The sequence below is a fragment of the Weissella paramesenteroides ATCC 33313 genome, from assembly GCF_000160575.1.
Taxonomy (GTDB): Bacteria; Bacillota; Bacilli; order Lactobacillales; family Lactobacillaceae; genus Weissella; species Weissella paramesenteroides.
This window is the reverse complement of the sequence record NZ_GG697132.1, coordinates 1-230,686: the sequence shown is the minus strand read 5'-3', so window position 1 is coordinate 230,686 and position 230,686 is coordinate 1. Positions and strand designations below refer to the sequence as shown.

General features: G+C 38.1%; 191 protein-coding genes, 5 tRNA genes, 5 pseudogenes and 2 riboswitches. Of the genes and pseudogenes, 169 read left to right on the top strand and 32 right to left on the bottom strand.

Translation table 11 applies throughout. The features are described 5' to 3' along the window. The first annotated feature begins 423 nt into the window (after positions 1-423). From HMPREF0877_RS10450 to HMPREF0877_RS07940, 6 genes are all read left to right on the top strand, one after another. The gene (locus HMPREF0877_RS10450; protein ID WP_002828825.1) at positions 424-549 is read left to right on the top strand and encodes a hypothetical protein; all 126 of its coding nucleotides are present in this window, start codon (positions 424-426) and stop codon (positions 547-549) included. A gap of 114 nt (positions 550-663) precedes the next feature. After that, positions 664-1,743 carry a glycosyltransferase family 4 protein gene (locus HMPREF0877_RS07960; RefSeq protein WP_002828824.1) on the top strand — a complete coding sequence of 360 codons (1,080 nt, stop codon included), beginning with the start codon at positions 664-666 and terminating at the stop codon, positions 1,741-1,743. 11 nt (positions 1,744-1,754) lie between these two features. Beyond that, positions 1,755-2,957 carry an EpsG family protein gene (locus tag HMPREF0877_RS07955; RefSeq protein WP_002828823.1) on the top strand — a complete coding sequence of 401 codons (1,203 nt, stop codon included), beginning with the start codon at positions 1,755-1,757 and terminating at the stop codon, positions 2,955-2,957. 15 nt (positions 2,958-2,972) lie between these two features. Further along, positions 2,973-4,016: a glycosyltransferase family 2 protein gene (locus HMPREF0877_RS07950; protein ID WP_002828822.1), complete on the top strand. Its 1,044-nt coding sequence runs from the start codon at positions 2,973-2,975 to the stop codon at positions 4,014-4,016. Positions 4,017-4,089: 73 nt separating this feature from the next. Beyond that, complete coding sequence (locus tag HMPREF0877_RS07945; RefSeq protein WP_040761018.1) at positions 4,090-5,187, top strand: polysaccharide pyruvyl transferase family protein; 1,098 nt, start codon at positions 4,090-4,092, stop codon at positions 5,185-5,187. After that, complete coding sequence (locus HMPREF0877_RS07940; RefSeq protein ID WP_002828820.1) at positions 5,180-6,586, top strand: lipopolysaccharide biosynthesis protein; 1,407 nt, start codon at positions 5,180-5,182, stop codon at positions 6,584-6,586. Before HMPREF0877_RS07945 ends, HMPREF0877_RS07940 begins: the two co-directional genes overlap by 8 nt. A gap of 162 nt (positions 6,587-6,748) precedes the next feature. On the opposite strand, the pseudogene HMPREF0877_RS10400 reads toward HMPREF0877_RS07940, so the two are convergent. Then, positions 6,749-7,538, bottom strand: a pseudogene (locus tag HMPREF0877_RS10400) (ISL3 family transposase). A gap of 890 nt (positions 7,539-8,428) precedes the next feature. Here HMPREF0877_RS10400 and HMPREF0877_RS07930 point away from each other — a divergent pair. Beyond that, on the top strand, positions 8,429-9,067 hold the full coding sequence (locus HMPREF0877_RS07930; protein WP_002828817.1) for an IS110 family transposase: 639 nt from the start codon (positions 8,429-8,431) through the stop codon (positions 9,065-9,067). Between the two features lie 15 nt (positions 9,068-9,082). Here HMPREF0877_RS07930 and HMPREF0877_RS07925 read toward each other — a convergent pair whose 3' ends face one another. Next, the gene (locus tag HMPREF0877_RS07925) at positions 9,083-10,000 is read right to left on the bottom strand and encodes an IS3 family transposase (RefSeq protein ID WP_242649015.1); all 918 of its coding nucleotides are present in this window, start codon (positions 9,998-10,000) and stop codon (positions 9,083-9,085) included. Further along, positions 9,946-10,485 carry a helix-turn-helix domain-containing protein gene (locus HMPREF0877_RS07920; RefSeq protein WP_002828815.1) on the bottom strand — a complete coding sequence of 180 codons (540 nt, stop codon included), beginning with the start codon at positions 10,483-10,485 and terminating at the stop codon, positions 9,946-9,948. Before HMPREF0877_RS07920 ends, HMPREF0877_RS07925 begins: the two co-directional genes overlap by 55 nt. 133 nt (positions 10,486-10,618) lie before the next feature. On the opposite strand from HMPREF0877_RS07920, the gene HMPREF0877_RS07915 reads away from it, so the two are divergent. The 7 genes from HMPREF0877_RS07915 to HMPREF0877_RS07890 all read left to right on the top strand — a co-directional run bounded on the left by HMPREF0877_RS07915 (position 10,619) and on the right by HMPREF0877_RS07890 (position 17,599). Beyond that, on the top strand, positions 10,619-11,449 hold the full coding sequence (locus HMPREF0877_RS07915) for a class A sortase (RefSeq protein ID WP_002828814.1): 831 nt from the start codon (positions 10,619-10,621) through the stop codon (positions 11,447-11,449). Between the two features lie 122 nt (positions 11,450-11,571). Continuing rightward, positions 11,572-12,078, top strand: coding sequence for a type 1 glutamine amidotransferase domain-containing protein (locus HMPREF0877_RS07910; RefSeq protein WP_040761016.1), 507 nt, complete (start codon positions 11,572-11,574; stop codon positions 12,076-12,078). 105 nt (positions 12,079-12,183) lie between these two features. After that, positions 12,184-12,312, top strand: coding sequence for a hypothetical protein (locus HMPREF0877_RS10445; RefSeq protein ID WP_002828812.1), 129 nt, complete (start codon positions 12,184-12,186; stop codon positions 12,310-12,312). 499 nt (positions 12,313-12,811) lie between these two features. Further along, positions 12,812-14,323: a glycerol kinase GlpK gene (gene glpK, locus HMPREF0877_RS07905; protein ID WP_040761015.1), complete on the top strand. Its 1,512-nt coding sequence runs from the start codon at positions 12,812-12,814 to the stop codon at positions 14,321-14,323. Continuing rightward, the gene (locus tag HMPREF0877_RS07900) at positions 14,323-16,134 is read left to right on the top strand and encodes an FAD-dependent oxidoreductase (RefSeq protein WP_002828808.1); all 1,812 of its coding nucleotides are present in this window, start codon (positions 14,323-14,325) and stop codon (positions 16,132-16,134) included. Before glpK (HMPREF0877_RS07905) ends, HMPREF0877_RS07900 begins: the two co-directional genes overlap by 1 nt. After that, positions 16,134-16,907, top strand: coding sequence for a triose-phosphate isomerase (gene tpiA, locus HMPREF0877_RS07895; protein ID WP_002828807.1), 774 nt, complete (start codon positions 16,134-16,136; stop codon positions 16,905-16,907). The genes HMPREF0877_RS07900 and tpiA overlap by 1 nt, the downstream gene beginning before the upstream one ends. A gap of 5 nt (positions 16,908-16,912) precedes the next feature. Further along, positions 16,913-17,599 carry an MIP/aquaporin family protein gene (locus HMPREF0877_RS07890; RefSeq protein WP_002828806.1) on the top strand — a complete coding sequence of 229 codons (687 nt, stop codon included), beginning with the start codon at positions 16,913-16,915 and terminating at the stop codon, positions 17,597-17,599. Positions 17,600-18,018: 419 nt separating this feature from the next. On the opposite strand, the gene HMPREF0877_RS07885 is transcribed toward HMPREF0877_RS07890, so the two are convergent. The 6 genes from HMPREF0877_RS07885 to HMPREF0877_RS07860 all read right to left on the bottom strand — a co-directional run bounded on the left by HMPREF0877_RS07885 (position 18,019) and on the right by HMPREF0877_RS07860 (position 22,053). Continuing rightward, a complete protein-coding gene (locus HMPREF0877_RS07885; protein WP_002828805.1) occupies positions 18,019-18,459 on the bottom strand; it encodes a GNAT family N-acetyltransferase in 441 nt (146 codons plus the stop codon). A 221-nt stretch (positions 18,460-18,680) separates the two neighbouring features. Continuing rightward, positions 18,681-19,094 (bottom strand): GNAT family N-acetyltransferase, encoded by a 414-nt coding sequence (locus HMPREF0877_RS07880; RefSeq protein WP_002828804.1) that lies wholly within the window; start codon positions 19,092-19,094, stop codon positions 18,681-18,683. 54 nt (positions 19,095-19,148) lie between these two features. Then, positions 19,149-19,520, bottom strand: coding sequence for a hypothetical protein (locus tag HMPREF0877_RS07875; protein WP_002828803.1), 372 nt, complete (start codon positions 19,518-19,520; stop codon positions 19,149-19,151). A gap of 263 nt (positions 19,521-19,783) precedes the next feature. Then, entirely contained in the window at positions 19,784-20,206 is a 423-nt protein-coding gene (locus HMPREF0877_RS07870) for a cytidine deaminase family protein (RefSeq protein WP_002828802.1), read from the bottom strand. A 151-nt stretch (positions 20,207-20,357) separates the two neighbouring features. Further along, on the bottom strand, positions 20,358-21,089 hold the full coding sequence (locus HMPREF0877_RS07865) for an alpha/beta hydrolase (RefSeq protein WP_002828801.1): 732 nt from the start codon (positions 21,087-21,089) through the stop codon (positions 20,358-20,360). 55 nt (positions 21,090-21,144) lie between these two features. Next, entirely contained in the window at positions 21,145-22,053 is a 909-nt protein-coding gene (locus HMPREF0877_RS07860) for an ArsR/SmtB family transcription factor (RefSeq protein ID WP_002828800.1), read from the bottom strand. Positions 22,054-22,270: 217 nt separating this feature from the next. Between HMPREF0877_RS07860 and HMPREF0877_RS07855 the strand changes: the two genes are divergently transcribed. The 9 genes from HMPREF0877_RS07855 to metK all read left to right on the top strand — a co-directional run bounded on the left by HMPREF0877_RS07855 (position 22,271) and on the right by metK (position 31,933). Then, positions 22,271-23,533, top strand: a complete 1,263-nt coding sequence (locus HMPREF0877_RS07855; RefSeq protein WP_002828799.1) for an extracellular solute-binding protein — start codon at positions 22,271-22,273, stop codon at positions 23,531-23,533. Positions 23,534-23,563: 30 nt separating this feature from the next. Beyond that, positions 23,564-24,487, top strand: a complete 924-nt coding sequence (locus HMPREF0877_RS07850) for a carbohydrate ABC transporter permease (protein ID WP_002828798.1) — start codon at positions 23,564-23,566, stop codon at positions 24,485-24,487. 20 nt (positions 24,488-24,507) lie between these two features. Next, positions 24,508-25,350 carry a carbohydrate ABC transporter permease gene (locus tag HMPREF0877_RS07845; RefSeq protein WP_040761081.1) on the top strand — a complete coding sequence of 281 codons (843 nt, stop codon included), beginning with the start codon at positions 24,508-24,510 and terminating at the stop codon, positions 25,348-25,350. A gap of 9 nt (positions 25,351-25,359) precedes the next feature. After that, on the top strand, positions 25,360-25,731 hold the full coding sequence (locus HMPREF0877_RS07840) for a hypothetical protein (protein ID WP_002828795.1): 372 nt from the start codon (positions 25,360-25,362) through the stop codon (positions 25,729-25,731). 18 nt (positions 25,732-25,749) lie between these two features. Beyond that, the gene (locus tag HMPREF0877_RS07835) at positions 25,750-27,591 is read left to right on the top strand and encodes a glycoside hydrolase family 2 protein (protein WP_002828793.1); all 1,842 of its coding nucleotides are present in this window, start codon (positions 25,750-25,752) and stop codon (positions 27,589-27,591) included. Positions 27,592-27,640: 49 nt separating this feature from the next. Beyond that, positions 27,641-28,747, top strand: coding sequence for an ABC transporter ATP-binding protein (locus HMPREF0877_RS07830; RefSeq protein ID WP_002828792.1), 1,107 nt, complete (start codon positions 27,641-27,643; stop codon positions 28,745-28,747). A 199-nt stretch (positions 28,748-28,946) separates the two neighbouring features. Next, positions 28,947-29,237, top strand: a complete 291-nt coding sequence (locus tag HMPREF0877_RS07825) for a hypothetical protein (protein ID WP_040761013.1) — start codon at positions 28,947-28,949, stop codon at positions 29,235-29,237. 42 nt (positions 29,238-29,279) lie between these two features. Further along, on the top strand, positions 29,280-30,476 hold the full coding sequence (locus HMPREF0877_RS07820) for a coiled-coil domain-containing protein (protein WP_138075720.1): 1,197 nt from the start codon (positions 29,280-29,282) through the stop codon (positions 30,474-30,476). A gap of 84 nt (positions 30,477-30,560) precedes the next feature. After that, a riboswitch (SAM riboswitch) is annotated at positions 30,561-30,648 on the top strand. A 91-nt stretch (positions 30,649-30,739) separates the two neighbouring features. After that, positions 30,740-31,933, top strand: a complete 1,194-nt coding sequence (gene metK, locus HMPREF0877_RS07815; protein WP_002828789.1) for a methionine adenosyltransferase — start codon at positions 30,740-30,742, stop codon at positions 31,931-31,933. Positions 31,934-32,009: 76 nt separating this feature from the next. Here metK and HMPREF0877_RS07810 read toward each other — a convergent pair whose 3' ends face one another. Next, entirely contained in the window at positions 32,010-32,783 is a 774-nt protein-coding gene (locus HMPREF0877_RS07810) for a sulfite exporter TauE/SafE family protein (RefSeq protein WP_002828788.1), read from the bottom strand. A gap of 123 nt (positions 32,784-32,906) precedes the next feature. Between HMPREF0877_RS07810 and HMPREF0877_RS07805 the strand changes: the two genes are divergently transcribed. The 4 genes and pseudogenes from HMPREF0877_RS07805 (at position 32,907) to HMPREF0877_RS07790 (ending at position 37,437) form a co-directional block, all read left to right on the top strand. Beyond that, positions 32,907-33,494, top strand: coding sequence for a TetR/AcrR family transcriptional regulator (locus HMPREF0877_RS07805; RefSeq protein ID WP_002828787.1), 588 nt, complete (start codon positions 32,907-32,909; stop codon positions 33,492-33,494). Between the two features lie 190 nt (positions 33,495-33,684). Further along, positions 33,685-34,206, top strand: a pseudogene (locus HMPREF0877_RS09865) (NAD(P)-dependent oxidoreductase). A 679-nt stretch (positions 34,207-34,885) separates the two neighbouring features. After that, positions 34,886-36,706 carry a pyruvate oxidase gene (spxB, locus tag HMPREF0877_RS07795; RefSeq protein WP_002828784.1) on the top strand — a complete coding sequence of 607 codons (1,821 nt, stop codon included), beginning with the start codon at positions 34,886-34,888 and terminating at the stop codon, positions 36,704-36,706. 152 nt (positions 36,707-36,858) lie between these two features. Next, positions 36,859-37,437, top strand: coding sequence for a C39 family peptidase (locus HMPREF0877_RS07790; RefSeq protein ID WP_002828783.1), 579 nt, complete (start codon positions 36,859-36,861; stop codon positions 37,435-37,437). A gap of 57 nt (positions 37,438-37,494) precedes the next feature. On the opposite strand, the gene HMPREF0877_RS07785 is transcribed toward HMPREF0877_RS07790, so the two are convergent. The 3 genes from HMPREF0877_RS07785 to HMPREF0877_RS07775 all read right to left on the bottom strand — a co-directional run bounded on the left by HMPREF0877_RS07785 (position 37,495) and on the right by HMPREF0877_RS07775 (position 40,244). Further along, entirely contained in the window at positions 37,495-38,562 is a 1,068-nt protein-coding gene (locus HMPREF0877_RS07785; protein ID WP_002828782.1) for a hypothetical protein, read from the bottom strand. Positions 38,563-38,735: 173 nt separating this feature from the next. Then, the gene (locus tag HMPREF0877_RS07780) at positions 38,736-39,617 is read right to left on the bottom strand and encodes a class II fructose-bisphosphate aldolase (RefSeq protein WP_002828781.1); all 882 of its coding nucleotides are present in this window, start codon (positions 39,615-39,617) and stop codon (positions 38,736-38,738) included. Between the two features lie 3 nt (positions 39,618-39,620). After that, positions 39,621-40,244, bottom strand: coding sequence for a 5' nucleotidase, NT5C type (locus HMPREF0877_RS07775; RefSeq protein WP_002828780.1), 624 nt, complete (start codon positions 40,242-40,244; stop codon positions 39,621-39,623). Between the two features lie 396 nt (positions 40,245-40,640). On the opposite strand from HMPREF0877_RS07775, the gene HMPREF0877_RS09860 reads away from it, so the two are divergent. The 14 genes from HMPREF0877_RS09860 (at position 40,641) to HMPREF0877_RS07705 (ending at position 57,588) form a co-directional block, all read left to right on the top strand. Beyond that, complete coding sequence (locus tag HMPREF0877_RS09860; protein WP_002828779.1) at positions 40,641-41,807, top strand: DUF4767 domain-containing protein; 1,167 nt, start codon at positions 40,641-40,643, stop codon at positions 41,805-41,807. Between the two features lie 168 nt (positions 41,808-41,975). Next, a complete protein-coding gene (locus HMPREF0877_RS07765) occupies positions 41,976-42,809 on the top strand; it encodes a VOC family protein (RefSeq protein ID WP_040761010.1) in 834 nt (277 codons plus the stop codon). 157 nt (positions 42,810-42,966) lie between these two features. Beyond that, positions 42,967-44,709: an ABC transporter ATP-binding protein gene (locus HMPREF0877_RS07760; RefSeq protein ID WP_002828777.1), complete on the top strand. Its 1,743-nt coding sequence runs from the start codon at positions 42,967-42,969 to the stop codon at positions 44,707-44,709. Position 44,710: 1 nt separating this feature from the next. After that, entirely contained in the window at positions 44,711-46,501 is a 1,791-nt protein-coding gene (locus HMPREF0877_RS07755; protein WP_002828776.1) for an ABC transporter ATP-binding protein, read from the top strand. A 191-nt stretch (positions 46,502-46,692) separates the two neighbouring features. Beyond that, positions 46,693-47,169, top strand: coding sequence for a glutathione peroxidase (locus HMPREF0877_RS07750; RefSeq protein WP_002828775.1), 477 nt, complete (start codon positions 46,693-46,695; stop codon positions 47,167-47,169). Positions 47,170-47,443: 274 nt separating this feature from the next. Then, complete coding sequence (locus tag HMPREF0877_RS07745) at positions 47,444-48,496, top strand: 2,3-butanediol dehydrogenase (protein ID WP_002828774.1); 1,053 nt, start codon at positions 47,444-47,446, stop codon at positions 48,494-48,496. A gap of 167 nt (positions 48,497-48,663) precedes the next feature. After that, positions 48,664-49,203 carry an NADPH-dependent FMN reductase gene (locus HMPREF0877_RS07740; protein ID WP_002828773.1) on the top strand — a complete coding sequence of 180 codons (540 nt, stop codon included), beginning with the start codon at positions 48,664-48,666 and terminating at the stop codon, positions 49,201-49,203. 115 nt (positions 49,204-49,318) lie between these two features. Beyond that, entirely contained in the window at positions 49,319-50,503 is a 1,185-nt protein-coding gene (locus HMPREF0877_RS07735) for an MFS transporter (RefSeq protein ID WP_040761008.1), read from the top strand. 302 nt (positions 50,504-50,805) lie between these two features. Next, the gene (locus HMPREF0877_RS07730) at positions 50,806-51,231 is read left to right on the top strand and encodes a hypothetical protein (RefSeq protein WP_040761005.1); all 426 of its coding nucleotides are present in this window, start codon (positions 50,806-50,808) and stop codon (positions 51,229-51,231) included. 64 nt (positions 51,232-51,295) lie between these two features. After that, positions 51,296-52,672, top strand: a complete 1,377-nt coding sequence (rlmD, locus tag HMPREF0877_RS07725) for a 23S rRNA (uracil(1939)-C(5))-methyltransferase RlmD (protein WP_002828770.1) — start codon at positions 51,296-51,298, stop codon at positions 52,670-52,672. Positions 52,673-52,824: 152 nt separating this feature from the next. Beyond that, positions 52,825-53,808: a LacI family DNA-binding transcriptional regulator gene (locus tag HMPREF0877_RS07720; RefSeq protein WP_002828769.1), complete on the top strand. Its 984-nt coding sequence runs from the start codon at positions 52,825-52,827 to the stop codon at positions 53,806-53,808. Between the two features lie 154 nt (positions 53,809-53,962). Further along, positions 53,963-55,237, top strand: coding sequence for an MFS transporter (locus HMPREF0877_RS07715; protein WP_040761002.1), 1,275 nt, complete (start codon positions 53,963-53,965; stop codon positions 55,235-55,237). Positions 55,238-55,255: 18 nt separating this feature from the next. Further along, positions 55,256-56,686 (top strand): glycoside hydrolase family 32 protein, encoded by a 1,431-nt coding sequence (locus HMPREF0877_RS07710; protein ID WP_002828767.1) that lies wholly within the window; start codon positions 55,256-55,258, stop codon positions 56,684-56,686. Between the two features lie 23 nt (positions 56,687-56,709). Then, positions 56,710-57,588: an ROK family protein gene (locus HMPREF0877_RS07705; RefSeq protein ID WP_002828766.1), complete on the top strand. Its 879-nt coding sequence runs from the start codon at positions 56,710-56,712 to the stop codon at positions 57,586-57,588. A 45-nt stretch (positions 57,589-57,633) separates the two neighbouring features. Here the strand turns inward: HMPREF0877_RS07705 and HMPREF0877_RS07700 are convergent, their stop codons facing one another. Together HMPREF0877_RS07700 and HMPREF0877_RS07695 are read right to left on the bottom strand one after the other, a co-directional pair. Continuing rightward, positions 57,634-58,146 carry a hypothetical protein gene (locus HMPREF0877_RS07700; protein ID WP_002828765.1) on the bottom strand — a complete coding sequence of 171 codons (513 nt, stop codon included), beginning with the start codon at positions 58,144-58,146 and terminating at the stop codon, positions 57,634-57,636. Then, entirely contained in the window at positions 58,106-58,801 is a 696-nt protein-coding gene (locus HMPREF0877_RS07695; RefSeq protein WP_002828764.1) for a phosphatase PAP2 family protein, read from the bottom strand. Before HMPREF0877_RS07695 ends, HMPREF0877_RS07700 begins: the two co-directional genes overlap by 41 nt. Before the next feature lie 155 nt (positions 58,802-58,956). Between HMPREF0877_RS07695 and leuS the strand changes: the two genes are divergently transcribed. The 5 genes from leuS to HMPREF0877_RS07670 all read left to right on the top strand — a co-directional run bounded on the left by leuS (position 58,957) and on the right by HMPREF0877_RS07670 (position 66,427). After that, positions 58,957-61,371, top strand: a complete 2,415-nt coding sequence (gene leuS / locus HMPREF0877_RS07690; protein ID WP_002828762.1) for a leucine--tRNA ligase — start codon at positions 58,957-58,959, stop codon at positions 61,369-61,371. A gap of 191 nt (positions 61,372-61,562) precedes the next feature. Next, the gene (locus HMPREF0877_RS07685; protein ID WP_002828761.1) at positions 61,563-62,633 is read left to right on the top strand and encodes a glycosyltransferase; all 1,071 of its coding nucleotides are present in this window, start codon (positions 61,563-61,565) and stop codon (positions 62,631-62,633) included. A gap of 88 nt (positions 62,634-62,721) precedes the next feature. Beyond that, a tRNA-Arg gene (locus HMPREF0877_RS07680) sits at positions 62,722-62,794 on the top strand. 26 nt (positions 62,795-62,820) lie between these two features. Continuing rightward, positions 62,821-64,824, top strand: a complete 2,004-nt coding sequence (locus tag HMPREF0877_RS07675) for a putative polysaccharide biosynthesis protein (protein ID WP_002828759.1) — start codon at positions 62,821-62,823, stop codon at positions 64,822-64,824. 337 nt (positions 64,825-65,161) lie between these two features. Further along, on the top strand, positions 65,162-66,427 hold the full coding sequence (locus HMPREF0877_RS07670; protein ID WP_002828758.1) for an aminoacyltransferase: 1,266 nt from the start codon (positions 65,162-65,164) through the stop codon (positions 66,425-66,427). Positions 66,428-66,517: 90 nt separating this feature from the next. Here HMPREF0877_RS07670 and HMPREF0877_RS07665 read toward each other — a convergent pair whose 3' ends face one another. Next, on the bottom strand, positions 66,518-67,426 hold the full coding sequence (locus tag HMPREF0877_RS07665; RefSeq protein ID WP_002828756.1) for a magnesium transporter CorA family protein: 909 nt from the start codon (positions 67,424-67,426) through the stop codon (positions 66,518-66,520). A 135-nt stretch (positions 67,427-67,561) separates the two neighbouring features. Continuing rightward, on the bottom strand, positions 67,562-67,957 hold the full coding sequence (locus HMPREF0877_RS07660) for a pyridoxamine 5'-phosphate oxidase family protein (RefSeq protein WP_002828755.1): 396 nt from the start codon (positions 67,955-67,957) through the stop codon (positions 67,562-67,564). Between the two features lie 152 nt (positions 67,958-68,109). Here HMPREF0877_RS07660 and HMPREF0877_RS10270 point away from each other — a divergent pair, with 152 nt between their 5' ends. From HMPREF0877_RS10270 to addA, 7 genes are all read left to right on the top strand, one after another. Further along, on the top strand, positions 68,110-68,247 hold the full coding sequence (locus HMPREF0877_RS10270) for a hypothetical protein (RefSeq protein ID WP_164223838.1): 138 nt from the start codon (positions 68,110-68,112) through the stop codon (positions 68,245-68,247). A gap of 189 nt (positions 68,248-68,436) precedes the next feature. Further along, positions 68,437-68,769, top strand: a complete 333-nt coding sequence (locus HMPREF0877_RS07655; RefSeq protein WP_002828753.1) for a DUF7671 family protein — start codon at positions 68,437-68,439, stop codon at positions 68,767-68,769. An 80-nt stretch (positions 68,770-68,849) separates the two neighbouring features. Beyond that, positions 68,850-70,277 (top strand): NADP-dependent phosphogluconate dehydrogenase, encoded by a 1,428-nt coding sequence (gene gndA, locus HMPREF0877_RS07650; protein WP_002828752.1) that lies wholly within the window; start codon positions 68,850-68,852, stop codon positions 70,275-70,277. A gap of 268 nt (positions 70,278-70,545) precedes the next feature. Further along, on the top strand, positions 70,546-71,880 hold the full coding sequence (locus HMPREF0877_RS07645; protein ID WP_002828751.1) for an APC family permease: 1,335 nt from the start codon (positions 70,546-70,548) through the stop codon (positions 71,878-71,880). 72 nt (positions 71,881-71,952) lie between these two features. Beyond that, entirely contained in the window at positions 71,953-73,356 is a 1,404-nt protein-coding gene (pepV, locus tag HMPREF0877_RS07640) for a dipeptidase PepV (RefSeq protein ID WP_002828750.1), read from the top strand. A gap of 187 nt (positions 73,357-73,543) precedes the next feature. Beyond that, the gene (locus HMPREF0877_RS07635; RefSeq protein ID WP_002828749.1) at positions 73,544-77,110 is read left to right on the top strand and encodes a PD-(D/E)XK nuclease family protein; all 3,567 of its coding nucleotides are present in this window, start codon (positions 73,544-73,546) and stop codon (positions 77,108-77,110) included. Next, positions 77,110-80,919: a helicase-exonuclease AddAB subunit AddA gene (gene addA / locus HMPREF0877_RS07630; protein WP_002828748.1), complete on the top strand. Its 3,810-nt coding sequence runs from the start codon at positions 77,110-77,112 to the stop codon at positions 80,917-80,919. The genes HMPREF0877_RS07635 and addA overlap by 1 nt, the downstream gene beginning before the upstream one ends. Positions 80,920-81,037: 118 nt before the next feature. Here addA and HMPREF0877_RS07625 read toward each other — a convergent pair whose 3' ends face one another. After that, positions 81,038-82,237, bottom strand: a complete 1,200-nt coding sequence (locus HMPREF0877_RS07625; RefSeq protein ID WP_040760997.1) for an MFS transporter — start codon at positions 82,235-82,237, stop codon at positions 81,038-81,040. Between the two features lie 205 nt (positions 82,238-82,442). Here HMPREF0877_RS07625 and glpK (HMPREF0877_RS07620) point away from each other — a divergent pair, with 205 nt between their 5' ends. From glpK (HMPREF0877_RS07620) to purD, 22 genes are all read left to right on the top strand, one after another. After that, complete coding sequence (glpK, locus tag HMPREF0877_RS07620) at positions 82,443-83,954, top strand: glycerol kinase GlpK (protein ID WP_002828746.1); 1,512 nt, start codon at positions 82,443-82,445, stop codon at positions 83,952-83,954. A gap of 122 nt (positions 83,955-84,076) precedes the next feature. Beyond that, positions 84,077-85,543 carry a glucose-6-phosphate dehydrogenase gene (gene zwf, locus HMPREF0877_RS07615; protein WP_002828745.1) on the top strand — a complete coding sequence of 489 codons (1,467 nt, stop codon included), beginning with the start codon at positions 84,077-84,079 and terminating at the stop codon, positions 85,541-85,543. Between the two features lie 169 nt (positions 85,544-85,712). Further along, positions 85,713-86,183, top strand: a complete 471-nt coding sequence (locus tag HMPREF0877_RS07610; RefSeq protein ID WP_002828744.1) for an 8-oxo-dGTP diphosphatase — start codon at positions 85,713-85,715, stop codon at positions 86,181-86,183. Between the two features lie 156 nt (positions 86,184-86,339). Continuing rightward, positions 86,340-87,188: a pur operon repressor gene (gene purR / locus HMPREF0877_RS07605; RefSeq protein WP_002828743.1), complete on the top strand. Its 849-nt coding sequence runs from the start codon at positions 86,340-86,342 to the stop codon at positions 87,186-87,188. Positions 87,189-87,209: 21 nt separating this feature from the next. Continuing rightward, positions 87,210-88,592 (top strand): bifunctional UDP-N-acetylglucosamine diphosphorylase/glucosamine-1-phosphate N-acetyltransferase GlmU, encoded by a 1,383-nt coding sequence (gene glmU / locus HMPREF0877_RS07600; RefSeq protein WP_002828742.1) that lies wholly within the window; start codon positions 87,210-87,212, stop codon positions 88,590-88,592. Between the two features lie 124 nt (positions 88,593-88,716). Beyond that, positions 88,717-89,703 (top strand): ribose-phosphate diphosphokinase, encoded by a 987-nt coding sequence (locus tag HMPREF0877_RS07595; RefSeq protein ID WP_040760995.1) that lies wholly within the window; start codon positions 88,717-88,719, stop codon positions 89,701-89,703. Positions 89,704-89,769: 66 nt separating this feature from the next. Continuing rightward, the gene (locus tag HMPREF0877_RS07590) at positions 89,770-90,714 is read left to right on the top strand and encodes a nucleoside hydrolase (RefSeq protein ID WP_002828740.1); all 945 of its coding nucleotides are present in this window, start codon (positions 89,770-89,772) and stop codon (positions 90,712-90,714) included. A 126-nt stretch (positions 90,715-90,840) separates the two neighbouring features. Continuing rightward, the gene (gene rpsF / locus HMPREF0877_RS07585) at positions 90,841-91,140 is read left to right on the top strand and encodes a 30S ribosomal protein S6 (RefSeq protein WP_002828739.1); all 300 of its coding nucleotides are present in this window, start codon (positions 90,841-90,843) and stop codon (positions 91,138-91,140) included. 70 nt (positions 91,141-91,210) lie between these two features. After that, positions 91,211-91,762, top strand: a complete 552-nt coding sequence (ssb, locus tag HMPREF0877_RS07580) for a single-stranded DNA-binding protein (protein ID WP_002828738.1) — start codon at positions 91,211-91,213, stop codon at positions 91,760-91,762. Positions 91,763-91,818: 56 nt separating this feature from the next. Further along, entirely contained in the window at positions 91,819-92,061 is a 243-nt protein-coding gene (gene rpsR / locus HMPREF0877_RS07575) for a 30S ribosomal protein S18 (protein ID WP_002828737.1), read from the top strand. A 99-nt stretch (positions 92,062-92,160) separates the two neighbouring features. After that, positions 92,161-92,628, top strand: a complete 468-nt coding sequence (locus HMPREF0877_RS07570) for a hypothetical protein (protein ID WP_002828736.1) — start codon at positions 92,161-92,163, stop codon at positions 92,626-92,628. A 268-nt stretch (positions 92,629-92,896) separates the two neighbouring features. Then, positions 92,897-93,388 carry a 5-(carboxyamino)imidazole ribonucleotide mutase gene (gene purE, locus HMPREF0877_RS07565; protein ID WP_002828734.1) on the top strand — a complete coding sequence of 164 codons (492 nt, stop codon included), beginning with the start codon at positions 92,897-92,899 and terminating at the stop codon, positions 93,386-93,388. Next, positions 93,381-94,502 carry a 5-(carboxyamino)imidazole ribonucleotide synthase gene (purK, locus tag HMPREF0877_RS07560; RefSeq protein WP_002828733.1) on the top strand — a complete coding sequence of 374 codons (1,122 nt, stop codon included), beginning with the start codon at positions 93,381-93,383 and terminating at the stop codon, positions 94,500-94,502. The genes purE and purK overlap by 8 nt, the downstream gene beginning before the upstream one ends. Positions 94,503-94,504: 2 nt before the next feature. Beyond that, entirely contained in the window at positions 94,505-95,242 is a 738-nt protein-coding gene (purC, locus tag HMPREF0877_RS07555) for a phosphoribosylaminoimidazolesuccinocarboxamide synthase (protein ID WP_002828732.1), read from the top strand. A gap of 1 nt (position 95,243) precedes the next feature. After that, the gene (purS, locus tag HMPREF0877_RS07550) at positions 95,244-95,507 is read left to right on the top strand and encodes a phosphoribosylformylglycinamidine synthase subunit PurS (protein ID WP_002828731.1); all 264 of its coding nucleotides are present in this window, start codon (positions 95,244-95,246) and stop codon (positions 95,505-95,507) included. Next, positions 95,504-96,190 carry a phosphoribosylformylglycinamidine synthase subunit PurQ gene (purQ, locus tag HMPREF0877_RS07545; protein WP_002828729.1) on the top strand — a complete coding sequence of 229 codons (687 nt, stop codon included), beginning with the start codon at positions 95,504-95,506 and terminating at the stop codon, positions 96,188-96,190. The genes purS and purQ overlap by 4 nt, the downstream gene beginning before the upstream one ends. After that, the gene (purL, locus tag HMPREF0877_RS07540; protein WP_002828728.1) at positions 96,183-98,417 is read left to right on the top strand and encodes a phosphoribosylformylglycinamidine synthase subunit PurL; all 2,235 of its coding nucleotides are present in this window, start codon (positions 96,183-96,185) and stop codon (positions 98,415-98,417) included. Before purQ ends, purL begins: the two co-directional genes overlap by 8 nt. After that, entirely contained in the window at positions 98,402-99,868 is a 1,467-nt protein-coding gene (gene purF / locus HMPREF0877_RS07535) for an amidophosphoribosyltransferase (RefSeq protein WP_002828727.1), read from the top strand. Before purL ends, purF begins: the two co-directional genes overlap by 16 nt. A gap of 21 nt (positions 99,869-99,889) precedes the next feature. After that, entirely contained in the window at positions 99,890-100,906 is a 1,017-nt protein-coding gene (gene purM / locus HMPREF0877_RS07530) for a phosphoribosylformylglycinamidine cyclo-ligase (protein WP_002828726.1), read from the top strand. After that, complete coding sequence (gene purN, locus HMPREF0877_RS07525) at positions 100,906-101,490, top strand: phosphoribosylglycinamide formyltransferase (RefSeq protein WP_002828725.1); 585 nt, start codon at positions 100,906-100,908, stop codon at positions 101,488-101,490. Before purM ends, purN begins: the two co-directional genes overlap by 1 nt. 2 nt (positions 101,491-101,492) lie before the next feature. Then, positions 101,493-103,022, top strand: coding sequence for a bifunctional phosphoribosylaminoimidazolecarboxamide formyltransferase/IMP cyclohydrolase (purH, locus tag HMPREF0877_RS07520; protein ID WP_002828724.1), 1,530 nt, complete (start codon positions 101,493-101,495; stop codon positions 103,020-103,022). Between the two features lie 14 nt (positions 103,023-103,036). Then, positions 103,037-104,269: a phosphoribosylamine--glycine ligase gene (gene purD, locus HMPREF0877_RS07515; protein WP_002828723.1), complete on the top strand. Its 1,233-nt coding sequence runs from the start codon at positions 103,037-103,039 to the stop codon at positions 104,267-104,269. Positions 104,270-104,464: 195 nt separating this feature from the next. Here purD and HMPREF0877_RS07510 read toward each other — a convergent pair. Both HMPREF0877_RS07510 and HMPREF0877_RS07505 read right to left on the bottom strand, forming a co-directional pair. Then, positions 104,465-104,537 (bottom strand) — tRNA-Lys (locus HMPREF0877_RS07510). A gap of 110 nt (positions 104,538-104,647) precedes the next feature. Next, positions 104,648-104,720, bottom strand: a tRNA-Lys gene (locus HMPREF0877_RS07505). Between the two features lie 134 nt (positions 104,721-104,854). Next, positions 104,855-104,957, top strand: a riboswitch (purine riboswitch). Between the two features lie 77 nt (positions 104,958-105,034). Here HMPREF0877_RS07505 and guaB point away from each other — a divergent pair. Together guaB and HMPREF0877_RS07495 are read left to right on the top strand one after the other, a co-directional pair. After that, positions 105,035-106,186, top strand: a complete 1,152-nt coding sequence (guaB, locus tag HMPREF0877_RS07500) for an IMP dehydrogenase (protein ID WP_040760992.1) — start codon at positions 105,035-105,037, stop codon at positions 106,184-106,186. Continuing rightward, positions 106,186-107,037 (top strand): IMP dehydrogenase, encoded by an 852-nt coding sequence (locus HMPREF0877_RS07495; protein WP_002828721.1) that lies wholly within the window; start codon positions 106,186-106,188, stop codon positions 107,035-107,037. Before guaB ends, HMPREF0877_RS07495 begins: the two co-directional genes overlap by 1 nt. Before the next feature lie 74 nt (positions 107,038-107,111). Here the strand turns inward: HMPREF0877_RS07495 and HMPREF0877_RS07490 are convergent. Next, a tRNA-Lys gene (locus tag HMPREF0877_RS07490) sits at positions 107,112-107,184 on the bottom strand. Between the two features lie 253 nt (positions 107,185-107,437). On the opposite strand from HMPREF0877_RS07490, the gene yycF reads away from it, so the two are divergent. The 6 genes from yycF (at position 107,438) to HMPREF0877_RS07460 (ending at position 114,579) form a co-directional block, all read left to right on the top strand. Beyond that, positions 107,438-108,142, top strand: coding sequence for a response regulator YycF (yycF, locus tag HMPREF0877_RS07485; protein WP_002828720.1), 705 nt, complete (start codon positions 107,438-107,440; stop codon positions 108,140-108,142). A gap of 77 nt (positions 108,143-108,219) precedes the next feature. Continuing rightward, positions 108,220-110,103 carry a cell wall metabolism sensor histidine kinase WalK gene (gene walK, locus HMPREF0877_RS07480; RefSeq protein ID WP_002828719.1) on the top strand — a complete coding sequence of 628 codons (1,884 nt, stop codon included), beginning with the start codon at positions 108,220-108,222 and terminating at the stop codon, positions 110,101-110,103. Further along, positions 110,066-111,418, top strand: coding sequence for a two-component system activity regulator YycH (yycH, locus tag HMPREF0877_RS07475; RefSeq protein ID WP_040760986.1), 1,353 nt, complete (start codon positions 110,066-110,068; stop codon positions 111,416-111,418). The genes walK and yycH overlap by 38 nt, the downstream gene beginning before the upstream one ends. Then, on the top strand, positions 111,419-112,240 hold the full coding sequence (yycI, locus tag HMPREF0877_RS07470) for a two-component system regulatory protein YycI (RefSeq protein ID WP_002828717.1): 822 nt from the start codon (positions 111,419-111,421) through the stop codon (positions 112,238-112,240). Positions 112,241-112,452: 212 nt separating this feature from the next. Beyond that, entirely contained in the window at positions 112,453-113,253 is an 801-nt protein-coding gene (locus HMPREF0877_RS07465; protein WP_002828716.1) for an MBL fold metallo-hydrolase, read from the top strand. Between the two features lie 108 nt (positions 113,254-113,361). Beyond that, positions 113,362-114,579, top strand: a complete 1,218-nt coding sequence (locus HMPREF0877_RS07460) for a S1C family serine protease (protein ID WP_002828715.1) — start codon at positions 113,362-113,364, stop codon at positions 114,577-114,579. A 404-nt stretch (positions 114,580-114,983) separates the two neighbouring features. Here HMPREF0877_RS07460 and HMPREF0877_RS07455 read toward each other — a convergent pair whose 3' ends face one another. Beyond that, the gene (locus tag HMPREF0877_RS07455) at positions 114,984-115,421 is read right to left on the bottom strand and encodes a YwiB family protein (protein WP_002828714.1); all 438 of its coding nucleotides are present in this window, start codon (positions 115,419-115,421) and stop codon (positions 114,984-114,986) included. Positions 115,422-115,524: 103 nt separating this feature from the next. Between HMPREF0877_RS07455 and HMPREF0877_RS07450 the strand changes: the two genes are divergently transcribed. From HMPREF0877_RS07450 to HMPREF0877_RS07400, 11 genes are all read left to right on the top strand, one after another. Further along, positions 115,525-116,901, top strand: a complete 1,377-nt coding sequence (locus tag HMPREF0877_RS07450; protein WP_002828713.1) for an HD domain-containing protein — start codon at positions 115,525-115,527, stop codon at positions 116,899-116,901. Between the two features lie 15 nt (positions 116,902-116,916). Continuing rightward, positions 116,917-117,753, top strand: a complete 837-nt coding sequence (gene yidA, locus HMPREF0877_RS07445) for a sugar-phosphatase (RefSeq protein WP_002828711.1) — start codon at positions 116,917-116,919, stop codon at positions 117,751-117,753. Positions 117,754-117,832: 79 nt separating this feature from the next. Beyond that, positions 117,833-118,426, top strand: coding sequence for a DNA-directed RNA polymerase subunit delta (rpoE, locus tag HMPREF0877_RS07440; RefSeq protein ID WP_002828710.1), 594 nt, complete (start codon positions 117,833-117,835; stop codon positions 118,424-118,426). A gap of 174 nt (positions 118,427-118,600) precedes the next feature. After that, on the top strand, positions 118,601-120,211 hold the full coding sequence (locus tag HMPREF0877_RS07435; RefSeq protein WP_040760983.1) for a CTP synthase: 1,611 nt from the start codon (positions 118,601-118,603) through the stop codon (positions 120,209-120,211). A gap of 386 nt (positions 120,212-120,597) precedes the next feature. Further along, entirely contained in the window at positions 120,598-121,860 is a 1,263-nt protein-coding gene (locus tag HMPREF0877_RS07430; RefSeq protein WP_002828708.1) for a UDP-N-acetylglucosamine 1-carboxyvinyltransferase, read from the top strand. A 291-nt stretch (positions 121,861-122,151) separates the two neighbouring features. Continuing rightward, positions 122,152-123,690, top strand: a complete 1,539-nt coding sequence (cshA, locus tag HMPREF0877_RS07425) for a degradosome RNA helicase CshA (RefSeq protein ID WP_002828707.1) — start codon at positions 122,152-122,154, stop codon at positions 123,688-123,690. Positions 123,691-123,939: 249 nt separating this feature from the next. Next, a complete protein-coding gene (gene alr / locus HMPREF0877_RS07420; RefSeq protein WP_040760980.1) occupies positions 123,940-125,460 on the top strand; it encodes an alanine racemase in 1,521 nt (506 codons plus the stop codon). Positions 125,461-125,470: 10 nt separating this feature from the next. After that, positions 125,471-125,833 carry a type II toxin-antitoxin system PemK/MazF family toxin gene (locus HMPREF0877_RS07415; RefSeq protein WP_002828705.1) on the top strand — a complete coding sequence of 121 codons (363 nt, stop codon included), beginning with the start codon at positions 125,471-125,473 and terminating at the stop codon, positions 125,831-125,833. 80 nt (positions 125,834-125,913) lie between these two features. Then, positions 125,914-128,199 carry an RNA polymerase recycling motor HelD gene (helD, locus tag HMPREF0877_RS07410; RefSeq protein ID WP_002828704.1) on the top strand — a complete coding sequence of 762 codons (2,286 nt, stop codon included), beginning with the start codon at positions 125,914-125,916 and terminating at the stop codon, positions 128,197-128,199. 109 nt (positions 128,200-128,308) lie between these two features. Next, a complete protein-coding gene (trpS, locus tag HMPREF0877_RS07405) occupies positions 128,309-129,328 on the top strand; it encodes a tryptophan--tRNA ligase (RefSeq protein ID WP_002828703.1) in 1,020 nt (339 codons plus the stop codon). 30 nt (positions 129,329-129,358) lie between these two features. Then, positions 129,359-130,288 carry a Ppx/GppA phosphatase family protein gene (locus HMPREF0877_RS07400; RefSeq protein ID WP_002828701.1) on the top strand — a complete coding sequence of 310 codons (930 nt, stop codon included), beginning with the start codon at positions 129,359-129,361 and terminating at the stop codon, positions 130,286-130,288. 883 nt (positions 130,289-131,171) lie between these two features. Here HMPREF0877_RS07400 and HMPREF0877_RS07395 read toward each other — a convergent pair. Beyond that, positions 131,172-132,227, bottom strand: coding sequence for a Gfo/Idh/MocA family oxidoreductase (locus HMPREF0877_RS07395; protein ID WP_002828700.1), 1,056 nt, complete (start codon positions 132,225-132,227; stop codon positions 131,172-131,174). A 159-nt stretch (positions 132,228-132,386) separates the two neighbouring features. Between HMPREF0877_RS07395 and HMPREF0877_RS07390 the strand changes: the two genes are divergently transcribed. From HMPREF0877_RS07390 to HMPREF0877_RS07305, 18 genes are all read left to right on the top strand, one after another. Beyond that, complete coding sequence (locus HMPREF0877_RS07390; RefSeq protein WP_040760977.1) at positions 132,387-133,232, top strand: NAD(P)H-hydrate dehydratase; 846 nt, start codon at positions 132,387-132,389, stop codon at positions 133,230-133,232. Positions 133,233-133,308: 76 nt separating this feature from the next. After that, positions 133,309-134,727, top strand: a complete 1,419-nt coding sequence (gene pepV, locus HMPREF0877_RS07385) for a dipeptidase PepV (protein ID WP_002828698.1) — start codon at positions 133,309-133,311, stop codon at positions 134,725-134,727. Positions 134,728-135,000: 273 nt separating this feature from the next. Next, positions 135,001-135,576, top strand: a complete 576-nt coding sequence (locus HMPREF0877_RS07380; protein ID WP_002828697.1) for an AAA family ATPase — start codon at positions 135,001-135,003, stop codon at positions 135,574-135,576. A gap of 6 nt (positions 135,577-135,582) precedes the next feature. Then, a complete protein-coding gene (locus HMPREF0877_RS07375; RefSeq protein WP_002828696.1) occupies positions 135,583-136,062 on the top strand; it encodes a hypothetical protein in 480 nt (159 codons plus the stop codon). Beyond that, entirely contained in the window at positions 136,062-136,859 is a 798-nt protein-coding gene (locus HMPREF0877_RS07370; protein ID WP_002828695.1) for a DUF6681 family protein, read from the top strand. The genes HMPREF0877_RS07375 and HMPREF0877_RS07370 overlap by 1 nt, the downstream gene beginning before the upstream one ends. A 176-nt stretch (positions 136,860-137,035) precedes the next feature. Further along, entirely contained in the window at positions 137,036-137,770 is a 735-nt protein-coding gene (locus HMPREF0877_RS07365; protein WP_002828694.1) for an amino acid ABC transporter ATP-binding protein, read from the top strand. Between the two features lie 11 nt (positions 137,771-137,781). Next, entirely contained in the window at positions 137,782-138,630 is an 849-nt protein-coding gene (locus HMPREF0877_RS07360) for a transporter substrate-binding domain-containing protein (RefSeq protein WP_002828693.1), read from the top strand. After that, entirely contained in the window at positions 138,627-139,280 is a 654-nt protein-coding gene (locus HMPREF0877_RS07355; RefSeq protein WP_002828692.1) for an amino acid ABC transporter permease, read from the top strand. Before HMPREF0877_RS07360 ends, HMPREF0877_RS07355 begins: the two co-directional genes overlap by 4 nt. Next, positions 139,277-139,933 carry an amino acid ABC transporter permease gene (locus HMPREF0877_RS07350; RefSeq protein WP_002828691.1) on the top strand — a complete coding sequence of 219 codons (657 nt, stop codon included), beginning with the start codon at positions 139,277-139,279 and terminating at the stop codon, positions 139,931-139,933. Before HMPREF0877_RS07355 ends, HMPREF0877_RS07350 begins: the two co-directional genes overlap by 4 nt. A gap of 280 nt (positions 139,934-140,213) precedes the next feature. Then, positions 140,214-141,830 carry a peptide ABC transporter substrate-binding protein gene (locus HMPREF0877_RS07345; RefSeq protein WP_040760975.1) on the top strand — a complete coding sequence of 539 codons (1,617 nt, stop codon included), beginning with the start codon at positions 140,214-140,216 and terminating at the stop codon, positions 141,828-141,830. A gap of 394 nt (positions 141,831-142,224) precedes the next feature. Further along, a complete protein-coding gene (locus HMPREF0877_RS07340; protein WP_040760973.1) occupies positions 142,225-143,145 on the top strand; it encodes an ABC transporter permease in 921 nt (306 codons plus the stop codon). A 14-nt stretch (positions 143,146-143,159) separates the two neighbouring features. After that, on the top strand, positions 143,160-144,191 hold the full coding sequence (locus HMPREF0877_RS07335; RefSeq protein WP_002828688.1) for an ABC transporter permease: 1,032 nt from the start codon (positions 143,160-143,162) through the stop codon (positions 144,189-144,191). A 17-nt stretch (positions 144,192-144,208) separates the two neighbouring features. Beyond that, a complete protein-coding gene (locus HMPREF0877_RS07330; RefSeq protein ID WP_040761060.1) occupies positions 144,209-145,312 on the top strand; it encodes an ABC transporter ATP-binding protein in 1,104 nt (367 codons plus the stop codon). After that, positions 145,312-146,265: an ABC transporter ATP-binding protein gene (locus HMPREF0877_RS07325; RefSeq protein WP_002828686.1), complete on the top strand. Its 954-nt coding sequence runs from the start codon at positions 145,312-145,314 to the stop codon at positions 146,263-146,265. Before HMPREF0877_RS07330 ends, HMPREF0877_RS07325 begins: the two co-directional genes overlap by 1 nt. 218 nt (positions 146,266-146,483) lie before the next feature. Continuing rightward, positions 146,484-148,478 carry a DHH family phosphoesterase gene (locus HMPREF0877_RS07320; RefSeq protein WP_002828685.1) on the top strand — a complete coding sequence of 665 codons (1,995 nt, stop codon included), beginning with the start codon at positions 146,484-146,486 and terminating at the stop codon, positions 148,476-148,478. 29 nt (positions 148,479-148,507) lie between these two features. Then, positions 148,508-148,960 carry a 50S ribosomal protein L9 gene (gene rplI, locus HMPREF0877_RS07315; protein ID WP_002828684.1) on the top strand — a complete coding sequence of 151 codons (453 nt, stop codon included), beginning with the start codon at positions 148,508-148,510 and terminating at the stop codon, positions 148,958-148,960. A gap of 190 nt (positions 148,961-149,150) precedes the next feature. Further along, positions 149,151-150,566 (top strand): replicative DNA helicase, encoded by a 1,416-nt coding sequence (dnaB, locus tag HMPREF0877_RS07310; protein WP_040760971.1) that lies wholly within the window; start codon positions 149,151-149,153, stop codon positions 150,564-150,566. Positions 150,567-150,659: 93 nt separating this feature from the next. Next, positions 150,660-151,856, top strand: a complete 1,197-nt coding sequence (locus HMPREF0877_RS07305; protein ID WP_002828682.1) for an MDR family MFS transporter — start codon at positions 150,660-150,662, stop codon at positions 151,854-151,856. 111 nt (positions 151,857-151,967) lie between these two features. On the opposite strand, the gene HMPREF0877_RS07300 is transcribed toward HMPREF0877_RS07305, so the two are convergent. Beyond that, positions 151,968-152,357 carry a YbaN family protein gene (locus tag HMPREF0877_RS07300; protein WP_002828681.1) on the bottom strand — a complete coding sequence of 130 codons (390 nt, stop codon included), beginning with the start codon at positions 152,355-152,357 and terminating at the stop codon, positions 151,968-151,970. Between the two features lie 143 nt (positions 152,358-152,500). Between HMPREF0877_RS07300 and ispE the strand changes: the two genes are divergently transcribed. The 8 genes from ispE (at position 152,501) to gpmA (ending at position 159,914) form a co-directional block, all read left to right on the top strand. Then, positions 152,501-153,358, top strand: coding sequence for a 4-(cytidine 5'-diphospho)-2-C-methyl-D-erythritol kinase (ispE, locus tag HMPREF0877_RS07295; RefSeq protein ID WP_002828680.1), 858 nt, complete (start codon positions 152,501-152,503; stop codon positions 153,356-153,358). Positions 153,359-153,537: 179 nt separating this feature from the next. Then, complete coding sequence (locus tag HMPREF0877_RS07290; RefSeq protein ID WP_040760970.1) at positions 153,538-154,593, top strand: BMP family lipoprotein; 1,056 nt, start codon at positions 153,538-153,540, stop codon at positions 154,591-154,593. 187 nt (positions 154,594-154,780) lie between these two features. After that, a complete protein-coding gene (locus HMPREF0877_RS07285) occupies positions 154,781-154,987 on the top strand; it encodes a hypothetical protein (protein WP_040760968.1) in 207 nt (68 codons plus the stop codon). A 6-nt stretch (positions 154,988-154,993) separates the two neighbouring features. Next, positions 154,994-155,290, top strand: coding sequence for a hypothetical protein (locus tag HMPREF0877_RS07280; protein WP_002828677.1), 297 nt, complete (start codon positions 154,994-154,996; stop codon positions 155,288-155,290). A gap of 277 nt (positions 155,291-155,567) precedes the next feature. Beyond that, complete coding sequence (locus HMPREF0877_RS07275; protein ID WP_002828675.1) at positions 155,568-156,779, top strand: MFS transporter; 1,212 nt, start codon at positions 155,568-155,570, stop codon at positions 156,777-156,779. Between the two features lie 452 nt (positions 156,780-157,231). After that, positions 157,232-158,044 (top strand): SseB family protein, encoded by an 813-nt coding sequence (locus HMPREF0877_RS07270; protein ID WP_002828674.1) that lies wholly within the window; start codon positions 157,232-157,234, stop codon positions 158,042-158,044. Between the two features lie 43 nt (positions 158,045-158,087). Next, positions 158,088-159,098: an NAD(P)/FAD-dependent oxidoreductase gene (locus HMPREF0877_RS07265; RefSeq protein WP_002828673.1), complete on the top strand. Its 1,011-nt coding sequence runs from the start codon at positions 158,088-158,090 to the stop codon at positions 159,096-159,098. A gap of 96 nt (positions 159,099-159,194) precedes the next feature. Beyond that, complete coding sequence (gene gpmA, locus HMPREF0877_RS07260; protein ID WP_002828672.1) at positions 159,195-159,914, top strand: 2,3-diphosphoglycerate-dependent phosphoglycerate mutase; 720 nt, start codon at positions 159,195-159,197, stop codon at positions 159,912-159,914. A gap of 155 nt (positions 159,915-160,069) precedes the next feature. On the opposite strand, the gene HMPREF0877_RS07255 is transcribed toward gpmA, so the two are convergent. After that, positions 160,070-160,453: a winged helix-turn-helix transcriptional regulator gene (locus HMPREF0877_RS07255; protein ID WP_040760965.1), complete on the bottom strand. Its 384-nt coding sequence runs from the start codon at positions 160,451-160,453 to the stop codon at positions 160,070-160,072. 108 nt (positions 160,454-160,561) lie between these two features. On the opposite strand from HMPREF0877_RS07255, the gene HMPREF0877_RS07250 reads away from it, so the two are divergent. The 5 genes from HMPREF0877_RS07250 (at position 160,562) to argH (ending at position 165,997) form a co-directional block, all read left to right on the top strand. Then, positions 160,562-161,068: a type 1 glutamine amidotransferase domain-containing protein gene (locus HMPREF0877_RS07250; RefSeq protein WP_002828670.1), complete on the top strand. Its 507-nt coding sequence runs from the start codon at positions 160,562-160,564 to the stop codon at positions 161,066-161,068. Positions 161,069-161,309: 241 nt separating this feature from the next. Further along, on the top strand, positions 161,310-162,641 hold the full coding sequence (locus HMPREF0877_RS07245) for a gluconate:H+ symporter (protein WP_002828669.1): 1,332 nt from the start codon (positions 161,310-161,312) through the stop codon (positions 162,639-162,641). A gap of 215 nt (positions 162,642-162,856) precedes the next feature. Then, positions 162,857-163,174, top strand: a complete 318-nt coding sequence (locus HMPREF0877_RS07240; RefSeq protein ID WP_002828668.1) for a SemiSWEET family transporter — start codon at positions 162,857-162,859, stop codon at positions 163,172-163,174. Between the two features lie 198 nt (positions 163,175-163,372). Further along, entirely contained in the window at positions 163,373-164,596 is a 1,224-nt protein-coding gene (locus HMPREF0877_RS07235; protein WP_002828667.1) for an argininosuccinate synthase, read from the top strand. Between the two features lie 15 nt (positions 164,597-164,611). Then, positions 164,612-165,997, top strand: coding sequence for an argininosuccinate lyase (gene argH / locus HMPREF0877_RS07230; protein WP_002828666.1), 1,386 nt, complete (start codon positions 164,612-164,614; stop codon positions 165,995-165,997). Between the two features lie 286 nt (positions 165,998-166,283). On the opposite strand, the gene HMPREF0877_RS07225 is transcribed toward argH, so the two are convergent. Continuing rightward, positions 166,284-167,246 carry an AraC family transcriptional regulator gene (locus HMPREF0877_RS07225; RefSeq protein WP_040760963.1) on the bottom strand — a complete coding sequence of 321 codons (963 nt, stop codon included), beginning with the start codon at positions 167,244-167,246 and terminating at the stop codon, positions 166,284-166,286. A 344-nt stretch (positions 167,247-167,590) separates the two neighbouring features. On the opposite strand from HMPREF0877_RS07225, the pseudogene HMPREF0877_RS07220 reads away from it, so the two are divergent. The 12 genes and pseudogenes from HMPREF0877_RS07220 to HMPREF0877_RS07165 all read left to right on the top strand — a co-directional run bounded on the left by HMPREF0877_RS07220 (position 167,591) and on the right by HMPREF0877_RS07165 (position 182,559). Then, positions 167,591-168,472, top strand: a pseudogene (locus tag HMPREF0877_RS07220) (MFS transporter). A 21-nt stretch (positions 168,473-168,493) separates the two neighbouring features. Continuing rightward, positions 168,494-170,461, top strand: a complete 1,968-nt coding sequence (locus HMPREF0877_RS07215; protein ID WP_002828662.1) for a glycoside hydrolase family 127 protein — start codon at positions 168,494-168,496, stop codon at positions 170,459-170,461. 420 nt (positions 170,462-170,881) lie between these two features. Continuing rightward, entirely contained in the window at positions 170,882-171,649 is a 768-nt protein-coding gene (locus tag HMPREF0877_RS07210) for an ABC transporter permease subunit (RefSeq protein WP_002828660.1), read from the top strand. A 109-nt stretch (positions 171,650-171,758) separates the two neighbouring features. Beyond that, positions 171,759-172,379: pseudogene (locus tag HMPREF0877_RS07205) on the top strand (ABC transporter ATP-binding protein); the annotation flags it as partial. 13 nt (positions 172,380-172,392) lie between these two features. After that, entirely contained in the window at positions 172,393-173,349 is a 957-nt protein-coding gene (locus HMPREF0877_RS07200) for an aliphatic sulfonate ABC transporter substrate-binding protein (protein WP_002828656.1), read from the top strand. A gap of 31 nt (positions 173,350-173,380) precedes the next feature. Further along, complete coding sequence (locus HMPREF0877_RS07195; protein ID WP_002828654.1) at positions 173,381-174,892, top strand: AMP-binding protein; 1,512 nt, start codon at positions 173,381-173,383, stop codon at positions 174,890-174,892. A 5-nt stretch (positions 174,893-174,897) separates the two neighbouring features. After that, entirely contained in the window at positions 174,898-176,067 is a 1,170-nt protein-coding gene (locus tag HMPREF0877_RS07190) for an acyltransferase family protein (RefSeq protein ID WP_002828653.1), read from the top strand. 214 nt (positions 176,068-176,281) lie between these two features. Next, the gene (locus tag HMPREF0877_RS07185) at positions 176,282-177,805 is read left to right on the top strand and encodes an AMP-binding protein (protein WP_002828652.1); all 1,524 of its coding nucleotides are present in this window, start codon (positions 176,282-176,284) and stop codon (positions 177,803-177,805) included. Between the two features lie 120 nt (positions 177,806-177,925). After that, complete coding sequence (locus tag HMPREF0877_RS07180; protein WP_002828651.1) at positions 177,926-179,017, top strand: Ldh family oxidoreductase; 1,092 nt, start codon at positions 177,926-177,928, stop codon at positions 179,015-179,017. 13 nt (positions 179,018-179,030) lie between these two features. Beyond that, the gene (locus HMPREF0877_RS07175; protein ID WP_040760961.1) at positions 179,031-179,975 is read left to right on the top strand and encodes a phosphoglycerate dehydrogenase; all 945 of its coding nucleotides are present in this window, start codon (positions 179,031-179,033) and stop codon (positions 179,973-179,975) included. A 106-nt stretch (positions 179,976-180,081) separates the two neighbouring features. Continuing rightward, complete coding sequence (locus HMPREF0877_RS07170; protein ID WP_002828649.1) at positions 180,082-180,996, top strand: magnesium transporter CorA family protein; 915 nt, start codon at positions 180,082-180,084, stop codon at positions 180,994-180,996. Positions 180,997-181,425: 429 nt separating this feature from the next. Beyond that, positions 181,426-182,559, top strand: a complete 1,134-nt coding sequence (locus HMPREF0877_RS07165) for a 5-methyltetrahydropteroyltriglutamate--homocysteine S-methyltransferase (protein ID WP_002828648.1) — start codon at positions 181,426-181,428, stop codon at positions 182,557-182,559. Between the two features lie 87 nt (positions 182,560-182,646). Here the strand turns inward: HMPREF0877_RS07165 and adhP are convergent, their stop codons facing one another. After that, positions 182,647-183,663, bottom strand: a complete 1,017-nt coding sequence (gene adhP / locus HMPREF0877_RS07160) for an alcohol dehydrogenase AdhP (protein WP_002828647.1) — start codon at positions 183,661-183,663, stop codon at positions 182,647-182,649. A gap of 270 nt (positions 183,664-183,933) precedes the next feature. On the opposite strand from adhP, the gene HMPREF0877_RS07155 reads away from it, so the two are divergent. The 4 genes and pseudogenes from HMPREF0877_RS07155 to HMPREF0877_RS07140 all read left to right on the top strand — a co-directional run bounded on the left by HMPREF0877_RS07155 (position 183,934) and on the right by HMPREF0877_RS07140 (position 187,686). Beyond that, positions 183,934-185,712, top strand: coding sequence for an oleate hydratase (locus tag HMPREF0877_RS07155; protein ID WP_002828645.1), 1,779 nt, complete (start codon positions 183,934-183,936; stop codon positions 185,710-185,712). A 130-nt stretch (positions 185,713-185,842) separates the two neighbouring features. After that, positions 185,843-186,487 carry a hypothetical protein gene (locus HMPREF0877_RS07150; protein ID WP_002828643.1) on the top strand — a complete coding sequence of 215 codons (645 nt, stop codon included), beginning with the start codon at positions 185,843-185,845 and terminating at the stop codon, positions 186,485-186,487. Positions 186,488-186,513: 26 nt separating this feature from the next. After that, entirely contained in the window at positions 186,514-187,194 is a 681-nt protein-coding gene (locus HMPREF0877_RS07145) for a hypothetical protein (RefSeq protein WP_002828641.1), read from the top strand. Between the two features lie 27 nt (positions 187,195-187,221). Continuing rightward, positions 187,222-187,686 (top strand): annotated as a pseudogene (locus tag HMPREF0877_RS07140) (ASCH domain-containing protein). Positions 187,687-187,800: 114 nt separating this feature from the next. Here HMPREF0877_RS07140 and HMPREF0877_RS07135 read toward each other — a convergent pair. After that, on the bottom strand, positions 187,801-188,841 hold the full coding sequence (locus HMPREF0877_RS07135) for an AI-2E family transporter (protein WP_002828637.1): 1,041 nt from the start codon (positions 188,839-188,841) through the stop codon (positions 187,801-187,803). Between the two features lie 410 nt (positions 188,842-189,251). Between HMPREF0877_RS07135 and HMPREF0877_RS07130 the strand changes: the two genes are divergently transcribed. The 6 genes from HMPREF0877_RS07130 (at position 189,252) to HMPREF0877_RS07105 (ending at position 196,528) form a co-directional block, all read left to right on the top strand. Further along, positions 189,252-190,355 carry a BMP family lipoprotein gene (locus HMPREF0877_RS07130; protein WP_002828636.1) on the top strand — a complete coding sequence of 368 codons (1,104 nt, stop codon included), beginning with the start codon at positions 189,252-189,254 and terminating at the stop codon, positions 190,353-190,355. Positions 190,356-190,671: 316 nt separating this feature from the next. Then, the gene (locus tag HMPREF0877_RS07125) at positions 190,672-191,751 is read left to right on the top strand and encodes a BMP family lipoprotein (protein WP_002828635.1); all 1,080 of its coding nucleotides are present in this window, start codon (positions 190,672-190,674) and stop codon (positions 191,749-191,751) included. Between the two features lie 215 nt (positions 191,752-191,966). Then, positions 191,967-193,517 carry an ABC transporter ATP-binding protein gene (locus HMPREF0877_RS07120; RefSeq protein ID WP_002828634.1) on the top strand — a complete coding sequence of 517 codons (1,551 nt, stop codon included), beginning with the start codon at positions 191,967-191,969 and terminating at the stop codon, positions 193,515-193,517. 4 nt (positions 193,518-193,521) lie between these two features. Then, positions 193,522-194,640 (top strand): ABC transporter permease, encoded by a 1,119-nt coding sequence (locus tag HMPREF0877_RS07115; RefSeq protein WP_002828633.1) that lies wholly within the window; start codon positions 193,522-193,524, stop codon positions 194,638-194,640. A 2-nt stretch (positions 194,641-194,642) separates the two neighbouring features. Continuing rightward, positions 194,643-195,599 (top strand): ABC transporter permease, encoded by a 957-nt coding sequence (locus HMPREF0877_RS07110; RefSeq protein WP_002828632.1) that lies wholly within the window; start codon positions 194,643-194,645, stop codon positions 195,597-195,599. Between the two features lie 119 nt (positions 195,600-195,718). Then, entirely contained in the window at positions 195,719-196,528 is an 810-nt protein-coding gene (locus HMPREF0877_RS07105; protein WP_040760958.1) for a Cof-type HAD-IIB family hydrolase, read from the top strand. A gap of 61 nt (positions 196,529-196,589) precedes the next feature. Here the strand turns inward: HMPREF0877_RS07105 and HMPREF0877_RS07100 are convergent, their stop codons facing one another. Next, a complete protein-coding gene (locus HMPREF0877_RS07100) occupies positions 196,590-197,957 on the bottom strand; it encodes a UDP-N-acetylmuramoyl-tripeptide--D-alanyl-D-alanine ligase (protein WP_002828630.1) in 1,368 nt (455 codons plus the stop codon). Between the two features lie 179 nt (positions 197,958-198,136). On the opposite strand from HMPREF0877_RS07100, the gene mreB reads away from it, so the two are divergent. The 15 genes from mreB (at position 198,137) to HMPREF0877_RS07025 (ending at position 217,183) form a co-directional block, all read left to right on the top strand. Further along, positions 198,137-199,117 (top strand): rod shape-determining protein, encoded by a 981-nt coding sequence (gene mreB / locus HMPREF0877_RS07095; protein ID WP_002828629.1) that lies wholly within the window; start codon positions 198,137-198,139, stop codon positions 199,115-199,117. An 11-nt stretch (positions 199,118-199,128) separates the two neighbouring features. After that, positions 199,129-199,338: a DUF2969 family protein gene (locus tag HMPREF0877_RS07090; protein WP_002828628.1), complete on the top strand. Its 210-nt coding sequence runs from the start codon at positions 199,129-199,131 to the stop codon at positions 199,336-199,338. Between the two features lie 34 nt (positions 199,339-199,372). Further along, the gene (locus HMPREF0877_RS07085) at positions 199,373-200,557 is read left to right on the top strand and encodes an FtsW/RodA/SpoVE family cell cycle protein (protein WP_002828627.1); all 1,185 of its coding nucleotides are present in this window, start codon (positions 199,373-199,375) and stop codon (positions 200,555-200,557) included. A 129-nt stretch (positions 200,558-200,686) separates the two neighbouring features. After that, positions 200,687-201,478: a pyrroline-5-carboxylate reductase family protein gene (locus HMPREF0877_RS07080; RefSeq protein ID WP_002828626.1), complete on the top strand. Its 792-nt coding sequence runs from the start codon at positions 200,687-200,689 to the stop codon at positions 201,476-201,478. Positions 201,479-201,553: 75 nt separating this feature from the next. Continuing rightward, positions 201,554-201,625 (top strand) — tRNA-Glu (locus tag HMPREF0877_RS07075). A gap of 239 nt (positions 201,626-201,864) precedes the next feature. Next, entirely contained in the window at positions 201,865-204,396 is a 2,532-nt protein-coding gene (locus tag HMPREF0877_RS07070; RefSeq protein ID WP_002828625.1) for a M1 family metallopeptidase, read from the top strand. A gap of 23 nt (positions 204,397-204,419) precedes the next feature. Then, entirely contained in the window at positions 204,420-205,226 is an 807-nt protein-coding gene (locus tag HMPREF0877_RS07065) for an HAD-IIB family hydrolase (protein ID WP_002828624.1), read from the top strand. A 200-nt stretch (positions 205,227-205,426) separates the two neighbouring features. Next, positions 205,427-207,415, top strand: coding sequence for an ABC transporter ATP-binding protein/permease (locus HMPREF0877_RS07060; RefSeq protein WP_002828623.1), 1,989 nt, complete (start codon positions 205,427-205,429; stop codon positions 207,413-207,415). Positions 207,416-207,604: 189 nt separating this feature from the next. Then, positions 207,605-208,780: an N-acetylglucosamine-6-phosphate deacetylase gene (gene nagA / locus HMPREF0877_RS07055; RefSeq protein ID WP_002828622.1), complete on the top strand. Its 1,176-nt coding sequence runs from the start codon at positions 207,605-207,607 to the stop codon at positions 208,778-208,780. Positions 208,781-208,785: 5 nt separating this feature from the next. Further along, positions 208,786-209,490 carry a GntR family transcriptional regulator gene (locus HMPREF0877_RS07050; protein ID WP_002828621.1) on the top strand — a complete coding sequence of 235 codons (705 nt, stop codon included), beginning with the start codon at positions 208,786-208,788 and terminating at the stop codon, positions 209,488-209,490. 255 nt (positions 209,491-209,745) lie between these two features. Then, the gene (rpsD, locus tag HMPREF0877_RS07045) at positions 209,746-210,357 is read left to right on the top strand and encodes a 30S ribosomal protein S4 (protein WP_002828620.1); all 612 of its coding nucleotides are present in this window, start codon (positions 209,746-209,748) and stop codon (positions 210,355-210,357) included. Positions 210,358-210,632: 275 nt separating this feature from the next. Next, positions 210,633-212,363, top strand: a complete 1,731-nt coding sequence (locus HMPREF0877_RS07040) for a septation ring formation regulator EzrA (RefSeq protein ID WP_002828618.1) — start codon at positions 210,633-210,635, stop codon at positions 212,361-212,363. A gap of 191 nt (positions 212,364-212,554) precedes the next feature. Continuing rightward, positions 212,555-215,125 (top strand): cation-translocating P-type ATPase, encoded by a 2,571-nt coding sequence (locus tag HMPREF0877_RS07035; protein ID WP_002828617.1) that lies wholly within the window; start codon positions 212,555-212,557, stop codon positions 215,123-215,125. A 226-nt stretch (positions 215,126-215,351) separates the two neighbouring features. Further along, entirely contained in the window at positions 215,352-216,644 is a 1,293-nt protein-coding gene (locus tag HMPREF0877_RS07030) for an adenylosuccinate synthase (protein WP_002828616.1), read from the top strand. 2 nt (positions 216,645-216,646) lie between these two features. Continuing rightward, complete coding sequence (locus tag HMPREF0877_RS07025; RefSeq protein ID WP_002828615.1) at positions 216,647-217,183, top strand: phosphoribosyltransferase; 537 nt, start codon at positions 216,647-216,649, stop codon at positions 217,181-217,183. Between the two features lie 58 nt (positions 217,184-217,241). On the opposite strand, the gene HMPREF0877_RS07020 is transcribed toward HMPREF0877_RS07025, so the two are convergent. From HMPREF0877_RS07020 to HMPREF0877_RS07010, 3 genes are all read right to left on the bottom strand, one after another. Then, on the bottom strand, positions 217,242-218,138 hold the full coding sequence (locus HMPREF0877_RS07020) for a cation diffusion facilitator family transporter (RefSeq protein ID WP_002828614.1): 897 nt from the start codon (positions 218,136-218,138) through the stop codon (positions 217,242-217,244). A gap of 1 nt (position 218,139) precedes the next feature. After that, entirely contained in the window at positions 218,140-218,415 is a 276-nt protein-coding gene (locus HMPREF0877_RS07015; RefSeq protein ID WP_002828613.1) for an ArsR/SmtB family transcription factor, read from the bottom strand. Positions 218,416-218,493: 78 nt separating this feature from the next. Then, complete coding sequence (locus tag HMPREF0877_RS07010; RefSeq protein WP_040760955.1) at positions 218,494-219,312, bottom strand: membrane protein; 819 nt, start codon at positions 219,310-219,312, stop codon at positions 218,494-218,496. Between the two features lie 137 nt (positions 219,313-219,449). Here HMPREF0877_RS07010 and HMPREF0877_RS07005 point away from each other — a divergent pair, with 137 nt between their 5' ends. The 7 genes from HMPREF0877_RS07005 to HMPREF0877_RS06975 all read left to right on the top strand — a co-directional run bounded on the left by HMPREF0877_RS07005 (position 219,450) and on the right by HMPREF0877_RS06975 (position 230,327). Next, positions 219,450-219,875, top strand: coding sequence for a GtrA family protein (locus tag HMPREF0877_RS07005; protein WP_002828611.1), 426 nt, complete (start codon positions 219,450-219,452; stop codon positions 219,873-219,875). Beyond that, entirely contained in the window at positions 219,872-220,723 is an 852-nt protein-coding gene (locus tag HMPREF0877_RS07000) for a Cof-type HAD-IIB family hydrolase (RefSeq protein ID WP_002828610.1), read from the top strand. Before HMPREF0877_RS07005 ends, HMPREF0877_RS07000 begins: the two co-directional genes overlap by 4 nt. A gap of 104 nt (positions 220,724-220,827) precedes the next feature. Then, the gene (locus HMPREF0877_RS06995; protein WP_002828609.1) at positions 220,828-221,619 is read left to right on the top strand and encodes an isoprenyl transferase; all 792 of its coding nucleotides are present in this window, start codon (positions 220,828-220,830) and stop codon (positions 221,617-221,619) included. A gap of 11 nt (positions 221,620-221,630) precedes the next feature. After that, positions 221,631-222,419 (top strand): phosphatidate cytidylyltransferase, encoded by a 789-nt coding sequence (locus tag HMPREF0877_RS06990; protein ID WP_002828608.1) that lies wholly within the window; start codon positions 221,631-221,633, stop codon positions 222,417-222,419. 133 nt (positions 222,420-222,552) lie between these two features. Next, complete coding sequence (rseP, locus tag HMPREF0877_RS06985; protein ID WP_002828607.1) at positions 222,553-223,809, top strand: RIP metalloprotease RseP; 1,257 nt, start codon at positions 222,553-222,555, stop codon at positions 223,807-223,809. Between the two features lie 120 nt (positions 223,810-223,929). Then, positions 223,930-225,642: a proline--tRNA ligase gene (locus HMPREF0877_RS06980; RefSeq protein ID WP_002828606.1), complete on the top strand. Its 1,713-nt coding sequence runs from the start codon at positions 223,930-223,932 to the stop codon at positions 225,640-225,642. A gap of 371 nt (positions 225,643-226,013) precedes the next feature. Next, positions 226,014-230,327 (top strand): PolC-type DNA polymerase III, encoded by a 4,314-nt coding sequence (locus tag HMPREF0877_RS06975; protein ID WP_002828605.1) that lies wholly within the window; start codon positions 226,014-226,016, stop codon positions 230,325-230,327. Positions 230,328-230,686 lie beyond the last annotated feature (359 nt).

Sequence of the window (230,686 nt, the reverse complement as noted above, 5' to 3'; positions counted from 1 at the left end):
CACGTCAATTACGGCATCATGGAAAAAACAGGAAACGTAGTGGATTTCTTGAACGCCCAGCTGAGGCAGATGAACGGCTGTGTATCGGCAATTGGGAACTAGATACAGTCGTTGGAAAAGACTGGCGGGGCAAGTGCTAGTTACTTTGACGGATCGTAAAACTATCTTTTTAAAAGCACATAAAGCTGTATCAAAACGAACGCAAGGTGTCATGGATGTCATCGAATATATTTTTTGTAGACTTCAAGTAATGAAATTAAAACGGTTGCCCCTGATCGTGGAAAAGAATTCAGTGTAAACCAACGAATTACAAACGATTTTAATTTTGAATTTTATTTTCCTGATCTGCATGCGCCATGGTAACGTGGAACAAATGAAAATACTAATGGCTTAGTTAGGGAATATATTCCGAAAGGAGTCGCAATGGAGAATTATTCAGATGATTACATTGAATTAATGGTAACTCAAATAAATAACCGATCACGTAAGCGCTTCGGCTGGCAATCAGCTAATGAGTATTATTTATCACGGGGGTTCCATTTGGATTGATAATTTGAGACTGAAAAAGATGGATGATGCTATTTATTGTTAATAACAGCTTATTTTAGATAACAGATGATAATTTGTTTTTAATCACTGATAAAGGATTGAGGGAAAGTATTAATGAATAATGATGGGATAAGAGTATTGTACTTGGTACGTTCTCTTAAACGTTGTGGTCCAGTTAACGTTTTATTTTATATTATAAAAAATTTGGATAGAAATATATTTAGTCCAGTAGTAATTACTTTTAAAGCGGAAGGTAGTGATTCTAGAATTGATGATTTTAAGGCACTTGGTGTTGAAATTTATAGTGAAAAGAATATGAGACAAGGCATTAAAAAAATTAAATCAATTTTGACATATAAATCTAGTAAAATTATTGTACATTCTCATGGTATATTACCAGATTTTGTAAATACCCTTTTTAATAGAAAAAATGTAGTGAATATTTCAACTATTCATAACAAGCCTATTGAGGATTATATATTAACGTTTGGAAAGATAAAAGGCAGACTTTTAGCAGAAATACATTATTTTTTATTGAGAAAGCTAAAAATTGTTTCTTGTTCTGAATCGGTAGGAAAAAGTCTAAAAGAACACACACGTTTGAGTTATGTATCTATACGAAATGGTGTGCCTTTTGACCATAAACTTGTTACTAACAGTAGGATATGTGGTAGAGAGATTAACGTCGTTTATGTAGGATCTTTATCAGAATTAAAAAATGTGGATTTTTTAATTAAAGCAGTGCTATCAGTTGTTAATAATAATGTGAATTTAACTATTGTAGGTGGCGGCCCAAAATATAAAATATTGAAAGAAAGGTATAAAGACGAACCGAAAATAATTTTTGTTGGATTTAAAAAGGATACTACTGTGTTCTTTCAAAATGCCGATGTTTTTGCTTCTTCATCGCTCTCAGAAGGACTACCTATGGCAGTGATTGAATCGTTATCGTTTGGCAAACCAGTTTTACTTTCAGATATTGAAAGCCATAAGGAAATTATGAATCAGGGACGATTCGGGAAATTATTTAAAAATAATAATATAGATAGCTTTGTACATTCTTTTCAAAAGATAATTGACTTGGTTGATAAAGAAAAAATGATACATGATAACGCACAACCAGTATTTAGTGATAAGGTAATGTCGAAAAAATATCAAGATTTATATTTAATGTTTTTAAATGAAAGTTCATAGGTGATAATTTTATGGTATTGATAATGATGTTTATATATATATTTATACCAATTCCCGCTAGCCTAGTAATTTATGCATTATCTTTTTTTTTACGAGGAAAGAAGACTTATTGGCTGCTTTTATGGTCAGTATTAACTTTTAGCTTATTAATATTACTATATATCCCTTCTGTGGAAGATGATGCATATAGATACTTTCAAGTATTAAGTCAATTACAGTCTATTTCAGGATGGCAAGATTTATCAGCACTATCAGAAACCAATCAATTAATTGAATATCAGTCTTCCAGTATAGGATTTACAGCATTAGAAATGTTTGTATCAAGAACAGCGTATTTCAATTTACTTCCGTATATTAATACTGTAATCTGTTTATTTTCGTTATTATTCCCATTCGTTGATCTTAAAGAAAGAGGGAAAATAAGTGGATTTACCGCAATATTTTTAAGTTTACCATTACCACTATTATATAATTTTTTGAATACAGCAAGTACTATGAGGTGGGCTTTAGCATGTTCGCTATTTTTCCTGATTATATATATTTTTTTTGAAAGGGTCAAAAAGCGAAGATATATTTGGCTATTTTTTATACCAATTATTTTTCATACTGGAATTATTTTGGGCGTTGCAAATGCTGTGTATGTGGCACTTATTAAAAAAATTTCAGCTTTTAAAATAATAGTTCCCGTCTTGTTTCTAATTTTTTATTTCAAAATTTCGAATAAAATTGGGACTAATTTAAGCAATAATTTATTTTCACAGATTTTAAATATGACTAACACCTACTCGACTGATTTTATGGAACGGTCTGCAAATGGTCAGTTATTTGTTTACCTTTTAAGAACATTAGCAATCTTGTCGATGATTATGGGATTAATAATATATTATGGTGTTGACAAAAAAGAAAGACGTTCTGGATTGGGAAGAATGATGTTGTTTTTTACTGTGATGCAATTAACATTAATTGGATATTCAATGATATTTAGTAGATATATTATGGTAATAGTTCCATTAGCATTAATTTATATAGCCAGATATGTGTCAGTGACTAGTATCAATATCAAAAATCTAATTTTTGCAAGTAACAGTTTAGCAATTTTAGTTGGTTGTATTGTTTGTTATGCTAATGTTAAGAGAATGGGATTTACACTTTCAGTTTTGGAATTATGTTTATCAAATTTATATCATTTACTGATAAATATCCCAATTTATTGAAAGGAGGATGGTTTTTTGTTACTTAGTGTAATAATTCCCAGTTTCAATTGTACAGAAAAATTAAGTTACATAATTGAAAGCCTTAATTATATATTAACGTGTGAGAAAGAAATTATCATTGTAGATGATGGGTCATCAAATACATCAAAAGAAATTCTCAAGAGCATTGAGAATAAAAATAGGCAAGTTAAAGTGATTTTTAATAATCATACTGGAGTGAGTATAGCTCGGAATACAGGAATAGGTATTTCAAAAGGAGATTATATAACATTTATAGATGATGATGATGAAATCTATCCGGATGCATATTCTAAAATGATACAGCAAGTGCTTCTACATCCTGAATTGGATATTGTATCAACATCAATTAACGTTTCTGAAGAACATAATATGAAAATATATAATAAACAATATGAAATAGAAAATATCATTTTAAGTAATCTTCAGATAAATACAGAAATGTTTAAAGCTGATGAATACCCCTCGGGTCCTTGTGCAAAATTCTTTAAAAGGAGATTATTATTTGATAATAAGATATTATTTCCTACAAATGTTTTTAATGGGGAAGATTTAATTTTTAACTGTTATGCTTTATTGCATTGTAAAAATGTTCAACTTTTACAAGGCAAAGTTTATAAATATTTTCAAAATAATAATTCACTTATGCATTCTTATTCCCCAAAGATGCAAGAAAACAATGTGTTATTCGCAGATGCTATACTTAAATTTCTAAACTTTATTAATGATTTTGATTATAATCAAAAAAAATTAGTTAGTGAATACTGGAAAATTAGGTTATCAATGACCAATATATTAAGACAGTACAGTATTAAAGTGAATAATAAGGATGTTTTTTTGAAAGATATTAGATTAGTTCAACGTGGGATAACAAACCCGAGTTTAATGGAGTTCCTTTCTCATAACTTTTCAAATGATCAAATAATATTTATTAAAATGATAGGAAAGTGTCCCATTGTAACCATTATTCCAATTACCAAATTTTTTAAATGGTTAAAGTATCATAAAAATAATTTTAGAAGCGCAATAGTAGAGTTATGATTCAGAAAAGTTGAGCAATCACACATTTTTTAAGTTCTTTGAATTTTATATGATGGATAAAAAAGGGGATAAGATGCGAGTATTTGTAAATGGTTATTGGCAATCAAATTTAGGAGATGATTTATTTATCTACATAACAGCCCGGAGATATCCAAAAGTTCAATTTGATATATATGCTACAGTAGATGATTTTTCTGTTTTTAAGGATGTTGATAATATACATTTAATCAAAAAAAATAATTCTATAACTAAACGTATAATTGATAAGATTAGTTATAGAATTAATCGCCCACTAAAAACATCATCATATGAACAAAGAGTTAAACTTGCAAAAAAATATTCAATATATATGGAACTAGGAGGCTCAATTTTCATATTACCTACGAATGGTTCTTTAAATATTGAGTATATGATTAGAATGATACTTGTAAATTATGTAAATAATTATTTAGTTATCGGCAGTAATTTTGGTCCATATGCTACCCAAAAACAGTTGACAGAGTATAAAAAGTTTTTTAAATCAGTAACTTCATCCTCATTTAGAGACGAATATTCATATAGGCTTTTTAAAAATTATGGAAATGTGAGTTATTCGCCAGATGTTGTGTTTAACCTTTCTGTTGAAGATAAAAAAAATGAAGATGCAATTAATTATGTTTTATTTTCAGTTATAAATACAGCTAGATTTGGCTCGAATATTGATGAATTGTATACTCAGTTTGTTTGTGAACAAATTAAAAAAGAGATACGGAATGGAAATCAAATTATAATAATGTCGTTTTGTAAAAAAGAAGGCGATACAAAAAAGGCAATAGAAATAAAAAATAATTTAATTAGCTATACTGACGATATTCAAATTATTGAACATACAAACATTCTTAAATCTTTGAAAATTATTAGTAATGCAAAAAAAGTTTTTGCTACGAGATACCATTCTATGATTTTAGGATGGGTGTTTAAGAAGCCAACGTTTGTTGTTAGTTATAGTGAAAAAACTAATAATGTAATTGATTCTTTTTATCCTCAACAGAAATATGTGGATATGTCTAAAATAAAATTAAATGAGACTATTAATTATACCCTTATGGACGATGAAACATTAAACTTTTTAAGAAAGGAAGCTGGAAAACAGTTTAGTGGATTTGAGAAGGTGATAAATATATATGAATAGGTATAAGAAGTTAATAGGCAATTCCATAGTATTTGCTATAGGGAACTTAGGAAGTAAATTGATGCAATTTATTCTCATTCCTATATATTCATATACGTTGACCACCTCACAATTTGGTAGAGCTGACTTTATTACTACCATTATTAGTTTGATTTCACCATTAATATATTTAGATATAACAGATGGAGTTTTTCGATTTACTTTAGATAAATTAGAAGATCCGAAAAAAGTTTTTTCAATAGGAATGATATTTGCAACTATTGTATCTACTTTTTCGCTTATAATTGGATTAATCATAAGCCCATTTGTTCCTGAATATCCTATTTTTGGTGCCGCATGTCTGTTAGTTGCAACTACTTTTTTTGGGTTAATTTCAAATTATGTTAGGGCAATAGGAAAGATAAAATCTTTTGCAATCGCAGGGATAATTAATACATTTGTTATGGGAATAGCAAATATTATATTTTTGGTAGTATTACATGGAGGGGTTTCTTTCTATTTAGGATCTATGACTTTGGGACAAGTAGTGGCACTTATCTATCTATTTTTCTCGGTTTCTAATTTAAAAAAAATAAAGCTGAAATATTTTGATAAAAAATTATTTTGGACGATGTGTTTGTATAGTGTTCCTTTAATTCCCAATTCTTTTGCGTGGTGGCTTAATTCTGCGTCAGATCGTTTTTTTATCCTGTTAATGTTAGGTGCAAAAGCTAATGGAATATATGCCATGGTGAATAGGTTCCCTGCTATGGTAACAACATTGATAAATATTTTTTTCCAATCATGGCAGATGACGGCAGTAGAAGAATATGATAGTAAAGATAGTAAGGAATTTATTTCTAATGTTTTTGAATATATTGTCAGTTTAATTTTTCTGTTATCATTGGTAATGATGGCGGTTCTTAGGCCTATGACTAGAGTTGTGCTGGATATAAGTTATTTTAGTGGGTGGAAGTTATTACCGATTATGCTCTTGGTGTCTATCTATACAGTTATCGCTGGATTTCTAGGAATTTTGTATACAGCAAGTAAAAACACAATGGGAGTTTTTTATAGCACAGTATTGGGTGCATTGATCAATATTGTATTGACGGTTATCTTGATTAGATGTATTGGAATATATGGAGCGGCAATAGCTAATGCAATTTCATTTTTTTGTGTGTTTTTATATAGGTATATGCATATACAGAAATTTCATAAAATTAAAATGAATGTGATGAAATTTACTATGTTACATGTTTTATTAATACTATCTTCGATAATTAACTATTATGTTAATAATGATATTATTGTGTTTAGTTTGGTGTCTATTTGTATTACTATTCAGATTTTTTTTGATCACAGAATTAAAATAATATTATGGAATGCTTTGGGGTTGATAAGGAACATTATTAAGTGATATTTTTTAACAGACATTTACGAAAATAAATAATGTCAAAAAGTGTGAAATGAACTGAACCCCGTAAGTTGGAGTAATTTCGGCTCTATGTCAAACATATTAACATTGGTTATTCGTCAAATGGTACTGATAACAGAATTATTTAATTGAATAGCTTGCACACTACGCAGCTGAATTCTTCATGAATTTGGCTGCTTTTTGTGTGTAGTTTTGTGAGTAGAAACTGTCTTTAAAAGCAATTAATATACGCAAACGGAATAGTTTGAAATTACGAAAACCGTATGCAGTACGCTTAATAGCTTTAATTTTATTATTAGCTCCTCAACGGGACCATTAGAGAACTTATAGGTAAAACTGTTTTCAATTTCTGATAGGTGATGCTTTAGGGTCAGCCGAGCCTTTTTCATAGGTTCAGGTAATTGCTGAAAACGAGGTAACTGCAGATTGACTGTAATAGTAGTTTGTAATTGCTCAAAATCTTTATGTCGAACAGCGTAAAGGATGTCTTGAAAAAAGTTGTAAGCTGCTTGTAGTTCAGGCGATAAAGCTAATAAACGATCAACGACTTCTTGATCTGTTAGGTAAGCATGATGATAGTTACGACGCTTCCGAAAGTCGATATAGTTGAGAGTCGTTTCGTCTTTTAAAAGAAGTTTCCAATATCGTTTTAATTGTCGATAAGCTCGTGTGTTCAAACCATAACTTTTCATTGTTTGAATACGAATAGCGTTTAATGCCCGATAGACTTGTGTCACAACGTGAAACCGATCAGCGATAATCTGGCAGGTGGGAATAAATCATGAATCATTTGGCGATAGGGACTGAATAGATCTGCAGTCACGGTTTTAATACCAGCTCGAGCCGAGTAAGAGTACTGTTCAAAGTAATGACGCAAGTTATTATCACCACGTTCAAGCATGATATCAAGGACTCGGTGCGTTGCGCTGTCCATCAGAATCATGCTCATACCGCTACTCTTTGCGAAGTTACCAGATTTAAAATCATCAAATGCAATATGTTGTGGTAAATAATGAAAGGTTGTTTTGTTGTAGTTGAAAAGTCCTTGTGCTTGGCGCATGACGGTATGAGGTGAAATATTATAAGCTTGCGCAATATGTTTTTGACTGACATTATCACTCAACTCCATAGCGGCTGCTTGTTTAACGTTTGCAATAATATGATCACCAGCTTTTATGTCAGTAAATTCAGCTAGTGCTGTTTGATGACATTGTGGGCAAATGTATTTTTGCTTACGAATCGCTAGTTGATTAAAGATGTTGGCTGCACGAGAAGCGATATGTTGTACTAACTTTGTGCCGTTCTTATTCATAAGGCATGCACATTGTGGACAATAATTATCGTAAGATAATTTCAAGTGCCAAACTTGTTGTCGAATCCCGCCTTTAATTCCAAGTAAAATTTTGATATGCTTATCCATAGTTAGAGGTTCTTTCTAGAGGGATTTTTTGTTAGACAGACTAGTTGCCGCTGGTCTGTTTTTTTGTTTACCATGAATTATACAGAAACAAACAAAAAAAGTACCGATGACTAATCTGAAGGATTAGCTATCCGTACCAAAAATTGTAGAACCTTAACATTAGAAGCAGAAACAGATATAACGATATCTGTTTCTGCTTCTTTAATTTTATAATTAAAGTATACAAATCTATAAGGTCGTTCACGCTAGTGGGTAGTTAACTCGAATAAGTCAAACTGGCCAGGTAAGTGTACATATAGTTAGTTTAATATGTTAGGCCGTAGAGCTTGTGTCAGGAAAATAAATGATATGTACAATATTCTTACTGATAGGTTTGTATAAATCTAAATAAGGAGGACCCAAAAATGATTAACGTGGCTCTTGATGTCAGTAAAGGACTGAGTCATTATGCTATTGTTCAGAATGATGAAATTATAGACGAAGGGGTTATTCATCATAATAAAATTAATTTTAAACAGTTCTATAATACTCTTTGTTCTTTGAATGAAAAGCCAAATGTTATTTTTGAAGCGACTGGTGTTTATTCGAAATCGCTTGAACGCTTCTTTACGGATTACAATATACCTTATAAAGTGGTTAATCCATTAGCTTTACATTTAAAGTTGCAGACCTTAAGGCAAAATAAGACAGATGTTTCTGATGCGCGTGCTTTAGCAAGTATCGCAGATGATCCGGCTTTTGCTGTGCATGTTAAGGTGGAGAATATTTATGAACAACTTAAAACTTTATCTAACAATTATTTACAAGTTATTGAGGATATTAAAGTTGTATCAAATCAAATCCGACGTGGATTAGAATTGTCATTTCCTGAAATGAACACATTATTTAATCCTATTACTTCCACTTTGGCATTAACTTTTATAAAACTCTTTCCTCATCCTGATGCTTTAATGGGTATGACTAGAACAAGATTAAAAAACCTTATTTTAAAAAGTACAAATAAAAAAATCTCGCAAAAAACGGAAGTGCCACAAAAAAGTTAGACATTTAAATAAATTTTAATTACCTAAGACCTGTTTCCGATATGCAATCGGAGGCAGGCCTTTTGTTTTCAACGAAATACGCTCATGGTTGAACCAATGGACGTATTTATCAACAATATCACTTAATTCTGCAATATTTTTAATATGTTGTTCGTTAAGACTTTCCCGTTTTAACAGATTAAAAAAGCTTTCAATGGGGGCGTTGTCCAAACAATTCCCCTTTCGCGACATACTGGGAATGAAATTCAAAGCTTTTAACTTTGCTTGATAATCCTTCTGCTGATAATGCCAGCCTTGATCTGAATGAATGATTGACTTCGTATCAGTTGGTAAGTTAGCACACAATTGGTCAATCGTTTTCATAATTAATTGCTTATCTGGATGGGCACTAATCTGTAATGCCAAAACTTCCTTAGTAGCTTCATCAGTCATCGCTGAAATATAGGCCCAATGTTGATTAGATAAACGTACTTGGGTTACATCCGTATGAATAACTGTACATGGTTGAGTTGCATTAAAAGTTTGCTTCAGAAAATTAGGTGCTTTAGTACCAATGTTGCCCTTGTACGAACTATATGAACTGGTATGCCTACGGTATATATGATTTTTAATTCCTAATATATGCATCAATTTAAGGACAGTATTAGCAGAAATTTTAACACCTTGATTTAAAAGTTGACGATGAATGCGGCGATAACCGTAGGTTTTGTGACTAGCCAGAAAAATGTTTTGAATCATATTTTGAATCTGTTGATACTTACTAGTCTTTAATAATCGTTTTTTCTCATCATAATAAGTCGCATGTTTCAAATCAAAAAATGTTAGTAGGTCATTAACTGTGCATCTATTTTTACGGTCTCCCCGGACAGAATCAACTGCTAGTGTTTTGGCTTTGTTTGAGAGAGATCCGACCGGGGTGGCAACTTTTTTAATATATCTCGTTCCATTTCTGTTCGAAATAATTGTTCTTTTAAACGTAATATTTCTTCTTCATAGGCTTGTTTTTCACTTAGTGAAAGTGCTGACTGATGTGTAGACCTTACTGGTTTCTTTTTCATTAAGCTAGGCCTTACTTTTTGACGAGGAATTAATGCAGCTAACCCACCTAGCTTAAAAGCTCTATCCCAGCTATAAACTTGTGAAGCTGAGATGTTAAAAATAGCGGCAACTTTACTAACTCCCACAGCATGAGTTTGATAGTATTCTACCACTTTCAGCTTGAAGTCTAGATCATAACGTCTTCTATGATGTTTAACTGCTAATGCTTCAAGGCCTTGTTCCTTAGCAAGATTTACCCATCCTTTAAGTGAAGCCTCATCCGACAATTTTAATTCTGTTGCGAGCTCATTTAATGAAATGTTTCCTTTAAAATAACGTTGCACGGCATTAATTTTAAAATCAGTTGTATATTTAGTCATGAAAAATACCCCATAATCGTTAGATTTTATGTCTAACAATTATGGGGCACTTCACTAATGTTACATACTGATTCACAGACTTTTTTAAACAGATGCATATAGCACAGCAAATTAAGATAGGAATCTAGTTAAAATGAGAAAAATTGATAAAATTTTTCAATATATATTATTGATTATCATTTTATGCAGCATTAGTTACATTTGCTACCAACAAAATTGGTTTGATGTTCATAATAAAATCGTGCAAGAAATACGTGCACATAAGGTCGTAATTGAAGATAATAAGAAGATGAGTTTGGTTGATCGTAATAGAATTCGACAACGCCTAATGCGTGAAACGCAAACTGATCTAAAAAAGCAAGGATTTGTTTGTATACCTGTTGTTGGTATTCTTGAACCCATTTTTAATGATGATTATTCAGAAAAAGGTTTACAAGCAGGTGCAAATTATGCAAATCGTAGCCGGGTAGATCCAACTGGTAGGCAAGTACCCGTAATGGGGGAAGGTAACTATGGGCTAGCTAGTCATAATTTTGATGATGGGTTAACGGGGTTTAGTGGTTTGCAGCAAAATTATCAAAATGATTCACCTTATCTTGTGAATGGGCAGAGACAAAAAAGTAATTGGTTGAATAATCAAGCCATTTACCTAGCTAATAGTGACGGCATTTTTGAATATCGTATTAAACAACAACGGCTGGTTAAGGCTGATGACGTGAGTGTGCTTGATCCCAGTCAAAAGGCACAGGTAACAATTATTACTTGTTTATTTCCAAGTACAGCATACCGTATTACAACAATTGGGCAGTTGAAGAAAAGCTATACGTGGGCCAAAGCACCTGATCCTATTATTAACTATTTTGATTTAACGAAACAAAAAACGAATGCTCACGTTGATTGGTACAATCCAGGTGTAGAAGAGGGGGTTAACGGTGATGCTGGTGGTACAAAGACTGTAAAATAATGAAGTTCTGTACACCTCCAACTAATTTTTTCAACACTTATAACTTAACAACAACAAAGTAAATATGTTATGGTGTGGATATGGTAGATGATAGATCTACTAACCACGGGAGGTTATTAATAATGAAAAAGAAAGTTGCAGTTCTTGTTACTGATTTTGTAGAAGATGTTGAGTATACTGATCCGGTTAAAGCAATTGAAGATGCTGGTCATGATGTGACCACAATTGGTTTTGAAAAAGGAACCGTCACAGGAAAGCATGGGACAAAGATTACCATTGACCAGGCGATTTCTGAAGTAAAGCCAGAGGACTTTGATGCATTATTCATTCCTGGCGGCTTCTCACCTGATCAACTACGTGCTGATCAGCGATTTGTTGATTTCGTCAAATATTTCTTGGCAAAGAACAAGTTAACAGCAAGTATTTGCCATGGCCCACAGCTGATGATTCAAACGGGCTTGGTTCATGGACGCACGATGACATCTTATTTGACGGTCCAGCCTGATTTGTATTATGCTGGGGCACGCATTGAAGATAAGCCGGTGGTAATCGATGGTAATTTGATTACAAGCCGTGAACCTAAGGATTTGCCAGTGTTTAACGATGCGGTTGTTGCGGCACTGGGTTAACGGCGATTAAGACGTTTTACTTTTTATTACGAATTCGTTCTGTTAGAATGACATCATAGCCTACAAGGATTGATTAGTTTTATTCACCAAGGAGGGTTTTATTTAATGACTGAAAAAGATAACAAACCAGAAGAAGTAGAAAAAGATTCTCAAGAAGAGGAATCAACCCCATTTAGTCCACAAAAGGAAGTTAAGGGTAGACCAGCACCGGCCGATTATAAAAAGGCTGATTAATGGTTAGATAATCAATTTTGAATAAAGTAATTTAAATTTTGTTCTGGAAGGAATCGTGAAAACGATTTTTTTCAGAACTTTTTTGTTGGTTGTTATAAATGAAAATAAAATAATTGGGTCAAAATTGCTCGTAATTTCAAACAATTTATTAAGAACCAGTTTGTGAAAGAAAGTTTTTTTAAATTTTATTTGTTAATGACTTTCATTATACAAATTACATAAACAGTAAAAATGTAAAACAATTTCACACGTCGGTATAATGAAAGTTCAATGGCATGCATTAGGACAATATTTTACCTGTGTAGTTATGAAATGGATTCACAAATCAGTTAATAAATTACTGTTTTGTGAACTTTTTAATGATTTAAATTGAATTAAAAATGAACATTGTGAAATTTATTGTTTCGTTGTACGCTGGATGAGTTGTTAGAAAACGCTTACACCACCAACAATCTGAAAAGTCGTCTGTGTGGTTGAGTTATCCAATGGGGGTATTAATATGCAAAAGTATGTACTATCAATTGACGAGGGGACAACAAGTACTCGTGCCGTGATTTATGACAAGCAAGGCAAGATTATTGCATCAGCACAACGTGAAATCACAATGTTCTATCCGGAACCAGGATGGGTTGAGCAAGATGCTAATGAAATCTGGATTGCTGTTCAAGCAGTGATTGCTACAGCCCTAATTCAATCAGGTATTCATCCTAATGATATTGCGGGTGTTGGGATTACTAACCAACGAGAGACAACCATTGTTTGGGATAAGGAAACTGGCTTACCAATTTACAATGCGGTGGTCTGGCAATCACGTCAAACAGCACCAATTGCTGAAAAGTTGATTGCTGATGGTTATCAAGAAATGATTCAAGAGAAAACTGGATTGATTCCAGATGCTTATTTCTCGGCAACTAAAATTCGTTTTATTTTGGATCAAGTCAGCGGTGCTCAAAGTCGAGCAGAACATGGCGAATTACTGTTTGGTACCATCGATACTTGGTTGGTATGGAAATTAACGGGTGGTAAGGTGCACATTACTGACTACACCAATGCTTCTCGTACCATGATGTTTGATATTAAGAACTTAAAATGGGATCAAGAATTATTAGACTTGTTGAACATTCCGGCAAAGATGTTACCAGAGGTTCGCCAGTCTTCAGAAGTTTATGGGACAGCTATTCCGGTCCACTTCTTTGGTGCTGAGGTACCAATTGCGGGAATTGCAGGTGATCAACAGGCATCATTGTTTGGTCAACTGGCTCTTGATAAGGGGGATGTTAAGAATACATACGGTACTGGTGCCTTCGTTGTCATGAATACGGGTGACGAAGCAAAGATTTCAAAGAATGGGCTGTTAACAACCATTGCCTACGGTATTGACGGTAAGGTAACTTATGCGCTTGAAGGTTCAGTCTTTGTTGCTGGTTCAGCATTGCAGTGGTTACGTGACGGCATGCGCGTGATTAAGCAAAGTCCAGAAAGTGAAGATATGGCCAATGCTTCGGCAGATGAAGATGAAGTTTATGTTGTACCAGCCTTTACAGGATTTGGTGCACCTTATTGGGATTCAGAGGCGCGTGGGTCAGTCTTTGGTTTGACCCGTGGCACAACTCGTGAGGATTTTGTGAAGGCAACCTTGCAATCATTGGCTTACCAAAGTCGTGATGTTGTTGATGTTATGCGCAAGGATACTGGTCTGGATATTGCTAAGTTGCACGTTGACGGTGGTGCATCGATGAATAATTACCTCATGCAATTCCAATCAGATTTGTTACAAACAGAAGTATCACGGCCTGCCAATGTTGAAACAACTGCTATGGGATCAGCATTCTTAGCCGGTTTAGCTGTTGGTTTCTGGAAAGACATTGATGAATTAAAGACGATGACCCAACAAGCAACGGCGTTTAAACCAGAGATGTCCGTAGAAGATGCGGAAGAATTGTATGAAGGATGGCAATTGGCTGTTAAAGCTACTCGGGTCTTCAAACCTAAGAAGCGAGGCACGAAGTAATGCGATTTAAGAGTAAACAACGTATCGCAGCTATTCAAAAATTAAAAGATGAAGATTTTGATGTCGTCATTATTGGTGCTGGTATTACAGGTGCTGGTATTGCGCTTCAAGCAGCTGCGTCAGGATTACGCACAGCAATTATTGATATGCAGGATTTTGCTGAAGGAACAAGTAGTCGTTCAACTAAACTGGTACATGGTGGTATTCGTTACCTAAAGACATTTGATGTTGATGTGGTTGCTGACACCGTTTCAGAACGTGCCCGCGTGCAACAGGTTGCACCACATATTCCGCGTCCATCGCATATGTTAATGCCACTTTATGATGAACCTGAAGCAACATTCACGCCGATGGGTGCTGAAATTGCCATGGAAATTTATGATAAGTTGGCCAATGTACCTGATGATAGTCCGTATGTTCATCGGTTGTTGTCAGCCGAAGAAGCCCATGATTATCTACCAATGTTAGATAATGAAGGCTTGGTTGGATTAGCAATTTACCTTGATTATCAGAATAATGATGCACGCTTAACCATTGAAAATATTAAACAAGCCGTGAGTGATGATGCTGTCGCTGTTAGTCATTTAAAAGCTACCGCAGTTGTGGCTGATGGGTCAGAAAAACGAATTAGTGTGGTAGATACTTTTACCAAGGAATTATTTGATATTAAAGGAAAAGTTGTGGTAAATGCGGCCGGTCCTTGGCATGACACGATTACAAAATTTGCGGATGAAACCACCAGCGATGCGATTCGTCCGACAAAGGGTGTGCATTTAGTTATTAATCAGGATCGTTTACCAGTGCCAAATACGGTGTACTTTGATTCTGGTTTCCATGATGGTCGCATGTTATTCGTTATTCCACGTGCCAATAAGACCTACTTTGGGACAACTGATACTGATTATACCGGGGATTATATGCATCCAAAGGTAGAAAAGGCGGATGTTGATTATCTATTAACGGCAATTAATCGTCGGTTCCCTAATGCGCATATTACCATTGATGATGTGCAAGCAAGTTGGGCTGGTTTGCGTCCATTGATCAGTGGTGTCGGTGATTATAACGGCAATACTGCTAAGAAGGTGGCATCGGATGAAAGCTTGCATACCTTAGATGAAAAGCTTGATCAGTATTTTAACCATGAAATTGAACGTCAGGTAGTAGACGAACAATTAGATCATCTGACTGGCTTTAAAAAGAGTACGTCAAGTGTTTCACGTGGTTTCCAAATTAATGTAGAGAATGGCATTGTTAATGTATCAGGTGGTAAGTTAACGGATTATCGTTTGATGGCATCAGAAACGATGACTGCATTAACAAAACTCCTTACTGACAACTTTGATAAAGCAGTGACACCGATTGATTCAACTAAATATCCAGTATCAGGTGGCCATTTTAATCCAAATGATGTTGATGGTGAACTTGCGAAGTATGCGGAAGAATTAGAAAAACATGATGTGAATGAAGTTAAAGCGATGGAGATTGCAAATTTGTATGGCTCTAATACGCCTGAAATCATTGCATACATTGAATCAGGAGTTTCAGCACCTAAACTATCTGTCGCTGAAACAAGTATGTTGCATTACGCCATAGATAAAGAATTTGTTCTACGGCCAATTGATTATTTCTTACGTCGTACGAACTATCTATTATTTAAATCAGAAGATTTAGCACGCATTGAAGAACCTGTGATTGATGAAATGGCTAAGGTATTGGATTGGTCTGATGAGACAAAGCAAGCTATGACAGCAGAATATGTACATTTACGTGATGAAGCGCAATTGAAAGTGCTAAAAGAGGAGTTAAATTAATGACGGGGAGAATTCCTTTAATTGTTGCAAACTGGAAGACCAACAAAAAAGTTGCCGAAGTTTATGATTTCTTACAAGAAATCCAAGGAAAACTGCCAGATCCTAAAAGAGTAAGGGTAGGTATTGCAGCGCAAGATATTTATTTACATGAAATGGTTAAACAGAGTCAAGAGCTGGACATACCAGTCGCTGTGATTTCTGAAAATTTGCACTGGGCTGATGAAGGTTCATATACTGGTGAAACATCACCAGCTGCCTTGGCTGATATTGGTGTGTCAGGATCGATTGTCGGTCACTATGAGCGACGTAAAATGTTTAAGGAAACCAATGGATCAGTGGGACTAAAGGTTACCGCAGCACTACGTAACGAGTTGATACCAATTGTTGCAATTGCTGAAGATACGACACGCTATAACCCGGATGACGAGGATATGGCACCGTTGACAGAGATTGCAGTGGGCTTAGCAGGTGTTGATAAACAAAGGGCGGAAAATATTGTGGTTGCTTACGAGCCAGCTTGGGCAATTGGCGCAAGTGAGACGCCATCACTAGAAGTAATCGAACACTCTGCTAGGGTTATTCGTCAGTCATTAGCTATCTTGTTTACACAAGAAGTCGCTGATAAAATTCGCATCCAATATGGTGGGTCAGTCACGCCAGAAAATTCGAAAGAAATTCTTGGCTTAGCAGATATTGATGGGTTGTTAATTGGTCGCGCATCACTAGAACCAGCTGCATTCTTGCAAATGGTTAATGATGCAATTGAGGGGTAAAAAAAGTGAAAAAGAAGATTTTTGGGGAAGTTTTTGGAACAGCATTGTTGGTGTTTTTTGGACCTGCTTTAGTCGTTATGGGTGGATATAATGACTTATTAGGACCTTCAATTGGTTGGGGTGTTTCACTAGCCGTCTTGGTTTATGCTTTTGGACCATTGTCTGGGGCACACTTTAATCCAGCTGTGACATTGATGATGTTTTTAACAAAGCAAATGAAGGCGGCTGAAGCAGTTGTCTATGTTATTGCACAATTAGTCGGTGGTCTTATTGGTGGATTGTTTTTGACTTTAACTTACAAGGCTTACCTCAAAGGGGCAGGCTTAAGCTGGTCAACAGAAGTAGCTAAGAATAATCTGAATGGTACGGTATTTCCTAATATATCTGCCGGTATGGCTTTTCTGGTCGAGGTAGTTTTGACCACAGTATTGTTAGTTGTTATCTTGGTATTAAACAATGAAAAGACGAAATCATATAACTTGCAAGCACCAATTGCAGTGGGACTAACAATTGCTATTTTGGTCTTTGCTGCGGGTAACTTAACTGGTGCATCAATGAATCCAGTGCGTTCATTATACCCAGCATTATTTGCTGGTGGGTTGCCAATGCAAGATTTGTGGGTCTACCTCACAGCACCATTTGTTGGATCAATTGTTGGGGCATTGATCGATCGTTTTATTATGAATGATTAGTGGGTTGTGTTTTGAAGTATTAGAAAAGTAGATATTTAAATATATTTTGTTAATTAAAGGCCTGTTTCTGATTTGTACTCGGAAACAGGCTTTTTAATTAGTGCGTGATTAGAATCTATAATTTAAAATTCATTAAAATATACTAATTATATAATATATAATGGGAAACATTATCATTAATAATGTACATGATGTTGAGGTGTACATATAAAGAGCGTAGGCAGTAAAGTAATCAAAAGAATGAAAAATGAGCGCCATGAAATCGTCTTCTTTAGATGCTTTTCTTTTTCTGACATAAAAGTGCCTTTTAAGGATTGGATTATTAAAAATGTGACCACATAAAAAGTTCAAAATCCCTAAGATCTAAAATATAAAATGATATATACGTTCAAAGCATGATCTAAAACAAATTGTTAGTACTAATCATTTGTACCTTTCCATAATAGTTCATATGCTACTTGCTGGGTTTCATTTTCAGTATACTTTGATTTGAATACAAAGCCATTCTGCTTATAAAATCTCACTGCCTTTTGGTTTTTTTCGTAAACCGACAAGATCAATTCATTCTTTTCTTTTTTGACTTTATCTAATAACTCTCTACCGACGCCATTATTACGTGCTTTTTTCTTTACAAAAATACCTGCAATATAACTTTTATCTAGGCCTAAAAAACCAATTATTTCACTATTTTGATAGAAAACATAAATATCGGCTTTAGGTAAGGTATTTTTAACGAAATCATAGTTATTCAACCAGTAATTTCTGGAAATAAAATTGTGAGCTTCAATATTACTATTCAACCAAATATCTAGTATTTGATCCAATTGTTGCTTATTTATCTTGGTTAATTTTTTAATCAATTTAATACTATTCCTCTCAATTAAGGTTAAAAAGTTGCCTCTTGGATTGGGTGTACTGGGTTCGAAATCTATTTCGGATATAACTAACTTTTTAACTGATCGGCAAGGTGATCTACAATCTGGTGCAGAATAGGTCTATTTTAAATAGATACTCATTGCTTGTTCCTTGATTTCTCCTAGCTTTGACTTATCTATTCTAGGATTTCCAATTGTTTTGAATCTCATTTTTTATAGAAGCATATAGCGGGCATATTATTATAAAGCACCCATAGAAAAACAGAATGGTAACCATGTTGCCTTAAGTCATTTAATGCCTGTTTTAGAAGTTGTGAACCAGCTCCTATATGTTGGTTTTCAGGATCGATATATATTGAATATACCTCACCGTAGTTCGAGAACATATCGGATCTCGATGGTCCAAAGCTACAAACACCAATTATCTTTAAATCGTTTTCTGCAATAAGGGTATTTTGCCATCTTTTTTGTGGTGACCAAGTATGTTCGTTTAATTGCGTAAGTAAATTTTGTGGCAATAAATTTTTATAAGCACTTTTCCAAGTTTTTAAATATAGCTTGGAAATTTCAGAAAAGTTTTCGCTTTTTCGACATGGCCTAATAGTTATGCTTTTAGTCATTGAAACTCACTGCATCCTCCATAAAAACACAGCTAATTTGTTTTCAGAATAATTTTATCTATTGTTTTTTGAGTCAATTAAATTCATGATCAAGCTCATCATTGCGGCTATGAAGATAGCTACGGCACCGGTAACAATGAAAGACGTATAATTAACGTAACTACCATCAAAGAACATTTCAACTGAAAGATAGGTAAATGTTACTAGAAAGGCAGCAAAAACTCTGACATACTTAGAATGAAATAACTTGGTTATTATCCAAGAAACCAAGTAGAATCCAGCAATGAAAAATACTGAATCAATGTCATTAAATATTGGACGACGTTGAATGACATTTAGCAGTATTTTAAATAGAGCCATTAAAAATGTTAAAAAGAGTAAAAAATACAAGGGATTATTTTTCAATAAATTATCAAATTTTTTCATGCATGTTCACCCTCTTTCCATGTTTTAACCTAATTACTTTGACCCTAAGTATCATAAAAAATAGCTAATTATGCAAATAATGTGTTCACGTGGGACACTGATGAGGTTTAGAAGTTTACTGGAACAGCAATTAATAAAATTTATTACAAATAAATTCCCCCATTAACTTCCGGATGGTTAATGGGGGAATTTTTATCAAGAATTGAAAAGGGCAAATACTAATTAATGCACAGACCGCCTATTATAAAACTACTTTGTAATTACTAAGCTTGACGAGATAACCCCCACCAATTTGGTATTAATTTTTCTAAAGTAGTGGTCTCTTTATTTTCGTAATCGACTAATATTTCGGTGTCTTTGTTTTTTGAATCCAGTTGCATTAGAAATTCGCGACAAGCACCGCAAGGTAGACTATTATTTTCGTCTGCAACAGGTGCCTTGTCTCTAAAAGCGATTAGTCGTTTGATATGAGTTTGACCACTGTTAGTGTACATATTAAGTGCTGCTACTCGCTCTGCGCATAAGTTACAAACACCACTACAACTTTCGATACAAAAGCCGGTAAAAATTTCACCATTTTCGGCTTCAATGGCACTAACAACATTGTGTGCGTAAATAAATGGTGTGACATCCTCTGGATGGTATTCTTTCTTTGCTGCTGTATACATTTGTTCCCATATATCCATTACGATTTCCCCGCTAAATAAAAATATTTTTCTAACAACTCAAATGATTCTTCTATAATGTTAGTTAATCATGATTTTATCATAATAAAAAATACATGGTTCCCCGTAGTATCAATACTAGGGGATTTTTTGTCTGCATAATCTTTATTAGTTAATTATTCGCTTGTAATGGTAACCAAGCAAAAACTTTTTTAATTTCATCATCCCAGAAAAACCAATCATGATCGCCAGGTGTGACTGAGTATGTTTCATTGATGTCTAATGAATTCATGAAACTTGTGAAATTATCATTGGCAACACGCATAAAATCTTGATCACCAATTGATCGATACCACTGCATTGATTGTAATTGTTCCTTTGGTGCAGTCAGTGCCAAATCTTCTAGATAGCTTTCAGGTAATTTTGGACCAAACACACGTGAAATATCAGACATAATCGGAATGATATCGCGCAAATCAACAGCAGGAGATAATGCGGCAACTGCACTAAACCACTCGGGATGACTGAAAGCCAACTTTAATGCGCCAAAACCACCCATAGAATTTCCCACCACAAAGTTTTGTTCACGTGAAGTGCTTAGCGGGAACATATGGCGTATTTCTGGCATAAATTCTTCAGTTAAATAAGTCCAATATGGTAAACCATTGGCTTCATCCATGTAAAAACTGCGATTAACATTTGGCATAATCACTGCAACTTGATATTGCATGGCAAGATTTTCAATACTTGTAAAACGTTCCCAACAGGTACCGTTTTCTCCTAGTCCATGCAGTAACCAAATGGTAGGTAAGGGTTTGTTTGGTATGACATCTGGCAAGATAACACTAGCTTTTAAGTGTTCCTGTAAAGTTGTTGAAAAACGTGTGATGTGAATTAAAGACATTATTTTTCCCCCTAAAAATAATTTAATTGTATTTAGAAATAAACGATGGTTCGTTTTATTCAGAATAGTAGACGTTCGCTTTGATATTTTGACGATGATTACCAAAGTGTTCACCGAAAAGTGTTAGACCACCATAAGTATCTTTTTCGATTGGCAAAACGGACATTTTTAAAGCTAATCGTTTGCTGTCTGATAAATGTAAATCACTGATTTTAACATCTGAAATGCTCTTACTATCAACAGAAGTATCCAGTTCGCCAATTCGAAGATGTTTAAGTAGACCATATTGACTAAATTTTTCGGGCCACCAGTCAGGTGTGTAATTTCCTTGCACATCAGAATAATTACCTGGCAATTCAGTTTCACCAACAAAGGTATCGTTGATCCAAAAGCCGATTTTAGAATGCCAATTATTATTAGATAGTGGGAATTCACTCGCCATTTCTAACTCAAATTCAATCATCTCAATTTTACCGTCCTCAGGTAGCTCGTTTGGAATAATATATTCAATTGTTCCTTGTGTGAACCACAAGATTTGTGATCGAAAGCGTTCGACAGAGAAAAACGCATTGACGTCATCCATGCTTGAAATTAGTGCGTTTTCAGAGGCTAAACCACAAGATGGCATGACTTGATTAATGGCAAAGTAGTTACCAATAGGAATGTCATAAGTTTTTTTATAATACTCTGGGAATATTTTTTGTGGAAAATGGATATTAATCTGATCAATATTCATAGTGGGGTAGCTTTTTCGATTATCAGCATCCTTCTTAAAACTAATAATGTTGGCTTTTTCTAAAATGTGTAAATTTTTAGAGATAGCCGCTTTACTGATATTCATTCTTTGGGCTAATTCTGTTGCGGTAATTGTTTCGCTCGAAATGATTTCAAGGATTTCTAGTCTAACCTCAGAATCTAAGGCTTGATACACGCGCAAAGAATTTGGACTGATATCGATGTCCATGTTATTGCCTCCGTTATAAAATCAGTTAACTTTTGCGTTAATTATTATAAAGCTGATTATCCGTCTAAAGTCGATAGTTGTCAATATAATTAACCGCTTTCAATACTGTTTCAATAGTATTGACAGCGCTTTCATAAAGCGTGATAATTCAGTCATTGGGATGGTTAATAATAATGTTAATCATTTAACAATGTAGATTTATTAAGAGGGGTTATTTATGAAAAAGGCACAAATTTTTGGGGCAACAATTGCATCATTTTGCCTATCATTTGGGCTAACAGAAGTGTTTAATCCAGTAATTCATGCAGATTCCAATAAAGAAATTGTTTTTTGGAATCCATTCACTGGGCCGGATGGTACAAGTATGCAAAAGTTAGTGAATCAATATAATAAGACGAATCCTGAGTACAAGGTGAAGAATGTTTCACTGACTGAATCAGATATGTATTCAAAGATTCCGACGATTGTTAATTCTAAGAAGGGGGTTCCCGATCTACAAATTGTTCACGTAGAGCGTATTAAGGATTATGTGCATAATGGGTTACTCGATGATTACAATCCTTACTTAGGTGATTTTTCTGATATTAATAAATCAAACTATGTACCTGAAGCATGGGAAAACGGTGCCTACCAGGGCAAAAGATATGGTGTGCCGCTAGACATACATACAACCTTCATGTATTACAACAAAAGTTTAGTCAAAAAGTATGCACCACATGCACTTGATGACAATATTGTGACTTTTGATGAAATTAAAGCGGCTGGTGAGAAGTCACAAAAAGATGGCATCACTGGTCTAGGGTTAACATGGTGGAAGCCAAGTTTCTTATCACTGTATGGGCAACTAGGTGGTGAACTAACAAAGGATGGTAAGAATCCGAATTTAGATAATAAAAAATCGCGACAGGTTATCCAATTATACAAGGGATTACATGATCAGAAGGTGACATCTCAAGATGGTCAAGATCCAATGCAATTGTTCTTAACGAACAAAGAAATCTTCTTCCCAGAAGGTATTTGGATGAATAATCAAATTAAAGAATCTGATGTCAAATATGGGGTAACGAACGCACCACAATTATCAGATGATCCTGACAAAATGGTTAACTGGTCATCAAGTCACCAATTTGTGTTATTAAAGCAACCTAAGCGTGATAAAGCAAAGACTGAAGCGACATTACAGTTTATTAGCTGGGTACGTACACATTCATTAGAGTGGGCAAAGGCTGGTCAAAATCCAGCAACATTGGCTATTACTAAGGATAAAGAATATCAAAAGATGCAACAATCATTCTTGTTGACTGATAAGACTGAGCAAAAATCATTACGGATATTTAATTATCGTTATAACGGTTACTTAGCTGATTACTTAGATCGATATGCTTATGATGCCGTCTTTGGCAAGACAAGTATTTCAAGTTATTTGAATAAGCTACAAAATACTGTACAAGACGAAGTTGATGCACAAATGGCAGATTAGTCAAAATATATTGATAGGAGTGAAACACAAATGGCAGATATTCCTTTTAAGTCGGGAAGTACTAGTACGGATCGCAAAAAGTCGCGGCGCTCTCATGGGAAAAGCCTTCCGATATTGTATTTGCTACCGCATTTAGTTATTTTCACAGTATTCTTTTTTGTCCCATTGATTTTTGGAATCTATGTTGCGTTTACGAAATGGGATTTAGTTCGCACACCTGTATTCGTTGGTTTTGATAATTTCAAAACGATATTGTTCTCAAATTCAATATTTCATGACCAATTAACGAGTGGTTTATGGCACACGATTTTGTTCGTGTTGATTTCGGTACCATTCTGTATTTTAGTACCACTGCTATTGGCGGTTGTGCTAAATACAAAACCAGCATTCGCAAAATTCTTCCAAGGGTTGTTCTACTTACCAAGTCTATTTTCAATCTCAGCGGTTGTTATTGTTTGGTCACTAATCTTCAACCCTAACTATGGTCCATTGAATACACTATTCCATTTGAACCAAGTTTGGACAGGAACACAACCCTGGGCATGGATGACGATTGTTATTTTGACTGTCTGGTGGACAATCGGTGGCAATATGATTATTTACCAAGCAGCCTTAAATGGTATTCCACAAGATTACTATGAAGCAGCAGATATTGATGGTGCCTCACGTTGGAAGAAATTTATTCACATCACGTTACCAAGTATTCGTGGACAATTGTTATTTACGATTGTGACAACAACCATTTCACAGTTTAACATTTATGGACAACCACTAATGATGACCAACGGTGGACCAAACGGATCAACGACTGTATTGATGATGAATGTGCAACAAAACGCCTTTGGATCTGGACAATCGTTAGCTGGTATCTCATCAGCTATGGCGGTCATCCTAGGTATCTGTATAACAATCGTTTCAATGGTTCAACTATTTCTTCTAAGAAATAAAGATTAATGCGGGAAGGTGAGAAAATCATGAAAAATAAGAAACAAGGGTCAGTTCAGTGGTTATCGCTCATTTTCCTAATTGTATTAGGAATTGTTTGGGTGACACCATTATTGTATGGTGTCATGTCATCATTCAAGAGTAACCTTGAAATGCAATCAGTTGGGTTTAAGTTTTTGCCCATTCACTGGATATTTACTAACTACACACGTTTACTAGAAAACACAGCTAATACACCAGTCTTTCGCTGGTTCTTAAACTCAATTGTTATTTCTGGTGGGTCAACGATTTTGGTATTAGTCGTCACATCACTTTCGGCATTTGCGTTTTCACGCTTACGCTTCCGTGGGCGCAACGCCTTGTTCATGTTCCTACTATCAACAATGATGTTCCCAGCAGTCATGAACATTATTCCACTATACAAAATTATGACAACATTGGGTTGGGCAAACACCCCATGGGCGATGATTTTTCCAGCAGCGACAGGGGTATTTAATATCTTCCTAATTCGACAATTTATGGATAACATCCCCATTGCGTATGATGAAGCCGCACGAATTGATGGTGCCAGTGATTGGCAAATCTTTAGAATTGTTATTCTGCCATTGATTAAACCAGTTTTGTTCGTGGTTGCGCTATTTACCTTTACGGGAACATGGAATGACTTCCTATGGCCATCAATTGTGTTCTCAGACATTAACAAGATGCCAATTACGCCAGGACTAAAGTTATTGCAAGGTATGTACGTTGCGGATATTCCAACCTTGATGGCAGGTGCTATTATTGCGATCATTCCAACGTTCATCCTATATTTGGTTGCACAGAAGTACTTCTTGCAATCAATGTCCTTGTCAGTAGGTGTGAAAGGATAGTAGTTAAATATGTTAGATAAGAAATGGGATAAAAGATTATTGATTATTTGTGCAGCTTGGCAATTTATCGATGGCGCAATCACGATTGTTTTAGGCTTTTTGAATATGACAAAAATGAATGACATCGATAAATTGGTACCAATTAGTTCATTTAATGGCCTGATTGGCACGATGTTCATCTTAGCTGGATTAACGAATTTATTAATTGCCTATTATTTCTTGCCACAAAAAGAAATTAACAAGTGGATCATGCCAATTCTAGTGACTGAAATTATTATTTCATACTTCTGTATGGATATTATTGCAGTCGGTACCTTGGTGCCAGCCACAATTATCATTAGTTTAAAGAAAAAAAGACAAAGTTTAGCAAATACGCAGTAAAAGAAAGCGAGAAAAAGTATGTACCGTACAGAATATCCTGAACCGCAATTTCAAAGAGAGCATTGGTTAAATTTAAATGGTACTTGGCAGTTTGCCTTTGATGACCAAGATTTAGGTGTTAAAGAAGATTGGTACCAACAACATGATTTTAACCAGACAATTGAAGTGCCATTTGCTTATCAAACGAAGTTGAGTGGTATCGACGATCAAAGTGAACATAGTGTTGTTTGGTACCAACGTCACTTTACCGTAGATGCTTCAGCTGATGAGGCAACGATCTTGCATTTTGGAGCCGTTGATTTTGAAACAGATGTTTGGGTTGATGAGCAACACATTGGTACGCATGTGGGTGGACATACTAGTTTCTCTTTTGATATCACTGACCATGTTAAGGCTGGTGAAGATCATGTCTTAACGGTTCGTGCTAAAGATCCGGTTCGTGATGAAGAGCTTACGCGCGGCAAGCAAAATTGGACAGGCGAAAGTGCTGGTATTTGGTATACCAATACTACCGGTATTTGGCAGACTGTTTGGCTAGAAATGAAGCCATTAACTAATTTGACAACAGTTAAATATGTGACGGATATCGATAAAGGCAATGTCAAAATGACTGGTGAGATTGCTAACTTTATCCCTGGTACACAAGTTGTTGCTGATATTAAATTTAAAGACCAACAATTAGCTAAAGTTGCTATTTATCCGGAAGAAAGTTCATTTGAGTTAAGTGTTAATGTGTTGGGCAAACATATTTTCCGGCAAGGATATCACAATGAAGGCTGGTTATGGTCACCAGAACATCCTAATTTGTTTACTGTTGATTTTGAAACGACAGCACCAGATGCACAAACAGACCACGTGTCATCATACTTTGGTATGCGTAAGATTCATACGTCAAAGGGGATGGTTTACTTAAACAACCGCCCTTATTACCAAAAATTAGTTTTGGACCAAGGTTATTGGCCAGATGGTTTGCTAACTGCACCAAATGATGAAGCATTCAAAAAGGATATTACGTTAGCGAAGGAAATGGGCTTTAATGGGGCAAGATTACATCAAAAAGTTGAAGACCCTCGTTTCCTATATTGGGCAGATCAACTAGGATTTATTACTTGGGGTGAATGTGCGGCAGCGCCGGTCTTCACGCCTAAGGCTGAGACGACCTTGTATCAAGAATGGTTAGAGATTATCGAAAGAGATTATAACCATCCATCAATTTTGACTTGGGTACCAGTTAATGAAAGCTGGGGTGTGCCACAGGTACACATTGATCGACAACAACAACACTTCACACAAGCTTTGTATCATATGATTCATTCATTAGATTCTACTCGACTTGTACAATCTAATGATGGTTGGGCACAAACAGAAACTGATATTTGTGCCGTTCACAATTATGCGCATGGTACGAAAGATGATTTGGAAACGTATGATTATTACACTGAAACATTAAGTTCATGGGAGAAAATCATTCGTAACCCACCAGTATGGGATATTTTCGCTGATGGTTTCACTTACAAAGGACAACCAATCCTACTCACTGAATTTGGTGGGATTGGTTACAACAAGCAAGCACCTTCAGAAGGCTGGGGTTACACCGGGGCAAAGTCTGATGAAGAGTTCGTGAGTGAGTATCAAAGAATTATGCATGCTGTCAGCCAATCGCATTGCTTGTATGGCATTGTCTATACGCAACTGGCTGATACAGAACAAGAAGTTAACGGGCTATTAACGGTTGATCACGAACCGAAAGTCAATCCAGCAATCATCAAAAAAGCAAATGACTTTTTCATTCGTTCATTTGTTGAAACGCCACAAAAGGATCAAGAAATCGTTGATATTCTAGAAGACAATTTGGACTAAGACAAAGGGTTTAATAAGAAAATATAAAGAAGGATAGGGTGACGTTCACATGGCTCAAATAGCACTGGATCACATTTATAAAAAATACGAAAATGCTTCAGATTATTCGGTGACTGATTTTAATTTGCAGATTAAGGATCGCGAATTTATTGTTTTCGTTGGTCCGTCAGGATGTGGCAAATCAACGACACTACGAATGATTGCCGGTTTGGAAGATATTTCAGAAGGTGAGTTGAAAATTGATGACAAAGTTGTTAATAATGAGTCACCAAAGGATCGTGATATTGCGATGGTATTCCAAAATTATGCCTTGTATCCACACATGACGGTATACGATAATATGGCATTCGGTCTTAAGATTCGTAAATATGATAAAGCTGAGATCGATAAGCGCGTGAAGGATGCGGCTGAAATTCTTGGACTAAGTGATTATCTAAAGCGTAAGCCAGCTGCTTTGTCTGGTGGTCAACGACAACGTGTTGCTTTGGGACGTTCAATTGTGCGTGACGCACCAATCTTCTTAATGGATGAGCCACTATCTAATTTGGATGCTAAGTTGCGTGTATCAATGCGTGCTGAAATTGCAAAGTTACATCAACGATTGAATACCACAACCATTTATGTGACTCATGATCAAACTGAAGCGATGACGATGGCTGATCGCATTGTGATTATGAAAGACGGTAAAATCCAACAAGTTGGTACACCAAAAGAAGTTTATGACAATCCAGCAAATGTATTTGTGGGTGGATTTATTGGATCACCAGCGATGAACTTCTTTAACATTACTTTGAAGGGCGATAAAATCACTGATGAAGGTGGTAATTTTGAACTCGAAGTGCCACAAGGTTGTGCCAAGGTTCTTAATGACAAGGGTTACCAAGGTAAAAAACTAATCTTTGGTATTCGTCCGGAAGATTTGCACACAGAAAATGCCTTTTTGGAAACGTTCCCTAATGCAGTTGTCTCGGCTAAAATTGTCGTTTCAGAATTGCTTGGGGCAGAGTCACAACTATATAGCAAAATTGGTAATACAGAAGTTGTTGCCAAGGTAGATGGACGCGATTTTAAAGAAACAGGATCAGAATTGAAGCTTGGCTTTGATTTGAACCGTGCTCATTTCTTTGACCCTGAAAGTGAAATGGCAGTTTATTAATTCAATAAATCATTAATCGCTTTATATAAAAGTAGCACCATGGACTCCGATTTGATTGGGAGGACATGGTGCTACTTTTTTGTAAATAAAGCAAAGCTAATTTTTTAATTTTTGTATAATTTTGTGTCATGAAAAATATTGTTTTCTGAAACGAAACAAAGTAACATTTGACTATAATTATCTGATGAAAGGTTACTTTATGAAGCTTAATAAACAACACATAACAGAAAAGAAAGAGCAAGTAGTCACTGATATAAAGAACTTTGAGAGTTTTGTAAAAAAGATTTATACCAGTGATAGTTTATTATCACGTCAGCAATTGCATAAATTGAACCAAACTAGTCAAATCATGCTAAGACCTTTGCAGTCACAATTGGATGATAAATTACCCACACAATCATTTAATTTAAGTTTAATTCGTTATAAAAATGATTTGCGGGTGCGACAATTACAGGTCGTTTTGCCAACTGGTGAAGTAACCAATATTTAAAAATTTTTAAAGCAATTGAATTTATTATTATTAGGTAAAATTTTGGAAAGCGATTTCTATCAAAATATTAAATTAACTGTTGTGTCCAACGTACAGATAGAAACAGCTGACAAAATAAAGCGAGCTAACCAGTCGTTGAAGCAACGTATTCGACAATTAACTGATGCAAAAATTCAATTAATGGAGCAATATGACTGTACCCAGGTAAAGTTGGCACAGCAGGCAAAACAATTGATTATTAGAGAAAAGCAGAATGAGAAATTACAAACAAAGATTAAACAACTTGAACAGACAATTCTGGATTGCCGATTTGAATTTGAAAAACAAAAAACAGAAATGAGTACACTTCGTGAACAAATCCGGATTAAACAGACAAAACAAAATCGTCAAAAAGTAGTCAAGCAGATTTCAAATATCAAACATGTTTGTCCAAAATTAGATGATAAATCCTTCAAAGAAGAAATTGCATCCTTAAAACAGAAATTCTCAGAGGTGCAAGCAGAATTACGTTTGTACAAGAAGCGAAGCCATCCTGATGCACCAATTAGCCGTTCAGAGAGAATTCGACAGTTAACCAGTGAATTAAATTTTGCATGTGTTGAAGATTATCACCCATTGCTTCGTCTGGTGCACAAATATAATGATTTAGTTGCGGAAGATTTGACCTTATGGCAGCAAATACAGGGTCACTTTGAAAAAATTGATGAATGCTGGCGATTTATTGATCAAAATGGGCAAGTGTATGCATTGTCTGATATATCTTTAAATGGTATTACACAAGATTCACTGACAACAGACTATTATTACTCTGCTCGACAACGTTCTGATACGGGATATGTGATGATGATTCGTCAGCTAAACAAGCGCGTCATTGATCAGCAACCGACACAGGAGGAAACTGAAACTACTAGTCCAATACTGTCCTTGAAGAAACAGGTATTGATTATCTCTTGGTGGGGTGAGACAGTTAAAAATGCCACGAAAAAGTTAAATCATTTAGGTATCGATGTCGTCTGGTTGGATCCATCAGATGTTAGTAATGATAAAATTATGCATGAAATGCAAAAAGCGCAATATGATTTTGTACTAATTGTTATGCGTGGTGCGCATCATGAAACGGTTACTGCAGCGCATCGGCTGCGACGTTCAGGTAGACAAATCAAGGTTGCAAATAACCCCGGGGCAAGCGCAATGTTTGATTATGTAAGTGGTGCACTGGGGTTAGCTGATGAATGCTAGTTAAGGACACTTACTAAAAATAACTTGCGGAATAATAAAAAAATCAGTATTATAGGTTAAGTATTAAAAAGTAAATAACTCGACATCCTATCAAGAGTCAGGGAGGGACTAGACCCCGTGAGCTGACACCAACTACCGTAACGGTGATGTGGTAATTTCTAGCAGATAGGCGCATATCGACTAAACCCCGACGTGCCGCCTATGTGTGGTCGCCGGGGTTATTTATTTTGATTTTCGTTAGCAAAGGAGATATTTAATAAATCATGTCAGAAAAGCGTTTATTTACGTCAGAATCCGTTTCAGAAGGTCACCCAGATAAGGTGTCTGATCAAATTTCAGATGCCATTTTGGATGCCGTTCTAAAAGAAGATCCACAAGCACGAACAGCCGTTGAAACATCTGTCACAACTGGATATGTTAATGTATTTGGTGAGGTATCAACGACCGCATATGTGAATATTAATGATATTGTACGTAAGACCTTGAAGCGTATTGGGTATGATGATCCCGATGCTGGTTTCTTGGCTGATGATATTCATGTGGGTATTACAATTGATGAGCAATCACCAGATATTGCCCAAGGTGTTGATTCAGCTATTGAACAACGTGAGGATGGTGGCGTTGATCCGCTTGACCAAATTGGTGCCGGTGATCAAGGTTTGATGTTTGGTTTTGCAACCAACGAAACTGATGAATATCTACCACTATCAGTTGTTTTGTCACATAAGTTAGTAAAGAAGCAAGCAGACGTTCGTCGTGCAGGTATTTTGGATTACCTATTGCCTGATGCAAAGGCACAAGTAACTGTCGAACTTGATGAAAATGATAAGCCAATTCGTATTGATACGGTTGTTTTGTCAACACAACACCGTGCATCAGTATCATTGGAGCAATTACGTCGTGATGTACGTGAGTTAATTATCAAGCCAATCCTACCTGCAGATATGGTTGATGATGAGACACGTTATTTGATTAACCCAACCGGTCGTTTTGTTATTGGTGGACCTAAGGGTGATGCTGGTATGACGGGTCGTAAGGTAATCGTTGATACATACGGTGGTTATGCACGTCATGGTGGTGGTGCTTTCTCTGGAAAGGATGCTACAAAGGTTGACCGTTCAGCTGCGTATGCAACGCGTCACATTGCCAAGAACATTGTGGCTGCTGGTTTGGCTGAAAAGGTTGAAATTCAAGTTGCCTATGCCATCGGTGTGGCAGCGCCAGTTTCAGTTAACGTCAATACATTCGGTACTGGTAAGGTATCTGATGATGATTTGGTTGCCGCTATTCGCGATTTGTTTGAATTGCGTCCAGCTGGAATTATCGAAGACTTAGATTTACGTAAGCCACGTTATGAAGCAACTGCTGCCTATGGTCACTTTGGTCGTCCAGAATTGGACTTGCCATGGGAACGTTTGGACAAGGTTGATGAATTGAAGGCATATTTCAATAAATAAATGATGATAAAAAAGAGCTGTGAAAATTGATTTCACAGCTCCTTTTTTTAGAGTAAGTCATTCATGGCAGGTATCATTATTTAAATAGTAATGCGAGTCCCATTATCAAATTTCCTAAAATAAGCAAAGCATCGACAATCTGATTGTTTTGTGATTTTGATTGTTTAGCGATACTAATTTTGAGCAAATTTGCACCTAAAATGGCGCCTACGATAGCGCTACCAGCAAGTATACTAGCGAGTAGCCAATCAACAGAGCCACTTGTTGCTCTTGCAATAAAACCGACCAACGAAATACCAGATAAAACAAATACTGATGTGCCAACAGTTTGAAATGTTGTGCAACCAAGAAGTGTTAAACCAGCAATAATTGTTGTTGTACCACTCGTGCCAACTAATCCGGATAATAAGCCGCTGATAATACCAAAAAAGCTGGTTTGACAAAAGGTGTATTTGTTACTGTGGTAGACTGATTTAACAAGTTTGACAGGTTGCCTTTTTTTAATTATCATCAAGACGGTTAGCAAGATGATGATACTACCGATTAAGCGGTTGTAGTGATTTGTGGGGATATCATTAGAAAAGTATGATCCAATTAATGCACCGATAGTGCCCCAACCAATCATGATCCAGCCAATTTTAAAATTTATGTTACCTGATTTAGCATGTAAACCACTACTAATGGCTGCTACTGGGAACATAGTTGCTAATGAAGTAGCTGTTGCAACAACGGGAGAGACATTAAAACCTAAAGTTAGGATACTAACATAGAGTGCCCCAGCGCCACCTCCTGTGATAACAGTGAATCCTCCCATGATTACACCAGCGATAACTAAATATAAAAATGACATATTTTAATTTCCTATCCTTATATAATTTATATTGTACTTAAAATTATAAAAAGATATTAATTAGAAACAACCAACAATGTGCACTGTTTTGTTGGGAGACGTGAAATCAGAAAGAGTCGTGTGATGGTTAATATAGTGAAAAAACAAATGATGAATTACAAAATTATGCAGGCTTTTTGGACGCTATATCAACAAAAAAACCTACAACAAATTAGCGTACGTGAGATCATTGAGCAAGTACCATGTAATCGTAGTACTTTTTATGCACATTTTACTGATATATATGATTTGTTGAATCAGTTTGAAAATCACCTACTACCAAAATCTTCACAACCTAGCGTACAGAAGATGATAATAAGTGATAATATTCAGGTATCTATTGAACAATGTCGCTGGCTCTATAGTCAGTATAAAAATTATTATGAAGTATTATTGGAAAATAAACATAATACAACTTTTCGGCCAAAACTCATCGATTTCTGTAGTGAAATTATCAAAAGGCATTTGAATTATCCTTTAGATAAGGAGGATTTTGATATTGATTTACTAGTAGAAATTACAGCTAATACAATTTTAACGACACTTATTTTTTATATGAAGAGAACGGATCGACCAAAGGCAACGGCAATTGTAAATTTAATAACAGAAATTCTTAATAATGGTATCTCTGAACAATTACAATGGCGGTTATCATTAAAAAATCAAACATAGTTTGAAACTTGCTTCAGTTTTTAAAGTATGAAGGCGTCAATCTACCGAGTTCAAATAGGTGGTTTGATGTCTTTTTCTGTTCAGAATAACTAATCCCTTCCAAGCACTTGTAAAATGATCAGTATTAGTTTTAATGTTAAAATAATTTAAAAAGTATACAACATATTAGCAAAAAGGGTAAGTGAATTTAATGCAAATTACAGTTTTTGGCGCAAGTAGTAAAACTGGTAGTCAAGTTATTCAGCAGGCTTTGAATCGTGGCTATCAGGTGGTTGCTTATGTCAGAGAAGCAGCAAAATTGACTTTGACTGACTAAAATTTAAAAGTTGTTGAAGGACAGTTAGATGATTTAAACATGGTTAAACAGGCAATTTCAGGCAGTCAAGCCGTTGTAAGTGCCTTGGGTCCCACAGGCAAGCCGGAGAGTGATCAACAAATCAGTTTGGGAATCGCAAATATTTTGACGGCGCTAAAAGAATTTGGTATCAAACGCTTTGTGGCGTTATCAACAACTAGTGCACAGGATGCGCTTGATATTGATAGCACAAAATTTAAATTAAGACGGACAATGATTCGTAAAGGTAATGAATCAATTGTTAAATATACGGAGTTAGTTCGTCAATCTGACTGTGATTGGACGCTACTTAGAATTGCATCGCTATTAACTGATAAACCTTTAAATAAAAAGCGTGCATGTTGGGTATTTGGGTAAGGATAAATTACAGTTTAAACTATCGCGAGCCAACCTAGCTTGGTACATGTTAGAATAATTAAATAGTACAGAATTTGTACGTCAGGCACCCGCAATTAGTGACTAAATTCAAGTGGCGATGTAGATAATAAATGCTAGTAAAAAGCACCAGGCTAACAGTTGAAGTGCTAAAAAAAGTTAGGCATTTAAATAAATCTTTATAACTCAAGACCTGTTTTCAATATGTAACTGGAACAGGTCTTTTGTTTTGGGGTAAATTTCACTAATTAGTGATTATATACTTTGGACAATTTTACATAACTTCAGAGATTGTGAAAAATTTAACGGCGAGTTTCATGAACATTATTTTAAAAATATTTGAATGTTTTGTGAAAATGTTCATTAATTATTAGCCATAAATTTATGAAATAAATTTGAAGATAAAAAGGAATTTTTTTATAAATTAAACATTTTTTCTAACATAGTAATATAATACAAACTAATTATAATATATTGTATATAGTTATAAATAGTTTACAATAATGTTTAATTTGAAAGAATATCTGTATATGCTTTTATATTATATTGATTTATTTTATAAAAACTAGCTTGACATTATACTACTACTTAAAATATAATTTTATTTGGTAAAAGTAAGAAAGCGTTTCCAAAACGCAAACATGTAGGGAGATATGTTGAAATGTCAGAGAACAAAACAACTGCTGGTTTAGCAGCTTTGAAGGTTATGGAAGGTTGGGGTGTTCACACTGTATACGGTGTGCCATCCGGAACATTGAGTGGATTCATGGATGCGATGGGAAATCCTGAAAACAACATCAAGTTCTTGCAAGTTAAGCACGAAGAAGTTGGTGCCATGGCCGCAGTTATGCAATGGAAGTTTGGCGGTAAAATCGGTGTTACTGTTGGATCAGGTGGACCTGGTGCAACTCACTTGATCAACGGTTTGTACGATGCAGCAATGGATAACGTTCCTGTATTGGCAATCTTGGGTTCAAAGCCAGTTCGTGAATTGAACATGGACTCATTCCAAGAATTGAACCAAAACCCAATGTATGAAAACATTGCGGTTTATAACCGTCGTGTTGCTACTGCAGAGCAACTACCTCACTTGGTTGATGATGCAATCCGTACTGCAATCGCTAAGCATGGTGTAGCAGTTCTTGAAGTTCCTGCTGACTTTGGATTTGCAGAATTAGATGCAGATTCAATCTATTCAACACCTTTGTATTCTTCAGGACTAAAGTTCAAGAACTACAAGTCAGCACCAGTTGATGCAGCAGATATTGACGAAGCTGTAGAACTATTGAACCAAGCAAAGCGTCCAGTTATTTATGCTGGTGTTGGTACTATGGGACATGGTCCAGCCGTTCAAGAATTGGCTCGTAAGATCAAGGCACCTGTTATTACAACAGGAAAGAACTTTGAGACTTTCGATTGGGACTTCGAAGCTTTGACTGGATCAACATTCCGTGTTGGTTGGAAGCCAGCTAACGAATCTGTTCTTGAAGCAGATACTGTCTTGTTCGTTGGAACAAACTTCCCGTTCTCAGAAGTTGAAGGTACATTCCGTAACGTTGAAAAGTTCATCCAAATTGATAACAACCCAGCTATGCTAGGTAAGCGTCACCAAACTGACGTTGCTATCCTTGGTGATGCTGGTGAAGCAATTGATGCCATCCTTGCAAAGGTTGCACCTGTTGAAGAATCAGCTTGGTGGAATGCTAACATTAAGAACGTTCAAAACTGGCGTGATTACATGAACAAACTTGAGCAAAAGACTGAAGGTGATCTTCAAGCTTACCAAGTTTACAATGCTATTAACAAGTACGCTGCAGAAGATGCAATCTTCTCAACTGATGTTGGTAACGTTACTCAAATGTCAATCCGTCACTTGCACATGACACCAAAGAACATGTGGCGTACTTCACCATTGTTTGCCACAATGGGTATTGGTTTGCCAGGTGGTATCGGTGCCAAGAACACTTACCCAGATCGTCAAGTTTGGAACTTGATGGGTGATGGTGCCTTCTCAATGACTTACCCAGATGTTGTGACAAACGTTCGCTACAACATGCCAGTTATCAACGTTGTGTTCACAAACACTGAGTATGGTTTCATCAAGAACAAGTATGAGGATACTAATACTTACAACTTCGGTGTTGACTTTACTGACGTTGATTACGCTAAGATCGGTGAGGCACAAGGTGCTGTTGGTTTGACGGTTAGCCGTATCGAAGATATCGATCGCGTTATGAAGGAAGCTGTTGATTACTACAACCAAGGTCGTGTTGTTGTTATCGATGCTAAGATCACTAAGGATCGTCCAATTCCTGTTGAGACATTGAAGCTTGATACTAACTTGTACAGCGAAGATGTTGTTAAGTCTTACAAGGAAAAGTACGAAGCTGAAGAGCTTGTACCATTCCGCGAGTTCCTTGAAGCTGAAGGTCTAACTTCAAAGTACATCAAAGAAGACAACGGTAACAAGTTTAGCTTCTAATTAAATGAATGCAAAAAGTACCATTAGCGCTATGCTGATGGTACTTTTTTTCTGGCGTAGAATTCATTAGTCTTTTTATAGTTAATAAAATTATGAGCGGAGTATAATAAATTTATTGATATAAAAATAAATTTAGCCAATGAAGTGGCTGAATGGATAGCTGGGTAGAAAATTTGGAAAATCTAATGAAAAGCTATGGCATGGCTGTCAGGGAACAGTTAAAAGCACAAGGATTAAATGATGACTTAATTTTGCAGACTGATGAACGGTGGGCTAATGAAATTTATGGCTGGGGAACCGATGCAACGGTTGGTAACAACGCATGCGCCATTGCTTCATTAGCAATGATTAATGCTTATTGGCAACATACACCATTAACGATTAATCAAGTGCTTAATTGGGCGGGGAATGACTATTTTACAGATTCCGGCACCTTATGGTCTATTTTTCCTGCTTTTGCAGAAAAGTATGGTTATAAGTATAAGGATCTTGGGACAAACGTTGCGGATGCATTACCATACCTAAAAAACAACGTGCCAGTGCTCATTTCTGTGAAACCTGGTCGATTTACAACAGTTGGTCACATCATGGTTCTAACGCACGCAGATGACGAATATATTCGGTTACTGGACCCTAATGATAATGAAAACAAGAATCACGCATTAACCTCCTTTTCAAAGGAAGTGATTCAAAAGGAATTACGGCATATTTGGGTGTTTATAGGGGAATGAAAAAACTTGTGCAGTTGTGAAAAATAGCTGCACAAGTTTTTTTAGAATGCTCATGTTTTAAAACTTTATCTCTGAAACATACGTTAGCTTCCTATGATAATCTAACTCAATGAAATCGGTTGGTTGCACATGACCAGGTTCTTTATCAAAGTAGGTCGCATCGGCAATTTGCAACATGGTATAAACAAATTGTGAGCAAAACATGATGTTACGACGCATCGAATGTTTTGTGACTAGGCCCAGTATGTTATAGGCGCTACCCGTCTGATTGATTTGTTTAATGGTATCAATGACTTTTCGTTTTTGAGTAACTGACACTGGGAGACGATAAATTAACACTGATGCATCAGCTTTTTTATGGAAAGCATGAATCATTTCAGGATTTAAGCCAGGCGGATAGACACGTTCACCACCATTGTAGCTAATGATAGTTGTTAAATCGGCATCAAAGCTAAGTGAAGCGTGATTAAATTGTTTTTGCGTGAATAAACCAATTAGTTCACTGGCAGCACTACCGGTGTTTGAAATGACGATGTAGAGACCAGGGTCAGTTAGAGATTGTTCAGCCTTTTGAAAATAATCATTATCTAAAGAGCCATTATTTACATAGCGGATGGCACTATGCCGATTTAAATCACTAAAAATTTCTTGGAGATTATGCATTGATAGTGTATGACGGAATTTACCAAATGTATTTACTGCTTGGTAAATACGTTTTTGATGATGCTTCATCTGTGAAAAAGTAATTGTGCTTACTTCTTCAACAGAAGGTAAATAAAAAGATGTATTTTTTGTGTAAATAACAACATCTTCCAGTAAAAATGGCAATGGTAATGTTGCTGCTGCAATAAAGTGCAGTAGCAGTTGATGCGTTCCTTGATTTGAGAAAACAACACTAATATAAAAAACAAGCTGCAGAATTAGTGTAATGGTGTAACTAATAAATAGGATGATTTTCAAACCGAGTGAATAGGGCACCATCGTAAATAGTTTAATCACTAGGAATACGAAAATAAAAATGGCAGTGAGAATAAATAAAGGTAGTGTACCGAATAGTATGATTATCAACAGTAGGCAGGTCGTTATAACCCAAAGGAATCGTTGATAATTAAAAATGTTATTCATAGAGATTGGTTGTCCTTTTAATTTGGTGTGATGCCTGAAACTGACTAAACAATATACTACCTTAGCTAGTCGTAAAGTAGTAGATTTAATTATGTTGATCCGCAAAAAAACAAGCTATCTTACTGGCAAACTTTTAGTCAGTGATAGCTTGTTTTTTGCTAGTATTTTATTGACTAAGCGTGGTTAGCGCTGCCGAACACAGCAATACGATCTACTAGAGCATTCTCAATGGCTTTTACACCAGGTGCAAGTAACTTACGTGGGTCGTAGTTCTTACCTTCCAAGTCATGATCAGCCAAAATGAAATCACGCAACGCTTGGTGGAAGGCTAATTGGGCTTCAGTATTAACGTTAACCTTTGAAACACCCATCGAAATTGCTGTTCGAATTTGATCATCAGGAACACCTGAACCACCATGTAAGACCACAGGTACTTTATAACCAGCAGCTTCATCAATGGCTGTTGTAATCTTTTGCAAATGGTCGAGGTGGAGACCTTGCCAATTATCTGGATAAGGACCATGAATGTTACCGATACCAGCTGCTAAGAAATCAATACCAGTTTCTACCATAGCAATTGTTTCTTCAACAGGTGCAATTTCACCATCGCCGATAATACCATCTTCTTCGCCACCAATTGTACCAACTTCGGCTTCTACCGAGATACCTTTAGCATGTGCCAAGGCAACGATTTCACGCGTTTTGGCTAGGTTTTCCTCTAATGGTAGATGTGAACCATCAAACATGACGGATGTAAATCCAGCAGCGATGGCAGATTTTGCAGCTTCATAATCACCATGATCAAGATGAATTGCAATTGGTACGGTGATGTTTAACTCGTGATCCAAGTTACGAATTAAGTCAGCAACTGTTTTGAAACCACCCATATACTTAATGGCACCCATTGAAGCAGCGACGATTGTAGGTGCTTGTTGGGCTTGTGCAACACGTAAAATGGCTTCTGTCCACTCAAGATTGTTGGTGTTAAATGCACCGACAGCATATCCTGATAAACGAGCTTTTGAAACAACATCTTTTCCTGAAACAATAGTCATTTTTTATTCCCAACTTTCTTTTTTAAATTCTGTGGTTGCATGACGCAACGCGTATTGGTTTTGTTTATTCGCATAGGCGATATCGTCACGCAGAGAGCCCTCGTTTGAATTGGCGATGCTAATCAAAAAAGGCACCAGTTCTGCGGTCCATACAAGTCGACTATCATAGCCGTATTGTAGCCAAAAACTATCTATTTTGGCATCGTCCCAATCACTAGCACCATGATAAGGGCGATCGTCTAATAACAGGCTATCTGGCATTTTTACTAAATTCTTTTGATGAGTTAAGACAACCTTTTTGTAAAAGGGACTGTCTGCATCATTACCGAAGTACTCGGTTAGCCAGTTGATTTTATCTTGCCAAGAACTAGGATTTTCCCAAGGCGCAGTGGAAAGAATGTATAAATCAAAGTGTTTGGCTAATTCTTTGACACCTTCTATTGCACCAGGTAATGGTTTTAGGTGGCGGAAGATGCCAGGAATTTGGTCTGGTTTTTTAACGTTATATTTTTGGACATTTTGACTTTCAGCATTTAATACAGGCAAAGTATCAACTAGTGTATTGTCCATATCGATAAATAATTTTTTGATAGAAGCCCCTCTTTTCTGCGTGATATGTAATGACATGACGCAAAATGAGTATACAGCTAAAATATGAGTAATACAAGGTGATTTTTTGCAATGGTATATATTCACAAATGCGATGAAAATTATTTTCAATTATTTATTTAAAGAAACTTTTAACACTTGATGTGATAGAAAAAGTATATAATCGCATATTATCAATCTTTAAAACGTTTGTGCATTTCAATGTGATAAGGATTTTCGTCAAAAACAAGCATGTGAATGACTATATTGGTATATAAAATTATTTTGATGACTAGAAAAAATAAAAATTATTTTCATTATTTAATCATTCATCATTTTTAGCCAGAGCAAAAGAAATATTCGCGTGACCCACCTATTGTATGGGATAATGGAAAGAAGAAATAAATCTCATTAGGTTATTGGAGGATTTAAACGATGACCGATAAAGAAAGATTGCGCCAGTACCAAGATTTATTGGAAGCTGGTGCTATTACAGAAGATGAATTTAATGATATGACGAAACATTTGCGTGAGAGAATTCAAGCAGATGAGCAGTTACCTGACGAAGAATCAGCAACTGAGTCTGAAACAGCAGCACCTTCTGTAGCAGAGAATCCGATTAGCGAGGATAAAACTGATTCAACAGCGGATGAAGTACAATCCGGGGATGATGTGGCGGATGAACCTTCTATTGAAGAGTCGGCTGAGGTAAATCAGCCTGAGAATGTTGAAGATGAACAAGCTGCTTCTGTTGAAAATGATAGTGTTGCAGATCAGGAACCCTTGGATTCAGGTGATTTGACTGAAGGGCAATCGTTGGAGACAGCTGAAGAGTTACAACCAACAAAGAACAAGAAGCCAAAATATAATTATGATCTGATTATTGCAGCGGTCGTTGTGCTAATCGTATTAATTGGTGGTGGGGTTGTGGTGGTAAGACACAATCAACAAAATGCCCAAATTGGTACGGAAACCACCCAAAAAGATACAAGTAAGTCAAAAGCAAGCTCGGCAAAAACATCAAAGAAAACAAAAACAGATAGCAAGAAAAATAGTAGTGAAAAAAAGAAGTCAAGTAGTGAGAAGAAAAAAACACCTGAAAAGGTAGCTGCCCAGTGGTCAGATAGCCAAATGAAAGAGTTAGCTGATTACATGGGAGTCTGGCAACAGGCAGTCGGTCAAACCTATGTTGGTACTTATGATGGTGGGACACCACAACACTTAACCTATAAGTTCCCCGAAGCATTGCAAAAGGGTAAGCTAGATGGTCATCTAAAACTTGATAATAAAGATGTATCATTTACCTGGTCACCTAAGGCAGACAAAAAGGCTGACTATCAAGTTGTTGCAGTTGCGACTGGTTCACGACAAGGTTCGGATGCACCAACGACTTATTTCTTCGTGATTCATGATGGTCAAGGTACTGTCTACGCGACAGAAACGGCAAGTGGTGAGGATCTAACCTTATCGCCAACGCAAAATGCTGATTTACAGAATAACTTTGCTAGCATTGTTAACGAACAAGCTGAAAGTTCATCGGCAACTTCAGAATCACAAGCAAACATCACTTTCAATGACGGAACGACCGTGTCTGAATCATAAGTGATTAAGATGAAAGCAGGCAAAAATACATTATTTAGAATAAGGCTAAGAATCAAAGTTGGGCCAAAAAGGCTATGTCCCAACTTTGGTTCTTTTCTTTTTGCTCGTTATAAGTAATCTGTGATACACTTACTTTTAGTAGGTAAAATAAGGAAAGAGATGTGTAAAATGAAAACGGCAAGATATGATATTCAACGTTTAACAATGCGTGTTGTAGATGAAGAACGGACACGTGTTTTTTATGAAAAAGTTTTGGGCTTAGTCGATGTCTCATCAGATGAAAACCATATTGATTATGCGTTTCGAGAAGGTGAAGCACCGTTTCTAACAATGTTATTAAATGGTAAAGCACAAACTGTTGCTCAAACAGGACTGTATCATGTTGCGTTATTATTTCCAAACGCAGCAGAATTAGCTTCGTTGTTACATCGTTTGCTAACACTACAGATTCCGGTTGGTGCAGGTGATCATACGGTCAGTGAAGCACTGTATATTAATGACTTTGAAGGAAATGGTCTTGAACTTTATCATGATCGTGATGCAGCAGGTTGGCAGTGGACAGATGGACAGGTAAAGATGGGCACTGATGAAGTTGATGCTGATGCGCTACTAGCTAAAAAAACACATGAATGGTCAGGATTTCCGGTGGGAATGAAAATTGGCCATTTACATTTTATGGGGAATGACTTAGACGTGGCTGATCACTTCTTTTTAGACTTTTTACAGATGGATTTAGTAACTGATATGCGGCCGGGTGCTAGTTTTTATTCGAATAATCATTATCACCACCATCATGCGGTTAATCTATGGCAAAGTCGCCATAGTGACCGTCGCCATCTTGATGAAGCTGGTCTAGTTGGTTGGCAGGTGATTGTCGACGAAAAGTACTTTGCACTGTTAACACAACGTGCAGAACAAATGCCAGGTTTAATTGAAAATTCTCATGCTCAAATCGTCATTGTTGATCCAATGGGTTCGACATTAACAATCAATCATGAATAGTAGGGGATTACCCACACTTCTCGCGTCTACAGTGATGAGTGTGGGGTTTTTAATTGGAAAATTTGGCAGTAACATCAGAAACTAGTTATTTGCGTATTAAAATGGTATAAAATATATTATCATGCATTTTTAATTTAATATTCAAGGAGGTGAGAATGTGAGCATTTTCATAAAATTAAGTTGGTATTTTAAACAGGAATGGCGAATTTATGCCATTGGGGTGCTGGGATTAGTGCTAACGGCTATCTTTGGTATTTTTCCACCTTGGATTATCGGGCACCTTGTCGATTTAATTCGTGACGAAAAACTAACTGCTGATTATCTGTTTCTGCTATTAGGTGGGTTAGTAGCAGTTGCTATTATCCAGTACATCGCACGTTATATGTGGCGTAATGCAATTTGGGGTGAAGCGGCAAAATTAGAATCATTATTGCGTCACCGTATTTTTTGGCATTATATGCAAATGGATACAGCTTTTTTTCAGCGGTATCGTACGGGTGATTTGATGGCGCATGCGACAAATGATTTATCAGCTATTCAACGAGTTGCTGGTGGTGGTATTCTGCAATTTGCAGACTCATTGATAACGGGTGGCACAACTTTGATTGCCATGATGTTAGTTGTTGACTGGCGGCTGACCTTGATTGCTATCTTACCATTGCCATTATTGGCAGTGATGGCACGTACACTCGGTAATAAGATGCATATTGCCTTTAAAAAATCACAAGCAGCATTTTCACGATTGAATAACAAAGCGCAAGAAAGCATTAGTGGTGTCAAAGTTATCAAAAGTTTTGGTCAAGAAGCGGCAGATATACAAGATTTTAATCAACAGATTGATGACACGATTACGATTAATCAACATGTGAATAAACTAGATGCCTTATTTGATCCGATTACAACGATGATTATGGCCATTTCATATGTTGTTACGATTATCTATGGTGGTCATTTAGTAAATACTTCGGTAATTACTTTAGGTGCATTAGTTTCGTTTGTCTCTTATTTATCAATGCTTGTTTGGCCGATGTTTGCTTTAGGTATGTTATTCAATACTTTAGAACGTGGTAATGCAAGTTATGATCGAATTGAAGCAATTATGGCAGAAAAAAGTAGCATTATTGAACCTGAAGATGCTGTGAATAAAACACCAGTAGGAAATGTCGATTATCAAGTTGCATCATTCACCTTTCCGGGGGCAACAGCTCCAGCGTTAACAAATATTAATTTCAATATTGCAGCTGGTAAAACGTTAGGTTTGGTTGGATCAGTTGGATCTGGGAAAAGTACGATTATTCGGTTGTTATTACGAGAATTTGATAATTATCAAGGTGCAATAACGTTTAATACATTAGATATTTGCCAGTATCAACTGGATGCATATATGCCAGCGATTGGATACGTTCCACAGGAAACGTATCTGTTTTCTGACACCGTTCGTGAAAATATTCGTTTTGCACGTCCAAATGCAACGCAAGCTGAAGTTGAGGAAGCTGCTTATAAAAGCGATTTAGCAGAACAGGTAGATAATATGCCGGAAGGTTATGATACACCAGTTGGTGAAGAAGGGATTTCATTATCAGGTGGTCAACGACAACGACTAGCCATTGCCCGTGCATTATTGATTGATCCTGAGCTACTGATTTTGGATGATGCACTATCAGCGGTGGATGCTGAAACGGAAACAGCAATTTTACAGACGTTACGCCAGGAGCGACAAAATAAGACGACCATTATTGCTTCACATCGTTTAAGTTCGGTGATGGATGCTGATGAGATATTGGTTATGCAAGATGGTCAAATTATTGAAAGAGGAACGCATGATTCGTTGATCTCACAAAATGGTTGGTATGCAAAAACATTTGCTTTGCAAGCTTTAGCAGTTGAAGGGGAGGTATGATATGGCGAAAAAAAGTGAATCTGTCTGGGCGCATAGCATTCCTCTCAAACAACAAGTAAACATTATCAAGCGCTTATTTTTGTTTGCCAAGCCATTTAAATGGTACTTTTACTGGTCAATTATTTTTTCAGCGGTTGTTAGTGTTATTAATATTTTGTTGCCTAAAATTATCCAAATATACTTTGACGACTATTTGGCCAAACATCAAGCAACGATGGGAATCATTTGGTTCTTTGCCGGATTATACTTATTTGGGATGATTATTCGAGCGATCACTGAGTTTGGCGAAACGTACTTGTATAGTATGGGTGCTGAATATATGTTGGAAGATACGCGACGAATTTTATTCAAAAAATTACACCAATTGGGGATGCGTTATTTTGATCAAGTACCGAGCGGATCAATTTTATCTCGATTAACAAACGATACCATGGCATTTCAGAATTTTTGGCAATTATTTAGTAGCTTGATTATTGCCATATTTTCGATGGTTACAGCATTCTTTGCAATGTTTACCACGGACAAAGAAATTGCCCTATGGTTGACTATTTTTTGGCCATTTTTAGGACTTATTATTTGGTATTACCAAAAGTACAGTTCAAGAGTCTATCGTCGCATGCGTGAAAAATTGAGTGCGCTTAATAATAAGTTGGCTGAATCAATTAATGGTATTAGTGTTATTCAAGAATTTCGACAAGAGACACGAGTTGATAATGAATTTCAAGAGGTTAACAGTGAATATTTGGCGACTCGCAAGGCAATGATACGAGTCAATTCCCTATTGTTAGGACCAATCATCAACTTGTTTTATGCTTTAGGAACAGTCGTCGTATTGGGGATTTTTGGTATTCACGGATTACATTCTTATGTTGCCGCTGGTGTGGTCTACGCATTTGTCACATATCTAGAGAATTTTTATAATCCAATGGGACAAGTCATGGAGAGTTTTAGTGACTTTCAAGATGGTATCGTGGCCGGAGCCAGAGTGTTAAGAATCGTTGATGAACAAACTTTTGCACCACAACAACATGAACAAGCTAATGCCACTTTAACATTGGGGAAAATTGAGTTTCGGCACGTCACTTTTTCTTATGATGGTAAGCATCCTATTTTAAAGGATGTGTCATTTATTGCTGAGCCAGGCCAAACGATTGCTTTAGTTGGTCAGACAGGAAGCGGGAAGACGTCAATTATTAATATATTAATGCGCTTCTATGAATTTGGCTCTGGTGAAATTTTATTGGATGACCGCGATATCAGAGATTATCCAATGGCGGAATTACGTTCAAAAATGGGACTGGTATTGCAGGAACCATTTATGTTTTATGGCACAATTAAATCAAATATTCGGTTATTTAATGAGCAAATAACCGATGAACAAATAAAAGAAGCGGCTAAATTTGTTAGTGCAGATACATTCATCGATAAATTGCCAGCTAAATATGATGAGAAAGTGATTGAACGAGGAGCAAGCTATTCAACTGGTGAAAAACAATTGATTGCGTTTGCTCGAACGATTGCAACAAATCCGAAAATTTTGATCTTGGATGAGGCAACTGCCAATATTGATACAGAAACTGAACAGTTAATTCAACAAAGTTTGGCGAAAATGCAAACCGGACGAACAACAATCGCTATTGCACACCGTTTATCAACAATTCAACATGCTGATACGATATTGGTTTTACATCAAGGAGAGATTGTTGAACGTGGCACGAATGATGAACTCATGAAACAACACGGCGCCTATTATGACATGATTCAAAAACAAAACATGGCTCATGAGTTGTGAAAAGCGTCGTTAGTTGCTTACTTTTAATTAGGTTTAATCATTAGACTTTATAATGAAAGTTATGATAGGCTTTGAGCGTAGAACGATTACCCAATTTGGAAACAAATTTTTAAGCGTAATGACGATCATGTTCTATTCAGTATTGTGCAAGTTGTCGCTTAAATACTTTTATTTGTAGGAAGAAGGATATTATGACATCAATTTATGATTTTACGGAAACTGAAATGAACGGGAAAGAAATCAATTTAAAAGATTATGCTGATAAGGTTGTCATCATTGTTAATACCGCAAGTAAGTGTGGTTTAGCACCTCAACTTGAAGGATTAGAAGAATTATATAAGAAATATCAAGATGATGGGTTGGTCGTACTAGGATTACCTTCAAACCAGTTTAAACAAGAGTTGGACACGGATGAAGAGACTAGTGATTACTGCCAAGTGCATTATGGCGTTACGTTCCCAATGACAAAGCGGGTCATGGTTAATGGTAAAGATGAAGATGAATTGTTTGCGTATTTAAAAGATATGTCAGGTAATGGTTCGATCAAGTGGAATTACACAAAGTTTTTAATTGGACGTGATGGCCAACTAATTCATCGTTATGCACCAATTACTACCCCTGAAAAAATGGAAAAGGAAATTGTTACCGCATTAGGCGTGCAAGTTTAAGTGATATATTGTGATTTTTAAAACATACACATCCCCTTTTTTATAGAATATAATTTAAAATATGTAAGCGTTTTTATGTTAATTAATTCACATTTATCCCTGTTGCAATCGTGTTTCCTAAAAAAAGGACTTTTATTGTTTCGTTTTTAGGTATGCTTACTATTGCACAGTTTGAAATTAGGGAATAGAATGTAGTTATTCATGAGATATACATTTTGTGAAATGATGATTTTAGTATTTATTTTAAATAATATATGTTTTTGGGGGTATTAACATGAAGGCAGCAGTATGGCATGGCGTAAAGGATATTCGTGTTGAAGATGTAGACTTGAAGCCAGCAAAGGACAATGAAGTCGTTATTCGTGTGGCATATGCAGGAATCTGTGGCAGTGACTTGCATGAATACTTAGAAGGACCAGTTTTTATTCCAGTTGATAAAGTTGACGAATTGACTGGTGGCGAAGCACCACTAACAATGGGACATGAATTCTCAGGTGTCATTGAATCAGTTGGTAAGGATGTTAAGAACTACAAAGTTGGAGATCATGTATCTGTTAACCCAACTGTGACACATGGTGAATCACCAGATGATGTGGATGTTTATGATGGCTACAGTTTCATTGGTCTAAGTTGCGATGGTGGTTTTGCTGCCCATGTTAATGTACCAGAAGGTAATCTATATGCATTGCCAGAAGAATTCCCACTAAAGTTGGCTGCAACGATTGAGCCAACAGCCGTCGCTGTACAAGCGGTTAAAGAAGGTGGCTTGAAGTTTGGTCAAAAGGTTGCCATCTTCGGTGCCGGACCAATCGGTGTGCTAGTTGCCGCAGCTGCAAAGGCTGCTGGTGCTACTAAGATTGTTGCTATTGATCTATCAGCCGTTCGGTTGGAAAAGGCATTGACTATGGGAGCAACTGATGTTGTGAACCCTGGTGAAGTTGATGATGCAGTTGCTGCTGTCCGCGAAATTTTGGGTGGTGGTGCAGATGTATCATTTGAAGTTGCCGGTGTACAACCTACTTTTGAGCAAGCAATCGATGTAACGAAAGCTCGTGGAACGGCAGTGATCGTTTCAATCTTTGCTCACCCAATCTCATTTGACCCAATGCAATTAATGAATGCTGGTGTTAAGTTGACATCAACGATTGCATACTCACGTGAGACCTTCCAACAAACAGTTGATCTTGTTAGCTCAGGTCAAATCAATGTTGAGCCAGTTATTACGGATATTATTGGTTTGGATGATGTCGTTGAAAAGGGATTTGATCGCCTATCAACAGACAAGTCACAAGCTAAGATCTTGATTGACCTAACTAAGGAAGATTAATCAGACTGAATTTTAGATAAAAGTAAGTACGTATCGAATTGATACGTACTTTTTTGCTAACTGATTTACTTATTAAAAATAAGTGTTTAAAACTTCCAAAAAGTAAGCTAAACTAGTATTAACGAATTAATTGTTGTACATACGAAAGAAATTTAAGGAGAATTAACATGACAAAATATGGTGTAATTGTTGGATCACTTCGTAAGAACTCATACTCATTGGGTGTTGCAGAAGCATTGGTTGCTGGTTTGCCTGCAGATGCTGAAGTAACATACTTGGATATCTCAAAGTTGCCTTTGTATAACCAAGATTATGATGAAGCTTCACCTGCTGAATACACAGAATTCCGTGAAGCTGTTAAGGCTCAAGATGCATTTATTATTGTAACGCCAGAACACAACCGTAGTGTGCCAGCTGCATTGAAGAATGCTTTGGATGTTGCTTCACGTCCATGGGGACAAAGTGTTTGGGCAGGTAAGCCAGTATTGCCAGCTTCTCAATCAATTTCTGGTATTGCTGGTGTGGCTGCACACCACGTATTGCGTAACTCATTGGACTTCTTGGATATGAAGATCATGCACCAACCTGAGTTGTTCATTGGTAACACCATGGAACTTGCTGATGAAAACGGTAAGATCACTAACGAAGGTACCAAGGAATTCTTGGCCGGTGTTGCTGGTCAATTCGCTGAGTTTGCAACAAAGTAAACGACTAAATTTTCAAATATAAATATTTAAGTCAGTTATATTTAAAATAGCTGGCTTTTTATTTTGTCCATTTTATTATATGGTTGTGAGTAGAACTTATTTGAAGGAGCAGAAAATGAAGAAAAAGTGGTTATTTACACTGAGTATTGTCTTATTAGGTGTCGTCATGCGATCAACATTTACCACAATACCAGTAGTTATTGATAATGTTGCGCATTCATTTGGGCTACCTGTTAGTCAACTTGGCATACTGACAACCTTGCCATTATTAACTTTTGCAATTTTTTCACCAACGACAAGTTATTTCACACGTCGTTTTGGTATGGAAAAGACCTTGTTAGTTGCTTTGTTACTCGTACTATTTGGGTCACTTCTACGTGTTGCCAGTGCATCAATGTTATTTATCGGCACAATTTTAGTTGGTTCAGGAATTGCCTTTATCAACGTTTTGTTGCCAGCGACATTGGTTAAATTTACCCCTAATAAAATTGGTGCGTACACGTCATTATATAGCACAACCATGACATTGATGACCGCAATTTTTCAAATCATTGCAGTACCAATTACCAAGGCCTTTAGTTGGCAAATGTTGGTATTATTCTTGTCAGTCATTGTTTTCTTAGTTGTGGTAACGTGGGTGTTGCATATGGCTATAAATGTTGACACATCTGTTAATCAACGAGTCCATTCAGTTGATAATATGCCGGATCAGGTTCATCCATGGCGTAATAAATATGCATGGGCGATGTTAGTCATGGCTGGTATTCAATCAGCAGTTTTTTATACGAGTATCGCCTGGGTGCCAACGGTTGCACAACATACCGGATTAACAGCAACGCAATCAGGCTGGGTTATTGGGGTCATGTCACTGATTGGTATTCCGGCATCAATGTGGGTACCAAGTTTCTTAGAACGGGCGAACTATAAGCAACGTGTGCGTTTTATGACTGGTGCAACAGTGTTGTGGTTAATTGCAATCATTATGATGTATAACACGCAAGCAGGTCTAGTTTGGTGGCTAATTGTGACTAGCTTTATCGGGTTAGGCGGCACGGCTGTCTTTGTCTACATGGTAACATCATACGCAATCAGAACGCGCAATCCATTGGAAAGTTCAGCGTTATCAGGTATGGCACAAACGGGTGGTTATTTAATTGCTGCTGGAGCTCCTTGGGCTTACGGTGTACTGTTTGCACAACTTGATAGCTGGTTCCTACAGACAACAGTTATGGCTATCGCAATATTGATTTTTATTGGTCTTATGTGGTTTGTCGAACGAGATCAGACTATTTTTGAATAGTTGTTTAGGAGAGCGCGACAAAAGTCGTTTTGAAGCCGGTGTGTAACGTTATTTGCGCCGTTTTTGGCCGAAGCAGAGCGAAGGACAGGAATGGCGCAAATGGCGTTACATTGAGGCTTCAGACTTTTGGAGCGCGTTTATGCTATATGAGCTACAGAATTATAATTCATATAATTTTAGTAAACAAAGTTGGGACTTTTTTTCGTTCCAACTTCTTTTTTTAAAAACGAATAAAACCTCGTCTGAGTCTTCGGAAAGTAATTGATATAATAAGCTCTACCAGTAATGAAATGGGGATAAATATGGTGGCAACGAATTTAGAAGTACACAACTTAATGACAGTAGATGATTTCATGTCGTTTAAAAATAATGATTTTAAGCATTTACAACAAGATTTTAAGCATTTACAACAAGATGTTGCTTCTTTAAAACATGAAAGTATGCATTATAATGATGAAATTTCTGGTTTGAAAAGTGATGTACAACTTTTAAAAGGTAGCGTAACTGAATTACAGGTGGACGTTCGTTATTTAAAACGCGATGTCAGTGACTTGAAACAAGATGTTCAAGAATTAAAATTAGATATGGCAGAAGTTAAAGTAGGTTTGAAAACAATCGTGGCAGATATGCGATTTTTTAAATGGTTAATTGGGGTTAGTGTGGCGCTGCCAAGTATAATCTGGATGGTTCAACAGTTGTGCCGTCTTATCGGATGCCCAATTGATTGATTGCCTACAATTAATAAACTAGTATAATAGGAAGCAGAATGCTAAAGATAATGAGAGAGATAATATGAGTCATACAATCATGCCTGTTCGTTTGGGACAAAAATTGACGGGTCAGGTAATTGATGTTCTCTATAATGGTTTTGGTGTTGTGATGTTGAATGATTATTCGATTCACATGGCAAATGCTTTTCCTGATGAGACAGTCACTTTTGAAATAACACAAGTTAATCGAAAGTTTGCCCGTGCAGAGGTGATTGATGTCGTAGACCCATCACCAGATCGCTTGGAAGCTGGTAAAGATTATCTACTTGATGTCGGAATTGCGCCGTACATTAACTTACGTTATGAAGCACAACTAAAGTTAAAACAATTTCAGGTGGAAAAATTTTATGCAGCAGCAGGTATTGATGCAAATATTGCACCAACAATAGGTATGGAGAATCCAACACATTACCGCAATAAAACTGTGGTACCCATCAAACGTGATGGCGATAAGCTAGTGACAGGATTTATTAAACGACGAACACCAGGAGAAATTCTCCCTTTAAGTGATTACTATGTTAATGATCCTGTTATTGATCAAACAATTGGCACAGTTCGCGATATTTTAAATGCACACCATATTTCGGTATTCAGTGATGAGACACAGCAGGGTGAAATGCGCTACATCATGGTGCGCCGCGGTTATTATAGTCATGAATTAATGGTTGTTTTAGTTGCGCAAACGGCAACTATTAAAGATGAAATGGCTATTGCAAACGAAATTGCGGCAATTGTGCCAGGAATTCGTAGCGTTGTTTTAAATCATAATCCAAGAGCCTTACATTTGTTAATGTCTGGTGATAATCGGACATTATGGGGGGCAGATGCTATTCACGATACCTTGCTTGGCATAGAATTTGAAATTGGACCAAACTCGTTTTATCAAGTAAATCCACAAACAACAGAAGTGCTGTATGCCTTGGCTGCTAGAAAGGCAGAACTAAAGCCAACGGATACAGTCATTGATGCTTATTCAGGTATAGGAACGATTGGATTAACAGTTGCCAGCCAGGTAAAGCAGGTGTTAGGGGTTGAGGTAATTGAACGTGCGGTTATTGATGCGCAAAAAAATGTGATGAATAATCAAGTGAAAAATGCGACGTTTATTACTGCGGATGCGCCAGCACAGATGCATCGATGGCAGCAGGAAGGGTTACATGCTAATGTTATTTTTGTTGATCCACCTCGTCGGGGGTTGACCAATGAATTACTTGATGCAGTAACTGAGATGCGACCAGATCGGTTTGTTTATGTGTCATGCAACCCAGCAACAATGGCAAGAGATGCGAAATACTTAATCGAACAAGGCTTTCATATTAAAGGGGATGTTCAACCACTGGATCAATTCCCACAAACTGCCCATGTTGAAGTTGTGACCGTTTTTGAACCGAATAATTAAAAGAGAGAGCGAGACGAAAGTTATTTTAAACAGAAAGGGTTGGAACATTTTCTTGGTTCCAACCCTTTCTGTTTAAAAAAAGCGAATTGTTAAGGGCTTTGATACAATAATATTATTAAGATAAATTTTGAAAGGCAGTATGGTTATTAGATATGAAACCAAAATTAGAAGACGTCGCAAAATTAGCTGGTGTGTCAAAAACAACTGCTTCACGAGTGCTTAATAATAGAGGTTATTTAAGTGAAAAAACGTTAAAAAAAGTACACGATGCTATGGAGCAACTCAATTATCAGCCCAATGCAGCGGCTCGACAATTGTTTAAGCAAAAAACGGGTTTAATCGGACTTATTTTTCCGACAGTATCAAATCCTTTTTTCGGCGAATTAGTTGATTATTTAGAATACGAATTGTATCAGAGACAATTTAAGGTTATTATTGGTAATTCCTTGCAGGATATATCCAAAGAGACGGATTATTTAAATCAACTATTAGCTGGCCAGGTTGATGGATTGATTGTTGGTACACATAATCAAGGTATTGCAGAATATAAATATAGCCATTTACCAGTGGTAGCAATTGATCGTGTAATGAATAGTGATATTCCGATAGTAGAGTCAGATAATTACAATGGTGGTGTACTGGCAACAGAGAGATTAATTAAGTCAGGTGTTAAACAAATCATTCACACAAATGGACCAGTTGATTTAGAAACACCTGCAAATCGACGCAGATTAGCATATGAAAAAGTTATGCAGGATCATGGGCTACCACACAACACATTTACGGTAGATTTCAGACTATCCTATAACGAAAAAAAAGAGCAGTATAATAAATTATTTGATTTATATCCTAATGTAGAAGCAATATTTGCATCAAATGATGTGGATGCAAAAATCATTATGACAATTGCTGAGGAACGTGGTAAAAAGATACCAGATAATTTACTAGTAGTCGGTTATGATGGTACAGAATTAATGCGCAATATTGTGCCAGAATTAACGACAGTTATACAGCCCATTGAAGAGATGGCCAAAACAGCGGTGGATGTTCTAATAAAGCGTATTTCTGGCGTTCAAACAGAACCGGAATACATATTACCAGTAACTTTATGGGACGGTCGGACCGGAATTAAATAAAGGGGAAAAGACCAGTTATCTGGTTTTTTTTATTTAAGTATATATCAACCGGTTGACATACGTTTTCAAAACAGTATATAATACAATTCGTGAAAGCGATTACATTCCAGTGACTGCATTATACAGTTATCTTTCTACTATGGGGGGACGTCGTATGTCTAAATATATGAAGGCTTTTAAAAATGAGTCTTATCTTCAAAGTTCAGTGACAATGTTATTGTACTTCGCATCTTGGGGTATTTGGTGGTCTTTCTTTCAATTATGGTTAACTGCCAAAAGCGGTTTGAATTTGGATGGTAGTGCCGTTGGAACAATTTATTCTGCTAATTCATTAGTGACCTTAGTATTAATGTTTTTTTATGGCACTTTACAAGATAAATTGGGAATTAAAAGGCATTTACTAATATTCAGCGGTGTTTGTGCGGCATTAGTAGGTCCATTCTTTATTTATGCTTATGAACCAATGTTACATACTAACTTCACCATGGGCTTGGTGGTTGGTTCAATTTTTCTTTCGGCAGGATTTTTAGCAACGACAGGTATTTATGAGGCACTAGTTGAGCGCTTCAGTCGCGTTTTCAAATTTGAATATGGTCAGGCACGCGCATGGGGATCATTTGGCTATGCAGTGGTTGCACTATTGGCTGGCCATTTATTTGTCATTAACCCTGATTTAAATTTCTGGGTTGGATCAATATTTGGTGTGCTATTATTGCTAAATGTTTGTTTTTGGGTGCCAAAAGCTGAACGTCTTGAACGAGTACGTAGTGCTCAAGAAACTGAAAAAACAGTACCAAGCGTAAGAGAAATGTTGTCTTTGTTGAAAATGCGTGATCTTTGGGTAGTTATTGTCTTGATTTTCTTTACATGGACTTTCTATACTGTATTTGATCAACAAATGTTTCCGAGCTTCTATGCAGGATTATTTTCATCTGTTGCACAAGGTCAACAGATGTACGGTAATTTGAATTCGATCCAGGTCTTTGTTGAAGCAATTATGATGGGTATTGTACCAGTCATTATGAATAAAATTGGTGTTCGTAACACATTATTGTTAGGAATTGCAATTATGGCAATTCGAATCGGATTATGTGGCTTTATTGATAACCCAGTTGCTATTTCGTTTGTGAAGATGTTGCACTCGTTTGAAACACCATTATTTATTCTGTCGATTTTTAGATATTTTACACTTCATTTTGATACAAAATTATCGGCAACATTGTATATGATAGGCTTCCAAGTTGCCGCACAGTTAGGTCAGGTTTTCCTTTCAACACCGTTGGGTATGTTACGAGATAACTCAGGTTATGCAGTGACATTCCATATTATTACAATTATCGTTATCGCTGCGGGAATCTATGCATTCTTTGTTATTAAAAAAGATAATCAAGATGTTAATGGCGAGCCATTAGTTAGTAAAGCTGCTTAAGTAAGAAAGGAATTTTTAATGATGAATGATACATTTATGCAAGTAACTAATCCACGTTATCGTCCACATTTTCATGTGACAGCGTCAGCAGGTTGGATAAATGATCCTAATGGTTTTGTTTATTTTAAAGGTTATTATCATATCTTTTACCAATACCACCCTTACAGTGCAGAATGGGGGCCAATGCATTGGGGACATGCACGCAGCTTAGATCTTGTTCATTGGGAATCATTACCAATTGCGTTGACTCCTGAAAAGCCAATTGCAAAAAATGGTATTTTTTCTGGTAGTGCAATTGTTAAAGATGACAAACTATACCTAATGTATACGGGACATCATTTTGGTGAAAGTGGTCATGATGATGATTTTTATGAAGATCAAAACATTGCAATTAGTGAAGATGGCATTCATTTTAAAAAGTATGAAAATAATCCAGTGATTTCGATGCCACCAAGCGATAATACTGCGAATTTCCGTGATCCTAAAGTTTGGCAACAAGGAGATATGTATTACGTCATTTTAGGTGGTCAAACGAAAGCAGAAAAAGTTGGGCGTGTGTTGCTATATGCTTCAAAAGACTTACTTAATTGGACATATGAAGGTGCTATTGCGCAAGCTGATACAGCAGACCAAGAGGGTTATATGTGGGAATGCCCGGATATTTTCTCGCTTGAAGGGCAAGACGTTTTGTTGATGTCTCCGCAGGGTATTCAGCCAAATCATGAAAAATATTTAAACTTACACCAGACAGGTTATATGATTGGTAAATTGGATGTTGATACAGCGCAATTTGAAAGAAATGCATTTGTCGAAATAGATCATGGTCATGATTTCTATGCAAGTCAGACAATGTTGGCACCGGATGGTCGTCGATTGATGTTTGGCTGGATGGCAATGTGGGAGAGTATTATGCCAGAACAGGCTGATGGTTGGGCAGGTGCCTTAACTTTTCCTAGAGAATTAACGATTAAAGATAATCACATTTACATGAACCCAGTTGCGGAGCTTGATCAGTTAAGGATTAATGGTTCAAAAAAAGCAGTGCCATTTACACCGAACGCTACAGAACAATTAGTCCTGTCAGAAGCTGATAGTCATGAAGTGCAACTACAATTAAAGACAGATGAAGACTATACTTTGAAATTTATGGCAGAAAATGATGCTGTTCTTACGTTACACTATGATCATCAGGCAAACAAACTAACCATTGCAAGATCAGATCGTCCAGATCAACGTGTTGGCTATGTGAAGTCAGCAGCAGTCATGACATTGCAGTTATTGATAGATCGTAGTTCAGTAGAGTTCTTTATTAATGATGGTGAAACAGTGTTTACAGAACGTTATTATAGTGAGATTCATCCAAATGTTGTGCTGGATAAAATCAACTTTGCGGATGTACAAGCAACAACGTATGAATTAGAGAAAAACACGGTTAAATATAAAAAATGAAATGATAAAATAGGAGAAGAGAAATGCCACTTTTAGGAGCAATTGAAGCAGGTGGAACAAAGTTTGTTGTTGCAGTAGCTGATGTGAATGACCCAGATACGGTGATTGCTCGGAAGAGTTTTCCGACATTGGATGGGCCAGCAACTATTAATCAAGTTATTAACTTTTTTGATCAATTTCCAGATATTGCCGCTATTGGGATAGCTGCTTTTGGACCAATTGATATTAACCCACAAAGTCACACGTATGGTTATGTTTTGGATACACCAAAAAGAGGCTGGTCAGGCTATGATTTCTTAGGTGCAATGAAAGCGTGGCGTGATATACCTTACTATTGGACAACTGATGTGAACGGTGCTGGGTGGTCAGAATATGTATCCGGAGCAGCCAAAGATGTTGAAAATGTTGTCTACTTAACGGTTGGTACAGGAATTGGTGCAGGGATTATTCAACATGGTCAATTGTTAAGCGGTAATTCACATCCTGAAGCCGGACATATTATGATGCGCAAACATCCTAAAGATCAATACGCTGGTCATTGCCCATTTCATGGTGACCGATGCTTAGAAGGATTAGCTTCAGGACCAGCTATTGAAGAACGTTGGCATGAGTCAGCTAAGTCATTGCCTGACGATCATTTAGCTTGGGAAATTGAAGCAGAATACCTTGCACAGGCACTCGTAACCTATACGACAATTTTACGACCTGATAGAATCGTCTTTGGTGGTGGTGTGCCTCATCGTGAGATTTTATTGCCAATGGTACGTGAGTCATTTGCACAACAATTGGCTGATTATCTACCAGTTGGTCAATTAGATAAATACATTGTCCATGTTGATCATGGTGATAATGCTGGCGTTTTAGGTTGCTTTTACTTAGCAAAATCGTTGTTAGTATACTAATTAAAAAATCATCGTCTACGGTAATTTTTCGTAGGCGATGATTTTTTAATGACGTTGTACGACCAAGGCGCTATTCTGTGCTAAAACATCTTGGTAATAGGCAACGCTATAAGAATTTTCTGGTAATTTTGCTAAGTAATTTTTGATTGGAGATAATAACGAATCGTCTTCACTAAGTAGACATAATAAGCCATCTGTTTTTAGGACCATTAGTAGTGATTTAACAACTGCTTCAACATCAACAGTCGGCGTTTTTTCATCTAATTGAAAAATAGCTGCACCAACAGGACGTGTTGGATCCATGTAGGCGGGAATATTGGCAAAGTTTTTGCTGATTAAGTCCACACGTTCGTTTAAACCACTTAAAAATAAAGAAGTTGCCACATCGTCAATTTCAGATTTTGTATCTGAAAAAGCTAGCACTTTTCCAGTATCTCCAACGCGACTAGCTAAGAATCGCGTAATGTCACCATGACGGATTGTTGCATCAATGGCTAAATCACCAGGAGTGAGATATTCATTGAGTGATATTTGAACTAGATTTTGGATTGAGCGCATTTTCGAAAACCTCTCGTGTACGATATTTAAAAATTACTTCTTTTGACATGATTAATAAGAAAGTTCCTAAACCAAAGCCAGCCAGAACATCTGAAAAATAGTGGACACCCAAATAGACGCGACTAACGGGGATGGCGATAACTAGTCCAGATAATAATGTCATAAAGGCATAGCGTAGGTTGTCTTCGGATTTTAGATAGTAGTGAACTAAAACGATTAAAGAACCATATAGAAGAATGGCGTTTAGTGCATGACCCGAGGGAAATGAGTAACCGGATTGTTCAATCACGTGGTAGATTGCTGGACGTGGTCGATGGAAAATATGTTTAAATAGCGACATCACACCTAAACCGAAGACGCCGACATTAACCATCATAAACACAGCGACGTCTACTTTACGAATTAATAAAGCAATAATTGTCGTTACCACCATGACCAAAGCTGTCCATTTTGTATTGCCAGCACGGGTGATATTCCGAAAAAACCAAGATCTTTCTGGTGTTAATGGTTCACGAAGGTAACGGAATCCAAATTGGTCTAGCCAATGAATATAACCAAAGTCGTTAACATAGCCGATAGCTAGGACAATAAAAATGATTAACCCAGTGAAAGCTACAGCTAATTGTAGATAATCAAATTTTCTTAGATGTCTCATTTGAATTCCTCCTTCTTAATTCTTTCTCATTTAATTAGTTTAGCACAAAATGTTCCGAAAATATGAATAATAATTGATGCCCTTAATCCTTGCTGAATATTGAAAGCTCGGTCTTTTTTTGATAAAGTAAGACTATTAAAGTGAGGTTATCAATCATGGCATATCAACACAAATTAGTAGAGAAAAAATGGCAACATTTTTGGGATGAACATCAGACATTTAAAACATCAAATGTTTCTGATAAAGAAAAGTTTTTTGCAATGGACATGTTTCCGTTTCCTTCCGGTCAAGGGCTACACGTTGGCCATCCAGAAGGTTACACTGCAACAGACATTGTGTCACGTATGAAGCGTATGCAGGGCTATAATGTCTTACATCCGATGGGATTTGATGCTTTTGGTTTGCCAACTGAGGAATATGCCATTAAAACTGGTGAAGATCCAAAGACAGTGACGGCCAAGAATGTTAAGACATTCCGCCATCAAATGAAGTCACTTGGCTTGTCATATGATTGGTCACGTGAAGTTAATACAACTGATCCAAAATATTATAAATGGACGCAGTGGATTTTTGAACAATTGTACAAAAAAGGTTTAGCTTACGAAGATGAAATCATGGTTAACTGGGCACCAGACTACAATGGTGGTACCGTTGTTGCTAATGAGGAAATCATTGATGGTAAGACTGAACGTGGTGGTTATCCAGTATATCGTGTGCCAATGCGCCAATGGGCATTGAAGATTACAGCCTACGCAGATCGTTTAATTGATGATTTGGATGATTTGGACTGGCCTGAGGCGATTAAGGAACAACAACGTCATTGGATTGGACGTTCAATTGGTGCATCAGCCAAGTTTAAGGTCCAAGATTTTGACGATGAGATAGAAGTTTTCACAACACGTGCGGACACTTTGTTTGGTGCAACGTATCTTGTGTTGGCTCCTGAGCACAAATTAGTTGATAAGATTGTCAGTGCAGATCAAAAAGCTGCAGTTGATGCCTTTAAGAAGGAAATTGCTTCTAAGTCAGATTTGGAACGTACAGATTTGAATAAAGACAAGGCTGGTGTATTCACTGGTGCTTATGCAATCAACCCTGTTAATGGTGAGGCATTGCCTATCTGGATTGGTGATTATGTCTTGGCTTCATATGGAACAGGTGCCATTATGGCGGTTGCTGCACATGATACTCGTGACTATGATTTTGCTAAAAAGTATGATCTACCAATTCGTCCAGTTATTGAAGGTGGAGATGTTACTAAAGAAGCTTATACTGGCGATGGTAAGCATATCAATTCTGGTTTCCTAGATGGCTTGGGTAAAGAAGAAGCTATTACGAAGATGATCGATTGGCTTGAAGAACACCATGCTGGTCATAAGAAGGTGAACTATCGTTTGCGGGATTGGATTTTCTCACGTCAACGTTATTGGGGTGAACCTATTCCAGTAATTCATTGGGAAGATGGTGAGCAAACGCTAGTTCCTGAATCAGAATTACCATTACGTTTACCAGAAGTTGATAACATCATGCCTTCTGGTACGGGTGAGTCACCTTTGGTCAATGTGGATGATTGGGTCAACGTTGTTGATGAAAATGGTCGTAAAGGTAAGCGTGAGACTAACACGATGCCACAGTGGGCTGGTTCATCATGGTATTACCTACGTTACATGGATCCACATAATGATCAAGAAATTGTTTCGCCAGAAGCTGAAGCATATTGGCAAAATGTTGATTTGTACATTGGTGGTGCAGAACATGCGGTGCTACATTTGTTGTATGCACGTTTCTGGCACAAAGTATTGTATGACCTTGGTGTTGTACACACGAAAGAACCTTTCCAAAGATTGGCTAATCAAGGAATGATTCTTGGTGAAAACCACGAAAAGATGTCAAAGTCTAAGGGTAACGTTGTTAATCCAGATGATGTGGTTGAAGAGTACGGTGCCGATACATTGCGTTTGTATGAAATGTTTATGGGGCCTTTGGATCAATCAATTGCGTGGTCTGAAGAAGGCTTAGCTGGATCACGTCGTTGGTTAGAACGTGTTTGGCGTTTGTTTATTGACGATGATGACAAACTTCGTGATCACATTACAACCATTAATGATCATAAGCTAGATAAAATCTATAATGAAACTGTTAAGAAGGTCACTGAAGATTATGAGAACTTGCGCTTTAATACAGCAATATCTCAAATGATGATTTTCGTGAATGAAGCCTATAAGCAAGATAGTTTGTCAGTGCAATATGTTGAAGGATTTATTAAATTACTTAACCCAATTGCACCTCATATGACAGAAGAATTGTGGAGCTTCTTGCATGCGGATGAATCAGTTGCCTATGCAGAGTGGCCAACTTATGATGAATCTACATTAGTTGCTGATGAAATTGAGCTTATTCTTCAAGTGAACGGTAAGTTACGTGGTCATGTGACAGTTGCTGCTGATGCTGACCGTGATGCAATCACTGCCGCAGCAAAGCAAAATGAAAATGTGCAAAAGCAACTAGACGGTGCAGAGCCTAAAAAGGTGATTGTTGTACCTGGTAAGTTAGTTAACTTTGTGGTATAAAAGCAAGCAAAGAAAATTAATCCGTTAAATTAGAATAAGCGATACTATAGGTAGGTTTTAGTCTGAGCATAGGGTAGTCAGTTGAAACATAAGTGACTATTGTATACGAGAATAAGACCGCTGATCTAATCATTTTAATTTGGTAGATTGGCGGTCTTATTTATGTTCTAAGAAACTGAAGGGGGATTATCATGACAAAAAAAGTGTTAATGACTGTCGAAAATTTGAGTATGGGTGGCTTGAAACGTGCAGCAACAGTTGTTGGTAATGCAATTTCAGATTTTGCTGATGTTGCATTTTATCAATTGGCTGATGTACCAAGTTACTATGATCTCAAAGGGGAGTTAATTCCCGCTGTGCATCCAGTTATGCCAGAAAATGGTGCTAAGCCTTTGGAAAAATATGCGCAACAAATGTCAGACTTGGCGGATGTTATCTTACAACATGATATTGATGTGCTAATTTTAAATGCAGGTATTTTAGCAAGTTTTATTCCTTATTTAAAGGAACGTGCGCCAAGAGTCAAAATGATTGCGTGGATGCATAATAACATTCAAACTTATTTTAATCAGTATTACCGAGAGATGCGGCCAGAATTTGTTGCGGGTATTAAGGCTGCAGATGCCGTTGTTGCTTTGACTGAGTCTGATTTACAAGGTTTTCAAACGGTGACCGATAAAGCACAAAAAATTTGGAATCCGGTAACGATGCCAATTCAAGGACGCGCAGATCTAACCAAAAAAGTGATTGCTTTTACTGGACGCATTGCGATTCAACACAAGGGAATCGATATTTTGCTACATTTAGCGAAACGGTTACCTGATGATTGGCATATCGCCATCGCTGGCGAAGGATTGCCTAAGGATATGGCAGCGTTTAAACGGTTGATTAAAGTTAACGATGTTGCAGATAAAATTATTTATCGTGGTGGTTTACGTGATGAAGCATTGTCGGATCATTATCGTGAGGCATCTATTTTCTTAGCCACATCACGATGGGAAGGTTTGCCATTAGTTTTGGTAGAAGCAATGTCTTTCGGACTACCAATTGTTTCAACGGACAATACGGGAGCTGTGGAAATTTTAGATGGTGGTATCTACGGTGAATTAGCAAAACAAGATGTTGATTCATTGTGGTATCGTTTAGAACCAGTCATTCAAAGTATCGAAATGCGCGAAACCTTAGCGACAAAATCGTTAGAAAGAGCACAAAGTTTTGCGATAGCGCCAATCTTAAAACAGTGGGCAGCGCTAATAAATTAACAGTTAACCCATTATTTGTAGATGGTGTGTGAAAAACATCTACAAACAATGGGTTTTCTTGTGTATAATAATGTATTAGGTTGTCATTGGCGCTATAGTTCAACAGGATAGAACAAGGACCTCCTAAGTCTTAGATCACAGTTCGAGTCTGTGTAGCGTCATCGAATTATTAGGAAGGGGAAGTAACATGGCTGACGATAAATCACACCAATCACAAAATGGCTCGTCAACGTCGCCATTTCGGCGTGATATTAGTTTCGAAGAATTAAATCAATTACTGAATGGTAAAAAAATTGATGAAATTTTTGAAGAACGCCATGATAAAACATCCTCTGAGGATAGTATCACGGAAGATAACATTCTCTCTGATCAGAAAATGACAGAGGTGAAGGTTCGGCCAAATGGTGTTTCGACATTTAAGGTACATGAAGTACCAGACACGGTCATAGAAAAAACGAATATGGTAGCACCTACAGTTGTGGATGCGACTAATACAGTACAAACACCAACTGCTATTCCTGCGCAAGAACCGGTTGAGAGCGAAGAGCCAACAGCAGATGTTGAAACTGAAGAAACGGAGATGGCTGCTAAGTCTCGTATGCTTCGCGGTTCAGCTTGGATGACTATTGGTAATCTTGCATCGAGGTTGTTGGGTGCATTGTACATTATTCCGTGGATTGCGATGATTGGTAATGTGTATTATAATCTTGCCAATTCGTTGTTCTCACAAGGCTATCAAATATACAGTGTTGCTTTGTTGATATCAACAGCTGGACTACCAAATGTTTTAGCGCGTCTAGTGGCAGAGTACAGTGCCTCCAAGCAATATGATGCTGTCCGACATGTCTTTCGACAAGCCATTAATTTGGGAGCGATTCTAGGAATTGCTGTCGGTGCTATTCTCTATTTATTAGCAGGTCTCTTGTCTCAAGGAGATCCAAATGTCGTACGCGTGATTCATGCGTTGTCTGCGGCCGTGGTAATTATTCCAATTCTATCTATGTTACGAGGTTACGTACAGGGATTTGAATTTATGGGTCTATCAGCTTGGTCGCAGTTTGTTGAACAATTAGTACGTGTCATCTATATGTTAGCAATGACCTATTGGATTATGATTGGACACCATGGAAGTTGGGTAGATGCAACTGTTCAGTCAACATTTGCAGCCTTTTGGGGTGCATTAGCCGGTATCCTAGTACTATTGTTAGGCATTGTCATGCGGCGTCGTTTCTTTGCAGAACAACGTAAACATGCTGTTAGAACACGTCATTTTGACGCACGAGCTGTCTTGATGAAAATGGCTCGTCAGTCTGTACCAGTTATTTTTGCAGGATCTGCCATTTCACTAGTACAAGTGTTTGATCAGTACACATTCTTTAGAATTATACGTGCCTTTACGGATATTTCGAATGGCGCAATGCAAGCAATGTATGCACAATTCGCCTTTAATTCTAATAAGTTAGTGATGTTGGTTGTTTCATTAGCGGTTGGTATGGCAGAAACAGCTTTGCCAATGTTGGCTCGGGCAAGAGAAATTGGTGACCGAGAAAATATTGGTCAGCAAATCCAATTCGCATTAAAGTTGTTAGCGTTTGTTATGGTACCTGCAGTTTTGGGAATGGTTGCAATTGCACGCCCACTGTATGTGTTGTTCTATCGTACATCAGATTTGACGAATGGTACCTTGATTTTGCAATTTGCTAGTTATTCAGCAATTTTCCTAAGTTTGTATATGGTCGTATTAGCCATTTATCAAGGATTAGGTCGTTTGCGTTATACAGTGAGATTGCTGATCTTTATATTTGCAGTTAAGATTGTTTTGCAAGTACCATTAACAATTTGGTTACAGGGTATGGGACCATTGGTATCAACGACGATTGCTTTCTTATTGGGTATGATCATTGCTATTCGTCACTTAGCAAGTTTGTATCATATTGACTGGGCATCATTTAATGACACCTTTGTAATTATTTTATTCTGGAGTTTGTTAATGTATGCTGTGGTTGCACCAATTTCATATACAATCGGATTGTTTACGCCAGACACTAAGTTATGGCAGTTACTGAATTTAGCGATCTCTGGTGGTGTTGGTGCGGCGATTTATGGCGTTGCAGTACTTAAAACACATGTTGGAGAAGCCGTATTAGGTCCACGTGCGACTTGGCTAGCGCATAAATTACATTTAAAGTAATATGATGATTAGGATAAAGTTGAACTCAATGATTGAGCTCAACTTTTTTTAAATTAAGAATGTGGATAAGTCTGTGCAAAACCCTGATTTTCTGTGGATAAATGGTGGAAAAAGGTGGAAATACTGTGACTTTTTCCACTGGTACGGTCTAATTTAACATAAAATAAACAGCATTTTTTTACAAAAGACGGAAAAATCGCATGATGGAGATTGTTTTATAAGTCATTTTGATATTTTTAAATGTGGAAAACTATATTATTCAGTACTTTTTCAAAATTTAAGTTGGATAGCGTATAATTCAAAGTAATAGATAAGAAGATAAGGAAATGGGTTAACTATGACACGTTCATTTAAAGAATTAACAACAGAACAATTTGAGTCATTTGCACAAACACACCCTGCTGGTAGTTATCTACAAACAGCAGCACAATCGCGTTTATTGGCTCGTCGTGGCTGGCAAACAAGTTTGGTCGGTTTAGTTGAAGAAAATCAAGTGGTTGCAGCTGCTGTGTTGGCATGGATACCTGTTCGAATGGGAAACATGTTCCAAATTGATGGTGGCATGCTTATTGATTTTAGTGATCAAGATTTAGTGGCGGCGTTTGTGGATGGCGTGATGGCATTTGCGAAAGAGCACCGTGGTTTATTTTTGCGGATAATGCCCAATGCGATTTATCGACGTTTTGACGATGAAGGTCAGCAAATTGGCAATACAGAAAGCACAGTGATTGATGCCTTAACAAGAATTGGCTTTGAGCATACGCCTGCTACCAAAGGGTGGACAACAAATTCTTCACCATCATGGCAATATGTTAAGCCATTACAACCAATACTAGATGCTCAAGATACGACAAAAGCTTTACGGGCATCTTTTGGTAAAGATGGCAAGTACTACTTAAAGAAAACTGATCAATTTGGCATCAAAGTTCGTCGCCTAGAAAAAGCTGATTTACCTGACTTTAAAGCATTGACACAAGATACAGCTAATCGGCTAAATTATCATGATAAAGATTTAGATTTTTATCAAACTGTTTTTGATGAATATGGTGATGATGCCTATTTTGTATTTGCAGAAATGAATTTTCCTGCGTATATTAAGGGACAACAACAGGCACGTGATCACTTAGCTGAAGTTGTGGCTAATCTTGATGCACGAATCGCTGAAAAGCCTAACTATAAAAAGCTAAAGCGTCAACGTGCGGAATATGCAGATCAGCATAAGCAACATGAAAAGCGTATCACGCAAGCAAAAATGGCACATGAACAGGCTGGTAAAGATGTGGTAACTATTGCGGGTGCCTTGTTCTTAGCAACTGCTAATGAAATGATTTATTTGTACTCAGGTACTTATGATGAGTACAAGAATTTTTATGGACCATACGCAGTCCAAGAGTATGCCTTTGAACAAGCACTAAAACGCCAAATTCCGCACTATAACTTCTATGGTATTTCAGGTGTGTTCGATGGTTCTGATGGTGTCTTAGGTTTCAAGCAAGGATTTTCGGGTCATGCTGAAGAAAAGGTTGGTTCATTCGTTCGCCCAATTAATGGTCCTAAGTATGCTATCTATCATTTCTTGAAAAAGATTTTAGCACGCGGCTAATTAATACATGTTTAGCACAAAGAGGTTGAGACAAAAGAAAATGTCTCAACCTCTTTAAACATACTCTAAAATACTGAAGGGATTGTGTATTTATTTTTTAAAAAAGCCAAAATGCCAAAGAATCATTGTAATGATTACCATCAAAATGATTGTAATAATAACGGTATAAAGCCAACCACCAGCAGCATGCGTGAAAGGTAAAGCAACGTTTTGACCAAAGAAGCCGGAAACAATGGTGGGCATCGTTAGAACGATTGAGGAAACCGTTAATAATTTCATGGTCCAATTTAAGTTTGCATTTGCAACGTTGTCAAATGCGTTCGCGACACTACTTGTTACCTCTTGAGACAATTTGCCGGTATCTAAAGCTTGCTGCAATTCAACCGCAACATCATCAATACGCTCAAGCTGTTTTGTGTTTAAATGTTGACGATCATGCATTTGTAGTGTGTTTAATAGAGCATGATCTGTTTGTAATGAATTAATTAAATAAATTAAATCAGTCTGAAGTGACATGAGTTGATTGATTGCTGGTTGGGTTGGTTTAGTTGATTTAATTGTACTTTGAATAGACAAACGTTTACGATTGATGGTCAAAATTGACTTCATGAATTCACTAGACAATGACTCCGTGAGACCTAAAATGAGATCAATTGGTTGTGCGAGCTGTGTTTCAGCTAATTTCATTAAATGATTAATGGCATAGTTGGTCTCTTTACGTGTGAATAGATAAAGGACGGATTGATCAATTGTATATAAAAAACTAATTGGTTCAGTGGTTGCTCGGTTTGACGTAGGTGTCACAATGTCAAATATCATTAAATTATATCGATTGATATCATCATATTCCATTCGGGCACTTTCATAAGGGTCAATAGCATAGTCAATCAATTCGTTAGGGATGCCATGATTATCAACTAGCACGACGCGATCTTCAGGTGTCATTTCACTAACTTGGTACATTTTGAATTTAGAAAATAATTTTTGCTCTTTTATCATAGAATCTACTTTCTCACTAGAATATATGTATAGTTAATTATAATAAGTATAACGAAATAATTAATATATTTTTAGACTAAAAAAGGATTGGCACATTTTCTTTTGTGCCAATCCTTTATTCGTCAATATTAAATTTTAAGAAATCTGTGTGCCAGCCTCTAATGTGTTATCTAATTTAAAGATACTTTCAATATCGATGATAACATATGCAGCACGAGGGAAACGTTCGTAAAGACTAGCGGGAATATTCTCCTTTGCCAAGTCATCATCTTGATGAATATGAACTTGACCTTCAAAGCGGAAGCCCTTTTGTGCCGGACGATCAGCAACAGCAACGGCTGCATGACCATTAACCGTTAAGTTATGGAATGCATGACGAAATGTATGTTCAAAATAGGCTAAATGAGAATCATCCAAAACGTGGAGAGATCCCTTTGGACCAACTTTTGGCATCCCGTTTTCATCGGCGGTAGCTAAGAAAGGTAACTGTTCACTAAGCATTTGTTTCATTTCTTCTGTTAATTTAGCCATGGTAAGTCCTCTTTTCGATTATTACTTACTAATTATAAGAGTGATGTTCTTTAAAATCAAATTTCTTAGCCTACAAATAAAGATGGTTGACGAATAGTATAAATATCGGTATACTTGAAAAGTTATCGATAACAAAAATGGAGGAAATAATTATGGCAGTTAGATCACCATATAATTCATGGGCCCGTCGTCGTCCAGTTTCACACGACTACTCAAAGAAAGTTCGTAGTGCTGAAGTTGTTAACATTCAACAATGGGCAAAAGGTAAAGCTGAATTAGAATCAAAGTAATTTGGCATTATTTAGTTACGAAATGAAAGCGAGACAAAAGTTGTTTTGAAGCCGTTACATTACGGTTTCTGACTTTTGGAACGTGTTTAAGAAGACTAGCGTAGATATACGTTAGTCTTTTTTTATGTAGAATTTCCCAGGGGTTGTTATAATGAAAATAATTGATTAGTAAATGAGGTGGCGTGTGATATGGCAAGTAAGTACCCAACAGCAGAATTAATTGGGGTCGTCATGGTTCAAAATAATAGTGGTCAATATGAACCCAAAGAAAGTCAACTTGATGCCAATGCATTTCATAGTTGGCGGGTTGGTAAACATACCAAGGGCAAGTTGGGAGCTCCGGGACAATTGTTTCTTACCGAAAATAATTTAATTGTGATGTTGGTTGCAATTGAACCATTGGCTTTTAAAAATCGGCATGACATAACACCAATGGCACGCTTTTTAACAACATTAGTTCCTGATCAAGTAAAAATGCAAGTGTTAACAAGCTATCAGCATGAGAAAAAGTCAGTGAATTAAGGTAATGCTTTTTTAAGATTTTCGGGTTACACTGATAGCTACAGAATGTTTTTTTGTCAATTTATAGGGGGAATATTAATATGACAACTGCAGAGTTTGGTGTCGTTGGCTTAGCCGTTATGGGCCGTAATTTAGCTTTAAATGTGGCTTCACGAGGTTATAAGGTGGCTTTGTACAATCGAACGTCCGGACGTACAGATGATTTGGTTGAGAAGCATCCCGATTCAGGATTTGTGCCAAGTTATTCAATCGAGGAATTTGTGGCCTCTATCCAAAAGCCACGACGGATTTTATTGATGGTAAAGGCTGGTGCCGGAACCGATGCAGTCATTGAAGAATTGTTACCTTATCTAGATAAGGGTGATATTTTAATCGATGGCGGTAATACTTTCTTTGAGGATACCATTCGTCGTTCTAATAAATTGGAAAAGTCAGGCATCAATTTTATTGGTATGGGTGTTTCCGGTGGTGAGCTAGGCGCTTTGCAGGGACCATCAATGATGCCTGGTGGTCAACGTGAGGCTTATGATTTGGTCGAACCAATTTTGAAAGAAATTGCCGCCAAGGCACCAGAAGATGGCAAGCCAACCGTAACCTACATCGGACCAAATGGTGCCGGTCACTATGTCAAAATGGTCCACAATGGTATTGAGTATGGTGACATGCAATTAATTGCAGAATCATATGACCTCTTAAAGCGTGTATTAAAGTTAGACAAAGATGGGTTGGCTAAGACATTTGCAGACTGGAATGAGGGTGAGTTAGACTCATATCTTATTGAAATTACTGCGGATATTCTGACGCGTGATGATGATCTCGGTTCAGGTAAGCCAATGGTTGATATGATTTTAGATCGTGCAGGAAATAAAGGAACTGGTAAGTGGTCATCACAATCAGCTTTGGAAGTTGGTGCACCACAATCCTTGATTACAGAATCTGTCTACGCCCGTTATATTTCAGCATTAAAGACAGATCGTTTAGCAGCAGCTGATGTCCTAGTTGGTCCAGACTATGACTTTGATGGTGATGTTGCAGCTACCGTTGAGGATATTCGTCAGGCACTTTATTTTGGTAAGGTCATGTCATATGCACAGGGATTTGACCAATTACGCATGGCATCAGATCATTACGATTGGTCACTGCCATTTGGCGAGTTAGCACAATTATGGCGTGCAGGAGCAATCATTCGTGCACAGTTCTTGCAACGTATCACTGATGCTTATGATGAAAAGCCAGACTTACACAACTTGTTATTAGCACCTTACTTTAAGAAAATTGCCGAATCATATCAAGCATCTGCTCGTCGTGTGATTGCTTTGGCGACAGCAGCTGGGGTACCAGTACCGTCATTATCAGCTGCAGTAGCGTACTATGATTCATATCGTTCGCCAGTTTTGCCAGCTAACCTTATTCAGGCACAGCGTGACTACTTTGGGGCACATACTTATGAGCGAGTTGATAAGCCAGCAGGTGAAATGTACCATTATTCATGGTATGACGAAGCATAAATTAATAAACAATAAGAAACCATATTGTTTTGCAGTTTAAAGTATGCTAGTATTTATCTAGCGAAAGTAAAAAGCGTACATTAATTGAGGAGAGCCTATCAAATGTTTGATTTTATTAACAATAATAATAATAATCGTTTGAACTCAACACAATTAGTGATTGGGCGTTTTTACAACGCTTAAACTGTGAGAACATACGAAGCAGTCAACCAATTACTAAATTGGATGACTGCTTTTTTTGTTGAAATTTTGAATTAGGAGAATATTTATGCCGCAGAAAGTTGAATTAAAACGCTCGATGGGAATTTGGTCTGGGTTGTCGTTGGTGATTGGAACAGTCATTGGATCAGGAATCTTCTTTAAACAAGCTGGTGTCCTGCAAACGGCTGGCTCATCAACATTGGGGTTGTTAGCCTGGTTGACTGGTGGTGTGATTACATTGGCTGCCGGACTAACAATTGCTGAAATTGGTGCCCGTTTACCGAAGACAGGTGGCTTATATAGCTATATTGAGTCACTATATGGACCGGTTGCTGGATTTTTAACTGGTTGGATGCAAGTGGTTATTTACGCCCCCGCCGTTATTGCTTCAATCGCGGGTTATGCAGCGTTCTTGACCGCTAACTTTATCGGCTTACCAACAAGTTCGGCAACTTGGATTGCCGTTATTTATGTTGCTTTTATTGCGGGGATTAACCTCTTTGAGAATCGTGTCGCTGCCAGTTTCCAAGTCATTACAACATCAATTAAATTAATTCCGATTGCTATTTTAATTATTTACGGTTTATTCTTTGGCAAGGTTAATGCGCTAGGTCAGACTGTTTCGGACACTGTTTCGCATGGTGGTGGTTTTGGTATGGCGATTCTTGCCACTTTGTTTGCTTATGATGGTTGGATTCTTTTGGCAAATATTGCTGGTGAATTAAAGAATCCACGTCGTGATTTGCCACGATCGATCGTTGGTGGTGTCAGTTTGATTGTGGTTGCTTATGTTGGTGTTTCATTTGGTGTTTATCATGCTTTACCATCTGATCGAATCGTGGCATTACAGAATAATGCGACATTTGCGGTTGTTCGAGCAGCCTTTGGTGATTTTGGTGGTCGTGCATTAAGTATTGCCATTATCATCTCGATGTTAGGTACACTGAATGGTAAGATGATTTCCTTCCCACGAATGGCGTATGCTATGTCACTTGATGGGTTGTTTCCAAAATATTTATCAAAACTGACTCGTAAAACACAAGAACCAACAAACGCAATTTTAACGGTTGCATTAATGACGATTGCTCTAGCAATTGTTTACACGAATGGTGTTGATCGTTTATCAGATATTGCTATTTTTACAATTTGGATTTTTTATACAGCAGCGTTCTTTGGTGTCTTTATTTTACGTCATCAGACACTTGATAAAAATGTTGACCCAGCAACACTATTCAAAACACCGCTATTCCCAATCACGCCATTAGTGGCCATTATTGGTGCATTATTTGTGATTGGTTCAACGGTTATCAACGATTTCTCAGGGGCAGTCATTTCAATTATTTTAGTTCTTATTGGATTACCTGTGTTCTATTATTATCAACATAAGCGACAGCAACAGTAGTACGCTATATTGTCACTTCTCATAAAACGCGGTACACTGGCTCTATTAGATTTTGATTAGAGGTCGAGTGATATGTCGTGGACAATACAAGCAAAGCAGTATGAGACGGATTTAATTAATGATTTAAATCAAATTATCCGAATCCCTTCAGTTTTGGATTCGAAAACACAAACACCACAGACGCCTTTCGGTATTGATATGGTTCGGGCACTATCTAAAATGGAAGAATTTGCTAATCGAGATGGGTTCCGCTATGGGCGGGTCGATAATATGGTGACGTGGATTGAATTTGGACCGGCTGATGCACCAGAAACATTAGGGATACTAACACACATCGATGTTGTGCCAGCTGGTGATGGTTGGTTACGTCAGCCGTTTAATCCGGAAATTTTAGATGGTTTATATTTTGGCCGTGGGGCGGCAGATATGAAGGCGGATTTGATGTCTGCCTATTACGCCTTAAAGATGCTTGCTGATCAAGGGCGAGTGTTGCAACGAAAAGTGCGATTAATTATTGGAACTGATGAAGAAAATGGGTGGCGTGATATCCCATGTTATCTTGCGCAAGAAGGTGAACCAACATTTGGCTTTTCACCAGATGGTGCTTTTCCGGTCGTTAATGGCGAGAAGGCGTTTCAGACGGTGCAACTACGGTTCCCCAGTGTTTCTGAAGGACCATATATTCTCGAGCGTTTTATGTCTGGTAGTCGAGCAAATGTTGTACCGGGAGAAGCGAAAGCCAGAATCAATGTACCACAAGGGATGTTGATTGCCGAAGATTTTGCAAATTTCTTAAAACAATACCCATTCTTAGAGGGCAACGTGCAGCAAGCTGGTGAAACGGTGCGGTTAACACTATTTGGTGTGCAGGCCCATGGTGCATATCCAGCTGATGGTAAAAATGCAGGTACTTATTTAGCCCAATTTTTACAACAATACCCATTTGGTGGGGATGCCCATGCTTTTTTGAATTTTTTAGGGACAACAGTTCATCGGGATATTTATGCAAAAAATTTGGGACTCGCGTACCACGATAAAGAAATGGGTGATTTAACGTTAAATGTTGGGGTAATGCGGTACAGTCATCGTGGTCAGGGAACGATACTGTTAAACTTCCGATATCCCAAAGGTGTTAATATCCAAGCGATTGTCACACAAGTACAACGACATTTGGGGGACCTAACGGCTGATGTCACGGTCGTTCAAGCTGGTATGCCACCTCATTTGGTTGCTGCTGATGATGAGTTAGTAACGACACTTTCTGCTGTCTATGCTGAACAAACGGGACAATATTTGCCACCTCGAACTTCAAATGGAGGATCTTACGCTAGGTTATTAAAGCGAGGCGTCGCATTTGGTGGTCAATTCCCCGATGTTAAAGTTACCAGTCATCAAGCCAATGAATTTACGCCAGTGGCTAATTTAACTTGTGCTATGGCAATATTTGCTGAGTCAATCTGGCGTCTTTGTCGATAATATTAATATATTTTTAGTTAAAAGGTTGGTGCATTTTTTGTGCCAACTTTTTTATATTAAGTTACACACCGATTCCAAAACAACTTTTGTCACACTCCCTCTTAAACGTGTTCCAAAAGTCAACGCAAAAATATTTGGTGATAACTGGTAAAATAGTAGCAAGAACTAGTGATATTGGAGGCAACAAATGGCGTTAGAATTATTATTCGGTCGATCAAGTGCCGATCATGAATTGGCATTATTGCAGCGAGTTCAGCAGGTTTTAGCGACAGATGAACAAGCGCAGGTATTTTATATTGTCCCAAATCATATCAAATTTGAAACAGAAATAAATGTTTTGACAAGATTAGCAACATTATCAGGACGACATGGGGCGGCGATTGCTGTACCTAATGTGTCGGTTTTTTCATTAAGTCGTTTAGCATGGTACTACATGCAAAATGATCCAATTTATCAACAAGCTAATCTATCACAAAACGGATTAACAATGTTGGTGCAAACATTATTGCAACAACATAAGGCAGAATTGAAGTTGTATGGTAATTTATTAACTAAACAGGGGTTTATTGGACAATTTACGACGCAATTATTAGAGTTAAAACAATCGGGTTTATCATGGGATGATGTGACAGATATTGCTGATAAATTAACAAATCAAGAAACCTTACAGATGAAGTTATATGATTTAGCAACTATCGGTCAGTCATTGGAAGATGAATTAGCGCAGCGTGGTCAGTATTTAAGTAGCGATTTATTATTGGCGTTAAAAGTGTATCTGGCGACAGAAAAAACAGACATTTCACACCATTATTTCTTTATCAATGATTATTCACAAATGACATCACCTGAGCGCGGGTTGGTTGAAGCGTTGATTACATACGCAGGCGGGGTCACTATTGCCTTACCAGCAGATGATGGGTCAGCTAGTTTAACGGAATCAGCAATTTCTGAAAATGATTTATTTTATCGGCCTAAGAATCTTGGACGACAATTACGTGATGCCGCGGTGACGCACAAGATACCTGTGATTGCAAATACGATTGAGGCGCAGCGTAAAATGAGTTCAGGCATGTTAGCTGTTGAAGATTTCTGGATTAAATATGCGCAACAAGGAATTATCCGTGATTCATATGATGCGGATGATGCAATTGAAATTTGGCAAACACATACTCGTTATCAGGAAGTAGAACAGATGGCGCGTTTGATTCGTCAAGAAGTCGCTGCCGGTAAACATCGATATCGTGATTATTTACTCATGACACGTGATTTGGGTCAGTATGAAAATATCATGCCAGCAGTTTTTGCACGTTATGAAATTCCAATATTTATGGATTTAGACCGACCGATGTCAGCGCATCCTTTGGTTGCTTTTTTGGATAAATTACTACATTTAGCCCCAGCATATACAATGACGGATGTCATGGGTCTCTTAAAAACTGAATTGTTAATACCAGATGGTGTTTTATTGGCGGATTACCGTGAAGCTCTTGCAGAAACTGAAAATTATGTGTTGGCAAAAAATATTGCGGGGTGGCAATGGACTGATAAAACGCCTTGGCAATATGACCGCCAAGCGCTAACGAGTGATGATGAGGTGACTCGTGAACGGGTTGCTAGTAAAGATGCGCAGTTAGCCATGATTCATGATCAAATTAGTCAGACTGTTGCACCATTTTTACATCATTTGCAACAGGCACCAACTGCGCGTGAAATGGCGCGTGAATTATATAATTTTATAACGCAAATCGGCATTCAAAAACGTCTAATTAACTGGCGAGATAATGCTATTGAACAGGGTGATTTGTGGTCTGCACAACAACCGGAACAAGTTTGGCGTGTTTTTATTAGCATTTTGGATGATTTTGTCCAGGTATTTGATTCAGAAGTCATGACACTTGAAGTGCTTCAAGATGTTTTTACGGCTGCTTTTGATAGTGCCAAGTATGCTGGCATTCCAGCAACGATGGATCAAGTACACATTTCTGAAAGTGGTATTGTGCAACGGACGGGGTACGAAACTGTTATTGTATTCGGAGCGACGAATCACAATTTACCAGCTGTAACTCGTATTAAAGCAATCTTGCATGATGGCGACCGAGCAATACTACAACCAGCTTTGCCAGATAATGTTTTTTTGAAAGAAACTTCAGAACAACAAATGGCTCAAGAGTCTTTGTTGATGTATCGAGCAATGATGGTAGCGGACCAAAGATTAATATGGACGTATGCAACAAGTGATGGGGATGGCTCACAGCAACCATCAACCTATGTGACTCGTATCCAAAAGCAGTTCCAACTACCGCTAGTGCAATTTGATGCTTTACCAGATCCAATGAGTCATCATGTTGATGATTATGTTGGAACACCAACAAGTACGATTGCACAAATTATTATCGCTAATCGGCAAGCAAAACAACGTGGGACGGTTGACGGACAGTTGAGCGCTGCTTGGCGTAATTTGATACAACAAGTACAAAAAATAGCGCCATATCAATTGCAACATTTGTTGGGTAGTTTACATTATCAAAATGAACCAGAAAAGTTACAACCAGTACTAGTAAATACGCTTTTTGGACATGACCTGAAGGCATCAATTTCACGTTTAGAAAGTTATTCACGTAACCCTTATGAATTTTTCTTACAATATGGATTGCGACTACAGGAACGACAAGTATTACAATTAACGCCTGCTGAAAAAGGTACCTTGATGCATGCCATGTTGGAGCAACTTTTCCAAACATTGGTAACAAAACAACAAGTATTAGGAGCATTAACGGACGACCAATTACGTCACCTAGAACAGGATATTTTACAGGGACTTCTGACAAGTGATGATCCAACGTATGATATTTTTAATAGTTCATCACGGATGCGTTTCTTGACACAACAACTTGCTATCCAGGTTCATGAAACGATGATCAGTATGAAACGTGGTCAACTGCTTGATGGTGGGGTTCATACAATTGGTGTGGAAGCCGGGTTTGGGCTACCACAAAGTCAATTGAAACCAGTCGAATATGACATGCCATTTGGTCGTGTTAAAGTCCGGGGAAAAGTTGATCGTTACGATTTAGTTGAAACGAATGCGGGCAACTTTTTAACGATTGTCGATTACAAGTCAAGTAAACGTGTGTTTGATTATAGTAAAGCGTATGCCGGTCTAGAGTTGCAATTAATGACCTATTGGACAGCAATGTTAATGAATAAAGATGTTTTACCAGCTGGTGAAATGGGTGGTGCGCTATTCTGGACGCTTCAGAATCCATGGATCAGCATGAATGATTTGACAGGTGATACATTACAACAGTTGCAATCAGCAGCTGATAAACAAGCAATTGAACAAGGCCGTTATCGGGGTGTTTTGCGTACAAATGACGACTATATTTCCCGCTTAGAAAGTACACCTGATATTGTTGCACCATACGCTATTGATCGGAAAAAAGATAACTCGTTCAAGAAGACAGCGGATGTTGTTTCGGATGATACGTTAGCGACCTTGCTACAATTCAATGAATACAAAATCAAAGATATTGCTGAACGAATTTTAGAGGGAACTTTTCCGCTATACCCATTCCGAGATGGTGCAGCAAGTACAGGATTAATGTATTCACCTTATAAACCAATTATGATGTTTGATGCCATGATGGGTAATCGTTATAACAATCTTGAAAAATTATCGGTGAGTGCAGCATTAGAGGCGATGTCACGATTTATTCAAAAACATCATCAGGAACCAGAGGAGGGTCAAAAATAATGAAATTTACTGATTCTCAATCAGCCGCCATTAAAACAAAGGGACGTAATGTGTTGGTATCAGCTTCTGCAGGTTCTGGGAAAACCCGTGTTTTGGTTGAACGTGTGATGCAACGATTATTGGCTGGTGAAAATGTTAATGAATTTTTGATTGTTACATTTACAGAAGCAGCCGCCAGTGAGATGAAAGAACGTTTAGAAGGTGCCATTCGTTCAGAACTTATTGCGAGCGTTGGTGAACAGCGACAACATCTTTTAAAACAGCTACGGCTATTAAATATTGCTAATATTTCAACCTTGCATGCTTTTGCGCTACGGTTAATTGAACAATATCACTATACAATTGACTTAGATCCACAGTTTCGGTTGATGGATGATGCAGAACGTACTTTGGTTATGTTAGAGGTATACAACACTTTATTAGAAGAACAGTATGCTAATGATAATGAACAACATGCTTTCGCAACGTTCGCAGCGCAATTTACGACGAGTACAACAGATGATAGGGCATTACAAGAAGCAACTTTCTCTCTGTATGATTTTGCGACTGCTCGACCAGATGCAGTTAACTGGCTGGACCATTTATCAGATTTATATCAAGTTGATCAGGAAGATTTTACAAGCAGCCAATTTTATCAAGCACAGTTAAAACCACAAATTTTAAAAGAATTACAGGGCATTGTTGATAGGTCTGCAGTGTTGGTTGCACAAGCCCCAGATACGATGGATGAGGCGCCAGCAGTTAATCGGTTATTAAATTTACAGGCTGACGAAACTGCCTATCAACAGGCATTGACATTGGTACAAAATGAAGCCAATGATTGGAATACGGTGCAACAAACTATCAAACACATTGATTTGATGAGTTGGGGAGTTGATACGCAGGGAAAGCGCAAAAATTTCACAAAGAAGCATGACCCTGAACTAAAAATTGCTTGGGATAGAGTTAAAGATGAACGTGAAGCGCTAAAGAAAAGATTTACAATAGTACTGGAAAAATATTTTGTATTAGACCAAGCAGGTTTGGTGTTAGCGATTCAAGGTGCTGGCAGGGTGATTGACCGTTTGGTGAAGTTAACGAAAGACTTTAGCACAGACTTCTTAACTGAAAAATTACGACGAAAAGTATTAGATTTTAATGATTTAGAGCACTTTGCCTTGCAGATCGTTAGTCAGGAAAAAGTAAAGGCTGAATTGCAAGAACGTTACACTGAAATTATGGTTGACGAATACCAGGATACGAATCAATTACAGGAAGCGATTTTGCATGAGATTACTTCGGGTGACAATTTGTTCCAGGTTGGTGATATTAAGCAATCCATTTATAAATTTCGGCAAGCTGATCCAACATTATTTGCGGGTAAACTTGCCACATATCCATCGGATACAATTAGTGAGGTGATTACACTTCAAGAAAATTTCCGCTCACAACCCAACGTGACGAATTTTATTAACTATATTTTTGCGCAAGCTATGAGTCGTTCATTAGGAGATATTGAATATACTGGTGAAGCCGAATTAGTTGCTGGTGCAGATTATTATCCTGAGGAGTTACCTAAAAAGGCAGAATTGTTGCTTTATTTAGATGATGCAAATCAAGATGAGTCGCCCGCTGATGCAGAAGTAGATGCAGAAGCGGACACGCTAGCCTCTGATGCACCTTATACCAAAGCAACTGGGCAAATTCGATTGACAGCGTTGAAAATTCAAGAATTGATGCAATCAAAATTTGAAATTTTTGATCGCCAAGCGCAAAAGAAACGACCTGTCAATTACGGCGACATAACCATATTGGTACCAACGAAAGGACAAAATTTAGATGTCTTAGATGTCTTTCGTGAAATGAATATTCCTATCATGATTGATGGGACTGAGAATTATTTCCAAACCACTGAAATTTCAGTGATTATGAGTTTCTTACAAGTGATTGATAATCCACATCAAGATATTCCATTGGTAGCTGTGTTACGTTCGCCATTGTATGATATTGGGGAAAACGGCTTGGCGCTTATTCGTGCACAAACACCAGAAGAAGATTTTTATACTGCAGTCAAGAATTTAGCAAACGACGACGAAATCGATACGATTGGCGATATTTCGCCAGCATTAGTGAAAAACACACAAACACAAGTACAACGTTTCTTAGCAGATTTAGCAGTATTTCGTGATTTGGCCGTGCAAAATCAAATTGTCACATTGTTGTGGGCTATCTATAATCGAACGGGTTGGTTGGACTATGTTGGTGGGTTGCCTTCAGGTGCACAACGACAAGCAAATTTGCATGCGCTATATGATCGTGCATCAGCGTATCAAAAGAGTAGTTTTGTTGGTTTATATCAATTTATTAATTACGTGACACAGCTACAAAGTCACGATAAAGATTTGGGTGAAGCAGATGCCAATGTGGCGCAAGACAGTGTGTCCTTAATGACGATTCATCATTCTAAGGGATTGGAATTTCCGATTGTTTTTCTATTAAATGCGACCCGCACAATGATCAGTCAGAGGGAAACACAAGGAAGTATAATTCTCGATGCGCAAGCTGGTGGTGGGATGAATTATGTTGACTTACAACATCATTTGAAATTAATTACACCGCAACATGAGTATATTGCGCAAGTGAAACGGCAAAATGCATATGCTGAACAGTTGCGTGTTTTGTATGTTGCTTTAACCCGTGCGGAGCAACAATTGTTTATTGTTGGTGCTTATGATAACGTCGATAAATTATGGCAAACTTGGCAACAAAGTGCTGGTGTAACAGAGTGGATGCTGCCAGATACAGTTCGTCTAGCCGGTAAATCATTTATGGACTTGTTGGGGATGACCTTAATCCGCCATCCCCAAGCACCAGAACAATTCGCGCCATTACGTGGTTATGATGTAAATGACGTTATGCAATTTGATGAGATACGGACAAAGACACCTAAAAATGCGTTTGCATTTGATTTAGAGGTTATTAACACGCAGGATTTAGTCAATCGTGTAGCAAATTATCAGCCACTTAGCGATGATATAGTTGATACAAAAGATGTTACAGAAACATCGGCAGAGGAAAACACCGATTGGCAATCTGTGCTCCAATTTGCGTATCCGTATGAAACGGCCACCCGAGCAACGGCCTATCAATCTGTATCAGAAATTAAACGATTATTTGAAGATCCTGATTTGGCTGAAGGTCGTCAATTGTTAGACCGACGTTTGGTGACGGATGATTTAGCTGGTTTACGTATGACTGATGAAGAATTACCTGAACCCGATTTCATGCAAGAATCCGCAACACGATTATCTTCGGCTGCAATTGGAACGGCGACCCATTTAGTTATGCAGCGCCTTGATCTCACAAAGGGTGTCCCCACTGAAGTAGTCATTAGAACGCTCATTCAACAGCTAGTGAATGAAAAATTGATTGATGATAAAATTGCACCATTAATTTCGGTTGCTAAAATTGGTAGATTCTTTAATGACTCGCCACTTGGCAAACAAATGATTCAACATGCGGATTCATTACGACGAGAAGTACCATTTTCATTGCTATTGGATGCTAAGCGGTTATATCGTGCCTTTGATGGCGATGATAAAGTGTTAGTGCATGGAATTATTGACGGTTATTTCCAAGTAGATGATGAAATTTGGTTGTTTGATTATAAAACAGACCATGTATCTCAACAAGCAGCAACGAACATTTTAACAAAACGCTATGCTGGACAATTAAACATCTATGCGCAAGCATTGGTAGCAATGGGGTTACCAATGCCAAAACGATTCATTTACGCAATTAATGCCGAAAAGTTAATTCGGTTATCGTAGATGAGCGGTTGTATAAGTCATAAATAGTTATTTTAGATTAAAAAGACCATCAGCTTACCAATCAAATTGGTAGACTGATGGTTTTTAAATGTGAAAACGAGACAAAAGTCGTTTTAAATTACTTTTTTAAATGAAATGTATTTAATATTAAAGTTAAGCAGACAAAAAATATCATGATACCAAATACTGATGCAAAGAGAATTTTATAAGAACCACTATCAATTAGCAAACCGCCATAAAGTGGGCCGATAGCTCGACCTAAAGAAACAATCATTGTTAATAATCCTTGGGCATGTCCTTTGGCATTTGGATCACTAAGTTTGTCAATCCATGCCGGAATTTGAGGACTAGCAAAAATTTCACCAATGGTTAAAATTATAAAACTAGCAATAAACATTGGATATGTTTTTGCTTGAATTAAGACTAAAAAGGATATGGCAAACAAGGTAGAGCCACCTAAGACAGTCAATCGTAATGGCAGGTATACAATGATACGATTTAATAGACCTTGGCCGAAAATGATGATAATACCGTTTAATGTCCATAAGAACGAATAATCTTTGGTTGTCATCCCCAAATCGGTCATGTGAGTTGCAATCACTGTTTCCCATAAAATATATGACATATAAAAAGCAAAGGCTAGACCTAAAATGGCATAGATAACAATTGGCGTTTTGAATGTGCTTTTGGCAGCACGTGCAGCAGCACGCGCACTTTGCTTGGTTAACCCTTTTATATTGAAATATTTAACAACTAAGGCAAAAAATACTAGATACATGGTGGATGCGCCACCAAATACATATTTAACACCGTAATCAAAAAGAAAGCCAACAATTGCAGTACCAGCAACGACACCGATATTCATGAATAAATACTGAAAATTAAAAATTTTTCGCGTATCGACAGATTGAATGGTTGCGGCGTAGGCATTCAATAGTGTATAAATCAGCCCATCTGCAAAGCCAAGGATTAGCATAAAAATCGCGAAGACTGGCCAACTATGCCAAAATGTGAGCATGAGCAAAGTTGCTAATGCGACACCAACAGAGAGGGTCATGGCCTTATAAGGACTCCAATGGTCAAAAAGGCGGCCACCTAACCAATTACCAATCATCATCGTAACTGAGAGGCCCATGACGACCATGCCAGATATGGTCATGCTTTGATGCAGTATGTTATGCATATACAGCGTGGTGATGGGCCAAATTAGTGAGGCGCCAGTAGATTGAAAAAATGTTGTTATGTATAAAACGATTGCTTTAATTTCGATGTGCTGCGGTTTGAGCACATCGCCGTCTGTTGACGACTGAGTTATCATAAATCCTCCATAGATTGTGTAAATTAGTACAAATAAAAATTTTGACACCATATACTTTCAGGGGTACCTTTTGTATATGGTATTATGCGTGGAAATCGCATGCTTATCTGTTTTATCCTTAGAAAAGTTTAGCATAAATTGTGGGAATTGGTATACTTAAGGGAGATGAGTTTCAAATCTATACAGAATTATTGGGGAATAAAAAATGGCGATTAAGAAACCAGAATATATTTTAGCAATTGATCAAGGAACGACTGGTACACGAGCAATTGTGTTTAATCATAATGCACGACGGGTGACATCGGTTGCGGTTCCAATGACGCCAGTTGTACCCAGCACTGGTTGGTTAGAGCAGCGTCCGTTAGATATTTGGCATGCCACGCAAACAGCTGTTGCTGATGCATTGATCAACGCTGGTATTCGAGGGGACGAAATTAAGGCGTTGGGGATTGCAAACCAGCGTGAAACGACGATTATTTGGCATCGTAAAACAGGACAACCAATTTATAATGCAATTAGTTGGTCATCAACGCAATCACAGGATATTGCACAGAAAATTGCCGATGATGCAAAAAAGACGGAATTGATTCGCCAAAAAACAGGATTACCAGTGAGTGCTTATTTTTCGGCAACCAAAATTCGTTGGATTTTAGATAAAGTACCTGGGGCACAAGCCGCTGCAGAAAATGGTGATTTGGTATTTGGAACAGTTGATACGTGGTTAACGTGGCAGCTAACAGATGGTGCTGTTCATGCAACTGATGCGACGAATGCTGCCCGCACAATGCTATATAATATTCACACGCAAGCCTGGGATGACGAATTATTAGCTATGTTCAACATTCCCTTAAGTATGTTACCTGAAGTTCACAATAGTAGTGAAGTCATCGGACAAACTAGTCCAATGGCGTTCTTTGGTGGTCAAGTGCCGATTGCTAGTGTGATTGGTGATCAAAACGCTTCGATGGTGGGACAACTAGCTCTTGAGAAAGGGATGGTAAAAAATACGTATGGTGCTGGGGCGTTCATGATTATGAATACGGGCGAAAAGCCAGTGATGTCAAATAATCGTTTGGTAACGACCATTGCTTATCAGGTTGATGATAAACCCGTGTACGCACTAGAAGGATCTATTTTCTCTGCTGGAACAGCCATCCAATGGTTACATGACCGTCTAGGGTTAATTGAAACACAGTTAGATGCCTGGACATTAGCGGAAGAGTCTACAAATCAAAATGAAATTTATGTTATTCCTGCCTTTAATGGGTTAGGTGCTCCTTATTGGGACCCTAATGCACGGGGGACTGTTTTTGGCATGACAAGAGGCACAAACAAGGCCGATTTTGTGAAGGCAACTTTGCAATCAATTGCCTATCAAACAGCTGACATCCTATCAACAATGAAGAAAGATTCTGGCTATGAATTGGCCACAATGAAAGCAGATGGTTCTGTTTCACGTAATCCATACCTGATGCAGTTCCAAGCAGATATTGCGCATGTTGAAATTGAACGATCATTAGATGAGGATGCAACGCCACTTGGTGCTGCCTTCTTGGCAGGGTTAGCAGTTGGTTATTGGCAAGACTTATCTGATTTGCAACGTTATGTCCAAGCAGGCCGCCAGTTTAAGCCAAGCTTGGCTGAGGAACAACGACAACATTTGCGCCAAGGCTGGCGTAATGCGATCAAAGCGACACAATTTTTTGGTGAAATTTAAAATTGTAAGCGATTTACATTTTTATAGAAAAAATATGAAAAAAAGTTTATAATTACTTGTGAATGAAATGATGAACTTAAAGAAATTGTTTTTAAGAACTAACTAGTAAAGGAGCATTCATCGTGCCTAAAGAAATTACAACATTGTTGACGTTTTTTGGTGGGACTGGAGATTTAGCAAAACGTAAGCTATATCCATCTACCTATAACCTTTTTAAGAAAGGTTTCTTACAAGAACATTTTGCGATTATTGGAACTGCTCGTCAGGAGTTAACAACAGATGAATTCCGTGAACTAGTTCGCACATCTATTGCTGACTTTATTGAAGATCAAGCTAATGCTGAAGAATTTATTTCACACTTTTACTACATTCAGTTAGACATTACAGATCAAGCGGGCTATGCAAATATGCTTTCATTAAATAATGAATTGGATGCCAAGTATAGTTTGAAGGGCAACCGTATTTTCTATATGTCAGTTGCACCACGCTTCTTTGGCACAGTAGCAAAGTATTTGAAGTCAGAGAATTTGCTAACTGAGAACGGTGAATTTAACCGTTTGATGATTGAAAAACCATTTGGTTCATCATATGATACAGCCGAAGCGCTTCAAAATGAACTATCAGAAGCATTTGATGAAAACCAAATTTATCGTATTGATCACTATCTTGGTAAGGAGATGGTGCAAAATATTGCAGCTGTTCGTTTTGGAAACCCACTATTTGATGCTGCTTGGAACAAAGATTATATCGAAAACATTCAAGTTACTTTGTCAGAAGTTTTGGGTGTTGAGGAACGTGCTGGATATTATGATACAGCAGGTGCATTACGTGATATGATTCAAAATCACACGATGCAAGTTATTGGTTGGTTAGCCATGGAAAAGCCAGCATCATTTACGGATAAAGAAATTCGAGCTGCTAAGAATGCAGCTTTTAATTCTTTGAAGATTTACAATACACCAGAAGAAGTAGCTGCTAACTTTGTACGTGGTCAATACGGTGAATCAGCAGATGGTTCACAAAAGAAATATTTGGATGAATTAGATGTACCAGCAGATTCACAAAATAATACTTATGTAGCTGGTAAGTTGCAATTTGATATGCCACGTTGGGAAGGCGTACCATTCTATATTCGTTCAGGTAAGCGCCTAGCTGCAAAGTCAACCCGTGTTGATGTGGTCTTTAAGAAAGGCTTGAACATCTTTGGCGAAGGGGTCTCACTAGACAACCCAGTTCTATCAATTTTGATTGATCCTAAGGGTGGTATTGAGTTTAAAATTAACGCCAAAGACATTACATCATCATTCGCAACACGTACCATTGATTTGGATTGGCAAGTTTCTGATGAAGACAAGGCCGTCACACCTGAACCATATGAGCGTATGATTCATGATGCGATGAACGGTGATGGTTCAAACTTCGCTGATTGGAATGGTGTTGGAACTGCTTGGCGCTTCGTTGATGCTATTCAAGCTGCTTGGGATGCAAAGAAAGAATCATTCCCTAACTATGTTTCAGGCTCAATGGGACCAGTTGCAGCTGATGAATTGCTAGCTAAAGATGGTAACGAGTGGATTTTTAAGGGTTAAACTTGTTTTGTAAAACTAAATAAGCTGTTGATCCTCCGAGATTGAGACAAAAGACGGTTTCAGTCTTTTGGAACACGTTTAAGGTCATCAATCTACTGACTTCAAATCGGTGGATTGATGGCTTTTTCAGTTTGTGATCACGGTATTTTAAAGAAAATAAGGAGCGATTATGTCCAGATATACACCAATTGAATTGACTAATATGATTATGATTGAAAATCCTGAAACGAATGAAATCTTGGTTGAGAATCGACGGAATCCAACATGGCCAGGAGTGACCTTCCCTGGTGGACATGTAGAAGTTGGGGAAACGGTGACGCAATCAGTCTATCGCGAAGCATATGAAGAAACTGGTCTAATCATTGAAGAACTGAAGATGGTTGGTATTAAAGAGTGGCCATTAGAAAATGGGGCTCGCTATATTGTCTTTTTATATAAAACAAATCAGTATCATGGTCAAATTCAAACTGGGCGTGAAGGTGAAATATTTTGGACAACACGCGAACAATTATTGAATGGTCAATTTGAGTTGCCTAACACATTTGCAGAAATGTTACCCGTTTTTGATAATCCTGAAATAAATGAGTTAGCATTACATGCAACGGTTGATCAGGTGGACCAAGATATTATCTGGCAATAAAGTTACAAAACACGAACGTCCGAAAAAATTTATTTTTTTTAAAGGAAACGCCCTTTGATTTCGGATTTAATCAGTGTTTTAAAACTGAAAATGAACGAATATGTTATAATACTAGTGTTAAATTAAAAATTGCCGAACGTTCGAGGTTATAAAAATATGAAAACACGTCGAAGCGATCGTTTAGTAGATATGACACGTTATCTATTAGAACGACCACGTACTCTAGTCTCATTAACACATTTTGCTGAAGAATATGAAAGTGCCAAGTCATCGATTTCGGAAGACTTGACTATTTTAAAGCGGACTTTCCGTGAACGTGGTATTGGTCTTTTGGAGACCATTCCTGGTGCTGCTGGTGGTGCCCGGTTTACACCATACATGACAAAAGCTGATGCTAAGGAGTTTGTGGATTCTTTAGTTAATGCTATCGATGATGAAACCCGGGTCTTACCTGGTGGTTACGTCTATCTTTCAGATATTTTAGGTCAACCATGGTTCTTGCAACGCATTGGTCGTTTGATTGCAACGCAATATTTGCGTGAGCCAATTGATGCCGTGATGACAGCGGCAACAAAGGGAGTGCCGGTTGCACAAGCGGTTGCTGAGCAATTAAATGTGCCATTTGTGATTGTACGTAATGATACAAAAGTTACCGAAGGACCTACGATGTCCGTTAATTATGTAACCGGTCAATCACAACGTTTAGAAAAGCTTGAATTGTCTCGACGTTCTTTGCCAATGGGCTCACGAGTTTTGATCGTTGATGATTTTATGAAAGCCGGTGGAACGATTCGTGGGATGGCCTCTTTGGTTAAGGAATTCGAGGGTCAAGTTGTTGGCGCTGCCGTTGTTGCTGAAGGCCGGGTTGAGCATCGGGTGATTGATGAATATACATCATTAATTCATGTTGATACCAATAAGGATGACGGCATTATTAACGTCACATCTGGAAATTATGCAGATGAAATTTATGCCAAATTTGAAGAAGAATTAGAAAGTAAATAGTATTAGATTAAGGTGGAAGTCATGCAAAGATTTGTCATTGTTTTAGCAGCAGGAAAAGGGACACGAATGAAGTCTGATTTACCAAAGGTGCTGCATAAAGTTGGTGGTAAGCCAATGGTGCAGTTGGTGGTGGATACGGTAAAACAAGCAGGTGTTGCTAAAACTGTTACCATCATCGGTAATGGTGCTGAACAGGTGAAAGACGCTTTAGGTGATTCTTCTGAATTTGCAGTACAAACTCAGCAATTGGGGACAGGTCATGCGATTCAAATGGCTGCACCTTTATTAGCGGCTGAACAGGGCATGACGCTGATTGCTTCAGGTGATGCCCCAATGTTTACAGCAACTACTTATCAAGATTTATTTAATTATCATGAGCAATCTAACAACGCTGTCACGGTGTTGACGGCAAAAGCACCAGATCCAACTGGTTATGGTCGCATTATTCGTGACGAACAAGGTAATGTATTACGAATTGTTGAGCAAAAAGACGCTAATGATGATGAGAAAAAGGTCGACGAAGTTAATACTGGTGTCTATGTTTTTGATAATCAACTACTATTTGAAAGCTTGCAACATGTCACAAATGACAATGCCCAAGGGGAATATTACCTCCCAGACACATTAGAAATTTTGCGTGAGTCTGGTCAAACTGTTGGTGCCTTTCAAATTAGTGATTTTGGTGAGTCAATGGGGGTAAATGATCGCGTTGCATTAGCCAAAGCAAATCAAATTATGCGCCAACGAATTAACGAAGCCCATATGCGAGCTGGTGTTACTCTGATTGATCCAGCCAATACTTATATTGATGTGGATGTGCAAATTGGCGCAGATACCTTGATTGAACCAAATGTTTATCTAAAAGGGCAAACCAAAATCGGCCGTCGTGTTGTGGTGACATCAGGGTCGACGATTGTTGATTCTATTGTTGCTGATGATGCTCAAATCGATGCTAGTCATCTGGAAGAAGCCGAAGTACGTGAGGCAGCAACGGTTGGACCATTCGCCCATCTACGTCCAGCAGCATTCTTGGATCGAGAAGCACATGCGGGTAACTTTGTTGAGGTTAAAAAGGCAACATTAGGGGCTCGTTCAAAAATGGGGCACTTGTCTTACCTAGGGGATGCGACGATTGGCACTGATGTTAATATTGGTGCTGGTACGGTATTTGTTAACTATGATGGCATGAATAAGTGGCATTCAAATGTTGGTGATCGGGCCTTTATTGGATCTGGATCTAAAATTATTAGTCCAGTAGAAATTGCGGATGAGTCTTTTGTAGCAGCCGGCTCAATCATTACCGATGATGTACCTGAACATGCAATGGGAATTGCTCGTGCACGTCAAACAGTTAAACCTGATTTTTGGCAGCGGACACCTTTGTTTAAAAAATTTAATAAATAGTCATCGAATTGGTTTGTCTGTTACACCGCTTGGTCAATAATAGATTGAAGAATACATTGAAAAACTGTACAATGGGATTATTAAAGACTTGAATACGCACGTGAATGTGTCTATGGAGGAAAGCATGGCAACTTATTCGGATCCACATTTGAAAATATTTTCATTGAGTAGCAATCGCCCATTAGCGGAAAAGATTGCTGCCGCTATTGGTGTGGAACTATCGAAAATAAATATCGCTCGGTTTAGTGACGGCGAGATTCAAATTAATATTGAAGAATCCGTTCGTGGGGATAACGTATATGTTATCCAACCAACATCAGCACCGGTTAATGACAGTCTGATGGAACTGCTAATTATGATTGATGCATTGCGTCGAGCAAGTGCACGTTCAATTAACATTGTAATGCCTTACTATGGCTATGCACGCCAAGATCGTAAGGCACGTTCTCGCGAACCAATTTCAGCAAAATTGGTCGCTAACATGCTTGAAATGGTCGGTGCAACGCGAGTATTAGCACTTGATTTGCATGCATCACAGATCCAAGGATTCTTTGATATTCCAGTTGATCACATGATGGGGGCACCACTATTGGCCGACTACTTGATCACAACAGGTATTGCAGATGATAATACAGTTGTTGTATCTCCTGACCATGGTGGTGTTACTCGTGCACGTGCTCTGGCAGAATTATTGGGATCACATGAGCCAATTGCCATTATTGACAAGCGCCGTCCAAAGGCTAATGTTGCACAAATTATGAACATTATTGGTGATGTTAAAGGAAAGCGGGCCATCATGATCGATGATATGATCGATACTGGTGGTACAATCACGCAAGGAGCACAAAAGTTGAAAGACGAAGGGGCTTCCGAAGTGTATGTTGTTGCAACACATGCGGTCTTTTCAGGTAAAGCTGTTGAAAATCTACAAAATTCTGTATTTGAGAAAGTTATTGTGACAGACTCAATTAATTTGCCAGAAGAAAAGAAGTTCCCAAAGTTGGTACAAGTTTCAACTGCAGAATTGATTGCTGAAGCAATTAAGCGGATCAATGAGAACAAAGCGGTTTCACCATTGTTCAAAACCCGTTTTCACCGTACAGCTGATTAAGCAAGAAAAATAAGTCGTTGTTCTAGCAAAGCTTAGAGCAGCGTTTTTTTATAAGAGGATAAAAAAATGGCCAAAAAAAAGATGATTTTAGACTTGGATACTGGTGTTGATGATGCATTAGCATTAGCGTATGCACTGGCAACTCCCGATGCTGATTTGATTGGTGTGGTGTCTTCATTTGGAAATACTCAAGTTGAGACTGCTGCGCAAAACACATTGAAATTATTAGAGCTCTTAGACGAGCAGCATGTACCCGTTTTTGTTGGGGCAGCTCATTCATCAACAACTGATAGCTTTGAAACCATGCAGGTATCAATGGATATCCATGGTAAAAATGCTATTGGGGATGTTATCTTACCTGATCCTAAGGCAACGCCAGAAACAACGACAGCAGTTGATTTTTTAATTGCATCTGCCCACCAGTACGCTGAAGATTTAATTGTGGTACCGACTGGTCCACTAACTAACTTGGCAGCAGCCTTTCAAAAGGATGCCCAAATAGCTGATTTGATTGGAAACATCACTTTAATGGGTGGTGCATTAACGGTTCCAGGCAATGTAACACCATACACTGAAGCAAATATTAATCAAGATCCTGCAGCGGCTGACTATGTTTTCAAACATGCAAAACATCTCGTAATGGTTGGTTTGGATGTGACGTTACAAACGTTACTAACGAAGAAAGAAACGCAACAATGGCGTGACTTAGGTACGCGCCAAGGGCGTGTGTTTGCTGATATTTTCGATTATTATATCGATGCCTATGATAATTTAGATATTAATCATGCTGGTGCTGCATTACATGATCCATTGGCTGTTGGTGTGGCAGTCGATCCAAATTTGGTGACATTATTACCATTGAATATGATGGTTGATGTCAATGATGGTCGCACGATTGGTGATCCGAGTCGTTTGCGTGATCCACATAAAAATAACTATGTCGCCGTTGAAGTGGATGAACCATTTTATTTAGAGCGATTTATGAACTATACATTGCAGATATTATCATAACAATCAATAGTTAAGGCTTGCCAAATGCCTTATTATCGTGTAATATAAGTGTTTGTGAGTTATCAGTAATTGATAGCTCTCCTTGCCGGCAGGTAGTCGGCCATAGACCAAAAGGAGGAATATATAATGGCATACGAATTAACATACATTATTCGCCCTGACATGAATGCTGACGCTAAGAAAGCATTGGTTGAGCGTTTTGACAAAGTGTTGTCAGATAATGGTGCTACGGTGGTTGAGTCAAAGGACTGGTCATCACGTCGTTTTACTTATGAAATTGCAGGTTACCGTGAGGGTCTTTACCACATCGTTAACTTTACTGCAGAAGATGACGCAGCTATTAACGAATTTGATCGTTTGGCTAAGATTTCAGAAGACATCTTGCGTCACATGGTTGTAAAGCGCGAATTAGCATCAGCTGAGTAATTTTTATAAGTTACTTTAATTTAATAAATTTAGTGGCTAGGTCTGAGGACCTTGAAAGGAGGCTTTCCATATGATAAATCGTGTTGTTCTGGTTGGTCGTTTGACACGTGATGTTGAATTACGTTATACGACTTCTGGTGCTGCTGTTGGTTCATTTACAATTGCCGTTAATCGACAATTTACAAATGCTAACGGTGAGCGTGATACTGATTTTATTAATGCTGTCATTTGGCGTAAGTCAGCAGAAAATTTTGCTAATTTTACATCAAAAGGTTCGTTAGTTGGTATTGAAGGCCGTATTCAAACTCGTAATTATGAAAATCAACAAGGGCAACGTGTTTATGTCACGGAAGTCGTCGTTGATAACTTCTCATTGTTAGAAAGTCGTGCTGAAAGTGAAGCACGCCGTTCTCAGAGTGGTTCAAATAATACGAATAATTTTGGTGGTGGACAGCAACGTAGCCAAGGAAACTTTAATTCCTCATCATCACAAAACCCATTTGGTGCACCAGCATCTAGTGGTAATGTGTTTAATGGTGGTTCAGCTAATTCACAATCATCAAATGATCCTTTCGGTGGTGGTCAAGAGATTGATATCTCTGATGATGACCTACCATTCTAAATTATTAACAAAACAACATTGTCTAACGACATTATTCTATCAGGAGGAATTTAATCATGGCACAACAACGTCGTGGTGGCGGACCTCGTCGCCGTCGTAAGGTTGACTTTATCGCAGCCAACCACATTGAATATGTGGATTACAAAGATACTGAATTATTGGAACGTTTCATCTCAGAACGTGGTAAGATTTTGCCTCGTCGTGTGACTGGAACTTCAGCAAAGAACCAACGTAAAGTTACGACTGCTATTAAGCGTGCTCGTATCATGGGTCTTTTGCCATTCGTTGCAGAAGACTAATAACGTACAAAACAGACTGTCACATGATGTGGCGGTCTGTTTTTATTAGTCGCTTTGATCAATGATATCCGTTACAATACAAGTACAAGGGAGGGATATATGAAAAAAGTAATCATGTATATCATTGTATTTGTATTAGGTATTGTTTTAGGGGGATTAGGGGTTCATTTTGTTTCAGATTATCAGACAGATAGAGCTGAAGATAAATATGAGTCAAGTTATCGTGATTCAAGAGCCAGTTCACTAAAACAGAGTCAAAGTTCTGTCAGCAGCCAGAGCAATGATACAGAAAGTAGTCAGGCTGTATCTTTGCCAGCGCAAGCAGAAGTCACAAAGCGTGTTAGTAATGACCTTGATAAGTTTATTGCAGAACAAAAGGACGGCTTGATTAAGACGGCATCTGTTGAAGATGCTGTAGATGCATTTGAAGATTCATACTTGGATACTTATGAGGATGAACTGCAAACAAAGTATCCAGGTGATGCCAATGAAGATCAGATTGAGCATTTAGTAGATACAGCAGTGGCGACATTAAATATACACCAAAAAATTTCAGATAATAAATGATGAATTTAAATAAAAAAATTTATCATCAAGGCATCGGTAAAATGCTGGTATTAAACCAGCATTTTGCCGATTTTTTTGTAGCTAATTCCCAATCTAATGCTAAAAGTGACTAATAACAAAAAACACGAACTTTATTAAAAAATCAAACTGTTTATAGCTTTTTTTTCAAAATAAACACGAATTATAGTCATTGACTTAAATGATAAAGTTAAGTATTATGAAAGTGAAAAATAGGCGTATTAACGATGGATTGAAAAAGTGAGGAATAATGGTGACAAATGAAGTTGCAGTCTTGATGGGATCGATTTCAGATTGGTCAACGATGAAATTAACATGTGAACAACTTGAAAACCTAGGTATATCATACGAAAAACATGTTATATCAGCTCATCGTATGCCTAATGAATTACAGGAATTTGGTCAAAATGCTCGCATGCAAGGATACAAAGTAATTATCGCAGGTGCTGGCGGTGCAGCACATTTGCCAGGGATGATTGCAGCGAATACAACCTTACCGGTGATTGGGGTTCCGATTAAAACACGAACATTGAATGGTGTCGATTCATTACTTTCAATTGTTCAAATGCCAGCAGGAGCACCAGTAGCAACAGTTAGTATCGGTGAAGCGGGGGCTAAAAATGCGGCTATTCTAGCGGCGCAGATTTTGGCGGTCACACAATTAGATATGCAAGAAAAATTAGTTGCATTCAAACAGATGCAACGTCAAGAATCTATCGAAAGCGAGGCGCGTTTTGATTAAAACGATTTTACCGCCAGCTACAATTGGTATTGTCGGTGGTGGACAATTAGGTCAAATGATGACGTTAAGTGCTAAAAGTATGGGTTATAAAGTTGGTATCTTAGATCCTACACCAGATGCACCGGCTGCCCAGGTTGCTGATTTTCAAATACAAGCAGCTTATGATGATGAAGCCGCGTTATTGGAATTAGCACATCGTAGTGCTGTTTTAACTTATGAATTTGAAAATGTTGCCGAAGAAACTTTAAAAAAAGCTGCGGCATATGCGGCCTTACCTCAAGGAGTTAATTTACTGCATATTACCGGGCAACGTTTGCGAGAAAAAACTTTTTTAAGAGATGCCCAGGTGCCAGTAACAGAATTTGCAGCGGTTACTGATGAAGCATCGTTACAAACAGCTATTGCGAAAATTGGTTATCCAGCGCTTTTAAAAACAGTTAGTGGTGGTTATGATGGCCATGGTCAGCTTGATATTAATAGTTCTGCAGACTTGATTATTGCTAAGCAATTGTATGATCAAGCGCCATGTATCCTAGAAGCCCGTCAGAATTTTCAAGCAGAAGCCTCGATTATGGTGACGCGAGATTTACATCAAAAAACTTATACTTTTCCGTTAGTAACGAATCAACACAAAAATCACATTTTACATACAACGATTGCAGCCAATCAATTTTCTGAAGTATTACGCCAGAAAGCAAAAAATTATGCTGAAAAAATTGCTGAAAAGCTGGATCTCTATGGTGTTTTAGGTATTGAATTTTTTGTTATTAATGATCATGAATTGGTTGTTAATGAATTGGCTCCGCGACCACATAATTCAGGTCACTATACGATTGAAGCATGTAACATCTCACAATTTGAGGCACATATTCGAAGTATTTGTGGTTTGCCAATACCTGTAATTAGTCAAGAACATCCAGCGGTGATGCGTAATTTATTAGGAACTGACTTAACGTTGGCGCGGGAATTACTAAACGATCATCCGGAGTGGCATTTCCATGATTATGGTAAGGCTGAAATTAGACCACAAAGAAAACTTGGCCATATTACCGTCGTAGGTGATGATATTGACGAACTGCTCGAAATGACCGCTATGTTAAAGGGAGAAAATTAACAATGACTGAACTGGCAGATATAGAGAAACAAGACTTGTTATATCAAGGAAAAGCAAAAGAAATGTACACGACGAATGATCCGGAAATTTTGTGGGTACATTACATGGACCAAGTAACTGCTTTAAATGGCAAGCGTAAAGTACAGATGAAAGATAAGGGTAAAACAAATTGTGCCATTTCATCACAATTATTTACTGATTTACGCCAGCAAGGTATAGAAAATCACTTCATAAAGCAATTAGGTCCTACTGATCAATTAGTACAGCGTGTTCAGATTATCCCTTTGGAAACCGTTGTTCGTAATTATGCATCTGGTAGTTTTGTAAAACGTTATCAGGTCGATTATTTGCAAAAATTTGAACAACCAGTCATTGAATTTTTCTATAAAAGCGATGCATTAGATGATCCTTTTTTGAATGATGATGATGCTTTAGCATTGGGTATTGCAACAAACGATCAAATTGCAGAGATTCGTAAACTCGCACGACAAGTTAACCAACACTTGATTCAAATTTTTGCCAAAATGAATGTACAATTGGTGGATTTTAAACTTGAATTTGGGCTAACAAAAGCCGGGGATGTTATTTTAGCAGATGAGTTGTCACCTGATAATTGTCGTTTAGTTGATATGAAAACAAAAGAGTCACTAGATAAGGACATATTCCGTAAAGGATTAGGCGAAATGGTGCCAGTCTATGAAGAAATTTTGCAACGCTTACAGCACGCGGAGGAAATCTAAAATGACAGTCGTTAAAGTTTTTGTAAATTATAAAGAATCAATTTTAAATCCAGAGGCTGAGGCGATTAAACAAGCATTAGGTCGCCTTGGTTATGACGATATTATTGATTTAAAAGTGGGTAAGACCTTTGAATTAACATTTGCTGATCAACTGAGTCATGACAAGATTGAACATGAAGTCAATGAAATTTGTGATCGGATGTTAGCAAATTTTAACATGGAGAACTATCGCTATGAAATTAGCGATTCGGAGGCAATACAATGAGATTTGCGGTTTTAGCATTTCCTGGATCTAATTGCGAGTTAGATGCCTATTATGCGGTTTCGGATGTGCTTCATGAAGAAGCGGAACTGGTTTCTTATGAAGCAGATTCGTTAATTGATTTTGATGCAGTGATTGTGCCGGGTGGCTTTTCTTATGGCGACTATTTACGTAGTGGTGCGATTGCACGCTTTGCACCAATTATTCCAGCGTTACAACAATTTGCGAAAAGTGGGAAACCAGTTATTGGTATCTGCAATGGTTTTCAAATTCTTACAGAAGCAGGTCTTTTACCAGGTACCTTGCAAAAAAATACAGTTGCCAAATTTGTGTGCCGAGACCAACAGTTAGTTGTTGCAAATAATCAAACACCTTTTTCATCCCTATACGAAACTGGCGCAGTGATCACGTTACCAATTGCGCACGGTGAAGGTAATTATTATTGTGATACTGAGACGCTTAAAACGTTAGAAGCAAATCATCAAATCGTTTTTAGGTATCAAAATAACCCCAATGGTAGTTTGGGTGACATTGCTGGTGTTACTAATAGTGAGGGCAATGTGTTGGGCATGATGCCACATCCAGAACGAGCAGTTGAAAAAATATTGGGATCAGATGATGGTGTCCAATTATTTGCATCGATAATTAACTTTGTTAAGAAACATGAGGTAGTTAGCTATGAGTAGTGTTGGTGTTCAAACAGCAGAAATTTCACCCGCAGATATTGAAGAACAAAAGCTTTATCGGTCATTGGGACTATCGGATGATGAATATCAATTAATTAAAAATGACATTCTAGGGCGTTTGCCAAATTATACTGAAGTCGGATTATTTTCAGGTATGTGGAGTGAACACTGTTCATACAAAAATTCAAAACCAGTTTTAAAAAAATTCTTTACCACTGGTCCTCGTGTTGTAAAGGGGCCAGGTGAAGGTGCCGGTATTATTGATATCGGTGATGGTCAAGGGGTAGTTTTTAAAGCTGAAAGCCATAATCATCCATCAGCGGTTGAACCGTTTCAAGGAGCAACGACTGGAGTTGGTGGTATTTTACGTGATATTTTTTCAATGGGTGCTCGTCCAATTGCGAGTTTAGATAGTTTGCGCTTTGGGACGCCCCGTACTGCAGCAGATCGCTATTTAATTTCACAAGTTGTCGCTGGTATCAGTGCATATGGTAATTGTATTGGTGTTCCAACGGTAGGTGGCGATATGGCGTTTGATGATGCTTATGACCATAATCCGCTGGTCAATGTGATGTCTGTTGGCCTCATGGATTTGGAAAACATTCAAGTTGGTGCAGCAGCAGGTGTTGGTAACAGTATTATTTATGTTGGTGCTAAAACCGGTCGTGATGGCATCAATGGTGCATCGTTTGCATCGGCGCAATTTGATTCTGAACATGAGAGTCAACGGTCTGCTGTTCAAGTTGGTGATCCTTTTACTGAAAAATTAGTCATGGAAGCATGTTTAGAAATCAGTGAGCATCATGCAGATGCTTTGGTTGGTATGCAAGACATGGGTGCTGCCGGTTTGGTATCTTCTTCGGCAGAAATGGGTTCAAAAGCTGGTGGCAATGGTATGGTTTTAGATTTGGATTTAGTGCCCCAACGTGAGACTAATATGACACCTTTTGAAATGATGCTATCAGAATCACAAGAACGGATGCTGTTATGCGTCAAGAGTGGTCGTGAAGATGAAGTATTAGCGGTATTTGACGAATATGGTGTGGAAGCAGTTGTGATTGGTCATGTAACTGATAATGATAGTTACCAACTAGTGCATCATGGCCAAGTTGTTGCTGATGTGCCAGTTGATGCACTTGCATCACAAGCACCGGTCTATCATCGTGAAAGTAAGGTGCCAGCAAGAATCGAGCAAGCTAGTAAGCAACAGTTCGTGCCAGAAATTTCTTCAGCTACTGAAGTTTTAAAGCAAATGTTAGCCCAGTTAACAATTGCTTCAAAGGAAAGTGTTTATGAAACTTATGATTCACAAGTTCAAACGAACACGCTAGTAAAGCCTGGTTCTGATGCAGCGGTTGTTAGAATTCGTCATCATGATAAAGCACTAGCTATGACAACAGATGTTAACGGCCGCTATCTATATCTAAATCCACGAATTGGTGGTCAGATGGCTGTGGCAGAGGCGGCAAGAAATATTGTGGCTTCTGGAGCGATACCACTGGGTATCACGGATTGTTTGAATTTTGGTAATCCAGAGAAGCCAGAACAATTTTATGAATTAGACCAAGCAGTACAAGGGATGAGTGAGGCGTGTGAAAAGTTTGCCACACCAGTTATCTCTGGGAATGTTTCTTTGAACAATGAGTTTGATGATGTGCCAATTTACCCAACCCCAATGGTGGGGATGGTTGGTTTGATTCAAGGACTCGAACACATTACCACTCAGGATTTCAAACAAGCTGGTGATTTCGTTTATGTCATTGGTCAAACACATCAGGATTTTAATGGTTCTGAGATTCAGAAATTGCAGACCGGTGAAATTTCAGGTCAATTATTTGATTTTGACTTGGATTATGAAGTTAAAATACAAAATTTTGTGACGCAAGCAATTCAAAATAAGCTTTTGCAAAGTGCACATGATGTTTCAGAAGGTGGCTTAATTGTTGCGATTGCAGAAGCAACATTTGGTAATCGGTTAGGTGTTGACTTGACTAGTAAATTGTCAGTTAGTCAGTTTTTCGCTGAAACACAATCACGTTTTGTTGTTTCTGTGAGTCCTGAAAATCAAGTGGCATTCAAGCAATTGGTTGGTGCACATGCAACGTATTTGGGTCGCGTGACTGATGATGCTCATTTGCAAGTCAAAGCACAAGATGGTGCCTTTGATTTATCAGTTACTGAAGCATTGGATATTTGGAAAGGGGCTTTGCCATGCAGTCTGAATTAAGTCATTTGAATGAGGAATGTGGTGTCTTTGGCGTCTGGGGCACGCCAGACGCAGCATTTTTAACCTATACTGGTTTATTTGCATTGCAACATCGTGGCCAAGAAGGCGCAGGCATCACGATTAATGATGACGGGCAACTTAGAACGAAACGTGGTTTAGGTTTGCTTAACGATGTATTCAATGCGGCAGATCTTGAACAACTGCAAGGACAAGCAGCGATAGGACATGTTCGTTATTCAACGGCCGGTAGTAATTTACTAGAAAATATTCAACCATTACCTTTCAATTTTAGTGACACACAGTTTGCCCTTGCTCACAATGGTAATTTGACAAATGCAGAGACCATTCGGAAAAACTTAGAAGATCGAGGTGCGATATATCATTCAAGTTCAGATTCAGAGAATTTAATGCATCTTATCCGATTGAGTAAAGCAACAACGTTAGATGAACAGGTTAAGGATGCTTTGCGGACGATTAAAGGTGGTTTTGCTTATTTATTATTGACGAAGGATCGTCTGTATGCCGCTCTTGATCCAAATGGTTTTCGACCACTGGTCGTGGGTAAATTGCCGAATGGTGGCTTTGTAGTTTGTAGTGAAACCTGCGCATTAGATGCTGTTGGCGCAACTTTTTTCTGTGATGTGCAGCCTGGTCAATTATTGCGAATTGATGAGTCGGGATTATCAATTTCTGCTTACACAACAGACACGCAATTAGCAATTTGTTCAATGGAATTTATTTATTTTGCCCGCCCAGATTCAGATATTTATGGTGTAAATGTTCATTCTGCTCGTAAGCGTATGGGGGCATTATTAGCCAAGGAACAGCCCGTTGAAGCCGACTTGGTAACCGGTGTGCCCAACTCTTCTTTATCGGCAGCCATGGGTTATGCCCAGGAGTCAGGGTTACCTTATGAGATGGGCTTGATTAAAAATCAGTATTCTGCCCGCACATTTATTCAGCCAACTCAAAAATTACGTGAACAAGGTGTGAATATGAAGCTCTCAGCTGTTAAGGGGGTTGTGGCTGGAAAACGAGTGGTTTTGGTTGATGATTCCATTGTACGTGGCACGACTAGTCGACGCATTGTGAAGTTATTAAAAGATGCGGGGGCAGCGGAAGTCCACTTGCGGATAGCTTCGCCAGCACTAAAATACCCATGTTTCTATGGGATTGATATTCAACACGCCAGTGAATTGATTGCGGCGAATCAAACCTTGGCAGAAATGCGGCAAACATTTGGCGCGGATTCGTTAGGATTTTTAAGTGTACCAAGTTTGATAAAAGCCGTGGGATTAAATACTGGTGCACCAAATGGTAGCCTATGTGTTGCTTATTTTGATGGTAAATATCCAACACCACTTTATGACTATCAAGAACAATACGACCAAGAGCAAGAAAAATTACGTCGACGAGATGAACCTAAACATGTAACGACATCATCATATTAGTTAACAGGAAAGGATCACAGAATGGATGCCTATAAAAAGGCGGGCGTTGATATCAATGCAGGATATCAATTGGTCGATCAAATAAAAAATTTAGCACATAATGACTCGTTGGGTTCGTTTGGCGGACTATTTCCGTTAGAAATTGGATCATATCAAGAACCGGTTTTAGTTGCGGGAACAGATGGTGTGGGCACTAAATTACTGATTGCGATTCAAGCGAATAAGAATACGCAAGTGGGCATCGATTTGGTGGCTATGTGTGTTAATGATGTGCTATCTCAAGGAGCCAAGCCACTGTTTTTTCTCGACTATCTGGGAACTGGTCATTTAGATCAAGGACAAGCGAAAGATATTATAACCGGTGTAATCGAAGGGGTGAAACAAGCTGGCGCAATGCTATTGGGTGGTGAAACGGCTGAAATGCCAGATATGTATACTACTCAGCATTATGATTTAGCAGGATTTGCAGTTGGTATTGCTGACAAACAGCAGTTGTTAACGGCTGAAAATACCAAAAATGGCGATGTACTCATTGGCTTAGCGTCAAATGGTCTGCATTCAAATGGTTTTAGCTTGGTGCGTGATATTTTATTTAAACAAAATAACTTCTCATTGCATGAGACGTTGCCAGGTTACGATCATGATTTGCAAACCGAATTGTTAAAGCCTACACGAATCTACGTTGATGCAGTTTATCCTTTGATACAACAAGAGTTGGTACACACCATCGCCCACATTACTGGTGGTGGACTGATTGAGAATGTTGGTCGTATTTTGGCTAAAGATCAGCGTGCTGAAATAAATGTGGCAACTTGGCCAATGCCAAAAATTATGCATTCATTACAAGAATTAGGTCAACTGACATTTACGGATATGACGCAGACTTTTAATTTAGGAATTGGCATGGTTCTAGCGGTTGATCCGGCCAATGTAGAAAAAGTGATGACGTTATTACAAGAGTCAGGTGAAAGGGTTTATCAAATTGGTCGAGTTGTTTCAGGACAACAGGAAGTCAAATTGAAAGGCGAATTGCAGTGATGTCAATAATCAAAAAAATAGCGATTTTTGCTTCGGGCGAGGGGTCTAACTTTACAGCCTTATGTCAGGCATTTACACGTGAAAAAATGCCGGTTGAAGTTGCATTACTAGTGTGTGATCACCAAAATGTGCCAGTATTGCAACGTGCTGAAAATGAGGGTGTCCCTACCATGGTGGTCAATTTTCGTGACTATCCAGATAAAGCATCCGCAGAGGCTGTTATTGCAGCAAGATTAGCCGCTGAACAAATTGATTTTATTTTGTTAGCTGGATATATGCGAATTATCGGGCCAACATTATTAGCAGGGTATGCCGGTAAAATGGTCAATATTCACCCAGCGTTACTGCCGAACTTTCCTGGTCGTCATGGCATTGAGGATGCTTATGAAGCAGGCGTGTCAACAACTGGCGTAACCATTCATTGGGTTGATGCAGGTGTCGATTCAGGTCAGATTATTGCCCAGCGTCAGGTACCGATTTATAACACAGATCAGCTTACTGATCTTGAACAAAGGATTCATCAGGTTGAACATAAATTTTATCCAGCAGTTGTTAAAGAGCTATTAGAAAAAGGAGAATTCTAAAAATGACTAAGAGAGCATTGTTGAGCGTTTCAGATAAAACAGGTTTATTGGAATTCGCACGCCAGTTAATTGCCCTAGATTTTGAAATTATTTCAACTGGGGGAACGAAAAAAGCCCTTGAAGATGGTGGGCTAAACGTTATTGGCGTTGAAGATATTACTGGTTTCCCTGAAATGTTAGATGGTCGCGTCAAAACTTTGCATCCGAAAATTCATGGTGGATTACTGGCAAAACGTCATAATTCGGCACACATGGCACAACTCGAAGAAGCAGGTATTTCACCCATTGATTTAGTTGTTGTTAATTTGTATCCCTTCAAGGAAACGATTGAAAAGCCTGAAACTACTGAGGCAGACGCAATCGAGCAAATTGATATTGGTGGGCCATCAATGTTGCGTGCGGCTGCAAAAAACTTTGCGGATGTTTTGTCGGTGGTCGATACTGCTGATTATGAACGGGTGATATCATTTTTAGAAGCTGGTCAAGAAGATTTTACTTTTAGAAAAGAATTGGCAACAAAAGTATTTCAACATACAGCGGCGTATGATGCATTGATTGCCAATTACCTGACGACTGAAGAATTTCCTGAGAAATTAACGTTAACGTATGAGAAGCAACAAAGCCTACGTTATGGTGAAAATAGTCATCAAGCAGCAGCGTTTTACCGTAACCCTATTCCAGCAAAGTTATCAATTATCACGAAACAATTACATGGTAAGGAGCTATCTTTCAATAACCTGAAGGATGCCAATGCAGCCTTAAACATGGTTAGTGAATTTGAAGAATCATGTGTGGTTGCAATGAAACATATGAATCCATGTGGTGTTGGTATTGCTGATAATATTGAACAAGCTTGGGATGAGGCGTACGAATCAGATCCGATGTCGATTTTTGGTGGTATTGTCGCAGTTAACCGTGAGATTGATGCAGCAACTGCTCAAAAAATGCATGAAATTTTCTTGGAAATTGTCATTGCACCATCATTTAGTGCCGAGGCTTTGGAGATTCTTGGTAAGAAAAAGAACATCCGGCTGTTGCAGGCTGATTTAAGTCACCGTGATGAGGCAGAACGTTTTGAGACGGTTACGGTTAGTGGTGGTCTCCTTGTTCAAGAAAGTGACCGTCAAGTTGAAGCCGTATCAGATTTTAAAGTGGTGACTAAGACACAACCAACAGCAGAACAATTAAAAGCTTTACAATTTGGTCAGCATGTTGTGAAGTTTGTAAAGAGTAACGCTGTTGTTGTGACAACAGCTACCAAAACGTTGGGCGTTGGTATGGGCCAACCTAATCGCATTGATTCAACGAAGATTGCAATACAAAAAGCGATGCCTAAGGAAGGATATGAGCATGCCATTTTAGCCTCAGATGCCTTCTTCCCAATGGATGACTGCGTTGAGTATGCCGCACAGCATAATATTAAAGCAATCGTGCAACCTGGTGGTAGTATTCGTGACAAAGATTCTATTGCGATGGCCGATAAGTATGGGATTGCAATGGTGACTACCGGTGTACGTCACTTTAGACATTAGAAAGGGGCAGTGTGATGGTCAATGTTTTGATCATTGGTTCTGGCGCACGTGAACATGCAATTGCCACAACCTTTCTGAAGAGTGAGCAAGTTGCGCAGGTTTTTTGTGCACCAGGAAATCCTGGCATGCAAGCAAGTGGTATTCAAACAGTTGCTATTGCCGAAAATGATTTTGAAAAAGTAGCTCTTTTTGCTGAGCAACAACCGATAGACTTGGTGTTTGTTGGTCCAGAGGCACCACTAGCTAGTGGTATTGTAGACTTCTTAACGGCTAAGGGGATTCGTGTTTTTGGACCTCATCAGGCAGCAGCCAGATTGGAAAGCGATAAACAGTTTGCTAAAGAGTTTATGAGTCGCAATCACGTGCCAACAGCAGCTTTTGCTTCGTTTAAAGATTTTGAGCAGGCGTTTAACTATGCTCAAAAATTATCACTGCCAGTAGTGATCAAAGAGAACGGCCTGGCAGGTGGCAAGGGAGTTCGCATAGTTAAAGAAGCTGATGAGCTAGCGTTAGCCTTGCGTGAAAGTTTACAAAAATCTGATCAAATTCTAGTAGAAGAATATCTAGAAGGCGAAGAATTCTCATTAATGTTGTTTGTTGGTGGACCAAAGCCTGTCATTTTGCCAATTTCACAAGACCATAAAAAAATATATGCAGGAGAAACTGGACCAAATACAGGTGGCATGGGCGCCTATTCGCCAGTACCACATATTACAGATGATATTATTGCACGCGTAGAACAAACCGTCGTCAAACCAACGATAAATGGTTTATTACGTGAAAATTTGATGTATGCGGGAACATTGTATATTGGTTGTATGTTGACTAGTGAGGGCATCAAAGTAATAGAATTTAATGTCCGATTGGGTGATCCAGAAACACAAGTTTTGTTACCACAATTAGAGAGTGACTTTTATACAGCGATAACAGATTTGATTGCTGGTAAAAATCCGCAGATGGTTTGGCAGACACAAGATTATTACTTAGGGACGGTTGTTGCTGCTCCGGGATATCCGGATGCGCCTAAACAACATATTGTCTTACCGATATTACCACAGAATGTTTTTTATGCTGGGGTTAGCGCCGAGGAACACCGATTATACAGTTCGGGTGGACGTATTTTTACGCTGATTGCACGTGCGCCGAGTTTGAAAGAGGCACAAAATAGTGTCAACACAGCCCTAAAGAATTTGAATTTGAATGATTTTTATTATCGAACGGATATTGGATTCCGCGATATCGACTAATTAATACAATTTTAGTAAGCAGAGGTTTGAACATTTTCTTTCATTCAAACTTTTGGAAAACGCTCAAGGTCATCAATTTACCGACTTCAAGTCGATGGATTGATGATCCTTTTGGTATATAAGCTAGATGCGTTTTGATTTTTGCCACTAAGAATAAAAAAAGAGAATGACCGAAGTCATTCTCTTTCAAAATAGTGGACAAGCAGGGGCTCGAACCCTGGACCCACGGATTAAGAGTCCGTTGCTCTACCAACTGAGCTACTTGTCCAAATTATTAAATTGTCTCGCAACAACAAATAATAATATATCATACAATAAGTATGTGTGCAAGCTTTTTTGAAAATAAAAAAGCTGATTCAAAATCAGCTTTCAAAGTAGTGGACAAGCAGGGGCTCGAACCCTGGACCCACGGATTAAGAGTCCGTTGCTCTACCAACTGAGCTACTTGTCCAAATTATTAAGTTGTCTCACAACGACGAATATAAATATATCATATAAAAGGGATGATTGCAAGCTTTTTTGGTTTAAAAAAATTAAAAATAAGTACTTGCAATTTTTTAGAAGTCGAGTAAAATCAATTGATAAATAAATATGAACTACCTTGTAGATTTAATCGTTAGATAAATGGGCTAACAAGTCTCTACCGCCTACCCGATAATAGGCGACAATCCACAATTGATTAGTGAAACTGTCTGGTTAACTAGCATTTGTTGGATTCTATACAATCTTGCAAATGCTTTTTTTATACAAAAAAATGGAGGAAATATGGCTAATTATAGTATTGCAAATAAATTTGTACCGATGGGGTTAACTTTTGAAGATGTCGCGTTACCGGAAAATAATGTGGGTAACCAACAAGATAAAATATCTATGCAAACTATTCTTACGCCAACGTTGAAATTGAATCAACCGATTCTATCTGCTGCAATGGACACGGTCACAGAGTCTCCGATGGCAATTGCTTTGGCAAAATTTGGTGGTCTTGGTGTGATTCATAAAAACATGTTGATTGCAGACCAGGCAGCAGAAATCCGTTTCGTTAAATCTGCGAAGGTAGATCTGACGCTTGACCCAAATGCAGCAGTTGACGATCATGGACGTTTAATTGTTGCTGGTGCAGTAGGCGTTACATCAAATACGCTTGAACGTGTGCGAGCATTAGTCGCAGCTGGTGCGGATGCAATTGTCCTTGATTCGGCTCATGGACATTCCGAAGGCGTTTTACGTAAGATTCGTGAAGTTCGCGATGCCTTTCCTAAAATCAATATTATTGCTGGCAATATTGCGACAAAGGAAGGTGCTAGTGCCCTGTATGATGCGGGAGCAGATGTTGCTAAGGTTGGCATTGGTCCCGGATCAATTTGTACAACTCGTGTGGTTGCTGGTGTTGGTGTTCCCCAAATTTCAGCAATTGCTGCAGCAGCAGAAGCAGCAAAGGAATACAATAAGGCAATTATCGCTGACGGTGGTATTAAAACTTCAGCAGATATGTCAAAAGCTATTCTAGCTGGTGGTCATGCAATTATGTTGGGATCAGTTCTTGCTGGCACATATGAAACACCTGGTGATGTATTGACTGATGAAGCTACTGGGTTACAATTTAAGGCCTATAGAGGTATGGGTTCAATTGCAGCAATGCAAAATGGCTCAAAGGATCGCTATTTCCAGGGCGAAGTCAATGAGGCAAATAAAATGGTGCCAGAAGGTATCGAAGGTAAAACACCATATAAGGGAACGTTACTTGATGTTTTACGACCTGCATTAAATGACGTCGCTGAAAACTTAAATAAAGGTGGCTTTACTTCAATTCTACAAGCTGCTGAGAATGGACACTTGGTAGTAGCAACAGCTACACAAGATTATGCAAAAGTACCACAAAGTGTACGCATCATGCAAAACAAGGAGGAATTAGTATAATGTTTAGCCAAAATGGACTAGGACTTGATGAGGTATTGTTGGTACCAAGTGCTTCCAATGTATTACCGAATGAAATTGATATTAGTACACAGGTTGCTGAAAATATTACACTATCAATTCCGGTAATTGGCGCAACGAGATTTGCAACGGTGGCAAATGCAATTGATTTTGCAAAAGAAGGCACGTTGGCCATTCTGCCAGTTCAATTATCAACACCTGAAAATGTGGCTAAAATTAAGCAATTAGATAATCACTATCTAGTTGGGGTATCAGTAGAGGCTACTGATACTGTAGAAGAATTAGTACAAGCAGGTGCTGATGTTGTACAAGTCCTACCGACTGATAAGCAAGATTTTTTGGTAAAAAACATTAGTGAAATTAAATCAACCTTTAATTCAATACCAGTCTGGTTCGGACCAGTAGATGATTTGGAAATTGCCAAACAAGCACTTGTTGCAGGTGCCGATACAATTATCGTTGGTACTGTTAATGGTGCTCCAATAAATGCTATCGTGACAACTGTTATGGCTTTTGCTGAACAAGCAGCTGAATTTAACAAAAATGTCATTCTCGGCTCAGGCATTCAATACAGTGGGGATGTGGTTAAAGCATTGGCTGCCGGTGCGGTTGCAACAATGATTGATGAAAAAATGATTACTGATGTTATTGCAGATAACATTTATCAAATCAATGGTGGTTTACGATCGGGTATGGGGTACACCGGTTCAGGTGATGTAGAAACACTACGTCAGCAAGCACAATTTGTTCAAATTACTTCAGCGGGATTAACTGAAAGTCATCCACATGATATTGAATTGATTAAGGATGCCCCAAATTATCATCATATTTAATTGATAACAAACGTAGATATCATTAATGAAAAAAGGCGTCAGAATTTTTTAATTCTGACGCCTTTTTAATATAGTGGACAAGCAGGGGCTCGAACCCTGGACCCACGGATTAAGAGTCCGTTGCTCTACCAACTGAGCTACTTGTCCAAATTGATGAAATTGTTTCGCAACAACGAATAATAATATACCACCAGTAAAAAAAGATTGCAAGCATTAAATTAAAAATATCATATCGAATGAATTAATAGACCGTGTATAAATCACTTTTTTTAAAGTGAAATATACCTATATATAGTCGAGTAATCTTGTTTTTTAAATTTTTGATAAAGTTTTATTTTGGTAAAAGCTGCTTGCATGATATAATATCAATCAGAGACCCACCCTTGGGAGGAACATAGTGATGAGTAAAATATTGGTCGTAGATGACGAAAAGCCTATTTCAGATATTATAAAATTTAATTTAACTAAAGAAGGTTATGATGTCGCTGTGGCGATGGATGGTCGTGAAGCTTTGGATTTGTTTGAGAGTGAGGAACCAGACTTGGTTCTTCTAGATCAAATGTTACCTGAGGTTGAGGGAACTGAAGTATTGCGTCAAATTCGGACAAAATCTCAAACACCAGTTATCATGGTTACTGCAAAAGATTCGGAAATTGACAAAGTACTTGGTTTAGAAATGGGTGCGGATGATTACGTCACGAAACCATTTTCAAACCGTGAACTATTGGCGCGGATAAAGGCTAACTTGCGCCGTCAATCACCAGTTTCTGGACAGTCAGGTCAGGTTGATGATAGTGGTGACATTAAAATTGGCGCACTGACTATCCATCCTGATGCCTACATGGTTTCTAAAAATGGACAAGATATCGAATTGACTCATCGTGAGTTTGAGTTATTACACCACTTGTCAAAGCATATTGGACAAGTCATGACACGTGATGATTTATTACAAACGGTATGGGGTTATGATTATTTCGGGGATGTACGCACAGTTGATGTCACTGTACGACGTATCCGTGAAAAAATTGAAGAGACACCAAGTCATCCGCAAATTTTGATGACCCGTCGCGGTGTCGGATATTATCTGAAAGCTTCAGAAGAATAAATCATTAAATTGAAAGGCTAGTGCCTTGCCAAATGGCATGGTGCTAGTCTTTTTCGTAATTAAGAGAGGCAGTATTCATGCAAAGTAGTCGCAAAGGGCGCCGCTTTTTTTCATCTATTCATTTTAAAATTGCATTAGTATTTACGCTAACATTAATTGTTACTTTGGAATTAGTTGGTGCTTTTTTTGTGCGTCAATTAGAGCAACAAAGTTTATCATCTTTTCGTGATCAGATTGCTTTGCCGGCATACGTTGACGATTCCTTGACGCAACAATTGGCTAGTAGTAGTCATTCAAAGGTGAATCAAGATGTTCATACAATTTTAACGTCAACGAACAATGCTGCTATTTCAGAAATTCAAGTTTTTGATACGGCAGGAGTTCTGCGTGGAACGAATGATGTTAATAACCAAGATAAAATTGGGCAAAAGACAACAGATTCAAATATCAAGGCAGCTATTAATGGTAATAAATATAGAAAAAATCCAATCGTTACGGTTAACAGTACGCGTTATCAATTAGTGGTTAAACCACTGGTTAATACGGTAGATGGAGAAAGCAATGTTGTGGGTGTGGTCGTCGTTCGAGCTAGTTTAGAGTCAGTCTATAATAATTTAACAAAGATATCATACATCTATTTTGCATCATTAGTTTTTGCGGTTGTTCTTGGTATTATTATGGCGATTTTTATCTCACGTAGTATTACACGACCAATTGCTGAAATTAGTGCAAGAACGGCTAAGATTGCACAAGGTGATTATTCTGGTGGTATTGTTGTTCGGACAAATGATGAAATTGGTAAGCTCGCGCAAGATGTTAACGTGTTAGCAGAACGTATTGAAGAAACGACTAATTCAATGGATTTTGAACGTCGTCGGCTAGACTCTGTTTTGGAGCACATGACTGATGGTGTTATTGCAACGGATCGACGCGGTAATATTAACATTATAAATATTGCAGCTTTACGGATGACTGGGTTATCTGAAAATCAAAAGGCTAACGGTCGCTCAATTTTGGATATATTACGTATTGCAGATCAATATAGTTTACGTGATCTTTTAGATAATCGGCACGAGTTGTTATTAGATTTTAGTACAGATGAACATCCATTAATGATTCGGGCGTATTTTAGTCTAATTGAACGTGCATCAGGATTTATTTCAGGACTGGTTATTGTTTTGCATGACGTTACTGAACAGCAGCGAACTGAACGTGAACGTCGACAATTCGTTTCTAATGTGTCACATGAGTTACGTACACCGTTAACTTCTGTTAAATCATATGTGGATGCTTTGCAAGATGGTGCAGTAGAAGATCCAGAAGTTGCGCATAATTTCTTGCAAGTTGCTCAAGATGAGACCACACGTATGATTCATATGATTAATGATTTGTTAGAATTGTCACGTATGGATTCAGGTACCATGAAGCTGGAGAAAGAGTATATTAACATTGCGGCATTGTTCAATTATATTTTAGATCGTTTTGATATGATTATTGCCAATGACGATAAACCAGAAAAATATTACACAATTAAGCGCATGATTCCGCAATTACAAATCTGGGTCGAAATTGATACATCGAAGTTTACGCAGGTAATTGATAATATCATGAACAATGCCATTAAGTATTCGCCTGATGGTGGCGTTATTACAGCACGATTAGAAGATCGTGATAGTGAAGTGGTTTTGAGTATTACTGATCAAGGATTAGGTATTCCAAAGTCAAATATGAAGCAAATTTTTGATCGTTTCTTCCGTGTCGATAAGGCTCGTTCTAGAGCGCAAGGTGGTACAGGTCTTGGATTGGCTATCTCGAAAGAAATTATTGAGCGTTTTAATGGTCGTGTATGGGTAGAATCGACTGAAGGTGAAGGATCAACATTCTCGATTGCATTACCGTATGAGCCATATAATGAGTTAGACGATGATTGGGATGATGGTGCATGGGATGAAGAAGAATAAGCAATGGCGCGTTAATATAAGATATTTCAGACAACGTTATGGTGTGATTATTGCGCTCATTATTGCGATATTAATTAGTATTTTTTTATCAGTACAATTATGGCGCAGTCCTGGTCAATCGATGAAACAACAAAAAATAACTAATGACACAACCCAAGAAAATGTTAGTGGGGAGAATTTAACAAGTGTTTATAGTATTTCCCAATTAATATTTAACCAATCAGATAAAGAACTTAGCGTCATTGATTATCGCACGTTATATTCAAAAATTGTTGATCGTGTGAAAGAATGGGATATTGCTTATAAAACAAGTGATGTTTTAAAAAAGACAACTTACCTAAATTCACTTTCTCAAAAAAATACGCTTGTGATGAGCTTTCCTGATGCTGTTTCTGGTAATGTCATACAATCCATCTTCGGTAAACGGATTAAGATAGCTGGTAATGCGACAATTAATCATGTGCAAATATCGCAAGATGATAGTAATAAACTTTTCTTTTACGATGATCGTCATCATAAGAGGTATGCTTACCAGGTATCGAATGCACCGCAAACAGTCCAACATCTGAAGCCTAGCAAAAAAACGGCAACCGTGAACTACCAGTGGGTTGGCAAACATGTCATGGCAGCAACAACAACATCAGTTAAATTACAAAGCTATAGTTATTTGCTAGATGTTGATAGCACGGTATCACGACTGACAAAACTCTTTTCAGATAGTGGTAAACGTGAGGTGCACAATGGCCAGGAAATTTTAACATACTCTAACGGTGATAATCGTCGGATGGCTCATAATGTCACGACAGGTTCAATTAATTATGATGCATATAATGTTAATCACAACGCAAATACACTTAATCAGCGGCAACACGAGGGTTATCGTTGGCTTGTTAATTTACACCAAAATTCGGATAATTTATACTACTTTGAAGAACGTGACCAGGGTCAAACACTGACGTATCGTTTGTTTGTTAATGGATTGCCTATTTTTGGACAAACATCATATGGTTCGGTACAAATAAAGCAATTACCTAATAAACATGCAAGAATTGGTATGTCACAATATTCACTACGGGTACCATTACCGACAGATCAAAAGAATCAAATTAATATTGAACCAATGGCTAGTGCGATGGCAGATTTAGAAAGTGTCGGTGTATCGCGGAATGATATCGAACAAATGGCAATCGGCTATCGTTGGCAATTGGATCCGGATAATCAAATTGTTACCTTGGATCCGGGATGGTATTTTGAACAGAATCATGTCTGGCGATCGGTAACGGATCAGGTTAAAAGTGAGCAAGGAGGTCATTAAATGGATTTTAGAAAAGTCTTGGCGGCCTTCTTAGCGGTGTTCATCGCGCTGGATATCTTTTTGGGTGTCCAATGGGTGAGAGAATATCCATTTAGTGATAACCGCACAACAGATCAACAAATATTAGATGAAATGAGTGATGATGGCATTTCGTATGGTTCTTTAGTCCAAAATCGTCAATCAGGCTCATATTTAGCTGGTAAAGATGGCAAACAAGTTCTGATTGATAAACAAAATGAACTTAAGCCCGGCTGGCAAACGTCGTTCTCGGATGGCCAATTCGTTGTTGTTCCCCAAAAGCCTGTGCAATTAGGTGTGGATTCAGCAAGTGATGTGATGGATTTGGACAAATTTGTTGCAAAAGATAATCAAGTGATCATGGGAAATGAATATCAATATAGTAAAAAAATGACCCAAATCGCACGAGCTAAAGATAACAAACATACGACATCGAAACTCTATGTTTTCGTGGAAAAAATTCCGGCAGATAATCATGCATTTGTTTCTGACCGTGCACAAATAGTATTTGAAGTTGATAGTAATCATCGGCTACAAAAGTATGAACAACAATACGTCAATCAAACGCAATTCTTGCGTGATGATATGCAATTGATTTCTGAAAAACAAGCGTTGATTAATCTTTATCAATATAATGAATTGCCTAATAATAGTACAGTTAAACTATCAAAAATAGGTTATGCGCCACTAACAACGGTTAAAAAAGATATCATCTTTATCCCCGTATGGCAGTTCTTAGTATCTACTAATAAAGACACAACTTTGATTACTGTTAATGCGATAAATGGTTCGATAATGAAATAAATATGTCATCACGTGGTAGAATATTACTTGTGGTGGCATCATAATGAACAGTGTATGAAACATTGAAGGCATTGAAATAAATAATGCTTGATGTGTCTCTTCCTTTTCGCGGTTGCCCACAATCTCGTAGCATTTTGAGATTGTGGGTTTCTGAATATATTTGACAGTAAATCTGGATCACAACACAAGTTTTAGTTGGTGAGGAGTTAGGAATGGCGAACGATTTTAAAGTATCAATGTTAGCATCTGGTAGTAAAGGTAATGTGACGTTTATTGAAACGCCACAACATAATGTACTAGTGGACGCAGGCTTATCTGGTAAAAAAATAGCTGGTTTAATGGCACAGATAGGACGGTCACTAACAGATGTGGATGCTTTGTTTGTGACCCATGAACATAGTGATCACATTGCAGGAGTTGGTGTTTTGGCTCGTAAATATGGGATGGATATTTATGCTAATCAAAAAACATGGACTGCAATGCAAAATAAAATTGGAAAAATCAATCCGGAACAGGTGCAATTGTTTGAACCAGGGCAAACGAAACTGATGGGGGATTTGGATATTGAGAGTTTTAGTGTGTCTCATGATGCAGCTGATCCGCAATTCTACGCCTTCCACCATGATAATAAAACATTTGCTATGTTAACAGATACTGGTTATGTCAATGATCGTATTATTGGCATGCTGAAAAATTCAGATGCCATTTTGATGGAAGCTAATCATGATTATGAAATGTTGCGAATGGGTAGTTATTCTTGGCCATTGAAGCAACGTATTTTAGGCGATCAAGGTCATTTATCTAATGAAGATGGCGCACTAGCTTTGACACAAATTCTTGGTAATCGTACAAAACATGTCTATCTAGGACATTTGAGCCAAGAGAATAATCAAAAACCGCTTGCTCATTTAACTGTCCAATCCGTGTTGGAAGAACATGATTTTGGCGTTGATCATGATTTTGGACTATTAGATACGGATCCTGCGGTCGCTACGCAACTGATTCAAATTTAAAGACAATGATTCGCGGTTAAGGCGGTTTAAAGGGGACTATTTTAGAATTGTTTTTACATAGACAAATAAAAAATTAGAACACGAAAACATAAGATACGGGGCATAAATATGAAATTATCATCTGAATCAAAAATTGTGGTAATTGGTGTTGTCGCTGGACTAATCGGTGGGGGTGTTGCTGCTGGTGGTGTGACATATTTTTCACAGGATGATCAGTCATCTGTGACTACTAGTAAAACAACAGCGGTTAAAGTAAAAAATAATAATGTTAAGGGAACTTCCAGTGCAACAAAAGCCTTTAAGAAGGTTTCAGGGGCGGTTGTTTCGGTTATTAATTTGCAAAAACAACAATCTTTACAGTCGGGGATTTATGGTAGCACAACAGACAGCTCTTCAAGTAGTGATTCATCAGATCTTCAAACGGCATCAGAAGGTTCGGGTGTCATTTATAAAAAAGACAATGATACGGCCTATATTGTGACTAATAATCATGTTGTTGCGGATTCAAATGCCATTCAAGTTTTGTTGAGCGACGGAACAAAATTAACAGCGAAACTAGTAGGAACTGATGAACAAACTGATTTGGCTGTCTTGAAAGTGTCATCAAGTAAAATTAATGAAGTTGCTGATTTTGCGGACTCTTCTAAGACAGAAGCTGGCCAATCAGTATTAGCGATTGGATCACCTTTAGGATCTGACTATGCAACGTCAGTAACGGAGGGAATCATTTCTGCTACAAAGCGACAAGTTGATGCGACCGATGAAAGCGGCAACTCTTTGGGAAAGGCCACTGTTCTACAGACTGATGCAGCGATAAATCCTGGTAATTCGGGTGGCCCATTGGTTAATTTAGCTGGACAGGTAGTGGGAATCAACTCAATGAAATTAGCATCTTCTGAAGATGGTACCTCTGTTGAAGGTATGGGTTTTGCTATCCCTTCAAATACAGTTGTAAGTATTATTAACGAACTTGAGAAGAACGGAAAGATCGAGCGTCCTGCATTAGGTGTTTCAATGGTCGATTTGAGTAATGTTTCTACAAGTGACCAAAGTAATGTTTTGCACTTACCATCTAGTGTATCAGGAGGTGTCGTAGTTGTTGATACTGAGGATAACTCGCCAGCAGCTAATGCTGGATTGACTCAGTATGACGTGATTACCAAAATTGATGGTAAGAGGGTATCAAACTCAGGTGATCTACGTGATGCACTATATAAACATAAAATTGGCGATTCTGTACAGTTAACTTACTATCACAAAGGCAAAGAAAAAACTGTAACAGTCAAGTTAAATAAGTCGACCAGTTCGTTAAGTAGTGCGCAATAAGTTTACGAGAACGAGACGAAATCCTGAAGCGCGTTTATGCTATAAAGATAATGAGTTTATAATTAATACGACTTCAGGTCGGTAGAGGTTGGAACAAAAGAAAATGTTCTAACCTCTTATTTTTTGTAAACAAAAAGAAATATTTTAGTAACCTTTTTGAAATTATCATCGCTTATATTATATATATCCGCTTTTGTTAGTGGAATTCATTACTCCCCAAAGTATATGAAAAATTACATAGTTCCCCAAACTATGTATCCCCCCTTCGCTGGTTGCGATAGTAGCCGGCGGCGGACCATCGCTGCGTTCCCCCTCTTGCACGATGGTCTTTTTTTTATCTAAAAAGTCGTTTACAAAAGATGATTTGACTTACTGTCAATTCTTTTGTAAACGACTTTTGCTTTTTATTGTGGAATAGTTAGTGTGAGTTGATAATTACCGATTGGTTCATGATTATTTAATAGTGTGTACGCAACAGCTAATTTACCATAAGGATGGTCATTGGTGATTTCATTGGTTAGTTGATTAGTTCTTACAGTGATAGGAATGTTTCCCTGTGAGGTGATGTAATGTGACTGGAATTCTTGATCTGGTGAAAAATGTAACTGAACATCGGTGAAATCGTTGTGACGATGTAGTAATATATCGTCAATTTGTGATATTTTAAAAGTAACTGGCGTGGCAACCTCATATTGATGTTCCGTGTAGCGTAGGTACACTGCATTGGGTGTTAGTGTCAATGTACCTAACTCTTTAAAGTCGAATGCTTCAGTTTGGTCATCTTGTTTAATTTGTGTTGATAGGGAGATGGTTGTTGACCATGTTTTTCTTATAGGTTGCATATAAAACTCCTTAGAATATGATTGTTTCAGTCCATTATACAGGGTTCAATAGGGTATAATGTAGTAAAAATATGTATTATTCGTCAGAATTAGAAAGGAAATCATGACGCAATTTATTAAAACAGGTTCAGAAAAAGTTTTTAGGGATCCTGTCCTGAATACGATTCGGGTAAAAGATCAGGTAATTCTTGAATTAATTGGGACGTCTGAATTTCAACGTCTGCGCCGAATAAAACAACTAGGTGTGGCGAGTGCAGTCTTTCATGGGGCGGAGCATTCACGCTTTTCACACTCGCTTGGCGTTTATGAAATAGCTCGTCAATGCGCTGAGCATTTAGAACGATTTTATCCTTCGCGTGAGCCAGGGGATGGCTTATGGGATGTTAGCGAACGGCTTGTATTACTCTGTGCAGCGTTATTGCATGATGTTGGTCATGGACCATATTCGCATACATTTGAACACATTTTTAATACGGATCATGAGGCCTATACACAAGCAATTATTTTATCGCCTAGTACTGAAATACATCAGGTGCTGGTAAAAGTAGCTCCAGATTTTCCTGAAAAGGTTGCCAGCGTGATTGCAAAAACCTACCCTAATCCACAGGTTGTTCAATTGATTTCTAGTCAAATTGATGCAGATCGGATGGATTATTTATTACGTGATGCTTATTATTCGGGTGCAACGTATGGACAATTCGATCTTTCAAGGATTATTCATGTCATGCGACCATATGCTGGTGGCATTGCCTTTGATGAAAAAGGATCTTACGCAATTGAAGACTATGTTGTTTCGCGTTATCAAATGTATGTACAAGTTTATTTTCATCCTGTATCAAGGTCGTTTGAAGTGCTATTACAACATTTGTTAGAACGGGCAAAAGTTGTTTATGATGAAGGTCAAAAAGATTCACGTGTCAGTACAGCATTTATTTCGCCGACCTTACAGCCATTATTTGCGGGTAATTTAACTTTACAGCAGTACGTGATGTTAGATGATTCATTGATGTTAGCGAATATCAGCGCTTGGCGCTATGCTGAGGATGCTATTTTGTCTGATTTAGCAACGCGGTTTATTGATCGTAAGCCATTAAAATCAATTGTTATTACGGATGAGACGAAAAAATTATTGCCAACGATAAAGCAGTTGATTGATTCGGCAGGATTCGATACCAGGTATTATACAGCTGAGAATGATAGCTTTGACCTACCATATGATGCCTATAATCCTAGAGATAAGAAACCCCGAACGCAAATCGAACTGATGCAATTAGATGGTTCGCTAAAAGAACTATCAACCCAAAGTCCTTTGGTTGAAGCAATGACCGGGCGAATTTTTGGTAACGCACGGTTCTTCTTCCCACGAGAAATGTTAGTACAGCATGCGGTCGATGATATTATGGCGCCAATATATAGTGATTTTCAACGTTATGTGCATAATGAAACGTTAGTTGATCCGGTAGATGCCGGATCGAAATAGGAGTAGTTTTAAATAATGGGAATTAAATTAATTACAATTGATATTGATGATACGCTCGTTAACTCTGAGAAGCAGATTACACCGCGTGTTAAACAAGCGCTGCAGACAGCTACAAACCAGGGCGTTAAAGTTGTCTTAGCGACAGGCCGCCCACTATCAGGTGTGCAAGACTATTTAACGCAGCTACATTTAGCAAATCAGTCCGACCAATTTGCGATCACGTATAACGGTAGTGTTGTACAAACAACGGCAGGTGAACAGTTGGGTGGTCATGAACTGTCTTTAGCAGACTATAAAAAGTTTAAAGCAATTGCTGAAAAATATAATTCTTACATTCAGGTGGAGTCACTATCATATGCTATTACAGCAAACACAATGGTAAATCGATTTGCTAATGGTGAAAATAATATGGTGAGGATGCCGTTGAAATTTCAACCGGTATCAGATATGACGACAGATGAACATTACGTTAAATTTATGTTCATTGACGAAGCTGAAAAAATTGATGAACTTGCTGAGCATATGCCACAAGAGCTGAAAGATGAGTATTATATCGTAAAGTCAACGCCTAATTTCTTAGAAGTGATGCATAAGCAATCTACTAAGGGAAATGGTTTGCAGCTATTGGCTGATAAATTAGGCATTGACATGAGTGAGACGATGGCGTTAGGTGATCAACATAATGATTTAACAATGATTGCAGCGTCAGGGATTGGCGTAGCAATGGCTAATGCTGTACCTGAGGTAAAGGCAACGGCGGATGTGATGACAACTTCACAAAATGAAGATGGGGTTGGATTAGCCGTTGAAAAATGGGTTTTGAATCAATCTGTGCCAGAATTAGAAAATTAAAATGAAAAGTATTTGCCGAAATGACAGAAATATTGTAATATTAGACATTGAGTAAGACCGCGAAAGGACGTGCAGTGATTTGGCATTAACACAATTTGACGGCCAAAATAAGGATGAGCTTTCAATGATTGAAGTTGCTCGTGCAATTTTGTCTGACCGTCATGAAACCATGGGATTTAATGACTTGTTGAATGAAGTGCAAGCATTCACCGGTAAGTCGGATGAAGAAATTCGTACGCGCTTATCACAATTTTATACTGATTTGAATATTGACGGTTCATTCATTTCATTGGGTGATACAATGTGGGGACTGCGTTCGTGGTACCCAATTGACTCAATTGATGAAGCTGTTCATATGGATCTGGAAGAAGAAGTTGAAGGTAAGCCTAAGAAGAAGAAGCGTAAGAAGATCAACGCATTCTTGGCTGATGTTGATGACGATGATGATGTCATTGACTACAACGATGATGATCCTGAAGATGATGACTTTGATGTTGAAGATACCGATGATGATGACAGTGCTGATGATATCGATGACGATGATGACGACGACGATACGAGTGCTGATGATGATTTTGATCATGATGAGGTTTCTGGTGGTCTTGGTGACGAGATTAGTGGCATCAAGACTGACGTAGATGATGACTACGGTTCTGGTGATATCGAACATTAAGCATCAATTAATTAATTGACAAATATGGGAATTTCATGTATTATTAAATTCCGGGCTCTTGTATTAAATTACAAGGCGTAATCAAAGTTGATTAATGCTCCCAACGCTACTATAAGCATTGGGAGTTTTTTATTTTTTATTGGCATTGGCACAGAACTCGGAGGATATATTTATATGACGGCTAAATACATCTTTGTTACTGGTGGTGTGGTTTCATCATTAGGAAAAGGTATCGTTGCAGCTTCACTAGGACGGTTATTAAAGAATCGTGGTTTCAAAATTGCGGTACAAAAATTTGATCCCTACATCAACATTGATCCAGGGACAATGTCACCATACCAACACGGTGAAACGTTTGTTACTGAGGATGGTTTGGAAACAGATTTAGATTTGGGACATTATGAACGATTCATTGATATTGACCTAAATAAATATTCAAACGTTACATCTGGACGTGTGTATTCAGAAGTTCTTGCAAAGGAACGTCGTGGTGATTATGATGGGGCAACAGTTCAAGTTATTCCACATATTACGAATGCACTGAAAGAAAAAATGATGCGTGCAGCTGAAACGAAGAATGCAGACATTGTTATTACCGAAGTTGGTGGAACGGTTGGTGACATTGAGTCATTGCCTTTCATTGAAGCCTTACGTCAAATGAAGCGGGAAGTAGGTCCTGAAAATGTGGCTTACATTCATACGTCATTGATTCCATATTTGCGTGCTGCAGGTGAGATGAAGACAAAGCCTACGCAACATTCAGTTGCTGAATTACGTTCATTAGGAATTCAACCTGACATGTTAGTTGTTCGTACCGAGCAACATATTACGCAAAGTATGCGTGATAAGCTAGCATTATTTACTGATGTGGCCCCTGAAGCGGTTATCGAATCATTAGACGTTGATATTTTGTATGAAGTTGTCTTGAACATGCAAAAGCAGGGGATGGATGATGTGATCTTGAAGCGTTTGGGACTTTCTGCACCAGCTGCGGATCTAACGGAATGGCGTGCCATGATTGATAAGATTCGTAATCTTAAGAAGAAAATCAAGATTACGCTTATTGGTAAGTATGCTGACCTACAAGATGCTTATATTTCAGTGAATGAAGCCTTGCGTGCAGGTGGCTATGCAGTAGATACTGACGTTGATATCAATGCAGTAAATTCTGAAAAAGTAACGGCAGAAAATGTTGCAGAAATTCTTGCTGATGCTGACGGTGTCATTGTTCCTGGTGGATTTGGTTCACGAGGAACCGAAGGAAAAATTGCTGCCATTCAGTATGCCCGAGAAAACAACTTACCATTCCTTGGAGTTTGCTTGGGTATGCAATTAGCGACAGTAGAATTCGCACGTCACGTCTTAGGACATGCTAATGCTAACTCTATTGAGTTGGACGAAAATACAGATACACCAGTTATTGCCTTAATGAATGATCAGAAGGAAATTACAAACCGTGGTGGTACCATGCGTTTGGGATTGTATCCAGCTTCATTGAAGGCAGGCAGCTTGACGCAAAAGTTGTATGGTGGTCAATCAGAAATTCAAGGTCGTCACCGTCACCGTTACGAATTTAATACGACATACCGTCAAGAATTTGAAGATGCTGGTATGGTCTTTGCGGGTACTTCACCAGATCAAAGTTTGATGGAAATTGTTGAAATACCTACTAACGATTTCTTTGTGGCAGCGCAATATCATCCAGAGTTAACGTCACGACCAAATCGTCCAGAACCATTGTATGCTGGATTTGTTAAAGCTGCTTTGGCACATAAAGAAAAATAATTTAAAAAAGTGTTGGGTAAAATAAATTTTGAATTCAGGCGTTAAATAAGGATTCAATCTTTTTGGACACGTAAAAAATGATTGATAAATTTAATTATCAGTCATTTTTTTAGGTTATTATAGTATTCAGTTGTTATAATAGTTTATGTAGTTATTTTTGAATATTTTATTACTTTTTTGTGTTTACTTTTTGTAAAAAGATAAATAAACGACATCTTCTTGTAATTTAATTGTAACTACTGTAAACTTATTTAAGTATATTGTTAGCAATGGTATCTGACCATTATTGTTTGGCGATAGTCGAATGATTAATAACAATGAAAAATTTTGAATGAATGGACCTTAATGAAGGATGATAGAGTAGTAACTCTAAAAGGATTGATAAAATGAAGAAGTTGGTAATCCATGGTGGACGACGGCTCAGTGGTGAAGTAACCATTGGTGGCGCAAAAAATTCTACTGTTGCGCTAATTCCTGCAGCAATTTTAGCTGAAACACCCGTGAAATTTGATAGTGTACCCGATATCTTAGATGTTTATAATTTGCAGGCGATTTTGAATTCGATGAATGTCACCTCCACATTTAGAGGTGGCGAATTGATGATTGACCCAACCAACATCGTTGAATCTGAGCTACCATCAACAGCAATTAAGTCATTAAGAGCCTCTTATTATTTTATGGGATCTTTATTAGGTCGCTTTGGACGAGCAACCGTGACATTCCCAGGTGGTGATAATATTGGACCGCGCCCAATTGACCAACATATCAAAGGTTTTGAGGCTTTGGGAGCCACTGTTCATGAAGAAAATTACACCGTATATATTAATGCAGAAAATGGGTTAAAAGCAGCTCGTATTTTCTTGGATGTTGTTTCGGTGGGAGCCACAATGAATATTATTATGGCAGCTGTTCATGCTGAAGGAACAACAGTTCTGGAGAATGCCGCTCGTGAGCCAGAAATTATTGATTTAGCAACCTTTTTGAATAATATGGGTGCCCAAATTCGTGGTGCTGGAACTGATGTTATTCGTATTACTGGTGTAAAAAAGTTAGAATCTAAAAATACGCATACGATTATTCCAGATCGTATTGAAGCTGGTACATATCTTGCCTTGGCAGCTGCACAGGGAGATGGTGTGCTGGTTAAAAATGTGATTCCAGAACATTTAGAATCATTTACAGCCAAATTATTAGAAATGGGTGTTGATTTAGAGGTACGTGAAGATAGTATTTATGTACCAAAGTCAGTTAATTTGCAGCCAATTCATATTAAGACGGCGCCATTCCCTGGCTTTGCAACTGATTTGCAGCAACCAGTTACGCCGCTTTTGACTTTGGCTAGTGGTACGAGTGTCATCCAAGAGACGATTTATCCTGAACGGACGCGTCATATACCAGAGCTTCAGAAGCTTGGTGTTGACATATCGAATGATGTCTATGGACAAATTAACGTGACACAATCAAGCAATTTCCACGGGGCACGAGTGTCTGCTGCTGAGATACGCGCAGGGGCCTCATTGGTTGCAACTGGATTGATGGCGGATGGTATAACTGAAGTTATTAATGCTGAACATGTTTTACGTGGTTATGACCATATTGTTCATAAATTAACGATGCTAAATGCTGACATTCAGATTGAAGAAGAATAGACAAATTTAGAATGTGAAAAATAAGATGTTGTGCAAAATTTGGACGGTAGTCTGATGAAAGCGCACACATTTTATTTTTTGCATTTTTTTTGCAAATACTTGAAAAAAGCCAGCCTTAATGGTTGCTAATTACTTATTATCAGGATAAACTAGATAAGTTACGAAAATAAAGGACGATTACTAATGATAAACGCAGTATGGACGCCGGATTGTGTCTAGTTTGTTATTATGTTGATAAGTTCGCGATATTGAAGAACGATTGTTGCAGCAATCGTTACCGGAGGAAAAATTTTGAAGTTTTCAGAGTTAGGTCTTACGCAAGACCTGTTAACGGCCATCGAAAAGCATGGCTATGTAGAAGCAACGCCAATCCAGGAAAAGACAATTCCTTTGACTATGGCTGGTAAAGACGTTATTGGTCAAGCACAAACAGGAACTGGAAAAACAGCAGCGTTTGGATTGCCAATCTTAGAAATGATTGACAATGAAAATAAGGATGTGCAAGCATTGGTTGTTTCACCAACCCGTGAATTAGCCATTCAAACACAAGACGAATTATTTAAATTAGGACGTGATAAGCATGTTCGTGTACAAGCCGTTTTTGGTGGTGCAGATATTCGTCGTCAAATTAACGGATTAAACCACGGTGCTCATATTGTTGTTGGAACACCTGGCCGTTTGATTGACCACATTCGTCGTGGCACAATCAATTTATCACATGTTAAGACATTGGTTTTGGACGAAGCTGATGAAATGTTGAACATGGGATTCTTAGAAGATATTGAGTCAATTTTGAAGGCTGTGCCTGATGAACGTCAAACGTTGCTATTTTCAGCAACAATGCCACCAGCAATTAAGCGAATTGGTGTGCAATTTATGACAAATCCTGAGCACATCCAAATTGCAGCTAAGGAATTAACAACTGACTTGGTTGATCAATATTACGTTCGTGTACGTGATTTTGAAAAATTTGATGTCCTAACACGTATTTTGGATGTTCAACAACCAGAATTAGCAATCATGTTCGGTCGTACAAAGCGTCGTGTTGATGAATTGACTCGTGGATTAACATTGCGTGGTTTCAAGGCCGCTGGTATTCACGGTGATTTGACACAACAGAAACGTACTCAAGTATTGAAGCAGTTTAAGAATCGTGAAATTAAGATTTTGGTTGCGACTGATGTTGCGGCTCGTGGACTAGATATCTCAGGGGTCACATACGTTTACAACTTTGATATCCCACAAGATTCAGAATCTTATGTTCACCGTATTGGCCGTACTGGACGTGCCGGTGCACACGGTAATTCTGTAACCTTTGTAAGTAATTCAGAGATGGATTACTTAAAGGATATTGAGAAACTAACTAAGAAGCGCATGCAACCATTGAAGCCTTACACTCGTGAAGAAGCTTTGGCTGGTCGTATGAGTGTTGCAACTGATTCAATTTCAGATATTGTTAAGGCCACTGCTGGTGTTGCTAATTCAGAGCAAGTTGACCAATTGGTTGAACAATATGATGCAAAGGCATTAGCAGCTGCCTTATTAGGTGCTGTTGCTAACGTTGAGCAGATGGATGCTGAATTTAAGTTATCACATGAACGTCCATTACCACACAAGCATGGTAATTTCGGTGGCTCACGTCGTGGTGGTGGTTACCGTGGCCGTCGTGATGGTTCACGTAATGGTGGTTATCGTGGTAACCGTGGTCAACGCGAGCGACGTTCATACGATCGTGGTTCACGTACTGGATCAGGTGATCGTTCACAACGTGGACATTCAGGTGCACCACGTCGTCAATCACGTAATTTTGTGATTAAAAATAACGATTAATTAGGTATTAACGGCTTATTAGTCCGAAATGAATAATCGTGCCATTGTTGTTTCATAAAGGCATCAGTCTTGTGTAACATCTCTAAGAGGCATCAATCTACCAATTGAAGTTGGAAGATTGATGCCTCTTTTGGTATATTAGGTGATTTATAGCGTCATCTCGTTTTTGTATTTATTAAATAAAAAAATAGTCAAACATTGATGGGTTATAGAGGGTATAATGAATATAATATTTTGGGAGGTATGTACATGATTGTTGGACATGGAATTGATGCGCAGATTATTAGTCAGGTTAGTGCGGTTGCTGAACGGCGTCCTGGCTTTGTAGATGTTATTCTGACGCCAGCAGAACGTGCGGTTTATGATGCAAGAAAAGGCAAGCATCGCCAAGAATTTTTAGCAGGCAGGTTCTCAATAAAAGAAGCCTATAGTAAAGCAATCGGGACAGGTATTGGTTCACAAGCACATTGGCAAGATATTGAGATTTTACCTAATGACTCTGGTCAACCAATAATGGTCAAGCATCCTAAGCAGGACAAAGTTACTGTACATATTTCTATATCACATACAGGTGATACTGTTCATAGTTCTGTTATTTTAGAGGAAATGTCCGCATCCTCAACTAAGATAAGCAATCAACAGGATATCGCTAGTCAGGCGATTATTAGTACCAGACGACCTGCTTGGATCGAAATTTCAGAAAATGCGATCCAAAAAAATATTGCTGTGATTCGTGAATTAACAGGTGCACACCATTTCATTGCAATTGTTAAAGCAAATGCCTATGGCCATGGCATGGCACAAGTTTTAACGGCTGCTAAACATGCCAATGTTGATGGGTTTGGCGTGGCAACCATTGATGAGGGAATTTGGTTACGCCAATATGGCATATTGGAACCAATTTTTATATTAGGTGTAACACCTGTTACGTATGTTGATGATCTGGTGAAATATCAGTTAATACCAGTGGTAACGAGTGAAGCATGGCTAAACGCTGCAGTTAATAAATTATCATCTCAAGCATCATTAGTTATTTCTATTGGTGTTGATACTGGTATGGGAAGAATCGGTATTCGTCACCATGACGAATTACAACGAGTTGTTGAAAAAATTAATCAGACTGATCAATTAATTCTTAAAGGAATTGGCATGCACTTTGCTACAGCTGATGAAAAAGATGAAGCATATTATCAAAAACAAGTTCAGACTTGGCATGAGCTTGTTGATGATTTGCCATTGCCTCAGCATATCTGGTATCATTTAGCAAATTCAGCGACAGCATTATGGCATGAGCAACCAAGCCGAGATGCGATCCGGGTTGGTGCTGCGATGTATGGCTTTAATCCTTCTGGTAAGGAAATGTTGGCAAGTCAGTTGACACCAGCATTGACGTTGAAAGCGGAACTTGTTCATGTAAAGCAAGCAGAAGCTGGTGCGTCTATTTCCTATGGTGCAACGTATCAAACTAAGCAACCAGAGTGGATTGGTACACTGCCGCTTGGTTATGCAGATGGCTATGCACGCCAATTACAGGGCATGTATGGCTTGCTACCGGATGGTCGTCATGTTGAAATAATTGGACGTATCGCGATGGATCAATTAATGGTACGCTTACCAGAAGAAATGCCAATCGGTACAGTTATTACCTTGATTGGTAAGGCTGGTGACGAAGAAATTACATTGGTAGATTTAGCTGAGCGTTTAAATACGATTCCTTATGAAATTGCGACAAGCTTATCAACACGCTTGCCACGAAAATTAGTAAAGTAAAGAGAGATATATGGCTATTAAAAAGGATATTAAACGTGGTGATATTTTTTTTGCTGATTTATCACCCGTGGTTGGATCGGAACAAGGTGGTCAACGTCCAGTTGTTATTGTGCAAAATAATGTTGGCAATCAACACTCACCGACTGTGATTGTGGCGCCAATTACTGCTAAAATAGCAAAACCCAAGTTGCCAACGCACGTTGGTTTACCAGCTGAATCTGTGGATACAGGAATTGGTAAAGATTCGGTTATTTTGTTGGAACAGATTAGAACGCTGGATAAACGTCGTCTACAGGATAAAATTGGGACAGTGCCAGCAGAATTAGTTGTTAAAATAGATCAAGCACTATTTATCAGCCTTGGCTTAGTATAAATAATTTGTGGGTGGATAAAACTTAATGGTTTTAGCCGCCTGTTTTTATGAGTAAAATTTGTTAAAAGGGAGGGGAGAACATGCATCAAGAACAAGCTGCTGAACAAGAAAGATTAGATACAGTCGTACAAAAAATAGATCAACAATTGTTAGAAGCAAGGGAAGCATATGCAAAGGCCCACTCTGAAACTCGAGCTGTTGAAAGTAACTATATTGCCAATACGTCTATTAATACCGTTGAAATTGATGATGCAATGGAGACAAATGCTGAGATTCAGCAACAGCGAAACATTGTGGCTCGTGTTACGGAAACCGAGAATATTATGGCGAAGACAGTCGATACATTAACAATGTTACGACCAAATCCATATTTTGGACGCGTAGATATTGTCGAAGATAATTTGCCAGAAACGCTCTATATTGGATTAGCATCGCTGCAAGATGATCAGGGAGATTTTTTAATTTATGATTGGCGGGCACCAATTAGTGGTGTTTATTATAATGGTACGCTGGGAAAAGTTAGTTATCCGACACCAAATGGCGAACAAATTGTTGATTTAAAAAAGAAAAGGCAATTTGTTATCAGTGATGCTAAGATTACGAATATGTTTGATACGAATGAAACTGTTGGCGATGAAATGTTGCAATTTGCCTTGGGGCAACAAAATGATGAAGTTATGCGTAATATCGTCGCAACTATCCAAAAGGAACAAAATCAAATTATTCGTGACACAACAAGTGATTTGTTAGTCGTACAAGGTGTTGCTGGTTCCGGTAAAACGTCAGCAATTTTACAAAGAATTGCCTTTTTGCTTTTTCATGCACGTGAAGCACTTAACTCTGATCAAATTGTGCTTTTCTCACCAAATCGCCTTTTTTCTAGTTATATTGCAGATGTTTTACCTTCATTGGGTGAACGCAATATGCGTCAGGTAACATTAGCTGAGTTTTTTAGTGCTCGGTTGCAGGGATTAACTGTACAGACATTATTTGATCGTTATGAGCAAGAACAGCAGATGATTGGACAGGCTAGTCAAAATATTCGCGAGGTACTTGAAAGTGCCGATATTGTAAAATTTATCCAAAATTATGTTGACCAAATTCGAACGGATGAGCTGCATTTTGTTGATATTTACTACGAGGATAAAGTTTTCTTTAGTGCGGAAGAATTGGCTAATTATATGGCAACTTTATCTGTAAATTATTCAATGCGTGAACGTGTTGACATGGTACAAAAACATTTCCTACAAGTTTTGACTGACCGAATTGATCGTCTGCAAGATGCGGACTGGGTACTTGAAGAATTAGATAATTTGACAGATCAAGAGTACCAAGAATTGCTTGGTGATGAAGATATTGAGGAAACGATGGCCGCAGAAAACGTTGATGATGTTATTTCATTGGTGGCTAAACGTTATTTAACAAAACATTGGCAGGTTATTGATGATGCCTTATATAACAGTTTCTTTCTGGATATCTATGAACAATATGTGGCATTTTTGACATATATGGGTGAGCAGGATATTGATCATCGTGATTGGTGGGAAATAAAACGAGATCGATTTGCAAGACAGTTAGAATACCATCGCATTGATTTAGAGGATGCCGCACCATTGCTATTTTTGCGGGACGCCTTGACCGGTGGTGGCACAAATCAGGCAATGTCGTATGTATTTGTGGATGAAATGCAGGATTATGCATTATCGCAATTATTGTATCTAAAACATGCTTTTCCACGGGCAAAATTTACGGTATTAGGTGATTCTGAACAGGCTTTGTTTCGTGCTGTTGAGACGCCACAAGCGTTACTCAATAAATATGCACAAGCATTTGTTGCCAAGCGTCCAACCTTGATCAAACTGAATAAGGCGTATCGCTCGACGCAAGAAATTATGAATTTTGCTAAGGCGTTACTGCCAGATGGTGAGGACATTATGACTTTTACAAGACATGGTGAGAAACCAAACCTAATTCAAACAACAACCAATGATGTTAGTACGGTTTTGACAAATGAAGTGACTCGATTACGGCAAAAATTCCAAACGGTTGCCATATTAACTAAAACAGCGACACAATCTATAAAAGTAGTTGATGCTTTACGCAATTATCCAGAAACAGTACAATTGCTACATGCAACGGATCGGTCGCGGATGGCTAATGTCTTAGTTATGCCGATTTATTTGGCCAAAGGTTTGGAGTTTGACGCTGTTATTGGTTATGACGTGTCACAGGAAAATTATCCAGATGATCAAGCGACAGGATTGTTATATACACTAGCATCACGCGCGATGCACGCCCTTAGTTTAGTCAGCGTTGGACGTGTTTCGGGGTTAATTACTCGGGTGAACGACACCCTTGAAAAATAAACAATTGTATAATAACTTACTAAGCGCTTGTTATCGTCCCAAAAAACTTTTACAATTGATTTTGACGAATTTGATTTTGTGATATGGTCACAATAGAAAGAAGAAAAATATGACTGAAAAGAAAGTTTTGTTAACTGGTGATCGCCCAACCGGTAAACTACATATTGGGCATTATGTTGGTTCATTGAAAAACCGTGTTGACATGCAAAACTCTGGCCAATATGATCCTTACATAATGGTAGCTGATAAACAAGCATTTACCGATAATGCACGAAATCCTGAAAAAATTCAAAACTCTCTTTTGGAAGTTGTTTTGGACTATTTAGCAGTTGGAATTGATCCAGCGAAGACAACAATTTTTGTGCAATCTGCTGTACCAGAGTTATCTGAATTAACCGAATACTTTTTAAATTTGGTGTCAGTAGCACGTGTACAACGTAATCCGACTGTTAAGGCGGAGATTCAGCAAAAAGGATTTGGGGAAAGTATTCCTACTGGCTTCTTTATTTATCCAGTTTCACAAGCCGCTGATATTGCCTTATTTAAGGGACAAGTCGTGCCAGTTGGGGATGATCAAAAGCCAATGCTGGAACAGACACGTGAGTTAGTTCGCACATTTAACCGATATTATAATACCGACATTTTGGTAGAACCAGAAGGTATTTTTCCACCAGAAGGACAGGGGCGTATCCCAGGTCTAGATGGTAATGCGAAAATGTCAAAGTCTTTGGGAAACGCTATTTATTTAAGTGATGATGAAGATACACTTTGGGCTAAAGTAAAGTCAATGTATACCGATCCAACTCATATACGTTTGGCAGATCCAGGCCATGTTGAAGGAAATATGGTATTTACTTATCTTGATATTTTTGACGAAGATAAGGCGTATGTCGCTGATCTGAAGGCACAATATGAAGCTGGTGGATTAGGTGATATGAAGATTAAAAAATATTTGTTTGAAGTATTGAACCAAGAGTTAGCACCAATTCGGGAACGTCGTGCACAATTTGCAGCAGATAAATCAGCTGTTTTGGATATTGTGAAGACGGGATCTGAAAAAGCCCGTATTGTTGGTCAACAGACTATGGCAGAGGTTCGCCATGCAATGGGAGTTGATTACTGGGGTTAATGATTAATTGATACCTTGAAGGAGCATTAAATGAGTTATTTGGCAGTCATTGACTTGGGTTCCAACTCAACCCGCATGGTGGTTGAGGAACTACAAGAGGATGGAAATTTTGTTGAATTACGCCGGCGCAAATTAGATACACGTTTGGCTGAAGGCATGGATGATAATGATGGTGAGTTGACAGATGCGGCGATGACCCGTGTTGTTGATGCGCTGTTAGAATTTCAGCAAGATTATATGATGTTTGATGATGTGACAGTAGTTGGTATTGCAACCGCTGCTGTTCGTGAAGCAGAAAATCAAGCTGAATTCTTAGACAAGGTTTTTCGGGCAGTCGGTGTCGAAATTCGCGTGTTGACGGGTGATCAAGAGGCTTATTATGATTATTTAGGAGCAGCATCAGCTTTGGATATTTCTGATGCTTGGTTACTGGATACCGGTGGGGCGAGTGTTGAATTAGTTGGCATTGAAGAACGCATGGCTACAAACATGATGAGTCTACCATTTGGTGCAGTCAATTTGTCTGAGAAGTTCAAGTTGAACGTTGATGGTGTGGTCTCACCTGATGCGATTGCTAAAGCAACGAAGTATGTAAACGATCAATACTTTAAATTACCTTGGTTGGATGATACGGTAACTTTACCAGTTATTTTGTTAGGTGGTGCTAATCGGTCATTGGCTAGATTAGACCGTGTCCAACATGGGTTAGCTGCTGACTCAGATTTTCATGGGTATGAAATGACGACGGCAGCAGTACTTACGACTTATGAAAAACTAGTAAAGATGACTAGAGCAGAACGAGAAGCATTATTAGGACTAGAAGCTAATCGTGCAGACATTATGATTAGTGGCTTATTACCATTGGTAGAGTTAATTAAACGTACAGGCTCAAATAAAGTTATTTTTTCATCGTCGGGTGTTCGCGAAGGGCTCTTGCAAGAGTATCGAATGAATAATTAAAGATGAAGTCGAGGTTTTCTGATTTATATTGGAAATCTTCGGCTTTTTTATATTGCGTTCATGCCTTATATTCACTTCCAAAACGGTAGCTCATCAGCTCTGCATAAACGCGCTCCAACAAGCAGCATTCCTCATATAAGCCCAATTTTGACCCGGCCGCTTACAGCGCCAGGGCACAAAACAGAACTTATACCGGAACGCTAGGTGCTTGTTGTCACGCTCTGTATAAACGCGATGAGCTACCAGTCCGTCAAAAATAAGCAATCAATATGTCACACGCCTACGCAGTCGCTTCGGCAGCGTGCCAAATTGATCACTTATTTTGGACTCCAAAACGGTAGTTCATCAGCTCTGAACTAAAAAACCGCCGGTACGTTGACCCGCGGTTACTTCTGCTATACCCATAGGATACAACAAGGAGAGCACTTGAATTTGCTACCCTATATTCAATTGTAATGGTAATATCTAGAGGCTTAATCTGCAGATTTAAGCGACTGTCGCTAGTACTACCGAAACCACCAAATACATCTTGCTCGCAACTACTACTCATCCACATTTATCCGTTTAAAAAGCGAACCGTGTCGGGAGCAGCCTTCAAATCAACAAACATGTTTTCACCCGATGAAGAGATATCGTTCGTTATTGAAGAAACCGATGCTAATGACTGCAAGATTGTCAATTCATGACTTAATGTTTATCATTTAAAATTTGATACTAGTAGTATCTTGCATCATTACTGTGACACGCCCATATGGATTTCAGTAGCTAAAGCGATGTTTGAGGTTGAAAAGAAATCATTTTTCAAATCATCTACCTACCTTTCCTTTGGTACACCATTATAATAACACGACTTGAAAGCGGTTACAAATATTTAGTGCCATAATTAATGATTAAAATTAACGATATGTGGATTAACGTCAGCTATGCCAGCCTCTAGGATCTGCATGGTTGTTAATAGTTGTTCATCAGACACTAATTTTGGCCTTTTATTAACGATTGTTTCAAAAACAGAATCATAGACTGAACCGTAGTCACCCAAAATTGATGGCACAAACTTTTCTAAACGATCATTGTTTTGATTGTAGTAGGTAACCTTGCCATAGTCCTGGGGTGCATCTTGACCAAAGCCAACGTCTCCTGGCATGATACCAGCTTTTAAGTCGTATTCTTGTTGGTCAATGTTGTGCTTGACATATGAACCCTTGGTACCATGAAGAATCCACTTTGGATAGTGAGTAACAGTTGTTTCGCTTGACTGAATGGTTGCCTTAAAAGCATCATCATAAAATAAATTAGCCTCAAATTGGTCGGATAGAGTTGCTGATAAATCACGTGTTGCTCTTAAATCATAAGCTACGGCCTGTGGTGCACCAAATAAAGAGACAATTTGATCAACTAAGTGGGCACCGTGATCAAACCAGGTTGTTTCCATTGCGCTACCAGTTAATTTGGCATCGTTTGGTCGATAATGATCCATGTGTAATTCAAGTTCAATAGGACGACCGACATAACCCGTATTTAGGACATGCTTCAAGGTTAAGAAGTCACTATCAAAGCGTCGATTTTGGAAGGGCATAAAAAATAACCCATTTTTATTTGCAAGCGCAATCAGTTCTGTTGCTTCTTGTGCCGTTGCAACGACTGGTTTATCAACCAAGACATTTTTGCCAGCCATTAATAACTGTCGAACGACCGTAAAATGAGTTGGCGCTGGGGTAACAACAATGACTAAATCTACTGTCTTATCAGCAATGATATCCTGTATATCTGTTGAAAAAACGGTGCCAGTTTTTTCAAGGGCAAGTCGATCATTGGGACGTTTATTAATATGGGGCGCAACGACACGACCAATATGAAATTTATCAGGTCGTTGACGGACATAAGGTATATGGTAACGATTAGTGCTTTTTCCAAATCCAACATAGGCGATGTTAAGCATAGTTAGCCTCCAAATTTTATTCTCACTCTATTTTCATGTCTTTCAAGTATTTGTGCAATAGATGTTAGAATAGTAATATGAAATAGAATAATAAACAAGTTTTTATACCATGACATGGCAGGGTATAAGCATTATTTTAAGAAAAACTGGAGAATCACTATGGTTAGTGAATTAAAATCAGATATTTTACATGAAGTTATTTTAAGGCGACCTGATCAAAGCCATAAAGGGGACTACGGTCGTGTGCTACTGATTGGGGGAAGTGTGCAATTTGGTGGCGCTATTTTGATGGCTAGTCAGGCAAGCATTGGTGCTGGTGCCGGACTAACAACAGTTGCAACAGATCGGGCAAATTTGACGGCTTTGCATGCACGTACACCAGAAGCAATGTTTATCGATTGGCAAGATAGTGACCAGGTGGTCGAAAATATAAAAAAAAGTGATGTGATTGTCATTGGTCCAGGATTAGGGACGGACCAACAAGCGGTTGATTTGGTTAAACGCGTGTTTGCGACGGGTACGCAAGACCAAATTTTAGTGGTTGATGGTTCAGCATTAACCATTATGGCTGAAAATCATTTAATGTTTCCACGTAAACCTTATACAATTGCAACACCTCATCAAATGGAGTGGGCGCGTTTGAGTGGTATTCAGTTGAATTATCAAACGGAGCACCAGTTAAATGAAGTCCAACGCCAAATTTTGAATTTAGATGTTTTAGTGCTGAAACAGCATCATACTTTAATTTATGCGCAAAATGAACTCCGTCAGTTGATGATTGGTGGTGCCTATCAAGCAACCGGTGGTATGGGAGATGTATTAGCAGGTACGATTGGTGGCTTTGTTGGTCAGTTCAAAAATAATCATTTAAAGGCAGTAGAGGCAGCAGTCTATGCCCATTCGATGATTGCGCAAGAAATGGCCAGTCATAGTTATGTTGTGAAGCCATCTTTTATAGCAGATGCTTTACCAAACTATATGGCACGTATTCAATCTAATTTATAAAGCATACTGGGTCGGTGTGCATTTTCATAAAGAAGTGTATAATTGAGAACAATGTTAATCGTGGAGGAATTAAAAAATGGCAAGACAATGGCGTGCTGAAGCATTGAAATATGAAGATGACTTACTAAAAGATTTGAAAGAAATGTTAGCAATCAAATCTGTCCGTGATGATGAGGCGGCAACAGCAGATGCACCTTTAGGACCTGGTCCTAAAGAAGCGTTGTTGAAGTTTGAAGAATTTGCTAAGCGTGATGGCTTTCGTGTCGGTAACTATAAGAATTTAGTGGCTTATGCTGAATTAGGACCTGAGGACGCAGAAGAAACAGTAGCTATTATTGGTCATTTGGACGTTATGCCCGAAGGTGATGGTTGGACAAAGGATCCTTGGACACCAGTTATTGAAGATGGGCGTTTATATGCTCGTGGTGCTTCTGATGATAAAGGGCCAACATTCGCAGCTTACTACGCACTTAAAATGATTAAGGAACTAGGCGTAGAGCTAAAGCGTAAATTAGTTCTGGTTGTTGGTATCGATGAGGAATCTGATTGGACTGGAATGGATGAATTCTTTGCTGAATATGGTGAACCAACTATGGGCTTCTCACCAGATGCAGAATTCCCAATTATCAATGGTGAAAAAGGAAATGTTTCAATTGTTACTCGTTTTGCGGGAACGCAAGGTGGTTCATTGAAGCTGATTTCATTTACTGCTGGTCAACGTCCTAACATGGTGCCAGGTGTTGCAAAGGCATCAGTTGAAACAACGGATACAGATGCATTAGTTGGTGCTATGAAAGATTACTTAGTTGCTGAAACCCGTGTTAAGGGAGAAGCAACGGTCGCAGGTAATCAAGTAGATTTCACATTCTACGGTAAGCAAGTGCATGGTGCTATGCCTGAGACTGGGGAAAATGCCGGAACTTATTTGGCCAATTTCCTACAATCTCAAGACTTTGGTGGTAATGCACAAGGCTTCTTGACGTTCTTAGGAACTAAGCTACATGATGATACTGTTGCAGAAAAGATTGGTGCTAAGACACATGACGAATTGATGCACGATTTGTCTATGAATGTGGGAATCCAACGCTTTACTGACGGTCAAGATGGCTTTGTTAACACGAATTTCCGTTATCCACAGAATACAACGGCGGAAGAAATTGAAAAGCATGTTGCAGAGTCATTACCTGATGGCTTTGATGCTGTAGCTAAGCAAGAAGGACATGCGCAAGTTCCTCATTATGTATCTGGTGATGATCCACTTGTTCAAACGTTATTACAAGTTTACCGTGAGCATACTGGTTTGCCAGCTGGCGAGCAAGTTATCGGTGGTGGTACATTTGGTCGTTTGCTAAAGCGTGGTGTTGCCTTCGGTGCAATGTTTGAGGGTGTGCCAGATACGATGCATCAAGCGGATGAATTCTATCCAGTTGCTGATTTGACACGAGCAATGGCTATCTTTGGTCAAGCAATGTATGAATTGGCAAACGTTGAATAATATTAAATAAGTTATATATAAAGTTGGCGAAAAATTTCGTCAACTTTTTTCATTTGTAATAAAAATATGTTACAATTATGTAACAGAGGTCTCGGCGATAGGGCGATAATAAGGTGTGTAAAAGCATGTACAATTAATGTGCATGCTTTTACTATGACGGATTAACGAAATTATAGTAATCTAAACACTGGTAAAATATTATGAAATTGTTAGGGAACCTTAAGCATCAGACAGTATACTAATAACAGTAAAAAAAGAGAGTAGAAAAGAGTTATGAATCGAAAAGTTTTCGTTCTGACAGGTAATACGGGGACAGGCAAAACAACCGTTGCCAATTATTTAAATGAGTTTTATGAAATGCCCAAAGTAATCACACACACGACACGACCACCAAGAGAAGGTGAAATCGATCAGGTTGATTATTATTTTGAGTCAGAACAGTCTTTTAAAGAAAATCATTATTTAGAAAGCGTTGCTTACGCAAATTATCGTTATGGATCTTCCTATGAAGGACTTGAGCGTGCTTGGGAGAAGAGTCCACTAATTACCATCGTCCTTGATACCGCAGGTGCCAAAACATACTCTGAAAAATTAGGAGATGAGGCAGTTGTTATCTTTTTAACCGTCACAAAACCTGATGAAATTTTAGGTAGATTATCAAAACGTGGTGACAATTTAGAGGAAACTCGCCGACGAATGGCAAGTGAGGAATACAAACGTGATGTGCAGTTACCACAATCTTTGCAAGGAATTGCCCACGTTGTTGTTAACGATGATTGGCTAAGTACAAAAGAAGAAATTGACAATATTGTTAAGCAGGCCTTAGTTTTTGACCTGGAGGAGGAGTAGCACTATATGGCATATCGAACACCACCATTTATTACACCAGTTGCATTAGTTTCAATAATTTTGGCGCTGAGTGCTGGAAATGCAATTGTTAATGTTTCTACGCATACTTCAAACGGTGCAGCAAAATCATCATCAGTTGTATCAAGTAGTACAGTATCATCAAGTAGCATTAAATCATCAGTTAGTTCTTCAGAAAAACCTTCAAGTCGTTCAACTGAATCAGATATGACAAGTGACGATTCAGTTGATGATACAACGGTTAGTTCAGCATCAAAGTCATCTGCAAGTAGTTCAAGTTCATCAACAGATGAGGCGTCAACTGATACAACAACAGACGGGAATACTGATAACACAACAGGAACAGATACAACGACAAATAATACTACTGGTAATACAACCACCGATAATACAACGGGGACAGATACAACGACAAATAATACCACCGGTAATACGACCGATAATGCAACGCAAGGAGGGACTAATTAATGTTAACGATATTAGATTTACTTAATCATTATCTTGGTTTCTTCAATGTGAATGCTCGTTGGAAGGGGCAGGTATATACTGTCCTAGCCAGTGTTGGTAACTTTTATATTCTTTATTTAGCTGTGCGTCACATTCAAAATGGTGCCTATTTACGAGGTGCTCTGTTAGCACTAGCGTTTTTGTTAATACTGTACGGCGCAATTTTAAATATCGTCTACTATTACACGAAGAAAACAATTAAGTGGGATGTTTCACCAAAGTTAGAAAAAATGTTGGGTGGCCCCCAAGCTGCCAAAACGGCCACAGATAATAAAGCAATGCCATATGTACCCGCAAATGGGCTCTACGATAAGAAGCAAGTCTTACCGGCAACTGCAATTTCCGATAATGATATGGCGGCAGAATTAACGAAAGTGGTTGATCAATTACGCGAGGGTGGTCTGATTACTGAGAACTACGGTGGTCTTTCAGAGAAAGAACAATTGGCCTTTTTAGCTACTGGTCAACCGACAATCTTTGCTAACCATCCTGGTACACCATTACCTTATTTTAAATTGGAAGAAGAGCGTGGTGGACTGGCCGTTTATGGCGGTATGAATGAGATGCTTTCATCACGTTTGGCACGGATACAGACAGTTGGGTTACAACCAGTAGACTTAGCATTGAAATCATACAATTTATATATTGCATCTGTTGTTGTGACTGGTGGACCGGGTAAAACCCGCGGCCGTCATGCTTTAATGCCTGTTGAAAAGCCTTATAAATTAGCAGTTGAATTAGCATATACGAAAAAATAGATAATTGCACGTAATTGAATGATTTTTAATGTTAACAAACTTAACAATATGTTTGACAATTAAGATAAACTAAGATTATTATTAGATTAGCGACCCGTCACGAATAAAATCGCGGCGGGTTATTTTTATATACTAAGATAATTTTTTAGGTAAATTATCTATAAGGAGGAACCACTATGTCGATGATCGAATTCAAAGATGTCAATAAATTTTATGGGGATTTTCATGCATTGACGGACATCAATTTAAAGGTAGAGGCTGGGGAAACGGTTGTTTTGATCGGACCTTCTGGTTCAGGAAAATCAACATTGATTCGTACGATTAATGGTTTGGAACCAGTTCAAGGTGGACAGTTGATTGTAAACGGGCAAGATTTAGCTAATCCTAAAACGGATATGAACCGTACAAGAAAAAATGTGGGGATGGTGTTCCAACATTTTAATTTGTATGCGAATAAATCAGTCTTAGAAAATATCATGTTAGCACCACGTTTGGTATTGCATCGTGATGAAGCAGAAAATAAAAAAGTTGCGATGGAGCTCCTTGATCGTGTTGGGCTAGTTGATCAGGCTGAAAAGTCACCGGCAGCCCTTTCAGGTGGACAACAGCAACGTATTGCGATTGCTCGCTCACTTGCAATGAAGCCAAAAGCATTATTATTTGATGAGCCAACATCAGCCTTGGATCCGGAAATGATCAATGGTGTTTTGCAAATTATCCAAGACATTGTTAGTGATTCTTCAATGACAACCTTGGTTGTTACGCACGAAATGGGCTTTGCGAAGAAAGTTGCCGACCGAGTTATTTTCATGGATAAGGGACAAATTTTGGAAGATTCACCAACTAAAGAGTTCTTTGCTAATCCAAAGGAGCCACGTGCACGGGAATTCCTATCGCAAATTATTCGTTAAGGAGGCGCAACATGAAGAGTAAATTTCAAGTTGTAATGAAGTCAATTCTTGCAGCTGCTGCAGTCACCTTGTTTGCTGGGGCAACCGAAGGAACAGTTATTCATGCAGATACTGTTAAGAATCAGACATACGATCGGATTATGAAAACAGATCGTATGAATTGGGGTGTTAAGGGCGATACCAAACTGATGGGATTGATGAACATCAAAACGGGTAAACTTGAAGGATTTGATGTTGATATGGCTAAGGAAATCACGAAGCGTATCAACCCAAAAGCTAAAGTGGAGTACACACAAATTACTTCAGGTACACGTGTGCCCATGTTATTGAACGGAAATATTGATGCAATTATCGCAACGATGTCGATCACGCCTGATCGTCAAAAGGTCGTTGATTTTTCACAATCATATTTTAATGCTGGTCAATCAATTTTGGTTAAAAAGTCAAGTAAGTATCATAATGTTAAGCAATTAAACACACCTAAGGCACGTGTGTTAGCTGTACAAGGGTCAACGTCAATTGATGAAATTAAAGACTTTGCGCCAAAGGCAAAAGTTGTTGGGTTACAAGATTACGCAACAGCATTAACAGCTTTAAAGGCAGGCCAAGGAGATGCATTGACTACTGACAACGGTATTCTATATGGTATGGCTGCTGGATCGAAAACATTGGAAGTTCGTGGTGGTACCTTTACAAAGGAACCATATGGTGTTGCCATGCAAAAGCAGAACCCAAAGCTAGTTAAAGCTGTTAACAAAGCAATTGATGACATTAAGTCAGATGGTACTTATGCTAAGATGGCCAAAAAATGGTTCGGTAGTGTTAAGGGCATGAATTGGAAGGAGTTGGCTAAAGAATGATTTCATTATTTCAATCACACGCTGGTGAATTCTTGACTGGATTTGGCTGGACTATCGCTTCGTCAATTCTAGCATTGATTGGGTCACTGATCTTAGGGACAGCCTTTGCACTAATGGAAGTTGTTCCGAATAAACTGGTCAATATCATCGGACGTATCTATATCGAAGTTGTTAGAAATATTCCATTGTTGGTTATCACAATGTTCTTTTATGTTGTGATTGCAAACGTCATTAAAATTAGTGGTTTTGCGGCAGGAACCTTTGGTTTGACATTATATACATCAGCATTTATTGCTGAAACTGTACGTGCAGGTATTAATGCTGTGCCTAAGGGTCAACTAGAAGGTGCCATGTCAAATGGTCTTTCATGGTGGCAAGGTATGCGTTACATTGTTTTGCCACAAGCATTTAAGCTAGTGATTCCACCACTTGGAAATCAGTTTATTAACTTAATTAAAAACTCATCCGTTCTAGCATTCGTTGCAGGACTTGATTTAATGTACCAAGCAAATCAGATTTCACAGATGACATTTGATACATTTGGTCCATTTATCATTGTTGGTATTTTCTATCTAATTTTGACAATGCCAATGAGTTATTATATGCGTTATTTGGAAACCAGACTTGAAAAGAATGGAGGTCGCGCATGAGTGAGTTCTTTTCAGCATTTTCGTGGGTAAATATGCGTTTCTTGATGATGGGGCTAGGGGTAACGATTGAAGTTGCTGTGGTTTCAATTATCTTGAGTTTCATTATTGGATCAATTTTAGGGGTCATTAGATATGTTAAGATCCCATATCTTTCACAAATTGTGGGATTTATTATTGACTTGATTCGTAATTTGCCGTTGCTATTAATTATCTTTTTCACCTATTTTGCTTTGCCAAAGATTGGTATTCATTTTGGTGTTATCACGTCAACAATCTTCGCATTAACGATTTTTGAATCTACAATGTTGGCTGAGATTATTCGTTCAGGTATTATGGCAGTTCCTAAAGGACAGCTAGAAGGTGCTTTATCGAATGGGTTGAACTTTAAGCAAGCTTTGTGGCACATTATTTTGCCACAAGCGTACAAGAAGATGATTCCACCAATTGTGTCACAATTTGTTTCTTTGATTAAGGATACATCACTAGCAACAATTATTATGTTGCCTGAAGTTACTTACCGTGCACAAATTGTGTATGCACAAGAGCCAAGTGCAATTATTTCAATGTTCTTTGCTTTGGCAGTGATTTACTTTATCTTGAATTTCATTATTTCAAAGATTGGCGATATGCTAGATCGTCGTATGACGGCATAAAGCTGTTTATAGAAGTTCCTAATTTACTATTGGGAACTTCTTTTTTATTTAGAAAAATGAGAAAATAGTGACTATTAAAAATGAGCTGATTATGAGAGCTAATGATATCCCTTTTTATATATAAATGCCGACTTATCAATAGTTATCGATAAAACATAAGACTTGTTGATATTGTTTTATTAAATTGAACTTAAATAAGTCGTTGACTATGGTTTAAGTTTATTATATGATTATGAAAAAGTTATCACGATATGTGAATATGAATAAGGGATGGGGAAATATGAATAAGACATTAAAGGTCAGTGCTTTGTTGTCTGGTGCAGTGATCCTAGGATCAACTTTCGTACCAGTGACAGCTAGTGCCGCTAAGTATAAGACAATTAATTGGACTGAAGGTGCAAATGTTGGAACGATGGATCCTTCAAAGACAACTGCAGCCATTGATTTTAATTACTTACAGGCCATTGGTGAAGGATTGTACCGTATGGACAAGTCTGGTAAGCCACAATTAGCTGGTGCAACTTCGGTTGATAAGTCAGATGATGGCTTGACTTTAACTTATCATTTGCGTGATATGAAGTGGTCTAATGGTGAGCCAGTGACAGCTAATGATTATGTCTATGGTTGGCAACGTACTAATGACCCAAAGACAGCATCACAATATGCTTACCTATATTCAGGTATTAAGAATGCCGATGCCGTTCAAAAAGGTGATAAGCCAGTCACAGACCTAGGGGTTAAGGCACTTGATGATAAGACTTTGCAAGTAACTCTTGAGCGTCCAATGCCACAACTTGAGTCAGTGTTGACCATGGCTACCTTTGAACCACAAAACAAGAAGTTTGTGGATAAGGTTGGTAAGAAGTACGGTACTGCATCTAAGTACACGATTTCTAACGGACCATTTACCATGAAGGGTTGGACAGGTTCAAACAACAAGATTTCTTTGGTCAAGAACCCAACTTATTGGGATGCTAAGTCTGTAAAGACACCAAAGGTTACCGTTCAAACTATCAAGGACCAAAATACTGGTTACAACTTGTACAAGTCAAAGAAGGTTGATTATACAACACTATCACCTGACCAATACAAGGCTTCAAAGAACAAGAAGGACTACACTGTTATTGCACAAGCATCAACAGCGTTCATCGAATTTAATGAAAACAAGAAGCCTTTGAATAACACAAATATTCGTAAGGCTTTGTCAAAGTCAATTGATCGTCAAACGATGTCATCAAAGATTCTTGGTGGTGGTGGAACACCAGCAACCTCATTTACATCAACAAAGTTAGCTAAGGATCCAGCAACTGGTAAGGACTTTGCTAAGGTAGCTGCAGATAAGAATGCTGTTGGTTACAACTTGAAGGAAGCCAAGAAGTTGTGGAAGCAAGGATTGAAGGAAACTGGTAAGAAGAAGGTTACCTTGCAATACTTGACTGATGATTCTGATGGTGCAAAGCGTTCAGCACAATTTATCCAATCACAAATGGAAAAGTTACCAGGATTGAAGGTTACAATTAAGACTGTGCCATTCAAGCAACGTATTTCATTATCAGATGAAAAGAAGTTCGATATGGTTAACACAATTTGGGGTGCTGATTATGCCGATCCATCAACTTTCTTAGATTTGTATACCTCTGACTCATCATTTAACAATGGTAGCTGGAAGAATGCAGACTATGACAATGTTATGAAGGCTGCAAAGACAACTGATGTTAACGATGCAACAAAGCGTTACGCAGATTACGCTAAGGCTGAGAAGATTCTACAAGAAGATGCAGCTGTCGCACCAGTTTACTATCAAGCAAAGCCATCACTATTGAATACAAATGTTAAGGGTGTTGTTTCAAATACTGTTGGAGCACCATTCGATTGGAAGTGGGCATACAAGAAGTAATTTGATTGTTTAATCAAATGAACCAATGCTGAAAAATAGAGGGGGTGTGGCAAATGGGTGTTTGTCATGCTCTCTCATTTTTTTATAGTCAAATTTGTGAAAAAATAACTAAAAAAAGAGAAGTTTTCATTTTATGATGATTACTTACGAATGTCCTTTAAATACCACTAAAAAGCATACTTTCACCGTCAGTTATTTAAAATGTAAGCATTTACAATTTTTTCATAAGATTAAATATTTATGTGAGGTTTTATAACAAACTCTTTAACATTTGTGAAACCTCTGGTAAAATTAAAAACATCTAATTAATAGCTATGAGATATGAGAGTATGGTTATTTACGAAATGACTTTCTAGCATATTATGAGTAGAACTAAAATAGGGAAGGCATGGCCATGTTCAAATATATTATTAAACGGTTAGCAATTATTGTGTTAACTTTGGTCTTGATTATTTCAGCAACATTTTTCTTAATGAAGCTGATGCCAGGATCACCATTGGCAAACGCAGAACGTTTGTCTGCTAGTCAGCAAAAAATGATTGAGGCCCAATATGGATTGGATAAGCCCGTTATCGTGCAATATGTGACATATCTATGGGATGCATTGCACTTTGACTTTGGTGTTTCATTCCAATTTGCGAACCAAGAAGTATCAACCTTGGTAGCGCAACGCCTTGGTCCATCTGCTCAACTTGGAATTCAAGCATTGATCTTCGGGTTGATCGCAGGTACTGGTTTAGGAGCTGCCGCTGCAGTTCGTCGTAACACGAAGACTGATACATTTTTGTCAATCTTAGCAGTGTTGGGAATTTCAATCCCTTCATTCGTATTTGCGGCTTTGTTACAGTACTGGGTTGGATTGAAGTTGGGTTGGTTGCCAATCGCTGGTTGGAAAGGCTTTGCAGCAACAGTCTTACCAACAATTGCTTTGGGAATGAGTCCACTCGCTACGTCAGCACGATTTATTCGTACTGAAATGGTCGATGTGCTTGGCTCAGATTATATTGAGTTAGCCCGAGCAAAAGGATTGTCAAAGAATGAAATTATTTGGAAGCACGCATTACGTAATTCTTTGATTCCATTGGTAACGTTAATCGGGCCAATGGCGGTTAACTTGTTAACCGGATCAATTGTTGTTGAGAATATCTTCTCTATTCCTGGAATTGGTAGTCAGTTCGTTGACTCAATTTTGACCAATGATTACCAAATTATCATGGGAACGACAATCGTCTACTCAATGATGTTGATGGTTGTGTTATTACTAACTGATATCCTATACGGTATCATCGATCCACGAATTCGTTTGGCTAAATAAGGAAGGAGTAGCTAATGTCTGAAAAAGTAAATTTAACAGCAGATGATTTTCAATTGCTTCCCGCAGATCGTCAAACTGATAGTGAAAAAATTTTAAAGCCCTCAGTTAGTTTTTTGAAAGATGCTTGGCGTCGTTTAAAGAAAAATAAAGGTGCCTTCATCTCACTTTGGGTGTTGGTCTTTGTTTTCATCGTTGCCTTTGGTTCAACGCCAATTGCTAATTCAAAAGTAACTGCACAACAAGATGTAACTGTTCAAAACTTACCAGCCCGTTTGCCAGGTGTGTTAGGTGATATTCCTGGCTTTACTGGAGAAGGTAAATTAGATGGTACAAAGGTTGACCAATATAAGTCAGCTGGTGTTTCTGATAAGAAGAACTTCTGGTTTGGAACTGACCAATTTGGTCGTGACATCTTTAAACGTGTTTTGTATGGTACACGTATTTCATTGGAAGTTGCATTAATTGCGACATTAATGGACTTAGTCTTTGGTGTGACTTACGGTATCATCTCTGGATGGCGTGGCGGTAAAACTGATATTGTCATGCAACGTATTATTGAAATTGTTTCTTCAATTCCTAACTTGGTTGTGTTTGTGCTTTTGATTTTGGTAATGAAGCCAGGTATGTTATCAATTTCATTAGGAATTGCCTTAACATCATGGACATCAATGGCACGATTGGTCAGAGCGCAAGTTTTGACAGCTAAGGAACAAGATTATATTCTGGCTGCCCGAACACTAGGTTCTTCAACATGGCGCATTGGTTTGCGACACTTGGTGCCAAATCTTAGCTCAACGATTATTGTGCAGTTGATGTTTACAATTCCATCAGCAATCTTCTTTGAGGCATTGCTTTCATTTATTGGATTAGGAATTCCAGTCCCAATGGCTTCATTGGGTACGTTGTTAAATGATGGACAAAAGGCAATGCAATTCTACCCATATCAGTTAGTTATTCCAGCTGTTATTTTGGGTATCATTATGATTGCGTTTAACTTGTTAGGTGATGGATTACGTGATGCGTTTGATCCACGTACAAAGGATTAATGGAAGTGAGTGGAAATATGGCAGAGAAAATTCTTGAGGTTGATGACCTTAAAATTAATTTCAATACTTATAATGGAAGTGTTCAAGCCATTCGCGACGTTTCATTTGATTTGTACAAAGGTGAAACGTTAGCGATTGTGGGGGAGTCTGGTTCTGGAAAATCAGTAACGACTCGTTCTCTAATGGGCTTGTTAGCTAAAAACGCACGTGTTGAAAAAGGTTCAATTACGTTTAAGGGTGAAGAAATTCTTGGTAAATCTGAAGCACAAATGCAAAAAATTCGTGGTTCAGAGATTGCGATGATTTTCCAAGATCCAATGACGTCATTGGATCCAACAATGAAAATTGGTCAACAAATTGCAGAGCCTTTAATTAAGCACCAGCATTACAGCAAGAAAAAAGCTTGGGCAAAGGCTTTGGAAATGATGAAGATGGTTGGTATTCCAAATGCTGAGGCACACATTAGTGATTATCCACACCAGTTTTCTGGTGGTATGCGTCAACGAATTGTGATTGCGATTGCCTTGATTGATAATCCAGAGATTTTGATTGCTGACGAACCAACAACTGCGTTGGACGTAACGATTCAAGCACAGATTTTGCACTTGATGAAAAACATTCAAGAGCAATCAGATACCTCAATCATTTTTATTACCCACGATTTAGGGGTAGTTGCTGGTATGGCCGATCGTGTTGCCGTTATGTACGCTGGTGAAATTATCGAAATTGGTAAGGTTGATGAAGTGTTTAACTTCCCACAACATCCATATACTTGGGGCTTGTTGAATTCAATGCCAACAACGAAAACAGAGCGTGGTAAGTTAGAGGCTATTCCTGGTACACCACCAGATTTGTTGAATCCTCCTGTAGGTGATGCTTTTGCTGCACGTAATCGTTATGCAATTGCCGCTGATGAAAAGGTTAAGCCACCATTCTTTAAATTATCAGAGACGCATTATGCAGCAACATGGCTATTAGATGAACGTGCACCTGAAGTAGAACCACCGCTGGAAGTTCAAAAGCGTTGGGCACGTTTCCAAGCTGAACATCCAGAAGCAGATCGTTCAAAAGCTGTTCCGGTTGACAATGCTGCTGTTCTTGGAAATGGAGGTGGCAAGTAATGGCCGATGAACGTAAGAAATTAGTTGAGATCCAAGGATTAGATATAACCTTTAATGAGGGTAAATCTAATGAAACCAAGGCCGTACAGAATGCTTCATTCGATATTTATGAAGGTGAAACATTTGGACTTGTTGGTGAATCAGGTTCAGGTAAAACGACGATTGGTCGTGCAATTATGAAGTTGTACGAGCCAACAAACGGTAAGATTTTATTTGAAGGTGAAGACTTAGCCAAGTTAAAGAGACGCGGTAAGTTAAGCAAGTTCCGTCAGGCTGTCCAAATGATTTTTCAAGATCCACAAGCATCACTTGACTTACGTATGAAGGTTAAGGATATTGTTGCTGAAGGAATTGATGTTAATCATTTAGCAAAAAATGATGCTGATCGTTCAAAACAAGTTGAAGATTTGTTAGAAATTGTTGGCTTGAATCGTGATCACTCTAGTCGTTACCCACATGAGTTTTCTGGTGGACAACGTCAACGTATTGGGATTGCCCGTGCATTAGCAGTGCAACCTAAATTTATTATTGCTGATGAACCTATTTCAGCGTTAGACGTTTCTATTCAAGCCCAAGTGGTTAATTTGTTGAAGGACTTGCAAGTAAAACAAGGTTTGACTTATTTGTTCATTGCACACGATTTGTCAATGGTGAAGTATATTTCTGATCGTATTGGTGTGATGCATTGGGGAAAGATGGTTGAAATTGGAACTGCTGATGAAGTTTATAATCATCCATTGCATGATTACACGCGTTCATTATTAAGTTCAATTCCAGTACCGGATCCAAGTGTTGAAGAGCAACGTGTACCAATTGTCTACGATCCAACTGATGAATTAGATGGTCGTGACCGTCAGATGGTTGAAATTGCACCACAGCATTTTGTTTGGGCTGGTGAAGATGAAATTGCTAAGTACCAAGAGCGTGCTCGTGAATTTGGTTTAATTGATTAGAAATATAGAGAGCGAGACAAAAGTTGTTTTGAAGCCGGTGTGTAACGTGGTTTGTGCAATTTTTGTCCGTAGCAAACCGAGGATGGAACATTTTTTTGTTCCATCCTCGGTTTTTTATGGTCAGAATTAAGATTCGCAATATTGGGCAATTTTATGGATATGTGGGTTTATGTTATAATGATACGATACAAACAAAAAGAATAGGCTAGGTGAGACGGGTGAGAAAAATTACGGCGTTACCGACATTCTTTAGAAATCAACGCCTTAGTGGCATGGCAGCCTTAGTATCATTTATTGCAATTGTTGGGGCAGTTTTGGCCTGGCTAGTTAATTGGGTCGTAGGTATTATTTGGCTGGTATTAGTCGTTATTGCATTGATTGTTATTTTTAGGACCCTTCAAGATTTAAGTGAACAAACAACGCATTATATTGAAAATTTATCGTATCGTATTAATCGTGGTGAACAAGAATCAATTATTCAAATGCCCTTAGGTGTCATCCTTTGTACAGACGAAGGTGACATTGAGTGGGTCAACCCATATATTCAACAATTATTGGGGAATGAAACGATTGTCGGTAGTGATCTACAACATGTTTCTGAACAATTAGCTGAAATTGTGGCATTATGGCCAAATGAAGAAAAGCGTGTTACCGAGCTTGAGTGGCTAGGCCATGTTTTTCAGTTGCAGGTTCAGCCAGAATTGAATGCAGTCTACCTAATGGATCGGACAGCTGCAGCTAAGGTAACGGCAGATTTTGAAAATCACAAATTGTTTTTAGGAATTGTTTCGTTAGATAATTATGATGAAGTGACTGAGGGTATGAGTGATGCTGAGGCATCGACTTTGCGAACTTATGTGACTAAAACATTATCTGACTGGATGGCAGATCATGAAATCTATGCACGTCGCTTATCAGTGGACCGATATTTATTAATTGGTTATCGTGCCGCCTTGAAGAAAGCGGAAAATGATAAATTCAATTTATTAAAAACGATTCGTGAATCAACCTCTGTTCAAAATGCTCAAATCACATTGAGTATCGGTATTGCTTATAATGAAATGGCCATTGATACGTTAGCTGAAAATGCGCAAGCTAATTTAGACCTAGCATTAGGGCGTGGTGGTGACCAGGTGGTTGTTAAGTCATCGACTGGTTCAGCCAGATTCTATGGTGGTAATACGAATCCGATGGCTAAGAGAACTCGTGTACGTGCACGAGTGATTTCACAAGCATTAGCTGATTTATTTGACCAGGCCGACCAGGTTTTTGTTATGGGGCATAAGCGCCCAGATATGGATTCATTTGGTGGCGCTTTAGGTGTACGTAGATTGGCAGAAATGTTGGGAAAACCAGCGTGGGTAGTTTACGAAGAAAACGGGCAAGAACATTCAGACATTCATTTATTATTGGAACAAATGTCTGAAGATGTTTCTGACGAGCATGCCTTATTAACACCAAATGAAGTTTTAGCACAAATGACGGATCAGAGTTTGTTGGTTATTGTTGATCACTCGAAGCCATCATTATCTGAATCACAAGACGTCTATGAAGCATTAAAGAATCGGGTTGTGATTATTGATCATCACAGAAGAGGTGAAGAATTCCCAGAAGAACCACAGCTTGTTTATGTTGAATCTTATGCATCTTCAACTTCTGAGTTAGTCACGGAATTGTTCGAATATCAACCAAGACGAGCACAAGGATTAAGACGATTAGAAGCGACGGCAATGTTGGCGGGTATTCAAATTGATACGAAGTCATTTACATTGCGTTCTGGTACGCGTACATTTGATGCGGCCAGTTACTTGCGTGCAGTTGGTGCAGATGGTAACTTGTTGCAGGATTTTATGAAAGAAACGGTCGATTCATACCGTAATCGTGCGCATCTTATCGAACGTGCCCAGATTCATGATTCCGTAGCGATTGCAGTTGGTGAGGATGATGTGCAATATGATTCAGTTGTTGCAGCACAAGCTGCTGACTCATTATTGCAGATGATTGGTGTGACATCATCCTATGTTATTACTAGGCGTGATAATGATACAGTAGCTGTCTCGGCTCGATCAACAGGTATTGTTAGTGTGCAACTGGTAATGGAAGCGATGGGTGGTGGTGGCCATCTAAGTAACGCTGCAACTCAGGTTAAAGATACGTCAACTGAGGCAGTTTACGAGACATTGTTAGCCGAGCTTAATAAAGATAGTGATTAAAAATTTTAGTAAGAAGAGGGTATGAAACAATGAAGGTTATTTTCTTAGAAGATGTTAAAGGTCGCGGAAAGAAAGGCGAAGTAAAAGACGTTCCTGATGGTTATGCCAATAATTTTTTGATTAAAAACAAAAAGGCAAAGCCAGCAACGAATGCGAATGTTTCTGCCTTGCGTGGTCAAAAGAAAGCGGCTGATCGTGAAGCTGCAGAAGAAAAAGAAATGGCCATTGCATTGAAAAATAAGTTGGAGGATGACAATACAGTCGTTGAACTAAAAGCCAAGGCAGGTACAGATGGTCGTTTGTTCGGCGCTATTTCATCAAAACAAGTTGTGGCAGGATTACTTGACCAATTTAATATTAAGATTGATAAACGTAAAATGGATATGAAAGAGCCTATTCGAGCATTAGGTTATCGAAATGTGAAAGTTAAGCTTCACCGTGATGTTGAGGCAACTATTCGTGTCCATACAGAAGAGCAATAAATAAGTATTGAAAGAGCTCTTACTATATCAATAATTAGGCGATTCTGGCTTGTAAAAATACAAAAAGCTAGAATCGCCTAATTATCGTTATATTCGAATTCAAACCATCTTTTGGCTAACTCTGATTTTTTAATCGATGGTTATTTGGTACAATGAACAGTAGACTATGTTGAAGGGAGGTTATGTTCACATGCCTGATCAAAATGAAGGTGCACCATTACGTGTCCCACAAGATGTTGAAGCCGAGCAGGCAGTGCTGGGTTCGATTTTATTAGCGACGGATCCCCAAGATTTATTGGCGGATATTATGACCATTCTTGAGCCGAGTGACTTTTATCGCACGGCACATCGCTTGATTTATTCGGCTATCTTGGCGCTTGATGAAACACAAAGAGCGATTGATATCTTAACAATCACTGATGAATTGGATAAAGATAATCAAGTTGAAAATGTCGGTGGCATGGCCTACCTGACTGAGTTGGCATCAAGCGTACCAGTTGCTGGTAATGCTTTGTATTATGCCAGAATTGTGCGAGAACGCTCCGTGCGTCGCAATATGATTGATACCTTACAGGATAGTTTGACACAAACTTATGAAGGTAGTGATTCAGTTGATGATGCGGTTGCAGACTTGTCAACAAAGCTGGATTTAATTAATGGTGGCGAAAAAAGTGCAGACTTTAAAAATATCGCTGATGTTGTAAATAAATCCTTTGAACAAATTGAACAAAACTCACGCACCGACGAAACAGTTACGGGATTGGCTTCTGGGTTTCCGGCACTCGATAATTTGACTACCGGATTTCATGAAGGTGAAATGATTATCATCGCTGCCCGTCCTGCTGTTGGAAAAACTGCGTTTGTATTAAATATTGCGCAAAAAGTGGCGGTAGCAGACCCGACTTTACCAGTTGTTATTTTTTCATTAGAAATGCCAGATACGTCTTTGGTTAATCGTATGTTAGCGGCGGAAGGTAATATTAATTCGCAGCACATGCGAACAGGACAGTTGGAAGCTGAAGAATGGAATTCTCTAGCAGTGGCGACGGGTTCGCTAGCACGAACAAATATTTATATTGATGACACACCGGGTATTAAGGTTACAGAAATCAGATCGAAGCTACGTCGATTATATAAACGTGAGGGTCGGCTAGGGTTAGTCATTATTGATTATTTACAGTTGATTGAAGGAACTCGTAGTGAGGGTCGTCAACAAGAGGTTTCAGCTATTTCACGTGCAATTAAGATGATGGCCATGGAAATGAATGTGCCAATCATTGCCTTGTCACAACTATCACGTAGCGTTGAGCAACGTCAAGATAAGCGTCCGATGTTGTCAGATATTCGTGAATCTGGATCTATCGAGCAGGACGCTGATATTGTTGCTTTCTTATATCGTGATGATTATTATGATAAATCCAATGATGATCTGGATAATCAGAATGATCCACGTGATGAAGAACAGCAAGATATTGGTGAAATTGAAGTTATTCTAGAAAAGAATCGTTCTGGAGCTCGCGGAACAGCGCGGTTACTATTTGTTAAGTCATATAATAAGTTTTCAAACATTGATTTTCACAATGAAGAACCAGGTGGATTCGGTTAATTGTAAATAAAAAGGGTTGCTAAAGAACGAGACCAATGATGGATTTCATTAGTCTCGCTCTATTTTTGTGAGTATGTTAAAAAGAGGTTTATCATGCAAAGTATTGGGCAAGGAATGTCGTTACGTTGGTTGTTAGCGGCAAGTTTTATTAATAGTTTTGCTTTTGGTTTTATTTGGCCATTAACATCAGTTTATTTATATAATGAACTGTATCAAACTTTAGTAACAATCGGATGGGTGATGATGGCTAATGCAGTTGGTCAAGCGATTGGGTCGATTGTTAGCGGTCGATTATTTGATCAATTTAAACCCTATCGCCTTATTCAGTTCGGTGTGTTAGCAATGATTGTGTTACAAGTCGCCTTTATTATTTGGCATGGTTGGCCAACATATGCTGTTATTTTGACATTGGTCGGCTTCTTTGGTGGCTGGTTAACGGCGGCTATTAATGCTTATGGCACACAAGTACGGTCTCATGACGGTCGTTTTGTATTCAATATGCTTTATTTTATGAGTAATTTTGGTATGGTCTTTTCAACCGCATTAGTAGGACCAATTTATCCATTTGGTATAACATGGTTATTTCTATTAGCTTTAATACTATATGTTGTTTTATTTTTTATTGTACATACAAAGTTTCGCATTAATTTGGCAAATTACAGTCGTGAACAACAGACAACTAAAATTGCTTTACCAAAATGGAATTTATTACTAATTTATGCAGGTATATCAGGACTAGTTATTTTGTGGATTTCATATGCACAGTGGCAAGGAAATGTTTCAGTGTACATGAATAGTGTACTGAAATTACCACTCTGGCAATATTCAATGTTGTGGACGATTAACGGTATTTTGATTGCGATTATTCAATTGGGGATGAATGCCTTGAATTTGTCAGCCAATCGACGATCAATGTTTATTCAAATATTTGCTGGCATTATCATGTTTGGTTTATCATTCTTAGTGTTACCGTTTAGTCATCATTTCATGGGATTTGCCCTGGCGATGATTATTACGACGATCGGCGAAGCAACCGCATTTCCAATGATTCCAGCGTTGGTCAATGAACTAACACCATTAACTCTGAAAGGACGTTATCAGGGACTAACCGCTGCTGCGCCATCTGTTGGAAGAGCTGTCGGACCATTGGTGGGTGGATTCATTATTCAACAACAAGGGTATAATGCATTGTTTTATGCAGCATCAGCACTAACTTTCGTAGCATTTATTGGTGTTTTAACTAGTATTGTTCTAGGATATCGTCGCACAGTACGCTATGAAGAAAATTAATATCATACGTTTAAAGGGGCAAAATCTACCGAAGTCAATGGTGGATTTTGCCCCTTTCAGTCTATAATGGCTAGTTTTGTACTGGCCTTTAAATATATTCCCATTTGTGGTTTAATCTTCTTCGTCAAGGAACCAGTTATTTAACCACCAACCACGATAAAAACCTTCCATGGCAATAATTTGCGAAAACGAAGCACAAATTAACGTTATTTGTAACCATAATTTACCAGAAGTAAAGAATGGTATGCTCATGAAGGCGGCAGTGACAAGGTAAATAATTATGCGATTCTTTTGGGTTAATTGGCGTTTATAAATGCCCTTATATACGTACTGCTGGTAGTATTTATTGTTTTCCAACCAAATTTGTAGGCGCGTTGATGAACGTCCCCAGAAAAATGCTGTTAATAAATAGAATGGCGTTGTTGGAATGCCGGGTACCCAAATGGTTAGAGTACCTATTCCAAAAGTGATCAAACCTAAAATAATGTAGATGAAACGCATGTAAACTCCTTATTGTTTATTCTGATTTAGTATATCAGGAATTAGTTAAAACCAACAGAAGTTATAATTCTTTATCTGTCTTTGTTTCGCAATTAAGGGCAACTTGCTATAATTAAAATAATCTATGAAAGGACTTGGTCGCGATGGAAGTATTAGAGCAAGCCTACGCAAAGTTAAATATTAGCCTAGATACCCCATTTATTCATAAAAATGGTGAACAAGAATGGGATATGTTAATGGTGGCCATCGACCTAGCTGATACGGTGACTATTCGAACGACGACTAATCATCAGAATATTGTTGTGGAATCAACAAGTGGTTTATTACCGCTCAATGAAAAAAACTTGGCCTATCAAGCAGCCAATTTGATGCGTGAAACAGCAGGTCGGACAGAAGGTATTGAAATTCACATTATGAAGCGTATTCCAGTTGCGGCAGGATTGGGTGGTGGTTCTTCAGATGCAGCGGCAGTCTTACGGGGATTGAATCGAATTTGGCAACTGAACTACACCGAAGACAAGTTGGCGGTAATGGGGCTCCAAATTGATGCCGACGTACCGTTTTGTGTTTATTCACGGCCAGCTCGTGTTCGTGGACGTGGTGAGGTAGTTGAACCACTAACAGAAGCAATGCCACCGTTGTGGGTGATTGTTTCTAAGCCTGGTATCAGTGTTTCAACACCTAAAATATTAAAATTAGTTGATTATTCTAATATGCAGCATGGGGATATGGTTGGATTGATGACGGCGGTTAATTCTGGTGATTTTCAAACAGCTTATCACAAAATGTTTAATGTCCTCGAAGCAATTACGGGAGCTAAGTATCCAGAAATATTAAAATTGAAGCAAAAAATGTACGATTTTGGTGCTGATGCAGCCCAAATGTCAGGTACTGGACCGACGGTATTTGCAATTTCTGAAAAAGCCTCGCGTGCAAAACGAATCTATAATGCGGTTAGAGGATTTGTGTCAGAAACTTACTTGGTCAGGTTAGTTAATTAAAAATAGTATAATGAGCCTTTATTGTTCGCGTTTTGTTGCATTTAAATAAGCGGTTCATTTTTTTTTGTAAAAAAAACGAACGAAAAGCTTTACTTTTTGAACATTATCCATTATATTTAGAGTGTAGTTCGTGATTGACGAACAATCTAGGTAATCTTTTTATAAAAGGGGATAGAAAAATGGCTTCAAACGCAAAGATGTGGGTGGCAGGTGCCGCGGTTGTAATTATTGCAGGTGGTGCATATGCTGCTTGGTCTGGAAACAAGTCAAGTGATGATAAAAGTAATAAGACTTCAGTTGCATTGATAACTGATGGTGGTGGAATTGATGATAAGTCATTCAACCAATCGGCTTGGGAAGGTATGAAGTCATGGGCAAAGGATAATAATGTTAAGCAAGGTAAGGGCGGCTATGCTTATTATCCTTCAAAGACGAACGCTGATTTTACAACAAATATGGATCAAGCTCGTTCTGATGGATTTAAGAATATTTATGGTATTGGATTCCAATTGGTTTCAACAATTAATGAACAATCAAAGAAACATCCAGATACGAACTATATGATTATTGACGATATTGCGAAGGCACGTAAGAATACAGTATCTGTTACTTTTAAGTCTGAACAATCATCATACTTGGCAGGTGTTGCAGCTGCTAAAACGACAAAGACCAACAAACTTGGTTTCGTTGGTGGTATGCAATCAGCTGTTGTTAAGACGTTTGAAGCCGGCTTTATTGCAGGTGCTAAGTCAGTCAACCCGAACATCAAGGTCGATGCGCAATATGTTGGTAGCTTTACTGATGCTGGTAAGGGTAAGACAATTGCCTCATCAATGTATCAAAATGGTGCTGATGTTATCTTTAGTGCTGCGGGTGGTTCTGGTGCTGGTGTCTTCACAGAGGCCAAGGATTTGAATGAAGAAAAGAATGCGGCGGACAAAGTTTGGGTCGTTGGTGTTGACCGTGATCAAAACGCTGATGGTGCCTACACTGCCAAGGATGGTAAGTCTAACTTCACATTGACTTCTGCAGTGAAGAAAGTTGGTAAGGCCGTTATTGATGTTACTAACGATACAGCTAAAGGTAAGTTCCCTGGTGGTAAGCACCTGGTTTATGGTTTGAGTGATAAGGGTGTTGCTGTAACTCGTGGTAATATATCAAGTGCTGCATGGCATTCAGTACAAGATGCACAAAAGAAGATTGTTGATGGGGATGTCAAAGTTCCTGCTAAGTAATTAAAAAAATTGTTTCATTGAATAGTTTATAAATTGAGCAACTGAATTCTTTATGGATTTAGTTGCTTTTTTAATTGGAATAATTTTTATAAAATTAACTTATATAAAAAAATAAATTAACCTAATGAAAAATCATGATATAATTTGTTTGTTGTTAGTGGTATTTTATTTAAAGGAGGAATTTTGCATGAATTTTGACGATTTGTCTTCTTATAAAGTTTTAAGCGAGGCGGAAATGATCAATATTTTCGGTGGCGCAGGCAAATGGCATTATTGGGGAATTGGCGTCTATACTAAGGGGAATCAGGTTTGTACAAATTGGAATCAGGCTTGGCACGCTGTTGGTGGTATTTCATATGGTTCATGGGCAAATGGATTAGCCCACATACGTTGATAGATTATGAAAAAAGATATGATGGCATTACTTTCCTTAATTGATGAAAGCACTCATTCAATAGAAACACAATCTGATCCAAAACTAAGTGCTATTTTTACAAATTTTAATCAAAAAAAGGACTATCAATTACAGAAAGCTTTGATTGATTTGAAATCAGAGATAAATATTTATCAATTAAACAATGGGTATAGGACTCCTAAGTTCCTGACAAGAATTGTATTAGATATTTCAAGTGTGACTTCCGTTAATGAAAGTTTTGGAATGACAGCATTTTTTTCAAATTTGTGGTTTGGCAAATAAGGTGTTTAATTTTTAAAAAATATAATCGTTAATTTCATATTGGATTGAATTAGGGTAAACAAGTATTGTTTTTACGATGCTTGTTTTTTTGCTGTCCTAAAAATAGGTTAAACTTAAAAATATTGACCGCGTTAATGAATTTAAGCGCTTTCATTATTTATTTTTTAAATACGTATAAATTACTTATTTAATAATATAACCTTGACTAATGCCGTCATAAAGTATTAATTTAGTAATGTAGGTTTTATTTAATGTGTTGTTGTTAAGGAGAGTTCTGTTGGAAAGTAAAGATAAGTTGTTCAATAAGGGATTTCTCAGTATTACACTGATTAATTTCTTAGTTTATTTAGTTTACTATTTGTTAATGGTAATCATTGCAGTTGTTGCACAAGAAAAATTAGGTGCTACCTTAAGTCAGGCAGGGTTAGCATCGGGAATTTATGTTATTGGTACATTAGTGGCGCGACTTTATGTAGGAAAGAAGCTTGAAGTACTTGGACGTAAACAAACGTTGCGTGTGGGTATCATCTTGTACTTAATAACAACACTAATGTATTTGTATATGCCATCAATTGCGATCCTTTATGTTGTGCGTTTGTTGAACGGATTCTTTTATGGAACTGTCTCAACAGCGACGAATGCAATTGTCACGGAATATATTCCATTATCACGACGTGGTGAGGGAATTAATTATTATGGCTTGAGCACAAGTTTGGCAGCAGCAATTGGACCGTTCTTAGGCATGTTGTTACTGCATGCAACTAGTATTAATTTCATTGTGATCATGTCGAGTATCATCTTAGCGTTCACCGTTATTGGTTGTTTCATACTAAATGTAAACAACATGGCACTAAATAGTGATCAACGTGCATTGGCTGATAGTTGGAAGATCAATACATTTATTGATACAAAAGTTGTCTTTATTGCAGCAATTGCCTTTATTATGGGATTAGCTTATTCAAGCGTGTTGTCATTTTTAGCATCGTACGTTGAAACCATTGATCTTGTATCAATTAGTTCATTTTTCTTTGTTGTGTATGCGTTGGTGATTACTGTCACTCGTCCAATGGCCGGCCGAATTTTTGATCGATATGGTGAAAACTCAGTCATGTATCCAAGCTATTTCTTTTTAGCGGTTGGCTTATTCGTGCTTAGTATCACGACTTCTTCCTGGGAATTATTGTTCTCTGGTGCCCTTATTGGTTTAGGGTATGGAACGTTTATGTCTAATGGTCAAGCAGTTGCCTTGCACTTAGAAAAGGATATTAGTCGGATTGGTGTTGCATTATCAACATACTTTGTTGGATTGGATTTAGGAATTGGTGTGGGTCCTTACTTGTTGGGTGCCTTACGCAATTTTGTTGATTTCAAGCAAATGTACTTAATGACAGCCGCATTGCCAATTATCTGTGCCGTCTTATACAAGTTGTTCTATAAAGGTGCTAAAACTGAAGAACGGCTGCCAGAAAACGGACAACATGCTGCTTAATGTTCGTGTTTTGTATAAAAATGACGTTTTAAACAAGTATATTTGGTAATAAGAATAATATTAGCGGTTAATTATTTTTTATAGATGAATAAAACACGAAGTATGTATTTACTTTGCCTCTTTTTTAAGCTATGATTAAGGAGTTGCTTGAGGGGAAACGCAAAGCACATTAAAATACATATAGAGGATACAATGATTTGGCATCTATTTTAATAGCTGAATGTTGCCTTTGATTTGTCATAATGTGAAAATTGAGATGATCATCTCAGCTTTATCAGCCTAAAGTTTTTTCGATATTATTTTGAAAAAAACTTTGGGCTTTTAAAATGCAGCGAAACGTTTCCTGTCAGTTTGTTGATGCTGTGTTGCTAAAAGGTGAGCCCCTGACAAACACAGGGTTTTCCGTTATACTTGTTAGAAAGAGATGAGAAATTAAAGGAGAATGATTGCGCATGGATAATGATGATGAAGAACTACGTAATGATAAACTGCTGGATGCGATAGCAGTTTTTCGTGAGGAACAAAATGAGGTCACAGAGCATAACTTTATCCAGGCATTGATTGATGCGATATTTATTGCCCCAGTTAATTTTTCAGAGCCACCAGTTGTAAAAGACGATGGTGATGTTGAAATCCCAGATGATGCACAGATGCAGTTAGTAACATTCGAATTAGAAAATGGTAATGGAGTTTTCCCAGTGTTTACTGATTTGGATGCATATAATGCACAACCCATTGAAGCTGAATTACCTGTTTATCCATGGGCAATGGCATTGTCGGATTATTTGCCAATCCTGCAAGATGATGAGACGCAGAATATTGAAGGTTTAGCATTAAATCCATTTACAAATGGGATGCCAATTACGCGTGATAATATTGCCTATATTGCGCAACAAGTTGCTGCCCAGCAAGAAGCAAATGATGATGAAGATGAAGGCAATAATGAAATGGAAATCACATCTGCTGAAGAGTTGATTCCAACACCACTTCGTTACGAGTTGATTGGTATTGCAGATGATGCAATGGGTACAATTGAAAATATGTATCTCCTTTGGTTGACTAATAATGATGCTGACACATCAAACTACCTACTTGTTGTAGATGGACCAGATCGCGAAGCTGTGCAAGCGCTCTATCAACAAATTGCGACGGCATTTGAAGAAAAAGCAGGTGATGAAGGAAGTGCGGTAGACATTGTCTATGCACCTGACTTCCAAGTCGATCTGTCTGAATTCGAGAGTTTGTACAGTCGGACAATCGGCTAATAACATTTACCAAGCAAATAGTAATAGGAAGTTTTCAATAATAATGAATGAAGAAGTGGATTTAACAATTATTGGTGCCGGTCCTGTCGGCATGTTTGCCGGTTTTTATGCCGGATTACGAGAACTAAAAGTGGCGATTGTCGAAAGCTTGTCAGACTTAGGTGGACAGGTAACTAACTTTTATCCAAGCAAAACCATATTGGATGTTGCTGGTTTCACAAATGTTTCGGGACAAGCATTGATTGATAATTTAAGTGAGCAACTATCCCAATTTGATCAAACGATGCGATTAGGTGCAACAGTAACAGATATCGTTCCTGATGAAGATGGGTATCAAATACAGACAGATCAAAAGGACATTTTTCACACAAAGGGTATTGTTCTAGCAACTGGAGCAGGCGCTTTTGAACCTCGTCGTCTTTCAGCGGATTTATTAGATGAACAGGTTGAAGATAATATTCATTACTCAATTCATGAGTTAGAGTCGTTTGCGGGGAAACGTGTTTTAGTTGCTGGTGGTGGTGATTCTGCAGTTGATATGGCACTACATTTAGAACCAGTGGCCGCAGAGGTTCGCTTGACTCACCGACGTGATAAATTTCGGGCATTGGAACATAGTCTGACACGTCTTGAAAATTCATCAGTGACCCTTGAGACACCTTATACAATTAAGCATATTGCACGTGATGTGTCTGGTGCGTTGTCAGTGACATTACAGGTCGCCCGTGCGGAAGAAACAAAAGTGATTACAGTAGATGAAATTGTCGTTAGTTATGGTTTTCAGACAGAAAACAAGATCATGGCTGGCTGGACAATCAAGCCAGAGTTGAATGACCAAAATCAGATTTTGGTTTCACAGAATATGGCAACATCTGTAAAGAATGTTTATGCGATTGGGGATGTAGCCGCCTATAATGGCAAATACGATGTCATTGCGACCGGGTTTGGTGAGGCGCCAACAGCAATCAATGATTTGATGACCCATATTCTGCCAGAAAAGAAGGGACCAGCACACTCAACAGCATTGACTGTTGAAAATGGTACCGTCAAGTAGAATTGATTATTTTGTGAAAAGATTACCAATTACTACTAAATATCATGAAAATTTGTTACAATAAGAACGAACAAAATTAGAAAAAGAGGTGTACCAATGGCAAAGTTGGTTTTAATTCGTCACGGTCAAAGTGAATGGAATGCATTGAACTTATTCAATGGATGGGTTGACACAAAGTTGAGTGATAAGGGTATTGCTCAAGCTAAGACAGCTGGACAATTGTTGGCTAAAGAAGGTATTCAATTCGATCAAGCTTATACGTCAGTTTTGACACGTGCCATTACGACATTGCACTTGGCATTGGAAGAAGCAGATCAATTGTGGATTCCAGAGGTTAAGTCATGGCGTTTGAACGAACGTCATTACGGTGCTTTGCAAGGCTTGAACAAGGCCGATGCAGCAAAGAAGTGGGGTGACGAACAAGTTCACCAATGGCGTCGTTCGTATGACGTTTTGCCTCCTCTACTAGAAGAGCAATCAGAAACAATGACGATTGATGGTAAGACTTATCCTGCATTGGATCGTCGTTACCATGATGTACCAGAAGGTGAATTGCCAAAGGGTGAGAACTTGAAGGTTACTTTGGATCGTGTCTTGCCATTCTGGGATTCAGACATCTCAAAGGCATTGAAAGACGGTAAGAACGTTGTTATCGGTGCCCACGGAAACTCATTGCGTGCCCTAGTAAAGCACGTTGAGCAAATCTCAGACGCTGACATCATGGGTGTTGAAATCGCCAATGGTGAGCCATGGGTTTACGATTTGGATGAAGATTTGAACGTTGTTTCAAAGAAGATCTTGAAGCCAGAAGCTTAATTAGAAATATAAAAAATAGAGACTACTGACAGTGATGTTGGTAGTCTTTTTTGTTGTATATAAAAATTTAGGCATAAAAATTCCCAGAAAGTTAAATGGTTACTTTAACTTTCCAGGTTAGGTTTATAAATTCATGGAATTTTTAGGGTTCTTCATCATATTTTTGGTTCGTAATCAACATTTAGCGTTGCTAATCGATTTGTTCCCCACGTAAACATCAATTCAATGATTGGCATCAAGCTCTCGCCGGTTGAGGTCAAAGAATAGAAAACAGCTTTACGATTTTTAATGAGTGTTTCATGGCGGGTTACTAACCCATCTTCGACTAATTCATTGAGTTGTTGTGATAGTACTTTGTGGGTCGCGTTATCCAAAAGTTGTTGAATTTGGCTAAAACGCATTTGGCCGTCGTGTGAAAGATGATAGATAATGACTATTTTATATTTGCCAGAAAACATTGAAAGGGTGTATTCCTTGGCACAATTAAAATCTTTCTTTTGAATCTTGTTAATGGCATATTTTCTGATTATATCTGTCATAAAATTTTCTCCGTTAATGTTAGATTTCATACGCACAAAAAAGTGCGTTATTGTATTGCCGTTCATTTAGGTATAAATTATATACCATAATAAAGGAGGTTGTTAATTATGACAAAGAAAGTTGCGGTTGTTGTCACTGATTTAGTAGAGGATGTTGAATTTACCGATCCAGTTGAAGCTATTAAGAACGCGGGACATGATGTGACAACTATTGGTTTTGAGGTAGGAACTATAAAAGGTAAGCATGGTACTAAAATTAACATCGATAAGTCTATTGCTGATGTAGCACCTGAAGATTTTGAAGCTTTGTTTATTCCTGGTGGTTTTTCACCTGACCAATTACGTGCTGACCAACGATTTGTCGACTTTGTAAAGTCATTCTTATCAAAGAATAAGTTGACTGCAAGTATTTGCCACGGTCCGCAATTGATGATTCAAACTGGTTTGGTACACGGTCGCACCATGACATCTTACCTAACTGTACAACCAGATTTGTATTATGCAGGAGCTCGGATTGAAGACCAACCAGTGGTTATTGATGGTAACTTGATTACAAGTCGTGAACCTAAAGATATTCCAGCATTCAATGAAGCTGTTGTTGCGGCTTTAGCGTAATGTAAATTTTAAAATTACAGAAACTATAAAGACTACTAACAGAAATGTTGTAGTCTTTTTTTGTGTAATTTTATGAGCAGAAAGAATCTGAATCTTTTCAATATGTCAAGCTTTTAGTAAACAAAACATGAAATATCTGAGTTCCAAAATGGAATGTCAAAATGCTAGCCAACGGCAATGTAAACGATTACAATATAGATGTGATAGATTTTATTATGTTTATTTATAGGGAGATTTTATTATGCCATTATTTTGGGTATTGGTGGGCATTGTTTTATTGATTTTGCTGATTGTGAAATTTAAATTAAATACATATGTCTCATTATTAGTAACCGCTGTATTTTTGGCCTTGGTGCTTGGTATTCCGGTCGATAAAATTGGACCAGCTATTGAAACTGGTATTGGTGGCCAATTAGGTCACCTAGCCATTGTTTTCGGATTAGGATCAATGATTGGAAAACTCGTTTCTGATACTGGTGGTGGTTATCGTATTGCGCATACACTCATTCAGAAATTTGGTCGTAGGCAAATTCAAATTGCAATCATTCTGGCTTCATTTATTGTCGGTATTGCATTGTTCTTCGAAGTAGGGTTGGTTGTCTTACTACCAATTTTGTTCGTGATTGCTAAAGAGTTGCGCGTGCCTTTGCTTTATCTAGGTATTCCAATGGCAGCAACTTTGAATACCGCGCATGCATTTTTGCCACCACATCCAGCGCCAACAGCTGTTGCAGGTGTGTTTAATGCAAGTATTGGTCAAGTATTATTGCTAGGTATTATCGCTGCGATACCAACGATTATTATCGCTGGTCCAATTTTTAATATGGTACTCAAGAAGGTTTATCCAAGTGCCTATCATAAAGAGACACCAAATGTCTTTGGTGAATTTAAGACATTTGAAATTGAAGAGACACCTGGATTTAGTATCAGTATTTTAACTTCAATGATGCCAGTTATCTTAATTGGGATAGCAACTATTTTAGATCCATTTTTGAACAAGCATTCAATTATTGGCCAAATCATTGGCTTTATTGGTAGCCCTGACATGGCGATGCTTCTGTCGCTGCTCTTTGCATTATTTACAATGGGCATTTTGCGTGGTATTAAAATGTCAGAAATTGGTAATACATTGACGGAATCGATTAAGCAAATTGCCATGATGCTACTAATTATTGGTGGTGGTGGTGCTCTCAAGGAAGTATTGATTGAAGGTGGTATTTCAGATTATGTTTCGGCATTATTTGCCCATACATCAATGTCACCAATCATTGCCGCTTGGTTAATTACCGCTGTACTACGTGTCAGCTTGGGATCTTCAACAGTTTCAGGAATTACAGCGGCGGGATTGATTGCCCCATTGGTTGCTAGTTCTACTGTTAACCCAGCCTTAATTGTATTGGCAATTGGTGCTGGTTCAGTGTTCGCTGACCATGTTAATGATGCTGGTTTCTGGATGATCAAAGAATACTTTGGTTTGTCATTAAAGGAAACGTTGTTGTCTTGGACAACACTGACTAGTGTCCTAGCACTTGCTGGATTAGGTTCAGTGCTATTACTATCATTGTTTGTATAACGATTGAAGCAATAGAAAATTAATTGATTATTTAGATCATTTAGTAGCCAAATTCATTTTGAATTTGGCTACTTTTTTATATATAAAATGTTCATATTATAACATTCTTTCATAAGTAAATAACATTTTAACAATTGACCCTTGCATAATAAATAAATACGACTATTATATATGTCGTACATACTTTTAGCTTTAGGAGGCAATCAACAAGAAAAATGGACAGCGGAACCGATAAATCTAGTGATAGACGGCGCTTTATTGATGTAAGTAGTAGGGTTACTATCGTAAGGTTGATTAGTATATTAGCAACCATTATGTGTGTGCTCATGTATTTATCGTATATAACCGAAATTCAAAGTAACCTTGCTGGCAATCCAGTACCACTCGTTCAACCACTAACTATGATGTTAGATGCTGTACTGTGGACTGGGTATGGATGGTTAAAAAAATATCGAGATTGGCCATTGGTGATATCAAATGTACCAGGCGTATTCTTAGGTATTGCTACTATCATTACAATATACGTTCATTAAATTTAAATATAATTAATAGAGACAAAAGACTACTTGAACTTTCCGCCAAAAATTGGCGGAAAGTTCGGTAGCTTTTTTATTTAAAATATGCAGTTTAAAATGAATATACGGTTAACTTATGAATAAATCACAAAAACTGTTGCATTTTATGTATATTTATTCTATTATTTAAAAAACGTCCAAAGAGGGGGAACGATTATGAGCAAAGAGAAAGTGGTTTTAGCATATTCTGGTGGATTAGATACATCGGTAGAAATTGCCTGGTTAAAAAATGCGGGGTATGACGTGATTGCATGTTGTATCGATGTTGGTGAAGAAAAGGATCTGGTTAAGATTCAGGAAAAGGGTAAGCAAGTTGGCGCGATTGAATCTGTGGTGATTGATGCCCAACAGGAATTTGCCGAGGAATACGTATTAGTGGCGCTACAAGCACATGCTTATTATGAAGGTAAATATCCTTTAATTTCAGCGTTATCACGACCATTGATTGCCAAGAAACTTGTTGAAGTTGCCAAACAATATGGCGCAACAGCCATCGCTCATGGTTGCACGGGTAAGGGTAATGATCAAGTTCGTTTTGAGACGGAAATTCATGCATTGGCGCCAGAAATGAAGATTGAAGATCCTATTCGTGATCAACATATGTCGCGTGAAATGGAGATTGCCTATGCAAAAGAAAATGGCATCCCCGTGCCAATCACAAAAGAGAGTCCTTATTCAATCGACGAAAATCTTTGGGGTCGTGCCAATGAGTGTGGTGTACTTGAGGATCCATGGGCAACAGCACCTGAGGATGCTTACGAACGAACAAATGCACTAGAAAATACGCCGGACGCACCAGACTATGTAGAAATTACCTTTGAGCAAGGCGTGCCAGTTGCACTTAATGGTCAAGCGTATGAATTGGCTGAGCTCATTAAAGAACTCAATCAAGTAGCTGGTAAGCATGGTATTGGTCGTATCGATCATGTGGAAAATCGGTTGATTGGTATCAAGTCACGTGAAATTTATGAAGCACCGGGTGCCGAAGTTTTGCTAAAGGCACATAAGGATTTGGAAGATTTAACAACGACAAAGGATTTGGCACACTTTAAGCCGATTATTGAGAAGCAAATTGCTGAGACTATTTACAATGCATTATGGTACACACCATTATTTGATTCATTAAAGGCATTTATTGCTGAAAGTCAAAAAGAAGTGAACGGTGTTGTTCGTGTCAAATTGTTTAAGGGTAATGTGATTTGTGAAGGTCGGCAATCAGACAACTCTCTATATAGCCTAGATTTGGCGACATATACTTCAGCAGATGCTTTTGATCAAGAATCAGCCGCTGGCTTCATTAAATTGTATAGTTTACCTTCAGTTGTTCATGCACAAGTGCAACAAAAATTAGCAGCAGCTGAACAATTAGTTTTAAAGTAGAAAGTGGGCAAATTGATGGCAACAAATCAAATGTGGGGTGGTCGGTTTGAAAAAGGCAATCGGTCAGATGTTGTGGCATTTAATGCATCGATTGCTTTTGACCAACGATTAGCAAAACATGATTTAATCGGTTCGATAGCTCATGCGAAGATGTTGACCCACACCAAGATACTTTCAGAATTAGATGGAACGCAAATCATTGGGGGGCTTGAAAAACTACAGGAAAAATTAATGGCAGGGAAATTGGTTTTTTCGGACACGTTTGAAGATATTCATATGAATATTGAACATCTCTTGCAACAAGAAATTGGAGATGTGGCTGGTAAATTGCATACGGCTAGAAGTCGAAATGACCAAACGGCTACTGACATGCATCTTTTTATGAAGGACGAAATCGTGACAATCATGTCATTATTAGATGAGCTAATGGAAGTTGTTGTCACAAAAGCTGAAATGAACGTCAATACGTTGATGGCTGGCTATACTCATTTACAACACGCACAGCCTATTTCATACGCCCACTACTTGATGGCTTATTATGAAATGTTTACGCGTGATCGTGAAAGATTTCAATCGGCATACAATAGCGCAGATCAATCACCATTAGGTGCGGCTGCCTTGGCAGGGACAACATTTCCGATTGATCGTGAGTATAGTGCCCAAGCATTGCATTTTGCGGGGAATTATCAAAATTCGATTGATGCAGTATCTGATCGGGATTATCTATTAGATTTCTTACATGCTTCAGCAACCTTAATGATGCATTTAAGTCGTTTCTGTGAAGAAATTATTCAATGGAATTCTTATGAATTTGGTTATATTGAAATCAGTGATGAATTTGCGACGGGTAGTTCGATCATGCCACAAAAGAAGAACCCAGATGTTGCTGAATTGATCCGGGGCAAAACCGGCCGCGTTTATGGCTCATTATTTTCGTTGCTAACCACATTAAAAGGGTTGCCACTAGCTTATGATAAGGATTTGCAAGAAGATAAAGAAGGTGTTTTTGACACAATTGATACCTTGAAGGCATGTGTTTCGCTGTTTACAGACATGTTAGCCAGTATTCAAGTTAAATCAGATAAATTACAGGCCTCATTAAAGGACGATTTTTCAAATGCAACGGAGCTCGCGGATTACTTAGCTGATAAGGGATTACCATTCCGGCAAGCGCATCAGGTTGTGGGAAAGTTAGTTCATTATGGTATTGCCAATAATGTGCCACTGCAAAAAATGTCACTGACCCAGTTACAAGAATTTGAGCCATTGATAGCAGATGATGTCTATGATGTTCTTGATCCAGAAAACGCAGTAGCACGGCGAATTTCTTTAGGATCAACTGGTTTTGATCAAGTAAAGTATCAAATTAAACAGGCCAAAGAAACGTTGACCCAAAAATGATATGAGAAAAAACACATGCGTTAGATAATGTTGTCCAGCGAGACAAATCTAACGCATGTGTTTTTATTTTTTGGACTGCCGTTGTCGATTATCATGAGCTAGACTTAAGTAGATTAAAATCAATAAGATGGCAGCACCACTGATTGTATAGAGATTGTTGGCAATTTTATGGTCAGCAACTTCCCAAGCTAAGTAAATGAGAATGAGCTGTAAACTGTAAACACCATGAAATTAAAGATTGACCAGCAATTATTTTAGTGAATAATTTCGTGAATTGAGACTCCTTTTATTGATGAAAATTTTTATCTGGTAGATTGCCATTTTCTGGAATGTAGTCAAGCATGTCCTCAATTCGTTTAGGGATTGGAATTTGCGGATCAATGTGAGGATTGTTTTGATGAACCAGGCGATATGATTGCCGATAATCAGTCGGTGATAGGCCAGTTGTTGCTTTAAACTTATGCGTAAATATTTTAGGATCTGTAAAGTAAGCAGCAGCTGCAATCTGTTTGATTGACATTTCTGTGCGAATTAATAATAACGAGGCAACCTCAATTTTTAAATGATTCAAATACTGTAGGGTTGTCATGCCAGTATATTTTTTGAATAACCGAGTTAAGTAATCTGGATTTAAATGAACATGGTCAGAGATTTCTGCAACCGTCAATGTTGCAGAAATATTTGCACGAATCCATTCCTTAATATAATTGATTTTTGAACGTTCATCGGGTTGGTTTTGTGAGACAAACGCTTTAAATAAATAGATAAGTAGTGTTGATGTTAAATAATCACGCTCATCAATATAGGATAGGCTATTATTGATCGATAGCATCTGATGAACCAAAATTAAAATTTGTTGGTCATTTTCCAGTGTGAATTGGAGTGGTAAGGCAATTTGTTGCTGCTTGGTTGCTGCTGACTGGACTTGTTCAATAAATGCTGCGGGGGTGCTGGTAAAGATTTTCTCTTTAAATTGAGAGAAGAAGTGGAACCAGTAAAAATCAACCGGGTCGTTGCTTTCACGAAAACCACCAAATGGCGTAAATGGTGGAATCACGAGGACATCATGTGCATGAAGCTTCACGTATTGTTGATCGATTTCTAAATAAATCGGACCTTTAACACAAATAATAACTTCATAATCACCTTTATGGAACATACGCTTATGTTGCCAGTGTTGATTACTAATGAATTCACCGCCTTTATAAAATAGCATCGTTTTATCTAATGTAAACGTCGAAAAAAGCATAAGTTGCACCTCAATTGAATGGTCGGAAATAAACACCTAATATCGTATTTTCGCATCATCTAACTTTAACTCATAACACTATGATAATACATTATCATCCTGATGAAACGGTTTTCTAAAGTAGTCGGAAATGATTACCTTATGTGCAAGTATATATCTTTTTCGAATGTTTGAAAACGGTTACAATAGCTTTGTGAATAGGTAATCAAATGTTGGATTGCCCCAAAAACCAGAGGGAGATTATTATCATGAGTTCAAATACGGATAACAACAGTCAAGTGAATCGTCATGTTGATGCTGCACAAAAGTTGTTAGCATAAGACAAACTACCTTTCCAACGTAAAATTACGTATGGTTTCACAGATATGTCTGGTAACTTGCTTTACTGTATTATCAGTTCATACATGCTATATTTTTTCACGAATGTTTTCGGACTTTCTGTCGGTGTTGCAGGAGTCTTACTATTAATTGGTCGTGTTTTTGATGCAATTGGGGCACCCATTATGGGTATTTTGGTTGATTATACGCACAGTAAGTATGGAAAAAGTCGCCCATGGTTTTTATGGGGCGCATTATCATTTGCAATTTTCGTCTGGTTACTATTTACGACACCTGATATTAGTAATACTGCAAAAATTAGTTATGCTGGTGTCATGTATATTTTGGCTGACTTTTCTTATACGGCCATGTCAACGCCGATTACATCTGTATTACCTAATTTAACAACGAATACAGATGATCGGATGCAAGCGAACTCTATTCGTTTGGTGTTTTTGACAATTATTGGACAGATCTGGATGGGATTTGCTGGTAGTAACACGACTTCAGCATTGATTGGGTGGTGTGTTGCATGTATTGGTGCTGGTTCAGCATGTACGATGTTCTTTGCCATGGTTGGTGATACCGTTGACTTTGGTGAATGGGAAACAGGTATTCGTGCAAATGGTTTCTTAACAGCTATTGGAGCAGCATTCTGTATTTAAATGGGGTCTGGTCTAGGCTCATTTATTGTTTCGATGTTACTAAATAGTGTTGGTTTTGATGCATCACATGCTGTGCAATCAGCAAGTAGTTTAACTGGTATTCATCTATCATTCATTTGGGTACCCATCATTATTTACATCATCAGCTTGATACTAATGGTAACTTACCGTAAGTGGGAGCGTCATGAACCAGTGGTACAAAAAGAATTAGCAGAACGTGAAGTTGAAGCAGAAGAAGCATAACCGAAAGGAATTTTTATAAAAATGAGTCACAATGAAATGATACAATTAAACCAAGTACAGGTAACATCTGAATTTTGGCAACGTTATCGCAATTTAGTTGTAAAGGAAGTGCTACCTTATCAATGGGAAGTTATGAACGATCAGGCCAATATCAATATTGCTGATGATCCACAAAACAATGGGCAGGATAATAATAGTCATGCAATTGCTAATTTAAAGATTGCAGCTGGTTTGAAATCTGGTCACCACTATGGCTTTCCTTTCCAAGATACTGATGTTTATAAATGGTTAGAAGCAGCTGCGTATTCATTTTCATATCATCAAGATGATAATTTGAAAAAGATGACGGACGAATTGATTGATTTAATCGCTGATGCACAAGACGATGATGGCTATTTATCAACATATTTCCAAATTGATGCACCTGAAAGAAAGTTTAAGCGGCTACAACAGTCGCATGAACTATATACGATGGGTCATTATATAGAAGCTGGTGTTGCCTATTATCAAGCAACTGGTAATCAAAAGGCATTGCAGATTGCCGAACGGATGGCCGATTGTATTGATAAAAACTTTGGCCTAAAAGATGGTCAAATTCATGGTTATGATGGACACCCAGAAATTGAACTAGCCTTGGCAAGATTATTCGAAGCGACGCAAGAGCAACGTTATCTTGATTTAGCACATTATTTCTTAAATCAACGTGGTCAAAATCCAGAATTCTTTGATGAACAAATCAAGGCAGACGGTGTCGACCGTGACTTGATTGCAGGTATGCGTGATTTTCCTCGTCGTTATTATCAAGCAGCTGAACCAATCAAAGATCAGCAAACTGCTGATGGTCATGCGGTTCGTGTTGTCTATCTATGTACGGGAATGGCGATGGTTGCGCGGCATACTGGTGATCAAGAATTATTAGCAGCATGCAAGCGATTTTGGAATGACATTGTTAAGCGGCGTATGTATATCACAGGAAACATTGGCTCGACAACTACTGGTGAAGCTTTCACCTACGACTATGATTTACCTAACGATACGATGTACGGTGAAACTTGTGCTTCAGTCGGGATGTCTTTCTTTGCAAAAGAAATGTTAAAGATTGAAGCAAAGGGTGAGTATGGGGACATCTTGGAGAAAGAGTTGTTCAATGGTTCTTTGAGTGGGATGTCATTGGATGGTAAGCATTTCTTCTATGTCAATCCACTAGAGGCTGATCCGACTGCATCAAAGTTAAATCCAGGAAAATCACACATTCTGACACATCGTGCGGATTGGTTCGGGTGCGCTTGCTGTCCAGCTAACTTGGCTCGTTTAATTACTTCAGTTGATCAATATATTTATACGGTGCATGACAATACAATTTTGAGTCATCAATTTATCGCCAATGAAGCAAGTTTTAGTGATGGCGTGACTGTCACTCAGACGAACAATTTCCCATGGCAAGGAGACATTAAGTACCATCTTGAAAATGCCAATCATAAAACATATCAGTTTGGTATTCGTGTACCACAATGGTCACAAGATGAGTTTAGTGTTGCTGTTAATGGTCAAAATGTTGATGCAACAATAGAAGATGGCTTTATTTATCTGACGATTGATCAAGATAACGTCGATATTGAATTAACATTGAATATGGCAACAAAGTTAATGCGCAGTAATAATCGGGTGAAAGCTAACTTTGGTCAGGTTGCAGTTACCCGTGGTCCATTAGTATATGCAGCTGAAGAGGCTGATAACGAGGCACCTCTTTGGGATTATCATGTTAATACGAAAGATGACACAACCTATGATTATCAGGAAGAGACTCTTGGTGGGGTCGGTGTGATTACGGTGCCAGCAACTCGTGAACAACTTGAATCAACTGATGATGCATTATACAAGTCAATTGATGACGTACCAAATGAAATTGATGCGCAATTAACATTAGTACCATATTATAGTTGGGCTAACCGTTTAAACGGCCAAATGCGAGTTTGGCTGTATCGATAAAACATGAAATATTAAATTAGCATAGAAAGAAGTTGGGACAAAAGAATTTGTTCCAACTTCTTTTTGCTAAGAATGTATTAATTATCAGCATGAAAGTTTGATAGCATAAACGCGTTCCAAAAGTCTGAAGCCTCAATGTAACGCAATTTACGCCCTTCCTGTCCTTCGCTTTGCTACGGCCAAAAACGCGCAAATCACGTTACACACCGGCTTCAAACAACTTTTGTCTCGCTCTCTTTTTTAAATGTCATGCAATTGTAAATAATTCAAGGAAAAAATTACCGTAGGTTTAAGTTTGAAATTTTAAGATTGACCTTATTAACAATAAATCCATTAAACACTGTTGTTTTAGAAAGTTTATTAAAATTAAATGATGAATTTTTCTAACCATATAAAAAAGGAGGCTATCATTTGCAAAGGATGATTACTAAAAGTAGAAAAAAGCGACACATAGAGGGCGCCTTACCCTGGCTAATCCCAGTTGCAATCATTATTATCTGGGAAGTCATTGTGGATGCGGGGATGATTGACACAACCTACGTGCCTAGTCCATCTGCAGTCGGTTCACAAGCAATTACTTTATGGCAGGAAGGTACACTACAACAAAATATTGGTATTTCTTTATACCGCGCGACGATTGGGTTACTCATTGGTGGAACGATTGGCTTTACGTTAGGTGTGGCCAATGGATTATCACGGATTAGCAATTTATTATTTAATTCGACCGTCCAAATGATACGTAATATTCCACACTTGGCTTTAATTCCTTTGATTATTATCTGGCTAGGAATTGGTGAACCAGCCAAAGTCACTTTGGTTGCTATTGGGGTAATGTTTCCAATTTACATCAACACCTTACATGGTATTCAATCGATTGATCCGAAATTAATTGAAATGGGCCGTTCATATCAATTATCAAAGTGGCAGATGTTAACAAAAATTATTTTTCCCGGTGCAATGCCAACGATTTTAATGGGGATTCGATACGCTTTAGGGGTTATGTGGACCACATTGATCGTGTCTGAAACAATTTCATCAAGTTCCGGTATTGGGTATATGGAGACCAATGCGCAACAATTCCTAGATATGCCAACAATTTTCTTGGCAATTATTATTTATGCAATTTTAGGTAAGGTATCTGATTGGATTGCAGCGTTATTGGAATCTATTATGCTGGACTGGCAATAAAGAAGGAGAGAATTGTATGGCAGATAATAGCATTGTACATATAAAAAATGTCACAAAAAAATATGATGATAAACTCGTTTTACATGATATAAATTTTGATATTGCACAAGGAGACTTCATTGCCTTTGTTGGTGAATCTGGTGGTGGTAAGTCGACCTTACTACGATTAATTGCGGGATTAGAATTACCAACCTCGGGGGAAATCGTTGTTAATGGTGAAGCGGTTCAAGGACTAAGTCAAGCGACTCGTGTGATGTTTCAAGATGATCGTCTGCTGCCATGGATGACAGTTTTAGACAATTTATCATTTCAATCACGTGATAAAAAAGACCGTGAACGTGCGCAAGAATTGTTAGACTTAGTACAACTACATGACTTTGCAAATCATTTTCCAAACCAGTTGTCTGGTGGTCAAAAACAGCGAGTTGCTTTGGCACGTGCGTTAATGTCTTCACCACAATTGTTATTACTCGATGAACCATTAGGTGCCCTGGATGCACTAACGCGTATTCGGATGCAAGAGTTAATTGCCTCAATTGTTGATCGGGAACAGTTAACCACGATTTTAATCACGCATGATGTTCGCGAGGCAGCAAAAATGGCAGATTATGTGGTTGCCATCAAACATGGAACGACCGGCTTAAAGGTAGCCGGTCAACGTGGTAGTGACGATGAAGTCGCTATGATGCAAGTGGCTAATCAAGTACAAGATTTTATTTTGGCAGATTAATAAAGGAGATCATATGACGAAATCTTGGAAAAAAATAATATTAATTGTGCTATTAATCTTGTGGGCCGGTGGTACTTACTATGGTTATCGGCAGGCGACAGGTGCGGGCGATAAACTGGAAAAGGTGACGATTGGCTATCAAAAAGGAGACCCCGTGGATGTTTCTAAATCTCGTGGGGTGTTAGTTAAGAAAATGAAGGAACACGGTTACCGAGTTGTGTTTAAAGAGTTTTCTGATGGCTCATCTGAAATGCAGGCCCTTATGTCAGGTAGCATAAATTATGCTCGTACAGGGGATACACCACCAATTACCGCAAAGAGCAACATTGCCTATCTTGCTGCCGGTGCTAAGAAAGCCAACGGATCAGGAATTTTAGTAAAAGCAAATTCTGATATAACAAAATTATCTGATTTAAAGGGAAAGAAAGTAGCCTATACACAGGGTACTTCTTCACATTATCTATTGTTGCAGGCTTTATCAAAGGCTAAATTAAGTAATTCTGATATTAAATGGGTCAATATGAAACAGCCTGACGCAGCGATTGCTTTCTCAAAAGGGAAAGTCGATGCGTGGGTCACTTGGGATCCTTATACAGCCCAAGGACAAGTCCAACAAAAAGCACAACTTCTCGTTAACGGCGAGGGTCTCTCAAATAATCGAGACTTTTTGATTTCAACGCAATCTTATGCAAAGAAACATCAAGAAATCAATAAATACCTGGTTAAGTATGTTGGTGAAGACATGAAGTGGGCGAATAAACATCCAAATAAATTGGTTAAATTGCTATCTAAGAAATTACATATGAAGAAAGCAGTAGTACAAAAGATGGTTGATCGTCGTAATTGGACGATGTCTCCTTTGAGTAAATCAGTTATTGCTGATGAACAAAAAATCGCCGATGTTTTCTATGCTAATGATCTCATTAAAAAGCAAATAAAAGTTAGCGATGATGTGATTACAATCAAATAATAATTAGTAGATTAGGAAAGAGAAAATCAATATGACAGTTCTTACTGATGCCTTACAAAGACAGTTAGTAAATCATCAATTAGATACAAAGCTAGTATCATTAGTTGATAATCGAGCATACACTGGCCGTCAAATGGCAGAAATGGTAAATGGGTTAGCAGAAAAATTTACGCAGCATGGCATTAAACAAGGGGATGTCGTTCTGATTGCCTTAACCAATCACTGGACTTATCCATTGATTGAAATGGCCTTGTGGCAATTAGATGCGATTGCCCACCCGATTGCTCCCTCATCAGGAATGGCGGAGATACAAGATGAATTTGAAGAATATCATTATGCAGCAGGAATTTTTGATACGGCATATACTGTTGCTTTAGAGAAAACGACAAACTTTATTGCTGAACCATTTTTAATGGATGGTGCCGAAATTAATTTTTACCGTTACCATATTATGCAAGAAAATAATGCTGGCAATTTTAAACAAACAAATTTGGCGTTAATTTTAAATACCTCGGGATCCACTGGAAAACCCAAGCGTGTGGGCTTAACGCATGAGCAATTGTATCATTCTGCGAAACATATTGCCGCTTCGCAATCATTGACCGACCAAGATGCTGCTTTGGTCGTTATGCCAATGTTTCATGTCAATGCCCAGGTCATTCAATTACTGGGTACGTTGATTTCAGGTGGTAAATTAGTCGTTGCTCAAAAATTTTCGGCCTCAAGATTTTGGTCGGCAATTGCACATCATGAAATCACCTGGGTATCAATTGTACCCACAATCATACAAATTTTACAGATGAATGAAAAAGCAAAATCGGCCTTTAAACAATATCAGCATGATATAAAACTAAAGTATGTTCGATCGGCTTCATTTTCACTACTACCAGACCAGTTAACGGCTTTTGAGAAGCAATATCATTTACCAATTATCGAGGGTTACGGTATGACTGAAGCAGCATCATTGATCGCTTTGAATCCATTTGATGCCCCTAAGGCAGGAACTGTTGGGTTACCGATAGCGACAGATGTTGCTTTATTGATTGATGGTAAGATTTCTAAAAAAGCGGGTCAATCAGGTGAAATTTTATTGCGTGGCGATCATGTGATTACGGACTATCTTGATAGCCGGCCTGATTCATTTTATAATGGGTGGTTACTTACAGGTGACCTTGGTCAATTTGATACTGATGGGTATTTAAAAATTGTTGGTCGAATTAAAGAAATCATTAGTCATGGTGGGGAAAAAGTTGCCCCGCTTGCCATTGAGGCCGTGTTACGACAACTTGATTTTATCGATGAGGTAGTTGTGATTGGTGTGCCGAATACATTGTATGGTGAAGAAGTGGTTGCGGCTGTCATTGCTAATGATAGTGTTAATGGGTTGACGGAAACACAAATGCGGGAAAGAATATTACAATATGCAGCAGATAATCTTTCGTTACCTGCACGACCCACTCGGATTGTCTTTGTGACAGACTATCCACATAATCCAACGGGAAAGGTGATGCGACATAAGTTGATAGCGCAATTAAGTCAATAAAAATTATGGTAGAAGGCAAACAGAAACGAAAATATTTATATGAGGTCGATGTTTTACGACTCATCTTTATTACAGGTGTTTTATTAAATCACACAACGACAATGATCGGCCAAGAGTTAGCAACAGCATCTTGGGAAAGTGGTTTTCTAAATATGACGCATTTATCATTACACTTCACCCGGATGGGCTTCATGTTTATTACGGGCTTGGTATTGTTTTTACAGCATTATCATAAAGAATTACATGTTTGGTCATTTTGGAAGAAACGTTTTTTGGGAGTAGGAATTCCATACGTGAGTTGGTGTTTCCTGTTACTATTGGGAGATACTTTACAACAAAATACCTGGTCTGGTGTGGGCAATTTTTTTGCAGACCTTGTTCATTTAGTTACCCATGGGGATGACTTTTACATGTACTATATAATTGTGACCATGCAATTGTATGTTGTCTTTCCATTATTAGTTTGGCTGTTTAAAAAATTTAGTAACCAGCATAACTTAATTTTGGGGATTTCTTTCGTATTTCAAATCGTATTGCTATTTTTCATTAAATATGGACTACCACATATTGATACCAGCAATTGGCCATTTTTATTTAAAAGTTATGGATTCAACTTACTGGTTTATCAGTTTTACTTTGTGTTGGGGGCATTTGCTTCCATCCATTATGAAGCATTTAAGGGATTTATTGAAAGAAAGCATCGTTTGATTGGTTGGGGAACACTTATCTTAGCGCTTGGAACTCTTGTAGAGTTCTACTATAATCAACATGTTTTGCATCTGTCATTAACAAAAACTTTGGAAATTCATCAACCTTATATTTTCATCTATGACCTATTTATTATTGGATTCGTTATTTGGATTGGTTTGCAATATGCAAAATATAGAGAAAATGGTTTACCACAGTGGCTAGTCAAATTTGTTTCAATTGGTGCAAAAGTTGGCTTTGGGATGTACCTTGGTCAAACCGTTGCGTTAACAATTATGGCAGGTGTTCTAAGTGCCCTTAATATAGCAGATATTGCTAATTTCTTGTTAATCCCAGTGATTTTCATCATTATTGTGCTAATGGATTATTACATGTCGTATTTCTTTTACAAGATACCACCATTTGGCTTCTTGATTGGACGTCCACAATGGCATGTAACTAATCTTTGGAGAAAAGGAAAAAATTAGCCATTCAAATGAATATGAATTGACCAAGACCTGTTTCTGATATGCAATTGGAAGCAGGTCTTTTTTTATTTGCTCATGAAAGATGAGAATTTTTTCATAATATTCAATTTAACCTTAAGAGTAAAGCTTTCTTTGGGGTTTGTTTGCTACACTTTTCCCAAAAGTTAGTTTTTAATTGGTTATTTACACCAAATTACGGAGGAAACGATTGAAGATGACAACACTTACAAAACAATTAGCTGAGCAATTACAGATACATAAAGAGGATGACCTGATTAAAGACTTACAACTTGATCAGTGGTTTACTGGTCAACAATTAGCGGATGATGTGGCGACGTTACACGACTTTTTTCAAGAAATTGGCCTTATGAACCAGGATCTAGCGCTGGTCTGTTTGGATAATTCAGCAGTATATCCAGTATTAACCCAAGCATTTTGGCAACTTGGGGTTGTCGAACATCCAGTCGCAGCAACGACACCAATTGCCCAACTTTTGACAGAATTTAATGAACATACCTATGCTGTGATCGTTGTTAAACAAGAATTAGCAGATCAATTGACTGATCAAGTACCTTTACAAAAACAAATCGTTAAGTTAAATACAAGCCAAAAATTAACCATATTCATTAATACTGAATTGTTATCAAAACGTCCAAATGATACAGGAACTTCACCTAACGAGGAAGATCTTGGACTAATTTTAAATACGTCTGGTACGACTGGTAAGCCCAAGCGAGTTGGCTTAACCCATCGTATTTTAAATAATGCAGCGCATCATAATATTGATTCTCATAAAATGACATCAGCAGACACAACTTTGATTACGATGCCAATGTTTCATATTAATGCGCAAGTCATTTCAACATTATCAACACGACTTTCGGGTGGAAAAATTGTGATTGCGACCAAATTTAGTGCTAGTCATTTTTGGCAACAAATTAGTGAAAATCATGTGACCTGGACGTCAGTTGTACCAACGATAATTTCAATTTTGCTAATCAATGATCAAGCAAATCATATTTATTCAGAATTAAAAGCGCACATTCACCTTCGGTTTGTTAGAAGTTCATCATTTGCTTTACCAGAAAGCAAGTTTATTGCTTTTCAAGATCGCTTTCATACAAAGATTTTAGAGGGTTATGGTATGACAGAGACATCAAGTCAAAGTACACTGAATCCAATTAATGCGCAGAAAATTGGCTCAGCAGGTAAACCAGTTGGTACTGATGTTGCTATTTTGATTGATGGTAAATATGAAACAAGAGGGACCGCAATTGGGGAAATTGTTGTGCGCGGTGACCATGTTATTTCAGATTATGTGGATCCACAACCAAATGCATTTCATGATGATTGGTTTTTAACAGGAGACTTAGGATACTTTGATGAAGATGGCTACCTTTTTGTTAAGGGACGTAGTAAAGATATGATTAATCGCGGTGGTGAAAAAGTTGCGCCAGCCGGTGTACAAAGTATTCTTTCACAACTAGATTTTATTGAGGAAATTGTTATTCTAGGAATGCCAGATGACCTGTATGGTGAGGCCGTAACTGCAGTGGTGAAACCCAAAAATTCATTGCTTGATGAAGCAACGATGATAGCGCAATTACAGGATTATGCCAACGAAAATCTCGCAAAATTCGAGCGTCCGACACAGATTTATTTTGTGCAAGATTTTCCACGTAATCCGACAGGTAAAATTTTGCGTCCACAACTGAAAAAACAACTTCTCAGTATCTAGCAAAATGAAAGATGAAAGGAATACGAAAAAATTCGATATTTAATGTAAAATATATGGTTGATATTGATTTAGACGAAGGAAATGTCTTAATTTAACATCATTGAAAGCCAGGTAGTCAAGATGACAAACAGATATGATAGTCAAAAAATGAATGCTTTAGTAAATAAAATTTATCAAGCATACGGATTTTCAAAAGAAAATAGTCAAAAAATAGCAGATGCCTTAATTTACACGGATTTACATGGCATCACTTCACATGGGGTACAACGCCTTGCTTTATATGATCGTTTTATACAAAATGGCAAAATAAGAATAGACAGTCATCCTGAAATTGAAAAAGAAACTGATGTTAGTGCGGTTATAGATGCCAATTTTGGGTCGGGACAATTGAATGGCATGTATAGTATGGGAGTGGCAATAGAAAAGGCCAAAGCACATGGTGTTGGTATTGTGACAACCAAACGTTCCGGTCATTATGGCATTGCAGGTTACTATGCTAATTTGGCTGCTGAACAAGGCTTGATTGGGATGTCATCATGTAATTCAAGACCAGGTATGATACCAACAAATGCTAAAAAAGCTTTTATTGGTACAAATCCAATTGCATTTGCGATGCCGGCAAAGCCACATAATTTTATTTTTGATGCCGCAACGACGGTTGTGCCACAAGGTAAGATTGAAGTTTATCGAAAACAAGAAAAAGACTTACCTGCCTTATGGGTTGCTAAGGAGGGGAATCAACCTGTCTATGATCATACAGATACAGCAACCTTGGATTCATTACGCGATCCAGAGGCAAACGTTGGCATTGCACCACTTGGCGGCATAACTGAAGAGACTGGTGGTCACAAAGGTTATGGCTTGGGGATTATGGTTGAGGTTTTCACATCTATTTTATCTTTGGGAAACACGTCTGCTGAAATTTCAGCATCGGATGTAGAAACCGGTCCATGTCAAAGTTTTATTGCCATTGATCCAGCTATCTTTGGTGATTCAGAAAAAATCATTGATAAGTTCTCACGGTATCTAGAGGATTTACGGCAATTAACAGCTGTTCCCGGAAAAGAAGTCTATGTACATGGCGATAAAGAGCAATTAGCATATCAAGATCGTAAGAAAAACGGGATTGAGATCGATGATAAAACAATCATGGAAATAAAGGCAATTGCTGATCGCTTGCATGTTGACACACAGCCTTATTTCGTATCATAAGGGGGCAATGATAATGGCAGATAAGGTAATCATTCCTAAAATTTCAGATGAATTAACTGATCACTATTTATCTAAAAAAGGATATGAAGTGATAACTATTGATAACCCTGGACAGAAGGACATTTTAAATCTAGCTCCTGATGCTGCAGCAGTAATGATGGTCAGTAAAAAAATTTCAAATGATATTTATCGGCAAATGCCCAATCTAAAAATTCTTGCACGAAGAGGTGTCGGGTACGATAATATCGATGTTGATTTTGCAGCCAAGCAGGGCGTTTGGGTTACGAACACACCAGGCGCGAATGCACATAGTGTCGCTGAAATGGCACTTATGAATATGCTGCAATTACGACGACAATTTCGGTTAGTTGATAAACTGACCCGCGATGATCAATGGGCAGGTGCGTACCAATTACTGGGTCAAGATTTAACAGCGGCGACTATTGGCATTGTGGGTTATGGACATGTTGGACAGGAGTTAGCGCGTTTGTTAACTGCATTAGGAGTGAAGGTGATCATTTATGATCGCAAACAAAAATCGTCACCATATGGCAAGTTTGTTAGTTGGCAAAAAATGTTTGAAACGGCTGATATTATTAGCTTACACTTAGCAGCTGTGCCAGAAACGCGACACATTGTTGGTGATAGAGAATTTCAGTGGATGAAACCTGAATCTGCAATGATCAATTTAGCACGTGGACAAATTATTGATGAACAGTCATTAATTTGGGCCTTGCAAAATAAACAAATTGCCGGTGCGGCACTGGATGTTTTTCAACAAGAACCAATTGACAAAACCAACCCACTTTTGAAGATGGATAATGTGATAGTGACACCGCATATTGGTGCGAACACACAACAAGCAAATCAAAAAATGGCAATGATTGCTGCTAAAATGATTGATACAGTATTGCGTGGGGCAGCACCTAAATATGCAGTAAACAACCCAATTATATAAGACTGCGAATTACGCATCGGAAGACTTGTACGCCCTTTGTTGCATGCGCTCTTTATGATAACTGTTATAATGAGAGCATGAAATAATCAGAAGGGGACCAATGTGTATGTACCAAGAACGTCCTGTTTTAAATGGGTTACATTGGGTTAGTGTTGTTGATCCAACACATGAGGATGTGCAAAAACTACGAAACAAGTTTGACCTAACATATAGATTTCAATCATACGTGCAGGATCCTAGAGAAAGATCACGCTTTGATTATAACGAACAGACAGAAGTTGGTATGCTGATTTGGCAGGTTATCATTAGAGATGAATCGGCAAGAACTTATCATGTTGTGCCAGTCAGTTTTATTGTGACGGCGGATACCTTGATTTCGGCTGTTCCGAAGCGTGCCCAACATGTTAACGAGGAACTGCAAGATTTATTCACGAAAAAAAGTAAACAGCAACAAAGTGTCATCACCATTTTGCTACGGTTGTTGTGGCGCTTAAATGACCAATATATGGATCAAGTGGATGATATTAATGTTATGCGCGAAAAGTTGGCAAATTATCGTAAAAATCCAACAAATAAGCAAATTGAAGCGCTAGCGTCGCTTAGCAATCAACTTGTTCACTTAACAACAGCAACAGATAATAATGTGATGGCAATCAAACAAATGAAGTTAAGTGGTGATGCTGATTCAGATGAACTTTCCTTAGACAAACGTGAACGTGATTTGGTTGCGGATGTTGAAATTGAAACCAATCAAAGTCAACAGATTACACAGGACACAGCAGACTTGGTTGAACGGTTGTCTAATACTTATAATAATATTTTGAATAACTCGTTAAATGATACAATGCGTTTCCTAACCGTTTGGTCACTTATTTTGGCTGTGCCACCAATTATTTCAGGATTTTATGGTATGAATATGCATCTACCACTAGCCGTAGGAACTTGGGCTTGGGTGGGAACTTTGGTGATGACAGCAGTGCTAATTTTTGCGGTAGTATGGTTAGTGTACAAGCGAAAATAAAATTTTAATTTTACTGTTGACAATATAAGGCGTTTATCCTATTATTTAGATAAATTAATTAGTTTTTGCTGAGAAAAGATGAGTAATTGATTAGCGACTTTTAACAGAGAACCACATGAGCTGAAACGTGGTAAGGAAGCGTCGATGAAGATGGTCTTGGAGTGCAAACAAACAGTGAGTTTATTAAACGTATATTAGCTGTTTGCGGGTCCGCCCGTTATTGCGGGAGGATATAGCTAGTAGCAGTGTATCTGGACGAGGATATTATGTTAATCGCATAATATTGAATATGGGTGGTACCACGTGAACAATTAACATCACGTCCCTAGAAAACAAGGCAATTCTTGTTTTCTAGGGACTTTTTTAATGCATTAACAAATTAATCAAAACTCAGTTTATTTGTATTTAGCAGAAAGAGGGATTTTAATTATGGCTACACTAACAGCAACGAAATTACATTATGATATTGTCGGGAGTTTTTTACGTCCTAACGCAATCAAGCAAGCGCGTGCCGACTTTGCGGCAAAAAAGATTGATCAAGAACAGTTAACAACAGGTGAAGATGAAGCTATCCGTGACTTAGTTGCCAAGGAAATTGATGCTGGTTTGAAGATTGTGACTGATGGTGAATTTAGACGTAGTTATTGGCATTTAGACACTTTTTGGGGTTTTTCTGGAATTGCTCATACCTATGCTGATCATGGCTACTTATTCCATGATGAAGAAACCAGGAATGATTCTGCTCAGGTTGTTGGTAAAATCGCCTTTGATCCAGAGCACAATGATTTAAAAGCTTTTAAGTTTTTAAATGAGCTAGTTCAAGACCAGCCAGGTATTATTGCTCGTCAGAGTATTCCATCACCAGCGCAATTTTATGCTGAGTTAGTACGTGGCGTTGAGAATGAAGAGGCATTGCATAAGTATTATCCTGACCATGCTGAGTTGGTTCATGATATCGGTCAAGCCTATCATGACTTGATTTTGGCATTATACGATGCCGGATGTCGTGATGTGAAGCTCGATGATTGTACTTGGGGGATGGTTGTTGATAGTGATTTTTGGCAAGAAATGACTAATGGTGAATTTGATCGTGATGCATTACAGGATACTTACTTAGAGTTGAACAATGCCGCAATTGAAGATTTGCCAGAAGATTTGCGTATTAGCACCCATATTTGTCGTGGTAATTATCATTCAACATGGGCAGCTAAGGGTGGTTATGCACCAGTTGCCGGCCATTTGTTTGCGCAAGAAAAAGTTGATGCGTTCTACCTAGAATTTGATGATGAACGTTCAGGTGATTTTGCACCACTAGCAGAAGTACCAGCGGGTACACAGGTAGTCTTGGGACTTGTCACAAGTAAACGACCAGAACTTGAGCAAAAGGAAACGTTGATTAAGCGAATTAATGAAGCAACACAGTATGTACCGCTAGAGAATTTGTCATTGAGTACACAGTGCGGCTTTGCTTCAACTGAAGAAGGTAATCAGTTGACAGAACAACAACAATGGGACAAAATCCGTTTGGTTGTTGATACAGCACAAGAAGTCTGGGGTGATTAATGCATTGGACATTTTAAATAGATAGCAGAAGGCCGGGACGTTTTCGTCTCGGCCTTCTGCTGTTATAGATAGAAATAAATTAGTTAATTAGTGTGTGAAATCAATAACCATACGACCAACAATTTGATTGTTCTTCATTTCATCAATGATGTCATTAATTTCAGATAGCTTACGGGTGTGGACAATTGGCTTCACACGATGTTCAGCACCAAATTGGAATGTTTCCGCTAAATCTTGACGAGTACCAACTAGTGATCCAGCAACTTTAATACCATCTAGCACTGTCTTTGAAATGTTCAATCCCATATCTCCCTTAGGTAAGGCGATAGCGACTAACGTACCATCAGGACGCAATGCATTAACGGCTGTTGTAAATGAATCTGGACTAACCGCTGTGATGATGGCACTGTGAACACCACCAACTTTATCTTGCAAAAGTTGTGAGGCATCTTCGTTACGAGAATTAATCGTTAAATCAGCCCCTAATTCCTTAGTAGCGGCTAGTTTTGCATCATCAATATCTACCGCAGCAACATGCGCACCAAAAACATTATGGGCATACTGTACCGCTAAATTACCTAAACCACCGGTACCAACAACTTCAACCCATTGACCGGGTTTTAGATCACCAGTCTTAAGACCTTTATAGACAGTTACACCAGCACAGGTCAATGAAGTTGCTTCGATTGGATCAAGACCTTCAGGAACCTTAACTGCATAGTCTGCTGGAACGATGCATTCTTCAGCCATGGCACCATCAACATTAAACCCTGAATTTTCTACATTTCGACAAAGGGTTTCACGGCCAGTTGTACAATACTCACAATGACCACATCCTTTGTAGAACCAAGCAATTGATACCCGATCACCAATTTTTAGGCTCGTTACACCGTCAGCAATCTTGGTCACTTTTCCAACACCTTCGTGACCAATAATGCGACCTGGTACTTTACCAAAATCACCAGCAGCGACATGTAAATCTGTGTGACATAAACCACAATATTCCATTTTTACAAGTGCTTCACCATATTTCAAATCCCGTAGTTGGACATCTTTAATATCAACATATCCATCACAATTATCTCTGACAACGGCTGCTTTCATAGTAATTTCCCCCAAATTATTTATTGATATTTAAACACTTAAAGCATATCAAAAAAGGTGAAAAAGGTAAAGTGAAAATAATCACAAATAAACGCAAAAATACTACTTGTTTTATTTAACAATGTGTTAAACAAATTCATCATTTCTGTATAGTGTAATTTTAATTAAATATGTGTATTCTAGGGGTAAGGAGTACGGATTAGGTAGTATTTCTTAGAGATTTTGATTTGAAAAACCATGGTTTATTGCATTGAAGAGGGGGAATAATTTATGAATTACAGTAGTGGTAATTTTGAAGCATTTGCACACCCACGAAAGCCAGCTGGTGTTGATCAAAAATCGGCTTACATTGTCGGTGGTGGTCTAGCAGGCTTAGCCGCAGCAGTATTCTTGGTTCGTGATGGCCAGATGCCAGGAAAGCAAGTTCATATTTTAGAAGAATTGTCTGTACCTGGGGGTTCGTTAGATGGTACTGAGCGACCAAATATTGGATTGGTCACACGTGGTGGCCGCGAAATGGAAAATCATTTTGAAACGATGTGGGATATGTATCGTTCAATTCCATCATTAGAGATTCCCGGGGCATCATATTTAGATGAATTTTATTGGTTAGATAAAGATGATCCAAATTCCTCAAACACCCGTTTAATTTATAAACGAGGACAGCGTGTGCCAACTGACGGTCAGTATACCTTAGATGAAAAGTCAGTTGAACTCATCAAGTTAATCATGACACCAGAATCAAAACTTGGGCGCACGACAATTGAAGAATTTTTCTCACCTGAATTTTTTGAGAGTAATTTCTGGATGTATTGGGCAACGATGTTCGCCTTCGAAAAATGGCATTCAGCCATTGAAATGCGCCGTTACACGATGCGTTTTATTCATCATATCGATGGGTTACCTGATTTTAAAGCATTGAAATTTAACCGATACAATCAATATGATTCAATGGTTTTGCCAATCATTAAGTATCTTGAAGGGTTTGGGGTTGATTTTCAGTATAATACGACAGTCGACAATATTGATGTTGATATTAATGAGGATGATCATACGAAAACGGCACGTAAGTTATTCATGCATGTGGATGGTGAACAAAGGGAACAGCAATTAACACCGAATGATTTAATATTTGTGACAAATGGGTCGATTACTGAGAGTTCCACATATGGTTCTCATTATGAAGCAGCACCAGTTACCAATGAATTAGGTGGCAGTTGGACACTTTGGAATAATCTTGCCGAACAATCAGAAGAATTTGGTCATCCAGCAGTATTTTATGACAATTTACCAGAAAAAAGCTGGCATGTGGCAGCAACAGTAACGATTAAGAATAGTGAGCTGGAACCTTACATTGAGCGTTTAACGAATCGTGATTTACATGATCATAAAGTCAATACGGGTGGTATTGTAACGATTACAGACTCTAATTGGCTGATGAGCTTTGCAGTTCATCGACAACCACATTTTAAACAACAGACTGAAAATGAAGTTGTCGTTTGGCTATATGCTTTGTATTCTGACACAAAGGGAAACTTTGTTGATAAGACAGTTGTTGAAAGTACTGGTGAAGAAATTACACAAGAGTGGTTATATCACTTGGGTGTACCAGAAACAAAAATTAAAGCATTGGCAAAGCAGGAGAATATTAATACAGTTCCAGTTTATATGCCGTTTATTACATCATACTTTATGCCGAGAGTTGCTGGTGATCGACCAGCAGTTGTACCGGATGGATCAGTGAATTTGGCGTTTATTGGTAATTTTGCTGAATCACCAACACGTGATACAGTCTTTACAACGGAGTATTCAATTCGAACAGCGATGGAATCCGTATATACGTTATTAAATGTTGAACGGGCAGTGCCAGAGGTGTTTAATTCAGTTTATGATATTCGAACACTATTGCGTGCGGTTTACTATATGAATGATAAAAAGAAGCTAACTGATATTGATTTGCATATACCAAAGTTAGTTCAAAAAACAGCATTGCATAAAATTGATGATACCTGGGTAGCAGAGTTGTTGAAAGAAGCTGGGTTGCTTTAATCGGATATTGAAAGAACGTTAGAAAATGAAGTTGGGACCAACGAATAGGTTCCAACTTTTTATTTTAAGCTTTGTTTATAGAATAATGTGAAAGCGCTATAATAGGCAACAAGAAGATAAGGAGGATTTTATGAGTCAAAAAAGTCATCAGGGACATGATTTTAAATACTTGTTTAATTTGCTCTTTGCATTGTCACAACTAGTGAATATATTTTTTAGTTTAGCGTTTGCGGAAGGATTTTCAGAAGTACTTGGGATGGCCTCTGAAACAGACTATGGCAATCCAACTGCTGGTCCAGTGGCATTATTTTTCCCCGTCTATTTATTATGGCGCGGCTTTAACTATAAAATCATTCACTGGTTTGGTTATCATGCCAAGGCCGATTTAAATTATCAATATGTGCCACCTACTTTGCTAGGTGGTGGATTAGCGATTGTTCTGCCGGATTTTAGGAAAATGTCACCGAAGTATAAGGCAAGATACCAACAACGCAGTAAATTGTTTCAAACAATTTTTTATTTAGGCTTTGTTGCTTGGACATGGGCAGTCTGTTATTATGGTGTGAAAATTTGTTACGCAATTACTGAATTTATTGGGATAACCAACTCTTCAAGTGCAGCAAGTATGGGTATTACAATTGTGGTAATGATGTTTGCCGAATGGAAATTAACGCAATTATATTATAAAGTCTTTCCGAAAGTTTTTAAGCTCGATGTGATTATGACTGAACATAGTCAGCCAGTCGTAGGGCTCAGAAAAAAAGAATCAGAGTAGTTGTGGGTATTGTTTGAGGAGTGTGTATGGCTAAGAGAAAAAACAAGGGCAAGAGTTGGGGTGTTTTTTTCATTACGATGGGGTTTATTGTGCTTCAGTTATTGAATATTTTCTTTAGTATGGCGTATTCCGAAGCTTTTTATGTTGCTTTTACAGGTAAATCAACCATCAATACGAATGTTAACTTTGAAGGAATGCCTGAACCCGGATCAGTTGCACTATTCTTTCCGCTATATACCTTAATGCGAACGTTTGGTTACAAAGTATGTCACTGGTTAGGGTATCATGCGGATGCAGAACTAGACAGTACCTTAGTGCCACCAACATTATTTGAAGGTGGGATAGCGTTTGTTATACCAGTTTTCGAAAAAACATCGGTACGGTATAAGCAAAAATTTAACCAAAGAAGTCGCTTCTTTCAAATTGTATTTTACCTAGGATTCGCATTGTATACTTGGGCAATTTGTTATTTTGGCATGCAAATAAGTTACTTTATTTTTAAACAAAAGCCATATATGCCAGGAATAATTCCATTCTTTGTAACGGCGATGGCACTCATGGGCCTAGAGTGGTCGTTAACGCGTCTTTATTACAAAAAATTCCCAAAACTTTTTAAGTTAGATGTCCTAATGATTGAGCATGGGCAACCAGTATTAGGTCATTTTACTGCTAATCAAAAAGTACAAATGAAAATGAAACATCACTAATAAGAACCATAACTAGGAGATTTTAAAATGCAAAATACAGAGATTGAAACTTACTGGCAAGAATTTTGCCGGGTTAGTCATTTAGACCCATCAACACCTTATTCAGCTTGGGCATACGGATATACTGTTGAACTAGCTAATGAATTAGCAGAACTAACTGTTACAGGCGTAAAAACGGCAACAACTTCAGCTGCTGAACTTTATGAATTGGGTGAACCTAAGCCTTATGTTGGCGAATATAATATTATTTTAAACGGTGATGAACAACCTGTTTGTATTACACAAACAACCGTTGTAGAAACGATCCCCTATAATTTGGTGTCGGCAGAACACGCCTACCATGAAGGTGAGGGTGATCGCTCGTTAAGTTATTGACGTGAGGTTCATGAAAAGTTTTTCAAGTCCGAATATGCACAGATGGGTAAGCAATTCCATGAAAAAATACCTTGCGTTTGTGAAGTATTCAAAGTTGTTTATGACGGTGCTAATTAGCAGAATAGGAATAAAGAAAAAAGACGTTGATCTGCAATATCAGTCAACGTCTTTTTATAATTAAAAAATTTAGCAGTAATAATAAACCTGTAAGTTTTATAGCATAAACGATTTTTATCTTGTATTCTCTTCTAACGAATGTTTCGAGATTGAGGCTTCTTGAACGCCGAGAAGGTTGAGAATAAAGGCGACAATTGGCACGCCGATAATTAGTCCCCAAGCGCCCAAGAGGTGTTCCATCACGATAATAGTTGCAAAGGTTAGAAAAATTGGTAGTTCAGTACGCGTGGCCATTAATCTTGGATGCAAGAAGTATGACTCAAAGAGATGAATAACGGCTACTAAAATCCAAACTTCAATCATACCAGTCCAACCAAGCGCTGCAAACGAAATCACACTTAGCGGAATTAATGATAGTAGCACACCAGCAATTGGAATCAAACCAAGAATAAATATTAGCAAGGCCATGACCAAAATGCTTGGGACCTTTAAGAAACTCAGACCAATCACCATTAGTATTGTATTAATAAAGGCGATAATCATCTGGACCTCAATGACACTTCCCAAGATTAAAACAAAGGTGCTGGTTAGATCATAGACATTCGTAAAGAATTTTGGATAATTTGAGTGGATGAACTGTGTACCGAAAATTCGTAATCTTTGCCATGAAATAGCAAAGATGAAGCTAAGAAAAATTGATAATAAAACTTTAGAAAGAACACTACCAATGACGTTGAGTGTATCCCAACCACTTTCAAGGAGGCTTTTCCAGTTTTTGGTAATTTCATTTAACAAATCAAGATTTTGATAAGTATCATTTAGATATTTCTTAATATCAGGGGAATTTTTGACGACCTTCATAACTTCGTCAGGGATAACGGCAAATTGTTTAACTAAGGTTGGTACGATAAACGTAAAAGCCATAACAAAAATAATGATACTAACAATAAAGAAGATTAACACTGAAAAACCATAAGGAATTTTCGTCCAACGGTTAATTTTACTTGCGATTTTGACAGCCAAATAGCTAAAAATGGTTGTTAATAAGACAATACTGATTAAATCACGAATGATATACAAAACGATCAAAATGAAAATTAAAGCAATTAATTTCTGGACATCACTTCGTTTAAATATTTCTTTAAAATTTGCCACACACACTCCCTCGCTTACTCTTCTTATAAGGATTGCCTTAATTATAGAACTAATTTAATTATAGGCATAGTTATTTTAAAAAGGATAATCGGAATATTAATTGCTTTGTAAAAATATCAGTCACTGAAACAATCGTAATTAAAGATATTATGATTCGTTGATTTGTTTAGTAACATAGTGTTAGGTTGCGCAATTGCTAATGAATGGCCGTATAAGTTGTGAATTAATTGTAAAAATTGTTCGTTTATAAAGTGAAAAAGCCTTATAAACAAGGGGTTTACAGTGTTTGAAGATTTAAATAACGAAAAAATCGCTTGAAAAAATGTTGGGGTTAACCGTATAATTTGAAGGGTGATAAATTAAAAAATAACAGAATGTTACCTCTAAACGGTTAAGAAAGTGGGCAAAGTATGGTTTCACGTCGATTAAAAATAATAGGTGGTGTCGCAGCAGTCGTTGTTATTGGTGGCGTTGCGTATGGTACATTAAGTTCTTCAAACTCTTCTGCTAAGAAGAATTATACGGTAGCAATGGTAACGGACGTTGGTGGTATTGATGATAAATCATTTAATCAATCAGCATGGGAAGGATTACAGGCATGGGGCAAGGAGCATGATTTAAAAAAGGGTAGTGATGGCTATAATTACTTACAATCTAAATCACAGGCAGATTTCTCGCCTAACTTCCAACAAGCAGTGCAAGGTAAATATGATTTGATTGCTGGTATTGGTTACTCTTTGCATAATGCAACTGTGTCATCAGCTAAAAAGAATCCAAAGACGGACTATGTTTTAGTTGATGACATTGATCAAAAGAAAACTAAGAATGTTGTTTCGGTCATGTTTCGTTCTGAACAGTCTTCATATCTAGCTGGTGTTGCTGCAGCTACTAAAGCAAAAGCCTTGCATCAAAGTACCGTGGGATTTGTTGGTGGTATGCACAGTAATATTATTGATGCGTTTGAAGCTGGGTACACTGCAGGTGTAAAATCCGTCGATAAAAATCTGGCCGTTGATGTGCAATATGCTAATTCATTTGGTGACGCCGCCAAAGGGCAAACGATTACTGATGCGATGATGGCTAAGGGTGAAAAGGTTATTTTCCAGGCGGCTGGCGCAACTGGTAATGGTGTCTTTACGGCTGCAAAAGATAATAACCAGGACTTGATGGCAAATTCAAAGGATAAGGTATGGGTCATTGGGGTTGACATGGATCAATCTAATATGGGAAATTACCAAACAAAGGATGGTAAAAAAGATAATTTCACTTTGACTTCATCAATCACTGGTGTCGGACGTGGTCTACACCTTATTGCGAATAAAGCAATGAAGAATCAGTTCCCAGGAGGGAAAATTGTTGCTTATGGACTAAAAGAAGGTGGTGTTTCTGTTCCGACAAAGAACTTAAATAGTGATGAGAAAAAAGCCGTCTTGAAGGCGAAGAAGGCAATTATTAAAGGTGATATTAAAGTACCAGCCCATCCAGCTAACTCAAAGTTCAAGCAGACGTTCTAAATATTGTTACTTAATTGTAACTTAAAAAAATAACGAATAGTCACAGAAAAATATTATCGAGTAATGGTCTTTAAAACGTTTTATAACAAATGTTTTAAAGACCATTTTATGTATTGTTCGTATTTAAAACAAAATCAGTATTAAAAAGTACGTAAAACGTTTTACTTAATTTTTAGGTTTTGTTAGTTTGTATATTGCAAATAATGTGGCTAAAGGCTATACTATTCAAGGAAATTAGCGAGCTAAACAATGTTAACCTGATGTTAACTAATCAGTATTTGTCGTTTAGAAGAACGAAAATTAAGGAGAACGGAACATGGTTTCACGTCGTAATTTGGTTATTGGGGGCGTTGCTGTTATCATCGTCGCTGGTGTAGGTGTCACATTGGTTCAAAATAAGCACACAAGTACCAATAAGAAAGATTTTTCAGTTGCGATGATCACTGATGTTGGTGGTGTCGATGACCGATCATTTAACCAATCTGCCTGGAAAGGCGTGACGGATTGGGGAAAATCACATCACTTACAGAAGGGGAAGAATGGTTACGATTATTTTGCCTCTAAAACTAATGCAGACTTTGCCCCAAACTTTCAACAAGGTGTTTCAGCGAATTATGATTTGTTAATTGGCGTTGGTTATGCAACCAATGATGCTTTAGTCGAGTCAGCCGAAAAAAATAAAAACACAAAATATGTTTTGATTGATGATCAGGCCAAAAAGCCGTTGAAAAATGTCGCATCAATGATGTTTAAACAACATGAAGCTTCTTACTTAGCGGGTGTTGCCGCAGCAACCAAGGCTCAAGAATTGGGTGACAAGAAGGTTGGTTTCATTGGTGGTATGAGTTCAGCAACTATTAAAGCCTTTCAGGCAGGCTATATCGCAGGTGTTAAATCTGTTGATCCCAATATCACAGTTGACTCGCAATTTATCGAGTCATTTACGGATACTGCAAAATCAAAGACAATTGCTGATGCCATGTATACATCTGGATCACATATTATTTTCCAAGCTGCGGGTCCTGCCGGTAATGCTGTCTTTACGTCTGCTAAGGATATTGATACAAAGTTAACGGCTACTGATAAGCAAAAAGCTTGGGTAATTGGTGTTGACATGGATCAAAAATCGCAGGGGGCTTACAAAACTAAAGATGATAAAGCATCAAATCTAACGTTGGCTTCAGCAGTCAAAAAGATTCCAAGTTCTGTCGTTAAACTTGCTAACCAAGCGATGAAGGGGCATTTTCCTGGTGGTAAAACTGTGACGTTTGGTTTGAATAATGGTGGTGTTGGACTAACAACTGACAATCTGGATAGTAAAGAAAAGCAAGCTGTTCAAAAGGCGCAGGATGCTGTGAAGTCTGGGGATGTCACAGTGCCAAGTAAAATGAAGTAAAAAAATAAGTGTTAATGTTTGGGGAAGCGGGACAGTTAATGTTCGGCTTTTTCTGTTATCGTTGTGTATTTTAATGTTACTTTATGACAAAATTGTTAAAAGACGAAGTATATTTAGATGAACACTAGAAATATTTAAAAATAATCTGTAAAATAACCTTTATATGTTGAGTTTTATAGAGAAGCAAGTGAAAGATTTTTTCAGGGAGAGAGAATATGGCAGATGAGCCAATTGTGTTAGAAATGCACAATATAGTTAAGCAATTTGGCGAGTTTCGTGCAAATGACGAAATTAATCTGCAAGTAAGACGTGGTCAAATTCATGCGTTACTTGGAGAAAATGGTGCAGGAAAGTCAACTTTAATGAATCAATTATCTGGTTTATTACAACCGACATCTGGTGATATTTTAATTAATGGTAAAAAGATTACGGTAGACAGTCCAGCCAAGGCGGCGGAACTAGGAATTGGTATGGTGCATCAGCATTTTATGTTGATGGATGCTTTTACGGTCACTGAAAATATTATCCTAGGTTCTGAACCAGTTAATGGTATGAAATTAAATATTAAAAAGGCTAGCCAAGACATTAAGAAATTATCTGAACAATACAGGCTAGATGTTAATCCAGATGCATTAGCAGGTGATATTTCTGTTGGTATGCAACAACGTGTTGAAATTTTGAAGACATTGTATCGTGGTGCGGATATTTTAATCTTTGATGAGCCAACTGCTGTCCTAACACCTCAAGAAATTGATGAATTAATGGATATTATGCGACATCTTGCTAATGAAGGTAAGTCAATCATTCTAATTACGCACAAGTTGGACGAAATTAAGGCAGTAGCTGATCAAGTGACAGTTATTCGCCGTGGAAAATCAATTGACTCTTTCCCAGTGGCAGGTGTGTCATCACAGGAATTAGCAGATATCATGGTTGGACGGTCTGTTTCTTTATATGCAACGGAGAAAACCCCTGCACAACCTAAAGAGACGGTCATTTCATTAGAACATTTAACCGTTAAGGATAGCCGTGGGTTAACTGCGGTAAAGGATTTAAGCCTTGATATTCATGCAGGTGAAGTTGTTGGTATTGCTGGTATTGATGGTAATGGTCAATCCGAATTGATTTCAGCAATTACCGGATTGCTGCCTGTTGCATCAGGTAAGGTCACATTAAATGGAAAGAATCTAACAAATAAAAAACCTCGTCAAATTACCGAAGCAGGGGTTTCTCATATTCCAGAGGATCGACAACGCTTCGGATTAGAGTTAGAAATGACGTTGGCGGAGAATATTGCATTACAAACTTACTATAAGCGGCCGCTTTCAAAGTATGGTGTCTTGGATTATGATGCCATTAATAAACATGCACGTGAATTGATTGCGAAGTTTGATGTGCGTACAGTGAATGAGTTGGTAACGGCGGGTTCATTATCAGGTGGTAATCAACAAAAAGCAATTATTGCACGTGAGTTAGATCGTCATGCTGATTTTATTATTGCTGCTCAACCAACACGTGGTCTAGATGTTGGGGCAATTGAATATATTCATCAGCAGTTAATTTATCAACGTGATGCGAACAAAGCAGTGATGTTAGTTAGCTTTGAATTGGATGAAATTTTGAATGTTGCTGATCGTATTGCAGTTATCTCACATGGTGAAATAACTGGTATTGTGAATGCAAACGAAACAACGAAGAATGAGCTTGGTTTGTTGATGGCCGGAATGTCATTAGACGATGCTCGAGCACAATTAGCAGGAGAATGATCTCGTGAATAAAATTAATTCATATAGTACTGGTCTCGTCGCTGGCTTGGCTGTGTTCTTTGGTTTGATGGTCGGTGCGATCATCATGCTGATATCAGGATTTAACCCCGTTACGGGCTATATCAGTTTACTTCAGTCAGCACTGGGATCTTCTTTAAACATTGGTGAAGTATTGCGGGCAATGACCCCCTTGATTTTGACAGCTGCTGGATTTTTGGTAGCCCAAGCTGCTGGCTTCTTTAACATTGGACTTTCAGGACAAGTTTGGGTTGGTTGGATTGCATCGACTTGGTTTGTATTGGCCAACCAAGGGATGAATCCTTGGATTTTAATTCCAGTTGCGGTAATTATTGGTGCTCTTGGTGGTGCTGTTATGGGGTATATCCCAGGATGGTTACGGGCACAATTTGGTGCTTCTGAAGTTATTACGACAATTATGTTAAACTACATCGCTTTATATGGTGGTAACGCGATTGTCCAAGGATTGCCTAATAAACTGATGGCTACGACAGATATGACCAAGACATTGGGTAATTCGGATTCACTCCGTTGGGATTTCTTATCGAACTTAACGGGTGGCTCACGATTAAACATCGGCTTCATTATTGCAGTCGTTGCACTATTGGCTATCTGGTTTATCATGAAACGCACAACGCTGGGATTTGAAATTCGGGCTGTCGGACTAAATCCCAATGCTGCTCGCTATGCGGGTATGTCAGCTAAGCGCAATGCGATTACAGCAATGACAATCTCTGGTACGTTAGCCGGTTTAGCTGGTGCAACAGAAGGGTTGGGAACCTATCTAAATATCTTCTCACAATCTGCAGCACCACAAGTTGGTTATGATGGAATGGCGGTTGCACTACTAGCGTCAGGTTCATTCCTAGGGATTATCTTTGCCGCATTCTTGTTCTCAGTGCTATCAGTTGGTGGGTTAGGTATGCCACTAGCAACAGGGGTGCCTACTGAATTGGTTTCAGTTGTAACAGCTTCAATTATCTTCTTTATCGGTGCAAATTATTTGATTCGTTTGATTTTAGTTAAGTTAGATGAAGATGATTCAAAGGATAAAGATAAGAAGAAAAAGAAAGCAATAAAAGCTAATCAAAAGGAGGCAAAGTAATCATGAGTGTGGAAACAATTTTACAATTAGTGATTTCAAGTACACTAGTTTACTCAGCACCTTTGATTTTTACTGCTTTAGGCGGTACTTTTTCAGAACGTGCAGGTGTCGTTAACGTTGGTTTGGAAGGAACCATGATTATGGGAGCCTTTGCAGGTGTTGTCTTTAACTTAACTTTCGCAGATCAATTTGGTAGTGCAACACCTTGGTTAGGTTTAATTGCTGGTGGTGTTATTGGACTAGTTTTCTCACTGATACACGCAGTGGCAACGGTTACCTTACGTGCAGATCATATTGTTTCAGGTACTGTTATGAATTTGATGGCACCAGCTCTGGGTGTGTATATCATTAAGTTAATGTATGGTAAGGGACAAACTTCAATGATTTCACAAAACTTTGGTTACTGGAATGTACCTGGTTTAAGCAAGATTCCATTTATTGGCCCTGTTTTGTTTACAAAAACATCATCAACTGCTTGGGTAGCTATTTTGATTGCATTTATTGCCTCATGGGTATTATTCAACACTCGTTTTGGGTTGCGTCTGCGTTCTGTCGGTGAAAATCCACAGGCAGCTGATACATTAGGGTTGAAAGTATATACATTACGTTATTCAGGTGTGCTGATTTCAGGTGTGCTTGGTGGTATTGGTGGTGCATTATTTGCACAATCAATTGCTGGAAACTTTTCTGCATCAACCATTGTTGGTCAAGGTTATATGTCGATGGCAGCAATGATTTTTGGTCGTTGGAATCCAATTGGTGCGATGGGAGCAGCGTTATTCTTTGGTTTCTCACAATCGATGGCGATCGTCGGTGCACAATTACCAGTTATTGACCAAATTCCAGCGGTTTACTTACAAATTGCGCCTTATGTGTTAACAATTTTGGTCTTAGTGATTTTCTTTGCTAAGTCAAAGGCGCCCGCAGCAGATGGTGTTAATTACATCAAGTCTGTTTAAAAATTATTAATAATTAAAAGACAAGAAGGTTGGCACAAAAATGTGCCAACCTTTTTGTACAAAAAATGTTTTTCTGATTACTGGTATAATAAATGTATCAATATTTAAAAGGATGGCTAATGATGATTACGACAATTGCGCTTGATCTTGATAATACATTATTAAATTCGGCTAAAGAAATTTCAGAGGAAAATGAACGTGTTTTAAAACAACTGCACAAAATGGGTAAGCGCATTGTTTTATGTACAGGGCGTCCAATTCAAGGCATTCAGAAATTATTAACACAGTTAGAATTATTTGAGCCAACAGATTACGCCATTACATTTAATGGTGGTTTAATTCAACACAATCAAACACAACGCATTTTAGCACAAACAACAATCAGTAAACATGAAGTCGCTGCTTTATATCAGGATGCGCAGAAGAGACATTATCCCATTGATGTCATTGGGGCAGATCAGGTCTATTCATTGATTACATTAGGAAAATCGGCATATGAATCAACGATGGGAGCAGTTTTACCATTCACGGATGTTTCATTTGATGACCTACCAGTAGATCAAACGTTTGGTAAAGCAGTGTGTGCAGCACCGGCAGAAGTTGTCCAGCGTGTTCGCAAAGAGATGCCGGCTGAGTTGAACGATTTATTGCATATTGTTCCTTCACGCGCTGAATTGTTAGAATTTTTGCCAAATAATGTCAATAAGGCACGCGGATTAACGCAATTGATGGCCCATTTTGGTGAAACATTGGATAATGCGATGACGTTTGGGGATGAAGAAAATGACTTTGAGATGATTGCGCAAGCTGGGATTGGTGTTGCAATGGGAAATGCCATTCCGCAAATTAAGCAAGTAGCAAAGGCAGAGACATTAACGAATAATGAAGATGGTGTTGCTGCGTACTTAAAGCAATATTTTAATTTGTAATAACAGAAAAATCAGTTAGAAATTTTATACATAATTTCTAACTGATTTTTATATGAAATAATTATTTTTTTAATTGATTGACAATGTTTTCAAGATGCACACCATGTGAACCTTTCAGCATAATGGTATCATCAGATGTTAGGTCAGCGAGTAGATCCTTCAATAGACTTTCTGGATCATCAATCGCATAGCGCTTTACCGTACCGGCTGGATAAATGGGTAGTAAGGCTTCTTCAAGTGACTTGATTTCCTCACCAACTAAATAAACATGAGCAATTTTATCTGGGTTCAAGTTTTCCATAAGGCTAGCATGCAATGCTGGTGATGCATCACCTAACTGTAGCATGTCACCTAAGACGGCAATGCGCTTTCCTTGAGTTGGTGTGTCTGCAAAGAAATGGAGCACTTCTTTTGCAGCAGTTGGGTTAGAATTATAAACATCAGAAAGAATTTTACCGCCAAATTGACCATCTAACCACTCAGTACGATTTTCTGTAATGGGTGCCTCGGCTAGGGCCTGGGCAATTTTTTTATCCGAAATGTGTAACAGGTGTCCAACGGTAATCGCAGAAAGGGCATTTGTTACATTGTAACGACCAGTCATTGGAATAGTGAAGCGTTGTGCGCTTTGATTGGTTTTAAAACTGGCTTGTACGGGGGTCATGTCAATTTCACTGGCAAATAGATCATTTGTACTATTTAATCCAAATGAATCGTGTAGTAAATGAGCATGTTGCCCAACTCGTTCAAGCAATAATGGTTCATCTCCATTAAAGACTAGGTGACCATGCTCCTTCAAACCATTGATAATTTCCATTTTTCCATCAGCAATCCGTTCGCGGGTCTTGAAAAATTCAATATGGGCTTCACCAATCATTGTCAATAAAGCGATGTCTGGTTTTACTAGCTTTGATAAGAACGTTAAGTCACCTGGATGGTCCATGCCAATCTCAATCACCAAGAGTTCAGTATCAGTAGGCATAGAAAGAATAGTCTGTGGGACACCAATTTCATTATTGAAATTTTCAGGAGTTTTGACAGTTTTGTAGCTTGTTTGTCCGATCGCAGCGATGAAATCTTTGGTCGTGGTTTTACCATTTGAACCAGAGACTGCCACAACTAAAGGATCAACTTGGGATAGGTAGTGGCTAGCCAATTGTTGATAGGCTGCAAGCGTGTCGGGCACAATAATGACCGGCAGATGACTAGGTACATTTTGATGATCAGCTTGCCATAAAGCAACAGTTGCACCATTACTTTCAGCCGCATCAACGTAATGATGACCATCATTATCAGCTACCAAAGGTATAAAGAGACCACCAGGTTTTACTTGGCGAGAATCAAATGCGGTGCTCGTGACAGCGACATCTGCTTCATTTTGAATTGGCGCGTTTAAAATCGTCGCCATTTCTCGTAGAGTTAGCTTCATTATCCTAATTTCCTTTGCGAATGTTTTTCTTTTATTTTACCTTGTTCGTTAAGGTCCGGCAAACAAAGATAACGGATACGGATTTTTCAAGATTTTTTCGTGTGTATGGTTTATACTATTAAAGATAGTAATTAGAAATTTGAACGAGCTTGCTCGATAAAAAATAAGAGGTGAATTTCATGGCCAAAGAAATCGGCGTTGATTTAGGAACGGCAAATGTGCTGATTTATGTTGATGGGGAAGGTATTATTTTAAATGAACCATCTGTAGTGGCGATTGATACAAAAACAGAAAAGATTTTAGCCGTTGGAACGGAAGCTTATCAAATGGTTGGGCGTACCCCGGGGAATATTAGGGCTGTTCGTCCATTAAAAGATGGTGTTATTTCTGATTTTGATATGACAGAGGCAATGTTGTCACGATTTATGTCAAAATTAAATGTTAAAGGTGTTATGTCACGACCAAATATTATGGTTTGTGCACCAACAAACATCACAAGTATTGAACGTAAAGCGATTATCGGTGCAGCCGAAAAATCTGGCGGCGGTAAGGTTTATTTAGAATACGAACCAAAAGTAGCTGCGGTTGGTGCTGGATTAGATATTTTTTCACCCATTGCATCAATGGTAATCGACATGGGTGGTGGTACAACTGATATTGCTGTACTTTCATTAGGTGACATCGTGACTTCAGAGTCCATTCGAATTGCTGGTGATAAAATGAATGTGGATATCTCAAACATGGTCAAAAATGATCATGGTCTGATGATTGGTGAACGTACTTCTGAACAAATAAAGATTCAGATTGGTACAGCAACACCACTTGATGAACCAGAAGAAATGGAAGTTCGCGGTCGTGATAGTTTTACTGGGATGCCACGAACAGTGACGTTAAATGCTAATGAAGTTGAAGAGGCGATGCATGACACATTAACGCAGATTGTGACAGCAGCACATGCGGTATTGGCACGAATCCAACCAGAATTAGCTTCGGATATCATTGATCGAGGGATTGTGCTAACAGGTGGTGGTGCATTATTACGTGGTGTTGATAAGTTGATTGCGCAACACCTGGGTGTACCTGTTATGATTTCAGAAAAACCATTAGATAACGTTGCTAAGGGAGCAGGTATGTTGCTTGCCCACATGCATGCAAATTAAGGAAGGTAAATATGGCACGAAAAAATAAACCAGTTGCTGTTGAAATTAATGAGTTAGATGATAGCATTTCAGAAGTTATGATTAACAAGGTGACATTAGGAACAGTTGACGAGAAAAATTCACCACTTGTTGTGACATTTGCTGATGGACATCAAACAACAGCAGATAATTTTGATGATGCAGTTGCAAGTTTACTTGCAGAATTTAATTTGCATCACTAATTAGTTAAATAAACCAATAAATAAAGGGGGAAACATGCTCAAACGTTTTTTCTCAAAAGATGGTGGTGAAATAGATTGGTCAATCATTTTCGTTGTCATGATGTTAGCGCTGATTGGTTTAGCGTCGTTGTATGTCGCTGGAACCCATGATGCTAGTGTTAATGTGACACGAATGGTATTACTTCAATTAGCCTATTATGTTGTTGGTATCATTGGTGTCATGATTATCATGCAGTTTGATTCCGAACAGTTATGGCGAATCGCACCATATGCTTTTGCGGTTGGTATGGTACTCATGATTGCCGTGCTATTCTTCTATTCGAAATCTTATTATGCTAGTACCGGTGGAAAATGGTTTGCCATTGGTCCAATTACTTTCCAACCGGCTGAGATTATGAAGCCAGCTTTCATTATTATGTTAGCTAGGATAATTACCGATCACAATATCTCAAACCCTAACCACACCATGAAATCGGATTGGCGATTACTATGGAAGATTGTGTTGTGGACATTACCAGTATTAGTTGTAAATGGTAGTGATTTTGGTACGAATTTAGTCTTTATTGCAGTGGTGTTTGGTATGACTTTGGTCTCAGGACTATCATGGTTATACCTTGCACCTATTATTGCGGTTGTTGGTTCACTAGGTTCTGTTGCTATTTTGTTCGTTACCCAGACTTGGGGACGTCATTTGCTTGAACAGGTAGGTTTTAAAGCCTATCAATTTACACGTATAGATGCCTGGTTGAATCCACAAAATGATACATCAAATGGTGCTTATCAGCTATGGCAGTCAATGAAAGCCATTGGCTCCGGAGGAATTACGGGAACAGGATTTAATGTTTCTCACGTTAATGTTCCTGTTCGTGAGTCCGACATGATTTTTTCAGTAATTGGTGAAAATTTTGGATTTGTTGGTGGTGTTCTACTACTGATTCTATATTTTTTGCTCATTTATCAAATCATTCAGGTTGTCTTTGATTCATCAAATCAATTCTACGCATATATCGCAACAGGTGTTGTTATGATGCTACTGTTCCATATTTTTGAAAATATTGGTATGAATATCGGGTTAGTACCACTAACTGGAATTCCACTACCATTTATTTCTCAAGGTGGTTCAGCCCTAATCGGAAACATGATTGGAGTTGGATTGATCATGTCGATGCGATACCATAATAAATCGTTCTCGCTATCTGAACGTGAAGGATTTTCATAAAATAAAAGAGTTGGACAAACGGTTGTCTATTTTTCACAGTATAGTGAACAAAATTTCGGCCATTTGTCGAACTCTTTTTTATCGCTGCTATGTTATGATAAACATAATTATTGAAAAAAGGGGTGTCACATGCTAACTATCGGATTTATTGGTGCAGGTAATATGGCACAAGCCATGATCAAGGGTTGGTCAGGTAATCAGGAAATTCAACAGGTTGTTTATTCACCACATGCTGGTCACAAGGTTGCAGAGTCACTACATATTGAAGCAAAAGATTCTGCCTTGGAAGTATGGCTAACATCTGATTTGGTCGTATTAGCCACACCACCAGCACAGTTAGAAGCGGTTGCGCGCGAATTACAACCTGGTATTTTAATCAAACCAAGTGTCATTGTTGCTTCAGTTTTAGGTGGGATTTCATTGAACCAATTGCACAAGGCATTGGGTAAGACAGTGGTGGTTACGCGTGCATTACCTAACGTTAATGTTGCGGTTAACTATGGTTATACAGCATTGGCCTTTGATGCTGATGTTGATGCGGACATTAAAGGGGCAGTAGCAGCGTTGTTTTTGGAGTTGGGTCGTACTGACGAATTAACTGAAGAACAATTTGGTATTGCTAGTGCTATTGCAGGTTCTGGACCAGCATTTGTGGCTGCATTTACGGAGGCCTTAAAAGAGGTTGGGGTTACCAAAGGATTAACTGATGAGGTGGCGGCTAAACTAGCAGAACAAACAGTTGCTGGAACTGCCCGGCATATGGCTCAGGCAAAGAAAGCACCATTAGATTTGGCTAACGAAGTGATGACGCCTGGTGGATCAACTGCTGCTGGTTTTGATGTACTAACAAAGGGTGGTTTAAACCAATTATTGTTAGATACAATCACAGCGACGATGGTCAAGAATGCTGAATTTGAATAAATTGTAAAAAAAGCTTGCAAACGTTTGGCCAAGCTGGTATTATTATTTATGTTGTTGAGGCAACAAAGTAATATTGGCTCATTGGTCAAGCGGTTAAGACTCCGGTTTTTCACACCGGCATCCAGGGTTCGACTCCCTGATGAGCTATTGATTAAAAAGACTGACAGATTTCTGTCAGTCTTTTTTTATACTTTAAACTAAAGATATAATAATTATAAACGGGTAAGTTTGATAGTATAAACGCGTTCCAAAATTCTGCTTTTTTGTTATATACACAAACAATCAGCAATCACACTGTTCATAACACTATGATAAAATGAAAACAGATAGAATATTTATCAATCAGTTTGATACTGAGCGATGCATAAAAAGGGGATTATGGATTTATGGTAGAAGGACAGCGTTTAGTCGACATTTTTCGACCAACTCATTATGATATCTTTTTAGATATTAATCGAGAAACAAAAGTTATTGCAGGTAAAACAACAATTAAAGGATCTGCAACACAAACGGCAATTATTTTGAATCAAAAATACTTGTCGATTAATAATGTTACCGTTGATGGTCAAACGGTTATTGCCACAACAAATGATGAGGATGAAACCCTCACATTTACTGCTCCTGAACCAGGCGAATTGACGATTGTAGTTGATTATACAGCCCCACTGACAGATACGATGATGGGCATCTACCCTTCGTACTATCAAATTGATGGTCAAAAAAAGCAACTGATTGGTACGCAATTTGAGACTACCGCAGCACGTCAAGCTTTTCCAAGTATTGATGAGCCAGCTGCTAAGGCAACTTTTTCATTGGCTATTAAATATGATGAACATGAAAATGAAACAATTATTGCTAATATGCCTGAAGAAAAGGTGGACGATGGGGTTCACTATTTTGCACAAACGGTTAAAATGTCAACGTATCTAGTTGCTTTTGCATTTGGTGAGATGCAAAGCAAGTTGACCAAGACAAATAGTGGTGTTCAGATTGGGGTCTTTGCAACAAAAGCTCATCAGCCATCAGAATTAGATTTTGCCTTGGACATTGCAAAACGTTCAATTGAATTTTATGAAGACTATTACCAAACACCATATCCATTACCACATTCATGGCAATTAGCACTGCCTGATTTTTCAGCAGGTGCAATGGAAAATTGGGGATTAGTTACTTACCGTGAAGCTTACTTAGCGATTGATGAAGCAAATGCATCAGTTGAAATGAAGCAACGTGTTGCGACAGTGATAGCACATGAGCTAGCACATCAGTGGTTTGGCGACTTAGTGACGATGCAATGGTGGGACGATCTATGGTTAAATGAGAGTTTTGCAAATATGATGGAATATGTGGCGATTGATGCGTTACAACCAGACTGGCATATTTGGGAAACTTTCCAAACATCAGAGGCAGCATCTGCCTTGCAACGTGATGCCACTGATGGTGTGCAATCTGTCCATGTACAAGTTGAGAAGCCAGCAGAAATTGATGCTATTTTTGATGGCGCAATCGTTTATGCCAAGGGATCGCGCATGTTAGTGATGGTCCGTTCGTTAATCGGTGACGATGCATTGCGTCGTGGTTTGAAAGATTACTTTGAGGCTCATAAATTTGCAAATGCTAAAGGTTCTGATTTGTGGGCAGCACTTGGTAAAGCGGCAGGAATTGACTTAACTGCAATGATGAGTACTTGGTTAGAACAGCCAGGATATCCGGTTGTGAACGTCAAAGTGGTTAATGATAAACTAACATTATCTCAGGAGCAATTCTTCATTGGTGATGGGGTTGATCAGAAGCGTCAGTGGCAAATTCCGTTGCACAGTAATTACACGGATATACCCGAACTAATGGTTACGCAGCAATTAGAGCTTGGTGACTATGAAGAATTACGTCAAGTTGCGGGGACACCTTTCCGATTAAATTTGGATAATACGGCCCACTTCATTGTCAATTATGAGCCAGCATTATTACAGGATATTTTAAATCATGTTGATAGCTTAAGTGCCATTACCCAATTGCAATTGCTACAAGATTTACGTTTATTAGCTGAAGGACGTCAAATCTCATATGCAGTGGTTGTGCCAATCTTACGAAACTTTGCAGCTAGTCAGTCAGGTGTTGTCAACACGGCACTCTATCAAGTAATTGGTAATTTGAAAAAGTTTATGACACCAGATACTTCTGAAGAAAAAGCATTTAAGCAACTAGTAAATGAACTATCAGCATCACAATTTGTACGCTTAGATTGGCATAAAAAGCCAGCTGAAACAATTGATGATCAAGTCAGTCGGCCAGTTATTGCTGATGCAGCATTGTTTGGTGAAAATCAAAAAGCGGTTGCTTCAGCACATGCACTCGTGCAAGAAAATCAACTGAACCTTGTTAAGTTGCCTGCCGACATTCGCGCCATTGTCCTTGCTAATGAAGTAAAGCACTTCGGCAATCAAGAATTGTTTGATCAATTGTTGGCCGACTATCGTACAACTTCAGATGGTGGTTATCAACGTGATATCATGTCAGCACTCACAAAGACGTCAGATAAAGCTTTGTTGACACAAATTGTTAGTCATTTTGAAGACAGTGAGACAATTAAACCACAAGATTTACGTGGCTGGTATCAAGGCGTACTCGCAAATGAAGACGGGCAACAACTTGCTTGGGATTGGATACGCAATGATTGGGATTGGCTTGAAAAGACAGTTGGTGGTGATATGGAGTTTACAACCTACATTACGGTAACAGCCCGGATTTTCAAAACAGCCGACCGTTTATCAGAGTTCAAAGCATTCTTTGAGCCAAAGTTGGAGACACCAGGTTTAACTCGTGAAATTACAATGGATGTTAATGTCATTGCAAGTCGTGTGACACTGATTGCAGAAGAGAAGCCAGCTGTTCAACAAGCAATTAACGCATCGCTATAAAATAGTGCAAAAGGAGAACTAGAATGACACGCTTATTTGTGACAGATTTAGACCAAACATTTTTAAATTCAGAACGCCAATTTAACGTGGCACGTTTTACAACTATTTTGGATCAACTTGATGAGAGAGGCGATCAATTTGCCATAGCTACTGGTCGTGACGAAAACTGGGTTCGCAATAAGTTTGGCAAATTAGTTGATCGGATGCATTTGGTCACAGGCAATGGTGCGACATGGCGGGTTAAAGGATCTGAGCAATTACATGTTCGAAATATTAACGCATCGGCTTTGAAAAAGTTGGAGGATATCTTAACTAGTGATGCCTTTGAGACAATCGGTGTCATTGCTTTTTCAGCTGATAACATGTATAACTTGGCTGGATTGCAAGAGTTACCTGAAAATATGCAAGATTACATGGCGCAAGTTTATCCAAATATGGAGACAGTGGCCCATTTAACTGATATTCCAGAGTTGTTAACTAGTGTGACCGGAATTTTTCCACCAATTCATTCAGAGGAAGCCATTGCGTTGATTGATGATAATCAATTACCACTACATGCGACCACTTCTGGTTATGGGACTGTTGATATTTTAGCTGAGGGTGTTAATAAGGCAACTAGTTTAACTATGTTGATCGATCAAATCGACCTAGCTCCTGAAGACTTAACAGTCTTTGGGGATGGTATGAATGATTTGGAGATGATGCAGCTTGCGGGCAACGTATATATCATGCCAAATTCTGATGACCGCTTGTTCGGCCGTGGCTACAATGTTGTGACAAATGATAGTGATCACGATGGTGTACTAGAAACACTTGAAAAAATTATGTAACGGTTTATCTAGGTATTGTGTGACAAAAAGGTTAATCTGTTAGATAAATTTTAATTTCTTAAAATAAAGTTGGAACAAAAGCAGGTGTTCCAACTTTTTTGCTAATGAAGATCTAACATGACTTTCTTGACGTTCATTTGATAGACAGGTTACACTAAGAACCATAAATCGCAGTGTAAATAAAGGCTGGAGGAGAATCGATGGCATACTTAGAGTTACGAGATATACATAAATCGTATTATCTTGGCAAAGAAGAGTTTCCTGTTTTAAAGGGAATCAATCTAGATTTTGAATTGGGAGAATTTGTTTCAATTCTTGGTGAATCTGGTGGTGGTAAGTCAACCTTGATGAACATTATTGGTGGATTGGATCGTGAATTTGAAGGATCTGTCACTATTGACGGTCAATTATTGGATCACAAGCAAGAAAAGCAACTTGATGAATATCGCCGGGGAACGATTGGATATATTTATCAATCATATAACTTGATCAGCCACTTAACGGTTTTGGAAAATGTCATGGTGTCATTAGAAATGACTTCATTGTCACAAGCTGAAAAAGTTAAGCATGCGACTTCCTTATTGGAACGAGTGGGGTTGGCTGAGCAAATCAAAAAGCACCCTAACCAGCTGTCTGGTGGTCAAAAGCAACGTGTCGCAATTGCTCGTGCTCTAGCATCTGATCCACAAATCATTATTGCTGACGAACCAACAGGTGCGTTGGATTCAGAAAATACGGCTGATGTATTACGTATTTTGGATGAGATTGCCGCTGAGGGTCGCTTAGTCATTGCTGTGACACATTCTCAAGAGGTTGCTGATCATGGTACTCGCATTGTTCATTTAGCAGATGGCCAGATTGATGACGATCGGCGCCTACGCGAGGCGTACGCTGTGCCTGAACATGATAATCGTATGACTGATCGACCATTGCCAGCTAGCGCATCTTATCGTAATGCCTATAAACATCTGACCTTTAGTTTTTGGCGTAACTCACTTATTATGTTAGGAACAGCGATTGGGCTATTTGCGGTTATGCTGTTTTCTGGATTGGGAAATGGGGTTAAGGCCTATATTAACGATCAGGTTAATTCGTTAGCTAATCCGACGGCAATTACGGTCACACGTTATCAGGATGAAGAAGATGGCAATTCTGGTATTGGTCAAACGACTGCTGGCAGTGGGGCTGTTGATATTAGTAAGCAAATGATTTCTGATGACCAAATGAAACAAATTAAACATGTTAAAGGTGCGAAAAAAGTTCAACCTGGTTATCAATTAGCTGGTGCTAAAGCTAAACTACAAAATCAAGATTATAATTTAGGAACAGTACAGACTTGGTCAGCGACATATCAAAAGAAGTTGGTCAAAGCAGGTAAGGTACCGGGCAAGAATGAAATCTTAGTAGATAAGAAAACTGTGGCTAAGAAATTCAACACTAAGAATTGGCAGTCAGTCGTTGGTAAAACAATGCAAGTTACTTGGATGACAGTGAAGGCTGATGGCCGTACACCAGTAACCATTACGAAAGATTTGAAAATATCTGGGGTCATTGATGCCGGTAAGGCAGGAACGGCAAATGTTGTGAATTATCAGACAGTTCGCTCAGCCTACAAAGAGGCCGGAGCAGCAACTAATGCACTATTTGCTACTGTTCGAGTTGCGACACCAGATGATGTTAAGCCATTCCAAAAGCGTATTGCTAAGCTAAAGGGTGATGATAACAAGCGCCTTTATTCTGCAGTTACCGTTGGATCAATATTGGATACCATCAATACAATCGTGACGTTAGCAACTAATGTACTGGCAGCGATTGCGGCAATTTCATTGGTCGTTTCAGCTTTGATGATCATTGTTACCATGTTTATGTCAGTTTCAGAACGTACGAAAGAAATTGGTATTTTGCGTGCGTTAGGTGAGAGTAAGAAAGACATTCGTCGTTTATTCACTTCAGAATCATTGCTAATTGGGTTAGCAAGTTTCGTTTTGTCGGTTATCTTCGCTTATGGTATCGGTGCAATCTTGAATGCAGCGTTATATAAGATTGCAAAGTTCGATATGATTCAAATTTCATTTGGTAATGTTGTGACAACATTGGTATTAGCGCTCATTATTTCGTTCTTGGCAGCATTATTGCCAGCACGTCGCGCAGCTAAGCTAAATCCAATTGATGCTTTGGCAGCAGATTAGTAAAAATTAAAACGTATTAATGCGATAAACATAACTTTCTTTTTTAGGCAGAAAGTTATGTTTTTTATTTGGGGGAGCAGATCTGACTAGAAAAATCGGTCTAGACCGTGTAAACTTGAAGACAATTAGAAGTAAATTTCAGACGGTTGATATCCGCTTGCGTCATTGAGGGAATAAGAGGAATATATCATGAGTAAAGTTTTAACGCATGCAACAATTTATACTGGAGAAGCTGAACGACCAGTGATAAAGGATGCTTACATTCGATTTGACAATCAAATTGAAGCCATGGGACCAATGTCAGAGTTAGTGTCAACTTCAGCAGATGAGTTGATTCGTGCTGATCGTCAAGTCATTGTGCCAGGATTCATTGATGTTCATACACATGGTGCCTATGGCTTTGATACAATGGACGGAGAGGCAACGGACATTATTAAAATGGTCCATGGCCAAATTTCTGAAGGAATTACATCTGTATTTCCGACAACTATGACGCAATCAGTTGAAAATATTTCAAAGGCGATGGTAGCTGTTAATGAAGCGGCTGAAAAAGAGCCAGCAATTATGGGTGTTCATCTGGAAGGGCCATTCATTAATCCCCATTTCAAGGGTGCGCAACCAGAGCAATACATTATTGCGCCTAGTAAGGAACTCGTCCAGAAGTGGCATGAACTTTCTGGAAATCGTGTGCGCTTGATTACTTATGCGCCAGAACAAGCTGAAGATGTTGTGGCATTTGAGGATTATCTGGCTGATAATAATATTATTGGTTCAATCGGTCATTCAAATGCGACACGTGAATTCTTGCAGAATCATTCAAAGGCAAGTCATATTACTCATTTGTATAATGCACAACGACCAATGGCACATCGTGAGCCTGGTGTAACAGGTCATGCGATGCTGGAAGACCATATTCGTACAGAATTGATCGTCGATGGCTTCCATGTCTATCCAGATATGGTAAATTTGGCATATAAATTAAAGTCAGCCCAGCGCATTGACTTGATTACAGATTCCATGCGTGCCAAAGGTCTTGGTGATGGTGAATCTGAATTAGGTGGCCAAAAAGTTTGGGTGAAGGACAAGCAAGCTCGCTTAGAAGATGGTACTTTAGCAGGATCTGTCTTAGAATTTGATGATGCTTTCCGAAATATAATGGCATTTACAGGCGCTAGCATTCACGAGGCAATTCAAATGGCTTCGGTCAATCAAGCAATTGAATTTGGCTTAAAAACAAAAGGTACTTTAACTGTTGGAAAAGATGCCGATTTAAATGTCTTTAATGCTGATTTAACTGAATTACAAGCAACTTATAGCATGGGCCGTCGTTTTTCAAAGCAAGACGGTGTTGAAACAAAGGAGTAAAAAATATGGGTTCTCCGGTATATATTCAAATTCATGATGAAATTCGTGAAGCAATAGACGCAGGTCGGTGGGTACCTGGAGATAGAATCCCAGCAGAACGTGAATTGGCTGAGCAGTTTGGTGTTTCTCGCATGACGTTACGTCAAGCTATTATGTTATTAGTAGATGAAGGCGTTCTAGAACGACGTGTGGGCTCAGGAACATTTGTATCTGAGCAAAAGGTCCAGGAACATTTGAATGGTATTACATCGTTCACGGACTTGATGGCAGATGCAGGAAAAAAAGCCACGTCTAAGACGATTAGTTTTCATGCTGGTCGGGCAACTAATTCAGAACAGGAACAATTACAATTAGCACCAGACGCACGTGTGCTCAGAATGGAGCGTGTTCGTTACGGTGATGGTGAGCCAATTGCTTTTGAAGTTGCGGCAATTCCTGAGTCACTCATTGAAGGACTATCAAGAAGTGCGTTGACTGATTCATTGTATCGAACGCTTGCTGAAGAACGTGGATTGAAAATCGGTCGTGCACAACAAACCGTGACGGCAGCAGCAGTTAAGGAAAGAGTTTCAGAATACCTAGCTATCAAACGTGGTGATCCTGTTTTAGTTTTACGGCAAATTACCTATGATGCAAAAGGGGTGCCTTTTGAATATGTGCAGACCCAATATGTTGGTTCAAGATTTGAATTTTACATGGAAAAATCATGATGCTGGTAGCGCTTGATTAACCGTAATTATTATTTAATGCTTGTTTATTAGCTAATATTTTGATAGAATACTTGAAGTGTTGAAAACTGCAGCGGGTTGTCCGCAAGCTCGTCAACAATTTACCGACCCGTTTCAAATATGGCGGAGAACACACCAGTACCCGCGCTGCAGCGGTGAAAGTTTGGGTGAATTGCACGAATGTGAGGCAACTCTCTAGAATTCAACAAAATAAAAAATTCTGGAGGACATTTAAATATGTCACGTTATACTGGTCCTAAGTACCGTTTGTCACGTCGTCTTGGTGTTTCATTATCAGGTACTGGTAAGGAACTTGCTCGCCGTAATTATGCACCTGGTGATCACGGTGCCGGCCGTCGCTCAAAGCCATCAGATTATGGTATCCAATTAGCTGAAAAGCAAAAGGTACGTTTTACTTATGGTATGACTGAGCGTCAATTCCACAACTTGTTCTTGAAGGCAGGTAAGATTCGTAAGGGTACTCACGGTGACAATTTCATGTCATTGCTAGAGCGTCGTTTGGATAACATTGTTTACCGTCTAGGTTTGGCTTCAACGCGTCAACAAGCACGTCAACTTGTTAACCACGGTCACATCTTAGTTGATGGTAAGCGTGTGGATATTCCTTCATACGAAGTTTCTGTTGGACAAGAAATCTCAGTTCGTGAGAAGTCACAAAAGAATGTTTACATCCAAGCTGCTGTGGAAGCACAAGCTGGAACACTACCATTCGTTGAATTTGATAAAGATACATTAAAGGGAACTTTGGTTCGCGAACCAGAGCGTGCTGAATTGGATCACGAGTACAATGAAGCCCTTATCGTTGAGTACTACAACCGTATTGGATAATTTTTATCATAATATTGGATTGTGGCGACACAATGAAAAAAGCCAAGGCAATTGCCTTGGCTTTTTTGCTACTTTCAGATAACCAAAAAACAGACTTATGGTATTTATTTTCATGAAAAAATGAGAGAATAAGTTAAAAAATGTTAAAGAACGCCAAATAAAGTCTAAACAAATGTTAAAAATTAACATGTAATAGAGTTCACGTGGTACGCTAATCTTATTAGAATTCCCGATAGTTAGGAGTATGGTGATTATTGTTCACCAGATAAAAGAGTATGACACAGATTGGACATGTTGTAATTGGCTTGATTATTGTTGTAGCAGCCATTTATTTGATTATCTTTGTCTCTCAACGGTTGACTGCGCGAAAAGTTAATAAATTAATTCAAAAGAAAGCCCAGTTGGCTGAGATTCCAATGCGCGATCGGTTAGTTAAAGGTCGCCAGTTGAGCTTAACGGGACAATCTTTGAAGCAATTTCAATTGTTGGAAGCAAAATACAATCATTTGGAAACAAGTGAATTTAATAATATTGATTTGAAAGCAAATACCGTGTTATTTGATTCTCAAGGATTAAACTTTCTAAAGACTGCCCAAGGCATGAAAAGTTTACAACAACAAATTCGTGATGCAGAAGCAATTATTGATGTGGTAAACCAAGGGCTAAGCGACTTAGAACAATTAGATGCTGCCCATAAGCAGGCAGTGAAGGATTTGGAAAGCAAATATCAAGAACTAAGAAAAGTGTTGTTGTCACAAAATTTTGCATTTGGGCCAGCAATTGATAAGTTAGAAGAAATACTTGGTTCCCTTGAAGATGATTTTGCGGAATTTGCACGTTTAACTGAGACTGGTGATCACGCAACTGCTGCAGGTATTTACGAAACATTGGGGATGGAGACTAATCAATTAGAACAACGAATTGAACAGATACCCGATATTTTCAACAAATTGCATGATACAATTCCTGGTCAGTTATCAGAATTGCAAGATGCATATGATAAAATGTCTGCTGAAGGATTTAAATTTGAAACGAATATTGATAAGGAACTTGCCAACATTCGCAAAGAGTTAGAAGAAGCTTTAGAGTTATTGAAGGAATTAACTTTAAAAAAGGTTTCAGAAGAAATTACTCGGATGGAAGGTCAAACGGAAATTTTATATGAAACGTTTGATAAAGAGGCTAAGGCTGCACAAACTGTTTGGGAAAACAATGAAAATTTGACAGGGTTCTTAGCGCATAATAAACGTCAAAATCATGAATTATATGCACGTCTAGACCGTTTGAATCAAGATTTTGTTTTTTCTAAAGATGAGGTTGGCCAAATACGTAGTTGGGAAATTCAATTATCAAATAATACGGTTAACTTTGAAGAATTAAAGCATAAAATTGCGCGTCATGATGCTGTATTCTCTAACTTGATCGGTGAACAAGTTGATATTCGAAAAGATCTGGAGCGTATTGAACGTGAACAAGTTGCACGTTGGCAAATGTATCAAGAATTGCCAGGACAATTAGAACAGTCAAAGAAACGTGTGACCTTATTGTCAGATAAATTACGCTTGATACAACGAGCGTTTGAACGTCAAGGACTACCCGGTTTGCCAGAAACATACTTATCGATCTTTTACTCAGTAAGTGATGAGTTGGAACGTGTTAAGCAGCAAATTGATATGTCACGAGTAAACGTTGATGATGTGTTACGTCAATTGAGTATTGTGACTGCCGATTTGGATACGTTGCAGGAACGAACAGATAGTTTGATTGAGGCAGCAACGGTAACGGAACGCCTCGTTCGTAAAGCTTTGCTGTATCGCGATAATCCGGCCGTAGCTCAGGCAACACAACAGGCACGGTACTATTATGAGACGGGTTATGACTACGAGCAAGCTATGCGGACGCTCGGTGTGATGCTCGATCAGATGGAGCCTGGGTTAACAGAACGAATTGTTAATCAATATCGCCAAGAGCAAGCGACACTACAAGCGGAATTTGCTGAACAATAGCATCATAAATGCAACGATAAGTTGGGACAGAAGAAAATGTTCCAACTTTTTTTCTGTCATAAACACTTATCTCTCCAATTTTTACAGCACGAAAAGTTACGATTTTGCATAAAAATTTACAAATAAGCAAAAGTTTGTTAAAATTTAGACAAGGGATACAAATTTTTTCGCATTGCAAAAAGGAGAGTCATATGAAAGAAGAACTAAGAAGAGATCATGCACCAACAACTGTTCCAGCAGGATTAACAGATGCTCAAGTGCAGCAAGCAAGAGATAAGTATGGGAAAAACGAGTTTGATGAAGCGCCAAAGGAATCACTAGGTAAGAAAATTAAACGTAGTTTGAGCGATGTTGCCACAATTATTTTGATTATTGCCGCAATTATTTCGCTGATAACATCAATCATGCAAAATAATGGTCATTATTTTGAGAGTGTCTTAATTATTGCAATTGTGATTATTAATTCAGTGCTATCAATTTATCAAGAAGGTCGTGCAGAAGCAGCGTTAAACTCTTTAAAGGGATTGGAGCATGCTGAAGCAATGGTTAAACGTCATAACCAAGTAACTACAGTGCCTATTACCGATATTGTCGTGGGTGATATATTGGTGCTTGAGAATGGTAAACAAATTGCTGCTGATGCAAAATTGATTGAAACAAATGAATTAAGGGTCGAAGAGTCAGCATTAACTGGTGAAAGTGATGCCATTGAAAAAGATGAGTCAGAAATTTCCTCAGAAGATGACCCGTTAGGAGACCGTTTAGATCGGGTGTATCGTGGTACAGCTGTCGTAAACGGTCGTGGAACAGGGATTGTTACCGCCGTAGGTATGCAGACAGAAATGGGGAAGATTGCAGGCTTATTAGGTAATGAGGAACGTGAACAAACACCACTACAAATTAGATTAGCGCAACTGGGTAAGCGGTTGAGCGTCATTGCAATCTTATCAGCCTTAGTCGTTATCGGGCTAGGTATTGCGGCGGGTGAACCATTACTGACGTTGTTTATGACTGCAGTATCATTGGCTGTTGCAGTTGTACCAGAGACTTTGATGATTATCGTGACGATTACTTTGGCTTTAGGTGTGCAAAAGATGGCCAAAAGACATGCCATTGTACGTCGCCTACCAGCTGTTGAGACGCTAGGATCAGCCACAGTAATCGCCTCTGATAAGACTGGAACATTAACCCAAAATAAGATGACGGTTCGTAAAGTTTGGGATGCACAAAATGATCAGGTATCTAGCGATGATGAATTGAAACATCAGCTACCAGATGTTTTAAAGTTTGGTGCATTATCAACGAATGTCACGCAAAATAACGATGAAGTCACTGGTTTACCAACAGAAGTTGCCATGGTTAATGCTTTAGGTGAGTATTCTGAATATGAAGCATTGCAAAGTAACTTTCCCAAAGTCTTTGAAATCCCTTTTAATTCAACTAGAAAACGAATGACCACAGTTCATCGCATTGATGACGGCTATTTAGCGGTTACAAAAGGTGCTTTTGATGTCTTGTTACCTAAGTTTCCAACAGAGAGTCATGCAAAAGCAGAAAAAATGAATGAACAATTTGGTACAAATGCCTTACGGGTTATTGCGGTTGGTGTCGTTAAATTGTCTGATATCTCTGCTGAACCAACAGAAGATGAATTAGAAAAGGATATGACATTACTAGGGCTGGTGGGAATTATTGATCCACCAAGACCAGAGTCAGCAGCTGCAGTTGCCGAGGCTCGAGCTGCAGGTATTAAACCAGTTATGATTACAGGAGATCATGTTGTAACCGCTAGTGCGATTGCTCGTGAAATTGGTATTTTAGGTGATGGCGATTTAGCACTCTCGGGTGCAGAATTACATAAAATGTCTGATGAAGAACTTGATAAGCATATTACTCAGTATGCTGTTTATGCTCGTGTCACACCAGAAGACAAGATTCGAATCGTCAAGTCATGGCAGAAACGAGGTGATGTTGTTGCCATGACTGGTGATGGTGTGAATGACGCACCAGCCTTACGTCGAGCCGATGTGGGGATAGCGATGGGTGAGACTGGAACTGACGTTGCTCGTGAAGCAGCAGCAATCGTGCTTACTGATGATAACTTCGCGACAATTGTACATGCGGTTGAAACAGGCCGTGGTATTTACGGTAATGTTCGTAAAACAGTTAACTTTTTGATGAGTGCCAACATGTCGGAAATTGTTATTATTATTGCTGCCATGTTATTTGGATGGGGATCACCGCTGATTGCCACACAACTGTTATTTATTAACTTAGTCGCTGACGGCTTGCCTGGCTTTGCGCTTAGTCGTGAACCGGTTCATGATAATGTGATGAACCGTAAACCTATTAGTCCCAAAGAAAGTATTTTTGCGAATGGGTTAGCTGGGAAAATCGTCATCAATGTGATGCTGTTCTCAGTCGTGAGCTTGCTGGCTCAAGGATATGGTATACACACTGGTAATCCAGCAGCAGGTAATACGATGGCATTTATTGTTTTGTCATTAACTTCAATTTTGCATGTTTTTAATATTCGTAGTGACCATTCAATGTTTAAAATTAAATTTAGTATGAATCCAATGCTGGTACTAATGGCTATTTTAGCTACTGTATTATCAGTCCTTCTGGTTATTTTGCCAGTTACACAAACGCTATTTAGTTTTGTGCCATTAAACGGTTGGGAATGGCTAATTACCATTGGATTAGCGTTAGTTCCGAATATTTATTGGGAAATCCATAAAGCAATTAAATCTAATAAATAGATGATTGAGTGCAAGACGTTCGTGTCTTGTGCTTTTTTTATTCGGTATAAAGCAAAAAAACGGCTTTTTAATTGTTAGTAACCAGAAATAATCAACTTTAAACGATTAAAAGTCGAACTTTTAGCGAAAGAACGTTGAAACAGATAACGTTTGTTGCTAAAATTAACTAGGTGTTGAAATTGTTTAGATTGTTCGTGTTTAACGAATTTTAAAATAGGAGGCCATTATGGCAGGGATTGTAGTTGTTGGTAGTCAATGGGGAGACGAAGGGAAAGGTAAAATAACAAATTTTATTTCACAAGACTCTGATATGGTCGTGCGTTATCAAGGTGGTAACAATGCTGGTCATACTATTTATGTGGATGGGAAAAAATTTGAGTTATCTTCTGTACCATCTGGTATTTTTAATCCCAATCGGTTAGCAGTGATTGGAAATGGATGCGTTGTTAATCCAAAGGCATTGTTAGCTGAATTACATGAAATCCAAGAAAAAGGGGTAACAACCGAAAATCTCCGTATCTCAGATCGCGCGCATGTTATCTTCCCATATCACATGCTGATTGATCAGTTAGCTGATGCTAAGAAGGGGGATGGTAAGATTGGTACCACTGGTCGCGGTATTGGCCCAACATACATGGACAAAGCAGCGCGTGTGGGTATCCGAATTGTTGATTTACTAGATGAAGAAATTTTACGTGAACGCTTAGCTAATGTTCTGGCAGAAAAAAATGAAGTGCTTGAAAAAATTTATGATCATGCACCATTTGATTTGGAAGAATTAGTGGCTGAATACGTCGCCTATGGTCAAAAATTAAAGCCATATATTGTTGATACAACAGTATTGATCAATGAGTATTTGGATGACAACAAACGCGTACTATTTGAAGGTGCCCAAGGTGCAATGTTGGATATTGATCAAGGAACTTATCCATATGTGACATCTTCATCGCCAGTTGGTGGTGGGGCAACGATTGGTGCCGGTGTTGGACCAACAAAGATTACACGCGTTGTTGGTGTTGCGAAAGCCTATACTTCTCGAGTGGGGGATGGTCCGTTTCCAACAGAGCTATTTGATGAAGTAGGTGATCGTATTCGTGAGATTGGTCATGAATATGGTGTTGTGACAAAGCGACCACGCCGTATTGGTTGGTTAGATACGGTTGTGTTACGTCATTCAGCTCGTATTGGTGGCTTTACGCACCTATCATTAAACAGTTTGGATGTTTTGTCAGGACTAGAGACAGTGAAACTTGCAGTGGCTTATGAGTTAGATGGTCAACGAATTACGCACTATCCAGCTAGCTTAAAAGATGTACAACGGGTTACGCCGGTATATGAGGAATTACCAGGTTGGTCAGAGGACATTACTGGCATTAAGTCACGTGATGAGTTACCAGCTAATGCTGAAAATTACTTGAAGCGTGTCGAAGAATTAATTGGTGTACCGCTATACACATTTGCAGTGGGACCATCAAATGAACAAACCATTATCCTATTTGATATTTGGAATAAGGAGTAAGCATGTCTGAAATGAGATTAGCACGAACCGTTTTATCTGTAGATGAGATCAATCAAATGGTCACACGTGTTGCAGATGAAATCAATGAAGTACTAGTTGATGTTGAACGCCCAGTATTTATAGGTGTGATGAAGGGTGCATATATGTGGATGGCCGATTTAATGCGTGCCATGAATCGAGAAATTGAGCTTGATTACATTGATGTATCTAGTTACGTTGGTGACCAATCAACCGGCCATATTACGATTCAAAGAGATTTGAAAGTCGACCTTTCAGGCCGGACAGTTGTGATTTTAGATGAAGTGGTTGACTCAGGATTAACGTTACGTTATTTAAAGGCCGATTTTGAAGCACGCGGTGCTAAGAAGGTATATGTTGCTGTTGCAACAGATAAACGGCATTCTGCTTCGGCAGGTGGTATTACACCAGATTTTATTGGGGCACATGTACCTGATGAATTTCTTGTCGGATATGGTATGGACTATAATGAATATTATCGTGGCTTACCTTATGTGGCTGTTCTAGAATTATCTGAATAAATAAAAAATCGAAATTGGTTATATTAACCAATTTCGATTTTTTTATAACCTTGTAAATTTAAATATCATTACATGGTTCATCAGGTAAATTACGTTCCAATTGAATCGTTGTATGCTGAATATGCATATCATCTTGTAGCATGTGACCAAGTTGAGAGAGTAGCAACATATCACTAGGGTCTTTTACGACAAGATGAACAGTTAATGCGGTTTCTGTAGTAGAAATTCCCCAGATATGCAAATCATGTAAACTAATAACCTCTGGATTTTCAAGAATCGCATTTTTGACGGTTTCTTCATCGATATTTTCTGGTACGCCATTAAAAATTAGTAAAATGGACTGTTTAAAAATATCCCATGATGACACGATAATAACGATACCAATGATAATTGAAACTACGGGATCTAACCAATACCATTTTGTTAGCATTGTTAGTAAACCAGCAATAACCACACCAAGTGAAACACCCGCATCGGCCATTAAATGGACATAAGCTCCTTTAGCGTTGATATCTGACTTATGGTCGCCAGCCATTGCGAAGAATTTTGCTGCTAGAAAGTTAACGGCGATTCCGAAAGCTGATACGATCATAATTAAATTTCCAGCTGGTTCAGCACCACCATTTAGTAATTTAACAATTGCTTCATACCAAATAACAAACACAGCAACTAGTAAGAAGAGGGCATTGATAAAACTAGCCAAAATGGTTGCATTATGCCAACCATAGGTGTGCGTTGTTGTCGCTCGTAGCCCAAAAACAACGACGGCGGCCCAAGCCAAAATTAATGAGGCAACGTCGCTAACACTGTGCAGGGCATCCGCAAACAATGCTGTTGAATGCGCATAATGTGCAAAAATCATTTCAGCAATGATAAAAGCAGTATTTAGAATAATGCCAGTTAAGTAAGGTAATTGCCTTTTTGGAACGGTTGCATGCTCGTGATGATTATGCATATTATAATTTTTCCTCCAAGTGTGTCGTAGCTAATGCAATAATAGACCGGATATGGTCATCCTTTAGCACATAAAAAACTTGTTTGCCGTGCTTATGGGAGCTAACGATATCGGCTTGTTTTAACATCTTCAATTGTTGAGAAATGTTTGATTGCGAATAGCCCGTAGCTGTGACTAGGTCTGAAACGTTTTGTTCATGATCAGCCAAAATCTTTAAAATTTTTAGTCGTAAAACATTTGAAAATAGCTTAAAAAACTCTGATAATTTTTCATCCATAAATATATTATAAAACGTTAATATGTTTTTTGAAAGAAAAAAGAACCGAAATAAGAAATCATTTCGGTTCTTTTAAGGTTAGTGTTGTTGTAAAAAAATAACCATAATTGTCATTGCCTGTAAAACAGTAAAGAATACCATACGGTAACGTTGTTTTAAATTGAAATTAATTAAGACCATCCAAGTAAATATGATGATAATCATCGTTAGAATTGTCCAAAAATTCCATGGCAAAGTTAAGACGTTTAATAACAAAATAACACCAAAAACGAGAGAAGTTAGTCGTTTATTACGTCCCTCAGTTACAAATACACTACTCATAAAGTATAAGTAACTGAAAAATAATGGTAGTAAGCTAATAATAAATGGTTGTGTCAAATACGTGTTCTGTTGGTAAAAAATGACAACGGGCATGACGATAGTTGCAATACCTGAATATAAGATTAGACCAAGTACGTTTTGCAAATTTAGCCATGGAATATTTATTAATAGTAGCGCAATCGGCAGTAGAGCCAATAACATAACCTGTTGACCAGTAAATTGTTTATATAAGAAATACAAAAACAATAAAGGAAATAAAATAACAACATAATTGATCCAGCGTGAAAAGCCACGGTTAAATGTCAAGAATATCGCAATGGCGATAATAATGCTGTACGAAATTAACAAGGGGTTATGCTGCCATTGACCACCGGCTAAGTTTTTTGAATAAATTAGGGGATATACCCACCAAATAATATTTTGGGCGATGGCACCAATAATTAAAGCAAGCCATTGAATATCTGTCTGTTTTAATTTCTGATTTAATCGTGATTGACGACTAATTGGTTGATCAGTTGTTTGATTTTCTTTATGTCGATTTAAACGAGATACATTATCATGAGTTTCAGGATTCATAATCATGCCTTCCTAAATATTTAAGTTATATTTGTAAGAACTATTTATATAATTGTAGCAAACTAACCCGCTTACGGGTGATTTTGGTATAATGTTTTGAGTGTTATTTTGTAAATTGATTAGAATGGAGTAACGAAATGCGTGCAGTAATTGAGATCGTAAGGAAATATCGAATGCAAATTATGTATTTGATATTTGGTGGACTGACAACTTTGGTTAACATTGTGGTATATACGGGGGCACGTTGGTCTCATTTATCGATAAATATTGCCTATATCCTTGCTTGGATATTGAGTGTTTTGTTTGCTTATCTAACGAACCGTAAATGGGTGTTTGATAGTCAAACGACAGGCCTTGCTAATATTTTACTCGAAATGGTTAAATTTTTCTTTGCACGACTGGCAACAGGTGTGGTAGGATATTTAATTCTGTTATTTGGTGTGCATGTCCTACACCAAAATGATATGATTTGGAATATTATCCAAAATATATTTGTGATTGTTTCTAATTATGTATTGAGTAAATTAATGATATTTAGATTGAAGGAGAAAATTGAAAAATGACGATTAAATTAATTGCAACTGATATGGATGGTACATTATTGCGTGACGATCGAACATTCGATTATGCCCGCATGGAAGATTTATTAGATGAACTAGATGCTAAGGGGATTCGTTTTGTCGCTGCAAGTGGCAATCAATATAAAAAATTACGTTCATACTTCAATCCAGTTAATCCGGATCGCGTAACCTATGTTTCAGACAACGGTGCTTTAGTGATGAATCATGATGAGGTAATTGCTGAATCAACGATTACTCGTCAACAAATTGATCGTGTGATTGCTTGGAATAATAGTGTTAATCCAGGTATGGAAAATCTAATTGTTTTGTCAGGTCATAATGGGGCGTATGTGTCTAATCATGCGACACCTGAAATTATCGGTATGGTGAAACAATTTTATCCGGTGGTTCACCAAGTAGAGAAGTTTAAGAACATTGAAGATAATATTTTCCGTTTTACATTTGTGTGGGAACAAGGAATCGATGTTCATCAACATATCCAACAGCTACGAGCAGAGTTCGGTGAAGAATTACATACAACAGGATCAGGATTTGGAACTGTGGATATTCTAGCACCAGGAGTCAATAAACGAACAGGTCTTGAACAATTAGGTGACATTTGGGGCATTAAGCCAGAAGAAATGGCCGCCTTTGGTGATAATGGAAATGATTTAGAGATGTTACGGTACGTTAAATATCCTTTTGTTATGCCTAATGCAGAAGATTTTATGAAGGTGCGAATTGATAATCTTGCTGTTAATGACAACAATCATAATGGTGTATTAGATACCATTGAAGCTCTGTTAGCTGGTGCATTCGATGACAATGCTAGCAAAATTTTTGATAAATAATGACTAATAATCAAATATCGTGTGTCAAACTGTTATAATATATAAGGTTATGAAGCGTGTCAGTTTTCATAGTGATTATTTGTTAGGATCTCGGAGGGGAAATCGTGTTTTTTAATGACCGACGTGAAGAACGTGCTGATAAACAAGTTGTAGAACTTGATAATCAGCAGATACCACAACATATCGCGATTATCATGGATGGTAATGGACGCTGGGCAAAGGGTCAGAATCTACCACGAGTTGCTGGGCATCAGCGTGGCATGGAAGTCGTTAAAGATATTACTAAGGCCGCCAGTGATTTGGGTGTTAAGGTTTTAACCTTGTATGCTTTTTCAACTGAAAATTGGAAACGCCCAGAAACAGAAGTTGGCTTTTTAATGAAATTGCCGGGCAAGTTTTTTGATACTTTTGTACCTGATTTGATCGCAAATAATATTCGGGTCAATGTCATTGGTTATGTTGATCAGTTACCTGCTTCTACACAAAAAGCTGTTCAAAATGCAATCGCACAAACTGCTAATAATACTGGTATGGTATTAAACTTTGCCCTTAATTATGGTGGACGAGCTGAAATTGTATCTGGTGTGCAACAAATTGCCCAAAGAGTATTAAGTGGCGAAATTAAACCAGAAGACATTGATGAAAATATGCTAAGCCAATCTATGATGACAGCATCATTAAACGAGTATGCTGACCCGGATTTATTGATTCGTACTAGTGGTGAAGAGCGATTATCAAACTTTTTACTTTGGCAAATTGCGTATTCAGAATTTGTTTTTGTGGATGAACATTGGCCTGAATTTACCGCAAGTGTCTTGAAACGTGCGATTAAAATATATCAGTCACGTCATCGAAGATTTGGTGGTCTATCAGAAAATAAGAGTGATAAAAAATAGGAGATAAAATAATGAAAACACGGGTAATTACGGCAGTGGTAGCATTGGCAATTTTTATACCCATTTTAATTGCAGGTGGTATTTGGATTCAGATCGCTGCTTCAGTACTTGCCGTTGTTGCTGCATCAGAAGTTGTCTTGATGCGTCGAACATTGTTGGTTGATTTTGGTGCCATATTAACAATGTTAGGTGCGCTAATTATGACATTACCAACAGATATTTGGCATAATCTTGACTTGCCAGTAACATTGCAGCGTTCTTCTTTGCTATATATATTTGTTATTTTGATGTTGTTACATACAGTGGTCGCACGTAATAAGTTTAATTTTGAAGATGCTGGTGTGTTTACACTAACCATGATGTACGTTGGTTTAGGATTCAGCATGATGGTTACAGCACGTACGGCAGGACTAGATACCTTAATGTATGCTTTCTTAATTGTTTGGATTACTGATTCAGGTGCTTATCTAGTTGGTCGAAAAATTGGTAAACATAAGCTGACGCCTATTTCACCAAATAAAACTTGGGAAGGGTCAATTGGTGGTAGTGTTATTGCGGTTATTGCAGCAGCAGTTTATACCTATTTCTTCCCACAAACATATAGTTGGTGGATTATGCTTGTAATCAGCATTATTCTTTCGGTTGCTGGTCAGTTTGGGGATTTGATAGAATCTGCTTTGAAGCGTTTCTACCATGTTAAAGATTCTGGGTCAGTATTACCGGGTCATGGTGGTATTTTAGATCGTTTTGATTCGATGTTGATCGTCTTACCAATTATGTATCTACTTGGTGTTTTTTAATAAATGAATGATTAAAAAGGGCTGATGGTAAACGTCGCCCTTTTTTGCTAGCTTGCATTTGTTTCAAAGCACTTTTGTTTGTATCGTATTTTATTGTATACTTACCCTACTTAGATTGGGATGGAGAAAAGGAATGACAGCAATTATTACATTTATTATTGTATTTGGGGTCATCGTGATTGTGCACGAATTTGGTCACTTTTACTTTGCAAAAAAATCAGGTGTGCGTGTTCGTGAATTTGCCATTGGTATGGGGCCAAAATTATTGCAAACGCAGCGCAATGGCACAACTTACACCTGGCGTATTTTGCCAGTTGGTGGTTATGTGCGGATGGCTGGTCGTGCCGATACTGAAGAAGAATCTGTTCAACCTGGGATGCCAATCACAGTAGTTATAACTGATGGTGTCGTGACTCGAATTAATTTATCAGAACAAGAAGAACTTGTTGGTGGCCGGACGATTACGGTTAATCAAATTGATTTAGTTGATGATATGTTTATTGAAGGGTACTGGCTAGATGAAGAAGGGGTGGTTCGTTTACCTGTTGATCATGATGCTGAAATCATTGAGGCAGATGGTACGATGGTATTAGTAGCACCACGCGATACCCATATAGAATCAGCAAAATTGTGGCAACGCGCATTAATTAATTTTGCGGGACCAATGAATAATTTTTTGCTGACGCTTATCTTATTTATTGGTTTGGCGTTTACCTTACCTGGCGTGTCCACAACAACGGTGGATCAGGTTGCTAAAGATTCACCAGCTGCTATGGTCGGTTTGAAGCATAATGATACGATTACTGAAATAAATGGTAAAAAAGTTAGTTCATGGCAAAGCATGCAGAATACCATTCAAACATTGCCAAATAAAAAGGTTACAGTAACTTTTGAACGTCATGGTCAAACAAAACACACAACATTGACACCTAAGGGGATTAAGAATGGTGGTATGATGATTGGTCAAATTGGTGTCACTTCTAAGCAAACGACTGCATTAGGTGCACGTTTGCGGTATGGGTTCCAGGCAACTGCCCAATCGATGACCCAGATTTTCCGAGCGATTAAAAATCTCGTGCAAGGATTTTCACTTAATAAACTAGGTGGTCCAGTGGCTATTTATAAAAATACGTCAGAAGTAAGTAGCATGGGTATCCTAGCAATCGTGTCATTTATGGCTTGGTTGTCAGTAAACCTGGGAATGATGAATTTAATCCCGATACCAGGTTTAGATGGGGGTAAATTGTTATTAAATGCTGTGGAAGCTGTTATTCGACGGCCAGTGCCTGAAAAAGCAGAGTTAGCCGTAACAATGGTCGGTGTTGTGCTCCTCGTTATTTTAATGGTTGCGGTGACTGGTAACGATATTTTACGTTATTTCGTGAAATAGGATCCTGGGAAGAATCATTTAAAATTTCTGTGTTGTCAGTTTCAAGTAACCAAATGTGGTAAGATAGAAAAAGAATTTTAATGCACGAGTTGGTGCAAAGATTAGGAATGGGTATAAGTCATGAAACAATCAAAGGTTTTTATTCCAACGTTGCGTGAAACACCAGCTGATGCGGAAGTAATTTCCCATCAAATGATGTTACGCGCAGGATATGTTCGTCAAGTAACTGCGGGTGTCTATGCATATTTGCCATTAGCGCAACGTGTATTAAATAAGATAAATGCGATTATTCGCGAGGAAATGGAAAAAATTGATGCTATTGAAATGACAGCACCAGTTCTTTTACCAGCAGAATTGTGGGAAGAATCAGGACGTTATGAAACTTATGGTCCAAATTTGTTTAAATTGAAGAACCGTCATGGGCGTGACATGATTCTTGGCCCAACACATGAAGAAACGATGACAACGTTGATTCGTGATGATATTAAATCATATAAGCGTTTGCCACTGACTCTTTATCAAATTCAAACAAAGTTACGTGATGAAGATCGACCTCGTTTCGGTGTTCTTCGTGGGCGTGAGTTTATTATGAAGGATGCTTATTCATTTTCAATTGACGAAGCTGGCTTGGACGATGCCTACAAGAAAATGGAGACAGCCTACGTTAATATTTTCGATCGCGTTGGGCTAAACTATCGCGTTATCGTAGGTGATGCAGGTGCAATGGGTGGTTCAGATTCTAAGGAATTCTCTGCACCAGCTGCAGCCGGTGAAGATACGATTGCTTATTCAGATGAGTCTGAGTATGCGGCAAATCTTGAAATGGCTAAAGATCTTTACACACCCAATAAGTCACATGCGCCATTAGCTGATTTACAAAAAATTGCGACTCCTGAAGTTGCCACAATTGCTGAATTGGCAGATTATCTGCAAACTTCAGCGGATCAATTAGTGAAGACATTATTCATGATGGCTGATGGTGAACCGGTTATGATTTTGGTGCGTGGTGATTATGAAGTTAATGAAGTCAAAGTACAAAATTATTTGCACGCTGATGAATTGCGCCTAGCAACTGAAGCGGAAGCGCAACAATATTTAGGCGCTCCATTTGGTTCATTGGGTCCGGTTGGTGTTGGTGAAGAAGTGAAAATTATCGCTGATGAGTGGGTAACAGATATGGCGAATATCGTCGTTGGCGGTAATGAAGCAGGCTTCCATTACTTAAATGCTAATGTTGATCGTGATTTCCGTATTGATGAAGTTGCTGACGTCCGTATTGCACGAGAAGGTGATCCGGCTATTGATAATAAGGGTCATTTACAATTTACAAAGGGTATTGAAGTCGGCCATATCTTTAAGCTAGGAACACGTTATTCTAAATCAATGGGTGCACAAGTCCTAGATGCGAATGGACGTCAAGCAGACGTTATCATGGGATCTTACGGAATTGGTGTTTCACGCCTTTTGGCCGCCATTGCTGAGCAAAATGCCGATGAACATGGACTATCATGGCCAGCAGCCGTTGCACCATGGGATGTTCATTTGGTTCCGATTAAGTACAAAGATGAGACTCAAGCTAAATTAACGGATGATTTAAATGAAAGCTTAGTAGCAGCCGGCTACGAAGTTCTAGTAGATGATCGTAATGAGCGTCCGGGTGTTAAATTTGCTGATTCAGATTTAATTGGGTTGCCAGTCCGTGTAACTGTTGGTAAAAAAGCTAGTGATGGTATTGTTGAAGTTAAGTTACGTCAAGCTGATGAAGCAATTGAAGTTCGAGCAGATGAGCTTGTTTCAACACTCCAAGTTTTCTTGGATGGTAATAAAAATTAAATATTATTTGGCTGTTTATTCTTGTTTTAAGATTTTAGCTTTATAGTATAACTATCGATGAGGGATACAGAGATATCCTGTCGATGCCCATAATGATTACTCATAACCTAGCAGGAATGCCCGTTCCTGCAACTACTCCTTAAATTGGTATATGTGAGTATACCGTTAATAATAGATAGGGAAGCCCATCCATATCTATTATCAATGATGACATAGCACTTTGAGTTATTCATCATTACTGAGAGGAAGCAATTGCCCATTGCTTCCTTTTTTTGTGTTTAAAAATTAATTAATCGATTTGATATTCTCATGACTCACGGACAATGTATAATAACAATAGATTGTAAAACAAATGAAAGGGGCTATAAGTGATGGCGTTGAACCCACAAGAACAATTTCAAATATTGTTACAACAGTTGCAATATGAGGAGGTGCCCGACATCTTCCAAGAAGCAACATTGACTAAGTTGACAATTCACAAGCAGTCTCGTGTTTGGCAATTCCATTTAGCACTACCTGAGTTACCTGATGTGACAACTTTGGCGACATTAATTAGTAAGCTCCAGATGACATTTGCTAATATTGCGGCTGTTAACTATGAAATTAATTTAACTTCACAGCCAAATTTGATACAAGCAGTTGATTATTGGCGGTGGGTTTTACAGCAACATCAAAACGAACCAGGGGCCTTTCAACAGGCATTTAGCCAAGTGATGCCCGTGATTCAGGATAATCAACTATTTCTAAGTTTTGATTCACAAGCATGGGCAAATTATGCAAAGCAGACTGGAATTAGTTTAATTCAACAGACGTACCAACAAATTGGTTTTGATGAAAATTTGCCATTTGTCATTGATGTTGATGATGAACTAGTTGCGCAATCGCAGGCTGAGGCGATGGCACAGCGGGCTTCACAAGATGAGCAGTTAGCACAGATGGCACAGGTTCAAATAGAACAGGCTTCTAAGCAGCGCCATACTGCTAGCCATGGTGGTAGCAATGGTGGTAATAGTCTGGGACGTAAGATTGCTAATGATGCTGAAATCACTGATATGATCAATATTATTGATGAAGAACGATCGGTTATTGTTGAAGGGTATGTATTTGATGCGGAAGTCAAAGTTCTGAAATCAGAACGTCAGCTATTGACCATGAAAGTGACTGATTATACCAGTTCCTTTATCCTTAAGAAATTCTCGCGTGATGAAAATGACGAAGAATTCTTTGCAAATATAAAAGCAGGCATGTGGATTCGTGCTCGCGGCCCAGTACAACAGGATGATTTTTTGCATGATTTAACGATGATGGCATATGATATGCAGATAGTTAGTCACGAGCCGCGTGTTGACAAATATGAAGGTGAACAAAAGCGTGTTGAATTACATGCGCATTCTTTGATGTCGACCATGGATGCAACTAATGGTATTAAGGACTATGTGAAACAAGCAAGTGATTGGGGAATGGACGCCATTGCGATTACTGATACTGCTGGCGCGCAAGGGTTCCCTGAAGCTGCTTCATCAGCCGCAGCCAATGATGTCAAAATGATTTACGGTGTTGAAGTTAATCTTGTCGAAGATGGTGAACCGATTATCTTTAACCCAGCACATGTTGAATTAGCTGATGCCGAGTATGTCGTGTTTGACGTGGAAACAACGGGATTGTCTGCTGCATATGACAAGGTGATTGAATTATCGGCAGTAAAAATGGTTAAGGGTAATGTGATAGCAGAGTTTTCTGAATTCATTGATCCGGGATTTTCATTAAGTCAGACAACAGTTGATTTGACCTCAATCACGGATGATATGGTTCGAGGTTCAAAATCAGAAAAAGAAGTATTTACGGCCTTTCGTGAGTTCTATGGTGATGCCATCTTGGTTGGTCATAATGTGACATTCGATATGGGCTTTATGAATGAAGGATACGAACGTCATGGCATGGGGTCAATTACTAATCCAGTGATTGATACATTAACATTAGCTCGTTTCTTATACCCAAACATGCGTTCATACCGTTTGAACACTTTGGCAAAGCATTTTGGTGTGCTTCTTGAACAACATCACCGTGCAATCTTTGATTCGGAGACGACTGGACATTTAAATCGCATCTTCTTGGAAGAAGCACGTGAATCTTATGGCATTACACATGCTGACCAATTGAACGATCACATGACAGATAATGATGCTTGGCGTCATGGTAGACCAAATCATGCGGTTGTTCTCGTTCAAAATCAGACGGGGGTCAAAAATCTTTATAAGTTGATTTCAGAATCCAATATTCATTATCTTTATCGCACACCACGAGTACCACGTTCAGTGTTAAATAAGTATCGTGATGGTTTATTATTAGGTACCGGAGATAGTTCAGGTGAATTCTGGGAAGCATTGATGCAAAAGGGCTACGCGGCTGCTAAAACTAAGGCGAAATACTATGATTACATTGAAATCCAACCATCAGCAAATTATTTACCTCAAATAGAGGGTGAATTAATTAAAGATGAGGCCCGGTTACGTGAATTAATGATGCAGGCCGTTAAAATTGGGGATGAGTTGAACAAGCCAGTTGTTGTGACAGGGGATGTTCACTACCTAAATCCAGAAGATGGTATCTACCGCAAGATTTTAATTAGTTCACAGGGTGGGGCAAATCCGCTAAATCGGCATAGCTTGCCGGATCTACATTTTAGAACAACGCAAGAAGTACTGGATGACTTTAGCTGGATGAAACCAGAATTGGCAAAGAAATTGGTGATTGATAATACACATGTCGTTGCTGATATGATTGATGATGTTGAAGCGATTAAATCAGGTAACTATCCACCAAATATGCCAACCGCAAATGATGAAATCCGACAAAAATCATACGAAACAGCTTATCGTATGTATGGTAATCCTTTACCAGAAATTGTCGAGGCGCGTATTGAACAGGAGCTTAATTCAATTATTAAGAACGGTTTCGCGGTTATCTATTTAGTTGCCCAGCGTCTCGTAGCAAAATCAAATAAAGATGGTTATTTAGTTGGTTCACGTGGATCCGTTGGGTCTTCTTTAATCGCCTTGTTAATTGGAATTACTGAAGTGAACGCCTTACCACCACACTATCGTAGCGTGGCGGGGGATTATGTTGAGTTTGTTAATCCACGTGATTATGAATCGGGTTATGATTTACCAGAACGTTATAGTCCAATTGATGGTTCAAAACTGATTGGTGATGGACATAATATTCCTTTTGAAACTTTTTTGGGTTTCAAGGGTAATAAGGTGCCGGATATCGATTTGAACTTTTCGGGCGACTATCAACCATTTGCGCATAACTATATGAAGTCCTTGTTCGGGGAGAATAATGTTTTTCGTGCTGGAACGATTGCGACAGTGGCCGACAAAACAGCGTTTGGCTATGTGAAAGCATATGAACGTGATCATGATCAACAATTTAGAGGTGCAGAGGTCGAAAGACTGGCGATGGGTGCAACGGGTGTGAAGCGCACGACTGGTCAACATCCGGCTGGAATCCTAATTGTGCCTGATGACATGGAAATTTATGATTTTACGCCTATCCAATATCCAGCCGATGATTTATCAGCTACTTGGCGAACGACCCATTTTGATTTCCACTCGATTCACGATAATATTTTAAAGATGGATATTCTTGGTCATGATGATCCGACGATGATTCGTGCGTTACAGGATATGTCTGGTATTGATCCAACGACGATCCCAATGAATGATCCTGGTGTCATGAGTCTGTTCTCATCACCTGAAGCGCTTGGTGTTACTGAGGATCAAATCTTTTCAAAGACTGGTACCTTGGGTGTACCAGAATTCGGAACAGCCTTTGTTCGAGGCATGCTAGAAGAAACGCACCCGAAAAATTATTCTGAATTACTGCAAATTTCCGGATTATCTCACGGAACAGATGTTTGGCGTGGAAACGCTGATGAATTGATTGAACGTGGTGTAGCGACAATTGGTACGGTTATTGGAACCCGTGACAAAATCATGACCGACTTGATCAACTATGGTGTTAATCCAGAATCATCATTTCAAATTATGGAAAAGGTGCGTAAGGGTAAAGGAATTGTTGATGAATATCAAGCCGAAATGCGCGCAGCCGGGGTACCAGAATGGTATATTGAATCTGGTTTGAAGATTAAATATATGTTCCCGCGTGCTCATGCGGCCGCTTATGTGCTTATGGCGTTACGAATTGCATATTTCAAGGTTTATTTTCCAACGCTGTATTATGCAGCCTATTTCTCAGTTCGTGCAAGCAATTTTGATATTGTTTCAATGTCGCGTGGACTAAATAGTACAAAAGCTAAGATAATGGAAATTAAACATCAGGGTAATGATGCTTCTGCTAAAGATAAGGATTTATTGACTGTTCTTGAAATTGCAAACGAGGCCTTAGAACGTGGAATTACCTTTAGTATGGTTGATCTATACAAGTCAGATTCAGATGAATGGTTAATTGATGGCGATACATTGATTGCACCGTTCAATTCTGTACCAGGTTTAGGTGACAACGTAGCAAAGCGTATTGTAGCTGCAAGAGCTGAAGGAGAATTCTTATCTAAAGAGGATTTGGCACAACGTGGTGGCATTTCAAAGACCCTATTACAATTTATGGATGATAATGGTGTTCTTAATGGTATGCCAGATGAAAATCAATTGGCACTCTTTTAGTGAGAGCGAGACAAAAGTCGGTTTGAAGCCGGTGTGTAACGCGTTTATGCTATCAAACTAACATGCTTGTAATTAATAACTTTTAGCACAAAAATTAGAGGCTGAGACAACACCTGTCCCAGCTTCTTTTTTTAGTTACTAATCAAATGACTTATATTCAGTTTATTTATGGAGAAAAGGGTGCCTTTTAGATAAGGGTGACGTAATATTAAAAATAAAAAACAAATTTATACTTAAAATATAAAAGACTATTGACTTTCTTTTTATAAATGTGTAGTATATATCAAGTTGGCAACGACATTGCATGAAATTAATTTGATAAAAACATCTTTTAAAAAGTTGTTGACAAATCAAACTGG

Coding starts and splice junctions, on each gene's coding strand:
- HMPREF0877_RS10450 (WP_002828825.1), top strand. CDS start 424: ATGGAGAATTATTCAGATGATTACATTGAATTAATGGTAACTCAAATA.
- HMPREF0877_RS07960 (WP_002828824.1), top strand. CDS start 664: ATGAATAATGATGGGATAAGAGTATTGTACTTGGTACGTTCTCTTAAA.
- HMPREF0877_RS07955 (WP_002828823.1), top strand. CDS start 1,755: ATGGTATTGATAATGATGTTTATATATATATTTATACCAATTCCCGCT.
- HMPREF0877_RS07945 (WP_040761018.1), top strand. CDS start 4,090: ATGCGAGTATTTGTAAATGGTTATTGGCAATCAAATTTAGGAGATGAT.
- HMPREF0877_RS07940 (WP_002828820.1), top strand. CDS start 5,180: ATGAATAGGTATAAGAAGTTAATAGGCAATTCCATAGTATTTGCTATA.
- HMPREF0877_RS07930 (WP_002828817.1), top strand. CDS start 8,429: ATGATTAACGTGGCTCTTGATGTCAGTAAAGGACTGAGTCATTATGCT.
- HMPREF0877_RS07920 (WP_002828815.1), bottom strand. CDS start 10,485: ATGACTAAATATACAACTGATTTTAAAATTAATGCCGTGCAACGTTAT.
- HMPREF0877_RS07915 (WP_002828814.1), top strand. CDS start 10,619: ATGAGAAAAATTGATAAAATTTTTCAATATATATTATTGATTATCATT.
- HMPREF0877_RS07910 (WP_040761016.1), top strand. CDS start 11,572: ATGAAAAAGAAAGTTGCAGTTCTTGTTACTGATTTTGTAGAAGATGTT.
- HMPREF0877_RS10445 (WP_002828812.1), top strand. CDS start 12,184: ATGACTGAAAAAGATAACAAACCAGAAGAAGTAGAAAAAGATTCTCAA.
- glpK (WP_040761015.1), top strand. CDS start 12,812: ATGCAAAAGTATGTACTATCAATTGACGAGGGGACAACAAGTACTCGT.
- HMPREF0877_RS07900 (WP_002828808.1), top strand. CDS start 14,323: ATGCGATTTAAGAGTAAACAACGTATCGCAGCTATTCAAAAATTAAAA.
- tpiA (WP_002828807.1), top strand. CDS start 16,134: ATGACGGGGAGAATTCCTTTAATTGTTGCAAACTGGAAGACCAACAAA.
- HMPREF0877_RS07880 (WP_002828804.1), bottom strand. CDS start 19,094: ATGACTAAAAGCATAACTATTAGGCCATGTCGAAAAAGCGAAAACTTT.
- HMPREF0877_RS07875 (WP_002828803.1), bottom strand. CDS start 19,520: ATGAAAAAATTTGATAATTTATTGAAAAATAATCCCTTGTATTTTTTA.
- HMPREF0877_RS07870 (WP_002828802.1), bottom strand. CDS start 20,206: ATGGATATATGGGAACAAATGTATACAGCAGCAAAGAAAGAATACCAT.
- HMPREF0877_RS07865 (WP_002828801.1), bottom strand. CDS start 21,089: ATGTCTTTAATTCACATCACACGTTTTTCAACAACTTTACAGGAACAC.
- HMPREF0877_RS07860 (WP_002828800.1), bottom strand. CDS start 22,053: ATGGACATCGATATCAGTCCAAATTCTTTGCGCGTGTATCAAGCCTTA.
- HMPREF0877_RS07855 (WP_002828799.1), top strand. CDS start 22,271: ATGAAAAAGGCACAAATTTTTGGGGCAACAATTGCATCATTTTGCCTA.
- HMPREF0877_RS07850 (WP_002828798.1), top strand. CDS start 23,564: ATGGCAGATATTCCTTTTAAGTCGGGAAGTACTAGTACGGATCGCAAA.
- HMPREF0877_RS07845 (WP_040761081.1), top strand. CDS start 24,508: ATGAAAAATAAGAAACAAGGGTCAGTTCAGTGGTTATCGCTCATTTTC.
- HMPREF0877_RS07840 (WP_002828795.1), top strand. CDS start 25,360: ATGTTAGATAAGAAATGGGATAAAAGATTATTGATTATTTGTGCAGCT.
- HMPREF0877_RS07835 (WP_002828793.1), top strand. CDS start 25,750: ATGTACCGTACAGAATATCCTGAACCGCAATTTCAAAGAGAGCATTGG.
- HMPREF0877_RS07830 (WP_002828792.1), top strand. CDS start 27,641: ATGGCTCAAATAGCACTGGATCACATTTATAAAAAATACGAAAATGCT.
- HMPREF0877_RS07825 (WP_040761013.1), top strand. CDS start 28,947: ATGAAGCTTAATAAACAACACATAACAGAAAAGAAAGAGCAAGTAGTC.
- metK (WP_002828789.1), top strand. CDS start 30,740: ATGTCAGAAAAGCGTTTATTTACGTCAGAATCCGTTTCAGAAGGTCAC.
- HMPREF0877_RS07810 (WP_002828788.1), bottom strand. CDS start 32,783: ATGTCATTTTTATATTTAGTTATCGCTGGTGTAATCATGGGAGGATTC.
- HMPREF0877_RS07805 (WP_002828787.1), top strand. CDS start 32,907: ATGGTTAATATAGTGAAAAAACAAATGATGAATTACAAAATTATGCAG.
- spxB (WP_002828784.1), top strand. CDS start 34,886: ATGTCAGAGAACAAAACAACTGCTGGTTTAGCAGCTTTGAAGGTTATG.
- HMPREF0877_RS07790 (WP_002828783.1), top strand. CDS start 36,859: ATGGATAGCTGGGTAGAAAATTTGGAAAATCTAATGAAAAGCTATGGC.
- HMPREF0877_RS07785 (WP_002828782.1), bottom strand. CDS start 38,562: ATGAATAACATTTTTAATTATCAACGATTCCTTTGGGTTATAACGACC.
- HMPREF0877_RS07780 (WP_002828781.1), bottom strand. CDS start 39,617: ATGACTATTGTTTCAGGAAAAGATGTTGTTTCAAAAGCTCGTTTATCA.
- HMPREF0877_RS07775 (WP_002828780.1), bottom strand. CDS start 40,244: ATGTCATTACATATCACGCAGAAAAGAGGGGCTTCTATCAAAAAATTA.
- HMPREF0877_RS09860 (WP_002828779.1), top strand. CDS start 40,641: ATGACCGATAAAGAAAGATTGCGCCAGTACCAAGATTTATTGGAAGCT.
- HMPREF0877_RS07765 (WP_040761010.1), top strand. CDS start 41,976: ATGAAAACGGCAAGATATGATATTCAACGTTTAACAATGCGTGTTGTA.
- HMPREF0877_RS07755 (WP_002828776.1), top strand. CDS start 44,711: ATGGCGAAAAAAAGTGAATCTGTCTGGGCGCATAGCATTCCTCTCAAA.
- HMPREF0877_RS07750 (WP_002828775.1), top strand. CDS start 46,693: ATGACATCAATTTATGATTTTACGGAAACTGAAATGAACGGGAAAGAA.
- HMPREF0877_RS07745 (WP_002828774.1), top strand. CDS start 47,444: ATGAAGGCAGCAGTATGGCATGGCGTAAAGGATATTCGTGTTGAAGAT.
- HMPREF0877_RS07740 (WP_002828773.1), top strand. CDS start 48,664: ATGACAAAATATGGTGTAATTGTTGGATCACTTCGTAAGAACTCATAC.
- HMPREF0877_RS07735 (WP_040761008.1), top strand. CDS start 49,319: ATGAAGAAAAAGTGGTTATTTACACTGAGTATTGTCTTATTAGGTGTC.
- HMPREF0877_RS07730 (WP_040761005.1), top strand. CDS start 50,806: ATGGTGGCAACGAATTTAGAAGTACACAACTTAATGACAGTAGATGAT.
- rlmD (WP_002828770.1), top strand. CDS start 51,296: ATGAGTCATACAATCATGCCTGTTCGTTTGGGACAAAAATTGACGGGT.
- HMPREF0877_RS07720 (WP_002828769.1), top strand. CDS start 52,825: ATGAAACCAAAATTAGAAGACGTCGCAAAATTAGCTGGTGTGTCAAAA.
- HMPREF0877_RS07715 (WP_040761002.1), top strand. CDS start 53,963: ATGTCTAAATATATGAAGGCTTTTAAAAATGAGTCTTATCTTCAAAGT.
- HMPREF0877_RS07710 (WP_002828767.1), top strand. CDS start 55,256: ATGATGAATGATACATTTATGCAAGTAACTAATCCACGTTATCGTCCA.
- HMPREF0877_RS07705 (WP_002828766.1), top strand. CDS start 56,710: ATGCCACTTTTAGGAGCAATTGAAGCAGGTGGAACAAAGTTTGTTGTT.
- HMPREF0877_RS07700 (WP_002828765.1), bottom strand. CDS start 58,146: ATGCGCTCAATCCAAAATCTAGTTCAAATATCACTCAATGAATATCTC.
- HMPREF0877_RS07695 (WP_002828764.1), bottom strand. CDS start 58,801: ATGAGACATCTAAGAAAATTTGATTATCTACAATTAGCTGTAGCTTTC.
- leuS (WP_002828762.1), top strand. CDS start 58,957: ATGGCATATCAACACAAATTAGTAGAGAAAAAATGGCAACATTTTTGG.
- HMPREF0877_RS07685 (WP_002828761.1), top strand. CDS start 61,563: ATGACAAAAAAAGTGTTAATGACTGTCGAAAATTTGAGTATGGGTGGC.
- HMPREF0877_RS07675 (WP_002828759.1), top strand. CDS start 62,821: ATGGCTGACGATAAATCACACCAATCACAAAATGGCTCGTCAACGTCG.
- HMPREF0877_RS07670 (WP_002828758.1), top strand. CDS start 65,162: ATGACACGTTCATTTAAAGAATTAACAACAGAACAATTTGAGTCATTT.
- HMPREF0877_RS07665 (WP_002828756.1), bottom strand. CDS start 67,426: ATGATAAAAGAGCAAAAATTATTTTCTAAATTCAAAATGTACCAAGTT.
- HMPREF0877_RS07660 (WP_002828755.1), bottom strand. CDS start 67,957: ATGGCTAAATTAACAGAAGAAATGAAACAAATGCTTAGTGAACAGTTA.
- HMPREF0877_RS10270 (WP_164223838.1), top strand. CDS start 68,110: ATGGCAGTTAGATCACCATATAATTCATGGGCCCGTCGTCGTCCAGTT.
- HMPREF0877_RS07655 (WP_002828753.1), top strand. CDS start 68,437: ATGGCAAGTAAGTACCCAACAGCAGAATTAATTGGGGTCGTCATGGTT.
- gndA (WP_002828752.1), top strand. CDS start 68,850: ATGACAACTGCAGAGTTTGGTGTCGTTGGCTTAGCCGTTATGGGCCGT.
- HMPREF0877_RS07645 (WP_002828751.1), top strand. CDS start 70,546: ATGCCGCAGAAAGTTGAATTAAAACGCTCGATGGGAATTTGGTCTGGG.
- pepV (WP_002828750.1), top strand. CDS start 71,953: ATGTCGTGGACAATACAAGCAAAGCAGTATGAGACGGATTTAATTAAT.
- HMPREF0877_RS07635 (WP_002828749.1), top strand. CDS start 73,544: ATGGCGTTAGAATTATTATTCGGTCGATCAAGTGCCGATCATGAATTG.
- addA (WP_002828748.1), top strand. CDS start 77,110: ATGAAATTTACTGATTCTCAATCAGCCGCCATTAAAACAAAGGGACGT.
- HMPREF0877_RS07625 (WP_040760997.1), bottom strand. CDS start 82,237: ATGATAACTCAGTCGTCAACAGACGGCGATGTGCTCAAACCGCAGCAC.
- glpK (WP_002828746.1), top strand. CDS start 82,443: ATGGCGATTAAGAAACCAGAATATATTTTAGCAATTGATCAAGGAACG.
- HMPREF0877_RS07610 (WP_002828744.1), top strand. CDS start 85,713: ATGTCCAGATATACACCAATTGAATTGACTAATATGATTATGATTGAA.
- purR (WP_002828743.1), top strand. CDS start 86,340: ATGAAAACACGTCGAAGCGATCGTTTAGTAGATATGACACGTTATCTA.
- glmU (WP_002828742.1), top strand. CDS start 87,210: ATGCAAAGATTTGTCATTGTTTTAGCAGCAGGAAAAGGGACACGAATG.
- HMPREF0877_RS07595 (WP_040760995.1), top strand. CDS start 88,717: ATGGCAACTTATTCGGATCCACATTTGAAAATATTTTCATTGAGTAGC.
- HMPREF0877_RS07590 (WP_002828740.1), top strand. CDS start 89,770: ATGGCCAAAAAAAAGATGATTTTAGACTTGGATACTGGTGTTGATGAT.
- rpsF (WP_002828739.1), top strand. CDS start 90,841: ATGGCATACGAATTAACATACATTATTCGCCCTGACATGAATGCTGAC.
- ssb (WP_002828738.1), top strand. CDS start 91,211: ATGATAAATCGTGTTGTTCTGGTTGGTCGTTTGACACGTGATGTTGAA.
- rpsR (WP_002828737.1), top strand. CDS start 91,819: ATGGCACAACAACGTCGTGGTGGCGGACCTCGTCGCCGTCGTAAGGTT.
- HMPREF0877_RS07570 (WP_002828736.1), top strand. CDS start 92,161: ATGAAAAAAGTAATCATGTATATCATTGTATTTGTATTAGGTATTGTT.
- purE (WP_002828734.1), top strand. CDS start 92,897: ATGGTGACAAATGAAGTTGCAGTCTTGATGGGATCGATTTCAGATTGG.
- purC (WP_002828732.1), top strand. CDS start 94,505: ATGACTGAACTGGCAGATATAGAGAAACAAGACTTGTTATATCAAGGA.
- purS (WP_002828731.1), top strand. CDS start 95,244: ATGACAGTCGTTAAAGTTTTTGTAAATTATAAAGAATCAATTTTAAAT.
- purQ (WP_002828729.1), top strand. CDS start 95,504: ATGAGATTTGCGGTTTTAGCATTTCCTGGATCTAATTGCGAGTTAGAT.
- purL (WP_002828728.1), top strand. CDS start 96,183: ATGAGTAGTGTTGGTGTTCAAACAGCAGAAATTTCACCCGCAGATATT.
- purF (WP_002828727.1), top strand. CDS start 98,402: ATGCAGTCTGAATTAAGTCATTTGAATGAGGAATGTGGTGTCTTTGGC.
- purM (WP_002828726.1), top strand. CDS start 99,890: ATGGATGCCTATAAAAAGGCGGGCGTTGATATCAATGCAGGATATCAA.
- purN (WP_002828725.1), top strand. CDS start 100,906: ATGTCAATAATCAAAAAAATAGCGATTTTTGCTTCGGGCGAGGGGTCT.
- purH (WP_002828724.1), top strand. CDS start 101,493: ATGACTAAGAGAGCATTGTTGAGCGTTTCAGATAAAACAGGTTTATTG.
- purD (WP_002828723.1), top strand. CDS start 103,037: ATGGTCAATGTTTTGATCATTGGTTCTGGCGCACGTGAACATGCAATT.
- guaB (WP_040760992.1), top strand. CDS start 105,035: ATGGCTAATTATAGTATTGCAAATAAATTTGTACCGATGGGGTTAACT.
- HMPREF0877_RS07495 (WP_002828721.1), top strand. CDS start 106,186: ATGTTTAGCCAAAATGGACTAGGACTTGATGAGGTATTGTTGGTACCA.
- yycF (WP_002828720.1), top strand. CDS start 107,438: ATGAGTAAAATATTGGTCGTAGATGACGAAAAGCCTATTTCAGATATT.
- walK (WP_002828719.1), top strand. CDS start 108,220: ATGCAAAGTAGTCGCAAAGGGCGCCGCTTTTTTTCATCTATTCATTTT.
- yycH (WP_040760986.1), top strand. CDS start 110,066: ATGATTGGGATGATGGTGCATGGGATGAAGAAGAATAAGCAATGGCGC.
- yycI (WP_002828717.1), top strand. CDS start 111,419: ATGGATTTTAGAAAAGTCTTGGCGGCCTTCTTAGCGGTGTTCATCGCG.
- HMPREF0877_RS07465 (WP_002828716.1), top strand. CDS start 112,453: ATGGCGAACGATTTTAAAGTATCAATGTTAGCATCTGGTAGTAAAGGT.
- HMPREF0877_RS07460 (WP_002828715.1), top strand. CDS start 113,362: ATGAAATTATCATCTGAATCAAAAATTGTGGTAATTGGTGTTGTCGCT.
- HMPREF0877_RS07455 (WP_002828714.1), bottom strand. CDS start 115,421: ATGCAACCTATAAGAAAAACATGGTCAACAACCATCTCCCTATCAACA.
- HMPREF0877_RS07450 (WP_002828713.1), top strand. CDS start 115,525: ATGACGCAATTTATTAAAACAGGTTCAGAAAAAGTTTTTAGGGATCCT.
- yidA (WP_002828711.1), top strand. CDS start 116,917: ATGGGAATTAAATTAATTACAATTGATATTGATGATACGCTCGTTAAC.
- HMPREF0877_RS07435 (WP_040760983.1), top strand. CDS start 118,601: ATGACGGCTAAATACATCTTTGTTACTGGTGGTGTGGTTTCATCATTA.
- HMPREF0877_RS07430 (WP_002828708.1), top strand. CDS start 120,598: ATGAAGAAGTTGGTAATCCATGGTGGACGACGGCTCAGTGGTGAAGTA.
- alr (WP_040760980.1), top strand. CDS start 123,940: ATGATTGTTGGACATGGAATTGATGCGCAGATTATTAGTCAGGTTAGT.
- HMPREF0877_RS07415 (WP_002828705.1), top strand. CDS start 125,471: ATGGCTATTAAAAAGGATATTAAACGTGGTGATATTTTTTTTGCTGAT.
- helD (WP_002828704.1), top strand. CDS start 125,914: ATGCATCAAGAACAAGCTGCTGAACAAGAAAGATTAGATACAGTCGTA.
- trpS (WP_002828703.1), top strand. CDS start 128,309: ATGACTGAAAAGAAAGTTTTGTTAACTGGTGATCGCCCAACCGGTAAA.
- HMPREF0877_RS07400 (WP_002828701.1), top strand. CDS start 129,359: ATGAGTTATTTGGCAGTCATTGACTTGGGTTCCAACTCAACCCGCATG.
- HMPREF0877_RS07395 (WP_002828700.1), bottom strand. CDS start 132,227: ATGCTTAACATCGCCTATGTTGGATTTGGAAAAAGCACTAATCGTTAC.
- HMPREF0877_RS07390 (WP_040760977.1), top strand. CDS start 132,387: ATGGTTAGTGAATTAAAATCAGATATTTTACATGAAGTTATTTTAAGG.
- pepV (WP_002828698.1), top strand. CDS start 133,309: ATGGCAAGACAATGGCGTGCTGAAGCATTGAAATATGAAGATGACTTA.
- HMPREF0877_RS07380 (WP_002828697.1), top strand. CDS start 135,001: ATGAATCGAAAAGTTTTCGTTCTGACAGGTAATACGGGGACAGGCAAA.
- HMPREF0877_RS07375 (WP_002828696.1), top strand. CDS start 135,583: ATGGCATATCGAACACCACCATTTATTACACCAGTTGCATTAGTTTCA.
- HMPREF0877_RS07370 (WP_002828695.1), top strand. CDS start 136,062: ATGTTAACGATATTAGATTTACTTAATCATTATCTTGGTTTCTTCAAT.
- HMPREF0877_RS07365 (WP_002828694.1), top strand. CDS start 137,036: ATGTCGATGATCGAATTCAAAGATGTCAATAAATTTTATGGGGATTTT.
- HMPREF0877_RS07360 (WP_002828693.1), top strand. CDS start 137,782: ATGAAGAGTAAATTTCAAGTTGTAATGAAGTCAATTCTTGCAGCTGCT.
- HMPREF0877_RS07355 (WP_002828692.1), top strand. CDS start 138,627: ATGATTTCATTATTTCAATCACACGCTGGTGAATTCTTGACTGGATTT.
- HMPREF0877_RS07350 (WP_002828691.1), top strand. CDS start 139,277: ATGAGTGAGTTCTTTTCAGCATTTTCGTGGGTAAATATGCGTTTCTTG.
- HMPREF0877_RS07345 (WP_040760975.1), top strand. CDS start 140,214: ATGAATAAGACATTAAAGGTCAGTGCTTTGTTGTCTGGTGCAGTGATC.
- HMPREF0877_RS07340 (WP_040760973.1), top strand. CDS start 142,225: ATGTTCAAATATATTATTAAACGGTTAGCAATTATTGTGTTAACTTTG.
- HMPREF0877_RS07335 (WP_002828688.1), top strand. CDS start 143,160: ATGTCTGAAAAAGTAAATTTAACAGCAGATGATTTTCAATTGCTTCCC.
- HMPREF0877_RS07330 (WP_040761060.1), top strand. CDS start 144,209: ATGGCAGAGAAAATTCTTGAGGTTGATGACCTTAAAATTAATTTCAAT.
- HMPREF0877_RS07325 (WP_002828686.1), top strand. CDS start 145,312: ATGGCCGATGAACGTAAGAAATTAGTTGAGATCCAAGGATTAGATATA.
- rplI (WP_002828684.1), top strand. CDS start 148,508: ATGAAGGTTATTTTCTTAGAAGATGTTAAAGGTCGCGGAAAGAAAGGC.
- dnaB (WP_040760971.1), top strand. CDS start 149,151: ATGCCTGATCAAAATGAAGGTGCACCATTACGTGTCCCACAAGATGTT.
- HMPREF0877_RS07305 (WP_002828682.1), top strand. CDS start 150,660: ATGCAAAGTATTGGGCAAGGAATGTCGTTACGTTGGTTGTTAGCGGCA.
- HMPREF0877_RS07300 (WP_002828681.1), bottom strand. CDS start 152,357: ATGCGTTTCATCTACATTATTTTAGGTTTGATCACTTTTGGAATAGGT.
- ispE (WP_002828680.1), top strand. CDS start 152,501: ATGGAAGTATTAGAGCAAGCCTACGCAAAGTTAAATATTAGCCTAGAT.
- HMPREF0877_RS07290 (WP_040760970.1), top strand. CDS start 153,538: ATGGCTTCAAACGCAAAGATGTGGGTGGCAGGTGCCGCGGTTGTAATT.
- HMPREF0877_RS07285 (WP_040760968.1), top strand. CDS start 154,781: ATGAATTTTGACGATTTGTCTTCTTATAAAGTTTTAAGCGAGGCGGAA.
- HMPREF0877_RS07280 (WP_002828677.1), top strand. CDS start 154,994: ATGAAAAAAGATATGATGGCATTACTTTCCTTAATTGATGAAAGCACT.
- HMPREF0877_RS07270 (WP_002828674.1), top strand. CDS start 157,232: ATGGATAATGATGATGAAGAACTACGTAATGATAAACTGCTGGATGCG.
- HMPREF0877_RS07265 (WP_002828673.1), top strand. CDS start 158,088: ATGAATGAAGAAGTGGATTTAACAATTATTGGTGCCGGTCCTGTCGGC.
- gpmA (WP_002828672.1), top strand. CDS start 159,195: ATGGCAAAGTTGGTTTTAATTCGTCACGGTCAAAGTGAATGGAATGCA.
- HMPREF0877_RS07255 (WP_040760965.1), bottom strand. CDS start 160,453: ATGACAGATATAATCAGAAAATATGCCATTAACAAGATTCAAAAGAAA.
- HMPREF0877_RS07250 (WP_002828670.1), top strand. CDS start 160,562: ATGACAAAGAAAGTTGCGGTTGTTGTCACTGATTTAGTAGAGGATGTT.
- HMPREF0877_RS07245 (WP_002828669.1), top strand. CDS start 161,310: ATGCCATTATTTTGGGTATTGGTGGGCATTGTTTTATTGATTTTGCTG.
- HMPREF0877_RS07240 (WP_002828668.1), top strand. CDS start 162,857: ATGGACAGCGGAACCGATAAATCTAGTGATAGACGGCGCTTTATTGAT.
- HMPREF0877_RS07235 (WP_002828667.1), top strand. CDS start 163,373: ATGAGCAAAGAGAAAGTGGTTTTAGCATATTCTGGTGGATTAGATACA.
- argH (WP_002828666.1), top strand. CDS start 164,612: ATGGCAACAAATCAAATGTGGGGTGGTCGGTTTGAAAAAGGCAATCGG.
- HMPREF0877_RS07225 (WP_040760963.1), bottom strand. CDS start 167,246: ATGCTTTTTTCGACGTTTACATTAGATAAAACGATGCTATTTTATAAA.
- HMPREF0877_RS07215 (WP_002828662.1), top strand. CDS start 168,494: ATGAGTCACAATGAAATGATACAATTAAACCAAGTACAGGTAACATCT.
- HMPREF0877_RS07210 (WP_002828660.1), top strand. CDS start 170,882: ATGATTACTAAAAGTAGAAAAAAGCGACACATAGAGGGCGCCTTACCC.
- HMPREF0877_RS07200 (WP_002828656.1), top strand. CDS start 172,393: ATGACGAAATCTTGGAAAAAAATAATATTAATTGTGCTATTAATCTTG.
- HMPREF0877_RS07195 (WP_002828654.1), top strand. CDS start 173,381: ATGACAGTTCTTACTGATGCCTTACAAAGACAGTTAGTAAATCATCAA.
- HMPREF0877_RS07190 (WP_002828653.1), top strand. CDS start 174,898: ATGGTAGAAGGCAAACAGAAACGAAAATATTTATATGAGGTCGATGTT.
- HMPREF0877_RS07185 (WP_002828652.1), top strand. CDS start 176,282: ATGACAACACTTACAAAACAATTAGCTGAGCAATTACAGATACATAAA.
- HMPREF0877_RS07180 (WP_002828651.1), top strand. CDS start 177,926: ATGACAAACAGATATGATAGTCAAAAAATGAATGCTTTAGTAAATAAA.
- HMPREF0877_RS07175 (WP_040760961.1), top strand. CDS start 179,031: ATGGCAGATAAGGTAATCATTCCTAAAATTTCAGATGAATTAACTGAT.
- HMPREF0877_RS07170 (WP_002828649.1), top strand. CDS start 180,082: ATGTACCAAGAACGTCCTGTTTTAAATGGGTTACATTGGGTTAGTGTT.
- HMPREF0877_RS07165 (WP_002828648.1), top strand. CDS start 181,426: ATGGCTACACTAACAGCAACGAAATTACATTATGATATTGTCGGGAGT.
- adhP (WP_002828647.1), bottom strand. CDS start 183,663: ATGAAAGCAGCCGTTGTCAGAGATAATTGTGATGGATATGTTGATATT.
- HMPREF0877_RS07155 (WP_002828645.1), top strand. CDS start 183,934: ATGAATTACAGTAGTGGTAATTTTGAAGCATTTGCACACCCACGAAAG.
- HMPREF0877_RS07150 (WP_002828643.1), top strand. CDS start 185,843: ATGAGTCAAAAAAGTCATCAGGGACATGATTTTAAATACTTGTTTAAT.
- HMPREF0877_RS07145 (WP_002828641.1), top strand. CDS start 186,514: ATGGCTAAGAGAAAAAACAAGGGCAAGAGTTGGGGTGTTTTTTTCATT.
- HMPREF0877_RS07130 (WP_002828636.1), top strand. CDS start 189,252: ATGGTTTCACGTCGATTAAAAATAATAGGTGGTGTCGCAGCAGTCGTT.
- HMPREF0877_RS07125 (WP_002828635.1), top strand. CDS start 190,672: ATGGTTTCACGTCGTAATTTGGTTATTGGGGGCGTTGCTGTTATCATC.
- HMPREF0877_RS07120 (WP_002828634.1), top strand. CDS start 191,967: ATGGCAGATGAGCCAATTGTGTTAGAAATGCACAATATAGTTAAGCAA.
- HMPREF0877_RS07110 (WP_002828632.1), top strand. CDS start 194,643: ATGAGTGTGGAAACAATTTTACAATTAGTGATTTCAAGTACACTAGTT.
- HMPREF0877_RS07105 (WP_040760958.1), top strand. CDS start 195,719: ATGATGATTACGACAATTGCGCTTGATCTTGATAATACATTATTAAAT.
- HMPREF0877_RS07100 (WP_002828630.1), bottom strand. CDS start 197,957: ATGAAGCTAACTCTACGAGAAATGGCGACGATTTTAAACGCGCCAATT.
- mreB (WP_002828629.1), top strand. CDS start 198,137: ATGGCCAAAGAAATCGGCGTTGATTTAGGAACGGCAAATGTGCTGATT.
- HMPREF0877_RS07090 (WP_002828628.1), top strand. CDS start 199,129: ATGGCACGAAAAAATAAACCAGTTGCTGTTGAAATTAATGAGTTAGAT.
- HMPREF0877_RS07085 (WP_002828627.1), top strand. CDS start 199,373: ATGCTCAAACGTTTTTTCTCAAAAGATGGTGGTGAAATAGATTGGTCA.
- HMPREF0877_RS07080 (WP_002828626.1), top strand. CDS start 200,687: ATGCTAACTATCGGATTTATTGGTGCAGGTAATATGGCACAAGCCATG.
- HMPREF0877_RS07070 (WP_002828625.1), top strand. CDS start 201,865: ATGGTAGAAGGACAGCGTTTAGTCGACATTTTTCGACCAACTCATTAT.
- HMPREF0877_RS07065 (WP_002828624.1), top strand. CDS start 204,420: ATGACACGCTTATTTGTGACAGATTTAGACCAAACATTTTTAAATTCA.
- HMPREF0877_RS07060 (WP_002828623.1), top strand. CDS start 205,427: ATGGCATACTTAGAGTTACGAGATATACATAAATCGTATTATCTTGGC.
- nagA (WP_002828622.1), top strand. CDS start 207,605: ATGAGTAAAGTTTTAACGCATGCAACAATTTATACTGGAGAAGCTGAA.
- HMPREF0877_RS07050 (WP_002828621.1), top strand. CDS start 208,786: ATGGGTTCTCCGGTATATATTCAAATTCATGATGAAATTCGTGAAGCA.
- rpsD (WP_002828620.1), top strand. CDS start 209,746: ATGTCACGTTATACTGGTCCTAAGTACCGTTTGTCACGTCGTCTTGGT.
- HMPREF0877_RS07040 (WP_002828618.1), top strand. CDS start 210,633: ATGACACAGATTGGACATGTTGTAATTGGCTTGATTATTGTTGTAGCA.
- HMPREF0877_RS07035 (WP_002828617.1), top strand. CDS start 212,555: ATGAAAGAAGAACTAAGAAGAGATCATGCACCAACAACTGTTCCAGCA.
- HMPREF0877_RS07030 (WP_002828616.1), top strand. CDS start 215,352: ATGGCAGGGATTGTAGTTGTTGGTAGTCAATGGGGAGACGAAGGGAAA.
- HMPREF0877_RS07025 (WP_002828615.1), top strand. CDS start 216,647: ATGTCTGAAATGAGATTAGCACGAACCGTTTTATCTGTAGATGAGATC.
- HMPREF0877_RS07020 (WP_002828614.1), bottom strand. CDS start 218,138: ATGCATAATCATCACGAGCATGCAACCGTTCCAAAAAGGCAATTACCT.
- HMPREF0877_RS07015 (WP_002828613.1), bottom strand. CDS start 218,415: ATGGATGAAAAATTATCAGAGTTTTTTAAGCTATTTTCAAATGTTTTA.
- HMPREF0877_RS07010 (WP_040760955.1), bottom strand. CDS start 219,312: ATGAATCCTGAAACTCATGATAATGTATCTCGTTTAAATCGACATAAA.
- HMPREF0877_RS07005 (WP_002828611.1), top strand. CDS start 219,450: ATGCGTGCAGTAATTGAGATCGTAAGGAAATATCGAATGCAAATTATG.
- HMPREF0877_RS07000 (WP_002828610.1), top strand. CDS start 219,872: ATGACGATTAAATTAATTGCAACTGATATGGATGGTACATTATTGCGT.
- HMPREF0877_RS06990 (WP_002828608.1), top strand. CDS start 221,631: ATGAAAACACGGGTAATTACGGCAGTGGTAGCATTGGCAATTTTTATA.
- rseP (WP_002828607.1), top strand. CDS start 222,553: ATGACAGCAATTATTACATTTATTATTGTATTTGGGGTCATCGTGATT.
- HMPREF0877_RS06980 (WP_002828606.1), top strand. CDS start 223,930: ATGAAACAATCAAAGGTTTTTATTCCAACGTTGCGTGAAACACCAGCT.
- HMPREF0877_RS06975 (WP_002828605.1), top strand. CDS start 226,014: ATGGCGTTGAACCCACAAGAACAATTTCAAATATTGTTACAACAGTTG.